The organism is Nocardia sp. NPDC055165, assembly GCF_053606985.1.
In genome coordinates this window covers 170,890-365,423 of record NZ_JBSGSS010000008.1, presented here as the reverse complement: position 1 = coordinate 365,423, position 194,534 = coordinate 170,890, and the positions used below count along the sequence as shown (strand labels likewise).

At 67.2% G+C, this 194,534-nt stretch carries 183 protein-coding genes (1 of these 183 running past the window's edge); 83 read left to right on the top strand and 100 right to left on the bottom strand.

The window, feature by feature from the left end; translation table 11 throughout:
- Window positions 1–122 precede the first annotated feature (122 nt).
- The 19 genes from ACWFRF_RS19435 to ACWFRF_RS19345 all read right to left on the bottom strand — a co-directional run bounded on the left by ACWFRF_RS19435 (window position 123) and on the right by ACWFRF_RS19345 (window position 21,637).
- Window positions 123–1,370, bottom strand: a complete 1,248-nt coding sequence (locus ACWFRF_RS19435) for an acyl-CoA dehydrogenase family protein (protein WP_452451346.1) — start codon at window positions 1,368–1,370, stop codon at window positions 123–125.
- On the bottom strand, window positions 1,367–2,500 hold the full coding sequence (locus tag ACWFRF_RS19430) for an acyl-CoA dehydrogenase family protein (RefSeq protein ID WP_452451344.1): 1,134 nt from the start codon (window positions 2,498–2,500) through the stop codon (window positions 1,367–1,369). The genes ACWFRF_RS19435 and ACWFRF_RS19430 overlap by 4 nt, the downstream gene beginning before the upstream one ends.
- Entirely contained in the window at window positions 2,500–2,802 is a 303-nt protein-coding gene (locus ACWFRF_RS19425; RefSeq protein WP_378990195.1) for a hypothetical protein, read from the bottom strand. Before ACWFRF_RS19425 ends, ACWFRF_RS19430 begins: the two co-directional genes overlap by 1 nt.
- Before the next feature lie 27 nt (window positions 2,803–2,829).
- Window positions 2,830–4,086: an amidohydrolase family protein gene (locus tag ACWFRF_RS19420; RefSeq protein ID WP_449961907.1), complete on the bottom strand. Its 1,257-nt coding sequence runs from the start codon at window positions 4,084–4,086 to the stop codon at window positions 2,830–2,832.
- A gap of 30 nt (window positions 4,087–4,116) precedes the next feature.
- Window positions 4,117–5,544: a FadD3 family acyl-CoA ligase gene (locus tag ACWFRF_RS19415; RefSeq protein ID WP_452451342.1), complete on the bottom strand. Its 1,428-nt coding sequence runs from the start codon at window positions 5,542–5,544 to the stop codon at window positions 4,117–4,119.
- Window positions 5,541–6,734: an amidohydrolase family protein gene (locus ACWFRF_RS19410; RefSeq protein WP_449961913.1), complete on the bottom strand. Its 1,194-nt coding sequence runs from the start codon at window positions 6,732–6,734 to the stop codon at window positions 5,541–5,543. The genes ACWFRF_RS19415 and ACWFRF_RS19410 overlap by 4 nt, the downstream gene beginning before the upstream one ends.
- A gap of 65 nt (window positions 6,735–6,799) precedes the next feature.
- Window positions 6,800–8,257, bottom strand: a complete 1,458-nt coding sequence (locus ACWFRF_RS19405; RefSeq protein WP_452451340.1) for an aldehyde dehydrogenase family protein — start codon at window positions 8,255–8,257, stop codon at window positions 6,800–6,802.
- A 136-nt stretch (window positions 8,258–8,393) separates the two neighbouring features.
- A complete protein-coding gene (locus tag ACWFRF_RS19400) occupies window positions 8,394–9,395 on the bottom strand; it encodes a LacI family DNA-binding transcriptional regulator (RefSeq protein WP_452451338.1) in 1,002 nt (333 codons plus the stop codon).
- A gap of 18 nt (window positions 9,396–9,413) precedes the next feature.
- Complete coding sequence (locus ACWFRF_RS19395; protein ID WP_452451336.1) at window positions 9,414–10,685, bottom strand: MlaD family protein; 1,272 nt, start codon at window positions 10,683–10,685, stop codon at window positions 9,414–9,416.
- Window positions 10,682–11,782 carry an MlaD family protein gene (locus ACWFRF_RS19390; protein WP_452451334.1) on the bottom strand — a complete coding sequence of 367 codons (1,101 nt, stop codon included), beginning with the start codon at window positions 11,780–11,782 and terminating at the stop codon, window positions 10,682–10,684. The genes ACWFRF_RS19395 and ACWFRF_RS19390 overlap by 4 nt, the downstream gene beginning before the upstream one ends.
- The gene (locus ACWFRF_RS19385) at window positions 11,779–12,882 is read right to left on the bottom strand and encodes an MCE family protein (protein ID WP_452451332.1); all 1,104 of its coding nucleotides are present in this window, start codon (window positions 12,880–12,882) and stop codon (window positions 11,779–11,781) included. The genes ACWFRF_RS19390 and ACWFRF_RS19385 overlap by 4 nt, the downstream gene beginning before the upstream one ends.
- Window positions 12,879–13,934 (bottom strand): MCE family protein, encoded by a 1,056-nt coding sequence (locus ACWFRF_RS19380; protein ID WP_452451331.1) that lies wholly within the window; start codon window positions 13,932–13,934, stop codon window positions 12,879–12,881. Before ACWFRF_RS19380 ends, ACWFRF_RS19385 begins: the two co-directional genes overlap by 4 nt.
- 5 nt (window positions 13,935–13,939) lie before the next feature.
- Window positions 13,940–14,971: an MCE family protein gene (locus ACWFRF_RS19375; protein ID WP_452451329.1), complete on the bottom strand. Its 1,032-nt coding sequence runs from the start codon at window positions 14,969–14,971 to the stop codon at window positions 13,940–13,942.
- 2 nt (window positions 14,972–14,973) lie between these two features.
- Window positions 14,974–16,218, bottom strand: a complete 1,245-nt coding sequence (locus ACWFRF_RS19370; protein ID WP_452451327.1) for an MCE family protein — start codon at window positions 16,216–16,218, stop codon at window positions 14,974–14,976.
- Window positions 16,219–16,222: 4 nt separating this feature from the next.
- Complete coding sequence (locus tag ACWFRF_RS19365) at window positions 16,223–17,077, bottom strand: ABC transporter permease (protein ID WP_452451325.1); 855 nt, start codon at window positions 17,075–17,077, stop codon at window positions 16,223–16,225.
- Complete coding sequence (locus ACWFRF_RS19360; RefSeq protein WP_379314699.1) at window positions 17,077–17,916, bottom strand: MlaE family ABC transporter permease; 840 nt, start codon at window positions 17,914–17,916, stop codon at window positions 17,077–17,079. The genes ACWFRF_RS19365 and ACWFRF_RS19360 overlap by 1 nt, the downstream gene beginning before the upstream one ends.
- A gap of 31 nt (window positions 17,917–17,947) precedes the next feature.
- The gene (locus ACWFRF_RS19355; RefSeq protein ID WP_452451324.1) at window positions 17,948–19,642 is read right to left on the bottom strand and encodes a VWA domain-containing protein; all 1,695 of its coding nucleotides are present in this window, start codon (window positions 19,640–19,642) and stop codon (window positions 17,948–17,950) included.
- Window positions 19,639–20,454: an AAA family ATPase gene (locus tag ACWFRF_RS19350; RefSeq protein ID WP_452451322.1), complete on the bottom strand. Its 816-nt coding sequence runs from the start codon at window positions 20,452–20,454 to the stop codon at window positions 19,639–19,641. The genes ACWFRF_RS19355 and ACWFRF_RS19350 overlap by 4 nt, the downstream gene beginning before the upstream one ends.
- Window position 20,455: 1 nt before the next feature.
- Window positions 20,456–21,637 carry a spirocyclase AveC family protein gene (locus ACWFRF_RS19345; RefSeq protein ID WP_452451320.1) on the bottom strand — a complete coding sequence of 394 codons (1,182 nt, stop codon included), beginning with the start codon at window positions 21,635–21,637 and terminating at the stop codon, window positions 20,456–20,458.
- Between the two features lie 196 nt (window positions 21,638–21,833).
- Between ACWFRF_RS19345 and ACWFRF_RS19340 the strand changes: the two genes are divergently transcribed.
- Window positions 21,834–22,436 carry a TetR/AcrR family transcriptional regulator gene (locus ACWFRF_RS19340; RefSeq protein WP_379297529.1) on the top strand — a complete coding sequence of 201 codons (603 nt, stop codon included), beginning with the start codon at window positions 21,834–21,836 and terminating at the stop codon, window positions 22,434–22,436.
- 23 nt (window positions 22,437–22,459) lie between these two features.
- Here the strand turns inward: ACWFRF_RS19340 and ACWFRF_RS19335 are convergent, their stop codons facing one another.
- Genes ACWFRF_RS19335 through ACWFRF_RS19295 form a run of 9 tightly spaced genes read right to left on the bottom strand, consistent with a single transcriptional unit; the run spans window position 22,460 to window position 30,781 of the window.
- Entirely contained in the window at window positions 22,460–23,983 is a 1,524-nt protein-coding gene (locus tag ACWFRF_RS19335) for an aldehyde dehydrogenase (RefSeq protein WP_452451319.1), read from the bottom strand.
- Between the two features lie 55 nt (window positions 23,984–24,038).
- Window positions 24,039–25,280 (bottom strand): amidohydrolase family protein, encoded by a 1,242-nt coding sequence (locus ACWFRF_RS19330; protein ID WP_452451318.1) that lies wholly within the window; start codon window positions 25,278–25,280, stop codon window positions 24,039–24,041.
- On the bottom strand, window positions 25,277–25,612 hold the full coding sequence (locus ACWFRF_RS19325) for a hypothetical protein (RefSeq protein ID WP_452451317.1): 336 nt from the start codon (window positions 25,610–25,612) through the stop codon (window positions 25,277–25,279). Before ACWFRF_RS19325 ends, ACWFRF_RS19330 begins: the two co-directional genes overlap by 4 nt.
- Complete coding sequence (locus tag ACWFRF_RS19320; RefSeq protein WP_452451315.1) at window positions 25,609–26,880, bottom strand: aromatic ring-hydroxylating oxygenase subunit alpha; 1,272 nt, start codon at window positions 26,878–26,880, stop codon at window positions 25,609–25,611. The genes ACWFRF_RS19325 and ACWFRF_RS19320 overlap by 4 nt, the downstream gene beginning before the upstream one ends.
- A gap of 30 nt (window positions 26,881–26,910) precedes the next feature.
- A complete protein-coding gene (locus ACWFRF_RS19315; RefSeq protein ID WP_452451313.1) occupies window positions 26,911–27,750 on the bottom strand; it encodes a TauD/TfdA dioxygenase family protein in 840 nt (279 codons plus the stop codon).
- 19 nt (window positions 27,751–27,769) lie between these two features.
- A complete protein-coding gene (locus tag ACWFRF_RS19310; RefSeq protein ID WP_379318196.1) occupies window positions 27,770–28,105 on the bottom strand; it encodes a hypothetical protein in 336 nt (111 codons plus the stop codon).
- On the bottom strand, window positions 28,102–29,409 hold the full coding sequence (locus ACWFRF_RS19305) for an aromatic ring-hydroxylating oxygenase subunit alpha (RefSeq protein WP_452451311.1): 1,308 nt from the start codon (window positions 29,407–29,409) through the stop codon (window positions 28,102–28,104). Before ACWFRF_RS19305 ends, ACWFRF_RS19310 begins: the two co-directional genes overlap by 4 nt.
- Window positions 29,406–29,993 (bottom strand): carboxymuconolactone decarboxylase family protein, encoded by a 588-nt coding sequence (locus tag ACWFRF_RS19300; protein ID WP_452451309.1) that lies wholly within the window; start codon window positions 29,991–29,993, stop codon window positions 29,406–29,408. Before ACWFRF_RS19300 ends, ACWFRF_RS19305 begins: the two co-directional genes overlap by 4 nt.
- Complete coding sequence (locus ACWFRF_RS19295) at window positions 29,990–30,781, bottom strand: SDR family NAD(P)-dependent oxidoreductase (RefSeq protein ID WP_378990166.1); 792 nt, start codon at window positions 30,779–30,781, stop codon at window positions 29,990–29,992. Before ACWFRF_RS19295 ends, ACWFRF_RS19300 begins: the two co-directional genes overlap by 4 nt.
- Window positions 30,782–31,158: 377 nt before the next feature.
- Between ACWFRF_RS19295 and ACWFRF_RS19290 the strand changes: the two genes are divergently transcribed.
- From ACWFRF_RS19290 to ACWFRF_RS19275, 4 genes are all read left to right on the top strand, one after another.
- Entirely contained in the window at window positions 31,159–31,758 is a 600-nt protein-coding gene (locus ACWFRF_RS19290; RefSeq protein ID WP_378990165.1) for a TetR/AcrR family transcriptional regulator, read from the top strand.
- 180 nt (window positions 31,759–31,938) lie between these two features.
- On the top strand, window positions 31,939–33,390 hold the full coding sequence (locus ACWFRF_RS19285) for an LVIVD repeat-containing protein (RefSeq protein ID WP_452451363.1): 1,452 nt from the start codon (window positions 31,939–31,941) through the stop codon (window positions 33,388–33,390).
- Window positions 33,387–34,010, top strand: a complete 624-nt coding sequence (locus tag ACWFRF_RS19280; RefSeq protein ID WP_387444755.1) for a DUF305 domain-containing protein — start codon at window positions 33,387–33,389, stop codon at window positions 34,008–34,010. Before ACWFRF_RS19285 ends, ACWFRF_RS19280 begins: the two co-directional genes overlap by 4 nt.
- 36 nt (window positions 34,011–34,046) lie before the next feature.
- Window positions 34,047–35,639, top strand: coding sequence for a GMC oxidoreductase (locus tag ACWFRF_RS19275; RefSeq protein WP_452451307.1), 1,593 nt, complete (start codon window positions 34,047–34,049; stop codon window positions 35,637–35,639).
- Between the two features lie 66 nt (window positions 35,640–35,705).
- Here ACWFRF_RS19275 and ACWFRF_RS19270 read toward each other — a convergent pair whose 3' ends face one another.
- Window positions 35,706–37,004 (bottom strand): PucR family transcriptional regulator, encoded by a 1,299-nt coding sequence (locus ACWFRF_RS19270; RefSeq protein WP_452451305.1) that lies wholly within the window; start codon window positions 37,002–37,004, stop codon window positions 35,706–35,708.
- Window positions 37,005–37,452: 448 nt separating this feature from the next.
- On the opposite strand from ACWFRF_RS19270, the gene ACWFRF_RS19265 reads away from it, so the two are divergent.
- A complete protein-coding gene (locus tag ACWFRF_RS19265) occupies window positions 37,453–38,010 on the top strand; it encodes a TetR/AcrR family transcriptional regulator (RefSeq protein WP_452451303.1) in 558 nt (185 codons plus the stop codon).
- A gap of 166 nt (window positions 38,011–38,176) precedes the next feature.
- Window positions 38,177–39,493: a lipase family protein gene (locus ACWFRF_RS19260; protein WP_452451301.1), complete on the top strand. Its 1,317-nt coding sequence runs from the start codon at window positions 38,177–38,179 to the stop codon at window positions 39,491–39,493.
- Between the two features lie 88 nt (window positions 39,494–39,581).
- On the opposite strand, the gene ACWFRF_RS19255 is transcribed toward ACWFRF_RS19260, so the two are convergent.
- Complete coding sequence (locus ACWFRF_RS19255; protein ID WP_387444764.1) at window positions 39,582–40,190, bottom strand: TetR/AcrR family transcriptional regulator; 609 nt, start codon at window positions 40,188–40,190, stop codon at window positions 39,582–39,584.
- 106 nt (window positions 40,191–40,296) lie between these two features.
- Between ACWFRF_RS19255 and ACWFRF_RS19250 the strand changes: the two genes are divergently transcribed.
- Together ACWFRF_RS19250 and ACWFRF_RS19245 are read left to right on the top strand one after the other, a co-directional pair.
- Complete coding sequence (locus ACWFRF_RS19250; protein ID WP_452451300.1) at window positions 40,297–41,838, top strand: MFS transporter; 1,542 nt, start codon at window positions 40,297–40,299, stop codon at window positions 41,836–41,838.
- A gap of 82 nt (window positions 41,839–41,920) precedes the next feature.
- Complete coding sequence (locus ACWFRF_RS19245; RefSeq protein ID WP_378990155.1) at window positions 41,921–42,202, top strand: hypothetical protein; 282 nt, start codon at window positions 41,921–41,923, stop codon at window positions 42,200–42,202.
- A gap of 89 nt (window positions 42,203–42,291) precedes the next feature.
- Here ACWFRF_RS19245 and ACWFRF_RS19240 read toward each other — a convergent pair whose 3' ends face one another.
- The 7 genes from ACWFRF_RS19240 to ACWFRF_RS19210 all read right to left on the bottom strand — a co-directional run bounded on the left by ACWFRF_RS19240 (window position 42,292) and on the right by ACWFRF_RS19210 (window position 49,080).
- On the bottom strand, window positions 42,292–42,744 hold the full coding sequence (locus tag ACWFRF_RS19240) for a MarR family winged helix-turn-helix transcriptional regulator (protein ID WP_379318283.1): 453 nt from the start codon (window positions 42,742–42,744) through the stop codon (window positions 42,292–42,294).
- An 86-nt stretch (window positions 42,745–42,830) separates the two neighbouring features.
- Window positions 42,831–43,655: an enoyl-CoA hydratase-related protein gene (locus ACWFRF_RS19235; RefSeq protein WP_378990152.1), complete on the bottom strand. Its 825-nt coding sequence runs from the start codon at window positions 43,653–43,655 to the stop codon at window positions 42,831–42,833.
- Between the two features lie 14 nt (window positions 43,656–43,669).
- Window positions 43,670–44,290, bottom strand: a complete 621-nt coding sequence (locus tag ACWFRF_RS19230; RefSeq protein ID WP_378990151.1) for a QsdR family transcriptional regulator — start codon at window positions 44,288–44,290, stop codon at window positions 43,670–43,672.
- Window positions 44,291–44,292: 2 nt separating this feature from the next.
- Window positions 44,293–45,441 carry an acyl-CoA dehydrogenase family protein gene (locus ACWFRF_RS19225; protein WP_387444771.1) on the bottom strand — a complete coding sequence of 383 codons (1,149 nt, stop codon included), beginning with the start codon at window positions 45,439–45,441 and terminating at the stop codon, window positions 44,293–44,295.
- Window positions 45,441–46,670, bottom strand: coding sequence for an acyl-CoA dehydrogenase family protein (locus ACWFRF_RS19220; protein WP_378990149.1), 1,230 nt, complete (start codon window positions 46,668–46,670; stop codon window positions 45,441–45,443). Before ACWFRF_RS19220 ends, ACWFRF_RS19225 begins: the two co-directional genes overlap by 1 nt.
- A 124-nt stretch (window positions 46,671–46,794) precedes the next feature.
- The gene (hpnE, locus tag ACWFRF_RS19215; RefSeq protein WP_378990148.1) at window positions 46,795–48,204 is read right to left on the bottom strand and encodes a hydroxysqualene dehydroxylase HpnE; all 1,410 of its coding nucleotides are present in this window, start codon (window positions 48,202–48,204) and stop codon (window positions 46,795–46,797) included.
- Between the two features lie 219 nt (window positions 48,205–48,423).
- Window positions 48,424–49,080, bottom strand: a complete 657-nt coding sequence (locus ACWFRF_RS19210) for a TetR/AcrR family transcriptional regulator (RefSeq protein ID WP_452451365.1) — start codon at window positions 49,078–49,080, stop codon at window positions 48,424–48,426.
- A gap of 78 nt (window positions 49,081–49,158) precedes the next feature.
- Between ACWFRF_RS19210 and ACWFRF_RS19205 the strand changes: the two genes are divergently transcribed.
- Entirely contained in the window at window positions 49,159–50,373 is a 1,215-nt protein-coding gene (locus ACWFRF_RS19205) for an acetyl-CoA C-acetyltransferase (protein ID WP_378629992.1), read from the top strand.
- Between the two features lie 37 nt (window positions 50,374–50,410).
- Window positions 50,411–52,576, top strand: a complete 2,166-nt coding sequence (locus ACWFRF_RS19200; RefSeq protein ID WP_452451296.1) for a 3-hydroxyacyl-CoA dehydrogenase NAD-binding domain-containing protein — start codon at window positions 50,411–50,413, stop codon at window positions 52,574–52,576.
- 71 nt (window positions 52,577–52,647) lie between these two features.
- On the opposite strand, the gene ACWFRF_RS19195 is transcribed toward ACWFRF_RS19200, so the two are convergent.
- Both ACWFRF_RS19195 and ACWFRF_RS19190 read right to left on the bottom strand, forming a co-directional pair.
- Window positions 52,648–53,796, bottom strand: a complete 1,149-nt coding sequence (locus tag ACWFRF_RS19195) for an acyl-CoA dehydrogenase family protein (protein WP_379317732.1) — start codon at window positions 53,794–53,796, stop codon at window positions 52,648–52,650.
- A gap of 103 nt (window positions 53,797–53,899) precedes the next feature.
- Entirely contained in the window at window positions 53,900–54,934 is a 1,035-nt protein-coding gene (locus tag ACWFRF_RS19190; RefSeq protein ID WP_452451294.1) for an AraC family transcriptional regulator, read from the bottom strand.
- Window positions 54,935–55,069: 135 nt separating this feature from the next.
- On the opposite strand from ACWFRF_RS19190, the gene ACWFRF_RS19185 reads away from it, so the two are divergent.
- The 5 genes from ACWFRF_RS19185 (at window position 55,070) to ACWFRF_RS19165 (ending at window position 61,716) form a co-directional block, all read left to right on the top strand.
- Window positions 55,070–56,554, top strand: a complete 1,485-nt coding sequence (locus tag ACWFRF_RS19185; RefSeq protein ID WP_379316676.1) for a flavin-containing monooxygenase — start codon at window positions 55,070–55,072, stop codon at window positions 56,552–56,554.
- 34 nt (window positions 56,555–56,588) lie between these two features.
- The gene (locus ACWFRF_RS19180; protein ID WP_452451292.1) at window positions 56,589–58,241 is read left to right on the top strand and encodes an acyl-CoA synthetase; all 1,653 of its coding nucleotides are present in this window, start codon (window positions 56,589–56,591) and stop codon (window positions 58,239–58,241) included.
- Between the two features lie 5 nt (window positions 58,242–58,246).
- A complete protein-coding gene (locus tag ACWFRF_RS19175; RefSeq protein WP_452451291.1) occupies window positions 58,247–59,923 on the top strand; it encodes a GMC oxidoreductase in 1,677 nt (558 codons plus the stop codon).
- Window positions 59,924–60,103: 180 nt separating this feature from the next.
- Entirely contained in the window at window positions 60,104–60,970 is an 867-nt protein-coding gene (locus ACWFRF_RS19170; RefSeq protein ID WP_452451289.1) for an oxygenase MpaB family protein, read from the top strand.
- A 71-nt stretch (window positions 60,971–61,041) separates the two neighbouring features.
- On the top strand, window positions 61,042–61,716 hold the full coding sequence (locus ACWFRF_RS19165) for a TetR/AcrR family transcriptional regulator (RefSeq protein ID WP_387444792.1): 675 nt from the start codon (window positions 61,042–61,044) through the stop codon (window positions 61,714–61,716).
- 84 nt (window positions 61,717–61,800) lie between these two features.
- Here the strand turns inward: ACWFRF_RS19165 and ACWFRF_RS19160 are convergent, their stop codons facing one another.
- The 4 genes from ACWFRF_RS19160 to ACWFRF_RS19145 all read right to left on the bottom strand — a co-directional run bounded on the left by ACWFRF_RS19160 (window position 61,801) and on the right by ACWFRF_RS19145 (window position 67,960).
- On the bottom strand, window positions 61,801–63,330 hold the full coding sequence (locus ACWFRF_RS19160) for an aldehyde dehydrogenase family protein (RefSeq protein WP_378990133.1): 1,530 nt from the start codon (window positions 63,328–63,330) through the stop codon (window positions 61,801–61,803).
- A 262-nt stretch (window positions 63,331–63,592) separates the two neighbouring features.
- Window positions 63,593–64,393, bottom strand: a complete 801-nt coding sequence (locus tag ACWFRF_RS19155) for an oxygenase MpaB family protein (RefSeq protein WP_452451287.1) — start codon at window positions 64,391–64,393, stop codon at window positions 63,593–63,595.
- Between the two features lie 362 nt (window positions 64,394–64,755).
- Entirely contained in the window at window positions 64,756–66,546 is a 1,791-nt protein-coding gene (locus tag ACWFRF_RS19150; protein WP_452451286.1) for a hydroxysqualene dehydroxylase, read from the bottom strand.
- Entirely contained in the window at window positions 66,539–67,960 is a 1,422-nt protein-coding gene (locus ACWFRF_RS19145; RefSeq protein WP_452451284.1) for an NAD(P)/FAD-dependent oxidoreductase, read from the bottom strand. Before ACWFRF_RS19145 ends, ACWFRF_RS19150 begins: the two co-directional genes overlap by 8 nt.
- A gap of 204 nt (window positions 67,961–68,164) precedes the next feature.
- On the opposite strand from ACWFRF_RS19145, the gene ACWFRF_RS19140 reads away from it, so the two are divergent.
- A complete protein-coding gene (locus tag ACWFRF_RS19140; protein ID WP_387444801.1) occupies window positions 68,165–68,803 on the top strand; it encodes a TetR/AcrR family transcriptional regulator in 639 nt (212 codons plus the stop codon).
- Here ACWFRF_RS19140 and ACWFRF_RS19135 read toward each other — a convergent pair.
- Window positions 68,800–69,981, bottom strand: a complete 1,182-nt coding sequence (locus tag ACWFRF_RS19135) for an AI-2E family transporter (protein ID WP_452451282.1) — start codon at window positions 69,979–69,981, stop codon at window positions 68,800–68,802. The genes ACWFRF_RS19140 and ACWFRF_RS19135 overlap by 4 nt on opposite strands.
- Before the next feature lie 133 nt (window positions 69,982–70,114).
- Here ACWFRF_RS19135 and ACWFRF_RS19130 point away from each other — a divergent pair, with 133 nt between their 5' ends.
- The 3 genes from ACWFRF_RS19130 (at window position 70,115) to ACWFRF_RS19120 (ending at window position 72,805) form a co-directional block, all read left to right on the top strand.
- Window positions 70,115–70,753, top strand: a complete 639-nt coding sequence (locus tag ACWFRF_RS19130) for a TetR/AcrR family transcriptional regulator (protein WP_379313566.1) — start codon at window positions 70,115–70,117, stop codon at window positions 70,751–70,753.
- On the top strand, window positions 70,750–72,342 hold the full coding sequence (locus ACWFRF_RS19125) for an MDR family MFS transporter (protein ID WP_378990125.1): 1,593 nt from the start codon (window positions 70,750–70,752) through the stop codon (window positions 72,340–72,342). Before ACWFRF_RS19130 ends, ACWFRF_RS19125 begins: the two co-directional genes overlap by 4 nt.
- A gap of 130 nt (window positions 72,343–72,472) precedes the next feature.
- On the top strand, window positions 72,473–72,805 hold the full coding sequence (locus ACWFRF_RS19120; protein ID WP_452451280.1) for a hypothetical protein: 333 nt from the start codon (window positions 72,473–72,475) through the stop codon (window positions 72,803–72,805).
- 58 nt (window positions 72,806–72,863) lie between these two features.
- Here the strand turns inward: ACWFRF_RS19120 and ACWFRF_RS19115 are convergent, their stop codons facing one another.
- Window positions 72,864–73,622 carry a helix-turn-helix domain-containing protein gene (locus ACWFRF_RS19115; protein ID WP_452451278.1) on the bottom strand — a complete coding sequence of 253 codons (759 nt, stop codon included), beginning with the start codon at window positions 73,620–73,622 and terminating at the stop codon, window positions 72,864–72,866.
- A gap of 84 nt (window positions 73,623–73,706) precedes the next feature.
- Between ACWFRF_RS19115 and ACWFRF_RS19110 the strand changes: the two genes are divergently transcribed.
- Together ACWFRF_RS19110 and ACWFRF_RS19105 are read left to right on the top strand one after the other, a co-directional pair.
- Window positions 73,707–75,137, top strand: a complete 1,431-nt coding sequence (locus ACWFRF_RS19110; protein WP_452451276.1) for an MFS transporter — start codon at window positions 73,707–73,709, stop codon at window positions 75,135–75,137.
- Between the two features lie 54 nt (window positions 75,138–75,191).
- The gene (locus tag ACWFRF_RS19105; protein ID WP_378990118.1) at window positions 75,192–76,079 is read left to right on the top strand and encodes a helix-turn-helix domain-containing protein; all 888 of its coding nucleotides are present in this window, start codon (window positions 75,192–75,194) and stop codon (window positions 76,077–76,079) included.
- A gap of 108 nt (window positions 76,080–76,187) precedes the next feature.
- Here ACWFRF_RS19105 and ACWFRF_RS19100 read toward each other — a convergent pair whose 3' ends face one another.
- Both ACWFRF_RS19100 and ACWFRF_RS19095 read right to left on the bottom strand, forming a co-directional pair.
- A complete protein-coding gene (locus ACWFRF_RS19100) occupies window positions 76,188–76,595 on the bottom strand; it encodes an SRPBCC family protein (RefSeq protein ID WP_452451275.1) in 408 nt (135 codons plus the stop codon).
- Window positions 76,596–76,636: 41 nt separating this feature from the next.
- Window positions 76,637–77,779: an epoxide hydrolase family protein gene (locus tag ACWFRF_RS19095; RefSeq protein ID WP_452451273.1), complete on the bottom strand. Its 1,143-nt coding sequence runs from the start codon at window positions 77,777–77,779 to the stop codon at window positions 76,637–76,639.
- A gap of 63 nt (window positions 77,780–77,842) precedes the next feature.
- Between ACWFRF_RS19095 and ACWFRF_RS19090 the strand changes: the two genes are divergently transcribed.
- Together ACWFRF_RS19090 and ACWFRF_RS19085 are read left to right on the top strand one after the other, a co-directional pair.
- Window positions 77,843–78,835 (top strand): helix-turn-helix transcriptional regulator, encoded by a 993-nt coding sequence (locus tag ACWFRF_RS19090; protein ID WP_452451272.1) that lies wholly within the window; start codon window positions 77,843–77,845, stop codon window positions 78,833–78,835.
- A gap of 60 nt (window positions 78,836–78,895) precedes the next feature.
- Complete coding sequence (locus ACWFRF_RS19085) at window positions 78,896–80,155, top strand: MFS transporter (RefSeq protein WP_452451270.1); 1,260 nt, start codon at window positions 78,896–78,898, stop codon at window positions 80,153–80,155.
- Between the two features lie 17 nt (window positions 80,156–80,172).
- On the opposite strand, the gene ACWFRF_RS19080 is transcribed toward ACWFRF_RS19085, so the two are convergent.
- Window positions 80,173–81,393 (bottom strand): AI-2E family transporter, encoded by a 1,221-nt coding sequence (locus ACWFRF_RS19080; RefSeq protein WP_449962048.1) that lies wholly within the window; start codon window positions 81,391–81,393, stop codon window positions 80,173–80,175.
- A 68-nt stretch (window positions 81,394–81,461) separates the two neighbouring features.
- Here ACWFRF_RS19080 and ACWFRF_RS19075 point away from each other — a divergent pair, with 68 nt between their 5' ends.
- A complete protein-coding gene (locus ACWFRF_RS19075; protein ID WP_378990107.1) occupies window positions 81,462–81,830 on the top strand; it encodes a VOC family protein in 369 nt (122 codons plus the stop codon).
- Window positions 81,831–81,907: 77 nt separating this feature from the next.
- Here ACWFRF_RS19075 and ACWFRF_RS19070 read toward each other — a convergent pair whose 3' ends face one another.
- Window positions 81,908–83,743 carry a glycoside hydrolase family 15 protein gene (locus tag ACWFRF_RS19070; protein ID WP_452451267.1) on the bottom strand — a complete coding sequence of 612 codons (1,836 nt, stop codon included), beginning with the start codon at window positions 83,741–83,743 and terminating at the stop codon, window positions 81,908–81,910.
- A 218-nt stretch (window positions 83,744–83,961) separates the two neighbouring features.
- Between ACWFRF_RS19070 and ACWFRF_RS19065 the strand changes: the two genes are divergently transcribed.
- On the top strand, window positions 83,962–84,147 hold the full coding sequence (locus ACWFRF_RS19065; protein WP_378652994.1) for a hypothetical protein: 186 nt from the start codon (window positions 83,962–83,964) through the stop codon (window positions 84,145–84,147).
- Here ACWFRF_RS19065 and ACWFRF_RS19060 read toward each other — a convergent pair.
- Window positions 84,137–85,138, bottom strand: a complete 1,002-nt coding sequence (locus ACWFRF_RS19060) for an AraC family transcriptional regulator (protein WP_379313797.1) — start codon at window positions 85,136–85,138, stop codon at window positions 84,137–84,139. The genes ACWFRF_RS19065 and ACWFRF_RS19060 overlap by 11 nt on opposite strands.
- Window positions 85,139–85,396: 258 nt before the next feature.
- Here ACWFRF_RS19060 and ACWFRF_RS19055 point away from each other — a divergent pair, with 258 nt between their 5' ends.
- A complete protein-coding gene (locus ACWFRF_RS19055) occupies window positions 85,397–86,131 on the top strand; it encodes an ATP-binding cassette domain-containing protein (RefSeq protein WP_379313796.1) in 735 nt (244 codons plus the stop codon).
- A 21-nt stretch (window positions 86,132–86,152) separates the two neighbouring features.
- Here the strand turns inward: ACWFRF_RS19055 and ACWFRF_RS19050 are convergent, their stop codons facing one another.
- On the bottom strand, window positions 86,153–86,584 hold the full coding sequence (locus ACWFRF_RS19050; RefSeq protein ID WP_378990102.1) for a MarR family winged helix-turn-helix transcriptional regulator: 432 nt from the start codon (window positions 86,582–86,584) through the stop codon (window positions 86,153–86,155).
- Between the two features lie 114 nt (window positions 86,585–86,698).
- Between ACWFRF_RS19050 and ACWFRF_RS19045 the strand changes: the two genes are divergently transcribed.
- The gene (locus ACWFRF_RS19045) at window positions 86,699–87,826 is read left to right on the top strand and encodes an NADH:flavin oxidoreductase (protein ID WP_452451264.1); all 1,128 of its coding nucleotides are present in this window, start codon (window positions 86,699–86,701) and stop codon (window positions 87,824–87,826) included.
- Window positions 87,827–87,850: 24 nt separating this feature from the next.
- On the opposite strand, the gene ilvD is transcribed toward ACWFRF_RS19045, so the two are convergent.
- A complete protein-coding gene (ilvD, locus tag ACWFRF_RS19040; RefSeq protein ID WP_378990100.1) occupies window positions 87,851–89,542 on the bottom strand; it encodes a dihydroxy-acid dehydratase in 1,692 nt (563 codons plus the stop codon).
- A 63-nt stretch (window positions 89,543–89,605) separates the two neighbouring features.
- Window positions 89,606–90,454 carry an acyl-CoA thioesterase domain-containing protein gene (locus ACWFRF_RS19035; protein ID WP_452451262.1) on the bottom strand — a complete coding sequence of 283 codons (849 nt, stop codon included), beginning with the start codon at window positions 90,452–90,454 and terminating at the stop codon, window positions 89,606–89,608.
- Between the two features lie 164 nt (window positions 90,455–90,618).
- Between ACWFRF_RS19035 and ACWFRF_RS19030 the strand changes: the two genes are divergently transcribed.
- A complete protein-coding gene (locus ACWFRF_RS19030) occupies window positions 90,619–91,881 on the top strand; it encodes a hypothetical protein (RefSeq protein ID WP_452451260.1) in 1,263 nt (420 codons plus the stop codon).
- Here ACWFRF_RS19030 and ACWFRF_RS19025 read toward each other — a convergent pair.
- The 3 genes from ACWFRF_RS19025 to ACWFRF_RS19015 all read right to left on the bottom strand — a co-directional run bounded on the left by ACWFRF_RS19025 (window position 91,859) and on the right by ACWFRF_RS19015 (window position 94,033).
- Entirely contained in the window at window positions 91,859–92,629 is a 771-nt protein-coding gene (locus ACWFRF_RS19025; RefSeq protein WP_452451259.1) for a hypothetical protein, read from the bottom strand. The two genes, ACWFRF_RS19030 and ACWFRF_RS19025, sit on opposite strands and share 23 nt — an antisense overlap.
- 42 nt (window positions 92,630–92,671) lie before the next feature.
- Window positions 92,672–93,604 (bottom strand): fatty acid desaturase family protein, encoded by a 933-nt coding sequence (locus ACWFRF_RS19020; RefSeq protein WP_452451257.1) that lies wholly within the window; start codon window positions 93,602–93,604, stop codon window positions 92,672–92,674.
- A 147-nt stretch (window positions 93,605–93,751) separates the two neighbouring features.
- Window positions 93,752–94,033 carry a hypothetical protein gene (locus ACWFRF_RS19015; protein ID WP_452451255.1) on the bottom strand — a complete coding sequence of 94 codons (282 nt, stop codon included), beginning with the start codon at window positions 94,031–94,033 and terminating at the stop codon, window positions 93,752–93,754.
- Window positions 94,034–94,431: 398 nt separating this feature from the next.
- Here ACWFRF_RS19015 and rph point away from each other — a divergent pair, with 398 nt between their 5' ends.
- Window positions 94,432–97,038: a rifamycin-inactivating phosphotransferase gene (rph, locus tag ACWFRF_RS19010; protein ID WP_452451253.1), complete on the top strand. Its 2,607-nt coding sequence runs from the start codon at window positions 94,432–94,434 to the stop codon at window positions 97,036–97,038.
- Between the two features lie 55 nt (window positions 97,039–97,093).
- Here rph and ACWFRF_RS19005 read toward each other — a convergent pair whose 3' ends face one another.
- Complete coding sequence (locus tag ACWFRF_RS19005; RefSeq protein WP_452451252.1) at window positions 97,094–98,038, bottom strand: LysR family transcriptional regulator; 945 nt, start codon at window positions 98,036–98,038, stop codon at window positions 97,094–97,096.
- Window positions 98,039–98,146: 108 nt separating this feature from the next.
- Here ACWFRF_RS19005 and fdxA point away from each other — a divergent pair, with 108 nt between their 5' ends.
- From fdxA to ACWFRF_RS18990, 3 genes are all read left to right on the top strand, one after another.
- The gene (fdxA, locus tag ACWFRF_RS19000; protein ID WP_378990091.1) at window positions 98,147–98,482 is read left to right on the top strand and encodes a ferredoxin; all 336 of its coding nucleotides are present in this window, start codon (window positions 98,147–98,149) and stop codon (window positions 98,480–98,482) included.
- A 93-nt stretch (window positions 98,483–98,575) separates the two neighbouring features.
- Window positions 98,576–99,496 (top strand): D-alanyl-D-alanine carboxypeptidase family protein, encoded by a 921-nt coding sequence (locus ACWFRF_RS18995; RefSeq protein WP_378652961.1) that lies wholly within the window; start codon window positions 98,576–98,578, stop codon window positions 99,494–99,496.
- Between the two features lie 40 nt (window positions 99,497–99,536).
- Window positions 99,537–100,190 carry a hypothetical protein gene (locus ACWFRF_RS18990; RefSeq protein ID WP_452451249.1) on the top strand — a complete coding sequence of 218 codons (654 nt, stop codon included), beginning with the start codon at window positions 99,537–99,539 and terminating at the stop codon, window positions 100,188–100,190.
- Window positions 100,191–100,310: 120 nt separating this feature from the next.
- Here the strand turns inward: ACWFRF_RS18990 and ACWFRF_RS18985 are convergent, their stop codons facing one another.
- Window positions 100,311–101,582, bottom strand: a complete 1,272-nt coding sequence (locus ACWFRF_RS18985; RefSeq protein ID WP_452451248.1) for a hypothetical protein — start codon at window positions 101,580–101,582, stop codon at window positions 100,311–100,313.
- Window positions 101,583–101,681: 99 nt separating this feature from the next.
- Complete coding sequence (locus ACWFRF_RS18980) at window positions 101,682–102,692, bottom strand: glutathione S-transferase family protein (RefSeq protein ID WP_452451246.1); 1,011 nt, start codon at window positions 102,690–102,692, stop codon at window positions 101,682–101,684.
- A gap of 141 nt (window positions 102,693–102,833) precedes the next feature.
- On the opposite strand from ACWFRF_RS18980, the gene ACWFRF_RS18975 reads away from it, so the two are divergent.
- On the top strand, window positions 102,834–103,730 hold the full coding sequence (locus ACWFRF_RS18975) for a LysR family transcriptional regulator (RefSeq protein ID WP_449962090.1): 897 nt from the start codon (window positions 102,834–102,836) through the stop codon (window positions 103,728–103,730).
- 6 nt (window positions 103,731–103,736) lie between these two features.
- On the opposite strand, the gene ACWFRF_RS18970 is transcribed toward ACWFRF_RS18975, so the two are convergent.
- Window positions 103,737–104,516, bottom strand: a complete 780-nt coding sequence (locus ACWFRF_RS18970) for an oxidoreductase (protein ID WP_379314266.1) — start codon at window positions 104,514–104,516, stop codon at window positions 103,737–103,739.
- A gap of 344 nt (window positions 104,517–104,860) precedes the next feature.
- On the opposite strand from ACWFRF_RS18970, the gene ACWFRF_RS18965 reads away from it, so the two are divergent.
- Window positions 104,861–106,336: an MFS transporter gene (locus ACWFRF_RS18965; RefSeq protein ID WP_378990084.1), complete on the top strand. Its 1,476-nt coding sequence runs from the start codon at window positions 104,861–104,863 to the stop codon at window positions 106,334–106,336.
- A 62-nt stretch (window positions 106,337–106,398) separates the two neighbouring features.
- Here ACWFRF_RS18965 and ACWFRF_RS18960 read toward each other — a convergent pair whose 3' ends face one another.
- On the bottom strand, window positions 106,399–106,749 hold the full coding sequence (locus ACWFRF_RS18960) for a BP74-related protein (RefSeq protein WP_378990083.1): 351 nt from the start codon (window positions 106,747–106,749) through the stop codon (window positions 106,399–106,401).
- A 174-nt stretch (window positions 106,750–106,923) separates the two neighbouring features.
- On the bottom strand, window positions 106,924–107,955 hold the full coding sequence (locus tag ACWFRF_RS18955) for a peroxiredoxin family protein (RefSeq protein WP_452451244.1): 1,032 nt from the start codon (window positions 107,953–107,955) through the stop codon (window positions 106,924–106,926).
- A 285-nt stretch (window positions 107,956–108,240) separates the two neighbouring features.
- On the opposite strand from ACWFRF_RS18955, the gene ACWFRF_RS18950 reads away from it, so the two are divergent.
- From ACWFRF_RS18950 to ACWFRF_RS18935, 4 genes are all read left to right on the top strand, one after another.
- Window positions 108,241–109,542, top strand: a complete 1,302-nt coding sequence (locus ACWFRF_RS18950; RefSeq protein ID WP_449963414.1) for a lipase family protein — start codon at window positions 108,241–108,243, stop codon at window positions 109,540–109,542.
- 14 nt (window positions 109,543–109,556) lie between these two features.
- Window positions 109,557–111,152, top strand: coding sequence for a GMC oxidoreductase (locus ACWFRF_RS18945; protein WP_452451242.1), 1,596 nt, complete (start codon window positions 109,557–109,559; stop codon window positions 111,150–111,152).
- 49 nt (window positions 111,153–111,201) lie between these two features.
- A complete protein-coding gene (locus tag ACWFRF_RS18940) occupies window positions 111,202–111,870 on the top strand; it encodes a TetR family transcriptional regulator (protein ID WP_379312141.1) in 669 nt (222 codons plus the stop codon).
- 114 nt (window positions 111,871–111,984) lie between these two features.
- Window positions 111,985–113,190, top strand: a complete 1,206-nt coding sequence (locus ACWFRF_RS18935; protein WP_452451240.1) for a glycoside hydrolase family 76 protein — start codon at window positions 111,985–111,987, stop codon at window positions 113,188–113,190.
- Window positions 113,191–113,383: 193 nt separating this feature from the next.
- Here ACWFRF_RS18935 and ACWFRF_RS18930 read toward each other — a convergent pair whose 3' ends face one another.
- Window positions 113,384–113,857, bottom strand: a complete 474-nt coding sequence (locus tag ACWFRF_RS18930) for a hypothetical protein (protein ID WP_452451238.1) — start codon at window positions 113,855–113,857, stop codon at window positions 113,384–113,386.
- A gap of 328 nt (window positions 113,858–114,185) precedes the next feature.
- Between ACWFRF_RS18930 and legP the strand changes: the two genes are divergently transcribed.
- The 3 genes from legP (at window position 114,186) to ACWFRF_RS18915 (ending at window position 117,794) form a co-directional block, all read left to right on the top strand.
- The gene (gene legP, locus ACWFRF_RS18925) at window positions 114,186–114,971 is read left to right on the top strand and encodes a Dot/Icm T4SS effector Zinc-dependent metalloprotease LegP (protein WP_378990073.1); all 786 of its coding nucleotides are present in this window, start codon (window positions 114,186–114,188) and stop codon (window positions 114,969–114,971) included.
- A gap of 111 nt (window positions 114,972–115,082) precedes the next feature.
- Complete coding sequence (locus ACWFRF_RS18920) at window positions 115,083–117,059, top strand: trypsin-like serine peptidase (protein ID WP_452451236.1); 1,977 nt, start codon at window positions 115,083–115,085, stop codon at window positions 117,057–117,059.
- Between the two features lie 336 nt (window positions 117,060–117,395).
- Complete coding sequence (locus tag ACWFRF_RS18915) at window positions 117,396–117,794, top strand: hypothetical protein (protein ID WP_379312136.1); 399 nt, start codon at window positions 117,396–117,398, stop codon at window positions 117,792–117,794.
- A gap of 153 nt (window positions 117,795–117,947) precedes the next feature.
- Here the strand turns inward: ACWFRF_RS18915 and ACWFRF_RS18910 are convergent, their stop codons facing one another.
- The gene (locus ACWFRF_RS18910; protein ID WP_452451234.1) at window positions 117,948–118,700 is read right to left on the bottom strand and encodes a hypothetical protein; all 753 of its coding nucleotides are present in this window, start codon (window positions 118,698–118,700) and stop codon (window positions 117,948–117,950) included.
- A 294-nt stretch (window positions 118,701–118,994) separates the two neighbouring features.
- Here ACWFRF_RS18910 and ACWFRF_RS18905 point away from each other — a divergent pair, with 294 nt between their 5' ends.
- The 3 genes from ACWFRF_RS18905 (at window position 118,995) to ACWFRF_RS18895 (ending at window position 124,575) form a co-directional block, all read left to right on the top strand.
- The gene (locus ACWFRF_RS18905) at window positions 118,995–120,782 is read left to right on the top strand and encodes a peroxidase family protein (protein ID WP_452451232.1); all 1,788 of its coding nucleotides are present in this window, start codon (window positions 118,995–118,997) and stop codon (window positions 120,780–120,782) included.
- Complete coding sequence (locus ACWFRF_RS18900; RefSeq protein WP_452451230.1) at window positions 120,779–121,873, top strand: catalase family protein; 1,095 nt, start codon at window positions 120,779–120,781, stop codon at window positions 121,871–121,873. The genes ACWFRF_RS18905 and ACWFRF_RS18900 overlap by 4 nt, the downstream gene beginning before the upstream one ends.
- 119 nt (window positions 121,874–121,992) lie before the next feature.
- A complete protein-coding gene (locus tag ACWFRF_RS18895) occupies window positions 121,993–124,575 on the top strand; it encodes a LuxR C-terminal-related transcriptional regulator (protein ID WP_379312132.1) in 2,583 nt (860 codons plus the stop codon).
- A 35-nt stretch (window positions 124,576–124,610) separates the two neighbouring features.
- Here ACWFRF_RS18895 and ACWFRF_RS18890 read toward each other — a convergent pair whose 3' ends face one another.
- The 6 genes from ACWFRF_RS18890 to ACWFRF_RS18865 form a co-directional block, all read right to left on the bottom strand.
- Window positions 124,611–124,850 carry a hypothetical protein gene (locus ACWFRF_RS18890; protein ID WP_378990065.1) on the bottom strand — a complete coding sequence of 80 codons (240 nt, stop codon included), beginning with the start codon at window positions 124,848–124,850 and terminating at the stop codon, window positions 124,611–124,613.
- A gap of 236 nt (window positions 124,851–125,086) precedes the next feature.
- Window positions 125,087–125,881 (bottom strand): SigB/SigF/SigG family RNA polymerase sigma factor, encoded by a 795-nt coding sequence (locus tag ACWFRF_RS18885; RefSeq protein WP_452451227.1) that lies wholly within the window; start codon window positions 125,879–125,881, stop codon window positions 125,087–125,089.
- 50 nt (window positions 125,882–125,931) lie between these two features.
- On the bottom strand, window positions 125,932–126,132 hold the full coding sequence (locus ACWFRF_RS18880) for a hypothetical protein (protein ID WP_378628880.1): 201 nt from the start codon (window positions 126,130–126,132) through the stop codon (window positions 125,932–125,934).
- A 110-nt stretch (window positions 126,133–126,242) separates the two neighbouring features.
- Window positions 126,243–128,711 carry an aminopeptidase N gene (pepN, locus tag ACWFRF_RS18875; RefSeq protein ID WP_379314693.1) on the bottom strand — a complete coding sequence of 823 codons (2,469 nt, stop codon included), beginning with the start codon at window positions 128,709–128,711 and terminating at the stop codon, window positions 126,243–126,245.
- 52 nt (window positions 128,712–128,763) lie between these two features.
- Window positions 128,764–130,596 carry a glutamine--fructose-6-phosphate transaminase (isomerizing) gene (glmS, locus tag ACWFRF_RS18870; RefSeq protein ID WP_379314694.1) on the bottom strand — a complete coding sequence of 611 codons (1,833 nt, stop codon included), beginning with the start codon at window positions 130,594–130,596 and terminating at the stop codon, window positions 128,764–128,766.
- A gap of 15 nt (window positions 130,597–130,611) precedes the next feature.
- Window positions 130,612–130,881 (bottom strand): hypothetical protein, encoded by a 270-nt coding sequence (locus tag ACWFRF_RS18865; RefSeq protein WP_378990060.1) that lies wholly within the window; start codon window positions 130,879–130,881, stop codon window positions 130,612–130,614.
- A gap of 242 nt (window positions 130,882–131,123) precedes the next feature.
- On the opposite strand from ACWFRF_RS18865, the gene ACWFRF_RS18860 reads away from it, so the two are divergent.
- Window positions 131,124–132,629 (top strand): hypothetical protein, encoded by a 1,506-nt coding sequence (locus ACWFRF_RS18860; RefSeq protein WP_449962127.1) that lies wholly within the window; start codon window positions 131,124–131,126, stop codon window positions 132,627–132,629.
- 21 nt (window positions 132,630–132,650) lie between these two features.
- On the opposite strand, the gene ACWFRF_RS18855 is transcribed toward ACWFRF_RS18860, so the two are convergent.
- A complete protein-coding gene (locus ACWFRF_RS18855) occupies window positions 132,651–133,256 on the bottom strand; it encodes a TerD family protein (RefSeq protein WP_452451224.1) in 606 nt (201 codons plus the stop codon).
- A 97-nt stretch (window positions 133,257–133,353) separates the two neighbouring features.
- On the opposite strand from ACWFRF_RS18855, the gene ACWFRF_RS18850 reads away from it, so the two are divergent.
- From ACWFRF_RS18850 to ACWFRF_RS18815, 8 genes are all read left to right on the top strand, one after another.
- Window positions 133,354–134,112 carry a spermidine synthase gene (locus tag ACWFRF_RS18850; RefSeq protein ID WP_452451222.1) on the top strand — a complete coding sequence of 253 codons (759 nt, stop codon included), beginning with the start codon at window positions 133,354–133,356 and terminating at the stop codon, window positions 134,110–134,112.
- Window positions 134,113–134,264: 152 nt separating this feature from the next.
- Window positions 134,265–134,810, top strand: coding sequence for a hypothetical protein (locus tag ACWFRF_RS18845; RefSeq protein WP_387444901.1), 546 nt, complete (start codon window positions 134,265–134,267; stop codon window positions 134,808–134,810).
- A 109-nt stretch (window positions 134,811–134,919) separates the two neighbouring features.
- Window positions 134,920–135,852: a TauD/TfdA dioxygenase family protein gene (locus ACWFRF_RS18840; RefSeq protein WP_379318476.1), complete on the top strand. Its 933-nt coding sequence runs from the start codon at window positions 134,920–134,922 to the stop codon at window positions 135,850–135,852.
- A gap of 133 nt (window positions 135,853–135,985) precedes the next feature.
- On the top strand, window positions 135,986–136,627 hold the full coding sequence (locus ACWFRF_RS18835) for an ABC transporter permease (protein ID WP_378628901.1): 642 nt from the start codon (window positions 135,986–135,988) through the stop codon (window positions 136,625–136,627).
- The gene (locus ACWFRF_RS18830; protein WP_378990053.1) at window positions 136,627–137,907 is read left to right on the top strand and encodes an ATP-binding cassette domain-containing protein; all 1,281 of its coding nucleotides are present in this window, start codon (window positions 136,627–136,629) and stop codon (window positions 137,905–137,907) included. Before ACWFRF_RS18835 ends, ACWFRF_RS18830 begins: the two co-directional genes overlap by 1 nt.
- The gene (locus ACWFRF_RS18825; protein ID WP_378990051.1) at window positions 137,904–138,641 is read left to right on the top strand and encodes an ABC transporter permease; all 738 of its coding nucleotides are present in this window, start codon (window positions 137,904–137,906) and stop codon (window positions 138,639–138,641) included. The genes ACWFRF_RS18830 and ACWFRF_RS18825 overlap by 4 nt, the downstream gene beginning before the upstream one ends.
- The gene (locus tag ACWFRF_RS18820) at window positions 138,638–139,609 is read left to right on the top strand and encodes a glycine betaine ABC transporter substrate-binding protein (RefSeq protein ID WP_379315318.1); all 972 of its coding nucleotides are present in this window, start codon (window positions 138,638–138,640) and stop codon (window positions 139,607–139,609) included. The genes ACWFRF_RS18825 and ACWFRF_RS18820 overlap by 4 nt, the downstream gene beginning before the upstream one ends.
- Window positions 139,610–139,678: 69 nt before the next feature.
- Complete coding sequence (locus ACWFRF_RS18815; protein WP_379315319.1) at window positions 139,679–140,404, top strand: GNAT family N-acetyltransferase; 726 nt, start codon at window positions 139,679–139,681, stop codon at window positions 140,402–140,404.
- Window positions 140,405–140,526: 122 nt separating this feature from the next.
- Here ACWFRF_RS18815 and cydB read toward each other — a convergent pair whose 3' ends face one another.
- The 4 genes from cydB to ACWFRF_RS18795 all read right to left on the bottom strand — a co-directional run bounded on the left by cydB (window position 140,527) and on the right by ACWFRF_RS18795 (window position 144,258).
- Complete coding sequence (cydB, locus tag ACWFRF_RS18810; RefSeq protein WP_452451221.1) at window positions 140,527–141,549, bottom strand: cytochrome d ubiquinol oxidase subunit II; 1,023 nt, start codon at window positions 141,547–141,549, stop codon at window positions 140,527–140,529.
- Between the two features lie 9 nt (window positions 141,550–141,558).
- Window positions 141,559–143,052, bottom strand: coding sequence for a cytochrome ubiquinol oxidase subunit I (locus ACWFRF_RS18805; protein WP_379313788.1), 1,494 nt, complete (start codon window positions 143,050–143,052; stop codon window positions 141,559–141,561).
- Window positions 143,053–143,131: 79 nt separating this feature from the next.
- Window positions 143,132–143,479, bottom strand: coding sequence for a DUF488 domain-containing protein (locus ACWFRF_RS18800; RefSeq protein WP_379313786.1), 348 nt, complete (start codon window positions 143,477–143,479; stop codon window positions 143,132–143,134).
- A 35-nt stretch (window positions 143,480–143,514) separates the two neighbouring features.
- Window positions 143,515–144,258 carry a uracil-DNA glycosylase gene (locus ACWFRF_RS18795; protein ID WP_379313785.1) on the bottom strand — a complete coding sequence of 248 codons (744 nt, stop codon included), beginning with the start codon at window positions 144,256–144,258 and terminating at the stop codon, window positions 143,515–143,517.
- A 95-nt stretch (window positions 144,259–144,353) separates the two neighbouring features.
- Here ACWFRF_RS18795 and ACWFRF_RS18790 point away from each other — a divergent pair, with 95 nt between their 5' ends.
- Together ACWFRF_RS18790 and car are read left to right on the top strand one after the other, a co-directional pair.
- Complete coding sequence (locus tag ACWFRF_RS18790; RefSeq protein WP_379313784.1) at window positions 144,354–145,853, top strand: carboxylesterase/lipase family protein; 1,500 nt, start codon at window positions 144,354–144,356, stop codon at window positions 145,851–145,853.
- Window positions 145,850–149,305, top strand: coding sequence for a carboxylic acid reductase (car, locus tag ACWFRF_RS18785; RefSeq protein ID WP_452451219.1), 3,456 nt, complete (start codon window positions 145,850–145,852; stop codon window positions 149,303–149,305). The genes ACWFRF_RS18790 and car overlap by 4 nt, the downstream gene beginning before the upstream one ends.
- On the opposite strand, the gene ACWFRF_RS18780 is transcribed toward car, so the two are convergent.
- Together ACWFRF_RS18780 and ACWFRF_RS18775 are read right to left on the bottom strand one after the other, a co-directional pair.
- Entirely contained in the window at window positions 149,243–149,917 is a 675-nt protein-coding gene (locus ACWFRF_RS18780; protein WP_379313782.1) for a GDSL-type esterase/lipase family protein, read from the bottom strand. The genes car and ACWFRF_RS18780 overlap by 63 nt on opposite strands.
- Window positions 149,918–150,225: 308 nt before the next feature.
- Window positions 150,226–150,783 carry a TetR family transcriptional regulator gene (locus ACWFRF_RS18775; protein WP_452451217.1) on the bottom strand — a complete coding sequence of 186 codons (558 nt, stop codon included), beginning with the start codon at window positions 150,781–150,783 and terminating at the stop codon, window positions 150,226–150,228.
- A 92-nt stretch (window positions 150,784–150,875) separates the two neighbouring features.
- Here ACWFRF_RS18775 and ACWFRF_RS18770 point away from each other — a divergent pair, with 92 nt between their 5' ends.
- From ACWFRF_RS18770 to ACWFRF_RS18760, 3 genes are read left to right on the top strand one after another with little or no spacing between them, the layout of a single operon-like run.
- The gene (locus ACWFRF_RS18770) at window positions 150,876–151,346 is read left to right on the top strand and encodes a DUF4334 domain-containing protein (RefSeq protein ID WP_378990041.1); all 471 of its coding nucleotides are present in this window, start codon (window positions 150,876–150,878) and stop codon (window positions 151,344–151,346) included.
- Complete coding sequence (locus ACWFRF_RS18765; RefSeq protein WP_452451216.1) at window positions 151,346–152,434, top strand: NAD(P)-dependent alcohol dehydrogenase; 1,089 nt, start codon at window positions 151,346–151,348, stop codon at window positions 152,432–152,434. Before ACWFRF_RS18770 ends, ACWFRF_RS18765 begins: the two co-directional genes overlap by 1 nt.
- 25 nt (window positions 152,435–152,459) lie before the next feature.
- Window positions 152,460–153,086: a TetR/AcrR family transcriptional regulator gene (locus ACWFRF_RS18760; RefSeq protein WP_378990039.1), complete on the top strand. Its 627-nt coding sequence runs from the start codon at window positions 152,460–152,462 to the stop codon at window positions 153,084–153,086.
- A 40-nt stretch (window positions 153,087–153,126) separates the two neighbouring features.
- Here ACWFRF_RS18760 and ACWFRF_RS18755 read toward each other — a convergent pair whose 3' ends face one another.
- Complete coding sequence (locus ACWFRF_RS18755; RefSeq protein ID WP_378990037.1) at window positions 153,127–153,786, bottom strand: TetR/AcrR family transcriptional regulator; 660 nt, start codon at window positions 153,784–153,786, stop codon at window positions 153,127–153,129.
- Window positions 153,787–153,924: 138 nt separating this feature from the next.
- Between ACWFRF_RS18755 and ACWFRF_RS18750 the strand changes: the two genes are divergently transcribed.
- From ACWFRF_RS18750 to ACWFRF_RS18715, 8 genes are all read left to right on the top strand, one after another.
- Window positions 153,925–154,719, top strand: a complete 795-nt coding sequence (locus ACWFRF_RS18750; RefSeq protein WP_452451215.1) for an alpha/beta fold hydrolase — start codon at window positions 153,925–153,927, stop codon at window positions 154,717–154,719.
- On the top strand, window positions 154,716–156,164 hold the full coding sequence (locus ACWFRF_RS18745; RefSeq protein WP_452451213.1) for a flavin-containing monooxygenase: 1,449 nt from the start codon (window positions 154,716–154,718) through the stop codon (window positions 156,162–156,164). Before ACWFRF_RS18750 ends, ACWFRF_RS18745 begins: the two co-directional genes overlap by 4 nt.
- Window positions 156,161–157,825, top strand: coding sequence for a GMC oxidoreductase (locus ACWFRF_RS18740; protein WP_452451211.1), 1,665 nt, complete (start codon window positions 156,161–156,163; stop codon window positions 157,823–157,825). Before ACWFRF_RS18745 ends, ACWFRF_RS18740 begins: the two co-directional genes overlap by 4 nt.
- Window positions 157,826–157,840: 15 nt before the next feature.
- The gene (locus tag ACWFRF_RS18735) at window positions 157,841–158,401 is read left to right on the top strand and encodes a DUF4334 domain-containing protein (protein WP_378990033.1); all 561 of its coding nucleotides are present in this window, start codon (window positions 157,841–157,843) and stop codon (window positions 158,399–158,401) included.
- 52 nt (window positions 158,402–158,453) lie between these two features.
- Window positions 158,454–158,756 (top strand): hypothetical protein, encoded by a 303-nt coding sequence (locus ACWFRF_RS18730; RefSeq protein ID WP_378628955.1) that lies wholly within the window; start codon window positions 158,454–158,456, stop codon window positions 158,754–158,756.
- 24 nt (window positions 158,757–158,780) lie between these two features.
- Window positions 158,781–159,068: a hypothetical protein gene (locus tag ACWFRF_RS18725; protein ID WP_378990031.1), complete on the top strand. Its 288-nt coding sequence runs from the start codon at window positions 158,781–158,783 to the stop codon at window positions 159,066–159,068.
- Between the two features lie 94 nt (window positions 159,069–159,162).
- Window positions 159,163–160,401, top strand: a complete 1,239-nt coding sequence (locus tag ACWFRF_RS18720) for an MFS transporter (protein ID WP_452451209.1) — start codon at window positions 159,163–159,165, stop codon at window positions 160,399–160,401.
- A 56-nt stretch (window positions 160,402–160,457) separates the two neighbouring features.
- A complete protein-coding gene (locus ACWFRF_RS18715; protein WP_452451207.1) occupies window positions 160,458–160,679 on the top strand; it encodes a hypothetical protein in 222 nt (73 codons plus the stop codon).
- Here the strand turns inward: ACWFRF_RS18715 and ACWFRF_RS18710 are convergent.
- The 4 genes from ACWFRF_RS18710 to ACWFRF_RS18695 all read right to left on the bottom strand — a co-directional run bounded on the left by ACWFRF_RS18710 (window position 160,659) and on the right by ACWFRF_RS18695 (window position 162,799).
- Window positions 160,659–161,018 (bottom strand): hypothetical protein, encoded by a 360-nt coding sequence (locus ACWFRF_RS18710; protein WP_378628964.1) that lies wholly within the window; start codon window positions 161,016–161,018, stop codon window positions 160,659–160,661. The two genes, ACWFRF_RS18715 and ACWFRF_RS18710, sit on opposite strands and share 21 nt — an antisense overlap.
- 189 nt (window positions 161,019–161,207) lie before the next feature.
- A complete protein-coding gene (gene proC / locus ACWFRF_RS18705) occupies window positions 161,208–162,014 on the bottom strand; it encodes a pyrroline-5-carboxylate reductase (protein WP_452451205.1) in 807 nt (268 codons plus the stop codon).
- 154 nt (window positions 162,015–162,168) lie between these two features.
- Window positions 162,169–162,408: a hypothetical protein gene (locus ACWFRF_RS18700; protein WP_452451203.1), complete on the bottom strand. Its 240-nt coding sequence runs from the start codon at window positions 162,406–162,408 to the stop codon at window positions 162,169–162,171.
- A 184-nt stretch (window positions 162,409–162,592) separates the two neighbouring features.
- Complete coding sequence (locus tag ACWFRF_RS18695; protein WP_452451201.1) at window positions 162,593–162,799, bottom strand: hypothetical protein; 207 nt, start codon at window positions 162,797–162,799, stop codon at window positions 162,593–162,595.
- 186 nt (window positions 162,800–162,985) lie between these two features.
- On the opposite strand from ACWFRF_RS18695, the gene ACWFRF_RS18690 reads away from it, so the two are divergent.
- Genes ACWFRF_RS18690 through ACWFRF_RS18680 form a run of 3 tightly spaced genes read left to right on the top strand, consistent with a single transcriptional unit; the run spans window position 162,986 to window position 164,659 of the window.
- Window positions 162,986–163,315 carry a hypothetical protein gene (locus tag ACWFRF_RS18690; RefSeq protein ID WP_452451199.1) on the top strand — a complete coding sequence of 110 codons (330 nt, stop codon included), beginning with the start codon at window positions 162,986–162,988 and terminating at the stop codon, window positions 163,313–163,315.
- Entirely contained in the window at window positions 163,296–163,826 is a 531-nt protein-coding gene (locus ACWFRF_RS18685) for a DUF6879 family protein (RefSeq protein ID WP_452451198.1), read from the top strand. Before ACWFRF_RS18690 ends, ACWFRF_RS18685 begins: the two co-directional genes overlap by 20 nt.
- Window positions 163,823–164,659 carry a DUF5753 domain-containing protein gene (locus tag ACWFRF_RS18680; RefSeq protein WP_452451196.1) on the top strand — a complete coding sequence of 279 codons (837 nt, stop codon included), beginning with the start codon at window positions 163,823–163,825 and terminating at the stop codon, window positions 164,657–164,659. Before ACWFRF_RS18685 ends, ACWFRF_RS18680 begins: the two co-directional genes overlap by 4 nt.
- Here ACWFRF_RS18680 and ACWFRF_RS18675 read toward each other — a convergent pair.
- Together ACWFRF_RS18675 and ACWFRF_RS18670 are read right to left on the bottom strand one after the other, a co-directional pair.
- Window positions 164,656–165,456: a class I SAM-dependent methyltransferase gene (locus tag ACWFRF_RS18675; RefSeq protein ID WP_452451195.1), complete on the bottom strand. Its 801-nt coding sequence runs from the start codon at window positions 165,454–165,456 to the stop codon at window positions 164,656–164,658. The two genes, ACWFRF_RS18680 and ACWFRF_RS18675, sit on opposite strands and share 4 nt — an antisense overlap.
- A 111-nt stretch (window positions 165,457–165,567) precedes the next feature.
- Window positions 165,568–166,065 (bottom strand): MarR family winged helix-turn-helix transcriptional regulator, encoded by a 498-nt coding sequence (locus ACWFRF_RS18670; RefSeq protein ID WP_452451193.1) that lies wholly within the window; start codon window positions 166,063–166,065, stop codon window positions 165,568–165,570.
- Between the two features lie 69 nt (window positions 166,066–166,134).
- Here ACWFRF_RS18670 and ACWFRF_RS18665 point away from each other — a divergent pair, with 69 nt between their 5' ends.
- Window positions 166,135–167,076, top strand: a complete 942-nt coding sequence (locus tag ACWFRF_RS18665; RefSeq protein WP_452451191.1) for an NAD(P)/FAD-dependent oxidoreductase — start codon at window positions 166,135–166,137, stop codon at window positions 167,074–167,076.
- Between the two features lie 127 nt (window positions 167,077–167,203).
- A complete protein-coding gene (locus tag ACWFRF_RS18660) occupies window positions 167,204–167,902 on the top strand; it encodes a GNAT family N-acetyltransferase (RefSeq protein ID WP_452451189.1) in 699 nt (232 codons plus the stop codon).
- Window position 167,903: 1 nt separating this feature from the next.
- On the opposite strand, the gene ACWFRF_RS18655 is transcribed toward ACWFRF_RS18660, so the two are convergent.
- The 3 genes from ACWFRF_RS18655 to ACWFRF_RS18645 form a co-directional block, all read right to left on the bottom strand.
- Entirely contained in the window at window positions 167,904–169,007 is a 1,104-nt protein-coding gene (locus ACWFRF_RS18655) for a glycosyltransferase (RefSeq protein ID WP_452451188.1), read from the bottom strand.
- Between the two features lie 103 nt (window positions 169,008–169,110).
- Window positions 169,111–169,758, bottom strand: a complete 648-nt coding sequence (locus tag ACWFRF_RS18650; protein WP_452451186.1) for a CPBP family intramembrane glutamic endopeptidase — start codon at window positions 169,756–169,758, stop codon at window positions 169,111–169,113.
- Between the two features lie 9 nt (window positions 169,759–169,767).
- On the bottom strand, window positions 169,768–169,968 hold the full coding sequence (locus tag ACWFRF_RS18645; protein WP_452451184.1) for a Sir2 family NAD-dependent protein deacetylase: 201 nt from the start codon (window positions 169,966–169,968) through the stop codon (window positions 169,768–169,770).
- Window positions 169,969–170,101: 133 nt separating this feature from the next.
- Here ACWFRF_RS18645 and ACWFRF_RS18640 point away from each other — a divergent pair, with 133 nt between their 5' ends.
- The gene (locus ACWFRF_RS18640) at window positions 170,102–170,839 is read left to right on the top strand and encodes an SCO6745 family protein (RefSeq protein WP_452451182.1); all 738 of its coding nucleotides are present in this window, start codon (window positions 170,102–170,104) and stop codon (window positions 170,837–170,839) included.
- Window positions 170,840–170,844: 5 nt separating this feature from the next.
- Here ACWFRF_RS18640 and ppk2 read toward each other — a convergent pair whose 3' ends face one another.
- A complete protein-coding gene (gene ppk2 / locus ACWFRF_RS18635; RefSeq protein ID WP_378629995.1) occupies window positions 170,845–171,780 on the bottom strand; it encodes a polyphosphate kinase 2 in 936 nt (311 codons plus the stop codon).
- 206 nt (window positions 171,781–171,986) lie between these two features.
- Between ppk2 and ACWFRF_RS18630 the strand changes: the two genes are divergently transcribed.
- The 5 genes from ACWFRF_RS18630 (at window position 171,987) to ACWFRF_RS18610 (ending at window position 178,627) form a co-directional block, all read left to right on the top strand.
- Window positions 171,987–173,465, top strand: a complete 1,479-nt coding sequence (locus ACWFRF_RS18630) for a sugar porter family MFS transporter (RefSeq protein WP_452451180.1) — start codon at window positions 171,987–171,989, stop codon at window positions 173,463–173,465.
- Between the two features lie 85 nt (window positions 173,466–173,550).
- A complete protein-coding gene (locus tag ACWFRF_RS18625; protein WP_452451360.1) occupies window positions 173,551–175,953 on the top strand; it encodes a glycoside hydrolase family 65 protein in 2,403 nt (800 codons plus the stop codon).
- Window positions 175,950–176,708: an HAD family hydrolase gene (locus ACWFRF_RS18620; protein ID WP_379314514.1), complete on the top strand. Its 759-nt coding sequence runs from the start codon at window positions 175,950–175,952 to the stop codon at window positions 176,706–176,708. Before ACWFRF_RS18625 ends, ACWFRF_RS18620 begins: the two co-directional genes overlap by 4 nt.
- A gap of 178 nt (window positions 176,709–176,886) precedes the next feature.
- Window positions 176,887–177,963 (top strand): metallophosphoesterase, encoded by a 1,077-nt coding sequence (locus tag ACWFRF_RS18615; protein ID WP_378991866.1) that lies wholly within the window; start codon window positions 176,887–176,889, stop codon window positions 177,961–177,963.
- Between the two features lie 46 nt (window positions 177,964–178,009).
- Window positions 178,010–178,627 (top strand): class I SAM-dependent methyltransferase, encoded by a 618-nt coding sequence (locus ACWFRF_RS18610; protein WP_378991865.1) that lies wholly within the window; start codon window positions 178,010–178,012, stop codon window positions 178,625–178,627.
- A gap of 10 nt (window positions 178,628–178,637) precedes the next feature.
- Here ACWFRF_RS18610 and ACWFRF_RS18605 read toward each other — a convergent pair whose 3' ends face one another.
- The 3 genes from ACWFRF_RS18605 to ACWFRF_RS18595 form a co-directional block, all read right to left on the bottom strand.
- Window positions 178,638–179,576, bottom strand: coding sequence for a sigma-70 family RNA polymerase sigma factor (locus tag ACWFRF_RS18605; protein WP_452451178.1), 939 nt, complete (start codon window positions 179,574–179,576; stop codon window positions 178,638–178,640).
- A gap of 10 nt (window positions 179,577–179,586) precedes the next feature.
- Entirely contained in the window at window positions 179,587–180,771 is a 1,185-nt protein-coding gene (locus ACWFRF_RS18600) for an NAD(P)/FAD-dependent oxidoreductase (protein ID WP_452451176.1), read from the bottom strand.
- Window positions 180,772–180,850: 79 nt separating this feature from the next.
- The gene (locus tag ACWFRF_RS18595; protein WP_452451174.1) at window positions 180,851–181,699 is read right to left on the bottom strand and encodes an alpha/beta fold hydrolase; all 849 of its coding nucleotides are present in this window, start codon (window positions 181,697–181,699) and stop codon (window positions 180,851–180,853) included.
- A gap of 65 nt (window positions 181,700–181,764) precedes the next feature.
- Between ACWFRF_RS18595 and ACWFRF_RS18590 the strand changes: the two genes are divergently transcribed.
- Window positions 181,765–182,376 carry a TetR/AcrR family transcriptional regulator gene (locus tag ACWFRF_RS18590; protein ID WP_452451172.1) on the top strand — a complete coding sequence of 204 codons (612 nt, stop codon included), beginning with the start codon at window positions 181,765–181,767 and terminating at the stop codon, window positions 182,374–182,376.
- Window positions 182,377–182,448: 72 nt separating this feature from the next.
- Here ACWFRF_RS18590 and ACWFRF_RS18585 read toward each other — a convergent pair whose 3' ends face one another.
- Window positions 182,449–182,856, bottom strand: coding sequence for a hypothetical protein (locus ACWFRF_RS18585; protein WP_378991858.1), 408 nt, complete (start codon window positions 182,854–182,856; stop codon window positions 182,449–182,451).
- Between the two features lie 50 nt (window positions 182,857–182,906).
- Complete coding sequence (locus ACWFRF_RS18580) at window positions 182,907–183,719, bottom strand: alpha/beta fold hydrolase (protein ID WP_452451170.1); 813 nt, start codon at window positions 183,717–183,719, stop codon at window positions 182,907–182,909.
- Between the two features lie 254 nt (window positions 183,720–183,973).
- On the opposite strand from ACWFRF_RS18580, the gene ACWFRF_RS18575 reads away from it, so the two are divergent.
- Complete coding sequence (locus ACWFRF_RS18575; protein ID WP_387444941.1) at window positions 183,974–184,714, top strand: GbsR/MarR family transcriptional regulator; 741 nt, start codon at window positions 183,974–183,976, stop codon at window positions 184,712–184,714.
- Here ACWFRF_RS18575 and ACWFRF_RS18570 read toward each other — a convergent pair.
- Window positions 184,711–185,667 (bottom strand): endonuclease/exonuclease/phosphatase family protein, encoded by a 957-nt coding sequence (locus ACWFRF_RS18570; protein WP_452451168.1) that lies wholly within the window; start codon window positions 185,665–185,667, stop codon window positions 184,711–184,713. The genes ACWFRF_RS18575 and ACWFRF_RS18570 overlap by 4 nt on opposite strands.
- A 141-nt stretch (window positions 185,668–185,808) precedes the next feature.
- Between ACWFRF_RS18570 and ACWFRF_RS18565 the strand changes: the two genes are divergently transcribed.
- Both ACWFRF_RS18565 and ACWFRF_RS18560 read left to right on the top strand, forming a co-directional pair.
- On the top strand, window positions 185,809–187,170 hold the full coding sequence (locus tag ACWFRF_RS18565) for a M20/M25/M40 family metallo-hydrolase (RefSeq protein ID WP_452451166.1): 1,362 nt from the start codon (window positions 185,809–185,811) through the stop codon (window positions 187,168–187,170).
- A gap of 21 nt (window positions 187,171–187,191) precedes the next feature.
- Window positions 187,192–187,719 (top strand): YbhB/YbcL family Raf kinase inhibitor-like protein, encoded by a 528-nt coding sequence (locus ACWFRF_RS18560; protein WP_387444944.1) that lies wholly within the window; start codon window positions 187,192–187,194, stop codon window positions 187,717–187,719.
- A 54-nt stretch (window positions 187,720–187,773) separates the two neighbouring features.
- Here the strand turns inward: ACWFRF_RS18560 and ACWFRF_RS18555 are convergent, their stop codons facing one another.
- The 3 genes from ACWFRF_RS18555 to ACWFRF_RS18545 form a co-directional block, all read right to left on the bottom strand.
- The gene (locus tag ACWFRF_RS18555; protein WP_452451164.1) at window positions 187,774–189,597 is read right to left on the bottom strand and encodes an AMP-dependent synthetase/ligase; all 1,824 of its coding nucleotides are present in this window, start codon (window positions 189,595–189,597) and stop codon (window positions 187,774–187,776) included.
- Window positions 189,598–189,728: 131 nt separating this feature from the next.
- A complete protein-coding gene (ribA, locus tag ACWFRF_RS18550) occupies window positions 189,729–190,415 on the bottom strand; it encodes a GTP cyclohydrolase II RibA (RefSeq protein ID WP_378991850.1) in 687 nt (228 codons plus the stop codon).
- An 80-nt stretch (window positions 190,416–190,495) separates the two neighbouring features.
- Window positions 190,496–192,124, bottom strand: coding sequence for a PfkB family carbohydrate kinase (locus ACWFRF_RS18545; RefSeq protein ID WP_452451162.1), 1,629 nt, complete (start codon window positions 192,122–192,124; stop codon window positions 190,496–190,498).
- Between the two features lie 77 nt (window positions 192,125–192,201).
- Between ACWFRF_RS18545 and ACWFRF_RS18540 the strand changes: the two genes are divergently transcribed.
- On the top strand, window positions 192,202–192,597 hold the full coding sequence (locus tag ACWFRF_RS18540; protein WP_378991848.1) for a hypothetical protein: 396 nt from the start codon (window positions 192,202–192,204) through the stop codon (window positions 192,595–192,597).
- 4 nt (window positions 192,598–192,601) lie between these two features.
- On the opposite strand, the gene ACWFRF_RS18535 is transcribed toward ACWFRF_RS18540, so the two are convergent.
- The 3 genes in view from ACWFRF_RS18535 to ACWFRF_RS18525 are tightly spaced (at most 7 nt apart) and all read right to left on the bottom strand, a layout consistent with a single transcriptional unit that may run on beyond the window.
- Window positions 192,602–193,681, bottom strand: coding sequence for a quinone-dependent dihydroorotate dehydrogenase (locus tag ACWFRF_RS18535; protein WP_452451160.1), 1,080 nt, complete (start codon window positions 193,679–193,681; stop codon window positions 192,602–192,604).
- A 7-nt stretch (window positions 193,682–193,688) separates the two neighbouring features.
- On the bottom strand, window positions 193,689–193,940 hold the full coding sequence (locus tag ACWFRF_RS18530; RefSeq protein WP_378652767.1) for a DUF5703 family protein: 252 nt from the start codon (window positions 193,938–193,940) through the stop codon (window positions 193,689–193,691).
- On the bottom strand, window positions 193,940–194,534 hold the 3' portion of the coding sequence (locus ACWFRF_RS18525; RefSeq protein ID WP_452451158.1) for a YncE family protein. It continues 413 nt past the right edge of the window; the window shows 595 of its 1,008 coding nt (coding positions 414–1,008); its start codon lies beyond the right edge, outside the window; its stop codon occupies window positions 193,940–193,942. The genes ACWFRF_RS18530 and ACWFRF_RS18525 overlap by 1 nt, the downstream gene beginning before the upstream one ends.

The window sequence follows — 194,534 nt, the reverse complement described above, 5'->3', positions numbered from 1 at the left end:
GACAGGCCCGGCAGTGTCGCGGACGCCATCCGCTCCGAGCCATCGCGACAGCGAGCGGCCCGCCTCGGGTAGGTGCCACCGAGGCGGGCCGCTCGTCTTCCGTTGAGTGCGCGCCGATTCGATCAGCGGCCGTGGTCGACCTGATCGAACGGCAATCCTCGATCGGCGGCGGCTTCGCGGGGCATCCCGAGGACCCGCTCGCTGATCTGGTTGCGGGCCATCTCGGTGCTGCCGCCCGCCAGGCTCCACGCCTGGCGCATCAGGTAATCCTGTCCGGCTTGGCCGCTCGCGGCATCGTCGGCGTCGAAGCCGGTAGCGGCGGCGGCGCCGGCGATCCGAACCGCCATGTCCGCTTGCAGCCACGAATTCCGGGCGCTGAACAGCCGGACCATCGATCCGGCCGCGGGCACGAACTCACCCGCCGCGATACCGCGGGTGATGTGGCCGATCAGCTGATCGTGCACCATGTTCAGCGCCCGCGCCTCACCGAGATCCTCCCTGACCCGCGGGTCATCCAATTGCCCGGTCCGCCTGGCTGATTCGATGAGGCCGGAGATGTCGCGCCCACTGTGGGTCTGGATGCCGCTGGAGTAGGGCGACGCGCCCCCGACGGCGCTGCGCTCATGGAACAACTGCCGGTTCGTGGTTTCCCAGCCGCCGTCGACCTCGCCGAGCACCGCCTCCGCGGGCAGCACGACATCGTCGAAGAACTCCTGGCAGAACTCCCGAGACCCGTCGACCTGGGTGATGCGCTGGATGGTGACACCGGGCGCGCGCACCGGAACCAGGAACATGGTGAGCCCGGCATGTTTGGGCACCGACCAATCGGTGCGGGCCAGGCACAGCCCGTAGTCGGCGGCGTACGCGCCCGAGCTCCAGATCTTGGCGCCGTTGAGCACCCAGGAATCGCCGCGGCGCTCGGCGCGGGTGGTGAGCCCGGCCAGGTCCGAACCACCGCGCGGTTCGGACAGGAACTGCACGAGCAATTCCTCACCGCGCAGCACCGCCGAGAGGTGGGTGCGCTTCTGTTCCTCGGTGCCCTTGTCCAGAATTGTCGGCGCGCAGACGGTCAGGGTCGGGATGTTGAGCGCCAGCGGCATCTCGTAGGCGCGCGACTCCTCGCTGAACACGCGCTGGTGCTCGGGTGTCAGGCCCAGCCCGCCGTACTCCTTCGGAAAGCAGATGCCGGCGAAGCCGCCGTCGTAGAGGATGCGTTGCAGCTGTTTGGCGCGCTGCCAGGATTCCTCGGACTTGCTGGTTTCCCCGTGCTGATTGGGCGGTGCGGGCTCGAGGTTGTCCGACAGCCAACGTCGGGCGCGGAGGCGGAATTCGTCGACGGGCTCCAGCTCGGCGGTGCTCGGTTCGGTCATGCGACCTTCCTGTCCAGGAGATCGGTGAGGCGACGGCGATGTTCCTCCGGCGTCCCGTACAGCGCGCGCCCGAGGGTGACCCGCCGCAGATACAGATGCATATCGTGTTCCCACGTCACCCCGATGCCGCCGTGGATCTGCACGCAGTCCTGGAGCAGGCCGGGGACGACGGCCCCGATATAGGACTTCGCGACGCTGACCGCCTCGGCGGTTCTGGTCGGGTCGCCGTGGAACGCGTTGGCCGCGGCCCAGGCGGTGGCACGGCAGGCCTCGAGCGAGGTCTTGTGTTCGGCCGCACGATGTTTGAGCGCCTGATAGGACGCCAGCTGCCGGCCGAAGGTGTAGCGGTCGAACATCCACCGCACGGTGAGTTCGAAGGCGTGCTCGGCCGCGCCGGTCGACTCCGCGGCGGTGAGCGCCGCGGCGACCTGCACCTGGGTCTCCAGCGCGGCGGCGGTCTCGCCGGGATAGCGCTGAACGACGGCGTCCTCGCCGACCACGACATCGACCAAGGAGACTTTCGCGGTGCGGCGAACGAGGTCGAGAGTCCAGGTCGGGGTGACGGTGACGCCCGGTGCGTCCGCGGCGATCAGCACCTGGACCGGCCCCTGGGGACCGCGCGCGGAAACCAGCAGCACGTCCGCTTGATCGCCGCACTCCACCCGATCCTTGACGCCGGAGATCCGGAAACCGGTGCCCTCTGGCACCGCGACGGTATCCACCGCCGCAGGCCCCAACCCGTGTCCGGGCTCGTAATGGGCCCAGGCGGCGATGGTTTCGCCACTGAGCACCGCGGCGAGCAGGTCCGCGAAGCGGTTCTGCTCCCTGACCAGCGAGGTCAGCACGGCACTGGTGGTGATGAGCGGGCCGGGCGCGCAGGCCCGCCCGAACTCCGTCGCGACCAGGGCGAGATCGGCCATCGGCACCGCCGAGACCGATCCGCCGCCGAGCCGCTCCGGGACCAGCGGTGCGGTCCAGCCGAGTTCGGCGCCCTGGCGCCACCATGCGCGGTCGAACCCGACGCCGGAGGCGGCGAGGCCGCGCACGACGTCGAGCGGAACGGACTTGGCGAGGAATTCGCGCGTGGTCGAGCGGAACAGCCGCTGGTCGTCGGAGAGCTCGAAGTCCATCAGAGTGATTCCCAGACAGTCACTTTCATGGCTGCCGGGTCGATGGCCGGGCTGAGCGTGAAACGCCCGTCGGCGGAGCGAACCTTGATCTCCTTCAGTACCGCACCGGCATCGCCGTCGATGAGGTAGTCGGCCTGATAGGTGAATTCCGGGGCCTGCCCGCCGACCGGTTGGGCACGGAATCGGGTGCACGACTCGACGCCGGGGATCGACAGCATGTCGGGAATGTGCACCTCGGTGTACCAGGTGTTGTATTCCTCGTCCATGCCCGCGCGGGGACTGGAGAAAACGATCAAATGCATGGCAATGCCCTTCGGTTGTTCGAGTGCTCAGCTGATGTGCTGGGCGGCATAGCGTTCGGCCCATTCCGCACGCGGCCGAATGGTCAGGTCGACATCGAGGGCGTTGTTCCGCAACGCCGCGACCGTCGCCTGTTCGCGGGGGATGTGGGTGAAGGGATCCCAGTTGAGGAATCGGCAGGCGTTGCGCCAGGTGATCTGATGGATGTCGCTGTCGTCGGCGCCGGCGCTGTTGAGTTCTTCCAGCACGAATTCCGGCGCATCGGGGAACAGCGAGTCCGAGTGCGGGTAGTCGCATTCCCACGCGATGATGTCGATCCCGATCTCGTGTCGCATCTTGAGCGAGTTGCGGTCGGTGACATAGCAGGCCATCACGTGCTCGCGGAACACGTCGCTCGGCATCCGGCCGCCGAAGTCGCGGCGCAGCCACTTCTGATTGGTGTAGTGGCGGTCGGAGCGGTCGAGGTAGAACGGAATCCACCCGATCCCACCCTCGGACAGGGCGACCTTGAGGCCGGGATAGGTGCGCAGCGCCGGTCCCCACAGCAGGTCCTGGATGGCGATCTGCGACACCGTCGGCGCCAGGCACATGAGATTGTCGATCGGCGCGTTCGGCGCCAGGCGAAGCGCCCCGAAACCCTGCCCGATGTGCAGGTTCATCACGAGTCCGGTATCGGCGAGCGCCGCCCACACCGGACCCCAGTACTCGCCGTCGTGGTAGGAGGGCAGCCCGTCGATGTGCGGCAGTTCCGGCATCGTCACGCCACGGAACCCCTTGGCCGCGACCCGGTTGATCTCGGCGACGGCCAACGCGGGATCCCACAGCGGCAGAATCGCGTTCGGGATGAACCGGCCGGGGTAGGCGGCGCACCACTCGTCGATGTGCCAGTTGTTGTAGGCCGAGATCACCGCGATGGTGATCTCGTCCTTGAACTGGCTCAGATGCCCGGCGCTGAATCCGGCGAAGGTCGGAAAGCACATCGAGGACAGGATGCCGTTGGCATTCATGTCCGCCACCCGGCTGTGGATGTCGTAGACCCCCGGTCGCATCTCGGCGTAGCGGGCCGGATTCTTGTCCCACTCTTCCTTCGGCCACCCCACTACCGCGTTCAAACCGGTGACGCCCACCGGTTTACCCCGATAGACCCACTGATCGACGCCCTGGTCGTTGGTGATCAGTTTCGGGATGTACTCGGCGTGCTTGCTGGGCGTGTGCCGGGCGAACATATCGGCCGGCTCGACCACATGGTCGTCGATGCTGACCAGGATCATGTCAGAGAAGTTCATGGAGGATTCCTCGAAGTCAGGCGAATTCGGTTAACGCAGTTGGTCTTTCATGACCTTGCCGGTGGCGTTGAGCGGTAGCTCGTCGAGGAACCGCACGGATCGGGGAGCCTTGTAGCCGGCCATTCGGTCGCGGGCCCACGACACCAGTTCCGCCTCCGATACCGGGCCCTTCGCAACCACGAAGGCGCGGCCGACCTGCCCGAGTCGTTCATCGGGCACACCGACGACAGCGACCTGGGCCACGGCGGGGTGCTCGAGCAGAAACGCCTCGACCTCGGCCGGATAGGCATTGAAGCCGCCGACGATGTACATGTCCTTCTTGCGACCGTTGATCCGCAGGCGACCGTCCAGGTCGAGGCTGCCGAGATCGCCAGTGTGCAGCCATCCGTCGGCGTCGATGACCGCCGTCGTCGCGTCCGGATCGTCGAAGTAGCCCTGCATGACGGAGTAACCGCGCACCAGCACCTCGTCGTCCTCGGCGATGCGCACTTCCACACCCTCACACGGGGTTCCGACGGTGGTCGCGACCTGCTCGAAGGTATCGCCGGGCCGCGACGCTGTCGCGGTTCCGGCTTCGGTGAGCCCGTAGCCGGTCATGATCGACTGGAACGGCAGTTCGGTCTTGACCCGCCGGATCAGTTCGACCGGGATGTCGGCGGCCCCGGTGACCGCGGCCCGCAGCGACGACAGATCCCGGGTCGCGGGCGCGTCGAGCAGGGCGTGATACAGGGTGGGTGGGCCGGGCAGCATCGTCACCCGTTCCCGTTCGACGAGCTCGAGCACCTGTTCGACGTCGAACACCGGTACCGGCAGCATCGTGGCGCCGCGGATGAGCGAGCTGATCAACCCCGCCTTGTAGCCGAAGGTGTGGAAGAACGGGTTGACCATCAGGTAGCGGTCGCCCTCGCGCAGATCGGCCAGATCGCACCATTCCGCGTACAGCCGCAGGGTCTGTCGGTGATTCATCATCACGCCCTTGGGGCGACCGGTGGTGCCCGAGGTATAGATGATGTCGGCGATGTCGGTGCCGTTGACCGCCCGTTCGAAAGGCTCGCCGTCGGCGAGGAAATCCGATTTCAGGTCGATCACCGGCACGCCCTGCGGGCCGGTGTAGTCCGTCCCGAGGAAGCCCTGTTGCACCAACAGCAGCTTGGCGCCGCTGCGCCGCACGACGTCGGCGGCTTCCTCGGCCTTGAACCGGGTGTTGATCGGGACCAGCACGCCGCCCGCGGTGACCAGACCGAACGCGGCGATGATCCACTCGGCCGAGTTGGGCGCCCAGATCGCCGCCCGATCGCCGCGCTCGATGCCCGCCGCCGCGAAAGCGCCCGCGGCCTTGCGCACCCGGTGGGCGAGATCGATGAAGCTCAACCGCTGTGGCCCGTCGACGATCGCTTCGGCAGTGCCGAAGCGATCGGCGGCGCTCAGGACCATCTGCGGGATGGTCTGCCAGGTCATACCTTCAGCAGCCTCGCGAGATTGCCGCCCATGATCTTGGCCTGATGCTCCAGGCTCAGATCCTTGATCTCGTGGATGTAGCGTGCCGGTTCGGCCAGGCCCTCCGGGTGCGGGTAGTCCGAACCGAACAGGACGTTGTCCACCCCGAGCAGGTCGGCGATCCCGCCGAGGTCCTCCTCCCAGAACGGGCTGACGAAGATGCTGCGCTTGACCGCCTCGACCGGATCCTGATGGCCGAAGCCCTCCGGCGCCTTCTTGGCGACGTCGGCGAGGTTCTCCAGCAGCGGCGCCAGCCACGACGCGCCGTTCTCGATGACCGCGACCTTGAGTTCGGGGAAGCGGAACAGCGCGCCGTGGCACACCCACGAGGCCACCGCGTCCTGGATCGGACGCCATTCGGTGGTCATCCGGAAGGTGTTGGTCTGGAACGGCAGCATCTCCAGGCTGGAGCCCTCCCACTCGGCGTTGTGCCGCGAGTAGCCGCTGTCGGAGGAGTGCATGGTGACGAGGATGTCGTGCTCGACCACCCGCTTCCAGAACGGGTCGAACTCCGGCAGCGCGAACGAGCGAAGCCCGCGCAGACCGGGGACCGGGGCCGGGCGCACCAGAATCGCCTTGGCGCCGTGCTCGACGCACCAGTCGAGCTCCTCGATCGCCTTCTCGACGATCGGCAAGCTCACCACGGGAACGGTGAAGATGCGGTCCTTGTAGACGAAATTGCCGTCTTCGCCCCAGGTTTCGAGCAGCCACCGGTTCAGCGAATGGATCACCGCGTGGATCAGGTCGGGATGGTGGCGCATCCGTTCCTCGACGAGGCTGGCCAGCGTGGGGAACATCAGCGAGCGGTTGAGCTGCAGCTCGTTCATGAGCTCCAGGCGCGCGCCCGGCTCGCGGAACGCCGGGATCGACTTCATCGACTTGCCGAAGATCTCCCGGCGGCTCTTACCCTCCGGGTTGCCGTTCTTGAAGTAGTCCTCCATGGCGCCGGGACGGGCGACGACCTCGAAGGTGGGGTTGGGAATGTATTCGCTGATCTGGCCGAGGACCGCGATCTTGGTGCGCCCGTTGACCTCGACGTACTTGATGGTCCCCTCGTACTCGGCAGGGAGGAACTTGGTCAGCGCCTCCTTGGTTTCGTAGAGGTGATTGTCCGCGTCGAACAACTGATACGGCAGATCCAGCTGCGTCATGAGAGCCTCCTTGTTGGTTAGTGAGAATCATATTCTCACAAGATGCGCATGGCAATATTCAGTCGCTACATTTGCGTCCAGACGGCCTTGGTCTGCAGGTAGGCCTCCAGGCCCGCCTTGCCGGACTCGTAGCCCCAGCCCGACTGCTTGTATCCACCGAAGGGCATGGAGTGGTCGAAGACCATCTGGCAGTTCAGCGAGATGGTTCCGGCCTGCAGTTGTTTGGCCAGTCGGTGGCCACGGCCGATGTCCTTGGTCCAGACGGTGGCGGCCAGACCGTAGGAGCTGTCATTGGCCATCGCGACGACCTCCTCTTCGGTGTCGAAGGGCAGGACCGTGACGATCGGGCCGAAGATCTCCTCGCGGTAGAGGCGGCTGGTGGCGGGGTCGACATTGGTGGCCACGGTGGGGTGCACGAAGTACCCGGTTCGATCGAGACGCTGACCGCCGGCCACGAACTCGATGCCCTCGGATTTGCCCTGATCGACATACCCCAGCACCCGGGTGAGCTGCTTGGCGCTGATCAGCGGGCCGGCCATGGTGCCCTCTTCCCTGGGCCCACCCATCTTCATGTTGTCGGCCAGGTTCGCGATGCCCGCCACGACCTTGTCGTAGGAGCCGCGTTGCACGAAGACGCGCGAACCGCACACACACGCCTGACCCGAATGCACGAAGGCGCCGAAGCCGGCCATCATGATCGCCATATCGAGATCGGCGTCGTCGAAGATCAGCACCGGCGATTTGCCGCCGAGTTCGAGGGTGATCTTGTTGAGGTTGCTCGCCGCCGAGGCCGCCACGATCGCCCTGCCGACCTCGGTGGAGCCGGTGAAGGCGACCTTGTCCACGTCAGGGTGTGCGGTGATCGCCGCGCCGGTGGTGTGTCCGTAGCCGTTGACCAGATTGACCACGCCCTCCGGTACGCCGGCCTGGGCCAGGAGCCGGTCGAGTACCAGCGCCGAAAGCGGAGTCTCCTCGGCGGGTTTCACCACGCTGCTGCATCCGGCCGCGAGGGAGGGGGCGACCTTGGCGCAGTAGTTGAAGACCGGCCCGTTCCACGGGAAGATCAGCCCCACGACATCGTAGGGCTCCTTGAGGGTGTAGCCGTGCTGCCGCGATTCCACGCCGGTGAGCCCGCCGGCGTTCACGTCGTGGGCGATGCCGTCGATCTTCGTGCACCAACCGGCGTAGTAGCGGAACCATTCCGAGCCGATGCCGACGGTGAGCGCGGCCTGGTTCTGTGGGATTCCGGCGTTGGCCGATTCGAGGTCGGCCAGCAGTTCGGTGTTCTCGTCGATCAGATCCGCGACGCGCCAGAGGATCTTGGCTTTCTCGCTGCCCGCCAGGTTCTTCCAGATGCCGGATTTCGACGCCGCTTTCGCCCGTGCGACGGCCTCGTCGACAGCTTCGGAGCCGCCGTCGGTGAATTCGGTGAGCTGTTCCTCGGTGACGGGATCGACGACGGGGATCGCGTCTCCGGTGCCCGGTCGGTTGCGGATCTCGTCCAGCACAGTCTGCACGGTCATGGCGTAACTCCTCGCATGTCAGCGGTGACTCGAGCGCAACGGATTCGGTACGCGGAATGCACCGTCGTCGCAAGGTTAGGCGCATAACCATCGAGGTGTCCAGACCCCAAATCGGCTCCGGTGAGGAACGGGGAAGCTAGGTGGAAGCCCGCACGATGAGGCGGGCGACATCGGTCGGCTGTGGCGCGGGCGGTGCCGGATATCCCAGTTCGGTGAGGACAGCGGCGATCGCGGCATCGGCCACCGCGGCGGGGATGTACTCCACCGTCGTCAGCGGCGGATCACACAGCGCCCCCATGGGATTGGCGTCGATGCCGATCACGGCGAGGTCGTGCGGGCAGCGCAGACCCGCCTCCCGCAGACCGTGCAACACCAGACCCGCGATCTCGTCGCTCTGCGCGCAGACCGCGGTCACCCCGTCGCGCACCCACCTGGTGACCAGCTCGGCCGCACCGCTCGCGGTCACCTCGTCCACGGTGATCGGCGGCAGATCGTGCGCACGCGCGGCGTCGACGATTCCCTGGAGCCAATAGTCGCCGAGGGCACGCCATTTGGCGATATCGGTGCGTCCGAACGCGATCCTGCGATGTCCACGCGAGACCAGGTGGCCGACGCGCATCGCCCCGACGGTGAGCAGGGGATCGCCGAGCGCGGGCAGCAGCCCGATCTCGATCAGGGGAACCTTCGCGGCGCGCACCTTGCCTCGCGCGTCGCTGCTCAACGGGAACAGGCTCACCACCGCGATCGGATCGAGATTGTCGATCGCGTCGATGATGCGTTCGTAGTCCTCGGTCTCGAAGATCTGCACCTGGAGCAAACCGTACTGCGCGAGCGCGGCGGCCATCAGGCTGCCTGCCTGAATCGGCATGTCGCCCACCGCGACTCGCGGCAGGATCGACAGCACCACCCCGCTCTCGCCGCGCGCGAGATTTCGGGCGGCGACATTGGGGCGATAGCCGAGTTGTCCGGCGGCGCGGTAGACCGCCTCCCTGGTACGTGCGGAGATTCGTTTGCCCGCGGAGTTGTTCAGGACGTAGCTGACGGTCGCGGTCGACACGTTCGCCAGCCGGGCGACGTCGGCGTGGGTGGGCCGCGCACTTTTGCCGACACTCGTCGCGTCAGGATCGGGAGCGGCCATGCACTCATGATGGCACCGTCACCGGGGACCCGGTGTGTAGGGGCCGCCGTACGGCGTGGGAACGGTCAGCGGCCCCACCGGGGCCTGCTCGGCGGTCTGCAAGGGGTCGACGGGGGGTGGCGGGGGAACGGGGTCATCGGCCGGACGCGGAGCATTGCGAGCGCCGCGCGGCATGAGGGTGGGATCCGGATCGGTGCAGTCCGCGTGCAGGTAGGGCTGCGCGTAGTCGGGGACCGAGCCGGCCCGCCGCGGCAGGTTGTAGTCGCAGGCGTAGCGGGGGTAGATGCTGGCCAGTGCCCAGACACCGCCGTCGTGGAACGCCGAGGACACCGCGTCGAGGGCGGATCCGGCGCGCTGGCGGGGAAAGAAGAACTCCTCGAGGGCGGGAATCCGGGAGTAGGCGACCCGCGAGACGGTGACGAGATTGCCCAGCAACTGCACCATCGTCGGTGAGTTCTGCGCGAGGATGGTGTCGAGTTCGGTCAGCAGCGGTGGTGTCTGCGCCAGCAGTTGTTCGTAGCCGCCGGTCATCGACGCCATGCCGCCCGTCACCGCGGCGAGGTTCGCCGAGGTGTCCCGCAGGACGGTGCGCCCGTCGTGCAGGGTCGCCAGCACGACTCGGCTGTTGCGCAACAGGTTCACGGTGTTGGGCAGCACCGTGTCGAGCGTGGAGATGAGGAACGTGCCACCGTCGATGATGTCGGCCAGTTTGTCGGGCCCGGCCGGACCGACACCCAGTTCCCGCGAGATGGTCGCAAGCCGGTCGGGATCGATCTGGGCGAGGGTGCCGCTGAGGCTTTGCAGCATGTCCGCCATCGGCACGGGGGTGGCGGTGCGATCGGCGGTGACCAGCGCTCCGTCGGTCAGATACGGGCCGTCGTTGCTCGCGGGCAGGAAGTCGAGATACTGCTCGCCCGCCGCGGACAGGGCCGCCGCCCGCACCTGCCCCGACACCGAGATCCGCACATCCTCGTCGATGGCGGCGACCGCGATCACCTTCTGGTCGACCACCCGCACCGAGTCCACGCGCCCGACCCGCACGCCACGCAGGGTCACTTCCTGCCCCGGCAGCAGCCCGCCGGACTGGGTGAGTTCGACGCGTACCCGATACGGGTGATCGAGCGGATCGACGCCGAAGGTGGACAGGACCAGGTGCGAACAGGCACCGGTGAGGATGGCGAGCAGTCCGACCAGCGAGACCACGGACCGATGCCGGTGCGCGGCCCGGACGACCCCGACTAGCGCGCGGGCCGGTGTTTCCATCCGGCTCGGCCGGGGTGTCGTGGTCATCGTGGTGCTCCTGCCAGCCGGACGCCCAGCCGATCGATCATGTGCTGGAGCGAGCCGACGAAGGCGGTCCAGTCGGTGATGTCAGGGGCCCGGCCGCCGACACCGCCCGGATTCGCCGGGTCGGGAATCGCGAGCTGGGCGACATCGACCGCGACGTGCCCGTTGGGACCACTGATCATCTTGAGCACGATCTTGATCATCTCGTTCACCGAGTCGAGGTCGGCCTCCGGATTGAGGGCCGCGGCGTTGAGCCCGGCGGCCAACCGGTTGATGTTGGCGGCCATGCTCGTGGTGTTGGTGCCCGCGACACTGGGGAACCGCGCGAGCTGGGTGGCGATCGTATGGACGCGATCGACCAGGGTGACCAGGGAATCGGTGTTCTCGGCGAGGACCTCGACGGCCGGTCCGGCCGCGGCCACGGTGTCGGCGAGGGTGGACTGCTGGGCTGCCACCGTCGCGCTGAGATCGGCCGCGCCGTGCAGGACACCGTTGATCTGGTCGGTGCGATCGGAGAGGCCGTGCAACAGTGTTCGGGTCTCGTCGAGCAGTGCGGCGAGCCGGTCACCGCGGCCACCGACGTGCTCGCTGAGCGCGGCGACGACGGTGGTGAGGTACTGGATGGTGCCACCGTTGACCAGAAGCGATGCGCGAGTGAGCATTTCCTCGATCGTCGAGGCCGCCGAAGTCGACTCGAGCGTGATCGCGGCACCGTCGTCGAGTACCGCGCCGCCGGGCTCGACGACCGGCGGCGGCTTCATCGCCACGAAGACGTCGCCCATCGGGGTGGCCGACCGCAGCTGCGCCGAGGTGCCGACGGGCAACCGGACCGACGAGGTGATGCGCAGGGTCACCAGGGCGGTGTAGTCGCGGGCCGACATGGACTCGACCTGACCGATATCGGCGCCGTTGAGCGTCACTTTCGCCTTCATGGGCAGATTGAGCGCGTTGGAGAAGGTCGCGGTGAGGGTGTAGGTGTCGCCGCCGAGCCCCGGTGCGGGCAGCGGCAACTGGTCCAGTCCCACGGCACATCCGCTGGTGGACAGGGCGAGTGCGACGGCGACCGCGAGTCGCGGCGCGATCCGGGTGCGAGGTGTCATCGGCCGCTCTTTCCCGCGATGCCCGCCAGGATGGCGGTGATACCGAAATCCGGTCCCATATCGCGCATGGTTCCGGTCGCGCAGCCCTGGTTCTGCAGTTGGAGCAGGTTGCAGATCTCCTTGACCATCTGACCGTCGAGCAGCAGTCGGTTGATGTCCACCACGGCGCGCAGCGCGCGGACATTCGGGTCGACGGAGTTGTAGGCGTTGTCGACGACCATCGGGAACACATCGAGGAACTGGGCGAGGTTGTAGTCGTAGGCGGCCAGGGAACCGGTCACCGTGTTCGCGTTGGTGGCGAGACCGGCAATGGTGCCCTGGTGGCGTCGCAGCAGTTCGGTGACCTGGCCGATGATCCGGTTCAGCGCGGCGCCGGTCTCGCCGGAACCCAGCTGTTGTTCGGCCAGGAAATCGGTGAGTTGTGCGACGGCGCCGCCGAATTCGCGCAGCGTCCCGTCATTGCGCGCGGCTGCCGCGGTGAGCTCGTCGAGGTTGGTGACGACGGTGGTGATCGCGTCGCGGGTGGCGGCACCGTTGTCCTGGCCCTGTCGCAACGCCCGGGAGAGCTCGCCCAGGGCCGCCCGCATCTCGTCGCCGTTGCCCGTGGTCGCGGCGGACCCCAGATCGATCAGGTCGGCGACCGGTCCCGCGCCCTTGCCGTCACCGCCCAGCGAGGTTGACAACTTCTGTGCCATCGACAGCAAGGCATCGAACTCGACCGGCGACTTCGTGCGGGCGGTACCGAGCACCGCTCCCGAGGGCAGGGTGGGCCCGCCACGATAGACCGGGGTGAGTTCCACGTGACGGTCGGTGAGCAGCGAATCCGAGATCGTGACTGCCTGCACGTCCGCGGGTAGCTGAATCGCGCTGTCGATTCGCATCTCGACGACGACCTCGGTGCCGCGGGCCTCGATCCGGACGATCCGCCCGACCTTCATGCCGAGCACCGAGACCGGGTTGCCCTCGTAGAGGCCGTTGGCATTGGCGAATTCGGCGGTGATGACAGTGGTATCGGCCTGGGAACCGACCGAGCAACTGGTCAGGCAGGCGGCGGTCGCCGTGATCGCGGCGAGTTTCAGGGTGGAGATCAGGGCTTTCATCGACAGTCCTGGTGATAGGGGGCGCGGCCGTTCTCGACGGCGACGGCACTCAACGCGCACATCCACGAGTTGACGAAGGCGCCGTCGGGGGCGCTGGCATTGAGTTCGGCACCGGTACCGGTGGCGTTGGCGAACATGCGCCAGGGGACCGGGAGGATCTGCAGGATGTTGCGCAGCAGGTCGTCGTGGCCCGCCATCATCGCGGTCATGTCACGCAGGTCGGTCAGCAATTGTTCGACCTCGGCGTGGTCATCGACCACGATCGGCTCCAGCCGCGCGACCAGCGTGGTGATCGCGTCCAGTAGTCGACGTAGCGCGTCCTGACGGGCGATGATCTGGCGCAGCACCGTGCCGCCCTGACCGACCACCGAGGCGAGTTCGGCCTGCTGGGAACGGATCACGGTGCTGACCTGGTCGGTACTGGTGAGCAGCGTGCCGATTTGGTCGCGTCGGGTCGCGATGGTGGTCGACAGGGACCGGATATCGCGCAGGATGCCCGGCACCAGCGACGGCATGCCGTCGAGTCCGCGCGACAGCGAGGTCATCGACTCGGCGATCTTGTCGGCGTCGAGTTGGTCGAAGGTCGTGGTCGCGTCCTGCAGCGCGGTCTCGAGGTCGTAGGGAACGGTGGTCTGCGACAAAGGAATTCGATTGTCGCGCAATTGCCCGCTGCCCGACGAGCGCAGTTCGACATAGCGCGAACCGAGCAGCGTGGTGAGCTTGATCGCGGCCGCGGCATCGGCGCCGAGGGCGACCTCGTCGTCGACCGACAAGCTCACCTCGACGTGGTCGCCGGCGAGCCGGGTGCCGGTCACCGTGCCGACGGGAATGCCCGCCCAGGTCACCGGGTCACCGGCGGCGATTCCCGCGGCTTGCGCGAAATCGGCCCGCACCGTGCGGGTGCCGAGGTTCAGCGAATTGACCACGACCAGCACGAGCAGCGCCAGCACCACCGAGAGCACGGCGATGAGGCCGGTTCGCAGCGACTTGTCGGTGGCGATCGCGCCGGAACCTCGGCGCGTCGAGACGCGGGCGAGCAGTGGTGTCTTCATGGGTCCTACCTACAGATCGCGGAGTGCTGGGGCCGACCGGTCGGGGAGGCGCCGCCCAGAATCTGCGCGATCACCGGATCGATGCCGGGGATGATGCTGAAACTGATATCGCACACATAGGCGTTGACGAAAGCGCCCGCGTCGGTGGCCCGGATCATGGCCTGGAACAGCAACGGAATATTGAAGCCGAGGAAGGCGAAACGTTGGTTGCCGTCGACGAAGTGCCGCGCGAAGCCGGGTTCGCGGTTCATGAACTCCGCCAGCGACGGACTCGCGCCGTCGACCACCCCGGCGGCGTCGGCCACGACGGTGGAGATCCGCGCGGTCTGGTCCAGCAGCGTGTCGCGGCGGGATTCGAGCGCGTCGAAGATCTTGCGGGTCTGGGTGAACGTCGTCTGTAGTCCGGCGCTCTGCCCAGCCAGCGTGGTCATCACCGCCGACAGGTTGTCGATCAGGGTGCCCAGGATCTGGTCGGGCCCGGCGAAGGACTGGACCAGGGTCGCGGTCTCGGTGATCAGGGCGGCGACCGCGCCGTCGTCGCCCTGCAGGGCGCGGATCAGCGCGGAGGTCAGATTGTCGACGTCCGCCGGGTCGAGGGCGCTGAACAACGGCTGGAATCCGTTGAGCAGCCCCGACAGATCGAAACTCGGTTCGGTGCGCTCGAGGGGGATCCGCGCGCCGGGCGCCAGCGCCGTTGGGTCGCCGGATTCGGCCCTGCTCAACCCGAGATAGCGCTGTCCGATCAGATTCTGATAGGTGACCGAGGCGATGGTGTTGGCGTAGACGGGCTGATCTCGCTGAATCCGGAAGCCGACCTCGGCGTCGGGACCATGGATGCGGATGGAGTCCACCCGGCCGACCTGTACTCCGGCGACCCGGACGTCGTCGCCGACGCGCAGTCCCGAGACATCGCTGAACACCGCGGAATAGGCGTGCGTGTCACCGGTGACATCACGTTGCAGGGTCACGCGGACCATCCAGATCAGCAGGGCGGCGACGAGCAGGAAAGCGGTCAGTCCGGCGAGGTCGCGTGTCATTTTCACCGTGGTTCTCCGGTGGGTGGTTGGGCGGGCACTGTCAGGCCGAGCAATTCGGCCAGGCTCGCGGCTTCCCTTGGTAGACCGAGGCTTTCGGCCACAATGTCGCGCTGGGTGAGCGTGTTCACCGGCTGGTCGGCGGCGCCGATGACCGCCGGGCCCGCGGCGGGCCCGTTCGCGCAGCTCGCACCGGCCAGTTCGCCGTACCGTGGGCAGTCGGTCCGGGTGTACTGCTTGTGCGGGGTGAGCTCGACGATCACCTTGGCGGTGCCGCTCTGGGTCGCGGGTTGCCAGAAGTCGCGCGCGAACACCTGCGCGATCCGGGTCTGTGAGGTCGTCATCTGCACGAAATTGGCGCTGCCCGCGGCGAGTAGCTGCAGCACCGGGCCCAGTCTGGAGTTGAGGTCGATGACAGTGTCGGTCCGGTTGTTCAGCGCGGTGCCGACTGTCGTGGTGGTCGCGATACCGCCGGTGAGCAACTCGGACAGGCGGATTCGCTGCTCGGCGACGCTGAGCAGCGGAGTGACCGCGCTGTGGAGCGCGGCGAGCAGATCGGGAGCCGATTCCTGGAGTCCGAGTACCGCGTCGGAGAGCCCGGTGAGCAACGCGGTGTCGTCGGAGCCCGAGAGTTCGGCGTCGTAGGCCCGCACGATGCGCGCGAGCTGGGTGCCCGCTGCCAGCGCGTCCGCGCCGCGGCCGCGGGTCGCGCGTTCGACGGTTTCCAGGATCCCGACGGTGGGATCGGCGTCGGGGCGTCCCACCGCGTCGACGATTCGGCTCAACGCGGTGAGCGAGGTCTGCAACTGCACACTGGCGCGGCTGTGGTCCTCCGGTATCGACGCTCCGGCGCGCAGGGCGGGGCCCGGCCCGTTGTCGATGAGCTGGACCGAGGGCACCGCGAACACGTTGCTCGGGACGACCCGTGCTGTCACCGTCGCCGGGATGGTGGCCGCGTGCTCGGGCGTCAGCTCGATGCGCACCCGGTTGGGGTGGGCGCGGTCCGCGGCGACCACCTCCTGCACGCTGCCGACCAGGATGCCGCGATATTTGACGTCGGATCGTTTCGGCAACCCGTCGCCCACGTCGACCAGCATCGCGGTGACCTCGATCGTCTGCGCGAACGCGCCTTCGGATCGGGCGACCATCGCCGCGACGGTAGCGGCGACCACGGTCAGCGCGGCGATCCCGCGCACGAACAACTTGGTGTTACTCAGGTGCCGGTCATCGGACTCGAACACTATCGACATCGCGTTACCCACTGATCCTGGAGCCGGCGTCGAAACCCCACAGCGCCAACGTCATCAAAAGATTCACCGAGATCATCACCGTGATGCTGGCGCGCATCGCCCGCCCGGCCGCGACGCCGACTCCCTGCGGTCCGCCGCGCGCGTAGTAGCCGAAGTAGCACTGGATCGTGGTGGTGATGGTGACGAACACGATCGCCTTCAGCAGCGAGAACACGACGTCGGTGCCGCTGAGCACCAGGTCGAAGTAGTGGGCGTAGGTGCCGAAGGACTGTCCGCCGACGAGCCCGACGAACAGTTCGACGGCGAGGTAGTCCGCGGCCAGCGCGGCCAGGAACAGGGGGATCACCGCCACGATCGAGGCGATCAGCCGCGTCGAGACCAGGAAGGGCACCGGCCGGATCGCGATCGCGTCGAGGGCATCGATCTCCTCGGCGATCCGCATCGCGCCCAGCTGCGCGGTGAACCGGCACCCCGCCTGCGCGGCGAAGGCGATCGAGGCCATGATCGGGGCGAGTTCGCGCGTGGCCGCGGTCGCGGCGATCATGCCGGTCGCGGGCTCCATGCCGAGCAGTTTCAAGGCATTGAAGCCCTCGATGCCCACGATGCCGCCGGCGGCGGCGCCCAGGATGATCATCACCCCCGCCGTTCCGCCACCGACGATGAGCGAGCCGTTGCCCCAGGTCACATCGGACAGGATGCGCAGCGATTCGCGGCTGTAATGGCGCAGCGCCACCGGTATCGAGATCACCGCGCGCACGAAGAACGTGAACATGTGCCCGAACCGGATGACGCCGCGCCACGGCCCCGCCACCACGGCGAGCACGGCCCGCGCGCCGGGCGGGCGATACACGCTGGCCATCAGAGTGTCGTCCTCGGGAACAACATCGTGTAGATCTGGGTGAATCCGAGGTTGACCACCATCAGCACGACGATGGAGGCCACCACGGCGGCATTGACCGAATTCGCCACCCCACCCGGACCACCCCGGGTGTTGAGGCCCTTCTCGCACGCGATGACGACGACGATCACGCCGAACACCGCGGCCTTGACCATCGCCAGGTACAGATCACCCGAGGTCGCGAAGGAGGAGAAGGTCGCCATGTAGCTGCCCGGAGTCCCGTCCTGGACATAGACATTGAACAGGTAGCCGGCGAGAAACCCGACGAAACAGCTCACCGCGGTGAGCGCCATCGCGATCAGGATCCCGGCGGCCAGCCGCGGCACCACGAGCCTGCGCAGCACCGAGACCCCCATCACCTCCATGGCGTCGATCTCCTCGCGGATCTTGCGTGACCCGAGATCGGCGCACAGCGCCGAACCCACCGCCGCCGCCAGCAGAATCGCGGTGACCAGCGGCGCCGACTGGCGGATCACGGCCAGGCCACTCGCGGCGCCCGCCAGTGCGGTCGCCCCGACCTGTCCTGCCAGCAAACCGAATTGGATGGACAGGGTCGCGCTGATCGGCACGGCCACCGCCACCGTCGGCAGCAGCGAGGTCTTCACCATGAACATCGCCTGCCCGACGAATTCGTCGAAGGGAAAGCGCCGCCCCGCGATGTCGGTGACCAGGTACCGAAAGGCGTCCCGGCCGAGTTCGACCTGCCGTCCGACGGTCTGTAGCGAGGCGACCGGGTGTCGCCGGCTGTATTGCTTCGACCAATCTTTGATCTCGGTGACCGCTGATGCGCTGGGTTCCACTGCGAGCTCTCTTTCCGATATCGACGTCGCGTCAGCCCGGTGTGGGCGCGGCGAGTTCGCGAAGGGAGGCCAGGAACAGTTCGTCCATGCGCGGGCTCAGTTCGCTCAGGGTGGCCGCGCCGGCATGACCGACGGAGCCGAAGACGCGTTCGAGGGCGTCGGCGGGCGTGGTGGCGCCGATGGACAGGCACAGGCACGCCACGCCTTCGGCGCGCAGTTCCTCGAGCGCCTTCGCGGCGTCGGCCTCGGCGTAGCGGCCCTCGTAGCCGTCGTCGTAGGGGCAGCCGTCCGACAGCACCACCAACAGCCGATTCTGTGTTCCCGCTTCGTTTTTCAGAATCTCGCCCGCGCCCCGGATCCCTGCCCCGAGCCGGGTGTAGTTCGAGGGCGCGAGCTGATTGAGTCTGGCTCGACCGACAGCGCCGAAGCGCTGGTCGAAGGTCTTGATCGCCGGCAGGTACACCGCGTGGCGGCCCTCGGAGCGGAAGGCGTACACCGCGACGCGGTCACCGAGTTCTTCGAGCGTCACGGCCAGGGTGGCGGCCGCGCGCCGCTGGTGCTCGTGCACGGACAGGCCCTCCAGGTCGGCGTCGGTGGACGAGCCGGAGGCGTCGAGCAGGATCATGACGCCGAGATTGCGTTCGAGCCTGCGGTGTTCGAGGTACACGTTCTCCGGCCGCGAGTAGCCCGAACGCAGATCGACGAACAGGTCGATGAGCGCCTCGATATCGAGCTCGTCACCATCGGGTCGCCCGCGCAGCACCTTCGGGCCGAGCCCGACCCGAGCCAGCCGCCGCCGCAGCACATCGTCTTCCGGTACGCGCGCTGCCGCGATATCGGTGGGAGCGGTCAGCGGGAAATCGACGACTCGGCACCAATCCGGTTTGTACCGGTTGTTGAACACGTCCCACTCGGGATGGAGAGCGCCGCCGATTCCGGCGGCGGCGCCCGGCTTGTCGGTGTCGGTGAACACGATCCGGGTGGGCAGCGGCCGGGCGTTGGGGCCGACCATCCGCGCCCGCCGTACCGCGCTGACCGGTGCCTCGGTGCCGCCGGGCGAGTCACCGTCGGACCGCGAACTGCCCATGGCCTTGCGCAGGAATTCCATCGCCGACTTGCCGCTGAAGAGGGGATTCTCGAAGAGTTTGAGAATCTTGCTCTCCTCGGACTTCTCGACGCTGTCCTCGATCTCGTCATCGGCCTCGGGGATGTCGCTGAGGTCGAATTCCAGGCGCAGTTCGCGCTCGCTCGCTCGTCCGCCCGGGCCGGGATCCGAGGCCACCAACTGGGAGGGTTTGATGGCGCCGAACCAGGCGGGTGGCTCCTCGACCGGCGTTTTCCCCTTGGCTGCCGCGAGCGAATCTGCGGCAGTCGTGGTCGCGGGGGTACCGCAGAGCCCGACCTCGGTGGCGAGCGGAAGTCGTTGGGCGAGTTCGGTGAGGACGCGACGGCCCTCGAGAGCCAGATAGCGGCGAGCCGCCGTCGGACGCCCGCGCAAGGACCGCACCAACGCCGGATCCAGGCTCCCGGCGCCGAGCAGCGCGCTCTGTACGAGCACTTGGCGCCGCTGCTCGGCATCGGTCGCACCGCCCGACACGAACACGATCCGGCCGTTCGTATACGGGGTCCCGCCCGCCGGCAGCTCTGCGATACCCACAGACCTGCCGGCGAGATAGGTGGCCAGGAGCCTGAACCGCTCCGGCCCGTTCGGATCGTTGTCGATCATGGCCGTGGGAGGACGGCGTCGACGAGTTCGCCGAGGGCGGCGACGATATCCGCGTCATCCGAGAGCGCCTGCACCACAGCCGATTGCACGGCGGTACGCAGAGCCAACCCGCCCGCGACGAGGCCGCCGGCCAGGATGAGCATCCGGGTGGAGGACACCTCCCGCAGCGGTGAGTTGTCCAGGTTGCGGATGGCGCTGCCGACCGCGACCAGTGCCCGCGCGGTCTCGGCGTCGACCCCGGCTTCGTGGGCGATCACCTCGCGCTCGATCTCGGGCGGCGGGAAGCCGAGTTCGATCGCGACGAAGCGCTGCCGAGTCGACTCCTTGAGGTTCTTCAGCACGCTCTGATAGCCGGGGTTGTAGGAGATCACCAGCTGAAACCCAGGTGCCGCGGGCAAGGTCACGCCGAGTCGGTCGACCGGAAGTTCGCGGCGGTGATCGGCGAGCGGGTGGATCACCACGGTGGTGTCCTGGCGCGCCTCCACGACCTCGTCCAGATAGAAGATGGCGCCCGCACGCACCGCCCGCGTCAACGGCCCGTCCACCCAGACCGTTTCGCCGCCCTTGAGCAGGAAACGTCCGACCAGATCCGCCGAGGTCATGTCCTCGTGTCCGGCGACGGTGATCAGTTCGCGGCCGAGTTCGGCGGCCATGGTTTCCACGAAGCGCGTTTTTCCGCAGCCCGTGGGGCCCTTGAGGAGAAGTGGGAGGCCGCCTACGGCCGCCGCCCGGAAGACCTCGACCTCGTCGCCGACCGCCCGATAGAACGGTGCACGCGGAACATCGAGTACAGCGCTGGATCGATTGGTCATGTCAGTTTCCTTTGTCGGTGTCGGCGAAGGGAATGATCTTCGGCAATTCCGCACCGTCCGGCAGGATGAGTTTCCCGGTCGAATCTATGTAGCCGCTGTTGCGGAAGGGGACCGGCAGATCGGGATGCGGGCAGAGCCGGTCGGTGCCTTCACCACAGATGCCCATGTTGAAGTACGAGCGCTTCTGGATGTCCTCGGGCCAGGGATCGGTGTGCAGGGCGAAGAACTGCGCGGGCAGGTTGTAGCCCACGAAGAAGAAGGTGCTGACCGCCGCGAAGATCGCCAGAAAACGCGTGAACTGTTGTTTGACGAATCCGCCCTGGATCTGGTCCAGGCCACGCTCGACGATGGTCCGTCCGCGGTCGTCGGTGAAATAGCGCAGCGAGCAGAGGCCTGCCTGAACGCCGCCCCACATGAGCCCCTCGTACAGCGGCCACTGGTAATAGGTGCCGGCATTGATCGACCATGCCTGGAGTGCGCCGGGGTAGGTGAAAAGGCCCATCGGCATCAGGAACAGACCTTCGATGACGAGATCGAAGAAGAATGTCCAGACGAGCAGCACACCGATCAGCGCACCGGTGCTGATATTCGGGAAGCGCTGCTTGGCCTTTCGCATCACCCAGCAGCCGAGAATCGTGCAGAGCAGCACGCCGTAGGAATAGCCCGGTGCGTTCATCAGGATCGGCTCGGCCATCATGGCGCCCGGTTCGCCATAGGATTGCCAGCCCGGTACGTCCTGTACCCACGAGCCCCTGTTGAACATCCAGGTGTTGTAGGTACTCCACGTATTGAAGTAGTTGAGCAGGGGGTCCTGGAAGAACATCAGGCCGCAGGCCACGAACAGCATGCCGTCGAGCGTTATTCGCCGCTCACGCAGCCATGGCCGGATGATGAAGAAATACGCGCCGACCGGCAGGCCGAGCAGGATCACCGCGGTCCAGACGGTGAGAATCACCTTCATGAAAGTCGGCGGATCGCTCGGTCCGGTGGGGACGCGTTCGAAATTGGGTCCGGTGATCCAGCGCAGCCACACGTATATCTGGAGGGCGAGGATCAACCCGCCGAGGGTTGCCCAGATTTTCACCGCTTTGCTGGTGCCCTGAACTTTTGCGCCGAGGGCGGCCACGTTGCTGAGTGGCTCGGTGACGGTGGTTCCCTTTTTCGGCTCCGACGGTCCGCTCACAGCGCACCTCCTCGATGAATTGTGGTGGTCCGATGTGCGTCGATACGCTCGAAATTCGGAATGGAATCGGCGATGGCCGTGGAAGTCGATGGGGGAGTCATCGATCACGCTCCTGAAGTATCTGTACAACCTGAAATATACCACTGAGAATCTCAGATACTGAGGAGTTTCTTGGATTCGTGCCATAATCGTTGACATGGCTGAGCGGTGGACCAGGGATCGGAGACTCGAGCGCACCAGGGGGCTGCTCCTGGAGGCCGCCGAAGAAGTATTTGCCGAAAAGGGTTTCGCGGCGGCGACACTCGACGACATCGCCCATGCCGCCGGCTACACCAAGGGCGCGATCTACAAGCACTTCGCCACCAAGGAAGAACTTTTCCTGGGGGTGAACGATCGGTACATGCAGCGTTACTTCGATACCTTCACCGAGGTATTGGCGGCGGCGTCGAAGGTGGGAGCCGAAGAGCTGGACCGAGTCGGCGAGCTGTGGCGTCGGCTCGGCGCCGATCGCGGCACCGAGCACGCCGCGCTGGGGATGGAATTCACCCTGTATCTGCTGCGTAACCCCGAGGTCAGGGAACGGGTCGCCGCCCGGCGGGAAGAGACGGTGGAAGCCTTGGGGCAGTTCATCATCGAGAATCTGGACCGGCTGGGAGCGACGTCGCTGATTCCGCCGATGACGATGGCGAGGGTGCTCATCCACACGACGCCCTCCGTTGTGCTGGGCACCGAACTCGACAGCGTCGACCTCTACGGACCGATCCTCGAGATGTACATGTCCGCGATCAAGCTGCCCTGATCGCGAATCCCGGCCCCGGTCGCTCATGAGCTGCGGATCCCGCTCGGCGGGGCCATGGCTCGAGGGGAGAGGGTATTCGCCTGCGGCAGTGCGGAATTCGCCGGGGGGCGCATCGAGAGTGACACGGTGTCGAGGTAGCCCTCGAGGCCCTCGGCGCCGAACTCGCGGCCGATGCCGCTGTTCTTGACGCCGCCGAAAGGCGCCACGGGATCCATGCTGTAGGGCTCGTTGATGCCGACGGTGCCCGCGCGCACCCGGCGCGCGATCGCCGTGGCGCGTTCGATATCGGGTGACCACACCGAGCCCGAGAGCCCGTACTCGCTGTCGTTGGCGAGATGCAACGCGTGTTCGTCGTCGGCGTAGGCGATCACGCTCAGGACGGGACCGAAGATCTCCTCCTGTGCGATCCGCATGGAATTGTCCACGTCGGCGAACAAGGTGGGCCGGACGTACCAACCACGCTCGATGCCCTCGGGCAGGTCGCTGCCGCCGACGAGTAGGCGGGCTCCTTCGCGCTGCCCCAGGTCGATGTAGTCCCGAACGCGCTGCTGTTGACGGTGCGAGACCATCGGGCCGACTCGGGTCGCTGGATCGAACGGGTCACCGACGGTGAGGTTTTCGATCACACTCACCAACGCGTCGACGAATTCGTCGCGGCGATGCTGCGGGACGAGGACTCGGGTCTGGGCGACGCAGGCCTGGCCGCTGTTCATCAGCCCGGCCACCATCATGCCGGTGGCCACGGCAGAGGGATCGGCGTCATCGAGCACCACTGCGGCTGATTTGCCGCCGAGTTCGAGGCTGACCTTGCGCAGTGCCGCGCCGCAGACCTCGGCGACTTGTCTACCCGCCCCGGTGGATCCGGTGAACGAGACCTTGTCTACGCCCGGGTGCGCGACCAGGTGCCGGCCGACTTCCCGCCCGGCGGGCAGGATGCTGACCACCCCTGGTGGCAACCCGACCTGATCGAGCAGTTCGGCCATGTGATGCGCGTCCAACGCCGTCTCCGGCGACGGTTTGAGCACCACCGTGCACCCGGCGAGCAGTGCGGGGATCAGCTTGCCCACCATCAAGAACATCGGCATGTTCCAGGGAATGATCGCGGCCACGACCCCGACGGGTTCGTGGCCCACGACCACGTCCCGGCCGAGGAACCCGGCTCTGGTGTCGCGCCATCGGTAGGCGGCCGCGATGTCGGCGAAAGCGCTCATCATGATCCCGGGCAGCTTGGCGTGCGCCGAGCGCGAGAAGGTGATCGGCGCACCCATTTCGGTGGTGATCAGCTGCGCGAGTTCGTCTTCGCGGGCGCGGTAGCACCGCACCAGCTCGCGGATGATCGCCACGCGCTCGTGCGGATCCGTGCGGGGCCACGGTCCGGTGTCGAACGCCGCGCGCGCGGCCGCGACCGCGCGATCGACATCGGCGGTCGTCGGGTCGGCGACCCGGGCGATGACCTGCTCGGTGTGCGGCGAGATCACCTCGACCGTCTGGTCGGTGGCTGGGTCGACCCAGCGACCGCCGATGTAGAGCTGCTGACGTGGCGACATTGCTACCTCGGATCTGATGCGCGTATTCGGACTGCGGTCGAACGGTTTTCGCTGATCAGGGCTTCTTGTGGACCCGGCCGTCCTTCATCACGAACCGAACGTCCTCGATGGTCGTGATGTCGGCGGTGGGGTCCCCGGGTACGGCGATGATGTCGGCCAGCAGCCCGGGTGCCAGCCGCCCTCGGTCGTCGACACCGATGAGTTCGGCGCTGGTGATCGTCGCCGCGCGCAGTGCCTGCGCCGGTGTCATGCCGCGGTCGACCAGCGCCCACAGTTCTTTGGCGTTGTGGCCGTGCGGAACCGCGGGCGCGTCGGTGCCGCAGGCGATCTTGACGCCGGCGCGGATGGCCTTGCGCAGGGTCTCGCGCGCCCGTGGGAAGACCTCGGCGGCCTTCTTCTGGAGCGCGGGTGCGGCTTTGGAGACATCGAGCCCTTCAGAGAGGTAGCTCGTCGGCACCAGGAAGGCGCCCTGCTCGACCATCAGCGCGATGGTGTCGTCCTCGGCGAGGGAGCCGTGCTCGATGCAGTCGACCCCGGCGCGCAGGCAGGCGCGGATGCCCGCGTCGCCGTGGGCGTGCGCGGCCACGTGCACCCCGGCCCGATGCGCCTCGTCGACGATCGCGGCCAGTTCCTCGTCGGAGTACTGCTGCGCTCCGGCGACGGTGCCGTGCGACATCACCCCGCCCGATGCCGAGATCTTGATGACCTCGGCGCCGTATTTGATCTGGTAGCGCACGGATTCGCGGACCTGCGGCACGCCGTTGGCGCGGCCCTCCTCCACGGTGATCGGCATGATGTGCGGGGCCAGACGCTGAAACATCGTCGGATCGAGGTGACCGCCGGTCGGGGTGATGGCGTGCCCGGCCGACACGATGCGCGGGCCCTCCAGCCAGCCCTGTTCGATCGCGCGGTGCAGATCCACATCCAGTAGATAGCCGCCGGTCTTCACCATCAGGCCGAGGTTGCGGACGGTGGTGAATCCGGCGTGCAGGGTGACGCGGGCGTTCACCGAGGCCCGCAGTGTCCGATAGACCGGATCGTCCTGCACACCGTGCATCGGGTTGGGCAATCCCGAGGGATTGTCGGGCCCGCCGATGAGCAGGTTGACCTCCATGTCCATCAATCCGGGCAGCAGCGTGAGCGCACCGAGATCGATGACCTGCGCGTGGGCGGGCACCTCGACCGGGTTGATCGCGGTGATCCGGTTGTCGTCCACGACGATCACCGCCGGCGTGTGCCGCTGCCCGGTCTCGACGTCGACCCAGGCCGCGGCCCGCAACACGATGGAGCTGCTCATAGCGCGGGCTCGATCACGCAGGTCAACGACGCTGTCCCGGTGTCCGGGATGCGCGGCTGTCGCCACACCTCGATGGGAAACGACACCTGGATCATCGAATACAGCAGGTACATCAGGTTTTTGGCGTCCTCGGGCATGTCGTCGATCGAGAACTTGTCGCAGTAGGTGAGCGCGTCCTCGGCCCGTGCGGCGATCGCGTCGTAGAACCGCTGCATATCGGGCATCGTGGAGCCCAAGCGCTGATCGTAGCGTTGGGTTTCGTCAGCCAGACACCATTTCTCGGCGAACTGCTCGAGATCGCCGAATTCGATCGGCAGTAGCTGCGCGCTCATCGCTTGGCCTCCGTACGTTCGCGCTGATAGTCGCCGACCCAGTCCGCGGCGACCTTGTGCAGGTGCCGGAGCAGGATCTCCTGGTCGTTGAGCTGGAATGTCGTCACCGCGCGCGACTCGAGCATGAGCTGGGTCGCTTCCAGCGTCGAAGAGTCCTGCAGCCCATATTCTTTGAAGGTGACCGCCGCCATTTCGCGGGCGACGCGATCGCGGGGGGTACGGGCGGGGGTGAAGTACAGGTTGCCCTCGAAAATGTGAGTGTTGTGCGAGGTCGGCCAGTACTGGTAGGTGAGATACCAGCCGCCGGACCAGATGAGAATCGTGAAATTCGGCCACAGCTGGAACGAATCCAGCCCCCATGGGTCACAGCCCGCGGGGTTGAGCCCGGCCGGCATCGCACCGAGATCGGGCACGTCCCAGGGGCCGAACAGGCCACTGCGGGTGATGTCCTCCATCGGTTTACGCATCGACGCGTCGAGTTCCCAGGTCACCACCCCGGAGGTGCTGACCAGCCGGTGCGGCCCGTCGAGCTGGTAGTGCGGTGCTTCGAATCCCGCCTGCTGGGCGGCCACGGAGAAATTGTCGGGCGTCTGCTTTCCGTGCAGAATCGGCGCGTGGTAGAACTCCTGGAACGCGTCCAGGTAGAGCTTCCAATTGGCGCCGACCTCGGCCTTGTAGGAATAGCGTTCGGTCAGCTGGTCGAACGGGTATCCCTCGAGACCGGTCACCATCGGGCCCAGGAACTCCCGCAGTGTCTGACGTGGTTGCGCGGCAAGATTGACGAAGATGAACCCCGACCAGACCTCGCAGTGCACGCGCGCGAGTCCGAGGCTGTCCTTGTCCAGGTCGAAGAACTCGCTCTCCTGCTGCACGAAGGTCAGCGCGCCGTCGAGGCCGTAGCGCCAGCCGTGGTATTTGCAGGTGAACTGGCGGCAGGTGCCGGAGGTCTCCTCGCGGGGAAACTCGTTCCACACCAGCTTGTTTCCGCGATGCCGGCAGATATTGTGAAAGGCGTTGACACTGCCGTCGCGATCGCGGACCAGGATGATCGAGGAGTGCGCGGCGTGGATTTCCTTGGTGAAATAGCTGCCGGTGCGTGGCAGCTGTTCGATGCGACCGACATTGAGCCAGGCGCGTTTGAAGATCGCGTCGCGCTCGAGTTCGAAGAACTCCGGCGAGATCGAGTCCTCGTAGGACATCGGCGCGGTGCCGAGTTCGGGGTAGTGCTGGGTCCAGCTACCCTCTGCGGGCTTGGGCCAACGAGCCATGATGTACTCCTGAAAAGCGGAATCGGTGGACTATTCGATCGGTTCTTCACCGAGCACCGTGGTGCGCAACATCTCTCGCGCGGAACCCGACGGGTAGGGCGCGGCGCGGTGGATGACACCGCGGTTGTCCCAGATCACCGTGTCCCCGACCGCCCAGGTGTGGCGGTAGACGCGGTCGGGTGCGGTGCAGCGGCTCAGCAGTCCGTCGAGCAGGGCCCTGCTCTCGTCGGCGGGCATCCCGACGACGTGATCGGTCGACGCGCCGAGAACCAGCGAGCGCCGTCCCGATTTGTGCGTCCAGATCAGCGGGTGTTCCTTGATCGGACGTCGGCGCCATGCCACCAGTTGTTCGGGCGTCGGGTCCGCGTTCACCCCGCGCTGCGACGCCTCGAGCGAATGCACCACGCGCAAGGACCGCAGCGACGTCTGTTCCTCGGTGGTCAAGTCGTCGAAAGCCTTGTAGGTACTGGCGAATTCGGTCTCACCGCCGGTGGCGGCGACGGCCTTGGCGGTGAGCACGGTCGCCATCTGCGGGTACGCGTCGTCTTCGGGCGTGCAGCCGTCGATATGCCAGTCGAAGGTCGCGCGCAGGTAGCTCGCCGACGAGTTCTTGGTGGTGTCGAGGCTGACCCGATAGATGCCCTCCACCGGGTGGTGCCCGGGTGAGGTGTCCACCTGTCCGAGCGTGCGGCAGAACGCCACCTGGGTTTCGGGGTCCAGATGCAGGTCCCGGAAGACCAGCACTCCGTTCTCCTCGAGGGCCGACATCACGGTCGCGGCGACGCTGCTGTCGCTGAGCAATTGCTCGCGCCGAATGCCGATGACCTCGGCTCCGACGGCCTGGCCGAGTTTCTCGATGGTAATCGTCATGGTGGAGTTCCTTCGTGTCCTACGGCCAGGGAGCGCTGACGCGCGCGAGTTCGGCGTCGGCGCTGTCGACGGGCTTGGGTTGTTGGAAGATCTCGACGGCCATCGCGACCATGACCAGCGAATACACCAGGTGCAGCAGGTGTATCGCGTCCTCGGGCAATTCCTCGAGCGAGAACTTGTCGCAGTAGGAGAGGGCGTCCTCGACGCGCGGGAAGCACGCGTCGTAGAAGTCGATCAATTCCTGCATGGGACTGGCCAGGCGGCGGGCGTAGCGCTCGGCTTCGGTCTTCAGGCACCAGTCGACGGCGAACCGTTCGAGGTCGGCGAAGGCGGGCGGCAGCATGGTCGATGTCATCGCGCATCGGCCCCGGCGAGATCGTGCCGGTAGACGTCGACCCAGTCGGCGACGGTCTTGTGGAAGTGGCGCACCAGGATTTCCTGATCATTGACCGGGAAGTGGGTCAGGCCGGCGGTGCGGTACGCCGATTCCAGCGCGGTCTGGGTGCCGGTGAGCATGCCCGCGTCCTGGAGCGCGAACTCCTTGAAGACGACCGAGGCGACCTCGTGCTCGACCCGTTCGCGGACCGTGCGCGCGGGCTGGAAGCACAGCATTCCCTCGAACCGGTGGGAGTGGTAGGAGGTCGGCCAATAGCGGTAGAGCAGATACCAGCCGCGATAGATGAGGATCTCGATATTGGGGAAGATCTGGAAGTTGTCGATACCCCACGGCTCGATCCGGCCGGGATTCAAGCCCTTGGGCAGCTCGCCCAGCTCCGGCGACTCCCACGGGCCGACCAGGCCGCTACGGGTCACCCGTTCGATCGGATACATGAACTCCGGCGGCATCGTCCAGCGTCGCGCGCCGCCGGTGGAGACCATCCGATGTGGGCCGTCGACCTGGAAATGCGCGCACTCGAAACCCTTGCCCGGGGTGCGCACCGCGCTGGGAACCTGCTGCGAGTGCAGTCCGGGCACGTGGTAGTACTCCTGGAACGCGTCGGCGAACAACTTCCAGTTACTCTGGTTGTCGGCGCTGAATTCGTACCATTCGGTCATCTTGTCGAACGGGTAGCCATCCAGATCGGTGATCATCGGGCCGAGGAATTCCCGCAGTGTCTGCCGCGGTGTGGCGTCGAGGTTGACGAAGATGAAGCCGGCCCACACGTCGCAGTGCACCGGACTCAGGCCGAGCTGCGTTGTGTCGAGGTCGAAGAACTCGTTCTCCTGCTGGACGAAGTTCAGTGACCCGTCGAGGCCGTAGCGCCAACCGTGATACTTGCAGGTGAACTGGCGGCATATTCCCGAGGTCTCTTCTTTGGGAAACTCGTTCCAGACGAGCTTGTTGCCGCGGTGGCGGCACACATTGTGGAAGGCCTTGACCGAACCGTCGTGATCGCGCACCACGATGATCGACGCGCGCGCCACATCAAGCTCTTTGGTGAAGTAACTTCCGGTTTTCGGTACCTGTTCTACGCGACCCACATTGAGCCAGGCGCGCTTGAAAATGGCCTCGCGCTCGAGTTCGAAGAATTCCGGCGACACCGAATCCTCGAACGACATCATCGACGTTCCGAGCTCGGGATAGTGCTGAGTCCAGGTGCCTTCGGGCGGTCTCGGCCATCGATGGCGCGCGGCCGGTTCGTGGACGACTTTGCTCATGATCGTTCCTCCTGTTCGGGGTCCGGTTGCAGGGCAACGCTGTTGAACACCATCGCCAAACACAGATAGGAGCCGGCGACGAACAGCAGCTCGATCAGCTGCCGACTGTCGAAATGGAGTTCGAGCTGGGCCCAGACGGCGTCGTCGACGCGATGTCGATCCAGCAGTTGGTCGGTCATCGCCAGCAGTGCGCGCTGCACCGGCGACCACACCGGTGCCTGCGGTCCGTAGCGCACCGCCTCGATCTGCTCCGCGTCGACGCCGAGCGACGTGGCGATCCGAACATGCTGTGCCCATTCGTAATCCGACTCGCTGCGCCAGGCGACCCGCAGGATCACCAGTTCGCGGTCACGTGGGTCCACGGTGGGACGCTCGATCAGCAGACCGTTGTAGGCCAACCACGCACCGGCCAGTTCGGGGTGATGGGCCAGCACGCCGAGGACGCCCGGCATCGCCGGGGCATCGGGTGCTCCGGAGAGGTACCGATCGGCCGATTTCACGTGTCCGCGCAACATCGCGCGCGTCTTCTCGTCCCACTCCCGGACCGGCAGGGGCACCAGTCGAGCAGCGGCGGACAGGCTCATATCACCGACCCGCCGTTCACGCCGAGGACCTGCCCGGTGATGTAGCCGGCTTGCTCCGAGCACAGGAAGACACACGCGGCGGCGATGTCCTCGCCGGTTCCCAAGTGCCCGACCGGGATCGCCGCGGCCATCACGGCGCTCGCGGGCAGATGGCCCGCCGCCTGCGACTGGCGCGACATGGGCGTATCGATGCCCGAGGGCGGAATCGTATTGACCGTGATACCGGCGGCGGCGTACTCGCGCGCCAAGGCCTTGGTCATCGCGAGGACAGCGCCTTTGGACGCGGTGTAGTGCACCATGCCCGGCGACCCGCGCTGCGCACTCGACGACGAGATCGTCACGATACGACCCCATCCGGCCGCGACCATGTCCGGCACAACGGCTTGCGCGCAGTGGAACACCCCGTTCAGGTTCACGTCGACAACGCGGTTCCACGCCTGTGGCGTGATGTCGGTGAACGGCGCGAAATCGACGGAACCCGCACTGGTGACGAGGATTTCGATCGCGCCGAACTCGACCCGGACCTTGCCGATCGCCTCCCGGACCGCGTCGCGATCGGTGACATCGACCGCGCAGGCCATCGCCGTCGCGCCGGTCGCGCGCAACTGTTCGGCGACTCGCTGCGCGGCCGCGCCGTCCACGTCGAGGACCGCGACCCGATGTCCGGCAGCGGCGAACGCCACGCAGATCGACAGGCCCATACCGGAGGCGCCGCCGGTGACCACCGCAACCCGAGCTGGTGACCGGCCGCCTACCGCCGCCGAGGCCGTTGTGGCTGTGTTGCTCATATCCGTGTTCCTCTGCTCGTCGGCAAGGTGGGCCGTCGCCGGATCCCAGTGCGGGATGGCGCCGTGGTCGGCGCGGGGGAGGCACATCCTCCAGGGATGGGGTGGGTCGCGATGGACCAGCCGTCGGTGGGCTGCAGGAATGGCCGAGAAGGCTCGTTCCTTTATTAATCGAGTGCTCAATTTGAGCGAGTGATTAAGATATACGTGACGGCGCTCACCACTGTCAAGAGTCCGATTCGTGAACCGGCCTTGTCAGCGATCGCGGCCCCGCACGGCCGTAAACTGGTGAACCCCAACACCGCTGGGCGCTGTCTGACCATGAACCGCGATCCACGCGACAGACCACAGCGCCTGTCGCACGACAGACAGGTCTCCATGTGAAGCCCGAGCACAGCTCTGACGCCGAGAACTCCACATCCCGCTCCGCGCTGCTGGACGCGGCCGAGCGCATCATGCTGGAGGAGGGCTACGCCGCCGTCAGTTCCCGGCGTCTCGGTACCAGGGCCGGGGTGAATCCCGCGCTCGTCTACTACTACTTCGGCAACATGGACAACTTGTTCGTCGAACTGTTCCGGCGAGGAGCCGACCGTAGCTACGAACGTCAGCTACGGGCGCTGGAATCGGCCCAGCCGCTCTGGGCGCTGTGGGACTCCATTCATGACCAGTCGCACACCGCACTGACCATGGAATTCGTCGCGCTGGCAAACCACCGGAAGGCGATCCGGGCCGAGATCGCCGATTCCTCGCGCCGATTCCGCTCGCTTCAACTCGACGCCGTGGCCGAGATCCTCGCCGGCTACGGCGCGAGCGCGGCCGGCTACACGCCCGGCGCCCTGGTGTTGCTGATGTCGAGTATCTCCCGCTTCCTGCGGATGGAGGAAGCCTTCGACGTCGACACCGGCCACGCGGACGTCGTCGATCTCATCGAGTCGTTCCTGCGTGAAGTCGAGGGGGAGCGGCGCGACCGGGTGCGCTGAACCGATTCGCCGGATTCCGTTTCCCGGCGCTTCTCGAGTGGTACCGTCTGCGACCAGTAACACGGTTACTACTCGAGAAAGGCGCCTCTGCTCGGGGCGACGACAGCACTCATGATCACTTTTTCTGCCCGTGCGCATCGGCGCGCCGGACTGATACTGGCCGCCGCGCTCCTGGTGTCGATGGGCGGGGTGACCGCGCATTCTGCGCCGCCCGCGACCCGCGCCGACTGCCTGCCCGGCTCGGCCCCCGAATCCGGGCTACAGGGTGACGTTCCCGCCGCCGACCGTGACAGCGGTCGTTCTCGGGACGGATTCCGGTGCAACATCCGGCTACTCGGTGCCGCGGGCGGCCGGGGCGGTGGCATCACCTCGGTGACCTTCGACCACTGCGCCTACGTCGGCACATTCTTTCCCGGTGACCTACTCGGACCCGACGCCGGCGTGCAGGTCATCGATGTACGCGACCCGGCCGCACCCGTGCACACCGCCACACTGACCGAGCCCGCGATGCTGGCGGGAACCTGGGAGAGTTTGAAGGTCAACAAGGCTCGCAAACTGCTGGTCGGCGCGGGCGTGCCCTTCCTGACCGGCGCGGGTCTGCTGTCGGTGTACGACATCAGCGACTGCGCGCATCCGCGCCTGCTCAACCCGGGCACCGGGACCGATCTGTCCTTGCCGCTGCCGATCACCGCTCATGAGGGCGGTTTCTCTCCGGACGGTCGTACCTATTGGAGCTCGGGTACAGCGCCCGGCCTGCTCAGCGCGGTCGACCTGACCGACCCGGCGAATCCGCGAGTGGTGTGGCAGGGCCTGCCCGGGCTGTCCATGCACGGGGTCGGCGTCTCCCCGGATGGCAACCGCCTCTACCTGGCGAACAACCTCGGCGGGATGAAGATCCTCGACATCAGCGCGGTCCAGCGGCGTGACCTCGCACCGCAGGTGCCCGAGCTCGCCGATCTGACCTGGTCGGACGGCTGGGCGACACAGCACACCGTTCCGGTGACATACGGGGGAGTGCCCCATGTGTTCGCCGTCGACGAAGCCGGGTCCGGTGGGGTGAAACTCATCGATGTCTCCGACGAGCGGCATCCGCGGATCTCCGGCTCGATCAAGCTCGAGATCAACCAGACCGAACACCAGGACTCGCTGCTCGCTTCAGCCGGCGGTGGGTCGCTGTTCTCCTACGACGCGCACTACTGCGCGGCCGACCGGCCCGTCGATCCCACGGCATTGGCCTGCGGCTGGACCTCGTCGGGAATCCGCGTCTTCGACGTGCGTGATCCCGGAAAGGTCAGCGAGATCGGTTATTTCAACCCGCCCGCCCGCACCGGAGAACATTTCGCGCTGTCGAACTCATCGCACGCGCTGGCCTCGATCATCGGTCTGCCGCTACTGTCGGCGCCCTCTGTCGCGCAGGCGATCCTGCGGGGCGAATTCGATCCGGAGCAGGCGCTGAGCGCACGGACCGGCGCGGCCGTCGGGGACCTGTCGACCGACTGGTGCTTCTCGCCGCCGGAATGGCGCGGAAATCAGCTCTGGACCACCTGCGCCGACAATGGATTTCTGGCGCTCGAACTCTCGCCGCAGGTCTACACCCCGCCGTCCGACCAGAACTCGACCACCGGATCATGATCAGGCGCAGCGGATTCCGCTTCGCCGCGTTCGGTGCGCTCGCCCTGCTGCTGCTCGCGATGGGCGCGGCGCTGCGGCCCGTGCTGCCCGCCGGCGCCACCGCACCGGCGGTTCTGAGCGAAACCGAGGTCGGTTTCGTTCAGGACATGGTGGCCCATCACGGCCAGGCACTGGTGCTCACCCAGCGGCTCGACGCCGACGCTGATCCGTTCGTCGTCGGTCTGGCCCGGCAGATCGCCGACAGTCAGCGCACCGAACTGGGCATGCTGCTCGGTTGGCTCCGCTTGGCCGGCGCACCGGTTGTCAATCCGCGCCGGATGGCGTGGATGCCGGATGCCGAACAGTCACACCGGCATTCGGGCACCGAGACGGACCGGACGATGCCGGGGACTGCCTCGGCCGCCGAACTGGACGAGCTTTCCGTCGCGCGCGGAACACAGGCCGAGATCATTTTCCTGCGGCTGATGCGGCGCCATCATGCCGGTGGGGTCGAGATGGCCGCCGCTGCCGATGCGCTGCTCACCGGAGGCGAGGTCGACCGCTCGGCCCGCGAGATGGTGCGCACCCAGGGGCAGGAAATCGGGCTGATGTCCCTCCTGCTGAACCGGCGCGGGGTCTGACCCGTGCCTGGACAACGACACGATGAAGGTACCGCTATGTCTACGATGACCCGCCGTTCCCTGTTCAGTGGTGCCGCCGCCGCGGGCTTGCTGCTCGCATCGTCGCGTGCCGCCGCGGAGAACGGGACAGCCGCCCGCACCGGTGGTGTCCCGCTGACCAGGGAGGAACGCAGGGTGGTGGTGATCGGCTCCGGCTTCGGCGGCGGCGTCACCGCGCTACGACTGGCCCAGGCCGGGGTGCCGGTGCTGATGCTCGAGCGCGGGAAGCGCTGGGTCACCGGGCCGAACGCGGAGACCTTCCCGCATGCCACCCAGCCCGACAAGCGGTTGCTCTGGCATCGCTCCAGTCCGACGCTATTCGGTACGCCACTGCTGTTCGAGCCCTACACCGGACTGGTCGAAGCTGTCTCGGGCAGCGGGATGACGGCGCTGTGCGCGGCCGGTCTCGGTGGCGGATCACTGGTGTATCAGGGCATGTCGCTCCAGCCGACCCGCGAGGTGTTCGAAACGCACTTCCCGGCCGGGCTGAATTGGCAGCAGATGGACCAGGTGTACTACCCCCGCGTCGCGCGCATGCTCGGCCTCGCCACCGCGCCGGACGAGCTGGTCGACAGCGCGCCCTACGCGGCCGCACGGGTCTTCGCCGATCGGGTGCGCGGGGCCGGGATGCCGCTGTCGAAGATCCCGATGCCGATCGACTGGAGCTACGCGCTGGCCGAATTGCGTGGGGAGATGAAACCGTCCTACACCAACGGCGACGGTGCGATGGGCGTGAACAACGGCGGCAAGAACACCGTCGACGTCACCTATGTCGCGGCCGCCGAGGCAACCGGGAAGGTGGACGTGCAGACCCTGCACGAGGTCACCGACATCGAGCGGGCGCCCGACGGTCGCTGGGTGGTGCGGGTCGACCGTCTCGACACCGCGGGCGTTGTTCAGGAGAACAAGATCATCACCACGGGCACCCTGGTGCTCGCAGCGGGCAGCCTCAACACCACCCGCCTGCTGGTGCGGGCCGGCGCCACGGGCGCGATCCCGGATCTGCCGGACGAACTGGGCAAGGGCTGGGGCACCAATGCCGACCGCATCTATGTCTGGCGCGATCCGGCGGCGGGTTTCGGTACCGCGCAGGGCGGTCCGGTCGTCTACGGCAGCAAGAACTGGGACGATCCGCACTCGGCGTTCACGGTGATCCAGGCGTCGCTGCCGCCGCTGTCGATGGACGCGGGCAGCACCATGCTGGTCGGCTACGGCGTGAGCGAGAGCCGCGGCGAATTCGTCTACGACGCGGGCTCGGATGCCGCGACACTGCGCTGGCCGTCCGACGGCGATCAGGCTATCCAGGTGGGCCACATCGACCCCGCCGTGCGCCGGATCGCGGGACCGAGCGCGCAGTTGCTCGACACCAACGCGGTCTTCCCGTCCACCTGGCACCCGCTCGGCGGCGCGAACATGGACAGCGTGTGCGATCTGGACGGTCGGGTGCGCGGTCAGCGCGGCCTCTACGTGCTCGACGGCGCCCTCATGCCCGGCAACACCGCGGCCTGCAACCCGTCCATGACCATCGCCGCGATCGCCGAACGCGCGGTGGATGTCCTGGTGCGCACCGATGTGGGTGTCGTGATCTGAGCAAGGGACGCGAACGAGAACGGGCGGGCGCTGTCGTATCGACCCGCCCGCCCGTCGTTCGCGAGGCTACGGTGCTGGAAGTAGTTGCTCGCCATAGACTTCGAGGCAGCGCAGCGCCAGCTCGAGGTGGACCCGTCGGCTCTCGATCGGATGACCCAACCGGCGCTCCGCCTGCTTGAGCCGGTACCGGACGGTATTGCCGTGCACGCCGAGCCGGCTCGCGGCCGCATCGATATTGCCTCCGGCACAGAGGAATTCGAACACGGTGTCGCGGAGACGGGCGCCTTGCTCGCTCCGATCGGCGAGTTGCCCGAGTTCGCGTTCGATGAGCGCGCGCACGGACTCGATGTCTCCGTCGCCGGTGAGCAGGCAGACCAGGTCGATGTCCTGGTAGGCGGTGACCGCGCCGGAATTCTGTGCGCTGGTCGCGATCCGCTGAGCGGCACAGGCTTCCAGATGGCTTCGCCGAAAGCCCGCCACGCCGGGGCGGGGGGTGCCGAGCGCGAGATGAAGGTGTGCGCTCGGCGGCGGCGCCACCGCGGCGATGTCCGGGAGATGCGACGTCGCGATCCAGGCCCACAAACCGTGGACGCCACTGCTGATCAGGAGCGGAGGGGGCGCCCCGAGTGCGCGCGCGATCTGGGCCGCGTAGTCACGCAGCAGACCGGTGGCGTATCGCGCCGGCACCTCGGGGTCGGTCCAGAGAACAAGCGCGACATGGACGTTGTCCATCGAGTGTGCGAGTTTGTCGGGCGAATCGGCCGGTGGTGCCGGTTCCCCGCGCAAGATGGCCTGCACGATCTCTGTGCGCTGGGCATCGGAATTGCGGGTGTGGTGCTCACGCTCGCCCATGTAGGCGGCGACGATGCCGTCGAGGCAGGTATCGAGCCACAGGGTGCTGTGCTCCCAGAAGATGACCAGGACAGCCCCGCGCAGTTCGGGATCGGGGATCTGCTGGTGCAGCACCTGGGTGATGTATCGCCACAACCCCCGCTGCGCGGCGCGGTAGGTCTTGAGCAGCATGTCCACGCCGTAGCCGCGGCGGGCCACGGTCCGTGCGCCGTTCACTGCCTCGGCGGGTGGCCGCGCCTCGAACTGCGTGCGCCCGATCACCGCGAGGAAGCCCAACCAGTGGGCTCTGGTGGCCGCCCGGACTTCTCGATGGACTTCGACGTCGGCGAGGTAGTGCGGGAAGGTCTCCTGGATCGCGGAGTCGACGGCGGACAGGATCGGCTCGGACTCGGCCTCGGATCGCATCCGCAGTGCGAAAGCCGTGAGCCATTCGAAGGCCTGCGCCGTGTCCTCCGCGGACGCGGGCATCGGCTCGCGGACGTGGCGTTGCGTGCGCGGGATCGCCGTCTTCACCGCACGGTCAGGTGGTGGTCGCGCCGGGTCGGCCGCGCGCGGCGCCCGGATGTGCTGTCGGAGGGAGCGGAAGCCGGCATAGGTGCACCTTAGCGCAACCGGACTGTTGTGTCCGGATGTTTCCCGGTCCGCGATGGAAGGCGGGTAGAGATTGTGGGGGCGTACCAATCGCGCATTCGCGGTTGGAATGGCGGACAAATGTCTGACATTCGTTTGGTAAGGCAGGGTTTCGCTGCTAGATTCGAATAGGTCAACGCCGGGCCGCGTATGAATTCCGTACAGTGTGGTGCCGGAAGCTGTCTGGCGTCGGCTCAATTCTTCGAATTGTTGATTCAACAATTCTTCAGGTGATGGGCGCGCGTCGACGGAGCTCGGGCGCGCGCATCGACAGCGGCGTCCGGCGCCGTTCGGTGCCGGATGGGATCGGCCGATGGGTAACGTTGGCCGGATGAGCTCGCCGCGCCGTACCAACAGGGGACCTGCTGCCGCCGCGGAGAATCGTCTCGCCCTGCTCGTCGCGGCGAAGGCCGCATTCGCCGAACACGGCCTGGACGTTCCGCTGAACCTGATCGCGCGTACGGCGGGCGTCGGTCAAGGCAGCCTGTACCGGCACTTTCCGAACCGAGAGGCGATCATCCTCGCGGTCTTCGAGGAGAATCTCGGCCAGCTGGAGTCGATGGTCGCCAATGTCGACTCGACGCTGGACGAGCTGCTGGCGGAGATCTTCGACCAAATCGTCGAGGTTGCTGTGCTGTTCGATCTGTTCCGTGTCGCGGACAGCAGCGACCCGCGCCTGGTGGGCATCATCGCCCGCCTGTACGCCTTGCTCGACGAGAAACTCGCCGACGGCAGCCGTCGTGGCAGTGTGCGCCGGGGCGTCACCGCCGAGGAGATCTTCCTCGCCGTGGGAATGCTGGGTGCGCTGCTGAACAAGACGCCGGAATGTGAACGGGCATCGGTGGCGGGCAAATGCCGGGGCCTGTTGCTGCACGCCCTGTGTGACTAGAACTCGAGTACTTGACGGAGCGGGGCCATTTCGTCAACAATACGTTCCAGCAACCGGATATTCGTGTCCGGTTGTGGTCGGGAATTCGTGTCGATCCCGTACTCGGCCTCGTTCGAATGGCTGCTGGATTCCATCCGGTGGCGGTATCAGATTTCAGGGGAAATTCTTGAAGAATGCACGCTCGGTCGCCCCGATGATGTCGGCGATCGCCGCGCTGTCGGTCGCGTTCGCCTCGACCACAGTGTTCGCGCCACTGGTCTCTGCGGCATCGGACCCGTTCTACAGCTACCGCGACGACACGCCGCTGGCCGACCTCGCGCCCGGAGCTGTCCTCGACAGCCGGACCACGACCTATCACCTCGTCGGCATCCCCACGCCGATCACCGCGGTGCAATTGCTGTACCGGACCACCGATGCCCGGTATCGGCCGAGTGCCAACGTCACCTCGATCCTGATCCCGCCCGGTGGAGTGGATCCGACTCGGGCGGTCGCTTACCAGTCCTTCTATGACTCGCTCGACCCGGAGCACGGACCCTCACGCTCGATCGCCGGTGACGTCAGCTTCGGCGGTATGGTCCTGACCTCGGAGGCCACGGTGATCGCGGACCTCCTCGCGCGCGGCTACACGGTGATCATCGCCGATACCGAAGGGCAGCAAGCGAATTTCGCGGCGGGGCCCGAGTACGGCATGAACACACTCGACTCGATCCGCGCGGCGGTCCGTTCGGAGGCCACCGGGCTCACGGCGCAGACACGGATCGGTCTGGTCGGCTATTCCGGCGGCGCGATCGCGACCGACTGGGCCGCGGCGCTGGCGCCGGACTACGCCCCCGATGTGAACGCCGAACTCGTCGGCGCCACCCAGGGCGGCTTGCTGGTCAATCCCGCGCACAACCTGCGCTATGTCAGCGGCAGCGTCGGCTGGTCCGGTGTCGCCGCGATGGCGGTCATCGGTGTCGCGCGCTCCTATGACCTCGATTTCTCGCCCTACCTGAGTGCGTACGGCGCGCAGGTCGTCGCCGCACTGCGGTCCGCGTCGATCGCCAATGTGCTGTTCCAGTATCCCGGCCTGTCGTGGCAGCAGATGGTCAAGCCCGAGTACGCCGACCCCAATAGTGTTGCGCCCCTTGTTGAAGCGGTCGAGAAGGTCAACCTCGCGAACGCGCCGACCCCGACCATCCCGCTCTACATCGCCCAGGGTGCCAACGGGGTCATGGAAGGTACGGACGGGAGCAAGCCGACGGTCGGCACCGGTGACGGCGTCATGGTCGCCGGAGATGTCCGTCGCCTCGCCCGCCGGTACTGCGCGGACGGCAACCCCTTCGTCGAATACCGGCAATACGACGAGCTCAGTCACATCCCGACGTTGGCTGCCTGGACTGTCGGCGCTGTCTCGTGGATCGATGCGCGCTTCGCCGGCGAGGCCGCTGGATCGAGTTGCGGCACGATTCCCGAGGGCAACTCGCTGACATCGGATCTGTGATGTCGTGCTGCCGGTCCCGGCGATCGGCAGCACGGCCGGGTGGACTGCGTCGACGGTGGTGCGAATGATGGTGGCGCGCAGGCGGGATTCAGGACGCCGGAGGAGTCTCGGCGCGCGCCGCGAGGAAGTCGTCGACGATCCGAGCGCAATCCTGCGGGGTCGATGCGCGTAGACCGATGAGCTTCGCGAAAACGAGTGGCCCGACCAATTGCGACAGTACGAAGTACGTGTCGAATTCGCCCAGTTGCCGGTGGGCCTCGGGGGTATCGAGCACCTGGTCGAACGGCACCCGATAGTGGTCGATGATGCGCTGGCGCAGCGAGCTTACGGCCGCGTTGTCGGCGTTGTGGTCCGAGCCGGTCGCCAGCCACGCCAAGGTCGACACCTGCAGTGGCGTGTCTCGAATCGCCTCGGCCTGGCGTTCCAATAGGGCTATGAGGCGCTCGCGCAGCGGGCCTTCGGGCGGGGTCTCCAGGGCCGACGGCAGCAGCCGTTCGATGGTGGCGGCGCGTAGCTGAATCGCGTTGTCGAAATGCCGGTACAGGGTGGTTCTGGCGACCTTGGACAACCTGGTCACGCCCTCGACGGTGACCGCTTCCACGCCGCCGTCCTGGAGGAGCGCGGAGGCCGCATCGAGTAGCCGGGCGCGTGAGCGCACCCGGCGTGGGTCGACCTCGGCGGCGTCAGTTCCGCTCATATCGTCCAGTATTCCTCTGCCGGTGGACCTTTCCCACGGTCTACCTCCCGTCAGATACTTATGCTACACATAGTAGCGAAGCGATACTGACAGTAGCGGAGGCCCGATGGTTCCCCCCGGACGCGACCGATTGTCCGCGGCCCAGCGTTGGCTGCTCACCTTGTCTTGTCTCGCGGTAGTTCTCGTCACCTCGTCGATGGCCGCGCTGTATACGGCGTTGCCGGAGATCGCGGCCGACACCGGGGCGAGCCAGGCCGAACTCACCTGGATTGTCGACGGCTACACGCTGGCGCTGGCCTGCCTCGTCCTGCCAGGGGGTGCGATCGGTGACAGGTACGGCAGGCGCGTCGTTCTCGTCACGGGGCTCGTCATCTTCTCGTTCGCTTCAGCGGCTCCCTTGTTGCTCGACAGCCCGACGTGGCTGATCGTCGCGCGGGTCGTGACAGGAGTCGGCGCGGCGCTGGTGATGCCGTCCACGCTGTCGTTGCTGACCGCCGGATTTCCGGAGGAACGGCGGAGCAGCGCGGTCGGATTGTGGGCCGGTGTCGCGGGCGTCGGCGCGATCCTCGGCATCCTCGGTTCGGGCGTTCTGATCGAAAACTGGTCTTGGGCTTCGATCTTCGCCGGGATGGCGGTCGCGGGCGCGATGCTCGCGGTGGCAGCCTTCACACTGCCCGAGTCGGTGGACACCTCGAGGTCCGCGATGGACCCGCTCGGTGCGGTCACCAGCGCCGTGGCGATCGGTGCGATCGTGGTCGCGGCGATCGAGGTGCCCGTACGCGGCTGGCTCGATCCGATAGTGATCGGCGCGACCGCTGTAGGGCTGACCGTGGCAACAGCTTTCGTCGCTATCGAACGACGGGTCGCGCACCCGTTGATCGATACCCGGCTCTTCGCGCACCGGGGCTTCGGCAGCGGCACCGCGATAGTGACGGTGCAGTTCCTGGTCACCTTCGGCCTGTTCATGCTGGTCGTGCAGTACTTTCAGCTGATTCTGGGCTACCGTCCGCTGATGTCGGCACTCGCGCTCGCTCCCATGGGCATCCCGATGGTGGTGATCTCCGTGATCGCGCCCAGGGTGGCGGAACGGGTTGGCCTGCGAATCCCCGCCTCTGCCGGTTTGCTGGCGATCGGGGTCGCGATGCTCATGATCGCGCAAGTAGATTCGCACACTTCCTATGGGGACCTCCTCGGCCCGTTGCTGCTGATGAGCGCGGGGATCGGTTTGTCCACCGCGCCGGCGACAGCGGCGATCGTCGACGGCACCCCCGTGCAGAAGCACGGTGTAGCCGCGGCGGTCAACGATGCCGCCCGTGAAATCGGTGCCGCCATCGGCATCGCGATCGCGGGCAGCGTGCTCGCGGCGGGTTACGGCGAGCGCATCGCCCCCGCCCTGCCCAGCCTCCCCGAGGCCGCGCGTGAACCGGTCGGTGACTCGCTCGCGGCCGCGCTCGAGGTGGTGGAGCGCGTGGGCCCGCCCGCGCAGCAGCTCGGCGATTTCGCGAAGTCCGCGTTCATCCACGGCATGCAGGAGTCCGCGACCGTGCTGGGATTCCTGACCATCGGGGCGGCCGTACTCATCGCCGTGTGGGCGCCGGGCAGACGCCGCACCGACAAGACCGCCGAAACCGTGGCCTCGCGCGGATAGGTCACGGCGAGAACGATCTCCGCGTTCGGTCGTGGTGGTACGAAAGGTGCCGGGCGCCCGGTGGGTGTAGGACGATGAGGGCGTGAATGCTCCTGCGCCCGGGCCTGTTTTCGATGTCATCGCCGTGTTGAACGGTGCGGTGGACCTGCGGTCCTATCCGCGTCGCAACCTGGTGCTGAGCTCACCGCAGACCGGCGGCTTTGTGTTCGGTTCGGCCGCGTATCAGCGCGCGATCTTCGAACCTGTCGTGCACCTGCTCAACGGTGTCGAGATGCTCGAATCGCAGGGGTGGCAACTGGTCAGCGTGGTCGAGCGCAACATCGACAACGTCTACTACACGCTCGCCTTCATGCGCCGGATCTGAGGCGGATCCAGCCACGACGGTCGCCTGACATCGCTGTGGCCGGTGAGCTCGAGGCGAGCCGACCGGTCCATCACGCCCTGGCGAGACGATCATTCAGGGAGGGGTTCCGCCTCGCCGATGTGGCTCATGATCACCACGGCCTGCCTCAGCAGGGTGGCCTGCTCGTCGGAGAGCTTGCTCAACTGCCCGGCGAGCCAGGCATCACGAGCCGAGACTTTGTCGGTCAGCAGTGACCGGCCCGATCGCGAGGCCGCGACGACGACCTGCCTGCCGTCGGACGGGTGGGGTCTGCGCTCGATCAGTCCCAGCGCGGCCAACGCGTTGATCGTGCGCGTCATCGATGGCGGCCGCACTCCTTCTTTGACGGCGAGCGCGCCCGAGGACATGGCGCCGTCGCGGACGAGGGTGGTGAGCGCTGAGCGTTGGACCAACGAGATCGGCTGGTCGGTGTGATGCAGGCGCAGGAGGCGATCGAGTCTCACAGTCAGTAAGGACAGCGCCCCGGCCACAGCCGCGGTATTCGAGTTCGGTGACACAATCATGAACTTTACGAACAAAAATGCCCGCTGTCCCGGCCGGGGACAGTCCTCAGCCGGGCGGGACAGCCTGCCGAAGCAGCTGCGCCAGTTCAGGACAGCCAATCGTCGAGGTGGGGGAGCTCGGTGGCCACAGTGCCGGTGAAGCGAGGTGGGCGCTTCTGGAGGAAGGACATGATGCCTTCGCGGAGGTCGGCACTGGAGAAAGCGTAGGAGATGAGGCGGGCGTCGAGTGCGAAGACGTCGTCGGGGGTCTTGTCGCCGGACATGGCGACCAGCCCCCGGCGGATGGCTGCTACGGAGACAGGGGCGACCTGGGTTGTCAGTTCGGCGGCAAGGGCCCGAGCGGCGGGCAGGAGGTCTTCGGGGGCGTGCAGGCTGGTGACCAGGCCTGCGGCGAGGGCCTCGTCGGCGCCGAAAACGCGGCCGGTGATCATCCACTCCTTGGCTTTGGCCAGGCTGACGATGCGCGGCAGGAACCAGAGCGAACCACCCTCGGGGAACAGGCCCCGGCGGGCGAAGACGAAACCGAAGCGAGAATCGGTTGCGGCAAGGCGGAAGTCGGCGGCGAGGGTCATGGAGAGGCCGACGCCGATGGCAGCGCCCTGCATGGCGACGATGACGGGTTTGTTCAGGTCGGTCATCGGGCGCACGACCCGGGTGGACCATTCGACCCAGTCGGGATCGGTGACGTCCTCCTCGGATCCGTCCGCTGTGAGATCCATGCCGACGCAGAAGTCACGCCCCTCGGCGGCGAAGATCACCGCGCGAACGGCGTCGTCGCGGTCGGCTTCGGTGAAGGCAGCGCCGAGTTCGTCGGCCATCGCGGTGGTGAAGCCGTTGCGCGCCTCGGGACGGTTCAGCGTGATGGTGGCGACAGCCGCATCAACGCTGTAAATGATGGTTTTGTAGGACAATTCGACTCCTCGGTTCAACGTTTGCCGGATGCGGCGGACACGAGCAGCTCGACCATGGCGGTGGCCTTGCCGGACTGTGGCGGGTCGCCGGTGATGATGTCGCTCCAGACGAAAGCTTCGCCGACGCGCACGATCGCGTAGGCGAGATCGCGGACTTCGATACGCGGATCCAGATCGGGCAGGTCGGTCAGTCGTGATGCGACCCAGTCGATCATTCGGCCCTGGACGACGGAGTATCCGGAAGTCAGTACGCGCAAGCCGTATTCCGGGTCGTCGGCGACGAATCGGGTCAGCGGTTCGAAGGTGCGGACCGTATCCGCGAGGGTGCCGAAGTGGCGGACGAAGCGTCCGGCGGGATCCTCGGACACACTCGCGCCACGTGCCTCGACGCGACCGATCGCCTCCGCGATGATCCGCCACACCACTTCACCGATGACGACTTCCCGGCTTCCCCACCAGCGATACAGCGTGGCGCGGCCGATCCCGGATGTCCGGGCCAGCTGTTGCATATCGATTCGGCGGCCCTCGAGGAACCACCGGCGCGCGAGGTCGACAACATCCTCGCGCGCCGGTTTCGCAGGCGTGCTCGAGGCCGGGTCCTCCGGTTGCGGCGACGAACTTTCGCCGCTGGTCACGACTACGGCCTCGTCAGCTCGGCGTAGCGAGCGAGGTGGTGGTCAGTGGATCCGAATTCGTGCTCGATCGCGGTCAGCCGCTTGAAGTAGTGGCCGACGGCGAGTTCTTCGGTCATGCCCATCGCACCGTGTAGCTGAACGGAGTTCTGGCCGATGAATCGAGCGGCACGGCTGACGGTGACCTTGGCCGCGGATGCCGCCCGCGCCCGAACCGCCGGTGCCGCGTTCAGTGCGTGGATCGCCAGATACGCTGCGGCGATCGCCTGCTCGAGCTCCATGTACATATCGACCATGCGGTGCTGCAGAACCTGGAAGCTGCCGATCGGCTGACCGAATTGCCGGCGTTGCTTGGCGTATTCGACGGTATCCGCCACCACCTTGCGCATGCATCCGACCGCTTCCGAGGCGATCGCCGCGATCGCCTCGTCGGCTGTGGCCTCGATCGACGACCATGCCTGGCCTTCCGCTCCGAGCAGTGCGGCGGCGGGCAATCGGAATTCGGTGAAGGTGATATCGGAACCGGCCCGGTCGTCGATCGTCCGGTAGGAGTGGATTTCGACCCCGGCCGGCGGATTCGCCGCATCGAACTCGCTGAGGAACAACGAGATGCCGGATTCGTCGCGCCGGGCACCCGAGGTGCGCGCGCTGATGATCAGATGGGTCGCCAACGGCGCACTGGTCACGACGGTCTTGCTGCCGTCGATCACCCACGAATCGCCGTCGCGGCGCGCGGTCGTCGAAAGATCGTGCATCGCATGACCCGACGTCGGCTCGAGTGCGGCGAACGCGGTGCGCGCCGTACCGGCCACGATCTGCCGCACCAGTGCATCGGCAGCCGTCCCGCCGCAGCGTTGCAGCAGACCCGCCCCGATGATCACCGTGTCGACATAAGGTTCGACGACGAGCGCACGCCCGAGTTCCTCGGCGATGACCATCATTTCGACCGGCCCACCGCCCATACCGTCGACATTCTCGGGCAGGGTCGCACCGAGGATGCCCAACTCTTCGGCGAAACCGCGCCACACCGCGGGCTGCCACCCCGCGCCGGACTTGACCGCGCTCCGACTCTGCTCCAGGTCGTACCGGGCACCGAGGAATCCGGCCACCGAATCACGCAGGAGTTCTTGCTCTTTGGTGAAGGTGAAGTCCATCAGAGCCCCAATGCTGCCTTGGCGAGAATATTTCGCTGAATTTCGTTGCTGCCCGCGTAGATCGAGCCTGCCCGGTCGTTGAAGTAGCGCAGCGGTGCGACGGCCTGCCACTCGTCGCCGCTGCGGTAGCCGTCGGCCGGTGGCTGGAATCCGGCGATCGGGCCGCCGGGTTTCGTCGCATGCGGTTGGTACACCCGCCCGCGCGGTCCCGCTGCCTCGAGTGCCAATTCGGTGATCTTCTGGCTCAGTTCGGTGGCCAGGATCTTGAGCATCGACGAGGCGGGGCCGGGGTTCTTGCCCTGCGCCAGTACCGACAGCGTTCGGTACTCGAGGATCTCGAGTACCTCGGTGCGAATCCGTGCCTCGGCCAGCTTCGCCGCGAAGGTGGCGTCATCGATCAGCGGATTGCCGTCCGGGCCGGTCTGCCCGGCTGCCGCGGTCGCGACTTCCTGGGCCATCACCTGCAACATCGGCGACAGTGCCCCACCACGTTCGTGTACGAGCAGATACTTCGCCACGGTCCAGCCGTCGTCGATCTGGCCGAGCACATTGCTTTTCGGCACTCGGACGCCGTCGAAGAAGACCTGGTTCTGCACCTGCTCACCGGAGGTCATCACCAGCGGGCGGATCTCGATACCCGGCGAGGTCATATCGATGAGCACGAAGGTGATGCCCTCCTGCTTCTTCCCCTCGCGCGATGTGCGCACGAGGCAGAAGATCCAATTCGCCTCGGTCGCGTGGGTGGTCCAGATCTTGCTTCCGGTGCACACGAAGTCCTCGCCGTCGTCGACGGCGGCCATCGTCAGCGATGCCAGATCGGAACCGGATTCCGGCTCCGAATACCCCTGACAGAAGAACACCTCACCGGTGAGAATCCGTGGCAGGTAGTACGCCTTCTGCTCGGTCGTGCCGAAGGCGACGATCGCGGGCGCGACCATTCTGATGCCCATCGGCGACAGCGCGGGCGCACCGGCCTGCATCAGTTCCCGGCCGAAGATGTAGTGCTGGGTGAGGCTCCAGTCGCAGCCGCCGTATTCGACCGGCCATGCCGGTGCCGCCCAGCCGCGATCGTGAAGAATGTGCTGCCACTTCATGCTGGCTTCGTGATCCGGATAGACGCTGGTCGCCAAGTGTCCGGCACGGCGTAGATCGGGTGTCAGCTTCTCGTCGAGAAAGGTGCGAACCTCGTCTTGAAAGGAGAGATCAGCTGCTGACCAGTCGTAATCCATCAACCCTCCCGGAGGGATGTGCTCCATTGCGCCCATGCAGACCTGCGGTCGCGTGAGACACAATGTACTTCTGTCTCAGTCCGGAATCAAGGGATGTTGAGGCGTCAGCACCTAGAATGGAGAGTCACTTAATTCTGCTGTCGCCGGTATGGGGGACGAGATATTCGTGGACTGCGCCGACGGCGCGGACCGCGCTCTCGGCAGCGGCCTCCATCGTCGAGGGCATGCCGGTCTCGGTCCAGTCGCCCGCGAGGAACAGGCCCTCGATCGGCGTGCGCTGTGGCAGGCGCAGCGCGTCGAAACCGGGCTGCGCCGAGAAGGTCGCCTGCGGCTGATGGATGACGTGGGTGCGCAGCACCTGCGCCTCGGCGAACTCGGGGTAGTGCTCGGCCAGCGATCGCAGTGCCGCCGCGGTGAATTCGGCATTGGGTAGATGGACGACATCCCACGAGGCGCTCACGGCCAGTGAGTAACAGTGCCCTGCCTCGGTCTCGACGCCGTGCATCCCCGTGGTGTCGAAAACCCACTCGATGGTGGTGTCGCGCAGATTCTCCGCGAGCCTGCGCATCCTGAGCGGACGATCCAGCCACACATACACGCTCGAGATCGGGGCGGGCTCGATCTTGCGCACGGGAGTGAAGTGGTCGTACTGCCCGAGCCGGCCGCGATCGAGCAGTGTTGTCAGCGACCACGGCGGCAAGGTGAGAACCGCCGCGTCCACCTCGATGACCCGCCCGTCGGAGAGCTGCACACCGGCGAGCCCGTCGTCGACGATCTCGAGATCGGTGACTCCGGCACCGACGACGATCTCCGCGCCGTGTGCCCTCAGATAGCGCTCGGCGGGTGCGACGAACAACTCGTGCAGACTCACCCGCGGCCAGACCGCGTCACCGGCCCTGCTGTTCCCTGACAGCGCGCGCTTGCCGATCCAGTGCAGGGTCTGGACGAACAGGGAGGCCGACACCCGCTCGGTCTTCTCGTTGAGCAGACCGATGACGAACTGATCGAGCACCAACGCGCGCAACGATTGCGGCGCACCGATCTGTCTGAACCAGCGATCGACGGTCAGGTCGTCGAGCTCCGGTGCCGGGCGCAGCGCGGCGCGGGCGATCCGCGCCCAGGTGCGCAGGGCGGCGGGCCGTTCGCGCAGCGGGATCGGTGGCCACACCATCCAGGACAGCCCGACGGCGCGGCGCAGCGTGCCCGGCAGCCAGGCGGGCGCGCGCAGGGTCAGCAGCCGGTCGGGCCCGGTCCTGATCGCGAACGGCGGGGCGTCCCAGAAGAGTTGCTCGCGCGTGCCGATGGTATCGACGTAGCGCAGCAGTGCGTCATAGCAACCGGCGAACAGGTGCTGACCGTTGTCGACCCTGCCTTCGATACCGGGCACCTCGAACGAGATCGTGCGACCGCCGAGGCGTCCTCGCTTCTCGACGAGGGTGACGCGGTGGCCTGTCTCCGCGAGCCAGACCGCCGTGGCCAATCCGGCCAGGCCCGCCCCCGCGACCAGGACGTGCGGGGATTCTTGCTGCCCCATCGGTACCTCCGGGCAATCGATGAATGTGAGAATGAATGAGAGAATTTGTCAGTCATACTCGCACAACCTCGATGTGTTCGTACAGAATGGAAACCGCTCGTGCGGAACGGAACTCGCTGCCCGGCCGATCGCGGCTGAGGCGCGAAGCGCTCGCGTCCGAAAGGGGTCAGCACGTGCGCGGCGGTAGGAGTGCGCCGCGCGGTTGATCGGGGCGTCGGGCTAGCTCCGGCGCCTCAGGAGGCTGTCGGGTCCCAGGATCTGCTCGACGACGGCGAGGAAGATCTCGGTCGATTCGTCGACGAGCTCGTCTCTGGTCAGATCGAGTGCTCCGTTGAGCCAGCCGTACACGGTCTCGTACAGCCCGCCGACGAGGTGCATAGCGGCGAGCTCGCCGTATGCGCCCGCGGCGCCGGTGCTTTCGGGGCTGAGTTGCTTGTTCACCGTCGCCAGCACCAGCGCGGCGAAGCCGCGAATCGTCGCCGTGCGGCGTGCGTTGAGGGCGGGGTTGAGCTGGGCTTCGGTGAAGGCGATGCGGATCAGTCGCGGGTCGTCGGCGACCGCCTGCAGGCCCGCGGCGATGGCCGCGTGCACCTTGTCGCGCAGGGGGTCGGGGGCGGCGCGCACACGGACGGCGATGAGCTCGGTCAGCTCACCGATGACCTGGTCGTAGACCTCGGTGACGACGGCGTCCAGGTTGGTGAAGCTCTCGTAGAAGTATCGCTCGGTCAGTCCGGCCTGGCGGCAGAGGCCGCCGACGGTGAGCCGGGCCGAGCCCTGGGTGCCGACGATCTCCCTGGCGGCCTCCAGGAACGTGACCCGGCGCTGCGCGCGCCGCTGTTCGGCAGGCACACCCGCGTACGCACGATCCTTGACCATGCGCCGAGTCTGCCACAAAGCCTTGTCAGATTTCCAAATCTGCTGCATCCTGTTGTCAGATTCGAGCGAGGAGAGAGAATCATGACCGAGGCATTCATCTACGAGGCGATCCGCACGCCGCGTGGGCGTGGCAAGAAGACCGGCGCCCTGCACGGCGTCAAGCCGCTCGACCTGGTGGTCGGGCTCATCGACGAACTGAAGACCCGCCATCCCGGACTCGATCCGGCGGCGATCGACGACATCGTGCTCGGCGTCGTGTCGCCGGTCGGCGATCAGGGTGCCGATATCGCCAAGACCGCCGCCTTGGCGGCCGGGCTGCCCGACACCGTCGCCGGCGTGCAGCTCAACCGGTTCTGCGGCTCGGGTCTCGAGGCCGTCAACACCGCCGCCCAGAAGGTGCGGTCGGGCTGGGAGCAGCTCGTCATCGCCGGTGGCGTGGAGTCGATGTCGCGGGTTCCGCTGGGCTCCGACGGCGGCGCGTGGGCGATGGATCCGGTCACCAACTACGACACCTACTTCGTGCCGCAGGGTGTCGGCGCGGACCTGATCGCCACGATCGAGGGTTTCACCCGTGAGGACGTCGACGCCTTCGCGGTGCGCTCGCAGCGCAAGGCCGCCGCCGCCTGGTCGGGTGGCTACTTCGCCAAATCCATTGTCCCGGTGCGTGATATCAACGGCGCGGTGCTGCTCGACCACGACGAGTTCATGCGCCCCGACACCACAGTGGAAAGCCTGGCCGGGCTCACCCCGTCGTTCGCGGCGATGGGGGAGATGGGCGGCTTCGACGCCGTCGCGATGCAGCGCTACCACCACGTCGAGAAGATCACCCACGTCCACCACGCCGGCAACTCCTCCGGCATCGTCGACGGTTCGGCGCTGGTACTCATCGGCAGTGAATCCGCCGGTGTCGCCGCGGGTCTCACGCCGCGTGCCCGAGTCGTCGCCTCCGCGGTGAGCGGCGCCGATTCCACGATCATGCTGACCGGCCCGGTCCCGGCGACCGAGAAGGTGCTGGCGCTGGCCGGGCTCACGGTCGACGACATCGACCTGTTCGAACTCAACGAGGCCTTCGCCTCGGTGGTGCTCAACTTCCAGAAGAAGCTGAACATCCCCGACGAGAAGCTCAACGTCAACGGCGGCGCCATCGCCATGGGCCACCCGCTCGGCGCGACCGGGGCCATGATCACCGGAACCATGGTCGACGAGCTCGAGCGACGAGGAGCGCGCCGCGCGCTGATCACGCTGTGCATCGGCGGTGGCATGGGCATCGCCACCATCATCGAGCGCGTCTGAGCGTCGGACTCCGATACCGAAGGAACAACGAAAAGCAATGACTGACAACATGATTGCCTGGGAACTCGGCGCCGATCGGGTGCTCGTGCTCACGATGGACGACCCGAACCAGTCGACCAATACGATGACCGAGGCGTTCGCGCGCGACCTCACCGCGACCGTCGACCGGCTCGAGGCCGAGCGCGACAGCTTCGACGGGGTCATCCTCACTTCTGGCAAGGACACGTTCTTCGCCGGCGGTGACCTGAACCTGCTGATGAACGCGACACCGGAGACCGCACCGCAGATCGCACTCGGCCTCGACACCTACAAGGCGGCGTTCCGTCGGCTCGAGACGCTGGGTAAGCCGGTGGTCGCCGCGATCAACGGCACCGCGCTCGGCGGCGGTTTCGAGGTCGCGCTGGCCACCCATCACCGGATCGCGCTCGACGCCAAGGGCAGCCTGCTCGGCCTGCCCGAGGTCACCTTCGGTCTGCTGCCCGGTGCCGGTGGTGTCACCCGGACAGTTCGGCTGCTCGGCATCACCAGCGCGGTGCTCAACGTCGTGGGCCAGGGCCAGCGGATGAAGCCCGCGAAGGCGTTGCAGGTCGGCATCGTTCACGAAGTCGCCGCCACCCGCGAGGAGATGTTCGACAAGGCTCGCGCCTGGATCGCGGCCAACCCCGAGGCCGCGCAGCCGTGGGACGTGAAGGGCTACAAAGTCCCCGGCGGCACCCCGTCGAGCCCGGCGGTGGCGGCCAACCTGCCCGCGTTCCCGGCGAATGTGCGCAAGCAGCTCAAGGGTTCGCCGATGCCCGCACCGATCGCGGTGCTCGCGACCGCGGTGGAGGGCGCGCAGGTCGATATCGACACCGCGTTCGCGATCGAGACCCGCTACTGCACCCGCCTGATCTGTGGCCAGGTCTCGACGAACATGATCAAGTCACTGTTCTTCGATCTGGGCACGATCAACAAGGGCGGCAGCCGCCCCGAAGGCTTCCCCGTGCGCACGCCGGAGAAGGTCCTCGTGCTCGGCGCGGGCATGATGGGCGCGGGCATCGCCTATGTGCAGGCCCGCGCCGGCATGCAGGTCGTGCTCAAGGACGTCACGATCGAGGCGGCCGAGCGCGGAAAGGCCTACTCGGCCAAGCTGCTCGACAAGGCCTTGCGCAAGGGCGCGATCACCCAGGACAAGTACGACGAGATCCTCGGTCGCATCCACCCGTCCGCGGACTCCGCCGATGCTGCCGGTTGCGACTTCGTCGTCGAGGCGGTGTTCGAGGATCCGGGTCTGAAGAAGAAGGTGTTCGGCGAGATCGAACACCTGGTGAACGCGGACGCGCTGCTCGGATCCAACACCTCGACCCTACCGATCACCGATCTGTCCACGGGCGTGCAGCGGCCGAAGGACTTCATCGGACTGCACTTCTTCTCCCCGGTGGACAAGATGCCGCTGGTCGAGATCGTCGTCGGCGAGCAGACCAGCGACGAGGCGATCGCCCGTGCCGTCGATTACACCCTCGCCATCAAGAAGACCCCGATCGTGGTCAACGACAGTCGCGGCTTCTTCACCAGCCGGGTGATCGGCCAGTTCATGGACGAGGCGATCTCGCTGGTCGCCGAGGGCGTGCATCCGGCCTCGGTCGAACAAGCCGCCACCCAGGCCGGGTACCCGGTCGGTGCGCTGGCGCTGGCCGATGAGATCAATATGAAGCTGGCGCAGAAGATCCGGCGCAGCCTGAAGGAGAATCTGCTCGCCGAGGGCAAGAACTGGGTCGACTCGAAGGCGTACCCGCTCGTCGACGCGATGGTCGACGACTTCGAGCGCCCGGGCCGGCTCGAGGGTCGCGGCTTCTACGAATACGACGCCGACGGCAAGAAGCTGGGCCTGTGGCCGGGACTGGTCGAGAAGTACACCCGCGACGATCACGGCATCGCGTTCATCGACATGCAGGAACGGATGCTGTTCGCCGAATCCCTCGATACCGTGCGGTGTTTCGACGAGGGTGTGCTGCGCACCGTGCCGGACGCGAACATCGGTTCCATCTTCGGCATCGGGTTCCCGGCCTGGACCGGCGGCGTCATCCAGTACATCAACCAGTACGCGGGCGGTCTGGCCGGCTTCGTCGCGCGTGCCGATGAGCTGCGGGCCGCCTACGGCGACCGGTTCGAGGTCCCGGAGTCGTTGCGAGTCAAGGCCGCCGCCGGGGAAACTCTCGGCTGACGGTCACGACGACGAACAGAACCCCCGCCGCCCGGGAATACCGGGCGGCGGGGGTTCTGTGCTGGAACGGGCTACAGCGAACGGGCGATCAGTTCCTTCATGATCTCGTTCGTTCCCGCGAGAATACGAAGCACCCGCGCACTGGTGAAGATCTCCGAGATCGGGTACTCGGTCATGAACCCGTATCCGCCGAACAACTGCAGGCAGCGGTCGGCGACCACGCTCAACTGATCGGTGAGCCAGTACTTGGCCATCGACGCCGTTGCCACGTCGAGCTCGCCTGCCAGGTGGTCGGTGAGGCAGTCATCGAGGAAGACGCGACCGATTCTGGCGATGGTGGCGCACTCGGCGAGCTCGAACTTGGTGTTCTGGAAGCCGAGCAGCGATTTTCCGAACGCTTGCCGATCCTTGGTGTAGGCGATGGTCATCGCGACCGCGGCCTCCATCGACGCCACGGCCATCACCGCGCAGACGAGTCGCTCCTGCTGGAGCAGCTTCATCATCTGATAGAAGCCCTGGCCCTCGGCCTCGCCGAGCAGGTTGCCGACCGGCACCCGCAGGCCGTCGAAGAACAGCTCGGCGGTGTCCTGGCCGGTGCCGCCGATCTTGGACAGGGTCCGCCCGCGGGTGAAGCCGGGGGTGTCGTCACCGACCTCCGCGACGATGAGCGACACCCCGGCGGCGCCCTTGTCGGGGTCGGTCTTGGCGGCGATGATGACCGCGTCGCAGAGCGCGCCGTTGCTGATGAACATCTTCGAACCGGTGATGACGTACTCGTCGCCGTCGCGCACCGCCCTGGTCTGAATGTTCTGCAGGTCCGATCCCGTTCCCGGTTCGGTCATCGCGATCGAGAGCAGGCACTCGCCGCTGACCACCTTGGGCAGCAGGCGCGCCTTGAGCTCTTCGGAGGCGAACTCGACGAGGTAGGGCGCGATGATCCCGGAGTGGATCGCGAGGCCCATGGAGGTGTCGCCTGCCTTCGACTGGGCCTCGATGATCGCCGCCTCGTGGGCGAAGGTGCCGCCTCCGCCGCCGTACTCTTCGGGAACAGACGGGGCCAGCAACCCGAGCTTGCCTGCTTTGAGGTAGAGGTCACGGTCGGGGTGACCCTGCTGTTTGTACCGCTCGGCGCCAGGAAGCACCTCTTTCTCGAAGAACTTCGTCGCGAGTTCGCGAACGGCTTCGATCTCATCGTCTACCCAGCCCGCTTGTGCGGTCATCCGTGCCTCCCAGGACGCAATCTGCCTCAATCTGCGGAAACAGATTGTCAGATATATTGGCACGGCGTCAATAGGGAATGCTCGGCGGTCGGGGTCGCCGTGATCAGCGGCGACCCCGGGTGCGCCGGTAGGCGGCCGGAGTGGTGGCCGTCCAGCGCTTGAAGGCGCGGATGAAGGGGGCCGCCTCGGTGTAGCCGAGCCGCACGGCGATCTCCTCGACCGAGAGCGCGGTGGCGGTCAGCATGTCCTCGGCCAGACCGCGCCGCGCCTCGTCGAGCAGGACGCGGTAGCTGGTGCCGTCGGTGGCGAGATGCCGTCGTAGCGTGCGGCCGGTGGTGCCGAGGTCGTGGGCGACCGCGTCCAGCGACGGCGGAATCGCGATTCCCGCGGTACCGGTGCCTGCCAGCAGATGGTCGCGAACCTCGGCCGCTATCCCGGTGCGGGTGGTCCGGCGGTCGATCAGTTCACGGCATTGCGCCAGGCACAGCGCCAGCGTGGCCTGATTCGCCTGCGGCAGTGGCTGATTCAGGGTTTCGGCGGTGATCGTGATACTGGTTTCGGCCTGCCCGTATCGGGGGTCGACGCCCAGGATCGCGGCGATGTCGTCGCCATAGCCGGGTTCCGGGAACGCGAACCGCGCCTGGTGGATATCCACCGGTCGGCCGAGCAGGTCGTCGAGCACCCGATGCATCGCGAAGGTGTCGCGTTCGACGAGGAACTGCTGGACGTCATCCGGGATCCGATCGTGTCGGATCCGGGCAACCATCTGCTGGTCGTGGAACTCCACGACCGGTGTGCAGAACGCGAAGCTCAACTGGAAGTAGCTCAGCGCCAAGGAGATCGCCTCGCCGAGGGTGGGACTGGTGATCCAGGCGTAGCCGTAGATACCGAAGGCGCTGATGCGGTAACTGCGCCCCAGCTCGATGCCGAGCGCTGGCCGGGTTCCGAGTTCGCGCAGCAGATTGCGAACCACCAGCAGTTCCGTGCGGGCATCGATCTGGCGGTCGGCGGAGTCGAGGTCGGCGACGGACAGACCCGTACCGGCGAGGATCGACGTGGCGTCGGCTCCGTGTTCGACGGCGAACCGGTGCATCACGGCGACGCTGGCAACACCCCGGGGGAAGTCCCACGTGTCCACTGCTGGCTCCTGTCGCGCGCGCATGCCTTCCATTATGGCCTGAAATGTCAATTTTCTGTCCGCGGGCATCCTCGTTCTCGCGTCGACGGCGACCTACCGTTGACCGCAGAGATCACTGACATGAGGAGCTGGGCTATGCGCACTCGGACAATGCCGTCCGCTGTCATCATCGGCACCGGGTTCGGCGGCCTCGGCATGGCGATGGAACTGCTGCGCCACGGCTTCGACGACCTCGTCATCCTGGAGCGGGCGTCGGATGTGGGTGGGGTGTGGCGGGAGAACACCTACCCGGGCGCCGGGTGCGATATTCCCTCCCCGCTCTACTCGTACTCGTATGCGCCGAAATCCGATTGGCCCAAGCGGTTCTCGGGACAGCCCGATATCCACGCGTATCTGCGGGATGTGGCGCGCGACAACGGCCTGCGCGAGCGGATCCGGTTCGGGTCCGAGGTGACCGAAGCCGAATTCGACGATGCGAGCGGGAAATGGACGGTGCGCACCGCCGACGGCTACGAGGCAACCACCGACGTGCTGATTTCCGCGGTCGGTCAGCTCTCGCGGCCCGCGCTGCCCACCATCGCCGGGATCAGCTCATTCGCCGGACCGGCCTTCCACTCCGCGGAGTGGGACCACAGTGTCGACCTGACGGGTAAGCGGGTCGCCGTTGTCGGTACCGGTGCCAGTGCGATCCAGTTCGTGCCCGCGATCCAGCCGCAGGTGGGGGCCCTGACACTGTTCCAGCGCTCGGCGGCGTGGGTGCTGCCCAAGCCCGATGTCGAGTACAAGGCGTGGCATCACCGGATGTTCGCGACGGTGCCGCCGGTTCGCCTCGCCGAGCGATTCGCGGTCTGGGCCCTGTGCGAGTTTCTGTCGCTGGGCATCGCTGATGTCACCGCGATCAGGGGCCTGGTCACCAGGATCGCCGTGAACCATCTGCGCACGCAGGTCAGCGACCCGCAACTGCGCGCGAAACTGACGCCCGACTACCCGGCCGGCTGCAAACGTGGGCTGTTCTCCAACAACTACTATCCGGCACTCACCCAGCCGAACGTGCGGGTGGAGACGACCGAGATCGCCGAAGTGGTGCCGACCGGGGTGAAAACCGCCGACGGCGTGCTGCACGAAGTCGACGTGATCATCTACGGAACCGGGTTCAAGGGCACCGAATTCCTGTGGCCGATGGCGATTCGCGGCGCGAACGGGCGCAAGCTCGAGGACGAGTGGCAGGGCGGTGCCCGCGCCTACCACGGCATCACGGTGCCCGGCTTCCCGAACATGTTCATGGTGTACGGGCCCAATACGAATCTGGGCGTCGGCTCGATCGTCTACATGATCGAATCGCAGGCTCGCTACATCCGCCAGGCGCTCGAGGAACTGTCCCGCCACCCGGCGCACACCCTCGATGTCCGGCGTGCGGTGGCCGAGGAATACGACGTGAAGCTGCAAGCCCGGCTCGCCCGTACGCCGTGGGGTCTGTGCTCGAGCTGGTATCGCAACGCCGCGGGCCGGATCACCAACAACTGGCCGGGCGCGGTCCTGAGTTATCGACTACAGACCCGAGCCCTGCGCCCCGAGCACTATCACCTGACCACCAACACGACAACGCCTGCGGGCCAGTGATATTCGCGGACGGGAATTCGAAAGAGGCTCATCGATGAAGCTGACCAACGGCACCGCGGCCGAGGTACGCGAGAAGGTGCGGGCGGTGCGCCGGTTGCACCAGACCGGCCTGATCGACCTGTGGCGACCGCGCCGGATCAAGCGCATGATCGCGCTCAACAACTCCTACGGCCCACAAGCGGCGATGATCAGCGCCGGGGCGGCCGATCGGCCCGACGAACCCGCGCTGGCCGACGAGCACGGCGTGCTGACCTACCGCGAGCTCGACGAACAGTCAAACGCCTTGGCCCACGGTCTGCTCGGGCAGGGCCTGCGCGGCGGCGAGGTGGTCGGCGTGCTGGCTCGTGACCATCGTGGCCTGGTGCTGGCGATGGTGGCGGCAGGCAAGGCAGGGTTGCGGCTGGCCATGCTGAACACCAGTTTCGCCAAGCCGCAACTCACCGAAGTCGCTGTGCGGGAGAAGGTTCGCGCGATTCTGTTCGACAGTGAATTCGCCGGGCTCATCGATGCCCTGCCCGAGACGATGCCCCGGATCCTCACCTGGGTCGACGCGGAACACACGCCGCTGCCGAGCACGGTGACCATCGACATGCTGGTGGCGGCGAACAGTAATGCCCCGCTGCCCCCGCCGGACCGGCCCGCGGGCTTCATCATCCTCACCAGCGGCACCACCGGTCTGCCCAAGGGTGCGCCGCGCACCAAGGTCTCTCCGTTCGCCACCGCCCTGGTCGTCGACCGGGTGCCGTTCCCTCGCGGTGGGGTCGTCATGATCGCGACTCCGGTTTTCCACACCACCGGGATGGGGACCTGGACGATAGCCAGCGCGCTCGGCGCCGAGATCGTGCTGCGGCGCCGCTTCGACGCGCAGGCCACCTTGGCGGCGATCGAGCGGCATTCGGTCGAGATGCTGGTCGCGGTGCCGACCCAGTTGAACCGCATTCTCGCGCTCGGTCCCGACGTCATCGCCGAGTACGACACCTCGACGCTGCGCACGGTTTTCGTCGGCGGCGCACCGCTGCCCCCCGACCTGGCGATCCGATGGCAGGATGCGTTCGGTGACGTGCTCTACAACGGGTACGGCTCCACCGAGGTCGCGATCACCGCTGTCGCCCAGCCGCACGAATTGCGTCGTGTGCCGGGCACCGTCGGGCGGGCACCGGTCACCGCGCGCATCGCGCTCTACGACAGCGACGATCGCCGAATCACCGCGGCGAACGTCTCGGGGCGAATCTTCGCCCGCACCGTCGCCCCGTTCGAGGGGTACACCGACGGAAAGACCAAACAGATCATCGACGGGTACATGTCGACCGGGGACATGGGCCACTTCGACGCTGATGGGCTGCTGTTCATCGACGGCCGCGACGACGACATGGTCGTCTGCGGTGGCGAGAACGTCTATCCGCTGGAGGTGGAGAATCTGCTGGCGGGTCGCGCCGATATCGCCGATGTCGCGGTGATCGGTGTCGACGACGCGGACTTCGGACAGCGGCTGCGTGCCTTCATCGTCGCCGCCACGGACGACAAGCCGGACGTGCAGGAGATCAAGAACTACGTCAAGGACAACCTCGCCAGGTACAAGGTGCCCCGTGACGTGGTGTTCCTCGACGAGATGCCCCGCAATCCCACCGGCAAGATCGTGCGCAAGGCGCTGACCGAGTATGTCGTCGACGGACACGGGGGGCGGTGAGCGTCATGACCGAATACGACTACGACGTGATTGTGATCGGTTCCGGCTTCGGCGGCAGCGTCACCGCGCTGCGGCTGACCGAGAAGGGCTACCGCGTCGGCGTTCTCGAATCCGGGCGGCGATGGAATCCCGAGGATTTCCCGAAGTCCAACTGGAATATCCGCAAGTCGCTGTGGATGCCCCGACTCGGCTTGACCGGGCCGCAGCGGATCAGCGTTCTCGGCAAGTGCGCGGTGTTCAGCGGGTCGGGTGTCGGTGGTGGGTCGGTGATCTACGGTAACACCCTGTACGAGCCGCTGCCCGCGTTCTACGAAGACCGTGCGTGGTCGCACATCACGGACTGGAAATCGGAGCTGGCGCCGTATTACGACCAGGCCAAGCGGATGCTCGGCGTGCAAACCAATCCGCGCGTCGGGCCCAAAGATGAAGTGCTGCTGAAGATTTCCGAGGGCCGCGGGGTTGCCGACACGTTCCATCGCACGAATGTCGGGGTCTTCTTCAACGAGGGTGCGGAGGGCACGGAGGTGCCCGATCCGTACTTCGGTGGTGCCGGGCCGACGCGCGCGGGCTGCATCCATTGCTCCGAATGCCTGACCGGCTGCACGCACAATGCCAAGAACACCACCACGGTGAACTATCTGTATCTGGCCGAACGCAACGGGGCCGAAGTGCACCCGCTCACCACGGTCACCTCGGTGCGGCCGGACGGCAACGGCGGCTACCTCGTGGAGACCATGCGGTCGGGCGGTATCGTCCGCCGGAACCGGAACCGGCGCCGGTTCACGGCGCGCCAGGTCGTCTTCGCCGCGGCTGCGTTGGGTACCCAGAAGTTGCTGCACCGCATGCGAAACGATGGTGTGCTGCCCGGGTTGTCGCCTCGGCTCGGGGAGCTGACCAGAAGCAATTCCGAGGCGGTGGTCGCGGTATGCAGTCGTAGCCGGTACGACCTGTCCCAGGGTGTGGCGATCACCTCCTCGATTCATCCCGAGCCGCACACCCATATCGAGGTGTGCTCGTACGGCAAAGGACAGAACGCGCTGTTCACCCAGGGCCTGCCGATGGTCGACGGCGGCGCGTTCCGGATGCTGCGGCTACTGCTCATGGTGGCGGCGCATCCGCTCGAGTTCATCCGGTTGAAGAATGTCCACCGTGCTGCCGAGCGCTCGGTCGTGCTGCTCGTGATGCAATCGCTCGACAACTCGCTGACCTCCTTCTTGAAAGGCCGGCGTCTGGTCACCAGACAGGGGTCGGGGGAGCCGAATCCCGAGTGGATCCCGATCGCGCACGAGATCGCTCGGGAGTACGCCGCCGAAATCGATGGTGACGCGGGAAATCTGGTCACCGACCTGCTGGGTATTCCGGCCACCGCGCACTACATCGGCGGCGCCACCATCGGTGACTCCGCCGACACCGGCGTGGTCGACCCCTGGCAGCGGGTCTACGGGTATCCAGGCCTGCACATCGCCGACGGCAGTGCGGTCACGGCCAATCTCGGGGTGAACCCGTCGTTGACCATCACCGCGCAAGCAGAGCGCGCGATGGCGTTCTGGCCCAACAAGGGTGATGCCGACCCTCGTCCCGCGCTGGGTTCTGCTTACGTCCGTCTCGCACCGATCCTGCCCAAGCGGCCCGCTGTTCCCGCCACCGCGCCCGCGGCACTGCGCTACTCGGTTCAGGATTGACCGCACCATCGTCGAACCACCACGACGCCCCGCAGCGCTTCGGCGCTGCGGGGCGTCGGTGCGTAGCGGCACTGACCGAAAGCCCCCGCTGAGTCGATTAGTCGAATATCATCTCACTGTATCATTGCCTTAGTGGCTCTCAGAAGAAGGAGGCGCAGGACTATGCGTCAAGTGTCAACGGTGACCGATCCTGTGACGGCGAGCGATGTCGACGGAGTCCTGCGGTGTCGATACGGCACCGTCGAGGACTTCGACATCGAGCGATTCCTCGACGGGATCGGCGCCTTCGCCGGGGCGGGCGCGAATGTGATCGTGCAGCTCGCGAACCGGCCGGTGGGCTACGGCGTCGTCGAGAGCACCGTCGAGTCCGGCCGCGCCGACGTCCATCCGTGGAAGCGGTTGCGCACCACGCTGACCTACATCGCGGTGGCGATGCTCGGTACCGAGCAGGACCGGGACGAGTATCGACAGGCCGTGGGTAGCGTCCATCGACGCGTTCGTTCCGCGCCCGGCGCCGAGGTGAAGTACAACGCGTTCGACCCCGAACTGCAGAAGTGGGTCGCGGTCTGCCTGTGCTGGGGAGTCATGGATACCCACGAACGCCTCTACGGGCCACTGGACAGGGCCACCAAAGAGGTCTTCGTGCAGTACGGGGCCAGATTCGGCACCGGGTTGCAGATGAAGCCCGACATGTGGTTTGCCGACCTGGCGGCCTTCGACAGCTACTTCGAATCGGGGCTGGCGAACATGCAGATCGACGACCTGGTCGCCGAATATCTGCGCAAACTGGTCGGATTGCGCAATGTTCCGAGGCCGCGTCGGCTTGCCGACTTTCATCGTTTCGCCGTCACCGGACTGCTGCCCGAAACCATGCGCGCACAGCTCTACCTTCCGTGGACCGACGAACAGGAGCGGCGGCATCGGCTGATGTTCCGTGCCATCGGGGCCGTCTACGGACGGCTACCCGTCCGTGCGCGGATCGTGCCGTACTCGACGATGCTGCGGGACATGCGGCGGCGTCAGCGGCTCGGCCGCCCCCTGGTCTGACAGAGTCGAGGTTGCGGGCTACCGGCAGATCACATTATGTTCGGGCTCTTGTCAGCTGAGGGGAATGGGATATGGCCGAGTCGATCAGGTTGCTGGCACGTATTCGCGGACACGGCGGTGTCGAGCGCGATAACGCCGACGTCCTGAACGGCGCCTTGGCCGCGTTTCTGGACTTCGGGATCAAGCGCACCAGCATGGCGGAAGTAGCCCGCCGTGGCGGTCTGTCCCTGGCGACGCTGTATCGCCGGTTCGGTGGGAAGACCGACGTGGTCCAGGCGGTGGGGCTCTGGCAGGTGCGACACCTGCTGGAGCAGGCCGACGCCTCGATGCGCCGGCAGGCCGACGAGGGCGCCAGCGCCGAAGACCAGATCGTCGAACTGTTCGTCGCCTTCGCCCTCGGCTTGCGGAACAACCCGTTGCTCGACCGCCTGCTCGCCACCGACGCCGCCACCGTCCTGCCCTACCTCACCACCGGTGGAGCACCGGTGATCGAGCTCGGTCGCGACTTCCTGGCCGAGTTCATCACCCGCTTGCAGGAGGCGGGCAAGCTCCCCGCCTACGACCCGCTCCCCGTTGCCGAGTTGGTGGCGCGTACCGCGCTCTCGCTGGTGCTGACCAGGCCGACGGTCATCCCGCTCGACGACGAGGCGGCGGCGCGCCGATTCGCCCGCGATCACATCGCACCCGGGTTCCGTCCGCTGGACGTGCGCACGGCGACCCAGGAGACCGGCGCCGCGCCTCGCTGATTCCCTGGCGTGGGGCAGCGACCACCGCGTGCCGCGGACAGATGAGTCACCGGCTCGGTGAGACATCCGTCCGCGGCCGGACCTCTACCTGCCGAAGCGGCGCCTGCCGCGAGCGCCGGTCGCGCGCATCGCGTTCCGCATGAAGCCGAAGTTCTTGAGGCTGTACGGGTACCAGACGAGTTCGGACTTCTGGGTCGGCAACGCCGGAGCCGTGATCGCCTGCTTGCGGCAGTACTTGCGCACGCCGTCGGCACCGCCGAATCGGTACCCGGTGCCGGACTGGCCCCAACCACCGTGGGGGAGCGCGAAATTGAACAGATTGATGGTGGCGTCGTTGATATTCACCGCGCCGACGGCCAGTCGCCGCGCGATTGCCTGCCCGCGGGACTTGTTGCCCGTCCACACCGAGGCCGACAGTCCGTACTCGGAGTCGTTGGCGAGCCGGATCGCCTCGTTCGCATCGGCGACCTTGATGACCGGGATCGTCGGGCCGAACGTTTCCTCGGTGATGCACGACATCGAGTGATCGACGTCGACCAGGACCGTCGGTTCGAAGAAGTTGCCCTCGCCTGTCGCCTTGCCGCCGGTGAGCGCTCGCGCGCCTTGGGCCAGCGCGTCATCGACGTGGCGGGTGACGATGTCGAGCTGGGCCTGGTTGGCGAGTGGGCCGACGTCGATGTTTCCGCTGCGGTCGTCGCGGCCGAGCCGCAGCGTCTTGACGTGGGCCACCAGCTTGTTCACGAACTCGTCGTACACCGCGGCCTCGACGTACACCCGCTCCACCGACACGCACAGCTGTCCGGCGTTGGTCAGTGCGCCGAAGGCGATGCCGTTGGCCGCGCGGTCGAGGTCGGCGTCGGCCAGCACGATCGCCGGGTCCTTGCCGCCCATCTCGAGGCTGTAGGGCAGCGTGCGTTCCGCGCAGGCGACCGCGATGCGGCGACCGGTGTTGCCGGAGCCGGTGAACTGGATGAAATCAGCGTTGCCGACCACCGCGGCACCGGTGGCGCCGGATCCGGAGACCACCGTGAACACCGGCGGCGCACCGATCTCGGCCCAGCCGCGCGCGAGGGCGAGCGGCGTCAGTGGGGTCACCTCCGAGGGCTTGAGCAGCACCGCGGCGCCCGCGGCGAGCGCCGGGACGAGGTCGGAGGCAGGCATGGCGAGAGGGAAGTTCCACGGCGTGATGATGCCGACCACCGGATACGGCGTGTACGTGGTGGTCAGCTTCTTGACCCGCATCAACGGGGTGTGGGGGCTCACGGCGGTATCGGCGAGAAACTTCGCGGCGTTTCGCGCGTAGTAGCCCAGCAGGTCGACGGTGAACGCGACCTCGACCTCGGCCTCCACCCGAGGTTTTCCTGACTCGTCTTGAATCGAGTCCGCCAGCTCGTCGCTGTGGTCGAGCACCCAATCCTGCAGCTTGAGCAGCCACTGCTTGCGCCCGGCCGCGCTGATCGAAGCCCACCGCGGCTGTGCTGTGCGCAGCGCGGCCGCGGCTGCGGCGACCTCCTCCGGGGTCGACACGGCGACGGTGCCGACCAGTTCTCCGGACGCTGGGTTGCGAACAGCCAGTTCAGCGGCGTCGACGGTGGGTGTGGCGGAATCAGACACATTTTCTCCTGGATAGCCGTATCGGACTACCAACCACCTTAGACAGAGTGAGATGTTTTGTATATCACTCTGTCATTTCGATGACCGGCTCAGATCTTCGGGTCGAAACGGATCCGCCATGTTCATCCGCTATTTGCCCCTGCTTGCAAATATCAGAACAGGTGGAAGCCGTGTTTGACCGCTATATGTTACCGAGGATTCTCTCACTGGTGAAGAGGAAAGGGAATCAAAATGGTGATCAGGAAAGCTGGATCGGATCCGACTACAGCTCCCGGCCCGCACGATGGACGAGACCTGCGCACCTGTCGGCGCGCGCGGAAGGAACGTAGCGAATCCTGCGCGGTGCTACCGTCGCCGCCATCCGCAGGCCGGTGGCGTAGGAGCGGAACGCGGCCCGATCTCCCGGTCTGGACCGGACGTCGAGCAGTTCCTTGGTGCGAGGGTGGAGCAACTCGCGGACGGCGACGGATGGCAGGAGTCGCGGGACCCAGCTGGTCGGACGCACGATCTCGGGTGCGAGCGTGCGACCGGCTGGGGTGAGGCGTAACTGCTGTGCGCACACCCGTTCGAAATAATCGCCGAAACCCGCCCAGTCCTGCGGCATGGCCCGCGCCGACACGCCGAATCGCAGATACCACTCGCAGCACTCCTCGTACAGCCGTTCATGGTCGCGATCCGACATCGGCGCGATGAAGGTGTTGATCGCGACCACCAGCGTCTCCACATAGGTCGCGTGCTGAAAGTGGAACAGGTCCGGATTCAGTGCGTGGAAGCGCGCGCCACGGTCGTCGGTTCCGCCGATGTGCCCATGAATGTTGACCATGCGGTGCTGCTGGTCCCGATCGTGATAGGCCATGTGAACCGTCTGCGACACGGTTCGCGCTTTGTGGTACCACAGCCGCATCGCGATGTGTTCGTCGAGAGCTGTCGCGATGGCTGGGTGCAGAATCTGTAGCCCCACCGCGCGCGGCAGGGCGAGCAGAAATCGTCGATCGCCGACGTACCGGCGAAGCAGCGAGGTCCCTTTGTGTGGTGCGGTGGGCACGGGAGACGGTGTGGTCATGGTCGGCTCCGTTCGAAGACTGGCAGCTGTCAGGGGCTGTCGAGGGGTGGAGATCGCCATGAATGCGCAGCCGAGCAGCTGGACTGGCGTATGGCTCGCCTGCCTCGCGTGGGCGTGATGATGGTGCTGCCAGGGGGTGGCGTAGAGCATCGCGAACGGGGAGCGAAACTCGCGGTGTCGGTCTCCGTGGCCGGGCCGACGGCGCAGCCGCTGGAATCCCGGGACGAGGTAGCTCGCCGGCAGACAGCAGGGCATCGTTACCTCATCCGATTCTGGGCGGGCCGCCTCGAATAATTCTGGTGCACGCTGACACCACAATGATGTGGTGTCAGCGTGCACCAGAAACTGCGGATGGTCAAGGGTCAGCCGTCGAGCAGGTGAGGTAAACCGGCGCGAAAGCGGTCCGCGTCGATGGCTTTGGCGGCAGCGAAAGCGGGGAGGGAGACCAGCGGGAAGATCTGGGCGCGGGGACTCGGATCGTCGGCGGCGTCGAGGATGGCGTTGGCCGCCGCGCGACCGGATTCGTTGGCGCCCTCCATGGTGGCCAGGTCGATGTGGTGGCGGACGTGATCACCGCCGAAATAGAGGTTGGGAATCGCGCAGTGCGCGTCGGGACGATTGTCGTAGGAGCCGACTGTGTTGACCAGCAGCGGGGTTTCGTTGTGGATGGTGGTTCCCGACCAGGTGATGCCGGGGTCCAGATGCCAGGAGTGGATGTCTTCGTCGCGTAGCCAGTCGGTGCCGGTGTTGAGCCAGGCTTTGAGCTGCGCCCAGGTCTCGATGGCGATTTCGGCGGCGGTGCATTCCTTGGCGGTGCGGCCGAAGTGGATTCCGGGTGTGTCCCAGTCGGAGATGTCGACCGACAGGCATTCCAGCACCGAGCCGTCGCCGTAGGTGGCAGGGAAGTCGCCCACCCACATGGGGGCTTGGCGCAGCGCGGTGAGGGCCCAGGGGGAGCCCAGCGCCGCGATGTGTCCCTCGGGGATGTCGGTGGGGCGGCGCAGGTAGTACTGGATGCCGACCATCCAGTCGGTGACGAGGTTTCGCATCCCGCCCAGGCGCGGATCGGCCTCGATGATCGTGTCGTCGAGGAGGTCGACCGCGCGGTCGACCGGCATGGCGCACAGATAGTGGTCGGCTGTCACTGTCGCGGTCCCATCTGTTCCGCTGATCGTCGCGGCGGCGATGCGACCGCCGGCCATCCGCAATGCGGCCAGGCCCTGCCCCATGACGAAGCGGACGCCGAGCGTGCGCAGGTAGTCGACCCACGGATCGATCCAGGCGACGTTGGTCGGGCGGTTGAGGATTCGGTCGACGCCACCGGAGAACTGCGCAACCGTGCCGGACGCGGCCAGGACCAGCGCCTCGCCGATCGTGCCGATGGTTCGTGCGGAGCTGGTCTGCGGCTTCGCGGCGACGGTGATCCGGGTGAGCGCGTTCACCAGGTACTTCCGGTACGCGGGCGACTTTCCCTCGGCCTGCATGATCTGTTCCCAGGTCACGTATTCCCACTGGCCGAAGCGTCGTTCGGTGCTGGAGGTGAACCACACGAGCATCTGCTTGGCGAAGAACGCCAGCTCGTGTGGTGGTAGGTCGGGGATGAAGCCGAGCGCGCCGATGATGCTGTTCTGCACCAGTTCCGGCGTCAACTGACTCAGTCCACCGAGCTCGACCGGGGCGAAGATCGGCGGCAGGTCCTGGAATCCGGCGACCGTGCCCTCGACCCGCACCAGGTTGTCGAGCACACCGTTCTGGTTGCCGGGGAACGGGATTCGGCTCATCGTGTCGGGGACATGCTGATAGCAGCCGGGGAAGAAGCGGAACCCGTGTTCACCCGGCAGATGCTGACGACCGGGCGACGCGGTTCCCGGCACGCCCATGCTGCGGGCCTTTCCGCCGAGGAACGCGGGCTCGTAGACGGTGATGTCGTAGCCTCGCTCGGCCAGCTCGTGCGCGGCACTGAGCCCGGCCATGCCGCCACCGAATATCGCCACCGACTTGCCGCCGGAGCGCAGTAGTGGCGAACGCCGGGCAGTCGTCGCTGCGGCGAAGGCCGGGGGAGTCACGGCTAGTGCGGCTCCGGCGACGAGCCCGGCGCGCAGCGCGGTGCGGCGGGTGATCGGTGCTGACAACGGTGTCGGCTGATCAGGCATGGTGTTCTCCTGGACCTGCGGTGGTGAGGGTGAAAGGCGGGTTCGGTGGTGGGCAGTCATCGGTTGCGCTGCCGCGCAGTGTTGTCCGCGTGGTTCGCCATTCGCTGGTCGAGTCGCGGATCTCGCGTGCCACGTCGGAGAGGACGGCGGGCAGATGTGCCCACTGGTGGACCGAGGCGCGGACCGCGAGGCCCAGTGCGCGGGACGGGGTATACAGCTCGGCGGGCCGGTGGGTGCGGGAGAAGATGCCCGCGGTGATCTCCGCCAGTTCCGGGTCGTCGGCGGCGGTGCGGTAAAGCTCGATCTCCAAGGGCCGCAACGTTTCACCACGTGCCAGCCGATTCGTCCAGTGGAAGATCTCGCGGCACTCGACGACGCGGCGGCGCTCCCACTCCGACAGGGCAGTGTCGAGAGCCCGCGGGTCGTGGAGAACCTCGTCGACCGACTCGGCGAGCGTGCGTCCATAGTGCAAGGCGTCGCGGATGCCCTGCGCGGTGACGGGATCTTTGAAGTGTCCGGAGTCGCCGGGCAATGCCCAGCCCGGGCCCGCGGAACGCCGGAAGTACGAGGAAATGCCGGTGGCGGAACGGATCCGGCCCACGCGCTCACACCCGCGCAGCCGACTGGTCAAATCCGGAATCCGGGCCAGGGCCTCGGCGTAGCGGCGTTCCGCCACACCGGGACCGCGTCCGAGGTCGCTGACCGTGGGCGGCTGTACCAGGCTGAGCACCAGGCCGTCGTCGCACGGGAAGGCGGTGCCGAGGTCGGCACCGACACGCCACTGGGCGGCGATGTGGCGGGGAGCGTCGGCGGCATCGCGCCAGTAGGCGAAATAGCAGTCGCGCCCGCTCGGCACGCTCAGAAACGGTCGTTCGGCGCCCACCGCGCGGGCGATGGTGCTGCGCCGCCCGTCCGCGCCGACAACGAGCGCGGCGCGGATCTCCCTGGTCTGGCCCGCGGCGTCGAGGTATCGCACACCGGCGCACCGGTTCCCGTCCCAGACCACCGAGGTGACCCGGCAGCGCAGCCGCACCTGCGCGCCCGCGTTCACCGCGGTGCGCACCAGCACGGCGTCGAGTCCGGTGCGGCGCACACACATCGCGTAGTCGATGCCGTCGACCGAGGGAAAGCCGGAACCGACACCGTGGCCCGCGGCCTGTGCGTAGGCCCTGGTCAACCGTGGCGCACCGAGTGCTTCGACGGCGGCCAATGCATCGAGGCGCTGGAGCTCGGCCAGCCCGGCCGGCCAGAGCAGGTGGGTGGACAGTGTGTCCGACGGCAAGATGGCGGCGTCGAGCACGACCACAGCGCGACCCGCCCTCGCGAGTGTCGCCGCGGTAGCCGACCCCGCGCAGCGCGCGCCGACCACGACGACGTCGGTCCTTTCGACTGCGGTGACGGGGGAATCGACCATGAAGACCACCTCGGTCACTGAGTCTCGGACAGTGTGTCCGATTGATGATGAGGCGGGCCGTATTCAGGTGTCAATAGCCAACCGGGACAGGGGGATTGCCGCGGCCCCTACCCCCGCCACCACGGCGGCCCGCGGGTCTACGGGCACAATGGGACGCATGGGCAATGCCAGCGCACCCGGTGCGGCATCGGCGACGGATAGCCGATGCCCTCACTGACCCGTGTCCCGCGATCGGCGCGCAAACCCGCTGACGACCGGCGGGCGGAATTCGAACGACGGGTCCTCACCGCGGTCGAAGACCTGCTGGCCGACGGCACGCCGTTCACCGAGATCGCCGTGCAGAAGATCGCCGCCGCGTCCGGGTCGGCGAGATCTACCTTCTATCGCTACTTTCCGGACAAGAGCAGACTGCTGATCCGGATGGCCGAGTTGGCCACCGCCGATCTGTTCGCCGCGGCCGAGATGTGGTGGAGTGCCGAGCACACCGATCAGCAGGCCGGAGTCGTGCTGGCCATGCGCGCGATGATCGGCGGGTTCCGCGACCATCGCTATCTGCTGCTCGCCCTGACCGAAGTGGGCTCCTACGACCGGGAGGTCGGTGCCTACTGGCGTTCCCGAGTGGCGACCTTCGCCGAACTGGTGCGTGCCCGGCTGGCGGCCGAACAGGCGTCGGGCCGCGTCGGGCCGCAGCTCGATCCCCGAGCCACCGCCCTGATTCTCACCTCGATGGTCGAACGCACGATCTCGGTCGCCTTCGCCGCCGAAACCGGTGTCGGCGAGGAGGAATTGGCCGAATCACTCGGTCGCGCGATCTGGCTCGTCATCTACGGGGACGCGCCCTAGTCGCTGTCCTTCTGCGAGACAGCGTCCTCGGCTGCGGCTGTGGTTGTGTGGGCGGAACGTTTGCGGCGTGGTGTCGTCTGATCGATGCGAGGATCCTCGGTCACCGCATAGTGTTTGACGTATTCGGACAGGAACGCCTGCACTGTCGCGGTGGCCGGAATGGCCAACAGTGCGCCGACCGCGCCGAGCAGCGCGCCACCGGCGAGTACCGACAGCAGGGCGATCGCGGCGTTGACGTCGACGGTGCGCGCGGTGATCCGAGGCTGTAGCAGATAGTCCTGGAACCACTGGTAGACAATCGCGAACACGATGATCCATACCGCGTCCATCGGGTCGACGGTCAGCGCCACGAAGACCGGAACGATCGCGGCGATGTAGGTGCCGATGGTCGGGATGAACGCGGAGATCACGCCGAACCAGACCCCGAGCGCGATGGGGTTGGGCAGGTGCAGGATCGACAGGAATACGCCGTGCACGATCGCGGAGACGATCGCCAGCAGCAACCGCGAGAACAGGTAGCCGCCGGTCTTGTCGATGGCGAGGTCCCAGGCGTGCAGGAAGGTCTGCTGGCGTGCCGGCGGCAGGAGCGAGCACACCGTGCGCCGCACCTTCGGGCCGCCCGCGGTGAGGTAGACGCTGAACAGCGCGATGGTCAGGACCTGGGCCAAGCCGCCCAGGACCGTGGTCGACACGCCCCAGGCATTGTCGGCGGCGGTGTGCGCGTAGCTCTCGAGCAGGTCGGATTCGCGCAGCAGCCGTTGACTCAGGTCGTGCGTTGTGAAGTGCTGTCCGAAGGTGTGATTGACCCAGTCCACGCCCTCGTCGAGCAGTCGTGGCGTCTCATGGACCAGGTTGGTCGCCGTCTCCACGAGCAGGGTCACCAGTGCGGCGAGAAAGGCCAGTACGCAGAGGAAGGTGGCGATGAATACCAGGCCGGTGGCGAGACCACGCGGTACCCCCCGCCGCACCAGCAGTGCGACGGGCGGCTCCATCGCCAGCGAGATGAAGAACGCGACGAACAAGATGATCAGGATGCCGGTCAGCCGGTGGAACGCCCAGTCCGCGAGCAGGAACAATCCGAAGAACGCCACTGCCAGCACCATTGCCCGAGGTAGCCACGTCGGCATTCTGGTTCGCGCGGGCGCCTGCGCAGCGCTGTCCCCGGGGTCGATGTCCACGACTTCCAGTGTCGCCCCGGGTCGGTCCTTTTCCCGGCATCAACGCGGCGTCGACCTGCCCGAAGAGTCGGCCCACTTCTCGGGCAAATAGTTGCAGTTCCTGAAATATTGCAGTTTGTGCTAATTTATGGGCGTGACTCAGGAGCCGGTCAAACAGGCCGCGGTCGGTCTGCGTGAACAGAAGAAGCAACGGACCCTGCTCGATCTCTGCCTCGCCGCGCGGCGATTGGCGGTCGAGCACGGGCTGGACGCGACGAACGTCGACGACATCGCCAAGGCCGTGGGCGTCTCGCCGCGCACGTTCTTCAACTACTACGAGACCAAGCTGGACGCGGTGGTCGGCCCGATCGGTGAGATCGGTACGCCCGAAGCCAGAAGCGAATTCGTCGCAGGCGGTCCGACCGGTGTACTCATCGAAGACCTCACCTGGCTGCACGCCGCGGGCTTCCAGCCGGAAAGCGAAGTGCGCGAGGGCATCTCGCTGGTCACGAAACTGGTGATGGCCGAGCCGAGAGTGCTCGCCGCCTTCATCGCCTCCGGCGCCCGGATGGAGGCCGCCATCGCCGAACTCCTCGCGGCCAGGTGCGGGGCCGACGTCGACCCCGAATTCGCCTCGCTCACCGCGGGAATCATGACAACCATCACCACGCGGGCAGCGATGTCGCTGGCCGCCGACCCGAACGGGTCGCTGGCGGCAGCGCTGCACGAGCACTGCGCCATGGCCTCCCGGCTGTTCCGGCCGGACGACAGCACAAGGGAGACGCTCCGATGACCACGACGGCCGACTCGCCGCCCACCCCGATCGTCCTGACGCAGAAGCGGATCTGGCTGATCTTCTCCGCTCTGATCGCGGGCATGTTCCTGGCCAGCCTCGATCAGATGATCGTCGGCACCGCGATGCCGACCATCGTCGGCGAACTGGGCGGTGTCTCGCACATGGCCTGGACCGCCACCTCCTACCTGCTCGCCACCACCATTGTGATGCCGATCTACGGAAAACTCGGCGATATGTTCGGCAGGCGATGGCTGTTCCTGTTCGCGATCACCGTCTTCACCGCCGCGTCGATCGGCGCCGCCGCGTCGACCAGCTTCTGGGAGTTCATCGCGTTCCGCGGTCTGCAAGGCGTGGGTGGCGGCGGTCTGATGATCCTGGCGCAGGCCATCATCGCCGATGTGGTGCCCGCCAAGGACCGCGGCAAGTACATGGCCCCGATGGGTGCTGTCTTCGGCATCACCTCGGTCGCCGGACCGCTGCTCGGCGGACTGTTCGCCGACCATCTCGACTGGCGGTGGTGCTTCTGGATCAATGTGCCGATCGGCATCGCCGCGCTGTTCATCGCCTTCCGCTACCTGAACATCCCCAGCCATCGGCCCAAGTTCCGGCCCGACTACCTCGGCATCGTGCTCATGTCGACCGCGACCACCTTGCTGATCCTGATCACCGACTGGGGCGGCAAGCAGTACGCCTGGGGCTCGACGGTGATGGTGTCGATGATCGCCGCTCTCGTCATCGTGGTCGCGGCCTTCGTGTTCGTCGAGTCGAGGGCCGAGGAGCCGATGCTGCCGCTGTGGCTGTTCCGCAATCGCACCTTCGTGCTCACCTCGCTGATCGGATTCCTCGTCGGCCTGGTGATGTTCGCGGCCATCGGCTTCATCCCGACCTACCTGCAGATGGCCAGCGGTACCTCCGCGTCGGTGTCGGGTCTGCTGCTGATCCCGATGATGATCGGCATGATGCTCACGCTGATCACCTCGATGAACGCGATCACCAAAACCGGTCGCTACCGGGTGTACCCGCCGATCGGCGCCGCCCTGATCGGGATCGACATGCTGTGGCTGACCCGCCTGGACGCCAACACCTCGATGTGGCTGGTCTCGGCCATGCTGTTCGTGATGGGCGCCGGCCTCGGCCTGATCATGCAGATCATCGTGCTCGTGGTGCAGAACGCGGTGGCCCCCGACCAGATCGGCACGGCGACCAGCGCCAACAACTACTTCCGTGAAATGGGTGGCGCGCTGGGCATCGCGATCTTCGGTTCCATCTTCACCGGCAGGCTGACCGAGAACCTCACCGGCGCGTTCCAGGCGAACTGGCAGGAAGCGGCGGCGGCGAAAATCGATCCGAGCGCACTGATTCCCTCGGTGGTCAAGAACCTGCCGGACAACCTGCACGACGCGATTGTCAGCGCCTACGTCGACGCGCTGGTCCCCGGGTTCTGGTACCTGATCCCGGGTGCGGTGCTCGCGTTCGCGCTCGCGTTGTTCATCCCGCATCTGACACTGTCCGACGAAGCGGGAATGGTCGCGCGTGGTGAAGCGGTGATGGCCGAGACCGAGCCGGACCTGGTCAAGGAGAGCTGAGCGGGCCGCCTGCCGATCCGGCCGAATCTGCGGCGAATGTATAAGGCCCGCTATCGATTTCGGTAGTGCGGCCTTATCATTCAGGTCGGACACCGTGCGACGTCGCAGCGCCGATCAGAGGAGCGAGTCAGTGACTACCTATACCGAGCAGTGGTCGGAACTGTTCGGAATGACGCTCGACGACTGGCTGTGCACCGGGACCGTGAACGAGGTGCATCCGGACCTGAGCTGGGATCGGGTGCGCCGGCACGCGGTGGCGGAGATGAACAAACGGCTGGCGGACAGCTGGAGAGCCGGCGTCGACGAGGCGGGGACGATCAGTAGCGCCTCGCTCGCGCTCTTCGACGAGGGGCACATGAAAGCGATCGCGACCGAGGTGCGGGTCGCGACGATCGACAGCGTCGCCTGGATGTCGCAGCTCAGCGTCAGACGTCCGGCGGACGGGTCCACCGGAGGCCGCTGACGGAGTGCGGCAGGGCTGCCGATCACCTGATGGTCGTGGGGCTTCGGGGCTGTTCGGCTCAGCCGTCGAGGTATCGCCGCGGCGATGTGCCGACCGTTCGGCGAAAGGCCGCGAGAAACGCACTGGCAGTGGCGTATCCGACGGTGTGTGCGACGAGGAAGACGGGCCGGCCGTCGGCCAGCAGTGGCAGCGCGGCCTGGATTCTCGCGTGGGTGCGCCAGCGGTCGAAACTCATCCCGGTGTCCTGCACGAACAATCGGGTGAGCGTGCGACGGCTCACGCCGACGGCCCGGGCGTGGGCTTCCAGGCTGCGCGGGTCGGCCGGGTTGTCCAGTAGCGCGTCGGCGACTGTGCGTACTCGTTCGTCGACGGGGTGGGGCACGTCGATCGGCGTCGCGGGCAGCGGCTGCAACAGGTCGAGGACGACCGCCTCGGCGCGGAGCCGCTGATCATCGGCCAGTGTGCTCTGGGCGAGGTGCACGATCAAGTGGGCCAGCAGGCCGTCGACGCGGACCGCGGTGGGTTCGGACCAGTCCAGCGCGCAGCGGTCCGGTTCGAAATAGAGGCTGCACAGCACGGCGTCGCGGCTCGCGCCGGTCTTGTGCGCGACACCTGCGGGCAGCCATAACGCGCGGGTCGGCGGCACGATCCAATGCGCTTGTCCCACAGCGACTCCGAGCACGCCGCTGCGTGTCCAGGCCAGCTGGTGCTGGGGGTGGTAGTGCTCGTGGGTCCACTGTCCGGCCGCGAGTGGGAAGCTGCCGACCACGATCGCGCCCACGCCGGGGGGAGCGGGTTCGAAGGCGGGTTCGGGCATACCCCCAGACTATGTCCTCAATGCGCTATTAGTTGGCCTGGTGACGTCTAGCGGCCATCTGTCTTCGCTGCCTACCGTCGATGCATGACTTCGATCTCTACAGCGGAATCCGGCTCGGGCGCAGACGAGGCTCGGCGCCGCGCGGTGCTGATCGTGCTCTGTCTGGTCCAGTTCATGCTGAATCTGGACGACAACGTGGTCAGTGTCGCGCTGCCCACCGTGCGCGACGACCTCGGATTCACCACCGCGGGTCTCGCGTGGGTGGTGAACGGCTACATCCTCGCCTTCGGCGGGTTCCTGTTGCTGTTCGGCCGAGTGGCCGATCTCCTGGGTCGGCGCCGGGTGTTCCTCAGCGGCGTAGCCCTTTTCGGCGTGGCGAGCATGTTGTGCGCGCTCGCGCAGGAACCGTGGCAGTTGGTGGCGGGGCGATTCATCCAGGGCACAGGTGCGGCGATGGCGAGCCCGGCCGCGCTCGCGCTGCTCACTCTGCTCTATCCGGGTGCGGGCGAACGCGCCAAGGCGATCGGCATCTGGGGCGCGACGGCCGCGGTGGGCGCCACATCCGGGCTGGTGATCTCCGGGGCTCTGACGGGGTTCGCTTCGTGGCGGTGGGTTTTCCTGATCAACGTCCCGGTCGTTGTCGTGGCTTCGGTGCTGCTGCCACGGTGGGTCGCGGAGAGCTGGAGTGGACCACGTACGCGGGTCGATGTCGTGGGAGCGGCCCTCATCACCGGCGCACCGGTGCTACTGGTCTACGGCTTGCTGCGCGCGTCCGAAACCGGTTGGGGCGAACTCGGTTCCACGATGGCGATGATCGCTGCGGTCTTGCTGGCGGTGGTGTTCGTGATCGTGGAGCGGCGCACCGAAGAACCGCTGGTTCCGTTGTCGTTCCTGGCTTTTCGGCCACGAGCGGTGGCCAATGGGGCGACCCTGCTGTTCTCCGCCGCCTTCTACGCGATGGCCTTCCTGTTGATGCTGCACCTCCAGACCGTTCTCGGCTACGGACCTTTCATCGCGGGTCTGGCGTATCTGCCTTTCGGGGCGGGGATTCTGGCCGGGATGTGGGTGTCGTCGCGGGCGGTGAACCGGCTCGGTGAGCGTGCTGGGCTGGTGACCGGACTCCTTGTCAGCGCGGTGGGCCTGGTGCTGATGTCGGGCATCGACGGCCACGACAGCTACGCCTCGGGGGTGCTGCCCGCCCTGCTCGTCACCAGCATCGGCTGCGGGATGAGCCTGCCCGCGTTGGCGGTCACCGCACTCACCGGCACCACCGAGGACAACGCCGGAATCGGCTCCGCCGTCCTCAGCTCGGTCCAGCAACTCGGCGGCGCACTGGGTTTGGCGATCCTGGTGACGCTCGCCGCCTGTCGCGGTGACTCCTCGGCCGGCTCGATCGACGCTCGGCAGGCCGCGACCCAAGCGTTCTCCTATGCCCTGACGATCGCCGCCGCGCTGGTCGGGCTCGCTGCGGTGCTGATCGCGACGATGCTGCGCAATCACACTCGAGAATCCTGATAGTTGTATCGTGTTGTGCGAATAGGTACTCCAGGGCGGAGGGGAGGAGGCGCGGTGGGCGACAATGTGGAGCCTGTCGATGCATCACCGCCCACCCAGCGCGTCGTGTCCGTGCTGGAACTTCTCGCCGACGCGGCTGAACCGCAGACCTCGGCGCAGATCGCCGATTGTCTCGCGCTGAGCCGGTCGACGGTCGGCAACGTGCTCTCCGCGCTGCGGGCGCGCGGGTGGGTCACTCGCCGCGGTGATCTCACCTACGAGTTGGGTCCCGCGTTCCTGCGGACCGCCGAGCGAGAACGAAGCAAGCTCGCCGAGGACTCGTCGTTGCACGCCGCCCTGCAGGGCCTGGCGCAGGACGTGGATTGTGGTGTCGCACTGGTTGTTGTCGACGGCGCCGAGATCCTGTTCAGCGCCGTCGTCGAGAACCGTGGACGAATTCCCGCCGGAATCTCGGTCGGCACCAGATTGCCGCTCATCCCGCCCGCCGCGGCGACGATCGTGGCTCATTCCGCCGACCTGATCCGGCAACCGTGGCTGGCGGCGGCCGAGCCGCAAGATCGCGTGAAATTCGAGCGGCTTCTGGGCGACATCCGCGTCGTCGGCGCCGCGGTCTGGGGGGTCGACTCCCGCAGCGTCGCCACCCTCGATGTCCTCGCCGACGTCGTCGACCATCTCGCCCACGATCCGGTCAGTCGAACGCTGCGCGAACGGGTGCTCGCGCTGCTCGGGGAGATCAGCGGAACGGCTTATCGTCCTGCCGAACTCGACACCGATGTGGCACTGCCGATCAGTTACGTGTCGGCGCCCGTCTTCGGCTCCGGCGGGGATGTGCTGGCGGAGCTGATCGTCGGCCCGATGCGGGCCGCGGTGACCAGGGCCGAACGCGACCGTTACCTGGCCGCGGTGATCGCGGCAGCGAAAGTGATTCCCGGCCTGCGTTGACCGCCACCGAGAGCTTGTGATCGTCGACGCCACCGCACGGGTAGCGCGTTCGGTCCACGCAGCGCCACCCCGACCCGACTGGAGCCTCTCGGTGCATGGCGCGGGCTGCTAGCGGCTGGTCTCCATCGTCTGCTTGAAGATGGTCAGGCCGTGTTCCATTGCCGCGCCCATCGGGACGGCGAGGTCGTCGGGTTGGACGTCGTGGATCCAGACGAATCGGCTGTGGCCGTCACCGTGGGGGAAGACCTGCATCGACGCGTTGTCGTGGGTGGGCCGCATGGTGTCGCCGATGACGGAGTAGGCGATTCGGCGTGATTGCTCGTCGAGGGCGATGAGGCGCTCGCGAACGACTGTTCCGTCGGCGAAAGTGGCGGTCCTGACCCCGGGCTCGACGAGTCGGCTGTCGGTGACGAATCCCGGGGCCATCCGGACGGGGCCGTCGGTGAAGTCGCTGATGACCGCCCACACCTGTGCGGGGTCGGCGTCGATGAGGATCTCTTTGTGCACGGAGGCCATGCTCTGTGTCGCTTTCTGTCGTGGGTGTCTGTGAGGAGGCGTTATCGCCGGAAGTCGCGGAAGGAGGCGCGCAGGTCGTCGATGATCAGGTCGGGTTCCTCCATGGCCGCGAAGTGGCCGCCGCGATCGAATTCGGTCCAGCGCACGATGGTGTGGTTGCGTTCGGCGATGCGACGGACCGGGACACCGAGGTCGTTCGGCAACACGGCCACCGCGACCGGCACCTCGGTCGCGGGCTCGGGCCGGCCCCACGTCGCGGCGCCCTCGTAGTAATAGCGCGCCGAGGAACCAGCGGTGCCGTTGAGCCAATAGATCATGACGTTGGTGAGCATCGTGTCACGGTCGACGGCGTCCTCGGGGACATCGGTCGAATCGGTCCAGTCCTTGAAGCGCTCGACGATCCAAGCCAATTGCCCCACGGGGGAATCGGTGAGCGCGTAGGACAGTGTCTGCGGGCGGGTGGCCTGCAGCATCGCGTACGCGCCGAGTTCGTACTGGGCGCGCTGAGCCAGCTGGAGGGCCCGCTTCTCGGCCGGGTTGTCGAGATCGGCCGTCTCGGAAGTGACGGTGGCCGAGGCGATCATGGTCACGTGCAACGCCACGAGGTGGTCGGGATCGAGCACCGCCAGTTCGCGCGAGATGGCAGCACCGGTGTCCTCGCCGTGGGCGGCGTAGCGCTCGTAGCCGAGTCGGCGCATCAGCTCGGCCCAGGCTCGCGCGGCCCGGCTGGTCGACCAGCCGATCGCGGGACCGGACAACCCGAAGCCGGGAATCGTCGGCACCACCACGTCGAACGCGTCCTCGGCCCGGCCGCCGTGCGCGACCGGATCGGTCAGCGGCCCGATCACGTCGAGGAACTCCACGATCGATCCGGGCCATCCATGGGTGAGGATCAACGGCATCGCACCGGGTTCGGCCGACCGGACATGGAGGAAATGCACAGCGTGACCGTCGATCTCGGTGCGGAACTGCGGGAACGCGTTGAGGCGCGCCTCCTGCGCCCGCCAGTCGTAGGTGGTGCGCCAGTACCGCACCAGTTCCTGCGTGTAGTCGAGCGGAATACCCTGCGCCCAGCCGACCCCGGTCACACCGTCGGGCCAGCGGGTGTCGCCCAGACGTCGATGGAGATCGTCGAGCTGGGACTGCGGGACGTCGATGCGGAAGGGAGTGATTGCTTCGCTCATGAAAACCACGCTACGAGACAGTTAGGACAGTTTCTGCCCTAGCAGTGGGGAAGAATGCGAACTGTGTTGGAAACTTCGGCTCGCCTCCTCGAACTCCTGTCGTTGCTACAAACGCCCCGGGTGTGGACCGGCGCCGACCTGGCCGAACGCCTCGAGGTCGACGCTCGCACGGTCCGTCGCGACATCGACAAGCTGCGCACCCTCGGCTACCCGGTGCACGCGGTGGCCGGCACCGCCGGATACCGGTTGGGCGCGGGCACCAAGCTGCCACCGCTGCTGCTGAACGACGACGAGGCGGTCGCCGTTGTCCTCGGACTGCGCACGGCCGCGGGCGGATCGGTCACCGGCATCGAGGAGAGTTCGCTACGAGCGCTGGCGAAACTGGAGCAGATCCTGCCGTCACGGCTGCGACACCGGGTCTCGGCGTTGCACGCCGCGACCGTCACCGTGCCCGCCGGAACCGCAACGGTCGACCCCGAGGTACTGACCGCGATCGCCGCCGCGATCCGAGACCACGAACGGCTCCGGTTCGACTACTGCACCCACGACGGCGCCGAGGTCCGGCGAACAGCCGAGCCCCATCGACTCGTGCACACCGGGCGGCGCTGGTACCTGGTCGGCTGGGACGTCGAGAAGCAGGACTGGCGCACCTACCGCGTCGACCGACTCCGCCCGCGAATCCCCACCGGGCCACGCTTCACCCCACGCGAGGCGCCCGAAGTCGACCTGGGCGGGTGGGTATCGCGCGGTGTCAGCACCTCCGCCTACCGCTATCAGGCCCGCATCACGCTGGAGGTGTCGGCGGCCGTGGCGGCGGATCGCATCCCGCCGACTGTCGGAGTCATCGAAGCGATCGACGAAGGGCACTGCCTGCTGCGCACCGGCTCGAACTCGCTCGACGAAATAGCGGTCTACACCGGGCTTTTCGGCTTCGGATTCCACGTACACGAACCGCCCGAACTGATCCAGCACCTGCGCGCGCTGGCTGACCGAGTCACCGCGGCCATCACACCACGCGACGACCTGCGAGGTTCCGGGCACAGCGCATCGGGCTGACCGACGGTGCCGTCCGTTTTCCGCCGGATCCGAAGCGGCGCGATTCCTATCGTCGGTGCCATGGACAGCGAACGGATTCCGGAGATTTCGACCAATGCGTTGCGCGCGCCGATGGTGTGGTTCATGGCGCTGGCCGCCGCGCTGGCGACCGCGAGTGTGTACCTGCTGCAACCGGCCGTCGCCGAGGTCGCCGGATCGCTGGACACCTCCGCGGCGGCGATCGGCACCGCGTTGGCCTGCGGCCCGATCGGCTATCTGGCGGGGTTGGTGCTGCTGGTGCCGCTGGTGGACCGGTTCGCACCCCGCACCGTGGTGGCGGCGCAATTCGCGGCGCTGGCGCTGGCCTCGGTCGCCGGGGCGGCGGCCCGTTCGCCGTTGACCTTGGGGATCGTCATCGGGGTGGTCGGCGCGGGATCGGCGGTCGGAGCTCAGTTGAGTTCGGTGGCAGGGCGGTTCGCGGCCCCCCAACGGCAGGCCACGGTTCTGGGGATCGTCACCGCGGGCATTTCGGCCGGAATCCTCGCCGGGCGCATCGTCGGTGGCTGGCTCACCGAGATGATCGGTTGGCGCGCAATGCTGCTGGTGTTCGTGGTGCCCTGTGTCGTGGTGGCGGCAGTGTCGTATGTGGTGCTGCCCGCGGTGCGTGGGCGGGCAGCTGCCGGATATCTGGATACGGTGCGGGGGATGCCCGGCCTGTTCGCCCGCTTCGCCGCGTTGCGCTGGGCGGCAACGCGAGGCGCGCTGTGGTTCTTCGCGTTCTGTGCGGTGTGGGCTGGGCTCGCGGTGGCGCTGTCGCAGCCGCCGTACTCGTATACCCCCGAACGGATCGGCCTGTATGCCTGCGCCGGGCTGGCCGGCGTCTTCGCCACCAGGATCGCCGGCAGCTGGACCGATCGTGTCGGCCACCGGAAGGTGATCCTGGTCGGGCTCGCGCTCGCCCTGAGCTCGGTCGTGGTCTTGTCCGTCGCGCTGTCGAACACCGTGGTGACGCTGATCTGCCTCGGCCTTTTCGACGCCGGACTGTTCGCCGCGCAAGTCGCCAATCAGAGTGCGGTGCTCGCCATCGATTCCTCCGCGCCGGCTCGGTTCAACAGCGCCTACATGTCCGTCTACTTCGTGGAAGGAAGCCTGGGCACGGCGTTCGGCGCGGCAGCGATCGGCTGGTTCGGCTGGGTTGGTTCGGTCGCTGCCGCCGCGACCGCCACGGCAGCAGCGGGCGTGGTCGCCCTGGCCGATCGGTCGCGCATCAGCGCGGATTCGTTCGGTGTCGGAGCAGGCGAGGACGGCCGCGATCGTGCGGAGATTTCGGGCGGACGCTGAGCCGGATGCGCGCGGGGCTAGGTGCTGGGGTCGGGCGCTGCTCCGGAGCCTGATGCCGGCGAGGCCACCGCGGCCTCGCCGGTCTCGGCTTCGTCGGCATCTGGCGCGTCGACTGCTGGTTGTGCTCCGGTGGCTATGTCGATCTGCTCGCCGATGTAGCGAATGATCACCGCGATCATCGCCACGACGGGCACGGCGAGGAAGGCCCCGGTGATGCCGTAGAGCGAGCCGCCCGCGGTGACCGCGAGCAACACGATGACGGCGTGGAGTTCCATGCTGCGGCTTTGCAGGACCGGTTGCAGCACATTGCCTTCCAGCTGCTGCACCGCGATGACGATGCCGAGCACGATCAATGCCGTGGTGAGCCCGTTGCCGACCAGCGCGACGAGGACGGCGAGCGCACCGGCGACGAACGCGCCGACCATCGGGATGAATCCGCCGATGAAGGTGATCACCGACAGCACCAACGCCAGTGGCACATCGAGGATGAACAGCGACGCGCCGATGAGGACGGCGTCGACCATGCTGACGATCGCCTGGGTCCGGATGAAGCCACCCAGAGTCGCCCACACCCGCTCCAAAACGGCTTCGACGTGGCGGCCGCTGCGGTTGCCGAACACCTGATGCATCCAGGGCAGAAAACGCGGCCCGTCCTTCAGGAAGAAGAACACCAGCACCAGGACCAGGAACAGGGTGATCAGTAGCGATGTCGCGGTGGACACGCCGGTGAACACACCGTTGGCGATCTGTGCGCCGCTGGACTGGAGTCGTCCGATGATCGCCTCGACCGCGGAATCGAGTTGCTCGTCGCGGATGCGCAGCGGTGGTCCCTGGATCCAGCCGCGTACCTGGTTGACCCCGTCGGTGGCCTTGTCGGCGAGCTGCGGTGCTTGATCGGCCACCGAGGGCACGATCGAGGCGACGACCCCGGCCAGCAGTGCGACGAACCCGAGTAGCGTGATCGACGCGGCTAGCGCGGGTGGCAGTTTGCGCCGGATCAGCCAGCGGGTCAGTGGCCACAGGATCGTGGTCACCACGACCGCCAGCGCCACGGGCAGGATCACCACCCAGAGCCGGGCGGTGATCGTGCCGAGTACCCATGCGCCCGCCGCGATCGCCACGATGCACAGCGCCCATTTGGCCAGCCACAGGATCCCGCCACCGATCACGTCCCCGCGTTCACGCGAAGGCTTGTCGTTCGGTTGCGCCCCACTGGTTTTCTTCACCGGCCCGCTCACGTCGCCCAGTCTGGCACGCGCGCCGCGTCCATCGGAACTTGTCGGTGCCACGGCCTAGCGTTTCGTCCATGTCGGAAACCATCACTGTCGGCGGCATCACCATCGACAGCAACGATCCCGCCGAACTGGCCGAGTTCTGGAGCTCCGCCCTCGGTTACACGGTCCTCGTCGACTCCGGGGACTACATCATGATCACCCCGCCCGGCGTCGGTTTCGGGGAGGGGCGTTATCTCGCGTTCCAGCTGGTTCCTGAAACCAAGGTGACCAAGAACCGGGTGCACATCGATTTCCAGACCACGGCTCGCGCGGCCGAGGTCGCCCGGCTGACGGCGCTGGGAGCCACGGTCCACGGCGAACACTCGCTGCCCGGCTTCGCCTGGACCGTGCTGCAGGACCCGCACGGCAACGAGTTCTGCGTCGTCGCCGCCGAGAGCTGAGCGAAGTGGCAGGCTGTGCACAATGGCATCACGTGCATCCTGCGCTGTCTGGTGTGTTCGCATCGTGGGTGAGCCGATCAGTCCGGCGCGGGCTCGGCCTCGGCGCGATCGAGTTCTTCGTCCAGCGCGATGGCAGCGGCGATCAGGGCCAGGTGGGTGAAGGCCTGCGGGAAGTTGCCCAGCTGCTCACCCGAGGGACCGATCTCCTCGGCGAACAGCCCGACGTGGTTGGCGTAGGTGAGCATCTTCTCGAACGCGTAACGGGCCTGTTGCAGGCGGCCGGTCCGGGCGAGGGCCTCGACATAGAGAAAGCTGCACAGGTTGAAGGTGCCTTCGGTGCCGCGCAGGCCATCCGGTGACGCCTCGGGGTCGTATCGGTAGACCAGGCTGTCGCTGACGAGTTCCTTGTCCATGGCGTCGAGGGTGCTCAGCCACATCGGGTCGGTGGGGGACAGGAATCTCATCCGGGGCATGAGCAGCAGCGAGGCGTCCAGGACGTCGGTGGCGAAGTGCTGCACGAACGCTCGGCGTTTCTCGCTCCAGCCGCGGTCGATGATCTGCCGGAAGACCGCGTCGCGTTCGGCGGTCCAGCGGACCACGTCGGCGGGCCTGGCTTGCGCGTTCGCCATGCGGATGCTGCGGTCGAAGGCCACCCAGGTCATCAGGCGGCTGTAGGTGAATTCCTGGCGGCCGCCGCGGGTTTCCCAGATGCCCTCGTCGGGGCGATCCCAGTTGTTCGCGAGCCAGTCGACAAGGCCGCTGAATGTCCGCCAGCCGGCGATGGCGGCCATATCGGTCCCCTGCGCCAGCGCGTCGGCTGCCTCGCCGTAGATGTCGAGCTGGATCTGGTCAGCTGCGCCGTTGCCGACCCGGACCGGCGCCGAACCCTGGTATCCCTCCAGGTGGGGCAGCGTTATTTCGTCCAGGTGTGGGTCGCCGTCGACGCGGTACATGATCTGCAAGGGTTCGCCGGAGGCGGTGCCGCCCGCGTCGACCCGGTCGCGCAGCCAGCGACGGAACGCATAGGGCTCCTCGGTGAAGCCGAGGTCGCTCAGCGCCCGCACCGACAGCGAGGCGTCGCGGATCCAGGTGTAGCGGTAGTCCCAATTGCGTTCGCCGCCGATTTGTTCGGGCAATCCCATGGTGGCCGCGGCGATCGGCGCGCCGGTCGGGGCGTAGGTGAGCAGTTTGAGGGTGATCGCGGAGCGATTGACCATGTCCCGCCAGCGCCCGCGGTAGGTGGACGAGCGCAACCAGGTCTGCCAGAAGCGACGGCACTGGTCGAACTCGTGGGCGATCGTTGCCCACATCGGTGCCGACGAGAAGTCCGCCCCCGCGGGGGCGGTGGTCAGCACGACCGCGGCTCGCTCACCGGCGGACAAGGTGAATCGCGCGGTGATGTCGGCGCCGTCGGGGTGCAGCGCGATCGGGTCGGTGGATTGCAGGTGCAGATCGGCGATGCCGGAACGGAAGACGGCGGTGCGTTCATCGACTCGGTCGAGGGTGTGGGTGGCGCGGGCATAGTCGAACCGGGGGCGGCAGGCGAGAGTGAACGTGAAGCTTCCCCGCACCACCCGCGCGAATCGCACCAATCTGTGCCGGTCGGCGGGTTCGGTGCCGCGAATCGGCTCCATGAAGTCGGCGACCTCGCCCACGCCGTCGGGTCCGGAGAACCGCGTCAACAGAATGGCGGTGTCGGGCAGGTACAGCTGCCGGACGGTCACCGGGTTGGTGGTGTCGACGGCGAGCGAGCAATGTCCGCCCTTCTCGCTGTCGAGCAGCGACGCGAACACACTCGGTGAATCGAACCGTGGCGCGCACCACCAGTCGATCGTTCCGGCAGCCGATACCAGCGCCGCTGTCTGCAGATCACCGACGATGCCGTGCTCGTCGATCGGCGGGTACGAGTTCACGAACACTCCTCGCCTCGGACCGCCGTTCGCGCGGTCGGCGAGCTTCAGCCAACCAGCGAACGGCGGCGTCGGCCTCATCCGGAACGGGTGAATCCCGCGCCTCGGAGCTGAGGTTGGCGTGTTCGGCACGAGATTGGCGCGTTCTGTTCTTGTCGTGGCCGCGAGGTAATTCGACACTTACGTTCGGATGGTCGGTGAGTGAACGATGGGAGTGTGCGGTGACAAGGGAGAGTGCCACTGTCTACGTGATTTCCGCGCTGGAGTCGAAAGGAACCGCGACCCGCGACGACTTCGACGTAGCCGGTATCGTCGCCACGTTCCGCGACCTCATCGACGGGTGGGACTTCCGCTTGCTGGAGCGGGAAACGTTCTGGCAGATCGCCTCGACCTACCTCAGGACGTGACGTTGCGAACCGGAGGCGAACCCGTTTCCCAGCGCCGGGCAGCCCGGCGCAGCGAGCCCGCGTCGGAGTAGCCGAGCAGTTCCGCCTGCTTGGTGCCGCTGAGCGAGCCTCCGGACGCCGCTCGCGACAACCTCGCGCTGCGGGCCCGGTCCAGTTCGGCCCGCCAGGTGGTGCCGGATTCGGCCAGCCGCCGCTGCAACGTGCGAGGGCTGATGTTGAGGATCTGGGCGACACTGTCGAGCGAGACCGCCCCGCCGTCGATGGCCTCGTCCACCGCGTCGGCCACTCGTGCGGGCCAGGCCGAGGCAAGGGTCGGCGGTGGCGCCAGGGCGGCGGCCAGCGGTTCCAGAACCGCTGCCAGGACGGGATCAGCGGTGGTCAGGGGAAGATTCAGGTCCGCGGAGCGGAAAGTCATCGAGTCGGCCGGTGCGTCGAATTCCAGTGTGGCGGAGCCGAAGACGGCACGAAAGCGGTCCACGTGCGCGGGAGCGGCCTGACGCAGTGAGACACGCACCGGGTTCAGCGGATCGTCGACGACCCGGCGCGCGCGGCTCAGGACGGCCGACAGACCCCACAGCTGGGTGTGGTCCCTGCCACGGCCTTCGCCGTCGAGCATCTCGAGGTACAGGGTGGACTCGTCCTCGGTCTCGGTGACCAGGTCGAATCGGTGATTGGTGGTGACCGCGGTGATGTAGGGACCGCAGGTGGCCAGCCCGGCTCCCAGCGTCGGCGCGGACGCGAACAGATAGTCGTACAGCCCGAGGCTGGACAGCTCGTAGCGCTGGGCCACCTGCAGCGCGACGTCCGGGCCGAGACGATGTTCGCCGACCTCCCACAGCCGGGAGAACGTCGCACTGGGTAGATGCACGTCGTGGCCGGTCATCGTCCAATCCGGGACCCCGGTGTCCCGGATCAGCTGCGCACGATCGAGCCCGGCTGCGCCGAGCTGGGAAATGACGAAACGGTGCAGCAAGCTCTGGTCGGTAGCCATGACGTCTCCTCGTGGCAGCGTGCCGATCTGCGAACGTTTACGTCAGCCGCAGGCGTCGACCGATAGGGAGAGTCTGTCGGCGAACGTCTCGGCGCTTCGCGATCGGCACCTCGTGTTTGATCCGGTTCTACCAGTTCCGCGCAGGTCGCGAAAGCAATCGCGATTCTGGTCGGCAATCATGGCAGCGGTCGTGCGATGGGCTCCGATGGCATCCTGCGAACGGTGGATGCTCGGTACTCGAGCGTGCCATGGTGAGTTGTGACCGTGGAACTGTGCTGCCTGACCGTCCGTGTCGACACCGCGCGGTGGAGCGAAACCGTGCTCACGGAGGTCGATCTGGTGGTGCCTGCCGGTCAGATCACCGCTGTGCTCGGTGGGCCCGGCGCCGGAAAGTCCATGGCCGCTTCGGCTCTCGCGGGACGATTGCCCGCCGCCGCGCAGTATCGGGGCCAGGTCTTGGTCGACGGTGTGGCTGTCGACGGTCAGCGATGGGCGGCCCTACGTGAGGGCGTCGTCGGCTATGTGCCGCAAGAAGGTGTGACGGCATTCGACTCGGGCAAAACGGTAGGCGCCCAATTGCGGGCGTTGGAGCGGCGCCATCGAGCGTGGAGTGTCGAGCGAGCGTGCGCCGCCGCACAGTATCCGGCCGAGGCCTCGGACCTTCTGCCACATCAGCATTCGGGAGGTCAGATCCAGCGCGCCGCGCTCGCCGCCGCGCTGCTGCCGGCTCCGCGCGTCCTCATCGCAGACGGACCGACCAATTCTCTCGACAGGGCGACGGCGTACGGGGTGTGGCGATCATTGCGTGATTACGCCGACTCCGGTGCGGCGGTACTCGTGGTCAGCAACGAGGTGCAGATGCTGACTCACGGCGGCGTCGCCGACCGAATGGTGATCCTGCACGCGGGCCGGGTCCTCGCCGCGGGAACGACCGCAGAGCTCGGAAAGTCGACCGACACCTTCGTGCGGACCCTGCTCGGGTCGTCCTTCTGACGCGGCGCCGCGATCGGCAGCTCAGTCGGCGCCGGTCACGAAAACACGCTCCAGTAGGGCGAACAGGCAATCTCGATCTCGGTCACTGAGCTTCTTCAGGCCGTCTTGCGTCGACTGCATCTTCGCACGGATCGTATCGGTGACGCGCTCGCCCTCGGGCGTGATGACGAGATGAGTGACGCGCCGGTCGGACGCACTGGCCTCGCGGCGCACGAGGTCGCGCTTCTCCAGCCGGTTGATGATCCCGGTGACATTGGACGCGTCGCAGGACAGGGTCTCGGCCAGGGCGCGCATCGCAACAGGCCCTCGGCGCAGCACCGTCAGCGTTTTGCCCTGACTGGCCGTGAGGTTCTCGCTCGCCGCCGCCGCGGTGAAGTCCCCGTAATAGACGCCGAGCGCCACCGAGAGCAGCTCCATGAGCTGGGCCGTATCGACGCGCGCAGCTTCTTCCATGAGAGTCAGCTTATCCGCAGAAACTTGACTATCTCAAATATCTGCCTCTAGCGTGGGGGCATTGCTTGAAGTTCTCAACCTTCGACTTTGTCAAGTACCTCTGAGGAGTATCCAGTGATCGTCACCCAGTCCGAGGCCTCCCGCACGGCGGAGATCCTGTCGCGGCCCGTCACACTGAACGGCCTGACTGTCCCGAACCGCATCGTGATGGCGCCGATGACGCGGATGTTCTCGCCCGGCGGCGTTCCCGGTGACGATGTTCGGTCCTATTACGCCCGCCGCGCCGCCGCGGGTGTCGGTCTGATCGTCACCGAGGGAACCTACGTCGGCCATCAGTCGGCCGGGCAGAGCGATAGTGTGCCGCGGTTCCACGGTGAGGAGCAGTTGGCGGGGTGGGCGAAGGTCGCCGAGGACGTCCACGCGGCGGGCGGCACGATCGTTCCGCAGCTGTGGCATATCGGCATGGTGCGCAATCAGGGCGAGCAGCCCTATGTCGACGCGCCCGCCGTCGGTCCCTCCGGCATTCGCGTCGACGGCACCGAGGGCACCGGCAAGGCGATGACCCAGCGTGACCTGGACGACGTCATCGGCGCCTTCGCCGAGGCCGCCGCGGCGGCCGAGCGCATCGGTTTCGACGGCGTCGAACTGCACGGTGCGCACGGCTATCTGCTAGATCAGTTCCTCTGGGAGCGCACGAACCGCCGCGACGATGTGTACGGCGGTGACGCGGTGGCCCGCACGAGGTTCGCGGCCGAGCTGGTGGCCGCCGTCCGCGCGGTCGTCTCGCCCGAGTTCCCGGTGATCTTCCGCTACTCGCAGTGGAAGCAGGAGGCCTACGACGCCCGCCTGGCCGAGACGCCGCAGCAGCTGGAGGCGATCCTGGCTCCGCTCGCTGCGGCCGGTGTGGACGCTTTCCACGCCTCCACCCGCCGCTACTGGCTCCCGGAGTTCGACGACTCGGAGCTGAACCTGGCGGGTTGGACCAAGAAGCTCACCGGCAAGCCCACCATCACCGTCGGATCGGTCGGCCTCGACGGTGATTTTCTCCGTGCGTTCTCGGGCCAGGGTGCCGAGCTCGGCAGTCTCGACAACCTCCTCGATCGCATGGAGCGCGACGAATTCGACATGGTCGCCGTCGGTCGAGCCCTTCTCCAGGACCCGGAATGGGCAGCCAAGGTCCTGGCGGGGCGGATCGACGAGGTGAAGCCCTACGACGGGACGGCGCTGAAGACGCTGAGCTGAGCGATTCTCGCCGAGGCGGCGCCGTCAGCCGGTGACGGCGCCGTGTGCGGCCGAGCTGACGAGCTTGCGGTACTTCGACAGCACCCCCGAGGTGTATCTGGGCGGCAGCGGTTCCCAGCCGACCTTACGGGCGGCGAGTTCGTTCTCGTCGATCTCGACGTCGAGGATGCGGTTGGCGACATCGAGCACGATCGGGTCGCCGTCGCGGACGAAGGCGATCGGGCCGCCGTCCACCGCTTCGGGGGCGACATGCCCCACGCACAATCCGGTGGTGCCGCCGGAGAACCGGCCGTCGGTGAGCAGCAGAACGTCCTTGCCGAGGCCGGCGCCCTTGATCGCGCCGGTGATGGCGAGCATCTCGCGCATGCCGGGTCCACCCTTGGGCCCTTCGTTGCGGATGACGACGACATCACCGGCCACGATCGTGCCGTCCTCGAGTGCGTTCATCGCGCCGCGTTCTCCGTCGAACACCCGGGCCGTGCCGCGGAAGACATCGGAGTCGAAACCGGCGCTCTTCACGACGGCGCCCTCGGGTGCGAGCGAGCCGTGCAGGATGGTGAGCCCGCCGGTGCGGTGGATCGGCCGGTCGAGGCGGCGGATCACGTCGCCGTCGAGGCCGAGCTCGATGTGGGCGAGATTCTCGGCCATGGTCGCGCCCGTGACGGTCATGACGTCGCCGTGCATGAGACCGGCATCCAACAGGGCCTTCATCACGACGGGGATGCCGCCGACCCTGTCGACGTCGTTCATGACATAACGGCCGAACGGCTTGAGATCGCCCAGGTGGGGCACCTTGTCACCGACCCGGTTGAAGTCGGCGAGGGTGAGGCCGACACCGGCCTCGCGGGCGATGGCCAGCAGGTGCAGCACGGCGTTGGTCGACCCGCCGAGCGCCATGACGACGGTGATGGCGTTCTCGAACGCCTCCATCGTCATGATGTCGCGGGCCGTGATCCCCTTGCGCAGCAATCCGACGACGGCCTCGCCGGACTTCTCGGCGAAGTCGTCACGGCGACGGTCCGGGGCAGGCGGTGCGGCCGATCCGGGCAGGCTCATTCCGAGTGCCTCGGCCGCCGAGGCCATGGTGTTGGCCGTGTACATGCCGCCACACGCGCCTTCGCCAGGACAGATCGCCCGCTCGATGCGGTCGACCTCGGCGGGGGTGATCAGACCTTTGATGCAGGCGCCGACAGCTTCGAACGCGTCGATGATCGTGACGTCCTTGCCGTCGATATTGCCGGGCAGGGTCGAACCCGCGTAGAGGAATACGCTCGCCAGGTCCAGTCGCGCGGCGGCCATCAGCATGCCCGGCAAGCTCTTGTCGCAGCCGGCGAGCAGCACCGAACCGTCGAGGCGCTCGGCCATCATCACGGTTTCGACGGAATCGGCGATGATCTCGCGGCTGACGAGTGAGAAATGCATCCCCTCGTGGCCCATCGAGATGCCGTCGGAGACCGATATCGTGCCGAACTCGAGCGGGAAACCGCCCCCGGCGTGAACACCGCGTTTGACCGCCTTGGCCAGCCGGTCGAGCGACAGATTGCACGGTGTGATCTCGTTCCAGCTCGAGGCCACACCGATCTGCGGTTTGACCCAGTCCTCGTCACCCATGCCGACCGCGCGGAGCATGCCACGAGCGGCGGTCTTCTCGAGTCCATCGGTGACATCGCGGGAGCGTGGCTTGATGTCGACGGGCTGATCGGTGTCGTGTGCCATAGCGCAAGCCTACGAGGCCGGGCAATGAAATCGCCACGACGGCGCAGCTATGGGCGGTGCGAACTAGTCCGCGGCCATGGCCGATGACGAAGCCCCGATAGCGCTCAGGTCCGCTGGGCCCCGGGTGTTGGCGAGGGAACTGACTGTCGCGGTACCGAATACGCCTTTGCGGTCATAGATCGCCGCGGTGCCCAGCGCGATGCCGTCCTGTGCCAGCCGGTCCAAGCCGACCAGCCCGGCTTTGTCCCCTTCCGGAAGCCTGGTCAACGTGAGCGTGGCATCGGCGTTGATGTATTCCAGGCCGTGGCTGCCGAGGTTGGTGACCACATTCGTCACATCGGCGAGTCCCGCGACGAACTGGAACGGCGTCGGTTGCTCACCGACCACGACCGCGATCGGGCGGTGCCAGATCCCCGTGCGGGCCGCGTTGTGGTGGGTGCGGACATCGGGACTCCATCCTTGTTCCTCGCTGAAGTACACGCGATCCTGATCGGGGGAGGGTTCGCGGTCGGCAGGCGGCGGATCCGCGGCCGTCTCCGGCGACCAGCAGATGCCGTGCGGTGTCGGGCCGGGGAGCAGATACAGCGCGCCGGCCCGAGCCACGGCTCGGCCGTCTTGGATCAGCGTCGCATCGAACAGCGACAATCGGCGGCCGTCGCGGATCACGTCGACACGAGTTGTGCAGGGCCGCATGAACACCGGGCGGAACAGGTCGAGCGTCCACCGCACCGGCCGCAAGTCGCTCCGTTCGCGAACGATGAGCTCGCGCTCCACCGCGCGCGCCAGGACCGCGCCGACAGCCATGCCGCGTAGCTGTCCACCGATCCATCCGCTGCTCGCCTCGGGTTCGGGATGGAGTACCTCGGCGCCACCGATCGGATCGGATTGTGCGCGAAAGAATGCATGGCTCACCGGCGGACTCCTCAGGCATGGGCAGTCTCGCCGAACGCGCGGCACCGGTGGCGCGCGACAGACAGATGCCCGGATCTGAGAGTCGGCGATTTGTCCATGATGCGGCCATCGGGAGGGGGCGGCTACTCAGGCGTGAAAGATCACAGCGTGCGTTAGGCTCGGATATGGCTCACCGATCGGTTGTTCTCGGTGCGATGCTGACCGCGGTGTCGTTGCTCTGCGCGTGCACTGTGTTCGGCCGCGGCGAGAGTGATCCGCCTGCTGTGCGTGACGCGGATGTGTTGGTGTCGATTGCCGAGTCAGCGGGGTTCCTGGAGACCGGCCGTGTCGGGAGCCGACGTGTTCCCTTCTTCGAATTGCGGCGCGACGGTACGGTTTTCACCTACGTGGACGACGGTGCCGAGGAGAGTGTGTTCGGCGTGTACTGGGCCCGGCTCACCGAGGACGGCATCGAGCAGGTTCGCGCGTGGTTCGACGAACTCTCCTTCAACGATGCCCACTACCGCGAGTTCTCGCCGCCGACGGACCAGCCGACGACGGTGGTGTACGCGAACTTCGATGGGCCGGTGGGTGTCTCGGTCTACGGCCTGGACACCGACTCCCGCACGCATTCCGGCAATCGCGAGATGCGCAGGTTGGGGAATGTGATCGATCGTTTGCGAGCACTGCCCGATGACGAGCAGCTCACGGTGCAGCGTCGTGCGCCGTACACGCCGACGGCCCTCGACATCGCGTTCCAGCCCGCGGTCTCACCGGACGACGAGCCGTTGCCCGAGCCGACCAGATGGCCGTTCGCCCTTCCGCTCACGCAGCGCCCCTTGGGCGTCGGCGGCTACGGCAGAGCGCTGTGCGCCACTGTCGACGGTGCCGAGGCTGCCACGATCGTCGAGCTCATGGCCGGACAGGACGAGGACACCCCACCGCATTGGACCACCGGGGCGGCACCGGGGTCCGGGCAACCCACCTCGGTCCTGGTGACGGCGAACGCGCTCCTGCGCGGTCGATCCGGGTGCAGCGCAGTGGCGTCGGACCCGGCGTCGTCGAATCGTGTTGTCGTCGAGCCGCTCCAGGACGTGGTACTCGCCGATCCGTCGGGCTGGCAGGGCCGCTATCCGGCCGACCGGTTCACCACCGCGACCAGCTTGGAACTCTATGCGGCGGTGCCGATTCTGGTCCGCGATCTCGAGGCCAGAGAAGCGGTCGAGGACGCGGACGGCACCAGCGACAGCACCGAACTCCACGTGCCGACCGGCTCGGACCTCACCTGGTACGACTACGAATTCGTGGCAGCCGAGGCGGGCGGCTCCCGCTACCTGGACCTGTCGGCCCGCTACCAGGGTGTGGCTCCCGATCCGTGGGAGCCACCGACCTGGCACGCCCGCATCGCACTCGGCCCCGAGACCGTCACCAACCTCGACCTGCATTGACCCGCTGCGAACCCGTCGCTGCTGTCGGATGCCGGATCCACACATTGGGCTCCACATAGACCGCGACACCGTGCTCGACCGAACAGGACACCGGGGCCAGTGCTGTGGGCACGAGCACCTGCCCGCTGGTGTCGAACGGCAGGCCGGTCCACGCACGCCATTCCGCCAGCGTCCCAGGAATAACCATGGATCGCGGTGCGATCTTGTCGATCGTGCCGCCGGCCCGGACGTGTACACGCAGCCATGGGTCGACCGGCAGCCCATCCGCCCTCGTCAGCCCGGCGTAGACACTCATCGGCTGTTCGATGTCGGCTTTTCCGGTGGGGCGCACCGGCGCCACGAGCTCGGCGAATCCGAGCCGAGCGGCGTTGTCCCGCAGAGCGGCAAGGATTTCCGCGCTCAGCCCGGTGCCCAGTCTGCTCGGTTCGACGACGATCTCGATCGCGGACACCGTGTCAGGCTGTGCGCCCGTCGCCGAGGTATGGATGCCGCGGCGAATCGCACCGTCCCAGCCGTCGTCGGGGAGGTCGGCCGCACCGAGCCGGAACGGGACGGAATAGGCTCGACCCACCACCTCGCCCGCCTCGTCCTGGCAGACCAGGATGTAGTCGGCGAACCGATCCAGCATCGAGTAGTACAGGCTGCCGACGGGGTCGTGGCGCATGAATTCGGGCCAGGAGTCGGCCATTGCGGTGAAGGCGTCGTACAGGTCGGGGCGGTCCGCGAGAACCGAAATCGTCAGCGGCATGGATCTACGATGCCTCACCCGGCGCCGCGAAATCGAGCGAAATCAGGTCAGTTCGATCGGACCGCGGAGTTGACGGGCAACCGCGCGGAACCAGCCGAGGTGGTAGTGAGCGCCTTCGGAGTCGAATCGGGAACGTAGCTCGTACCAGCGCAGGCCGGGGTGGCGGTGGTGTACGTCGTGCAGATTGAAGCTGAGGGCGAAGCGCTCGAGGGTGCGGGGCAGGCGCAGATTCATTGCCGCTCTGGGTAATTCGAGGTCTGTGCCGTAGTGGTAGGCGTTGTCGGAGAGGGAGATGATGAGGGCGCGGCCGCCGAGCGCGGCGAGCAGCATCCAGCCGTGCGCGCCGTAGCAGAGGAACGCGACGGTGTGGATGACGACGATCGCGGCGGCGTCGGTGCGGAACTTTCCCAGAACCACGGGCTGGGCGACTCGTTCGAGTACGAGACCACCGACCGAATCGGGTGCGTCCACTCGACGTCCCAGTGCGCGAATGGTTCGCTCGGGCATCGGCGCGAGCAGGAGCGCGAGCACTTCGAGCAGGTACAAACCGCCGAACAGTTTCAGATAGAACGGGGGAGCGGCGGACCGCCGAGTGGTCGTCGCCGGGTCGTAGATCTCGCTGCGCTCACGAACCCGGCTGTATCGATGGTGGAGCAGGTGGCCCACTTTCAGCATCGCGAAGGGCGATCCGTACACCACCGCCAGCATGCGTCCCATCCGGTCGTTGCGGGTCCGATTCCGTAGCAGCGACCCGTGTACGGCCTCGTGGATCAGTGACCAGAACGGCGTGATGGTCAGCGTCAGCGGCACCAGGGCCCAACCCCACGCGGCATCCACGGGGAGCAGCACCAGCGGGATCACGAACAGCTGGGTGCCGCCGATTGTCAACGCGAGCACGATGAGTCGCACATTCACCAGGTCGCCGCCGGCAGTGCGCGGCACATCGGAGGGGCGCGGGGTGCGAGTTCGAGTCATGGTGCAGCGGTGCTCCGGATAGATCAGGCAAACTCCGCCCCTATCCTGCCACCCGCACACCCAGGCGTGGCAGGCCCGACGGTACCGCGAACCGGGTGTTCGCCGACAATTCAGCAGGGATGCACCCGCACGGCCGAGGCGGAACGGCTAGGTGTTCTGCTGCTCCGGTTCGATATCGAGCTGGAGGGGGAACTGGCTCACGGTCCATGCGGCCACCGCGGTCGACGCCAGGACGTGGAGCAGGTAGATCGTGCAGACCAGGCCGATGCCGTAGTCGCGCATCCACGCACCGAGGGGAATCAGGGCCACCAGGTCGAGGCCGAGCATCAGTAGCGACAGGAGCAGAGCAGGCGCGGCCCAGGACGGCGCGGCCGGTTCGGTGGCCGCATCGGTTGTGGGCGGGGAGTCGACAGGGTTTTCGGTGGCCATGGTGTCCTCACAGGCAAAGCCGGGGGCTGGACGCTGCGTGCTGGCTGATCTGTCACATATTCGGGGTCGCAGGCTGCCCGGATCGGCGCGCGAGGTGAAAATCTCGGCATCCGCAATCGATGGGCAACATGGCGCAAGCGCCTGTCACGCGGCAGCGGTCGACTCTCGGAGGCCGGTTGCCCCGCGATGTGGCAACCCGAATCGCATCACTGCAGATCGGGACTGTCGTGGACTGGAATCCGGTGTGGTCACGGATTTGCCGCCGGTGTCGGGCGCACGAGCGCTTCCCGGTGCTTCCCCCTTCTACTGTATACACGATTCCGGGCCCTCATGAGGCGCTGAATCCTGGTCCATAATCGCTCGCGTCAGACCGAAAACACCAGGTGAGGAGTAGCGGAATGGCCTATGTGCTCGGGTTCGACGAGATCGATCGAACAATGGTCGCGATCGTCGGCGGTAAGGGTGCCAACCTCGGCGAATTGTCGCGGATCGACGGTGTCGAGGTGCCGGACGGGTTCTGCGTGACGACCGATGCCTTCGCTCGGACGGTGGCGGGGGAGCCGACGCTCGATGCTCGGCTCGACGAGGTGTCGCGCCTCGAGCCAGGTGATCGGGCCGCGATCTCCCGGCTGAGCGCGCAGTTGCGGCGCATGATCGAGGAGCTGGTCGTGCCGGACGCGGTCGTGGAGGCGATCCTCGCAGCGCATGCTCGGCTCGGAGCAGAGGACGCCTGTGCCGTGCGATCCAGTGCGACGGCCGAGGATCTGCCGGGCGCCTCGTTCGCCGGCCAGCAGGACACCTTCCTGAACATCGTGGGAGCGGCGGCGATCGTCGAGCATGTCCGCCGGTGCTGGGGTTCGCTGTTCACCGAGCGAGCGGTCACCTATCGACTGCGAAACGGCTTCGACCAGAAGAAGATCCGGATGGGCGTGGTCGTGCAGCGGATGGTGTTCGCGCGCGCCGCCGGCATTCTGATGACGGCCGACCCCCTCACCTCCGACCGGACCGTCGTGTCCATCGACGCCGGTTTCGGTCTCGGCGAAGCGCTCGTGTCGGGTCTGGTCGATGCCGACGTCTACCGGGTTCGCGACGACCACATCACCGAGAAGGCGATCGCCACCAAGAAGATTCGCGTGGAGCCGGTCCCGACCGGCGGCACCCAGGTGCGCGAGATCGTGGGCGAACACCGAAACGAGCAGGTCCTCTCCGATGCGCAGGTGCTGGGGCTCGCGCGGCTCGGCCGCCGCATCGAGGCGCATTTCGGCAGTCCTCAGGACATCGAATGGTGTGCGGACGGAGATGATTTCCGCATCGTGCAGAGCAGGCCGATCACCAGCCTGTTCCCGATCCCCGACGCCGACGACGGGGAGAACCACGTCTATGTGTCGGTGGGCCATCAGCAGATGATGACCGACGCGATGAAGCCGTTGGGGCTCTCGGTGTGGCAGCTCACGAGCAACGCGCCGATGCGCGACGCGGGCGGCCGGTTGTTCGTCGACGTCACCGCGATGGTGTCCGTGCCCGCGAAAGGCGCCGCCTTGGCGGCGGGACTCGGCAAGTCCGACCCGCTGATGGGGGACGCGCTGCGCACGGTGCTCGAGCGCGGTGACTTCGTTCGTGAAGTGCCAGAAGAGGATTCCGGCGCACCAGCGACGCCGTTCGGTACCGCCCCCGCGCCGATCGACACCGTTCCCGACATCGTCACCGAGCTCATCGCGCGGAGCGAGGCATCGCTGGCGGCCATGAAGTGCGACATCGAGGACCTGTCCGGACCGCCGCTGCTCGAGTTCATCCGGACCGATATCCAGCAGGAGCTGCGGCGGGTCCTGTTCGCTCCCCAGGGTTTGCAGGTGATCATGGCCGCGATGGAGGCCACGGAGTGGCTCAACGATCGGTTGCGGGAATGGCTGGGCGACAAGAACGCCGCCGACGCACTCACCCAGTCGGTCCCCGGCAACGTGACATCGGAGATGGGTCTGGCGTTGCTGGACGTCGCCGATGCGATCCGCCCGCATCCGGCGGTGGTGGCGTACCTGGAGCGGATCGAGGGCGACGATTTCCTGGACGGTCTGGCCGATCACCTGGGCGGTGATGACGCACGAGCCGCGATCGAGGGGTTCCTCGGCAAGTACGGCATGCGCTGCACCGGCGAAATCGACATCACCCGGCCACGCTGGAGCGAGAGTCCCGCCACGCTGGTGCCGACGATCCTCGGCAATATCAAGAACTTCGGGCCGGGTGAGGGCAGACGTCGCTTCGAGGACGGCCTGCGCGAGGCCGAACAATCGGAACGACAGATTCTGCGACGCCTGCGCGCTCTCCCCGAAGGGGAGCACAAGGCCGCCGAGACCGCGCGAATGATCGAGCGTGTGCGCACCTTCTCCGGATATCGGGAGTACCCGAAATACGGCATGGTGAGCCGCTACTTCGTCTACAAGCAGGCGCTGCTGCGCGAAGCCGAACGGCTGGTGCAGGCCGGTGTACTGGACGAGTCCGGCGACATCTTCTTCCTGAGATTCGACGAGCTGCAGGAGGTCGTTCGCACTCATCGGGCCGAGCGGGCCCTCGTCGGTGAACGACAGGGCGCGTTCCGTTCGTATCGGTCGCTCACCGCGCCGCGAGTGCTCACCTCCGACGGTGAGGCGCTCGCCGGGGCGTATCGGCGCGAGGACCTGCCCGCCGGGGCACTGCCCGGCTTGGCGGTCTCGGGCGGGACGATCGAAGGTCGCGCCCGCGTCATCGCCGACATCTCGCAGGCCGACCTGGAATCCGGTGACATCCTGGTCACCGCCTACACCGATCCGAGCTGGACCCCGTTGTTCGTCGGGATCGCGGGACTGGTGACCGAAGTGGGCGGCCTGATGACCCACGGCGCGGTGATCGCCCGCGAATACGGCCTCCCCGCCGTCGTCGGCGTGGAACACGCCACCGAGCTGATCCGTGACGGGCAGCGCGTCCGCGTGAACGGCACCGACGGATATCTCGAGATCCTCTCGGAGCCGTAACCAGGACGGCAACGATGCCCGCGCCGTCGCGGCGTCGCTGGTCGGTGTCGACGGATCAGTCTCGCGGCGGTCGTCGTACTGTCGGTCGGGCCGCTTCGATGCGGGCGGCGAGGTCGACCAGGTCGCCCGCGGGGCCGGATGGTGGGGTGCTGCGGTGCCAGATGGCGCGAAACTTTCGGGTCAGCACCAGCGAATCGGCCAGGTCGACCTCGTGCAAGGTGCCTGCACGGAGTTCGTGGGCGACGATCAGGCGGCTGACCACCGCGGGGGCGAGTCCGCTCCGGGTGGTCGCGAGAATGGCTGCGGCGGAACCGAGTTCGGCCGCGGGCCGCGCGGGGGTGCCGTGGATCTGTAGCGCGGCCCAGACGGTGTCCCGTGTCCCGGATCCCTTCTCGCGCCACACCAGCGGCGTATCGGCGAGTTCGCGCGGGCGCACCGGGCGTGCGCGGGTGGCCCACGGATGGGTCGGTGCCACGACCACGACCAGCTCGTCGGCCACGAGCACCCGGCTTCCCAGCCCCGCGGGTGCCTGCGGCCCCTCGACGAATCCGAGCACCACCTCGCGATCGCGCACCGCCGTGGTCACCTGCTGTGAGTTCGCCACGTCGAGTTCGACGGCGAGCTCGGGCCGGAGCTTGCGCAACGCCGCCAGCCACTGCGGAATGCGGTGGTCGGCAATGGTTTTCGAGGCGATGACATGCAGTTGTGGTGACAGTTCGCGGTGCAGGTTCGCGACACCGTCCATCAGGGCCAGCCCCGCGGCCAGTACCGGCCGACCCAGCTCGACCACGGCCGCACCGGCATCGGTCAAGGCCGAACCGGTGGGTCCGCGATCGATCAGCCGCAGCCGCAGCCGCCGTTCCAACGCGCTGATGCGCATGCCGACCGCGGGCTGGCTGATGCCGTGTCTGCGCGCCGCGGCACCGAGGCTGCCCAGCTCAGCCACCGACACCAGGAGATCGAGCACCTCCAGATCAGGCGTTCCGGGCGGCAAGCTCATAAGGAAACCTTACGAGGTGGTGGATATCGGGGGCTACCCGCCCGCAGGTGCGCGCACCAGGATCAGCACTACCGCAATGTGCGGGCCAGTACAGCTGAGGAGTACAACATGACGTTCGTGGTCGGCGCCGCCTGCGTGGACATCCTGGATCGGGCCTGCATCGAGGAGTGCCCGATCGACTGCATCTTCATCGGCGATCGGATGGCCTACATCCAGCCCGACGAGTGCATCGACTGCGGCGCGTGCGAACCGGCCTGCCCGGTCGAGGCGATCTATTACGAAGACGATCTGCCACCCGGTCAAGAACAGTTCGTCACCGAGAACGTCCGCTTCTTCCACGAACCGCTACCCGGACGGGCGGAGCCACTCGGTCAGCCGGGCGGCGCGACCTCGGTCGGTGTACTCGGCGTCGACACGGTCTATGTGCGGGAGTTCCCGGCATAGTTCCGGCGGATCGTCGACCGGAACGGCAACGAGTTCGGTGAATCGAGGGGGTAAATCCCGCAGGTCGGCGTAGTTGTACGCCAGAATGTCGCCATGCGGACATTCGCCAAGGTGTTGCACGCCGTCACTGTCGGGGTTCTGATCGTCGCCGCTGGTCACGGCGTTGCGGCTGCCGCACCCTCCGGGAGTGCTGACGGTCTGCTGCCGTGGCCGGCTGCCGGGCCCGACGGTGTCCAGGCCTCGGGCGCGGCGTTGGCGGAGGGGCTCACCGGGACGGTGGTGTGGTCGCGGGAGGCGAACACCCCGGTCCCGATCGCCAGTATCGCGAAGGTGATGACGGCGGTGGTCGTGATCGTCAGCGGTGACCTCGAACGGCCGGTGACGGTGCCGCAGGAAGCGGGCGCCTACTGTGCCAGGGAAAACGGCAGCACCGCGGGACTGGTTCCCGGCGAGGTGCTCACCGCGCGCCAGCTGCTCTACGCGCTACTGCTGCCGTCGGGCTGCGACGCCGCCTACACCGTCGCCGAGTCGTTCGGTCCCGGTCAGGGCGGTTTCCTGGCCAGGATGAACGACACCGCGCGGGTGATGGGTTTGGCCGGAACACATTTCAGTGACCCGGCCGGTATGCCGTATCCCACCGATCACTCCACCTATTCCACGCCGGCGGACCTCGTGGCACTGGGTGTGCGGGCGATGAACCTGCCGCTGTTCCGCGAGATCGTCGGTGCGCGGGACTTCCACGTTCCCGCGGGACCCGCCAACCGCGAGCACCACTGGGAAACGACGAACCGCATGCTCGACGAATATCCCGGCACCATCGGCATCAAGACCGGCAACACCGACGCCGCCGGACACTGCCTGATGTTCGAGACGGTGCGCGCTGGCATCCCGCTGATCGGTGTCGTCCTGCACAGCTCCGACCACAGCAGCGCCGCCGCGCGGCAGGACGCCGAGCGCATGCTGAACTGGGCCTACGACCCGATTCTGCGCGTGCTGCAACCAGTCGGGGGCTGACGACCGGCGCGATCCCGGCACAACGCTTAGCATTCGGGATGTGCGCGGTGGCAGATGGTTTCGGGTCCTCGTTTGCCTGGTCGTCCTGGGCACCAGCGGGTGCGTGGGCGCGGTGGACCGGGCGGATTTCGAGGATCAGCTGCGAGCGCGCGGCGGCGGATTGGTGAGTTCGTTGCCGCAGGAGGCCATCACGGCGCTGAGCCGGCGAACCGGTGCCACCGACCTCGAAGCGAACGTCATCATCCTCACCCCACCGAACTCGACCCGGTTCCGCCTCACCTTGAACGACCAACCCGCCCAGATAACCCGGTATCTGGCCGGCGACGAGGTACTGGCCGCTCGGGAACCCACCGTGCGCCTGCGTGTTCGGCCACCTGATCGATCCCGGCAGCTCGACGACTACTCCTTCGCTCTCGGCGCCCTCAGCGCGCCACGTCCGGTTCGGGTCTCCGCCGCCGACGACCTCGACGGCGAGAATTTTGCCGTCAGCGAGGTACCCGGTCTGTCGCGTATCGAAGACATCGTCGACACCGCCCTCGCCCGAAGCGCGCTGCCCGACGGACAGGTGACCGTCATCGTGGTGAGCCGTTTCGGACGCGAGATCCGCATCGTCGCCAATGTCTTGTCGCCGCGCTCGGAGATGGTCGTCGAATTCGACCGGACCGGCACCTTCCTTCGAGTGCGGCAGGTATAGCGAATGCGACGAGTCCTGATTTCCGCGGTGTCGCTTGCCTGCGCCGCCGCCTTTCTCACCATTCTCCTCGCTGTTGCCATCTGGCCGGGCGAAGCGAAACTCACCGCACCCCTGTTCTGCTCACCGCCGGCCACCGAGCCGGTCGTCGTCTCGGACACCTTCCACGACTCCGAAGGAACGTCGACCAATTTCACCCTGTATTGCGTCAGCGACCGCGGGATTCTCACCGACGAGGGCTTCGCGCTCCCCGTGCTGGCGCTCTTCGTCGCCCATCTGCTGATCATGATCGCCCTGTTCGTCCTCGCCGCCCTGATCGGCCGTATCGGACAGCGGGCCGAGCGATCCGATGGGCAGGTCGAACGGTGGCAAGACAGCTGACGCCGGAAGGCTGCCGTTACCTTCCAAGTCGACCTGGAGATCCACCGAGAAGTGGTCGATCGGAAGTGGATTCCCCGACTCGGTCATCGTCAGATTCTCCGAACCGAGCCCGACTCGGTGCAGGAAGACCACGGTGACGGTGGCGGCGGCTCGTGCCTGGTCGGTCGGCCACATCCGGGTGGCGCTGCCGTCACCGCAGTCGACGAAGCCGAGCCGGTCCAGGTGTGGGCGGGTGGCCTCGGTGGTGAAGGCGCGCAGGCGGATCTCGGTCGGCGACAGTTCGAGTTGGGCGTAGCGATCCGGTGTCTTGTCGCGGTCGAAGAAGTGCAGGACGAGCGGCTCGGGGCCGGGGCCGAGCGCTCGCATGGCGAGGTGCACGCTGCCCAGCAGGTCGGTCAGCAGGCCACGCAGGTGACCGAGGGTGTAGACGCTCCAGATCTCGTTGCCGCGCCCGGCCGAACCGGCCGACCAGGTGAAGCTGACCTCGTAATCGTCGGCGCTCGTGTCCGAGACATCGTGCTCATCGTTGGGGACCCGGTCGGCTTCGTCGATGAGATGCGGGTAGTGGTACTGGGTTTTCCAATTCCGCCACCTGCGCTGGGCATCCGCATCGAGGGCTTCGATTCGCAAGGACAACGTGCCGTGGTCGGAGAGCTCGAGGGTGCGCAGTGTGTCGCCGTCGACCCAGCCGACGCCGAGAGCCGACAGGCCGCAAAACCAGGTCGGTGCACCCCACGTCGTCACCGTCAGGGCCAGGTAGTGACGGAACTGTTCGGGCTCGATGGTCGTGACGGTGAGGGACAGGTGTGCGCGCTGCTCGCCGTCGGCACAGCGCTCGTCGACGATGCGGCCACCGGACGGTGTTCCCGGGATGACCACCACGCCGTCACCCTGGAGCAGCCACCCCGCGGTACCGCACACCTGCTCGACGTCGAGCCGGCTGAAGGTGCGGAAGTCGCTCGCGCGCAGCTGTGTCAGCAAGTCGGCGAACCAGGCATCGGGCACGGTGTCCATACCCGAGCACGCTAGCGCTGAGCACCGACACGAAGCCGTTTCGGCGAATCACCGAAACCGTTGCCCCGCTTGGCTATCGGGACCTACGGTCAGCCGGCCTCAGCCGACCGCGGGGACCTGCTCGGCGGGGATCGGCGCAGGCGGCGGAGTGCCGTCGCCGAAGGGGCGGCCACCCAGTTCCGCACGGTGGTGCGGGGTCAGCCAGTTCGACAGGTCCGGCCCCGCGGGGACGATCCCGGTGGGATTGATATCGCGGTGCACGACGTAGTAGTGCTCCTTGATCTGCCCGAAGTCGATGGTGTCGCCGAAGCCGGGAGTCTGGAACAGGTCGCGGGCGTAGGCCCAGAGCACCGGCATCTCACTGAGTTTGGTGCGGTTGCACTTGAAATGGCCGTGATAGACGGGGTCGAAACGGGCAAGCGTGGTGAACAGCCGCACGTCGGCCTCGGTGATGGTGTCACCGACCAGGTAGCGCTGAGTGCTCAGCCGCTCGGTGATCCGGTCGAGGGCGGCGAAGAGCCGGACGTAGGCGGCGTCGTAGGCGTCCTGATCGCCGGCGAACCCGCAACGGTAGACGCCGTTGTTGATGTCGCGGAACACGTCTCGGTTGACCTCGTCGATCTGCTCGCGCAGCGGTTCGGGGTACAGCTGCGGTGCGCCGGGCCGGTGGTAGGCGGCCCATTCGGTCGAGAAGTCGAGGGTCATCTGCGCGTAGTCGTTGGTGACGACCTGCCCCGTGACGATGTCGACCATCGCGGGCACGGTGATGCCGCGCGGATAGTCCGGAAACCGGGCCAGATAGGCATCGCGCAGACGGTGGATGCCGAGCACCGGATCGACCTCGCCCGGATCCAGATCGAAAGTCCAGCTGAGCTTGTCGTGGGTGGGCCCGCACAGCCCGAGCGACAGCACCGGCTCGAGCCCGAGCAGCCTGCGCACGATCAGCGTGCGATTGGCCCACGGACACGCCCTGGCCGCGACGAGCCGGTACCGCCCCGGTTCGACGGGATAGCCCTCACGTCCGTCGGCGGTGATCCGCGTGGTGATGTAGTTGGTATCGCGGCGGAACTCGCCCGCCTCGACGTAGGTGCCCGCATCGGCATCGCTCACCGCCCCAGTCTCGCACACCCCGCGCGCCGGACAGCTCGACGCCGTGCACCGCTGGTCGCCGACGCACCGATCGTGGCCGGCCCGGAGCTACCGGCCTAGCATCGCGGGGGCAGCTCGACACCCTCAGGGAGGAACCCGCCGATGAGCCTTCGTCAGTTCGAGTACGCCTTGGCGGTGGCCGAAGAGGGATCGGTGACGGCGGCGGCAGAGGTGTTGCACGTTGCTCAACCGTCGGTGTCGCAGCAGATTCGCGGCCTCGAGCGGGAACTCGGCGTGAAGCTGTTCGCTCGTACGCCGACGGGCCTGGTACCCACCGTGGTCGGTCGCGCCTTCCTGCGCGAAGCGGAGGTCGCGGTGAGCGCGGCGCGGCGGGCACGGGCAACGGCGCGGGCGGGCGCCGACGAGCTGGTGGGTGAGCTGGTAGTCGCGGCGCAGATGGGCTTCGGCACTCGTCAACTGCCGCGTGCGCTGGGTGCGCTGCGCCGCCGGTTCCCCCGGGTGGAGGTCACCGTCTTCGAGGAGCCGAGTTCGGCCGAACTGGAACGCCTGGGGCGCCAGGGCGTCCTCGACCTGGCCCTGATGGCGGCGTGCGAGCAGTCTCCCGACGACGCGCACCACCTCGGCGACGAGGAGTTCGTCGTCGTGCTCGGCGCCGGGCACCCCCAACTCGCCACGGAGCGGGTCGAACTGCGTGCGCTGGCGGGGGAGCCGTGGGTCCGGTTCGACCGGGACAGCGCGCTCGACGCGGTGCTCCTGGACGTGCTGGGCAGCAACGAGCTGACCCCGACCACGGCCGCCCGCGTGTCCCAGACGTCGACGGCGGTGCGGTGGGCGGCCCAAGGGCTGGGGGTGACTCTCGTCCCGGCCTCGGCCGTGCCGCACGGTCACGAGCACCTTGTTCGTCCGGTGAATCCGGTCGTTTCCCAGCCCGTCATCGCTGTCGTCCGGACCGATCCGGGCCCGGCGGAGTCAGCGCTGCTCGAACTCCTTCGCCGCCAGACCTGGACCGAGGCCGCGTCATTCCCGCCGGTGCGCTGACCGGCTTCAGCCCCGGGGGAATTCGCCTCCGTCGACGAACAGATTGGTTCCGGTGAGCCAGCTCGCCCGGTCGGAGACGAGGAACAGCACCGCGTCGGCGATGTCGCCGGGGCGACCGTCGCGCCCCAGCGGCGTCGTGCTGGTCGCGGTGACCGTGTCGCCCAGTGTCGCGTCCATCCGTGCCCACAACTCCCGGGTCTCCTCACCGCCGGGGGTGGCGGTTTTGCCCGGCGACACGGTGTTGACCCGAATTCCGGCGGAGGCCAGGTCCAAGGCGAGTCCCCGGCTGTAGGTCTGCAGTGCGGCCTTCGCGGCCACGTAGTGCAGGAACTGCGGTGCCGCGGTGGGAACCGCGGCCGAGGAGACGTGCACGATCGCGCCAGACCGCCGTTCCCGCATCCCTGGCACCAGCAGCGAGTCCAGCCGCACCGAGGCGAGCAAGTTCAAGTCGAGCGCGTCCTGCCATTCCGCGTCGGGGATCGCCGAAGCGCTCGCGTGCGGGCGCGCGCCACCGGCGTTGTGTACGAGGATGTCCACCCCGCCGAGCACGTCGTGCGCGGCGGCGGCGAGCGCCTGTGCCCCAGCCTGCGTGCGCACGTCGGCGGTCACGAAGGTGGACCCGTCCGGGATGGTGTTCGCCGCCGATCTGGCGGTGGTGAGCACCTCGGCGCCCGCGTCCAGCAGCTGGCGCACGACGGCCGCCCCGATTCCGCGGGAACCGCCCGTGACCAGAGCTCGTTTTCCGGCGAGTTCTCGCGTGTGCGAAACATTCTCGATCGTGGTCATGCCAGCGGTCCTTTCGATTGCGTATTCGCCCGACGGGCAGGGAATCGACATGTGCGGCGCGCGAAACCTCGATGAAATCGCGGTGCGTTCCTCGTCGAGCTGTTTCACGGTATGCCCGGAAAACAGTGCGCGGCAAAGACGAAATGTCAGCAGGTGGCATAGGGAATTCCTATGCCGGCCCGGCTCTTCCGCCGGTGCGCGTCCCGCTGATGTCGTCGGCCGGTGGCCGTCTGGCGTCTGGCTGAACCCGCCAGTACCCTGTGCCCGTGAGACCGATGGGCAATGCGCCGGGCGGGACGGCGCGACCGCGTGTCGCTCTGACCGCAGTCGCTGTAGTGGTATTTGTGACCTTTCTCGACACCACCGTCGTCAGCGTGGCGCTGGGGGATATTCGCCATGATCTGAGCGCGGACGTGACCGCGCTGCAGTGGGTGGTCAACGCCTACACCGTCGTGTTCGCCGGGCTGATGCTCGCCGGTGGGTCGCTCGGGGACCGCTGGGGTCGCAAGCGGGTGATGATCGTCGGCCTGGTGATCTTCTGTGCCGGGTCGGTGGTATCGGCACTGGCGAGCAGTGTCGCGGTGCTCGTCGCCGGTCGCGCGATCATGGGACTCGGTGCGGCGGCGTCGGAGCCGGGCACACTGTCGGTGCTTCGGCATGTCTTCCCGGACGACCGCACGCGCGCGAAGGCGATCGGGGTGTGGGCGGCGGTGTCGGGGCTGGCGTTGGCCGCGGGACCGGTGTTGGGCGGCGTGCTGGTCCATGCGTACGGGTGGCGCTCGATCTTCTGGTTCAACCTGGTGATCGCGGCGGTGGCGCTCGTCGTCGCACTGTGGTCGGTCCCGGAGAGCGCAGACCCGAGCCCCGAGCCGATCGACTGGGCAGGCGCTCTGCTCGGCGCGACGGCTTTCGGATCGGTGATCTATGCCGCGATCTCCGGTCAGGATCGCGGCTACACCTCGCCGTCGGTGCTCGCGTTCTTCGTGCTCGGCGGGCTCGCGTTCGCCGGGTTCATCGCCGTCGAAACACGGGCGCGCGCACCTATGCTCAACTTGCACTACCTGCGCTTTCCGGCAGTGCGTAGTGCACTGATCGTCGCTTTCGCCGTCTACTTCGGCATCTTCTCGATCTTCTTCTTCACCGCGCTGTATCTGCAAGTGATGCAGTCGTACTCGGGTGCGCGTACGGCCACGGTGTTCGCGCCGATGGCCGCCATGATCGTGATCGGCTCGCTGGTCGCGGGGTTCTGGGTGGCGCGGCGAGGTGCGCGCACACCGATGATCCTCGGCTGTGTGGTCGGCGCGGGCGGGATCTTGCTGACCCGCCATATGCTGTCCGGTGAGATCCACGATCCTTCGCTGTCGGCCGCGATGGCGGTGGCGGGCTTCGGCTTCGGGATCGCGGTGGTGCCGTTGACGTCCGCGGTGATGTCGGGAGTTCCGGCGGAACACTCGGGAATGGCTGCCGCGGTGACCAATACGATGCGCCAGGTCGGTTCGGCGTTCGGTGTGGCCGTGCTCGGTGCGCTGGTGAGCGGGTTCCTGTCCTCGGACCTGAAGGCGCGCATGAACGAGCTGGGTCTGCCGACCTCGCTCCAGCCCGACGCCATTCAAGCCGTGGAACTCGGGAAGATCCCCGAGGGCGTCGATATCGGCCCGTATCTGAAATACCTGTCGAAGGTTTCCGAGGTGCTCAATGCCGGCAAGGCGGCATTCCATCACGGACTCGACGTGGCTCTGCTCGTTTCGGCGGTGATGATCCTCGCCGCGGCGGCATTCACCGCGGTCGACGCGGCTCGGCACCGTGCGGATGTCACCTAGCGAATTGCGGTTCGGGTTCGCAGGATTCCGGCCGACGCGCACCGCGTCGGCCGGAATCGGTGTCAGGCGCTGACCGAAGCGGTCACTTCACGAGTCAGTCGCGACGACCACGGACACCAGAAGCAGCCAGGCAGGAATGCTCCACACGCTTCGTCGAGGTGATCCTCGGTGTAGACAATGCTGGAGTCGCACACCTCGATGGCCATGGTGAAGAACGTGATGGTGTCGGGATCGAGGTGGAAACTCCACCCGGGGTTGTAGCTCTGCGCGGTCTTGCGGATCCGGCCCATGACATGGATGGACATCGTCTCGTCGCCGGACAGGATCCGGCGCGCCTCCGCGATCCGTTGTTCGTTGTTCAGCTGGAAAATGAATTCTTTTCCGCTGTAGTCGGTGAATGCAAAGAGCGCCATGACATTTCCCCTTGGTCGATGTGTTCGGCTAGCGGGAGTCGAGCGTGTTGCGAGGTCGAGTGTATCGGCGGAGTCGCGGCAACATGAGCGCATTGCGAATGAAAACTGTTGGGAAACAACAGGTTTAGGGAATCGGTCGGTTTCTGTGTGTGAAACGGGGCAATAGGGGAGCGCCTATCGGCGCGTCCCTGAGGCGAGCTCGTCTCGACGGGGTGATCGCCGCCCCGCCTCCGTCTTCGCCGTGGTGATCAACTCGCGCACCGCGATGGCACCCCGGGCGACCGCACCCGCGACCCGCCCGTCCGCGCCGATCAGTACCGCCGACGGCGTTCCCCGGACCCGATAGCGGAGAGCGGTCTCATTGCCCTGTTGCACCAGGACCGGGATGTCACCCACCTCCTGCGCGCGCCCCCAGGCGGCATGTTCGGCAAGATCGCCGTTGCCGACCAGTACGACTGTCAACGTATCCCGCACGCGCGACTGCCAACGCGGCAACTCTCGGGCCAGCGCCGCGCACATTTCGCACCCCGGATGGACGAACACGAGCAGGACCGCCTTTCCCTGCGCGAGCAACGACGCCAGATCGATCCGCCCGCCCTCGGCGGCCAGTAGCTCGAACTCCGGTGCTACCGCGCCGACCGGCAGGCCCTCGGCACCGAGGGTCGACAGGGCCTGTTCGTCGACCCGGCGACGAAGGGCGCGCAACTCCCCGAGCGTCCAGGTCAGCACGACCGCCAGCGCTACGATCAGCGCGAGCCCCACGCAGGCCTCGACGGGCAATACGGCAGGGACCTGCGGATACCGGATCGCACCGACCGTGACCAGTGCGGCCAGCGCCAGCAGCAGCCCGTTACGCACCAGCGTCGCGGGCCCGATGGGCGCCGAACTCGCCGCGCCGAAACAGGAGCAGCTCGGGTGCTCGCCGCGCAGCAGCAATCGCACGATCGCCGCGGTGAACCCGGCGAGCAGCAGTGCGGACACCGCGGCCGCGATCCCCGCCGTCCATGGCAGCAGCAATCCCGCGGCCACCGAGCCCTCGGCTACCGGTAACCCGATCGCCACCGCGGGAGCCCACCTGATGTCTGTCCCGAAATCGACCACCGCCTTCCGTGTCGCGGGCCCGTCCGCCAACTTCCCCCATGTCGACAGCCCGAAAGCCCCGGCCAGTACCAATCGCGAACCCCACACTCCGTATTCGATCAGCATTCCGGCACCATCCCACAGCCGAAGCGGTCTGAAAGATGATTCGCGGGAACAGCTTTCACCACGCGAGTGCTTCGGTTACCACGGCGATTCGCGTGGTTGTCGCCGCGACGGGGTGCCGGGTCGGGGCGGGTGTTCGTACCGACCAGTAACCGTGTTACTCTCTGTCGGCGCTGGTGTGACAGGCATCATGATCTGCTGTTCCGGCGACTTGGATCACTGCGGCGACGACGCCGGCCGGTGATGACGACTGAGAGGTTCTCGATGAAGCGACAGGATCTTCGACGGATGTGGCCGCATGCCGGGCGCGTCGTCGCGGTCATGGTCTTGGCCGGCGCGATGGCGGCGACGGGTGTGGTGACCCAGGCGGGGCGGGTCTCGGCCGAGCCCGTCAGCGCGTTCTACACACCGCCGGACCGGATTCCGCAGGAACCGGGCGCGATCATCAAGACTGCGCCGATGACCTTGTTCGTGACCCCGCCCACCGAGCAGGGATGGCCGGGCAAGGCGCAGCACGTGATGTACACGTCGCGATTGCAGGACGGGTCCCCGGTAGCAGTGAGCGGGACCTACCTCGAGCCGACCGGTCCGTGGCAGGGTCCGGGACCGCGTCCGACGGTGGTCATCGGCCCCGGCACGTCGGGTCAGGCGGACCGGTGCGCGATGTCGGTGGCGTTCTCGACCGGGATGGCGGTGTCCACCCAGCCGTTGGGGATCTCGGCGAACCAGGAGCTACCGTCGTCGGTGGTGTGGAGCGGCCTGGGTGCGCGGGTGCTGGTGACCGACTACGTCGGCCTCGGCACACCCGGCATCCACACCTACGCCAACCGGTTCGAGAGCGGGCACGCGATTCTCGACGGTGTGCGCGCGGCCAACAATCTGGGCGGTGTCGGACCGGAGACGCCGGTCGTGCTCTGGGGCTATTCCCAGGGCGGTGGCGCCACCGCGGCCGCCGCGGAGATGCAGCCGAGCTACGCACCGGAACTGAATCTCAAAGGCACCTGGGCAGGGGGACCGGTCGCCGACCTCACCGCGATCCTGGAGAAGATCGACGGTGCGCTGATCGGCGGAGCGATCGGGTTCGCCGTCAACGGCATGCTCGCGCGCTATCCCGAGCTGCAGCGTGCGGTGGACCGGGTCACCAGCCCGGCCGGGCGCGCGATGCTCGAGACGCTGAGCGACTCCTGCATCGCCGACGTGATCACGTACCACCCCTTCCTCAAAACCGAGTCGCTGACCAACGACGGCCGGCCGCTGTCCGCCCATCTCGCCGAATTGCCCGAAGCCACGCCGGTATTGGCGGAGCTGCGCATCGGTAACTCCACTCCGGCCACACCGGTCCTGATCACCAGTGGCCGCAACGACGACACCGTCCCGTACGGACAGGCCCGACGGCTCGCCGAAGACTGGTGCGGCAAGGGCGCCACGGTCACCTTCCGCACGAACGAGCTCCCGCCGATCCTGCCCGGAACCACCATCCCGAATCACTTCGGGCCGGAGATCATCGACGGCTTCGGGCCCGACAACGCGTTCACCTATCTACTCGATCGTCTTGCGGACAAGCCGGTCTCCGGCTGCAGCATCGACTGAACAAGGATCTGTGTGTGAAAGCCATTTCGCGCCGCTCGATGCTGGTTGCCGCGGCAACGGCGAGTGGGCTACTTCTCGGTGCCCGCCCCACGGGCACGCCGACTCCGATCGCGTTGCGGTCCAACAATGTTCCGCTGACCTACGAGGACCATCGGGTGGTGGTGATCGGGTCGGGGTTCGGTGGCGGCGTCAGCGCGCTGCGGTTGGCGCAAGCAGGTGTCACGGTGACGGTTCTGGAGCGAGGTCAGCGGTGGCCCAGCGGTCCGAACGCCGAAACCTTCCCGCGCGCGTCCGCCCCGGACAAGCGATTGCTGTGGTACCGATCGAGCCCGAACCTGTTCGGGCGACCGCTCGTGTTCGACCCGTACGCCGGGTTGGTGGAGGCGGTGCCCGGGGTGAACATGACCGCGCTGTGCGCCGCCGGTGTCGGTGGCGGATCGCTGGTCTACCAGGGCATGTCACTGCAGCCCGCCGAGGCGGTGTTCAACGCGCACTTTCCCGAAGAGCTGGACTGGGCGACGATGGATCGGGTGCACTATCCGCGAGTGGCACGGATGCTCGGGCTGGCCGAAGCTCCCGACGAGCTGATCGCCGCCGACAACTACCGGGCCGCAAGGGTCTTCGCGGATCGAGTACGCGGGGCCGGGATGCCGCTGTCGAAGATCCCGATGCCCATCGACTGGAACTTCGCGCTGGCCGAGCTGCGCGGGGAGATGAAACCCTCCTACACCAACGGTGACGGTGCGATGGGGGTCAACAACGGCGGCAAGCACTCTGTCGACGTCACCTACATCGCCGCCGCCGAAGCGACCGGCCGGTGCCAGGTGCAGACCCTGCACGAGGTGACCGATCTCGAACGCGCCCGCGACGGTCGCTGGACCGTGCACGTGCAGCGTCTCGACACCGCGGGTGTCGTGGTCGAGAACAAGGTACTCACCGCGGGATCGGTGATCCTGGCGGCGGGCAGTCTCAACACCACCCGGTTGCTCGTGCGAGCCGGTGCCAAGGGCCTGATTCCCGACCTGCCCGACGGGCTCGGCCAGAACTGGGGCACCAACGCCGATCGCATCTATGTCTGGTCGGAACCCGCCGCGAACTTCGGTGCGGCACAAGGTGGTCCGGTGGTCTACGGCAGTAAGAACTGGGATGATCCGCAGGCTGCGCACACCGTGATCCAGGCCTCCATCCCGCCGATGTCGGTGGATCCGGGCAGCACGATGCTCGTCGGCTACGGCGTCAGTGACAGTCGCGGGTCGTTCACCTACGACGCCGCCCGCGACGACGCGATTCTGCACTGGCCCCACGACGGCGACCGGACCATCCAGAACAACCACATCGACCCCGCCGTGCGCCGCATCGCGGGTTCGACCGGGATGTTGCTGGACACCAACTCGCTGTTTCCCTCGACCTGGCATCCGCTGGGTGGGGCGAGCATGGGCTCGGTGTGCGACCTGGACGGCCGCGTCTATGACCAGCCGGGGCTCTACGTGCTCGACGGTGCGCTGTTGCCGGGTAACGCCGCCGCGTGCAATCCGTCGATGACGATCGCGGCGGTCGCGGAGCGGGCCTTGGACAACCTCGTCGCCGCGGATGTGGGGACGCGCATCTGAGATCGAATCGCCTCGGTGGCGCGACGAGACGATGGACTACTGTGACGTGGTGGCTAGAAAGGGCGAAGGTGATCCCGCGCGCAAGATCACCGAAACCACCCTGTCGTTGCTCGAATCGGAGGGGTATGACGCGGTTCAGCTGCGCCGGGTGGCCCGCGTCGCCCAGGTGTCGCTGACCACGGTCTACAAGCTGTACCCCACCCGCGACGAACTCGTGCTCGCCGCGGTCGCGCAGTGGATGGCCACGAACACCTACACCGAACTCGACCCGCCGCGAGCCGACGAATCGCTCGCCGATGTGTTGAAGCGGGTGACCCGCTACGTGTTCGAGCCGTGGGAGCGTCACCCACGGATGCTCGCCGCCTACTACCACGCACGCTCCGGTCCGGGTGGGCAGCGACTCGACGCGCAGGGTTTCGCCGCGGTGTTGCCCGCGGTGAGCACGATGTTCGCCAGCCTCGACGAGGACTACGCGGCCGATCTCGCCCTCGTGCTGACCAACATGGTCTATGCGCTGCTGGGACGTTTCGCGCACGGTGATCTGGCGATCACCGAGATCCTGCCCGCACTCGAACGCGCCATCGGCCGGCTGACTCAGAACAACGCTCCGTTCGCCGCGGCCGCCGAGCGGACCGCCGGTGCGGGGGCGACTCCGTTCGAGTGGGTGCCCGGTTTCAGCTCGCCCTACTCCCCGGGCACCGAGGCCGACGAGCCGTAACCGGTGTGAAACGTTTTCACGCCGCACCGGAGCAGTTCAAGCTTTGGCAATCGCGACACGGGACTCTGAGGGTTCGGCACCGACGCCGATGCCCAGTAGGAGGAGTCCGAGCGAATGGATCGCCTGAACCACGAGTTCAGTCGGCGCAGCGTGCTGTGCGCTGCGGGGGCGGCGATCGCGCTGACCGCGGTGGCACAGCCGACACAGGCGGGCACGATCACGCGGAAGTGCTCGGTCGACAGCGGTCCGGGAGAGCGCGCCGACCTGGCCGAACAGGCGATCGTGCAGCGGCATGTGCACTCGCTGCTCGGTTTGCCCGACTATCGGCTGGGAGTGCTCGCGTGGCCTGCGGACCTGACCGAAAGGTCCTTGCTCGGGCGATGGTGTTACTGGTGGCAAGCACACCTGCTCGACTGCGCGATCGACGCCGCGCACCGAACCAGCACTCCCGACCGCGTTGATCGGGTCGTCGCCCTCGCACGCGGTATCCGCGCCCGCAACATCACCGGTTGGACCAACCGCTACTACGACGACATGGGGTGGTTGGCAATCGCCCTCGAGCGTGCCGAGCGACTGCTCGACGTCCGTTTCGGCGACGCGATCGGGAATCTGCGGGGCGCCCTGCTCGAAGGATGGAACCCGGCTGTGGGTGCGGTGCCATGGCGCAACGGCGACGACTTCTACAACACGCCCGCGATCGGCCCGACCGGCATCGCGCTGGCGCGCCTCGGTGAACTCGACCGCGCCGGCCAACTGGCCGATTTCCTGCACACGCGATTGCGTGACACCGCCAGCGGCCTGATCCACGATGGGGTCCACGAGCCCGGCGGGCAGGTGGACCGCACCGTGCACACCTACTGCCAGGGTGTGACCATCGGGCTGGAGGCCGAATTGGCGCTGCGCACAGGCGAATCGGTTCATCGTCAACGTGCTGCCGCCGTGATCGCCGCGGTCGAGCAGCGACTCACCGCCAGGGGGGTGATCGTCGCCGCCGCCGGAAACGATTCCGGGCTCTTCATGGGAATCCTCGCGCGTTTTCTCGCCGAAGCCGCACTGTCGCTGAACAACACGACCGCGGCGAATATCGTGCACGCCTCCGCCCGGGCGGCTTGGGAAAACCGTGCCGAGGTGAACGGGTTGCCGCTGTTCGGCGCGGACTGGACCCGCCCGGTCGCGGTGCCCGAGCATCCGGGGACCTTTCTCCAGCTCGCGGACGCGTCCGCCGCATCGTCGGCGAACCTGAGCCGGGACCTCTCGGTGCAGCTGAGCGCGTGGATGCTGCTCGAAGCGGACTACCGGCTCACCGCGGCGGGCCACTGACCGGCCTCATTCACCCGGCGAGAAGGGGCAACTGCTGGAACGGTATTCGCGCACCGCCGTCGCCGAGCCGGCCGTCCGGCTCAATGTCACGGACGCTCTGCTCGAAGCGGGTCTGCCGCCCCTGCCCGCCGATCGTGTGGCAGCCGCCCTGTGCGCCGAGATCCGGCGGCTGCTCGACGAGGCGTGAAGCGGCTCAGGGCATTTCGACGGTTTCGGCCCTGGCGATCTCGTTGATCGCGCGCTGAACAGCGTGATCCGGCGGTGTCCGGGCGAAATCGGCGAGGTACTCGATCAGGAGTACCGCCGCGGGTTGGGGGTTCGTCCACTCCCGGTCGGTTTCGGCCGACTCGTCGATCCCGAGCGCCCCGGCGAGCGCGCTGAAGACCGCGGCGGCGTCGAGTAGGGGCAGCCACGTCGCCGATCGGCGTACCACCGATTCCAGCACGGCGCGCACATCGTCGCCGGTGAGACCGTCCGGATGCGCGATCTCGAGCAGGTCGCGAACGATCCCCGCCAGCACCGAGGTGACCTGGTCGGCGGGGAGTTCGGACAGATCCGCGGTGGTCGCGCTGAATCGGGGTTCGTCGGCTGCCCTCGCCGCGCTGACGGCGGCCTCTACGGCGGTCGCGATCGCGCGGGCTGACGAAGGCCAGTCGGACGGCCACATGGGTAGTTCTCCTCGAGGGTCGGTACACGTGCCTCGCCTACCTGCGTATGCGGGCTGTTGTCAGCGTAGTCAGTGCGGGGCCGCGGGCCGCACGCGTGTCAGCAGGTCCGACCACTCCACCGGCCGGGTCCGACCCCGTGACCGTGTGGGACCCGAGGCCGATGAGCTCGTTGCCTGGCTGATCGGTTGCGGGGAGGTGACCCGATCGCGCCCGCGCGTGATCGGGTAGCGCGCTACTCACGCGCGCCGGCAGGCCGGCGGGCCACGCTTTCCAGCAGAGGCGACGGATCCCGCCGTTGTCGACGCCGACACAGGAAGCACGACCGCCATGATCATCGACGACACCCTTCGATCGGCCGTCGACACCGACGACACCGGCGAATTCCATTCCGGCCCGGAGGCGGGCTCCGCGCTGATCGGCAGTGTCGCGCACGGGGTACGCGAACTGCGCTACGCCGCGGTCGACGACCTCGCGATCTTCGAGGGCGACATCGTGCTCGGCACCGTCGAGGAGATCGATGCCCGCCGTAGACAGGAAGGCGTGGTGGTCTCCGGTGCGGTGTTCCGCTGGCCGAATGCCGTGGTCCCCTTCGAGGTCGACCCGGCCCTGCCTGCACCGCAGCGGGTCTTCGACGCGGTCGCACACTGGAACGCACGCACCAGGATCCGGTTCGTCCCGCGCACCGGCGCCCACGGCGACTTCGTACGGTTCGTGCCCAGCACGTCGAGCCGGTCGCCGGTCGGGCGGCGGGGCGGACGGCAGACGATCGAACTCGCCGCTTCCGCGCCCGTGGGCACCGTGGTCCACGAGATGGGGCACGCGCTCGGACTCTGGCACGAGCAGAGCAGAGAGGACCGGGGCAACTTCATCGCGGTGCGGCTCGACCGGGTCGACCCGGCGCACCGGCACAACTTCGATCAGCACATCACCGACGGTGACGACGTCGGCGGCTACGACTTCGGCTCGATCATGCACTACCCCGCGACGGCGTTCAGCACCACTGGGCAGGCGACGATCCTCGCGCGTGTGCCCGTGCCGCCCGGCGTGACGATGGGCCAGCGCTCCGCGTTGTCGGCCGGCGATGTGAACGCCGCCCACACGATCTATCCGTGACATCGCGCAGGTGCCCGCGCGGTGAAGTCGAGTGGTCCACTACTCGTGATCGGCACCGCGCACGCGCCCACGCTGAATACCCCAGCACACATTCTCCGGGCGAGGTGACCCATGGATACCGAGAGCGAAGCTCGTACCACCGCGTGGCACGAACAGATGGATGCCGCATCGCAGCGATTCGACGACACCGAGGCGCAACGCGATGAGGTGACGCGCCTGCGGGCGGTGACCGAGTCCGATGTCGTCGACACCAAGGAACAGATTCTCGCCCGCGCCGACCGGCTGCTCGTCACCGGCGAAGTCCCCGCGCAGGCGGTGATCGAACTCGGCAGGCAGGATCCGGTCGACAGCATCCGCTCGCTCGAGCGGGTCATCGGCTTCGCCAACGAGTTGCAGGCCGCGAACTTCCTGACCCGCGGTGCTCGCGCCGCCGCGGCGGTGGCGCGCATCTCGTTGGCCGACAACGGTCGTGAGGTGCCGATGGGTACCGGTTCGATGGTGTCGCCGCAACTGCTGCTCACCAACAATCATGTGCTGCCGACGCGGGGGGCGGCCGAGTCGGTGGTGATCGAGTTCCGGGCCGAGGTCGACATCGACAACGTCCCGAACCCCACCGTGCGCTATCGCCTGGCGCCCGACGACTTCTTCGTGACCGACAAACACCTCGACTACACCGTGGTGCGTGTGGCGGCGGGGCCCGACGGCGTGGCGCCCGGCGCCACATTCGGCTGGAATCCGCTGATCGCCAAGCCCGGCAAGATCGTGATCGGTGAGGCGATGAACGTCGTCGGGCACCCCTCGGGCCGGCTCAAGGAGATCTCGATCCGGCACAACCGCCTCGACCTGCAACTCGACGACTTCCTGCACTACGCCTCCGACACCGAACCGGGGAATTCGGGCTCGCCGGTCTTCAACGATCAGTGGGAGATCGTGGCGCTGCATCACGCCGGAGTCCCGAAGAAGGACGACCAAGGCCGGGTGCTGCGCAAGGACGGCAAACTGTGGCAGTCCGGGGACGGCGACGACGCGATCGACTGGATCGCCAACGAGGGCGTTCGGGTGAGCGTGCTGTTGCACGATCTCGGATCGCGGCAGTTCGATCCGGCCCAGCGCGCCCTGCTCGACGAACTCGGGCTCGCGGCGGTCGCACCGAGCGAGGCCGCTAGCGCACTGCCGGTGCCGCCACGGGGGTCGGCCGCCGAAAGCCTGGTGCGTGGCCTGCGTGGTCGGTCGAGCGCGTTCGGTGGTCGACGCAGCGTGCTGTTCCTGCACGGACGCGGACAACAGGGCCGCGACCCCGTCGAATTGCGCCGCAACTGGACAGCGGGTTTGAACAAGGGACTCACCCTCGCCGGCCTGAGCCCCATCGACCCCGCCGATGTGTACTTCCCCTTCTACGGTGACCAGCTCGTGGAGAGCATGGACACCCGCGAGGCCGTCGACTCCGGTCCGGCACTCTACGAGAGCCTGGTCGCCGAGGCCGCGCGCCGGGCCGGGATGCCGGACGCCGGTGACCTGCCCACCGACCCGCAAGCGCGCGAACTCTTCGGCGGGTTCGGTGCGGTGGTGCTGGGGCGGTTGCACGACCAGCTCAGCTGGATCGCCGCCCGCAGCGGCCTCGATTCCGCGCTCATCGGCGCCATCTTCAAAGACGTCGCCGCCTATCTCGACGACGAGCGGGTCCGCAAGAGTGTGCTGGACACGGTGCTCATCGATGCGCCCACCGAGGGCGAACTGATCCTGGTCAGCCACAGTCTCGGCACGGTGGTCGCGATGGATCTGCTCACCCAGCTGCCCCGCGAACTGAACGTGCGCCTGCTGGTGACGGCGGGCAGCCCGCTCGGGATGGACGGGGTGTACCGCAAGCTGCTGACGGGCGGGCCGAGCAGGCCCGAGCGGGTCGGTGAATGGCTCAACACCTGGTACGCCGGCGATCCGATCGCCATCGGCTGCCCGCTGCGTCAGGCCTGGGGGTCGGATCTGCGCGACCTCCCGGTCGAGAACCCCAAGGAGCGGGCGCACGACATCGCCGAATACCTCGCCCATGCCGCGGTGGCGGCCACGATCGGACACACGCTGTCCGCCTGAGCCACACCACGATTCGCACGACAATCACTCGACACAGGTAGGTGGGCCCGCACCCTCGGCGCTACGGCGTGAACGGGCGCTGATCGAGAAAATCGGCGCCCGCGTTGATCGTGAACAGATAAGGAATATCCGCTCACTGCCGTTCCTCCGAGAAATCGGTCCTTCTCGATCCTCCTTCGGCCGTGTCGAACTCGATTGCGTGGCGGACTACTCGAATGTGCGACACAACCGTCGCCGCATCCGCGCGTATTCGGGTAGTGGATTACGCATTCGCGCCCGCGCGCCCGCGCGCGACGATAGCTCCAGACAGTTTTTCCGCCGAGAAAGGGCGCCGAAATGTTGGAGACGGATACGGAAGACGCGGTCGTGGCAGCGAGCGCGGATACCGAAGAGGAGGTGTTCGAGTCGGCGAAAACCGGCTACGGCGCCGAAGAAGCCGACGTTCGGGCGATCGACCAGACCTATATCACATCAATTTTCTGGGCACAGAAGATCCTGCGCACCCATGGAACAGGTGCCTGGGTATTCGGATTCCCGAACGCCGACGTGCGGGCAGATAGTCAGGTCTCGGTGAGTCTGACCGAGATCGACACGAACAACATCCCGTTCCTCGGACCTGCCACCACCCAGGTCCTGAATGTGGTTCCGCACGCCGACGGCACCATGACAGTGCGATATCACGTGGGGTGGAACAGCAATATCAGGGTGCTGTTCAACTTCATCATCGCCAATTGAGCCGCCGCGATGGCAGTGTCACGGGTCCGCCGGACGCCGGGCTCCGATCGACAGCGTGGTCGATCCAGGCCATCCGGCACCGTGGCAGTCGCAGGGCAGGTCCGCGTCGCCGACGACGTCGATCAGGACCGGTCATCGACCCCCTGCCGAGCGTTACCCGAGCCGGTGCGCCGCCGCCAGTGCGGTGAGCACCTGCTCGGTTTTGGTATCACCCGACGCGATCGTCAGGCCGAGCGTACGCAGGGCGGCTTCGAGTTCGCGCCGGGCGTCGAGCGCGCGCAGGTGCAGATCGACGGGCGAATCGCCCTGTTGCGGTGTGACTTTCAGCGACAGCTCGACCAGATCGAGTCCGGTGGTGCTCCACCGTTCGACATCGGCGCGCAGTGTCCCCACCGGCACCCCCGTCCACCGTGCCGAAGCGACCGGTCCCATCGCGCGCAGGTGGTCGACCGCGACGCCGGGGGGCGTGCAGCTGACCAGGAACTGGCGCTGAGCCGAGTGGAGCGCGCCGGTGACATCGACACCCCGGGCCACGGCCGCGCGCAGCGAACCGGCAGGCCGGGAGCTGATCGCCGAGGCCGACAGCATCCGCCGATCGGCCGACCAGTCGCTTTCGATGCGGTACCGCACACCCGGCTCGGTGAAGGGCGCCCCCCAGCGGCCCGCCAGCTGGGAGGGCACGCACGGTCGCAGTTTGACGGTGAGATCGTCTTCCTCCGCGCCGCTGCGCAACCGGATGACGATGCGGCTCGACAGCAGCGTGGGCGCCCCCGCGGTACCCGGGTGCAGCGGCTCGGCGAACCAGATGTCGCGGTAGACCGCGGCGGTATCGGGACATCGGAGCCGGCGCAGTGCGCCCGCGACATCCCCGTCGAGGTTCACTTTGATCTCGATCGGCGTGATCACCCGGGCCCCCTTTCTGTCGCTGTGACGGGTATTGCCCGCGGTGCGCGGGCTCCCTGGAAGCCAGATTCGCCCATCGACGGGCCGCGGCGCGCGCGTAGTGCGCTACCCGATCAGGTCGCGCGTCCGGGTCGAGCGAGGACCATCGACCACAGCAGCGCCGGATCGGCGCCACGGTGCCCGCGTGCGCGTGCCCGCGCGTAGTGGACTACTCGTGACAGGCCTGACCAGGCGCCGGAGACTGGATTCGATCGGTCCGGTAGGCGGCGAGCACGCGCCATTCCGTGGAGGTTCTCGATGGTCGACGCACAGCAGCAAACACTGGTCACTCGCGCATTGGTCACCGCCGCGGAGGCGCTCGACCGGCGGGTCGGCTGGTTCCGGCTACCGACCCCGTTGGGGTTGGCCGTGCTGGTCGGCCTGCGCAGCAGACTGCGGGCGCGCAACCTCTTCGACACCGGCCCGCACCCGGCCGGACCGCTGCCCCCGGACGACGCCGGCGAACACCGTAACGCGCGCACCGTCGAGGGCACCTACAACAGCCCCGACGACCCGCGCGCGGGTTCGATCGGCTGCCGATTCGGCCGCAATATCCCACTCGATCGCACCTACCCCGAGGATCCCGCGCGGATCATGGAACCCAACCCGCGCACGATCAGCAGGCAGCTGCTCACGCGCGACCGATTCCAGCCGGCTACCACCCTGAATCTGCTGGCTGCGGCCTGGATCCAGTTCGAGGTGCACGACTGGTTCGTGCACGACCCCGCCGAACAGGACCCCTTCGTCGTCACCCTGGACGACGATGATCCGTGGCCGCACCCCCCGATGGCGATCCCGCGCACGGTGACGGTGCCCGCCCCTGACCCGGGCGCCGCGCCGACCTACGTCACCGGCGAGACCCACTGGTGGGATGCCTCTCAGATCTATGGCAAGACAGCGGAATTCGCCGCTTCCCTGCGCTCGGGAAAGCACGGCCAGCTCGTGATCGACGAACTCGGACTCCCGCCGCTGGACGCCGAGCGGCTGGTGGCACTCGATCCCTCGGCGGCCAACGCCTGGGTGGGCCTGGCCCTGCTGCACTCTCTGTTCCTGCGCGAACACAACGCGATCTGTGCTCGCCTCACCCGGCGCTACCCCGACATGAACGACCAGCAGCTCTACGACACCGCCCGGCTGGTCAACTCCGCGTTGATCGCGAAGATCCACACTGTCGACTGGACACCGGCCGTGATCGCCCATCCCACCACCGTGGCGGCCATGCGCGCGAACTGGTTCGGCGTGCTGGGAGAGCGGGTTTCGCGGCGCTTCGGCCACTTCATCGGCAACGAAGTGCTGTGCGGCATACCGGGTTCCGCGCGCGACGACAGCGGAGTGCCGTACTCGCTCACCGAGGAGTTCGTCTCGGTCTACCGCATGCATCCGCTGATCCCCGACGCGCTCGTCGTCCGCAGCCTGACCGACGACACCGTGCTGGCCGAGCACCCGCTGCCCGACCTCGGCGTCGCCCACATCCGCGAACGGCTCGCCGAGACGGCGATGGACACGCTGCTCTACTCCTTCGGCCGAGCCAACCCCGGCGCGTTGACGCTGCACAACTACCCCGTTCACCTCCAACAGCTGGAGCGTCCGGGCCAACCGCTGCTCGATCTCGCGACCGTCGACATCCTGCGGGTCCGCGAGCGAGGTGTGCCGCGCTACAACGAGTTCCGGCGGCACCTGCGCCTACCGCCGGTCACCTCGTTCGACGAACTCACCGATGACCCGCGGTGGGCACGCGAACTCGAACAGGTCTACGGCGACGTGGACGATGTCGACCTGATGATCGGCCTCTACGCCGAACCCAAGCCGCCCGGTTTCGGCTTCAGCGACACCGCCTTTCGCGTGTTCGTGCTGATGGCGTCGCGGCGGCTGTCGGCGGACCGGTTCTTCACCACCGACTTCCGGCCCGAGGTCTACACCGAGGCGGGCTTGGCCTGGGTGCGTGACAACACGATGCGCAGCGTGCTGCTGCGCCATTTCCCGACCCTCGCGCCCGCGCTGGAGGGCGTCGCGAATCCGTTCGCCCCGTGGAGGAGCCCACGATGAGCTATGTGAGCTACCGCGAGGACCTGGAACAACCGCGGCCCGACGAAGAACAGATCATCGACAAGATCATCGCGGTCCTGCGCGACAACAATGAACGCGCCTACCGTAAGTACAAGCGAGGTTTGCGCGACGCCCATGCCAAGAGTCACGGCATCCTGCGCGGCGAACTGACGGTGCCCGCTGGCCTGCCACCCGAACTGGCCCAGGGCATGTTCGCCACCCCGGGCACCTATCCGGTGATCGCGCGGTTGTCGAGCACCTCCGGGGTGATCCGCAGCGATCAGCTACGCGGCGTCCGCGGACTCGGGATCAAGGTGCTCGGGGTACACGGACCGCGCGCGCTGCCCGACGACGAGGCGAGCACGCAGGACTTCATCATGGTCACCCACCGCGAGTTCCTCTTCGCCGACGCGCACGCCTACCTCACCAAGGGCATGCCGACCGCGTGGGTGCTGGCCCGGCTGCCCGACGCCGCCCTGCGCGCGGGCAGCGACCTCGTTGCCGCGCTGAACACGCACGTGCTGCGCCGGATCGGGCGCAGTGTGCCACCGAATCTCGGTGTCTTCGTCGCACCCAACACCCACATCCTCGGCGAGACCTTCTACTCCTCGGCGCCGCTGCGCTACGGCGACTATGTGGCCAAGCTGCTCTACGTGCCGGTGTCACCGGAAGTCGTGGCACTGCAAGGGCAACCGGTCGACCCCGACGCGGGAGTCAATGCCCATCAGGACCTGATCGTCGACTTCTTCGCCGCGCACAGCGCCACCTACGAACTGCGCGCGCAACTGTGCACCGATACCGCCACCATGCCGATCGAGGACGCGACTGTGCCATGGCCCGAAGACGACTCACCGCACCGCACCGTGGCGACCATCCGCTTCGACGTGCAGGATCCGTACACCCCCCAGCGGCGTGCCTACGGTGACGACGTGCTCTCGTTCAACTCCTGGCGTGGCCTGGACGCGCACCGGCCGCTCGGCTCGATCAACCGGCTCAAGAAGCGTGTGTACGAGGCCTCGAGCAACTACCGCCACGACGTCAACAACGCGCCGCGGCTCGAGCCCCGTGACGCCACCGAGCTCCCGCCGTGACCATCGCGGCACCCGCCCATGCGCCGCGCGCGCCCGCCGCGCCGGTCCAGCCGCGCGTCGGCCGTGTCGCCGGGCCGAGTCGTTGTGACAGGGCCGGACGGGAACTACACTTTTCATGTATGGGCGGACTCTGGCAGCTGCTCGATCGTCCCGCCGAATATGACGCCGTCCGTAAGGCTTTGACGAACCGCGACACCGGTGGCGTGATCCTCGTCGGTGCCGCGGGCGTCGGCAAGACCACCCTGGCCCGGTTGGTCACCGCTGTGCTGTCCGAGCCGGTGCGCTGGGTGGCCTGTACCGCGTCGTCACAAGCCATTCCACTCGGTGCGTTCGCGCCCTGGATCGCCGCGTCGGTGTCGCGCGATCCGCTCGCGCTGCTGCATTCGGCCCGGGAGAACGTGCTCGCCCAGCCCGATACGGTGATCGGCGTCGACGACGCGCACCTGCTCGACATCCTCTCGGCCACGCTGGTGCACCAGATCGCCGTCGACCGTGGGGCCCGCATCATCGCCACCGTGCGCACCGGGGAACCGCTGCCCGACGCGGTCACCTCACTGTGGAAGGACGGGTACCTCGAGCGAATCGAGTTGGCGCCGTTCACCAAAACCCAGTGCACCGAACTCGTCGAGACCGTGCTCGGCGGAACGCTGGAGGGGCTGAGCGCCGATGTGATGTGGGAGTCCTCCGGTGGCAACCCACTGTTCCTGCGCAACATGGTCGAGGGTGGCGTCGAGGCGAGCACTCTGACCGACGTCAACGGCGTCTGGCAGTTGCGCGGGCCCACCGCGGTGCCCTCGGGTCTGGTCGAGTTGCTCGGCGAGCGGTTGAGCAGGGCGGGGGCGCCTGTGCTCGACGTGCTGGAGACGCTGGCTGTGCACGAGCCGCTCGACGTCGACATCCTCAGCGAGCTCGTCGGCGCCGACGCCGTGGACGCTGCCGAGGTCACCGGCCTGATCCGGGTCACGAGCCACAACGGGGTCGTCGATGTCCGGTTCAGTCATCCGCTGCTCGGTGAGGTGGTGCGCTGCCGTCTCGGCACAGCCGCCGCGCGCACCCGGCGCGGACGTCTCGTCGAGACGCTGCAGGACCGTGACCTGAGCACACCGGCCCACCGGATCCGGCTGGCGCGACTGTGCGTGGAAAGCGATCGGCCGATCGACATCGTCTTGCTGATCGACGCGGCCAAGGACGCGGTGTCGCTGGCCAATCTGCCGCTGGGCGAACGGCTCGCGCGCGCCGCGTGCGAGCGTGGCGGTGGGCTGCGCGCGGCCGAACTGCTCTCCCGCGCACTGCTCTGGCAGGGCAGGCCCCAGCATGCCGACGAGATCCTGGCCCGGTTCGATCCCGACCGCCTCGATCCGCTGCAACTGGTGCAGTGGGGTGTGGTGCGCGCCAGCTTGCAGTTCTGGTCGCTCGGCGATGTCCACCACGCCCGCGACCTGGTCGAGATGCTGCGCACCCGCGTCGAGTATCCCGCTCTTCGCCTGACGGTCGATGCCGCCGCGGCGGCGATGGCGGTCCACGAAAACCACCTCGACGAGGGAATCGAGGCTGCTGAGCGGGTGATCGCCGATCCGAACTCACCCCGCCAGGCCGTCGATTTCGCCGCGTTCGCCCTGGGCCTGGCAATGCCGGTGGCCGGTCGCGGCGCCGACTTCGCGCCGATCGCGGCCTGCGGCCGGGCGCAGCAGAAGTCCACCGACGGGATCATCCGGGTGATGGTCCGCTACGGCGACGTTCTCGCCTTGACCACCATCGGCGACCTCGACCTCGCCGAGCAGCGCGCGACCGAATACCGCGAGTTCTCCTCGGCAGGGCAGTTCGTCGGCTGGGCGATCGCGCGCATCGCCGACGGGGTCGTCGCCACCTATCGGGGGCGGTTCCGCGAAGCGATCACCGCCTTCGAACAGGCGCTGGCGGCGCTCAACGCCGAGAATTCGCTGCCGTGGAAGCTGCCGGCGCGGCTGCTGCTCGCCCGGGCCTACGCGGCGCTGGGCGAGGTGGAACAGGCCGCGCGGGTGCTCGGTGACGCCGACGAGCACAGCGGGCCACACATGGCCCTGCACGAACCGCAGCGCATCATCGCGCGCGCCTGGCTGGCCGCTGCCGAACACAGCGCGCACTCGGCGGTGGACCTGGCACGCAAGGCCGCCGACCTGGCGCACAGCGCCGGTCAGTACGCCATGGAAGCCGAAGCTCTGCACCATGCCACCCGGTTCGGCGATCGCACCCTCGCCACCCGGCTCACGACCGTCGCCGGTCGTGTCCAGGGCCCGGTGGCGGCGATCTACGCCCGCCACGCCGCTGCCCTCGGCGCTGCCGACCCCCGCGCGCTCGCCGCGGTCAGCCGCGAGTTCGAGTCCGCGGGGCTCCTGCTGTCGGCAGCCGACGCCGCGGCGCAGACGGTGCCGATCTACGACCACGCCGGACAGCGCAGGCCCAGCGCCCAGGCGGCCGCCCGCGCGATGGCCCTGGCCGCCCGCTGCGACGGCGCGGGCACTCCCGCGGTCACTGCAGCGGCGCGCCCCCTGCCGATCACCGAACGCGAACGCGAGATCGCCGCCCTGATCGGCCGTGGCCTGTCCAACCGCGCGATCGCCGAACGACTCTGTGTCTCGGTCCGCACCGTCGAAGGCCACATCTACCGGGCCTGCATCAAGCTCGACGCCACCGACCGCGACCAGCTCGCCGAACTCATCTGAGGTACGCGGCTACCGGTATCCGATCGCGCGTGCGCTCATCGGCTCGGCTCCGGCAACTGGCATTCGGAGACCTTCGGGTTCATACCGAGGTAGTTGAGCGGGCCCGCGAGCACCGTGAGTCCGATCGTGCCCAGATCGCCGCAATTGGCCGGGGTATTGGTGAAGTAGTCCCGCTGCATCGCCGCCGCCAGCCCGGCCCCGAACCAGACCAGCATCAGCACCGACAGCAAGAATTTCGCGGTTTGGTGGGCCGGACTGGCCCGGATCTCCCGCACTTCGCGAATCTCTCGGTCCCGTCGATTCCGTCGACCGCGCATCGTCATCGCACCCTTCCCGCCGGCGAGCACCACACTGACACACCATGTGAACAGCGCCGACCCGGTGGACGCCGCCACGACACGCGCGAGATTCTGCTTTATCAACTGTGCAGCCCGGTAGCCGCAGAGTCAATGGACGGTATCGGTCGAAGCCCGCACCGCATCGTCTCGACACGGTGCGGGCGGGTCGAAGATCAGGCCACGGGTACCGTCTGGTCGTCGGCGGCCTTGGCACGCAGATCACCCAGCAGCCTGGTGAGCTTGCGGGAGACACTCATCTGGGACACGCCGAGGCGTTCGGCGATTTCGCCTTGGGAGAGCGTGTCGTAGAACCGCCAGATCAGCAATTGCCGGTCCTGTGGCGACAGCTGCGCCAGCAGCGGTGCGACGGTGATCGTGTCTTCGGTGAGACGGTAGCTCGGATCCAGGTCGCCGAACGTTTCGGCGACGGTCATGCCGGGATCGCCGTCGTTGTCGCGGGCGGGAGTGTCGAGGCTGCGGGTCTGGAAAGCATTGGCCGCCACGAGGGTTCGGGCGATGTCGGTGACCGGCACGTCGAGTTCGGCGGCGAGTTCGTGGGCGGTGGGGGAGCGCTGGAGCCGACGGCTCATCTCTTCGGTCGCTTCCCTGACCTTGCCCTGGAGTTCTTTTTCGCGACGGGGAACGTGCAGTGGCCAGATGTGATCGCGGAAATGCCTGCGCACCTCACCCATGATGGTCGGCACCGCGAAGCCGAGGAACGGTGAACCGGTGGTCACGTCGTAGCGGTCGACCGCCATGACCATGCCGAGCCGCGCGGTCTGGAGTAGGTCGTCGAAGATCTCGCCACGGCCTGCGTACTTGCGAGCGATGTGCTCGGCGAGCGGTAGACAGACCTCGATGATCCGGTCCCGCAGAGCGTCGTGTTCGGGGCTGCGGGGATCGGTCAGCGCCCAGTGTGCGAACAGGGGTTCGGCGTTTTCGTAGGTGCGGTCGGTGGTCTCGGACATGCGGATCAGCTCCTGGCCTTCGAATGCTCTCCGGATCTGCGGAGGTGAACCTAAAGTGCGTGCAGGTCCAGCATTCTGAACGTCATCATCATTCCCGCGCCGAGGCCGACGGCGCCGAAGATCGCGGCGGGCAGCGATCCGGTGAGCGCAGCCAGGCCGAAGAGGAAGAACACGCAGGTGGCCAACATGATGGTGGTGCTGGTCAGATCCATGCTCGGCGTACTCGTTGTCCGATTACGTGAGTTGGTCATAGATCAAGGGTTCACCAACGCGTCGGTTATTAAACCGTTATTGGTTGACTGGGGTTGACAGAGGTACCTTTTCGGATTTAGATGTTTAACCCGACGTGCAATGGGAAAGATCAGTTTGCATCGCGCACGCGCAGATCGCGGGCGAGGTGGTCACGCTGTTCGACGACCAAGCGACGCAACGAACTCGGTGCGTCGGCATTCGCGGCGAGCCATCGGTCGACCCCGTCGAGCGAATCGGCGGCGGGAAAGAGCCCGACCACGATGCGTCGAGCGATCTCGATGCTCCGCTGATCCCATACCGTGCGCAGTGCCGCGAAATAGTCGTCGTCGTAGCGCGCGATCAGGTCGCGGTGGCGGCCGGCGCGGAACCCGTCGATGGTGGCATCGAGGTGGTCGTTGGTCAGGGTGGGGTCGCCCAGCGCAGAATCCCATGCCGCGGCTTTGACATCTGCTCGCGGGCGGGCCGCGAGTGCGCGCAGGTGAGCGGTTCGCCCCGATGCGGTGCCGTCTCGTTCCCCCTCGGCGTCCAGGTCGGCGAGCTTCGCCTCACCGGTGGCGGCCAGCGCCGTCCACAGCGCCCAGCGCAGATCGGGATCCAGGGCCAGACCCTCCGGCGCCCGGTCGAGCAGGATCGCCCGGATGTCGGTGGCACGGTGGCCGTCGACGGTGGCGGCGGACGCCACCGCACGCGCCCACGCCAGCTGCGCGCCGGAACCCGGTGCCGACGAATGCAGTGTGGCCCAGCAGGATTCGAGCCATTCACCGCGCCACCGATCTCGCGCCGGATCGGGCAGATAATGCCCGATGGTGAAAGACGCGTTCGCCAGGACCGCGGTGAGCAGCGCCATGTTCGTTTCTACGGGCGCGAAATCACGAGCCATCGACAGGTAGCGTTCGGCGTGGAGTTCGCCGTCACGGGTGGCGTTCCACAGTGCCGACCAGATCAGTCCGCGCGCCAGGGGGTCGGTGACCCGATTCAGTGAACTCTCCACGGTGGCGAGCGAATCCACGTCGAGACGGACCTTCGCGTAGGTGAGATCACCGTCGTTGAGCAGCCGCAGCGCAGCGGGTGCGAGAGTCACCGGTGTGTGAGCGTCGACGATGTCGAGTTCCACGCGCTCGCGAATCACCAAGTCACCCTCGGCATCGAAGTCGTAGAGCCCGACAGCGAGCCGGTGCGGACGCGGATCGGTTTGCACGATCGCACCGCTGTCGAGGGTCAGCGTGGACACCCCGGTCGTTTGCAACCAGGCCCGCGCCCAGCCCGCCAGATCACGGCCGGAATCCGCCGACAATTCGGCCAGCAGGTCGTCGAGAGTCGTGTTGCCGAATGCGTGCGTGCGGAAATACCGGCGTACACCCGAGAAGAACTCCTCCCGGCCGACATAGGCGACCAACTGTTTGAGTACGCTCGCGCCCTTGGCATAGGTGATGCCGTCGAAATTGAGTTTGGCGGCCTCGAGGTCGGTGATATCGGCGACGATCGGGTGCGTGGTCGGCAGCTGATCCTGCAGATACGCCCAGGCCTTGCGGCGGTTCGCGAATGCTACCCAGGCGTCGGTCCACTCGGTGGCCTCCGAGCTCGCGAGTGCGCCCATGTAGTCGGCGAAGGATTCCTTGAGCCACAGGTCGTCCCACCACACCATCGTGACCAGATCGCCGAACCACATGTGGGCCATCTCGTGCAGGATCGTGTTGGCCCTGCCCTCGTACTGGGCGGCGGTGGCCGCCCCACGGAACACGTAGGCCTCGGTGAACGTGACCAGTCCGGGGTTCTCCATCGCACCCAGGTTGTATTCGGGAACGAACACCTGGTCGTACTTGCCCCACGGGTACGGGTAGTCGAAGTTCTCGGCGAAGAAGCCCAGACCCTGCTTCGTCACCTCGAAGATCGTGTCGGCGTCCAGGTAGCGGGCCAGCGAAGCGCGGCAATAGATCCCGAGCGGGATCGTGAGTTCCCCTCGCGTCCACGACGATTCGACGCGATGGTACGGGCCGGCCGCGACCGCGGTGATGTACGTCGAGATCGGCAAGGTGGGGGAGAACTCGACGTTCTGGAGCACGCCGTTGTCCTGGATTGCCGCGAACGGCCGATTCGAGATCACCTGCCACCCGGCCGGTGCGGTTACCGCGAACGTGAACGGCGCCTTCATATCCGGCTGTTCGAAGCAGGCGAAGACCCTCCGCGCATCCGCCGGCTCGTACTGGGTATAGAGGTAGGTCTGGTTGTCGACCGGATCGACGAACCGATGCAGCCCCTCACCGGAGCGGCTGTAGGCACCGGTGCCCCGCACGACAACGACGTTCGTCTCCGACAAGCCGACGAGCGCGAGCCGGGCTCCGTCGTACTCGACGGCGACATCCGTGCCGTTGACGGTCACCGATTCCACCGACGGACCGATGAAGTCGAGCCACGTCTGTTCGACGGAGGCACCGAACTCGACGGTGGTCGTTGTCGCGAAACCATCCTGGGACTGATCCGGGGCCGTCGACAGATCGAGTTCGACGCGGTAGGCGCGGACGGTGATCGCGGCCGATCGCGCGGCGGTCTCGGAGCGGCTCAGGTTCGCGGTGTTCACGCCTCGATCCTGCCAGCCGCCCCGGCGCCGTGCGTCGCACTCCACGCGACAACTACTCCACGGTGACGCTCTTCGCGAGGTTGCGCGGCTTGTCGACATCGCGGCCGAGCGCGATGGCCGTGTGATAGGCGAGCAGCTGCAGCGGAATCGTGAGCAGCATCGGGTCCAATTCCGGTGCGACGCGCGGGACCCGGATCACTTCGTCGGCCGCGTCCGGCGGCAGGTCCGCGTTCGTGACGGCGATCACGGGTCCGCCGCGTGCCTTGATCTGTTCGATGGTGCTGAGGTTCTTGGCCAGCAGTTCGTCGTCGGGGACGATCACCACGCTCGGCATCTCCTGGTCGATCAGCGCGAGCGGGCCGTGTTTGAGCTCGGAGGCCTGGTAGGCCTCGGCGTGCACGTAGGAGACCTCCTTGAGCTTCTGCGCGCCTTCGCGGGCGACCGGCCACCCCCGCACCCGGCCGATGAAGAACATGCTGCGGGCCTTGGCGTAGCGGTGCGCGATCTCGGCGATCGCGTCTTCGTCGGTGAGGACCTGGTCGATGGCGGCCGGCAGGGCGCGCAGGCCGTCGACGATGCGATGGCCGTCGGCAGCCGACAGGTCGCGAACCCGGCCCAGCAGCAGGGCCAGCATCGTGAACGACACGGTCATATTGGTCAATGCCTTGGTCGAGGCAACCGAGATCTCCGGGCCCGCGTGCAGGAACACCCCTGCCCCGCACTGGCGAGCGATAGCGCTGCCCACCGCGTTGACGGCGCCGATGACCCGGCCGCCCTTGCGCTGTAGCTCCTGCACCGCGGCGAGGGTGTCGAGGGTTTCGCCGGACTGACTGATCGCGACGTAGAGCGCATCGGGATCGACGACCGGATTGCGGTAGCGGAACTCCGAGGCCGGTTCCGCGGTGGCCGGAATACGGGCGAGTTCCTCGATCAGCTGGGCACCGAGCTGGCCCGCGTAGTAGGCCGAACCGCAACCGAGGAAGACGACCTTGCTGATACTGCGCAGTTCGCGGGCGTCCATGTTCAACCCGCCGAGGTGGGCGGTGGCGAAGCGGTCGTCGAGGCGCCCACGCAGCGCTCGGCGCACCGCCTCGCTCTGTTCGGCGATCTCCTTGCGCATGAAGTCGGGGAATCCGCCGAGCGCGTAGTCCTCGGCCACCATGTCGATGGTGGTCGGGGTCTTGTCGGTCTGTTCGGACTCGAATCCCAGTGTGCTGGTGCGGAATTCGCTGTCGCGAATGGTCGCGAGCTCCCCGTCGTCGAGGAACACCACCCGCTGGGTGTGGTGGACGAGGGCGGCGACATCGGAGGCCACGAACATCTCGCCGTCGCCGACGCCGAGCACGATGGGGCTGCCGTTGCGGGCGACCACCAGCTCGGCCGGACGGCGCGCGTCGAGGACCAGCAGACCGTAGGTGCCGCGAACCCGGTGCAGCGCGGCGCGAACGGCGTCTTCGAGAGATTCGGATTCCTCGAGCTCGCGCGCGACCAGGTGGGCGATCACCTCGGTGTCGGTGTCGGAGACGAGATCGATGCCGAGCGCGGTCAGCTCGGCCCGCAGCTGTTCGGCGTTCTCGACGATGCCGTTGTGCACCACGGCGATACGGCCGCTGACATCGGTGTGCGGGTGGGCGTTGGCGTCACTGGGCTCGCCGTGGGTGGCCCAGCGGGTGTGCGCGATGCCGACGGTGCCGCGCAGAGCGGTGGTGTCGGCCTTGTCGCGCAGGTCCTGCACCCTGCCCCGGGTTTTGCACACGCGCGCCTTGCCGCGATGCGGCAGTGCCAATCCGGCCGAATCGTAGCCGCGATATTCGAGCCGATGCAGACCCTCCAGCAGCACGGGAACAGCTTGCCGGTGACCGATGTATCCGACGATTCCACACATGGCGTGATGAACCCCTTACCCGTAGACGATGCGACGAAGTTGCCGTTCGGTGAATGACGGTGCCGCGACCGGGCGCTCGCCGAGTTCGATCTCGAGGCGTCGCCAGATCTCGGCATTGCGCATCTCCCGAGCTTGCAGCTCGGCGTGCCTGCGCCGGACGAACTGCTCGGCCGTCTCGTCGAAGTAGCCGACGATGTCGGCGACGACCCGGGCCGCCACGCGTTCGGGTAGGCCGGTGGACGCCACGACATAGCGGACCAACTCGGTGGGTACCCCGTCATTCACTCGCACGATCATGCCTGCCCCGACCGGGTTCGCCAACATCCCTGCCCGAATTCGGGCAGATTGTGTCGCGACAGCGCCTCGATGGGACGCGTCATGCATGCAGTCGGTCCGGCCGGTGCGCGCGGAGTTCATGCCGTTATCGCCTTGTGAGGTGTGAGCCGCGACTTGCGAACAATTTGCTGGAAGGGTGTCGAGTACACGGAATACTGCGCATCCGAGTGGAGGTTGTGGTGAGGCGACGAATGGGCGACGCATTCAGTGACCGGCTCTATTTCGCGGGCCCCGCGTCGGCATCGGATGAAGCAGGCGGCAGGCCAGAATACGTCGTCGACGCGGCAATCGTGACGATCGCGGAAGAGATCGTGCGCACGGGTTTCGATACCGAGGATATCGTGCACCAGCGGCTGCGCAGGTTCTGTGCGCACGCGAAAGCCGAAGGCGCGATGGTGAATTGCCTTCTCGGTGCGGCAACTGCGGTGGAAGACGGAGGGGTGGTGCCCTTTGTCGGCAGAGTCGTCGGCAGGCTCGGGCACGCGGAGTTGTTGTTCGATCTCGCTCTGGACGAATCGGGTTTCGATCCGTTCGACGGTAACCCGGTGGTGAATTCGGTCGGGCCGGGGGCGATGACGGAACTGGATTTCGAATTCGTCATCGCTCAGGTGAGTGAGCTGGTCGATAGCTTGCTGCTACCCAATTACCTGGCACTGCTCGAATGGCGTGACCTCACCGGGGAGGCGCCGCGATCACGTCAGCCGGAGCAGTCGGCCGCGTTGCTGTACGAGCTGAACGAACGGCTCGCGCCGGTTCTCGGCGACATGCCGCTGGCCTGGTTGTTGCTGCACTACGCGGAGTTCGGCGTCGCGCCGCTGGCGGACTCGATCCATCGCGCGCTGCTGCGCACCAACGCCGCCGACGCCGTGGCCGCCGCGCGTACCGCCGCGGCGGCACTCACCGCGATGTCGTTCGTGTCCTCCTCGGCCAGGCTGGGTGATCTTCCGGTGGTGTCACGCCGTCCACGGCATCAGCCGACGCTGGTCACCGCCAACCACGTCATGGCCGATCTGGTCTGCGCGCTGTCGCGCTGCGATACCGCGAACGGCTGGCAGGCCGACGCGAAACTGCTGCGGACCGCCGACGCGCAGACGGTCGGCTGGCTGCTGGTCGAGGACCGCCGCCATCGACGTGAAACCCGCAGCAGCCGAGGCGATCTCATGGCATCGGCGATCGGGCTCGAGATCATGCTCGGCGTCGATCACACGTCCGGTTCGGCCCCGGCGACGGCGCAGGCGCCGGCGGCGACCGCGATCACCGCCGACCTGCTTCGCGTCCTGCGCCTGCCCTGGGACCAGATCCCGGAGTCGGCCCGCTACAGTCCGCGTCATCTGGACGGTGCCCTGCGTTTGGCCTGTTGCGCGATGGAGGCCATGGCCCCGGGCGTCGAGTCCATCTCCGATATCCTGCGCCGCGCGGCCGATCGGGCGATCCCCGCGCTGAGCGCCCGCCCGGAACCACCGATCTATCTCCAGGGCGCACTGGCCCTGCTCGAGTCCTGGCATCATGGCGGTGCGCCACGCACCCGCCCCCTGCTCGAGGCGACCGAACCCATCGCCCCCGTGGTCTTCTCCACGCTGTTGCTGATCGGTGCGGCGCTACTCGAAATGCTCGCCGAGGAGTTCGACGCGGACGTGACGCACGTACTCGACGCACTCGAGACGCGTCTGCGAGCCCGCGACCGTCTAGCGGAGTGACGACGGGATGGGTCGTCGCTCTCAGTGAAGATAGGCGGTGAGCTGAGGGACGGCGTTGACCACGTGCTGGGCGATGATCGGTTGGCCGATCAGGGTGAAGGCCCAATCCTGGTGGGGGCGGTGCAGTTTGCCGACGACGATGCCGGTGTGGGCGCCGACGCTGTCGAGATCGATGCGGATCAATTCGATACCGGTGACATTGTCGACGACGCGGCAGAAGCCGTTGGCGATCTGGTCGAACCGCTGGCCGGTGTAGCAGGTCACCAGGAACACGATCGTGGTGACGGCGGGATCGAGGAGGGCCAGGTCGACCACGATCACTTCGTTGTCGCCGTCCCCGTCGCCGGTGACGCTGTCCCCGAGATGGCGCAGCGCGCCGTCGCGCGAGGTGAGCTGCTCGTGGAAGGCGACATCGACGAAGTTCTCGCCGGCGAACGACAGCGCCGCCGCGTTGAGATCGATGTCCTTGCGGCGGGGATGCATTCCGTTGGCATGGGCCGGGTCCCAGCCCAGGCCCATGCTGAGGTGGGTGATTGTGTGCGTCATGCGGTACTCCTGGCCGATAGGAACCCGCCCGACCGAGCACGAGCAGGGTTGCCGACCAGACTTCCCGGCTCGTCGACCCATAAACATGGGGTAAAGATCACGCCCAGCACAAATCTGGCGGCGTGCTGTGCGCTCCGTCCGGCCGGCTTGTGGTCGCCACGGGACTACTGTGACGGCGATGAGCGCACGCTTCGAAGAACTCGGCTGGCGGCAGACCCCGATCGGCGAGATCAGTCTGCGTCGACGCTTCGATCCGACGGTGCGGGCCGATGTCTACGAGGTGAAGCTCGGTGACGAGTACCTGATGTCGAGCTTGTTCACCGTCGCCGAACGTGCGCTGTCGCGGCTGGGATTGGGGCGCACGCCCGGCGACCGGCTGGATGTGCTCGTCGGTGGGCTCGGCTTGGGATACACCGCGCGAGAAGCATTGCTGGACCCACGAATTCACGCGCTCACGGTGATCGAGTACTCCGACGCCGTCATCGAGTGGCATCGCCGTGAGCTGCTGCCCGACACCGCCGGGTTGGCTGCCGACTCCCGGGTCGAGCTTGTCTGCGCGGACTTCTTCGCCGCGGCGGCGGGGCCGGTGGGATTCGATCCGGCACAACCGGGACGCGTGTACGACGCGCTGCTGCTCGACATCGACCATTCACCACGCCATGTCCTGCACGGTTCGAATGCCGAGTTCTACACCCGCGAGGGCCTGCGCGCGGTCGCGCAACACCTGGTCGACGGCGGCACCTTTGCGATGTGGTCCGACGACGCACCAGATGACGAGTTCCGCGAAATTCTGGAATCCGCCTTCATCGATGTGGAGGCGCGGCCGATCCTGTTCGACAACCCGCTGACCCGCGGGCGATCCGGCGCGACGATCTACCTCGCGACCAGGTCCCACCGCGCTCGGAGCACAGACCGCGACCAGGCATTATGTGACTAGGAACAACAATGCGGCGAAGTGATTGCCGTCGGCGTCGCTGAGGTTGATCGTAAGTGTCTGGGAGTAGTTGTCCCACACACCGAACCTCCGGCGATCGCGTCATGACGGGCCGGTTCGGGATCGAGCTTTTCGGATTCGACATCGGAGTCAGGATGAACAGCTTGCTCGAAAACCATCGCGGATGGGTAGCCGACATCTTCACGGATGGGTTGTACGGACGCAGTGACGCCCCGAGCCCCCGCGCGACGGTCGCCAACGATGCCCGGCCGCTGGCCCCCACCGACAGCCACCCGCGCCGACCGGAGGAGGTGATCGGGTGGCGCGCACTGTGCTCCTGCGACGGCTGGCACGGACGAACCTGGCTACGCACCGATCTGTCCGCCGACCACGCCCCCTCCGCGCGGGTGCTGCATTGCTCCACCGGACGCCTCGACGCCGACCTCGCCCGCCTGGTCCTGGCCGAATGGGACTATCACCAGCTCGAGATGCAGGCGCTGATTCCGGTGCGCCTGGCGTTCGAGGACACGGCGTCGGCACAGCGGCGCCTCGTCGAAGCCGTCCGCTTCGTGCGCGCGTCGGGCGCGTCGTGGGAAGCGGTCGCCCGGGTGATCAGCGCGCCGTCGGCGGAAGCGGCCGAATCGCGATTCAGTACTTGGACATCCCAGGGGCACAGCGCGGCGGAATTGCGCATACCGTAATACCCGCCGATTCGGCCATTCCGCTCAGCCTGAATTCAATGATGGTCGCGGCGCGTTCCTGCTGGTTTCGTGTGACGAGATCGTCCAGGTTCGAGCGAGAGGCCTCCGTATGTCCGTCCACGACGCAGCTGTACCCGGGAGCGCGGTGCGGGTGGTCAAGCTCGGCGCCCACATCGGCGCTCAGGTCGACGGGGTTCGGCTCGGTGGTGACCTGGACGCGCGAACGGTGGCCACCATCCGCGCCGCGCTCAGCGAGCACAAGGTGATCTTCTTCCGGGGCCAGCACCACCTGACCGAGGACGGGCAGTACGAGTTCGCGCAGCTGCTCGGCAACCCGACCACCCCGCACCCGACGGTAACCTCCGCCGGTGCGAAGAGCCTGGCCATCGACTCGCACCAGACGCGGTCCAACGTCTGGCACACCGATGTCACCTTCGTCGATCGTGTTCCGCAGGCCTCCATCCTGCGTGCGGTCGCCCTGCCCAGCTACGGCGGTTCGACCACCTGGGCTTCGACCGTGGCCGCCTACAACTCGCTGCCGGAGCCACTCCAGCGACTCGCCGAGAGCCTGCGCGCGCGGCATTCGAACCGCTATGACTACGCCGCCGAGATCCAGGACCGACCCGCCGATACCGACCGCGACTACCGTCGCGAGTTCGAGTCCACCTATTTCGAGACCGAGCACCCCGTGGTGGAGGTGCACCCCGAGACCGGTGAGCGCGCCCTGCTGCTCGGCTGCTTCGTCAAGGAGATCGTCGGGCTGTCGAGCAACGAGTCGCGGGCACTGTTCCGGCTGTTCCAGGACCGGATCACCCGCCTCGAGCACACCGCCCGCTGGAACTGGTCGCTGGGCGACGTCGCGATCTGGGACAACCGGGCCACCCAGCACTACGCCATCGACGACTACGACGGCAGCGAGCACCGCAGGCTCACCCGGATCACGCTGGGCGGGCCGGTCCCCGTAGGGATCGACGGCACCGCGAGCACGGTGATCGCCGGCGACGCCGAGCCGTACACCGCACCGCTCGAGCGTGCAGCATAACCATCATCGACCGCCACCAGCTCGCGCGCGTCCCCGGGCCAACACCCGGTATCGACTATCCTTCGACGGCACATTCGACCGTTGATCACGCGCGAACAGGTACCCACTGGCTCAGTCCGACGATGGGAATGCCGTGAATTTGTGGAGCTATGTCCAGGACCGAGGCGAGGTGTTGACCTTCCTCACCTATCAGCATGCGTCGCTGGCCTTTCAGACCGTGCTGGTCGGCACCGTCGTCGCGATCCTCATCGCGGTGGCGGTGTATCGGTTGCCGCTGGCATCGGCGTTGACCCTCACCTCGAGCCGGGTCGCGTTGACGATCCCCTCGCTGGCACTGCTGGCATTGCTGCTGGTCCCGTTCGGCCTCGGTGTGGTGCCGTCGTTCATCATGCTGGCGTTCTTCGCGGCCCTGCCGGTGATCGGTAACGCGATCGTCGGGCTGCGATCGGTGCCTGCCACGGTCGTCGAATCCGCGCGCGGCATCGGACTTTCGCGCTGGCGGATCCTGCTCACCGTCGAGCTGCCGATCGCCTGGCCGGTGATCCTCACCGGGATCAGGGTCTCGACCCAGATGATCGTCGGTGTCGCCGCGATCGTGGCCTACGTCCTCGGGCCCGGCCTCGGCTCGCTGATCTTCAACGGCCTGTCGCGTCTCGGCGGGGCCAACGCGCTCGAAATGGCGCTCACCGGAACCATTCTCATCGTTGCCATCGCGTTGGTCTTCGACGCGCTCCTCGTCCTGCTCGGACGCCTCACGATTGCCAAGGGACTGTGATGACCGATGTGACCAGCCAGCCCGCGCCGACCGCGCCCCAGCGCAACGTGACCGGCGATTCCATCACCTTGGACGGGGTCGTCAAGCGGTACAAGGGCCAGGACACCCCCGCCGTCGAACGCCTGGACCTCGAGATCGAGGCCGGCAATATCGTCGCGTTCGTCGGACCTTCGGGCTGCGGTAAGACGACCACGCTCAAGATGATCAACCGGCTGATCGAGCCGACCGAGGGCCGGATATTCATCGGCGGACGTGACGTGACCCGCGAAGATCCCGACAAGCTGCGGCAGTCGATCGGCTATGTCATCCAGTCCGGTGGGCTGTTCCCGCACTGGTCGGTCGCCAAGAACATCGGCGCGATCCCGCGGGTGCTCGGCTGGGACAAGAAGCGAATCGCCGAACGCACCGAATATCTTTTGGATCTGGTCGGTCTCGACCCCGCGACCTTCGCCGACCGTCTGCCCAAGGACATGTCCGGCGGCCAGCAGCAGCGTGTCGGCGTCGCCCGCGCGCTCGCGGCCGACCCGCCGGTGCTGCTGATGGACGAACCGTTCGGCGCGGTGGACCCGATCACCCGGGTTCGCCTGCAGGACAGTCTGATCGCGATCCAGCACGAACTCGGCAAGACCATCGTGATCGTCACCCACGACTTCGAGGAAGCCACCAAACTCGGTGACAAGGTGCTCATCCTGTCCGAGGGCGGACACGTCGAGCAGTACGCGACACCGGAGGAGATCCTCACCGACCCGGCGACGCCGTTCGTCGAGGAGTTCGTCGGATCGGGCGCGAAACTGGCCTATCTCACGGTGTCTCGGGTCCGTGATGTGGAGGTCGACCCGGTCACCACCGCCAAGATCGGCGAATCCTCGCAGGTCGTGATCGGGCGGGCGAAAGCCGCGGGACACACCTGGGTGGTGGTCGTGGACGACGCGGGGCGGCCACGGTCGTGGCCCTCGCTGCCGGAAGTGGCGAGCAAGCCGGAGGTTTCGGACTACCTCGATCGCCGGCTGCCCGTCGTCGCGCAGTCCTCGACCCTCAACGACGCGCTCGACGCCATGCTCGCCGCCAGCCAGGGCGCGACCCTGGTCACCGACGGTCGCGGCGCCGTAGTCGGCTCGCTCAACATCGGCTCGGTGACCGACGTGATCCAGACCAAGCTCGCCGAAGGGCACGCCGCCGCCGAGGACCTGTCCTACGAAACCTACGTCGACGGTTCCGATCCCACACCCACCCCGGTCGTCGCCGCCGACGACGAACACGGATCGGCCGGACCGGCATGAACCGTCTGCGCCGGGTCCCGATCGATGTGTGGTTCGAACCGCTCATCATCGTCGTGATCGGCATCGGATACGTGCTCTGGTATCAGTCGTCGACGTTCACCGCGACCGAACAGGCCTCGCTCGGCTGGGCCAATCTGCAGACCACGATCCTCGAGCACATCCGGCTCACGGTGGTCGCCACGCTGATCGTGGTGGTGGTCGCGATTCCGCTCGGTATCGCCTTGACCAGGCCCGCGTTGCAGCGGTTCGAGCCGATCGCCGTCAACATCGCCAATATCGGTCAGGCCGCGCCCGCCGTCGGACTGCTCGTGCTGTTCACCTTCTGGCTCGGCACCGGATTCCGCACGGCGGTCGTCGGTCTCGTCGTCTACGCGATCCTGCCGATCCTGCAGAACACGATCGTCGGGCTGCGGCAGGTCGATCACCGCACCATCGAGGCCGCTCGCGGCATCGGCTTCTCGGCCGGGCGGACGCTGGTTCAGGTCGAATTGCCGCTGGCCGTGCCGGTGATCCTCAACGGCGTGCGCACTGCGCTGGTCATTTTGGTCGGCACCGCGACGCTGAGTACCTTCATCGGTGCGACCAGCCTGGGCACGCTGATCACGACCGGTGTCACCCTGTTCCTGCCCAAGCTGCTCATCTCCGGCGCCGTGCTCGTGGGGTTGCTGGCGTTGATCATCGATTGGCTCGGCCGACTCGTCGAACTGGCCGCGACCCCACGAGGTGTCTCATGAGGCGAGTCCCGTTGATTACCGCGCTGGTCGCGACGCTGTCGTTGCTCGCCGGGTGTGGCCTGGTGAGCTCGTCGGGCACCTTCCACGACGCGAGCCTGCCCGGCGGCGAACGTCCCCTCGACGGCGCGAAATTGGTCGTCACCTCGAAGAGCTTCACCGAGGGGGTGTTGCTCGGCAAGATCACCGCGACCTACCTGGCCGCGGCGGGGGCCTCGGTCACCGATCTGACCGGCGCGCCGGGATCGGCCTCGTCACGGCAGGCCCAGCTCAACGGCGACGCCGACGTGCTGTGGGAATACACCGGCACCGGCTGGGTCAACTACCACAACGAGACCGAGACGATCGTGGACCCGCAGGAACTGTGGCAGCGCGTCCACGATGTCGAGAAGCGTGACTACGACCTGGAATGGCTGCCCCCGGCCAACTTCAACGACACCTACGCGTTCGGTGCGTCGACACCGACCGCGCAGCGACTCGGCGTGAAGTCACTCTCGGACGTGGCCGCGCTGCCGGTTGCCGAACGAACGTTCTGTGTCGACGACGAATTCTTCAGTCGCTCGGATGGTTTCATTCCGATGCTGCAGAAATACGGCATCCCCTACAACGATCCCAACGGTGTGCCCGCGGGCAACGTCACCCGCATGGACGCCGGCGTCGTCTACACCGCGACCGCCAAAGACTCTCCCTGCCACTTCGGCATGGTCTACACCACCGACGGCCGCGTCAAGAACCTGAACCTGGTGGTCCTGGACGACGACAAGAAGTTCTTCCTGCCCTACAGCGGGACCGCGGTCGTGCGGGGCCCCGTCCTCGACGCCAACCCCGAACTGCGCGAACTTCTCGGCACGATCTCCGAACTGCTCACCGACGACCTGATGCGAGAACTCAACGGCCGCGTAGACATCGACGGAGAAGACCCCGCCGACGTCGCCTACGACTGGCTGAAAAGCGTGAAACTGATCGCCTAGCGCAGCGGCACGCTGCCGCGGGCGATCCAGCGCCGGGGAACGTGATCGACGCCGGTCTATGATCGCGCTGTGCCTCAGGATGGTCTTGCCGACGTGCAGCGTTTCGATCCGGTGCCGGACCCGCGGCCGACCGATGAGGTGTGGCCGGAGCTGAAGTGGCCGGTTGCCCCGGATGCCGAACTCGTCGGTGAGACAGTGCGGTTGAGCCCGGTCGATCCGGCAGCGGACGCGGCCGAGTTGTTCGCGGTGCTCGAGCACGATGTCGTGTGGGCCCACATTCCGTTTCGTCCGCGCGATCGACAGGAACTCGAGGTGTTCCTGCGGTCGTGGCACGCGACGCCGGAGAACCATCTGTGGATTGTCCGAACGCGCCGGGCCATCGCCGGCCACCCGGTCGGTGCGATCGTCGGGATGACCTCCTATCTCGAAACCCGAGCGAGGGACGCCCGGTTGGAGATCGGCGCCACCCTCTTCGCCCCGGGCGTGTGGGCGAGTGGGGTGAACCCGGAGGCCAAGTGGCTGCTCCTGGCCTATGCGTTCGACACGCTGGGTGCCGGTCGCGTCGAGCTCAAAACCGATGTTCGCAATCACCGTTCGCAACAGGCCATCGCGCGCCTCGGCGCCCGGTACGAAGGCACACTGCGCCGCTATTCCCGGCGCGCCGACGGCACCGTTCGCGACTCCGTGCTGTTCTCGATCACGGTGGAAGACTGGCCGGACGTCAGAGCGCGTCTTGCCGGCCGGCTTCGCGATCTCGGGCGTTCCGTGAACTCGTCCGCGGCACCCCTACGCTGAACGCGGCCGGCTACCGATGCGCTGATACGGGTAGGCGTCATGAGGGTTTCGCGTTTGCGTAGCCTGTCCTGCCGGCGATCCGCCTACTCGGCAGGCCCTCACACTGCGCAGTTGCCGAAAGCCTATTTCGAGAGCGGCAGCCCGGTCGGTTCGGGAATCTGTTCGACGGTGAGTCGTTTGCGGAAGACCCAGTAGGTCCAGCCCTGGTAGATCAGGACCACCGGGGTGCACAGGACCGCTGCCCAGCTCATCACCTGGAGGGTGTAGTGGCTGGAGGAAGCGTTGTGGATGTTCAAATCGAACGCGGGGTCGATCGTCGAGGGCATCACGTTCGGGTAGAGCGAGCCGACCAGCAGGATAGTGGCCGCGGCGATCGTGACGGTGGTGCCGATGAACGCCCAGCCGTCACGGGCCGCGGCGGTGGCCCCACCGGCGACGACCAGGCCGAGCACGGCCGCGCCGAGCGCGGCCCAGGTCCAGCCGGAGCCGTAGGCGAGCTGAGTCCACAGCCCGAACCCGCCGACAATCGCCACCGTGGGCACGAACAGGATCCGCACGCATATGCGGGCATCGTCGCGGACTTCACCACCGGTTTTGAGCGCGAGGAAGATCGCGCCGTGCAGGGCGAACAGGATGGCCGTGGTCGCCGCGCCGAGCAGCGCGTAGGGGCTGAGCAGATCCCACACCGAGCCGACGACCTGTCGCTTCTCGTTCAGCGGTACCCCGCGCACGAGGTTGGCGAACACCCAGCCCCACGCCAGTGCCGGAATCCACGAGCCGATGCCGATGCCGATGTCGCACCAGGCCCGCCACTTCGGCGAGTTGATCTTCGATCGCCACTCGATCGCGCAGATTCGCAGGATCAACGCGACCAGCAACAACAGCAGGGCCAGATAGAACCCGGAGAACAAGCTCGCGTACCACTCGGGAAACGCCGCGAACATCGCACCGCCCGCGGTGATCAGCCAGACTTCGTTGCCGTCCCACACCGGGCCGATGGTGTTGAGCACGACGCGCCTGCGCACATCGGAACCCTTACCGAGGATCGGCATCAGCATGCCGACGCCGAAGTCGAAGCCCTCGAGGATGAAGTAGCCGGTGAACAGCACGGCGACCAACACGAACCAGAATTGCTGCAGACTCATCGTCGTCTCCTAGTACGCGAAGGACAGCGGCTCGACGGGTTCGGCGCGGTGCCTGCCGCCACCGCCGTCGTCATCGGGACCGAACTCGTCATCGGAAGCCGTCGGCCCTGGTTCGGGCCCGACCACGGTGTAGCGATGCATCAGGTAGTACCAGACCACCGCCAGCGCGCCGTAGAGCAGCGTGAAGACAGCGAGGGAGAAGATGACCGTTCCCGGTGCGTGATCGGAGACGCCTTGCGCCACCGTCATTCGAATGGTCTTGTCGCCGGTCAGGTTCGGCACCACCACCCACGGCTGACGTCCCATCTCGGTGAAGACCCAGCCCGCGCTGTTGGCCAGGAACGGGGTCGGGATGGCGATCAGGCACAGCCAGGAGAACCAGCGTGTGTCGGGAACTCGGCCACCGCGGGTCATCCAGAGTCCGGCCAGCAGCAAGAGCGCCGGTCCGGCCAGCAGACCGATCATGCCGCGGAAGCCCCAGTAGGTGACGAAGAGGTTGGGCCGGTAGTTGCCGGGTCCGTAGTCCTGGACGTAGGACTTCTGCAGATCCTCCACACCCTGCAACGTGACGCCGGTGAACTTGCCCTCGGCCAGGAACGGCAGGACATAGGGAACCTCCAGCAGATGCGTGACGCTGTCGCAGTTGTTGTGCGTGCCGACGGTGAGGATCGAGAACTTCGGATCGGTCTCGGTGTGGCACAGCGATTCCGCCGACGCCATCTTCATCGGCTGCTGTTCGAACATGATCTTGCCCTGGATATCGCCGGTCAGAGCCACTACGACGATCGATGCGGCGATCACCCACATGCCCGCCCGCGCCGCCGGACGCCACATGGTCTCGGCTTCGTCGAGTTTCGTGGCATTACCACTGCGTACGTTGCGCACCATGAACCAGCCCGCGATGCCGACGACGAAGGTCGCCGCGGTCAAGAACGCGCCGGCGACCACATGGGGAAACGCCGCGAGGGTGGTGTTGTTGGTGAGCAGCGCCCAGATGCTGTCCAGCTCGGCGCGTCCGGTCTCGGGATTGTATTTCGCACCGACCGGGTGCTGCATGAACGAGTTGGCGGCGACGATGAAGTAGGCCGACGCGTTGACACCGATCGCGACGATCCAGATCGTGGCGAGGTGAACGAGTTTGGGCAGGCGAGTCCAGCCGAAGATCCACAATCCGAGGAATGTCGACTCCAGGAAGAAGGCGACCAGCGCTTCGAAAGCCAGTGGCGCTCCGAAGACGTCGCCGACGAACCGGGAGTACTCACTCCAGTTCATCCCGAACTGGAACTCCTGCACGATGCCGGTGGCGACACCGATGGCGAAGTTGATCAGAAAAAGTTTTCCGAAGAACTTGGTGAGTCGGTACCAGTGTTCTTTTCCGGTGATCACCCACGCTGTCTGCATTCCCGCGACGAGCGGTGCCAGTCCGATGGTGAGCGGGACGAAGATGAAATGGTAGACCGTGGTGATACCGAACTGCCATCTGGAGACATCCAGTGTGCTCATTGCCAGCGAACTCATCGTCGGATCTCCTGCCATCGCAGTGAACTGGTGCCGAACGGTGTCGAGGGGAAATGGATGAATATCAATCTTCGTGCGGTGGGGGATAGGTGATCGACGTTCCGTCGATGCCCGCACTGAATTCCGGTGTTTGCATGTAATTCGCATACGAGCGGAACGAGGCATTGCGCCATCCCTCGTTGCGGTCGATGCTCGGACCGTGCCGCAGTCCACCCGGTGCGGCGAGGTAGACGTAGCGAATGTCTTTCGCCCGCAGGATTTCCGGGAGTGTCTCGCGGCCGAACTGAGGATTGTGCCGAGACCGGGGGACGGTCCTGATATCGACGAGCTGGGTGACGCCGTAATCATCGAGCAGGCCGACGAATTCGTCCGCGGTCCGCGTGGAATGGCCGATCGTGTACACAGTCAGCACTGTTCGATCCTAGGTGACCAGGTCGCGAATTCCGGTCAGGACTCGGCGATCGTCTTCGCGTGCAGCAGGACGTCCTCGATCATCGCGGGAGTCACCCGACCGGTAGCGGTATTGCGCTGACTCACGTGGTAACTGCCGAGCACGGTGACCGATCGGCCGTCGGGATGGGTGATGACGACTTGTGCGCCGTGGGTGAAACGGGGACGTGGGCGTGGCACGTTCCAGCCCCCTGCCAGCAGGACGGTAAAGAGGGCCTGCCAGCCGAAGGCGCCGAGAACGACGATCACCCGCAGCGTCGGGCGCAGCAGCTCCAATTCCCGGCTGAGGAAAGGCGCGCAGCGCTGCCGCTCTGCGGGTGTCGGTTTGTTCTCCGGCGGGGCGCAGTGCACCGGTGCGGTGAGCCGGGTATCGAGCAGTTCGATCCCGTCGTCGCGGCTGACCGGGTGCGCGCCGGTGGCCAGACCGACCGCGTGCAGTGCGCCGAACAGGACGTTGCCGCTGGGATCGCCGGTGAACATGCGCCCGGTCCGATTGCCGCCGTGGGCGGCGGGAGCGAGGCCGACTACGAGAATTCGCGCGTCGGCGGGCCCGAAGCCCGGTACCGGTCGACCCCAATACTGTTCGTGGCGGAAGGCCGCGCGTTTGACGACGGCGACCTCCTCGCGCCAGGCGACGAGCCTGGGACAGGCGCGACAGGTGGAAACCAGGCGGTCGAGCGCGGCGATATCGGGGGTGTGGGCCGCCGCTGCCGGGGCTGCTTCCGGATCCACGCCGGTCATCGGCCCAGTCTAGTCGGCGGCCCCGATGCGGTTTCGAGACAGTTCGCCGACGGAACCATCTGCGCGGTACCGTCGGTACCAGGTACATTCGGGGGATGTTGTCCACCGAGATCGTGAGCGCCGACGGAGTCGTGCGCGGTCGTGCGGGTCGTCGAATCGCCCGCTGGCGTGCCCTGCCCTACGCGGCCCCACCCATCGGAGCGTTGCGGTTGCGTGCTCCCCAGCCCGTTCGACCGTGGACGGGGGTGCGATCGGCGACCGAGTTCGGCTTCGCCGCGGTGCAGAACCCCAACGGTGCTCGCGTGGGGCCGCGAACCTGGCAACCCACCGGGGAGGATTGCCTGACGCTCAATGTGACCGCTCCGGTGACGCCCTCGTCGACACCGCGCCCGGTCATGGTGTTCTTCCACGGTGGCGGCTATCTGATCGGCACATCGAGCATGTACTCCGGCGCACGGTTGGCCGCGCGAGGAGACGTGATCGTGGTGTCGGTGAACTACCGACTCGGTGCGCTCGGGTATGTCGATTTCAGCGAATTCTCCACATCGGAGAGACCTTTCGAGTCGAACCTCGGATTGCGCGATCAGGTCGCGGCACTCGAATGGGTGCGCCGCAATATCGCCGCGTTCGGCGGTGACCCGGACAACGTCACCATCTTCGGTGAATCGGCGGGTGCACACGCGGTGGTCAGCCTGCTGGCGACCCCCGCCGCCCGCGGCCTGTTCCATCGGGCGATCGCGCAGAGCGCCCCGGCGGACTGGACCTCGACTCCGGACGCGGCGCGCCACTTCGCCCGCCGTTGCCTGGACCGGCTCGGCGCCGCCCCGGCCGACGCCGCGACCGTCCTGAACACCGTGTCAGCGAAGGAACTGGGCCGGGCGGGTGACCGCGCGCTGGGCCGGGCGCTGCGCGAGAATCCGGGCAGTTTTCCCTACGCCCCGGTCGCGGACGGCGACTTCCTGCCGGAAATGCCCGTGGACGCGATCGCGGCGGGCCGGGCGCATCCGGTGCCGTTGATCATCGGCACCAACCGCGACGAGGCGACGCTGTTCCAGCGCTTCGCCAAGGCGGTGCCGCACACCCCCGAGCAGCTGACGACCATCTTCGGACGCTACGAACCGGGCGCCGAACAAGCGGTGACCAGCCGATACCCCGGCTACCCGGCCGCGCGAACCGCGGTGCGCGTCGGCGGGGACCACCTGTTCCTGCGTCCGACGCTGGCCGTCCTCGAAGGCCACAGCCGCTATGCCCCCACCTACGCCTACCGGTACGACTACGCCCCGCGCGCACTGCATCTGGCGGGTTTCGGCGCCACCCACGCGCTCGAACTCGTCCCTGTCTTCGGCTGGGTCGACGGACCGGTCGGCCGCGCGATGACAGCGGCAGGCGGCAGGCGGGCGTTCCTGGCGGTCCAGGACCATATCCAGGACAACTGGCTCAGCTTCGCCCGCACCGGCCGGCCGCTGCCGCCCTGGAGCCCCTACACCGCCGAACGCCGGACGACCTCCATCATCGACCATCCACCGCGCGTGCTGGTCGACCCCGAGTCCGCGCGACGCGAAGCGTGGCAAGGCATCCGGAAGTGCGAAGCATGACCGTCGAGCTCGCCGCGGGGCAGCCGGCCGATCGCATCAAGGCGCTCTACGCCGAAGACGGGCAGATCCGTGCGGCGCGTCCCGCCGAGGACGTACACGCCATCGTGACGACCCCCGGGCTCGCGACGGCGCGCATCGTCGAGACCGTCATGACCGCCTACGCCGAGCGCCCGGCGCTCGGCACGCGCCGGACCGAATTGGTCGAGTCGGGCGGACGACTGACTCGAAAGCTGTTGCCGGAGTTCGATGTACTGACCTACGGGCAGGTGTGGGAGCGCACCCGCGCGCTCGCCGCCGCCTGGCACAGTGACGGCATCGTCGCGGGGGATTTCATCGCGGTGCTCGGGTTCACCAGCGCTGACTACACCGTGCTCGATCTGGCCACGATCCATGTCGGCGGGGTCGCGGTGCCGTTGCAGGCGGGCGCGGGCCTCGAACAGTTGTATTCGATCCTCGACGAGACCGAGCCGACGGTGTTCGCGGTCGACACCGCCCACCTGGCCATCGCCGTCGACGCGATACTCGCCGGCGCAACACCACGTTCGCTGATCGTGTTCGACCATCACGCCGACGACGACGATCACCGCGATGCGCTCGACGCGGCCCGTGCCCGTCTGCGTGCGGGGGGTTCGTCCCTGGTGCCGAGCACGCTCGCCGACATCGTCGCACAGGGTCGGCTCGCCGATGCGGCTGCGCTGAGCGTGCCCGCCGACGGCGAAGACCCCCTCGCCCTGCTGATCTACACCTCGGGCAGCACCGGTACGCCCAAGGGCGCGATGTACACCCAGCGCTTGGTCGCGGTCGGCTGGCAGCCCGCGCGGCCGTTGGCCGCGATCAATGTCAACTTCCTGCCGATGAGTCATATCGCGGCCCGCCTCACCCTCAACAGCGTGCTCGCCCGTGGCGGCACCGCGTTCTTCGCGGCGGCGCCGGACCTGTCCACGTTGTTCACCGACATCACGCTCGTGCGGCCCACCGAGATCTTCCTGGTGCCGCGGGTGTGCGACATGATCATGCAGCGCTTCCGTCATGAGGTCGCCGAACGCGGCGAGGCGGCGACCGAGACGGTGAAAACCGAACTGCGTGAACAGTTCCTGGGCGGCAGGTTGATGTCGGCGCTGTGCGGCAGCGCGCCGATCGCCCCCGAGCTGCGTACCTTCGTCGAATCGGTGCTGCAATTGCGCCTGCACGACGGGTACGGCTCCACCGAGACCGGCGGCGGGGTGATCTTCGATACGAAGGTGATGCGCCCGCCGGTGCTGGACTACAAACTCGTCGACGTGCCCGAACTCGGCTATTTCGGTACCGACAAGCCGTATCCGCGTGGGGAATTGCTGCTCAAGACCACCACGATGATCGCCGGGTACTACCGCCGCCCGGAGGTGACCGCCGAGGTCTTCGACGCCGACGGCTTCTGCCGCACCGGCGACGTGGTCGCGGAGCTGGCGCCGGACCGGCTGGCCTACGTCGACCGCCGCAACAATGTCCTCAAGCTGTCCCAGGGCGAGTTCGTGACGGTATCGCGGCTGGAAGCGGTGTTCGCGGGCGCCGATCTGGTGCGCCAGATCTATGTGTACGGCAGCAGCGAACGGTCCTATCTGCTGGCGGTCGTGGTGCCCACCGACGCTGCGCTCGCGGTACCTGCCGACGGGTTGCGCGCCGCGGTGAGTTCGTCGCTGCACCGCGCCGCCGTGTCGGCTGGGCTCGAGCCGTACGAGATTCCGCGCGACTTCATCATCGAGACCGAGCCGTTCTCGACCACCGACGGGACCTTGTCCGGAGTCGGGAAACTGTTGCGCCCGAAGCTGAAACAGCGGTACGGCGAGCGTCTCGAGAAGCTCTACGCGGACCTGGCACGGGGTCAGGAAGACGAACTGCAGCGGTTGCGTCGCGATGCGCCCGGCCTACCGGTGTACGAGACCGTCGTTCGCGCCGCCGGCGCGGTGCTCGGCGGCGATTCGGCAGATCTGCGACCCGATGCGCGATTCGGTGATCTCGGCGGCGATTCGCTGGCAGCACTGTCGTATTCGTCTCTGCTGCGGGAATTGCTCGCGGTGGATGTGCCGGTGAATGTGCTGCTCGGGCCGGACAGCGACCTGGCGCGCATCGCCGACTACGTGCGCCGTGAACGCGAACCAGGCACGCACAGAACCGATTCCGACGCGGTACACGGTATCGATGCGGCCGAGATTCGCGCTGCGGATCTGACACTCGAGAAGTTCTTGGATGTCACCGCGACGGCACAGGTGCCTGCCGCGGCACCCGCGCGGACGGTGCTGATCACCGGCGCCAACGGCTATCTCGGCCGGTTCCTCCTCCTGACCTGGCTGGAACGACTCGCCCCTCGGGGCGGCAAGGTGATCTGCGTGGTCCGCGGCGGCGATGCGATCGCCGCTCGCGAGCGCCTCGACGCGGCGTTCACCAGTGACAGCGAGCTCGACACTCATTTCCAGCTCCTCGCGAAGGACACGCTGGAAGTGCTGCCCGGCGACATCGGTGAACCGAATCTCGGTCTGCCACAGCCGACATGGGACCGGTTGGCCGCCGAGGTCCATCTGATCGTGCACTCCGCGGCACTGGTGAACCATGTGCTCCCGTATGCGCAGCTGTTCGGCCCGAACGTGGTGGGCACCGCCGAGATCATCCGGCTGGCGCTGACAACGAGGCGCAAGCCGGTGAGTTACCTGTCGACGGTGGCCGTCGCGGCGCAGGGGGAGTCCTTCGCCGAGGACGGTGACGTGCGAACCATGAGCCCGGTCCGCCGGCTGGACGATTCCTATGCCAACGGCTACGGCAACAGCAAGTGGGCGGGTGAGGTGCTGCTGCGGGAGGCGGCTGAGCGGTTCGGACTGCCCGTCGCGGTGTTCCGCTCGGACATGATCCTGGCGCACAGTCACTTCCGTGGCCAGCTCAATGTGCCCGACGTCTTCACCCGGCTCTTGCTGAGCGTGCTCGTGACCGGTCTCGCGCCGCTGTCGTTCTACCGCACCGATTCTGCCGGGCAACGACAGCGCGCCCATTACGACGGACTACCAGCCGACTTCGTTGCCACGGCCGTCACCGCACTCGGCGCCGCCGCTACGAGCGGTTACCGCACCTACGACGTCCTGAACCCGCACGACGACGGCATCTCCCTCGACGTCTTCGTCGACTGGCTGATCGACGCGGACTGCCACATCGATCGCATCGACAGCTACGGCGAGTGGTTCGCCCGGTTCGAAACAGCCTTGCGGGCCCTCCCCGAACCTCAGCGCAAACACACCCTGCTCCCGCTGCTCGACGCCTATCGCCGGCCCGGTCGTCCACTGCCCGGCTCGGCTCTTCCCGCCGAGGGATTCCGTGCCGCCGTCCGCGCCGCGCAGATCGGTTCCGACAACGACATTCCGCACCTACCGGCGGATCTCATCGCCAAATATGTCCGCGACCTGACCGGTCTCGGCCTGCTGGAGTAGGCCGTACGGGGTGGGCCGGGCGATCCAGGACTGCCAGCGGCTGCCGAGGACGAGCTCGGCCAGGCGCTGGTAGCCGCCGCTGCCGGGGTGGGCACCGTCGCCCGCCCTGGCTTCGCGAGTCCAGACGGGGTCGTCGGCCAAGTGCCGTGTGGTGGCGACGAACGGCACCTTGCGTGATTCGCACAGCTCCGCCATGTCGTCGGCGAGCTCTGCGGTGCGCCGCAGGTGCTCCGCGCCGCCGTCGATGACAGGTGGTGGGCCGATTACCAGCGGATGGATCGCACGCTCCCTGCTTTCGGTCAGCAGGGTCGCGAGGTTGTCGAGGCATTGTGCCCTGCCCACCCGGACGTTGCCGTCCTCCACGACCGCGTCGTTGCTGCCGAACGAGATCACCAGACGATTGTCGGCCCCGGGCAGGACGCGCGGCTCGACCTCTCCCCAGCAGCGGCGCAGGACATCAGCGGAGGTATTGCGCCGGATGCCGAGGTTGAACGCGGTGATACCGGGCCCGCTCGCGGCGAGTACGCGGCCGACCCAGCCGCGGCACTCCGGGTCGCCGATTCCCTGGACGAAGGAGTCGCCGATGAAGCAGATGCGCAGATCCTCATTCATTCGGGCAACTGTACGAGGTGGGGGAGTGGGCTTCGAGGATCGGCCTGATCGGCAGCGGGGGAGCGCACAAGTCAAGGGGCAGAGGGTATTTGAAACCGGGTGACGATCGCGGCCGCCGTAGGTGGAGATACCGGCAACCGTCGGCGAGGGGTCTCCCGGCTAGATAATTAATCGCGATATTGCGATATGCGCATCTAACCATGTTGTTTCGTCACCCACCATCGTCGACTCCACGCACCTGAATACCCTTCAAAAACACAAGGAGAGGAGGGGGTCAGGGCTGCCGTAGTGGGGGAGCGTGCCGGTTGCTACGGCGGGGTGACCATTCGCGCCACGGCCGCCACCACCGCCGCGCGCTGCGCCGCCAGGCGACCGTCGTCGGTGGATCCCGTTCTCGCATGGGTGGCTGAGGTGCGGGTCAGATCGGTGAGCATGCGAAGCATGATCGGGGCGGGGATATCGGTGGTGACGAGGCCTTCGTGCTGACCGCGGCGGAGCTCGGTGATCTTCGCGTCGATGGTGCGACGCAGAGCTTGCGGCATGTCGCCGGATGGTTCGAGTTCGGCCCAGGCTTGTAGGCGGGCGTTGTCGGGGTGGGCGACGAAGTGGTCGAACAGTCGGCCGGCGTAGGCCGGTAGGTCGTCGGCGGACATGGCCGCTTCGCTACTGGTCTCGGTGGTCCAGCGTTCGGTGACGGCCGCGTAGAGCTCGTTTTTGCCGGGAAAGTAGGCGTAGAGCCGGTCTTTGCTGGCATGTGCGACGTCCGCGATGCGGTTGATCCGAGCGCCGGCGATGCCGAATTCGGCGAACTCCGCTTTCGCCGCGGTGAGTATTCGCTCCCTGGTTGCCTGACCTGCCGCACGCATGCGCCGAATCCTACCTCTTGCCGAACCATCTGGTTCGGAACTATGGTCCACTGTGAACCGAATGGTTCTGAACTCTGTGAGACGAGGGCTTGATGAGCGCGGACAAACCACGGTGGCAGCAGCTCAAGGAGCAGTCGGACGGTGTGACGACCGCCGAGCTGGATCAGCTGTGGACCCGGCTACGCCCGGCGCGCGCCGAGGACATCCTCGGCGAGTGGCGCGGTGACGCCTTTCAGACCGGTCACCCCCTGTGCCGCGCACTGCCCGCGAGCCGCTGGTACGGGAAGAACTTCCACGCTCTCGACGACGCGAAGCCGCTGATCTGCCGGGCCGAGGACGGCACCCTGTTCTCCAATGTCGAACTGGGACAGGGCGAAGCGACGCTGTGGAACATCGAGTTCCGCGGTGAGGTCACCGCGACCATGGTCTACGACGGTCGCGCGGTGTTCGACCACTTCAAGTGGCTCGACGACACCACCCTGATGGGCATCATGAACGGGCGCCCCGAACTGGTTCTCGCGCACGGCGAATACTTCTACTTCCTGCTGGAACGGGTCTCTTGATGCGCACGACGGCGGTGCTGTCGCGCGATCCGGGCGCGGAGTTCTCGATCGAACCGATCGAGGTCGACGAGCCGCGCGCGGGCGAGATCCTGGTGCGGATCGTCGCTGCCGGTATCTGCCACACCGACCTGGTGAGCCGTCGCGCGGGCGCCGCGGATCGGCCGATCCTGCTGGGCCACGAGGGCGCGGGTGTCGTCGCGGCGGTCGGCTCCGATGTGCGCACAGTGCGGCCCGGCGATCATGTCGTGCTGACCTTTCGGCACTGCGGTGCCTGTCGCAACTGTGTGGCCGGCCGGCCTGCGTACTGCCACCGGGCGACCGCGCTCAACCAGTTCGGCCGACGCGCGCACGCCACGCCTCGGGCACTGGTCGACGGGTCCCCGATTCTCGACGGGTTCTTCGGTCAGTCGAGTTTCGCCGGTTACGCGCTGAGCACCGAGGACAACACGGTCGTGGTCGACCCCGCGGTCGACCTCGCGGTGGCGGCGCCGTTCGGCTGCGGTTTCCAGACCGGTGCGGGTGCGGTGCTCAACGCTCTGCGGCCGGAGCCGGGTGCGTGGGTTGCCGTGTACGGGGCGGGCGCGGTCGGGATGGCGGGTCTACTCGCAGCCCGGACAGTTCCGGACGTGCGCGTGGTCGTCGTCGAAACATCGGCTGCGCGGCGGGAACTGGCCGTCGAACTGGGAGCTGACGCAGCACTGGATCCTGCCGACGGGCCGACGGCAGCGCGCATCCGGGAACTCACCGATGGTGGTGCGACGCATGCGCTCGACACGACCGGCATCACCACCGTGCTCGCCGATGCCGTCGCCGCGCTCGCGGTGGGGGCAACGGTGGTGGCCGTGGGTCTTGGTCGCGGTACGCCGCCGATCGATGTCGGTGATCTCGTGCTGCACGGCAAGGTGATTCGCGGCTGCCTCGAAGGCGACAGCGTGCCCGCCACCTTCATTCCCCATCTGCTCGATCTGTACGCGGCCGGTCGTTTCCCGGCCGATCGACTCATCGCCCGGTATCCGCATGCCGAGGTCGGCGCCGCGCTGGCCGATCAGCGTGCTGGCACTGTGGTCAAGCCGGTGCTCACATGGTGAACACCCTCGAATCCCCGGACGCGCCATGACACTTCTCTTCCATGACATCCAGACCGACGAGAGCGCCGAAACGGCCCGCACCCAGCGTCGGCTCACGGTGCTCAACGCCGCGCGTGCGGTCTTCGTGGCCCACGGGTATCACGGTGCGAGCATGGACGACATCGGCGTTCGGGCCGGGATGAGCAAGCCGGTGCTGTACACGCACTACGCGAGCAAGCTCGATCTGTATCTGTCGGTGTTGCAGGGGTATCTGGACCGGATGGTCGACGGCATTCGCGATGCGCTGGCCGATGCGAACGGTCAGGAGGACAAGGTGCGTCGCGCGGTGCTGGCCTATTTCGACTTCGTCGACGAGGACGCAGGCGGGCACACGTTGGTCTTCGAGTCGCCGGTGCCGAGTGAGCCGTGTGTGCGGTGGCGGGTGCGCAATGCCATGGGCGAGTGCGCGGTGCTGGTGAGCGCTGAGCTGCGCGCGGCGGGGATGGACGATGTCCGTGCCTACGCGTGTGCGTTCGGCGTGGTCGGTGCCAGCCATCTCGCGGCGCGGCAGTGGCTGGACACGGGTCGTCCGATTCCGAAGGGCGATGCGGTCGATACCGTTGTCTCGCTGTGCTGGAACGGGTTGTCCGGGGTCGAGACGACGGGGGACTAGGGCCTGTCGCGCCCTGGATGGGGAGCGACGTCGAGCGCGGTCAGTGCAACGCGGCCGGCAGTGGACTTCCGTCGAGCAGTTCCTCGCTGGGTAGCTGTCCGATGAGTACGGCGAGCGCGCGCTTCCATCGGCGCAGTACCGCCTCGCGTTCGCCGAGTGTGCCGGTGAGCATGGCGGTCATCGAGAGCCCGGTGAGCAGGTCGATGGTGAATTCGACGAGGACTTCGGCTCGCGGATCCGAGGCGTACGGTTCGCCGAGCACTTCCAGATAGAGCCTGCGCATTTCGGTGAATACGCGACGTTCTTCGATGACGAGCTGGTCGCGAAGTTCGGTGTCGGTGCGTGCGGCGACCCACAGGTCGAGTGCGGTGAAGAAGGCGGGGCTGTTGAGGTCGCGCCAGGCGAGGTCGACGACCGATTGCAGGCGGTCGCGGCCGGGCGCGAGGAGTTCGGCTTCGCGCCGGAATTTCTCGAGCCGGGTGTCGACGACCTGGGTGGTGGCGGCGATGAGCAGTTCGGCTCTGGTGGGGAAGTGGTGCTGGACGGTGCCGCGGGCGAGTCCGGCGCGTTCCTGGACCGCGCTCACGGTGGTTGCGGCGTAGCCGCGTTCGAGCAGGCATTCGGCGGTGCAGGCCAGGATTCTGGCGCGGGTGGATGTCCGACGTTCGGCCTGGGTGCGGCGTGGAGGTTGCACGGTCACCTGAGAAATCGTACGTGCTGCCGACAAGATTCGGTAGATTCAGTGAAAAGTGTCGGCCGTCACCTCTTGACGACGGCCGATGGAGCTGGTGCAATCAAGAAACCGTACGCAGTAACTGTTTATTGACGAAGGGCTGCGATGACGCAGATCTCTCACCTCCGCCGGGGCAGTGGTACGCCGATCGTGCTGGTGCACGGTCTCGGCAGCCGCTGGCAGGTTTTCGCACCGATCATCGATCTGCTCGCCGAGCAGCACGAGGTCATCGCGATCGATCTACCGGGCTTCGGTGACTCACCCGCGCTGGACACTGTGCGACCGGGTCCGCGTGGCTACGCCACCTGGCTCACGCAGTGGTTGGCGGACAACGACATTCGGCGCCCCCATGTGGTCGGGAGTTCGATGGGCGGTGGTATCGCCCTCGAACTGGGCCGGGCCGGGGTCGCGTCCGGGGTCACCGCGTTCTCCCCGGTCGGCTTCTACGGGCCGGTGGGACGGCGGTGGACGCAGGGCCTGCTCACCAGCATGCGTGGCGCCGCTCGGGTCGCCGGACCGGCACTGGACCGGCTGGTCGAGCATCCCGCCGGCCGCGTAGTCCTGCTCTCGTCCATGTTCGGCTGCCCGGTTCGCGTCGATCCCGATGCCGCTCGCACCGATTTGGCCGGGCTGGCGGGGGCCACGTCCTTCGCCGCCGCTCGCGACGACTTCGGCAACTATGTGCTCGACCCCGGCGACGACCGTGGCTCGCTGGGCGAGATCCCGGTGACGATCGCGTGGGGCACCCGCGACATCGTGCTCGTACACCGCACCCAGAGCGCCCGTGCGCGGGTGGTGTTGCCGTTCGCGCAGCACGTCGACCTTCCAGGCTGCGGGCACCTCCCGTTCAGCGACGACCCCGAAACCTGTGCTCGCCTCGTTCTCGAAGGGACCTCATGACCCCGTCCATCGCAGTGATCGGTAGCGGGTTCGGTGGCCTGGCAGCTGTCATCGCACTGAAGAAGCGCGGCTTCGACGACATCGTCGTGTTCGAGAAGGCCGACGATGTCGGCGGCGTCTGGCGGGAGAACACCTACCCCGGTGCGGCCTGCGATGTGCCGTCCCCGTTCTACTCGTACTCCTTCGAGCCGAATCCACGTTGGCCGCACCGGTTCTCGCGGCAACCGGCGATCCTCGACTACATCCGGCACGTCGCCGAGAAATACGATGTCCGCCGCCATATCCGGTTCGGCACCGAAGTGCTCGGTGCGGCGTTCGACGACGCGACCGGGAAGTGGACGGTCCGGCTCGGCGGCGGAGAGACCGTGGTAGTCGATGTGCTGGTGTCGGCCGTGGGCCAGCTCTCCCGGCCTTCGGTACCTGCCATCGAGGGCCGTGACAGCTTCGGTGGCACCAGTTTCCATTCCGCCGAGTGGGATCACGACGTGGATCTGACGGGTAAGCGCGTCGCCGTGATCGGTACCGGGGCGAGTGCGATCCAGTTCGTTCCCGAGGTCCAGCGGCAGGTCGACAAGCTGACGCTGTTCCAGCGAACCGCGCCCTACATCATCCCGCGCCCCGATCGCGAGTTCTCGACGCGCCACCATCGGGTGTTCGAGAAGTTGCCGGTGACCGAGCTCGCCGAACGTGGCACCTGGTACGGCGTCGTCGAAGGGCTCAGCGTCGCCTGGGTGTACTCCAAAGCGCTGTCCGCCGCGATCAAGGCGGTGTCGAAGTGGCACATGCGCAGGCAGACCAAGGCCGAGCCGGGCCTGTTCGAGAAGGTGTGGCCGGACTATCCGGTCGGATGTAAGCGAATTCTGTTCTCCGACAACTATCTTCCGGCGCTCACCGAACCGAATGTGGAGGTGACCACCGAGCGGATCGCCGAGATCACATCCTCGGGTGTGCGCACCGCGGACGGGCGGGATCACGAGGTGGATGTGATCATCTGGGGGACCGGCTTCACCAGCACCGAGTTCCTGGCGCCGATGACGATCACGGGCGCGCAGGGCCGGGAGCTGACGCAGGAGTGGGACAGCGGCGCGCACGCCTACTACGGCATGACCGTGCCGCGGTTTCCGAACCTGTTCATCATGTACGGGCCCAACACCAATACCGGTGGCGGCTCGATCATCTACTTCCTCGAGGCGCAGGCGAAGTACCTCGGCGACTATGTCGCCCATCTCGCGACGTCCGGTCGCGCGCTGACGGTGCGTCCGGAGGTGGAGCAGGCTTATGACGAGCGGATCCAGGCGCAGCTCGGCGGCAGCGTGTGGAGTCGCTGCTCGTCGTGGTACCGCCAGGCCGACGGCCGGATCACGACCAACTGGCCACTACTGGGAATCCAATACAAGAAGCAGGCGCGGTTCGATCCCGCCGACTATGAGGTGGTGTCGCGATGAGTGACTACGACTACGACGTGATCGTCGTCGGTTCCGGCTTCGGTGGCAGCGTCACAGCGCTGCGGCTGACCGAAAAGGGTTACCGGGTGGGAGTTCTGGAATCCGGCAGGCGCTGGGATGCCGAGGACTTTCCGAAGACGAACTGGAACATTCCCAAGGCCATCTGGGCGCCGCGCCTCGGCCTGACGGGGCCGCAGCGGATCAGCGCGCTGGGCAAATGCTTGGTCTTCAGCGGTTCGGGCGTGGGCGGCGGGTCGCTGATCTACGGAAATACGCTCTACGAACCGCTGCCGGAGTTCTATCGCGATCGTGCGTGGGCGCACATCACCGACTGGAAGTCCGAGCTCGCGCCGTACTACGACCAGGCCTCACGGATGCTGGGCGTGGTCGAGAATCCGCGGGTCGGGCCGAAGGACGACGTGCTGTTGCAGGTCGCGCGGGATCTGAAGGTCGCCGATACCTTCCATCGCACCCATGTGGGTGTGTTCTTCAACGAGGGTTCTGAAGGTGTCGAGGTCGATGACCCGTACTTCGGTGGTGCGGGTCCGCGCCGGGCGGGCTGTATCCACTGCTCGGAGTGCTTCACCGGTTGCAAGCACAATGCCAAGAACACCACCACGCTCAATTACCTGCACCTGGCCGAGAGCAACGGCGCGCAGGTGCATCCGTTGACGACGGTGACGTCGGTGGCACCCGACGGTGCGGGCGGTTATCGCGTCGAGACGGTGCAGTCCAACGGTTGGGTGCGCAAGCAGCGTCGCACGTTCACCGCCCAGCAGGTGGTGTTCGCGGCGGCGGCGCTGGGCACCCAGAAGTTGCTGCACAAGTTGCGCAGCGACGGCACGTTGCCGGAGTTGTCCTCGCGGGTCGGCGAGCTGACCCGCAGTAATTCCGAGGCGATCATCGGGGTCACCAGTAAGTCCCGGCGTGATTTCGCCCAGGGCGTGGCGATCACGTCCTCCATTCACCCGGAACCGCAGACGCATGTGGAGGTGTGCACCTACGGCAAGGGACAGAACGCGCTGTTCTTGCAGACCGTGCCGATGATCGACGGTGGTGCGTTCCGGTTCCTGCGGTTGTTGCTGTCGATGGTGTTGCATCCGGTGCAGTTCCTGCGTTCGCAGAATGCGCACGGTGCTTCGGAGCGGTCGGTGATCCTGCTGGTGATGCAGTCGCTGGACAATTCGTTGACCTCCTACCTGAAGGGCAAGCGGTTGGTGACCAAGCAGGGCAGCGGAGAGCCGAACCCGGAGTGGATTCCGATGGCGCACGACATCGCCCGCCGATACGCCGCCGAGTCCGACGGCATCACCGGCAATATCGCCACCGATATCTTCAATATCCCCGCGACCGCGCACTATATCGGTGGCTGCACCATCGGTGACTCCCGTGAGACCGGCGTGATCGACCCGTATCAGCGGGTCTATGGCTATCCCGGGCTGCACATCGCCGACGGCAGCGCGATCACCGCCAATCTCGGTGTCAACCCGTCGCTGACCATCACCGCCCAGGCCGAGCGTGCGATGGCGTTCTGGCCGAACAAGGGTGAGCCGGATCCGCGTCCGGATCTCGGGGCCGCCTACCAGCGGATCAGTCCGGTGGCACCCGAACAGCCCGCTGTGCCCGCTTCCGCGCCCGGTGCGCTGCGACTGCCCGCCTGAGGCGAGAGGATCTTCATGACGATCGACCGACTTACCGCGCTCGAACCCGCCTGTTCCCGACAGGACGCGCTGGACCTGTTCGACAGTCTCGCGCCGGTGCCGGCGACCCAGCTCAGCGGCCGATGGAGCGGTCGCGAGCTGGGCACCGGGCACCCGATGGACGGCTTGCTCGTCGCGTCGGGGTGGTATGGCAAGCAGTTCGACGGTCTCGAGAGTGTGCATCCGCTGCTGTTTCGCGGTCCGGCGGGCGATATTTTCGCCGTCGATCCGCAACGGGTGCCGTTGGGCCTGGTCGGGAAGGTGCCGAGCAAGGTCGTGGACCGGGGTCGGGGGCTGCTCGGGGTGCTGAAACCGGCGTTGCGCGCCCGTGGTTATCGGGCTCGGTTGCGGGCGGTAGAGCACCGCGGGGTGGTCACCACGGCGATGGTCTATGACCATCTGCCGATCATCGATGTGTTCCGCCGGATCGACGACGACACCGTGCTGGGCCTGATGGACTACCGCAATTTCCCCGAGCCTTATTTCTTCGTGCTCGTCCGGGAAAACTCGAGTGATTCTGCCCGTTTGCCCGATTGAATCGGGGGTACGCGCCGAAAACGGAGAGCTCTCGTCGGAAGGAGGCCGTGCCATGACTGACTACATCGATCCCCATCAACACAAGTTTCCCGACACCGAGCGCACGACGCGCTCACACGCGGGTGAGTCGATTCAGGACTCGCTCAATTGGCCGGGGCTGTTCCTCGTCGGAGTCGGCATCGTGATGCTCGCGGCCACCTTGACGGCCGCCGGTTCCGGGTTCGTCGGATGGGCGGTGATCGCCGGAATCCTCAGCGGTGTGTGCCTGCTGTTCGGGGTCGGGATCGTGCTCGCCGAGCATCGCCGGATCAAGGTCGGCGAGGGGCTGCACCTCACCGATCCGTGTGGTCACTGAGGTCCGAACTCGGAAAGGACGTCGATGAACGAACGCGCTGAGCCGGGACGGATCATCGTCGACTATTCGCATCTGTTCCCCGGTGTGGTGGTGCGCGCCGATCGTATGGCCGACGAGTTCGATGTGGTGTTCTCCGATGGGGTGCGCACCGAGGCAGGCATTCTGCAGGACGATGACGGGGTCGCGGCACTCGACGTGGTCGGCTATGCCACGGCCGCGGGCACGGTGCAGCCCGGGCGGGTGTGGCCGATCACCTCGATCGAGGATGCCGGGTCCGAGGTGAATATCAAGCTGGGCCCGTACTTGCGCTAGCTTCACGCTGCTCGACGAGGCCGGTTCGTCGTCACTGGACCTTTCTGCGCCTAACGACTGGACCAGCGTCCATCTCTGCCGCGATGATGACGCCATGAGCGAGCATCCCGCGCAACGGCGCACGCTGGCCGTGTTGGTCGCGGCGCAGATTTTCAGTGGCGCGGGGCTTGCCGCCGGCATCACCGTCGGCGCGTTGCTGGCGCAGGACATGCTCGGATCGACCGGGCTGGCGGGGTTGCCCGCGGCGATGTTCACGGTCGGGTCGGCCGCGGCGGCGGTAGGAGTGGGTCGGATTTCGCAGCGGGCGGGTCGACGGGCAGGCCTCACCCTGGGCTATCTGACCGGTGCGCTGGGGAGTTTCGGGGTGGTGGCGGCCGCGGTGACCGGGAGCTTGGCGCTGCTGTTCGTGTCGCTGATCGTGTACGGGGCGGGGACCGCGACGAGTCTGCAAGCGCGATACGCCGGCGCCGATCTGGCGCAGCCCGCGCATCGGGCGCGCGCGATCAGTACGGTGCTGGTGGCGACGACGGTCGGTGCGGTGGTCGGGCCGAATCTGACGACGCCGATGTCGAATATGGCTGTGAACTGGGGCATTCCGGCGTTGTCCGGCCCGTTCGTGCTGTCCGGGGTGGCGTATGTGCTGGCGGCTGTTGTGCTGTGGGTGATGTTGCGGCCGGACCCGCTTGTGCTTGCCCGCGCGATTGCCGAACCGCCCGGCGAGGTGGTCGTGACGCAAGCTCCGACACGGTGGTCGGCGCCGATCGTGGCCGGGACGACGGTGATGGTGGTGACGCAGTTGGTGATGGCCGCGGTCATGACGATGACGCCGATCCATATGCAGCATCACGGGCACGGGGTGGGCGCGGCCGGATTCGTGATCGCGGTGCACGTCGCGGGGATGTATCTGCCGTCGTTGCTGTCGGGGATGCTCGTGGATCGGTTCGGGCCGGGGCTGGTCGCCGTGGCGGCCGCGGCCACCTTGGTCGCGGCTGCCACGGCGGCTGCGCTCGCACCGCCGAGTTCGGTTGCGGCGCTGGCGGTGGCGCTCGGACTGCTCGGGGTGGGCTGGAATCTGGGACTGGTCGCGGGGACGACGATGATCGCGGATGCGACGCCGGTCGCCACCCGGGCTCGGACGCAGGGCACGGTCGATGTGGGCATCGCGGTCGCGGGCGCTGGGGGCGGGCTGGGATCCGGGGTCGTCGTGGCATTCGCCGACTATCCGGGTCTGGCGTTCCTCGGTGCGGGGATCGCGTTGCTGATCGTGCCCGCATTGGCGTGGGCCACTCGTCGGCCTGCGGTTCGCGACGAGGTCGTGCGGGTCGAGACCTGAGCGATGTGGTGACAGCTCGTCCTGGCAGGAGGCTGGGGCCGTGCGATGATCTGGCGATGAAAGGTCAGACGAGTACCGCCCGGCTGTTGACACTGTTCGGTGGTGTCGCGCTCGTGATGCTGATGGTCAACTGGAGCCTGATGCGCGCGGTCGCGTTCGCGGTGATCTGGGCGGTCGCGGCGGGCGTGCTGGTGTTGCGTGACCGGCGTCGTGGTGTCGAGGCCACCGCGCCCGCCGTGGTTTCCGACGCAGGCGTCTCAGACTCCGGCGAGCGCTGAGGCCAGATCCGGCACATCCAGGGCCTGCATGGCCTGCTGGCGCACATCAGCGCAGTGCTGCTGGGTGACGGCATCGATCACCTCGCGGTTGCGAGCCACCGCCACATTGATGCCGCCGCTGCGCACCGCCCAGTTCTGCACTGTGGCGTTGAACGACACGCGCGCCACAGTGACTCCCTGCGCACGCCAATTATCGAGATCCGGGGCCATCATCTCGCACAGGTGCGCGGCCGCCTCATCGGAGATTTCCGGCGCGCCCTCGGCCGACGGCGGCAGACCGGGATCAGGTGCCTCGGTGCTGGTAGCGCAGCCGGCGACAACCAGCAGCCCGATCAACACGGCCCCTCGTAGATGTGTGAACACGACGCTGTCCCTCCGGTAGAGGTTTGTCCTTGCTCAGTGCGAATGCCCGCCTTTCGACGGCTCAAACAGCGGTCGACGGCCGGAAATCGCTGGGGGAGGAAGGGATTCGGACAGCCGGCCTGGAACCGATCAGGCCGGCCCATCAACAACATGAATAGAGCGAGGCTAGTTCGACAGCGCACCCAGTTCGGCCGAACGGCGTTCTGCCGCGATCAATGCCTCGCCGAAAGCCGAACGCACACCACCCCGCTCGAGTTCTCGCATCGCCCCTGCGGTCGTTCCCTCGGGTGAGGTGACGGCAGCGCGCAACTCCACGCAAGGCCGGCCCGACTCGGTCAACAACGCGGCCGAACCGAGCATGGTCTGCTGCACCAACTGGGTGGCTACCTCCCGGGGCAGACCCAGCTGCACCGAGGCGTCGATCATGGCCTCGATCACCAGAAAGAAATACGCGGGCCCCGAACCCGACACTGCGGTCACCGCGTCCATCTGCGACTCGGCGACGGTCACCACCTTGCCGACCGCCTCCATCACCTCAGCGACCAGCCGCAACTGCTCCTCGCTACAGTGACGGCCCGCCGCGATGGCGCTCATGCCCTGGCCGACCAGCATCGGGGTGTTCGACATGACCCGCACCACCGGGAAACCGGCGGGCAGCTCAGCTTCCATCCGTGCCGTCGACACACCCGCAGCCAGCGACACCAGCACCTGATCGTGCGCCCTGCCAACCATCGACTCGGCCAGTTCGGCGAGCACGCCGTCCACATCGCGCGGTTTCACCGCGATCACCATCAGATCCGCATTCTCGGTCGCATCCGCGAGACTGGTCATCGCCCGGATGCCGAACCGCTCGATCCGCGCCAACACCCGCCCCACAACCACCAGATCCTCGCTCGCCCACCCGGATTCGAGAAGCCCAGCGATCAACGCCTCCCCGATCCGGCCACCACCGATCACCGCAATCCTCGACACAAAACGCAAGGTTAGCGGACAAGTTCCCGGACACGATCCGCCCACCGAACACCCGCCGCACCTCCCTATCGGGCCGACGCGACTGATCGCTGATGGTTTTCGGGTTCTCCCGAGCTGAAACCGAGAGATTGATCGTCGTGCGGTCACCGATGATCTACTCGACGCTGCCGATCGCTAGACCGTCAGAGGATGGCCGCCAAGCCGGTTCACCCGAAACCTCATGCACACGAACCAATCCCATCGCGACCAACTGTTCGAGATACATCTCGGTACGGCGAACCGAGTGGCTCAACTTCGAGGCGAGGTCAGGAGTGGTGATCGGCGCTGTCGGGGAGAACTGGCACAAGCTGGTCAAAATCCAGTCCTGGCAGCGAGTCAGGTGATCCTCGCTCATCACGAGCCCCTGACCTGTTGTGCGCGTTCGTCGAGAACCATCCGCTTCTGCTCCACCAGGGTGGTTCGGGCACGTCGCCGACACCGGCACGTGTCGACCGCGCATTCCAGATGGACTTGCATCACCCGATGGGCCTGCGCAGCCGTCAGCGGGCCGGGGTCACGACCACACAACAGGAGCGCGTTCACCGGGTCGCCGGAATCTGGTCGGCGGGCGTGATCTGCCATTCGGCGCGCCGGTTCTTGAATGCGAAATCCTTGCACTGCAATCGGATTGCGGCACGTCGCGCTTGCCGCTCGGTGATCCTCACATCGAGGGCGATCTTGTCAATCGTGAGAATGCTGCCTGATTCGAGCGCAGTCAGGATCTCGGTTTCGAGCGTGATTTTCAAGGGTCACCTCGGGTGCGTCGGAGCGTAATGGCACCAAGCTACGAAGCAGCGGGATGCTGACACCACATACTTGCGTGAACTTGCGTCAGATGTCCAAATGTCCAACATCTAATGACCAGTTCAGGGATGCTTGTGCAGTGGTACGCAAGTTTGCGCACACAACTCGACTCGACAGGACGGTACGTCATGCAGTTGAAGTTCCTCGGCAATGGCGGAAGCGGCGGTGGCGGGTGCCCTGCGTTGCTCGCGACCGACACGGGCACCTACATCGTGCAAGGGTGGGAGACCAGTGACTCAGCCATCATCGAGATCCCGCACCTGCTCCTCGGATTCGCCGAACCCGACACCTTCGTCGGCGCGGCGATGACCGACACCGGGCGGGGAACCTTCACCCTGACCGGCCGACCCGTGACCGACCGTGCCACGCTGGGCCAATTGGACCTCGCGCCCGGAGAGACCGCGATCGAGGTCCCGAAGTGTGAGAGGAAGTTCTACGGTGCTCCTACTGGAAGGTGAAGCGTTCGACAATCTCCTGCGGTCCGCCCGCCAGGAGGCATTTCATCTGGAGGTGCAAGACACCTACAGCACCCCCGACGAGACGCAACCGTTCCGCGACTTCCTCAACGGCGGTCCCGCTGACGACTATTCGTGGCTGCGGGGATGGTTGGACCTGGTGGAGGAGACCGCGGCGCGTGGGGTGGCCGTTCGGCGGGCGCGCGTTGTCACGGTTCCGCACACCGACTACACCCGGTGGCTTCTCGAGGTCTCTTACCAGAACGCCGCCGCGGGTGAACAGATTCGGTACCTGTCTCGCCACGACGTAGACGCCGCGCAACTGACCGTCGACGACTGGTGGCTGTTCGACCGGAATTCGGTGGCGTTCACCGTGTTCGAACCCGACGGGCGATGGCGTGGCGGTGCGGTGACCACCGACCCGCGAATCGTGGCGTACTGCGTGCGGGTGCGCGACCTCGTGTGGGAAGCGGCGGTTCCGCACTCCGAATACGTCACCCTCGGTGCGCGGTGACCAACTCGGTCGATGAAGCGCGCGAAGCTCTCGGACTTCGACTCCGGGAGCTTCGTCGCGACGCAGGCATCACAGCTCGCCGACTCGCACAGCTCGCCGGCTGGCACGAATCCAAAGTTTCGCGCACCGAGTACGGCAAACAGACGCCGTCTGAGGCTGACCTGCAAGCCTGGTGCGAACACACCGGTCGTCCCGACCAACTCCCTGACCTCATCGCGACCGTGCGCAACATCGAAGCGGCCTACATGGAGTGGAAACGCCTGCTCGGTGCCGGTACGCGGCGCCGCCAGAAGATGTCGGTGAAACTCGAAGGCGACACCCGGTCGATGCGCTGGTACGAGCCCACGATCGTGCCCGGCCTGTTGCAGACCGCCGAGTACGCCGAAGGGATCCTGTCGAAGATCATCAGCTTCTACGGCATCCCCGATGATCTCGCCGAGGGTGTCGCAGCACGGGTCGAACGTCAGCGAGTGCTGTACCGCGGTGACCACCGGTTCTCGTTCATCATCGCCGAGCAGGTGCTTCACACGACAATCGTTGACGATCAGGTGATGCTGGGGCAGTTGGATCGGTTGCTGACATTGATGTCCCTGCCACGTCTCGTGCTGGGTGTGGTGCCGATGAACTCACCGTACGAGGGTCCAGCGACGAATGGGTTCGCGATCTTCGATCAGCGGCTCGTTCAGGTCGAGACGGTCACCGCCGAGTTGTCGGTGACGCAGCCGCGTGAGATCGCCCTGTACGAGCGGATGTTCGCGGTGTTGAACGACCAGGCTGTGTTCGGTGACGGTGCCCGTGAGTTGATCGGTGAGGCTGTCCGGGCGCGACGTTAGCGAGCTCGGCCCCATGCGCGGACCGTGGGCGGCGCATAGAACCATCGCTGCTCGTCGGCCAGCTCGGCCTGCGCAGCGACAATGACCTCGGGTGAGACATCGAGTGCTACCAAGGTTTCGTGGGCCTGTGTCCAAGTGAGGTTCCACATGCGCGCCATCGGCGAGCCGCCGCGAAACATCGGAATCTCTGCCTCTGCTCGAACGTCGATGAGCCCCACGGCGCCCAATTGTGCGGGCAGGTCCCTGGCCCAGGCTTGGTTCGCGCCCGCGGTCTCGGTCGACCGCGCGAAGGCTCGCCAGACCTCCCCGAATGCGCCGGGCATTTCATCGAGGACGCCGAGACCGTCGCCTTCCTCGAGCAGAAGAACGCCGCCTGGCGCCAGCGCCCGGGCTAGTCGCTGCAGAACAGTGTCTCGTTGGGCAATGTGGAGCAGCACGAATCGCGTGTGGACGAAATCGAATGCGCGCTGGGGGAGTTCGTCGGTGACGAGGTTCATCCGGGCGACTTCGCCGCCACGGTGGGGCAGGTCCGTCAGGTGGCGCGGGTCAGCGTCTACGGCGAAGACTCGACCACCCGGCAATGCGACATCGCATAGCCATCGCGCGAACGACCCGCCGCCGGCCCCGGCTTCCAGACACCGCCATCCCGGACCCACCCCCAGTCGCCGCGCGAGCGCGATGCTCTCAAGGTCATAGGCAGCGCCGAGCAGCGCGAGGCGTTCGTTCGCGAAGTCCCATTCATTGGGGAGGGTGTAGTGCGGCTTCCGCGGCGATGAGGTCGGCGATGGCCCGGTCATGATCAGACGTTAATTCGGGCGATCTGGTCGGAGGCAGGTTCTGAGCCGTTTCCCGAGGCCGAGTGATCGAATACACAACGGCGTCAGCCCGAGTCGTGTTCGGGCTCGCTCTCAGCGGTTGCTTCGGGCCTCGAGACCTCGGGCGAGGCGGTCCAAGTTTTGCAGGACTGCGACACGATCTCGATCCAGGTCGGTGAGTAGCTGTGCGTGGGCTTCGAGTTCGCGGGGGAAGACCTCGTCGATCAAGCCAATTCCTGCCGGGGTGAGGCGGATCAGGGTCGATCGTCGATCGGTCGGGTTCTGGGTGCGGGTGATCAGTCCTCGCCGTTCGAGTTTGGTGAGTGTTTTTCCGACGCCTGCCCTGGACATGCCGAGATGTTCGGCCAGTCGGATCGCGGTGAGGGGTGGGTCGGCGTACCGGAGGGGTACAAGTAGGCCCACCTCTGCCGGAGTGATGTGGGCCTGGGCGTAGATGTCCTCCACGGCGCGGTCGAGCAGGGCGGAAACGCGTTTGATCTGGCCGACCACCACCATGGCGGAGGTGTCGATGTCGGGGTTTCGGACACGCCAGAGATCGGATGTCCGTTCTCGGAGCGACTTTTCGGCCATCACCTCTCCTTTTGTTAACTAGTGAACAATTCGGTACGTTTCGGAGCGTACCCGGACGGTGACAGGGTCGTGCGGAGTGGTCGAGGGGGAATTGTGGTTCACGATGTCGTGGTGGTCGGTGGGGGCGCGGCCGGTCTGAGTGCCGCGCTGGTTCTGGCTCGATCGTGTCGTCAGGTAGTGCTCATCGACTCCGGTGAACCTCGAAACATGGCTGCCCAGACGACGCATGGGTTCTTGACCCGGGACGGAGTCGCGCCGGGGCAGTTGCTGGCGACAGGCAGCGCGGAGGTGCGCGGCTACGGTGCGCAGGTGCTGACCGGCCGAGTCGTGGACATCGCAGCGGTCGACGGACATTTCTCGGTGGAGACCGAAGCCGGGGCCGTCGTTGTGGCGCGGGCAGTGGTTGTAGCGACAGGTCTGCGCGATGAACTGCCGGCGATCCCTGGAGTTCGAGAGCAATGGGGACAAGGGGTTCTTCACTGTCCGTACTGTCACGGATACGAGGTGCGAGACGCGCCGCTCGCGGTTCTGGGTGGCGCGAACAGGGCATTTTCCGTGCACCAAGCGTCGCTGGTGCGTCAGTGGTCCGACGACGTCCTCTTCTTCCCGCGAGAGATCGCGTTGTCGGACGACGAGCGCCGCCGCTTGTCGGCGCGCGGCGTTCACGTCGTCGAAGGAGAGGTGAACCGAGTGGTTGTGCAGGACGGTCGCCTCCACGGCGTGGAACTCGCATCGGGACAGCTCATTTCGCGGACGGCGGTCTTTGTCGGGCCGTGTTTCACTCCCCGTGATGAGCTGCTCACTCGGCTGCGATGCGCGGTCGGCGACGATGGCTGGGTCGCGGTCGATGCCACGGGGCGCACCAGCGTCGCTGGTATCTGGGCCGCGGGCAATGTCGCCGATTCGCCTGCGCAACTCGTCCACGCCGCGGCCGCGGGATCCAGGGCCGCTGTGGCGGTGAATCATTATCTGCTGGAACTGGATATCCAGCTTTCGCTCGCCGAGTATTGACTCGGTCCGCTCGTTGCGGGATGTGCTCGACCCCCGAGGGGGTCGGAATCGTGGTGAGTGCAAACGGTGACCGGCGGTTGTGTGCTCGGCTAACGTTTCGGCGGTCGGGTTGCCTGGTGAGGAGAGTGTGTTGACCGTCGACGTCGATATCGCGGTGCATCCGCTCGATGATCCGGTGCGGGCTTCGTTGCGGGGCGAGCACAGTCGTTTCGCGCGGTGGACGGGGCGGATCGGGCGCTATGAGCCGGAAGTCGCGCGATTCGTCGGGCATCCGGCGGTGCTGGACGAGCAGGATTGGGCTGATCTGGGCGCTGTGCTCGGGTCGGGCGGCAGTGCTGGAATCCGCGGGATCGGGCATATGGTGCCGGCGGAGTGGGCGGTGCTCGCCGAGTTCGACACCGTGCAGATGGACGGCGCGGGATTGCGGGTTGCCCTCGATCCTGAGCTCGAAAGACTCACTGCCGCTGATGTTCCCGAGATCTTGGAGCTGATCGCCCGAACCGAACCCGGCCCGTACGCGCCGCGGACCATCGAAATGGGCACCTATCTCGGACTGCGGGTCGAGGGTCGGTTGGTGGCGATGGCGGGGGAGCGGCTGCATCCTCCGGGGTGGACCGAGATCAGCGCGGTGTGCACCGATGTCGAATTTCGGGGCCGGGGGATCGCCTCGCGGCTGATTCGGGCGGTCGGGGCCGGAATCCGCGCGCGGGGTGAGACACCGTTTCTGCACGCGGTCGCACACAACACGACGGCGATCAGTTTGTACGAGACGCTGGGCTTCACCGTGCGCAAGAAGTCGACGCTGACACTGGTGCAAGCGCCCTAGGTCATCGGGTGGCGGCCGATCGGGTCACCTCGTCGGCGATGTCGCTGACACCGGGCATCGCGGCGATCTCGGCGGCGACGGCACGTGCGTTCGTCCTCAGGTCGGGATCAGAGATCAGGGCGTTGAGGTGGGCGGCGGTGATCGAACGGGCAGGCACCGACAGTCCGGCGCCGCGTCGCTGCACCGAGATCGCGTTCCAGGCTCGGTCGCCCGGTGCGGGGGTGGCGATCTGAGGGACGCCGGCGTGGAGGGCGGCATAGACCGAACCGGCTCCCGCGTGGTTGACCATGGCAGTGCAGTGGGGCAGAGCTTCGTGTAGGGCGATCCACCCGGTCGTGCGGATGTTCGCGGGAAGTGCGGTGTTGCGCAGTGTCTTTCGATCGGGTCGCACGATGACGATGTCGGCATCGACATACGGTGCGGCGCGCACGATCGCCCGCAGCATCGTGTCCGGACCGTCGCCGAGCATGGTCGAGCGGGTGACGAGAATGCGTGGGCGTGTGGACGGTTCGCGCAGGAACGCGGGTGTGTCCGCGCCCGGGGCGGAGTACGGGGTGTAGCGCAACGGCCGCCCCTCGACCCGGACGATGCTGGGCGGGGCGATGGACAGGGTGCTCGCCGGAGCGGGCAGGGCGGCGTCGGTGAGCAGACGCAGCAGTTCACGGCGGATGACGGTGCCGTTGTCGAGGGCGATGTTGTGCAGGATCGTGGGTACGCCGAGCCGGTCGGCCACCATCGCCGCGGCCGCCGCGAACGGCTCGTGCACGATCACCTCCGGTGCGAACTCGGTAGCGGCACGCAGTAGCGGCTCGATCATCGGCCGATTGGTGACCGCGAAGACGTGGGCGCCGCCGCGTGCGTCCGCCATCCCCTTCCCCGACCGCGCCGCCAGCACCGGATGCCTGCCCAGCCCGCGCACCGCGGCACGCAGATAGTTGATCGGCGGGGCGACATCGGCCACCGGCAATCGCGCGCGCACCACCGCGGCCGCGTCCCCGCCGGTAGCCACCATGACGTCGTGCCCGCGCTCGCGCAGAGTGTCGACCAGCGGCATCATCGGGAACAGATGCCCGATCAGCGGCATCGCCACGAACAGCACTCGCATCAGGTCCCCGCCATCGCCCCGGGCGGCCGCAGTCTCGACCGCCACCATCCAGCACTACGACTCAACGTCGACGATAGTTCACCTCGGCCCCGCATCGAGAGAGTTACGCGGCTGCTGCCCCGTGATAGAACAAGTCGCCGAGGCCGACGGTGAAGACGAGGATGCCATAGAGGGCGTGCTCCACCGAAGTGGTGAGCAGCGAGCGGGTCCGCCGATACCGGGCTGCGAAGAGAACACCGGCCGCCGCGCTCAGCAGCACCGAGATCGGGTTGCCGACGATGAAGTGGGCGAAACCGAACGCGACGGCGCTGGCGGCGATCATGCGCGGACCGTCGCCGAAGATCGGCGCGTAGCGGTGAAACAGGAAGGCGCGGAACAGCAGTTCCTGCGGATAGACGCTGACCAGCGGATAGAACACGAGGACCAGGACCCAGATCAGGGGACGTTCGCGCGGTAGATCGAACAGCGAATCGGGCCGGAACACCGCCACCGCGGCGGCGAGGGTCAGGGCCGAGACCGCCCAGAGCGCGAGGATGCCGGGCAGGGCGGGGCGCAGTGCGTCGGCCCGCCAGAAGCTGACACGGTCGAAACCGGTGCGGCGCAGGTAGATCACGATGCCGACGGTGATCGCCACAAGGAAAGGCAGCGGGCTCACACCGCGCACCAACACCGCGAACAATCCGGTCAGGCCGAAGAAGAGGGCGACGAATTCGACTGTGAGCCAAGTCTTCCGGCTGGTGTCGACGGTCATCTGCCGAGATTAGCCGCTGTGTTCGGCCTTCGTCGCGGCCAACGTCGCCAGCAAGGCGGGCAGGGCGATGCAGTAGTCGTAGGTGACCAGCTTCTGGGCGTCGGAATCGCGCTGCCACAGACCCGCCGGGCCGCGATAGTCCGGGATTCCGCTGTCGGTGGAGACGCCGGCGCCGGCGCCGGACAGGATCGCCACGAGCTGGGTGGTCATGGGATCCGCCCTGGGTCCGGTAGAGCAGTGCGGTCGACGGATTTCGGTCGTTGTCCTCGCGAAGGGCTATCGCATCTGACTATGCAACGCTAAAGTCTGCCTGGAGTGGACAACAGTGGAAGGTGGCAGACGAATGACGTCGGCAACGGTCAAACGGCAGGTACTCGAACTCGGTGGGGCGTTCATGATCTCGCGCGAGGCCAGGGCGTTCGGGGAGACGACCGGGGTGGCCGGGTTCCACGGCGCCTACACGCGAGGCCGTGGCGGGGTGCTCGGTGACGTCGACGCCGACGTGGTGACCGCCGCCTTCGGCTTCTTCGAACCCGGATGCGTGCGCGCCGCATGGGAATCGGTGCCGATGCCCGCCGCAGGCGCCGCGGTGGAATACATGCTCGCGTGTCGCGATTTCGGGCAACGCAAACTGGCCGCGTTCGAGCAGGCCGACCGGCTCGCGTACCTGCTGCGTCGCGTGGTCGATGCCGCACCCTCGACGGGCTTGCCCCTGTTCGCCGGTTGGCGGGCCATGCCGGTGCCCGAGGACGGGCGGGCCGCGGTGCTGCAACTGACCCATGTGCTGCGCGAGCTCCGCGGCGGACTGCACCTGGTCGCGGTGCTGGCCAACGGACTCACCCCGCTGCAGGCGATCCTGGTCGCGGGCTCCCCGATCCTCGACGGACCCGGTCACGCGAAATTTCTCGGCTGGACCGAACCGTTCGAGACGGTCACCGACGATGTGCGGGTGCGCTGGGACGCGGCGGAGAAGCTGACCGACGAACTGATCGCACCCTGCTTCGATGTCCTCGACGACACCGAGCGCGACGAGCTCGCCACCCTGATGCTCGACGCGCACCGAGTCGCCTTGACGCGCTAGAACGTTCAGGACCCGATCACGTCGCGCCCGCGGCCCACGATCAGTGGGTCGGCGGTGCCGACGATCTCGACATCCTTGTTGCCGTAATCGAACCCGCTCAACACGTGCCGCATCGCGTTGAGCCTGGCGCGCTTCTTGTCGTTGCTCTTGACCACGATCCACGGTGCGTGATCGGTGTCGGTGTGCTCGAAGTTCTCTTCCTTGGCCGCGGTGTAGTCGTCCCATTTGTCGAGCGAGGCCAGGTCCATCGGCGAGAGCTTCCAGTGCCGCACCGGGTCGACCTGGCGAATGGCGAAACGGGTGCGCTGCTCCAGTGGCGAGACCGAGAACCAGAACTTGACCAGGTCGATGCCGTCGTCGACGAGCATCCGTTCGAACAGCGGCACCTGCGACAGGAACCGTCGATGCTGTTCGGGCGTGCAGAAACCCATCACCCGTTCGACACCGGCGCGGTTGTACCAGGAGCGGTCGAACAGCACGATCTCGCCCGCGGCGGGCAGGTGCTCGACGTAGCGCTGGAAATACCACTGGGTGGATTCGCGCGCGGAGGGCTTCTCCAGTGCCACGACCCGGGCCCCGCGCGGATTCAGGTGCTCCATGAAGCGTTTGATGGTGCCGCCCTTGCCCGCGGCGTCGCGACCCTCGAACACGATGACGACGCGGCGCCCGGTCGCCTTGACCCAGTTCTGCAGTTTCAGTAGCTCGATCTGCAGTAACCGCTTGTCGAGGTCGTATTGCAGGCGCGAGAGGCGCTCGTCGTAGGGGTAGCCCTCGCGCCAGGTATCGACGACCAGGCCGCCGGGTTCGGTGAGCAGGATCGGATCGTCGTCGTCGCTGTCGTCGACGGTGAATCCGGTGGTGTCGGCCAGGTTCACGACGGTCGCGAGATCGGCGATCTCGCTGACATCACGGGGGATCGGACGAATCTCGACATCGGTCATCCCGTGACGCTAAATGGTGTGCGTGTCGCGAAGATGAACGCGTGGTGCCCAGCGCAGCGAGGCTGCCGCGCCAACCCCGGCAACACGGCGATGTGGGCTCGCTATCGTGAATTCGTGCAGATGGCACCCCGTTCGGGGCAGACTGTGATCTGATTCACGCCGCTACTCGCGAGGCACTGCTGCCCGCCGTGGAGAGGACGACGCCGATGCATGATGGAGGCTCCTTCACCGACCAGTCCGCTCTCCCCGACGGCGAGCCGGCCTCGGGCAGCCGCGTGATCCGGATCGCGTCCGTGGCGGCGCTGGGCGGATTGTTGTTCGGCTTCGACAGTGCCGTGATCAACGGGGCCGTCTCGGCGATCCAATCCGAATTCGATGTCGCCGACGCCGTTCTCGGCTTCGCTGTGGCCTCGGCGCTGCTCGGCGCCGCCGCGGGCGCCATGACCGCGGGCCGGATCGCCGACCGCATCGGCAGGCTCAAGGTGATGAAGATCGCCGCGGTCCTGTTCTTCATCAGCGCGGTGGTCACCGCTTTCGCGCCCGATGTGTGGATCCTGGTCGTCGGCCGGGTGATCGGTGGTCTCGGTGTCGGTGTGGCCTCGGTCATCGCCCCCGCCTACATCGCCGAGACCTCGCCCGCGCGGATCCGCGGCAGGCTCGGATCACTGCAACAGCTGGCCATCGTGCTCGGCATCTTCCTGGCACTGCTGGTGGACTACGTGCTCGCCCACCTCGCCGGTGGCGCGAGCGAGATCCTGTGGTTCGGGCTCGAAGCCTGGCGCTGGATGTTCTTGTCCATGGTGGTACCCGCCGTGGTCTACGGCGTCTTGGCCTCCACGATCCCGGAGTCGCCGCGCTACCTGGTCGCCACGCACAAGATCCCCGAGGCCCGGCGCGTGCTGTCGATGCTGTTCGGTGAGAAGAACCTCGAGCTCACCATCGGCCGGATCGAGGAGAGCCTGCGCAGCGATACCAAGCCGTCCTGGAAGGACCTGCGCCGACCGGCGGGCGGGCTCTATCCCGTCGTGTGGGTGGGGCTGATGCTGTCGGTGTTCCAGCAGGCCGTGGGCATCAACGTGATCTTCTACTACTCGAATGTGCTGTGGGAGGCCGTCGGCTTCGAGGAATCCCAGTCGTTCCAGATCAGCGTGTTCACCTCGGTGGTCAACATCGCCACCACGATCGTCGCGATCATGCTCATCGACAAGGTGGGTCGCAAACCGTTGCTGCTGACCGGCTCGATCGGAATGACCGTCACTCTGGCCACGATGGCGATCTGCTTCGGCGGCGCCGACCAGGTGCCCGACGCCGAAGGCGTCATGGAGCCACACCTGACCGGTGCGCTCGGTCCGATCGCGCTGGTCGCGGCCAACCTGTTCGTCGTGTTCTTCGGCATGAGCTGGGGCCCGGTGGTGTGGGTGCTGCTCGGGGAGATGTTCCCCAACCGGATCCGTGGCGCCGCGCTGTCGCTCGCGGCGGCCGGCCAGTGGGCGGCGAACTGGGCGATCACCGTCTCGTTCCCCAGCCTGAAGACCTTCTCGCTCGGCTTCGCCTACGGGATGTACGCGGTGTTCGCGCTGCTGTCGCTGGGCTTCGTCGCCAAGTTCGTGCCCGAGACCAAGGGGATGTCGCTCGAGGACATGGACGAGGCCGCCGGCTACGAACGGCCCATCGCCAGCGCCTGACCCCGCCCGAAGCGCCACCGGCTCGACCACGTCGTCACCATCGCAGTGCGGTCATCGATCACCCTTCGACGAGGAAGGCTGCGTGATGCATTCGGCTTACGGCTACCCAGCGCAGACGAACCGGGCATCGCGCGCGGTCTGCGGCGGTGAGACGGGCAACGCCCGGACCCACACGAGCGAGACCACCTCGTGGACGGTGGTCGAGGACGCCTGGAACCCGCAGCGCGCCAACTACTTCGAGACGATGTTCACCATCGGCAACGGGCGCCTGGGTACCCGTGGCTCGCTCGAGGAACGGCACACAGGGGCGTTGCCGGGCACGTTCATCGCCGGTGTCTACGACGCCTACGACTCCCCGGTCATCGATCTGGTGAACGCGCCGGACTGGCTCGACAGCGAGGTCTTCGTCGACGGTCTGCGCCTGGACACCGAGTCCGCGCAGGTGGTCGAGCATCGTCGTGCACTGGATCTGCGCAGCGGAGTCCTGCACCGCGACACCGTGTTCCGGCTGCCCAGCGGCGCGCGGGCCAGGCTGCGGACCGAGCGGTTCGCCAGTACCGCCGACCGAGATCTGTGCTGTCTGCGGATCGAAGTGACGTGCCTGGATTACGCGGGGGCGGTCACGGTGCGGACCGGTATCGACGCGAACCGGCGCAATCTCGAACGGTTGCCGACCTACCACGAACAGACGGCATTCGGCTACGAACGCAAGTGGGACAAGTGGGCCAAGTCCACGCACCTGGTGTCGGTCGGTGCGGGATTCGACGGTGAGGTCGGCGTCATCGAAAGCCGCACCATCGACAGCGGGGTCGACCTGGCCTATGCCTTCACCTGCTCGGCCGACAGCGGGCAGCGTCACCAGCGGGTCCGCCACGACGGCATCGAGGTGCAGTGGCATTTCGACGTGGGCGCAGACGAAACCGTGCGGGTGGACAAGCTCGTCGGTATCGCCACCAGTCGCGACTATCGAGCGGTGCGCCCACCTCGGGCGCGCGCACTCGACACCGTCGCGCGCGCAGACTCGTTCGATACCGCCGCCGCGGCCAACCGGGCGGCGTGGGATGGGATGTGGGCCGCCGCCGATTGCGAAGTGGTCGGCGACGATCGGGTGACCCAGGCGCTGCGGTTCGCGATCTATCACCTGCTCATCGCCGCGGACCCCGACGATCCGACCGTGAGCATCGGCGCGAAAGCGCTGTCCGGCGAGGGCTATCGTGGGCATGTCTTCTGGGATACGGAGGTGATGCTGCTGCCGTTCTTCCTGTTCACCCGGCCGCGCGCCGCCCGCGCGCTGCTGGGCTACCGTCACCACACCCTGCCCGGCGCGCGGGAAGTCGCCGCCGCCAACGGAACCGGCGGCGCGCGCTATCCGTGGGAATCGGCCGATACCGGCCGCGAGGAGTGTCCGCAATACACCCCGGACGGGAAGGACCGTTTCTACACCCGCGAAGAAGAACTGCACATCACCGCCGATATCGCCTACGCGATCATGCGCTACGCCGCCGTCACCGGCGATGACGACTACCTGTTCGGGGAAGGCTCGGAGATCCTGTTCGACACCGCTCGATTCTGGGTGCAGCGGTGCGTCGAGGACGGTGATCGGCTCGCCATCCGGACGGTGATGGGACCGGACGAGTTCCACTCCCACGTCGACAACAACGCGTTCACGAACAGGCTGGTGCACTGGCATCTTCAGCAGGCGGCGGCGGTGTACGAACGGATGTCGCGGGAACGGCCCGAGCGGGTGCACGAGCTCATGGCCTCGATCGGGCTGGAGGCGGGTGAACCAGCCCGGTGGCTCGCCACCGCGGACCGGCTGCGGGCGCCGACCGATCCCGACTGCGGTGTCATCGAGCAATTCGACGGTTATTTCGATCGCACGGTGGTGCCCATCGTCGACTGGGACGACAACGGCATGCCGCGACTTCCGGTCGGCTACAGCCCTTTCGACTGCGAGACCACCTCGCTGCTCAAACAGCCCGATGTGGTGATGCTGCTGCACATGCTGCCCGACGAATACTCCCCGGCCACCCGGCGGTTGAACTACGAGTTCTATGAGCAGCGCACGATGCACAAGTCGTCGCTCAGCCCGTCGATCCATGCGATCGTGGGGTTGCAGGTGGGCGATTGCCGCACGGCGGAACGGTATTTCGAGCGGTCGGCGTTCGTCGATCTCGACGACAACCAGGGCAATACCGAAGAGGGAATCCACATCGCGTCGGCGGCGGGCACCTGGCAGGTCGCGACGCACGGCTTCGGTGGATTGCGCGCCGACGCCGACGGATTGCGTTTCGCACCCGCGCTTCCGGCGTCCTGGCAACGGTTACGGTACGCGGTGCACTGGCGGGGTCGGTCGGTGCGGGCCGATCTCGGGCACCGGGACGCGCGCTTCGAGCTGGTCGGTGCGGGGCCATCGGTGGAGATCACGGTGTGGGGTCGGCCGGTGACACTCGAACCCGGTGTCGTGGTCGAGGTCGGGGCGCCATGACCGGCGTCTTCGACGCGCAGGCAGTGCTGTTCGATCTCGACGGCGTCCTCACCGACACCGCGGCGGTGCATCGGCGGGCGTGGTCGGCGCTGTTCACCGAGTTCTTGCCCGCCGTCGCGCCGGAAGCCGCCCCTTACACCGATGCCGACTACTTCGCGCTGGTGGACGGCAAAGCGCGTGCGGCGGGCGTGCGGTCGGTGCTCGCCTCGCGCGGCGTGAGCGTGCCCGACGGTGAGCTGGACGATCCACCCGGCGCGCAGACGGTGCACGGGTTGGGCAACCGCAAGAACGTCCGTTTCACCGAGATCATCCGTGGTGACGGTGTCGAGGTGTTCGACGGGTCGTTGCGCCTGGTCGACGCGCTCGCCGCCGCCGGTGTCCCGATGGCGGTGGTGTCGAGCTCGCGCAATGCGGTGCTCGTGCTGGACACCGCCGGCCTGCTGGGCAGGTTCACGATGGTGATCGACGGTGTGGTCGCCCACGACGAGCGCCTCGCGAGCAAACCGGCGCCCGACATGTTCCTCACGGCCGCGCGGGGTCTGGGCGTGGATCCGGTGCGCACGGTGGTGATCGAGGACGCGGTGTCGGGGGTCGAAGCGGGGCGCCGGGGCGGATTCCGGGTGATCGGGGTCGACCGGGGAACCGGCGCCTCGGCCTTGTGGGCCGCCGGTGCCGACGTCGTCGTCAGCGATTTGGCGGATCTGCTCGAAGACCAAAGGGATCGGCGCAGGTCTGCCGTGTCGGGGGAGATCTGAGTTACTCGACTTGAACTGAACGAGCTTCCGGGTCGGGCAAGTATTCACGCTCGCCGACATGCGCGTGACCGACGGACGATCCGTGGCCGCGCCCATTAGGCTGCGGCGGCGTCACGATCATGTCAGTGTGCTTCGATCAGGTCAGTTGTCCAATAGAGCCAATACCCAGAAGGTGACCATGCACGATCAGTTCTCGTCCGGAATCGGCCGTCGTGAAGTTCTGGCAGGCGCCGCCGGTGTCGTCGCGGGCCTGTCGCTGGTGGGGCTCACGCCCGCCGCGGCGGTGCCTGCCGAAGTGCCCAAGTTCACCCCGCAGGCCGGGCGTAACGTGCGGGTGCTGGTCACCGGCGACGCGGGCACCGGCACCCGCACCCAGTGGGCGGTAGCCGACGCGGCACGCGCATTCCACGCACGCCGGCCGTTCTCGCTCGCGGTGGGTCTGGGCGACAACATCTACGACACCGGACCCAACGGGCCCGACGACGAACAGTTCGCCACCAAATTCGAGAATCCCAATGCGGGACTGGACATTCCGTGGGCGATGGTGCTCGGCAACCACGACACCAGCTCGGTGTTCCCCGGCGACGGCGGCTGGCTGGCACGCGGCAACTTCGAGGTGGCCTACCACGCGAAGTCACAGCGCTGGTGGATGCCGAGCCGCTACTACTCGGTGCGCGTGCCCGAACAGAACCCGGTCGTGGAGTTCTTCGTGCTCGACATCAACCCCCTCGCGGCCTACATCCCGCCGTTCCTCGACCCCTACTGGGCCGTCGACGGGCCGTACATGAACGAACAGCGCGCCTGGCTCGACAGCGCGCTCGCCGAGTCCACCGCGCCGTGGAAGATCGCCTGCACCCATCAGGCCTACATCAGCAACGGCCCACACGGCGACGCGGGCAACTACGAGGGCCTGCCGGTCGAACCGATCAACGGCGTGCACGCCAAGCGCTTCTTCGAAGACCACGTGCTGGGCAAGGTGTCGTTTCTGCTGTCGGGCCACGACCACACCCTGCAGGTGCTCGAACCCACACCGGCGACCAAGGGCACCCGCCAGATCGTGTCGGGCGCGGCGGGCAAGACCGCGGGCGGTCAGCCGCGGCTGACGAGCGGTGCGCACAGCGCTCTGTTCGAAACCCAGCACGAACTGGGTTTCATGGTCTTGGACCTCACCGCCGACTCGGTGAACCTGACGGTGCTCACCGTCGACCCGGCCTCGGGCGCGAGCACCGAGGTCTTCGACCGGCGACTGGGCTGAGCGCGACCGGGTGCAGAAAACGCGGTGGCGGGAGGATGATCGGTGGATGGGCTTCTACACCGACCGGATCCTCCCGCACCTCACCGACAAAGTCTGCGGCGTCGCCCAGAACGGGCCGCTGCGCGAGCGAACCTGCGCCGGGTTACACGGCGAGGTGCTCGAAATCGGGTTCGGGTCGGGCAACAACATCGGGTTCTATCCGGCCGCGGTCGAGCGGGTCAGCGGGGTCGAACCCGCCGATACCGCGTGGAAGATCGCCGCGAAACGTGTCGCGGGCAGCTCGACCCCGATCGAACGCGCGGGCCTGGACGGCCAGTCGCTGCCGTTTCCCGACGCCACCTTCGACACCGCCCTGTCGACCTTCACTTTGTGCACCATCCCCGACATCGCGGCGGCACTCGCCGAGATCGGCCGGGTCCTGCGCCCCGGCGGCACCTTGCACTTCGTCGAACACGGACTCGCGCCGGAGGAATCGGTGCAGCTCTGGCAGCATCGCCTCGACCCGATCCAGCAGAAGATCGCCGGCGGGTGTCACCTCTCGCGCGACATCGCGGGACTGATCACCGAAGCGGGTTTCGAGATCACCGAACTCGACCGGTTCTATCAGCCGGGCGCCCCGAAAGCGTGGGCGGCGTTGTCCCTCGGCGTCGCGCGTTCTTCCTGAGAACAGCTGATCACCACGATCGGACCAGCGGGGCGTCATGCTCGCGCCGCTGCCATTCGGCGGTGAGACGTCCCAGCCTCTGCGGTGCGGCGATGCTGCGCATGCCGGCGATCTTGTCCGCACGCATCTCCAGGATCGCGACGCCGAGGACTCGATCGCCGAGCGTGACGAGCACGGCCGGGCAGCCGTTGGCCACAACCGCGTGGATCGACGGCGAGCCACCGGCGAGGCGTCGCTTGGCCGGGCTCGGTGTGAAACCGGCCCGCACCGCGGTGGCCAGGCGTTGCGGGCTCGCGTAGCGGATGAGCTTCGCGGCCGAGCCGCCGACGCCGTCGGAGATTCCGGTCGCGTCGTCGGTCAGCAGCGCGACCAGCCGATCGGTGCGACCCGAGGTGGCGGCCTCGATGAACGCCTGGACGACCCGGCGGGCGGCGCCGTGGTCGATGTCGATGGTGGTGCGCGCGGCGGTGATCCGCCCTCGCGCACGGTGCAGGTGTTGCTGACTCGCCGACACGGTGAGGTCGAGGATGCCGGCGATCTCGGCATGCCGGTATGCGAAGGCCTCGTGCAGTACGTACACGGCGCGTTCGGTCGGCGACAACCGTTCCATGAGCGTCAGCACCGCCAGGGTCACCGATTCGCGCTGCTCGACGGTGTCGGCGGGCCCGAGCATCGGGTCGCCGTCGAGCAGCGGTTCGGGCATCCAGGCGCCGACCGCACGCTCGTGGCGCGCCTTCGCCGAGCGGAGCCGGTCCAGCGCCAGATTCGTGACGATCTTGGTCAGCCACGCCTCCGGCACCTCGACATAGTCGCGGTCGGCGGCCTGCCACCGCAGGAACGCGTCCTGGACCGTGTCCTCGGCGTCGGCGGCCGAGCCGAGCAGACGGTAGGCGATCGAGGCCAGCCGGTGGCGGCTGGCCTCGAAACGCGCCACGGTGGCAGTGTCCATGAGCACGACTCTAGGTCGCGACCACGGCGTGGGGTCGATCGGTGACCGCGCGGTACCGGCGGCTGGGCATGCCGAAGGTGGGGTGGCTCAGGCTCCAGGGGTTGACCCCGAGGATCACCGCTTTGACGCGGGCGGCCGTTCGCCCGCGCAGGGCCCACGACTTCGATCGCGCGTCACCGTCGACCACCTGGAAGATCCCGTCCTTGCGGCCGAGGCTGATGTGGTTGCCCACATACGACAGTGAGGTCGTCGAGATCTTGCGCCCGGTCCGGTCTCCGACGATCGTGGCCGTGGCCTGCATGCTGGTGAATCCCGCGGACGCGCACGACATCGGCAACGGTAAACCGTTGTCGCCGATGACGAACGCGCTGTCACCGGCGACGTAGACGTCGGGGTGCGAGACCGACCGCATCTGCCGGTCGACGGTGATCTGCCCGTTGGGTTCCACCGCGAGACCGCTGGTCGCGGCGATCGGATGCACCGCGAACCCGGCTGCCCACACCGTCGCCTGCGCGGGGAAAGCGGTGCCGTCGGCGGCAACCGCGCCCGCCGCGTCGACCCGGGTGATGGTGGTGTTCTCGTGGACCGTGATCCCGAGCCGGTCGACGGCGTCGAACAGGTGGCGGCGGGCCTTGCCGCCCAGCCACCCGCCGAGTTCGCCGCGCGTGGCCAGGCCGACCTGGAGCCCTGGATGGGATTCGGCGATCTCGGTGGCGGCCTCGATCGCGGTCAGGTTGCCGCCGACCACCAGGACCTTTCCGTTCGTGCCCAGGTCGGCCAACCGGGCGCGCAGGCGCAGCGCGGCCGGGCGGGATGCCACGTGGTAGGCGTGCTCGGCGGCCCCGGCGATGCCGTGGACGGCGGCGGTACTGCCCAGCGAGTAGAGCAGGGTGTCGTATTCGAGCCTGTCGATGTCGTCGCCGTCGGCAATGGTGACCGTCCGGTGGTCGACATCGACGCCGCTCACCCGCGCTACCCGCAGCCGGATGCCGGTGCCCGCGAACACCTGCGTCAGCGGCAGGTGGCGCAGATTCTGCCCGGCGGCGAGTTGATGATTGCGCAGCCGCTCGGCGAAATCGGGTTCAGCGTTGACGACGGTGATCTCGAAGTCGTCGGAATGGAGTCGGCGGGCCAGTACCCCGGCGGAGAAGGCCCCGGCGTATCCGGCCCCGAGGACGACGATGCGGTGCTTCATGATTGGCTCCTGTCTGGTTCGCGTGCCTTCTGAACGAGACGGCCGCCGAAACCCTGACAGGATCGATCAGTGATGTAGGTCACGCCCGGGTGGCACGGGAGGTGGCGAGGAATTCGGTGATCGCGGTGGCGACGGCGGCGGGTTGGTCGAGCATCGACAAAACGTAGGCGTCGTCGATTTCGACCAGGCGGGAACGGGGAATCAGTGCCGCCAGGCGGTGGCCGTGGGAGCGGGGCATGACTTTGCCCGCGGACGACCACAGGACAAGGGTTTCGCCGGAGAAGCGGTGCAGGGCTTCGGTGTTGGTGACGAGTTCGCGCTTGTCGAAGCCGGAGCGGGTGTAGGCGAGCAGGTCGGCGCGGATGCGGGGGTCACGCAGGCCCGGTTCGGTCCAGGCGTGGACCAGGGCGTCAGGGAGGGGAGTTTTCGCCATCCAGCCGAACATCACGGGGCTGCGGCGCAGCCAGCCGATGCGCATCTGGCGCAAGGCCAGGGTGATGCCGCCGGGTAGGGCCGAGGCGAGCGTGGCGGTTTTGCCCGGGAGGCCGGGCGGGAAGTTGTCGAAGGCTTCGCTGGGGAAAATGATCAAGCGCCCGACTCGTTCGTCGAGGCCGTAGGCGGTGAGGAACAGAGCCCCGCCCCAGTCGGAGTGCACGAGGGTGACGTCGTGCAGGTCCAGTGCGGCGAGGAAGTCGGCGACGAGCTGATTGAGGCCGCGCAAGCTCAGGTCGGTGCCCGGGCGCAGGGGTTCGGGGTGGGCGCCCAGCGGTAGGTCGGGCAGGACGTAGCGGAAGCCGGTGGGCAGATGGTCGAGAACCGAATCCCAGACCGTGTGGTTCATCAACAGTCCGTGCAGCAGGACCACCGGGGGCCCTTCGCCGTGTTCGCGGTAGTGGAGCCGACCCGCATCGAGTTCGACGATCGCCATGACATCCTCCCTTGCCCTCCACGGCTAGAGCGTTTGCTCTAGCGTGTTTGCTCTAGTCTGGTGGAGTGAGCGAGCAGATGTCAACGAGTACCCGCGAGCGACTGGTGACCGCGGTCGCGGAATTGATGCGCGTCCACGGCTATAGCGCGATCACCGTCAAACAGATCACCGCCGCCGCCGAGGCGCCGATGGGGTCGCTCTACCACCACTTTCCGCAGGGCAAAGTGCAGATCGCGGCCGAGGCGCTGCGCAGCACCGGCGCGGCCTACATCCAGCTGCTACCGCTGCTGATGGACCCGCACGAGGATCTGCGGGTGGCCGTGCCCGCCGCGTTCGACGACGCCGCGCGCACACTCGAGGAGTCGGGGTGGATGAACATGTGCCCCGTCGGCACCGTCGCGGGCGAGATCGCCGACAGCGAACCGGTTTTGCGGGAGGTGGCCGCGGAGGTCGTGCGGGACTGGATCGACCAGGGCACACGGTATTTCGTCGAACGCGGCGTCGGGCAAGCCGCGGCACGCGAGCTGATCTTGGCGATGTTGGCCGCGCTGGAAGGGGCATTCATTCTGGGCCGCACACTACATTCGGCCGAACCGTTGCGCGCGGCCGGTCAGGCGATGGAGGCGCGGGTGGATATGGTGCTCGCCGCGCGCGAGGGCGCTGTCGTCGATCGGTGATCACCCGGCACACCACGGTGGCCGTGTCACGGGCCCTGTGACACGGCTGTGGTTGCGCGAGTGGGTATCTCATCACGCGGCGGCGAGTGCTCCGGTGATCTTGCGGGTCATGTCGACCATCGTCGGGTTGGGCCGAGTCTGGTAGAGCTGGGCGGTGTCGAGGGCGACGGCGATGGTGTTGCGGAAGTTCTCGGCCTCCACCGGGTCGTACCGGCCGAGCAGACTCACCGCCGCGGTGAGGGCGGGCAATACCTGATCGGCGAGTTCGGCGACCGAGGAGCCGCTCAGTGCGATGTGCCCGGACTTCTCGGCCAGCACGTGCCCGACCACACCGGTCGCCGACGACAGCGCGATGGTGCCGGTGGTGGCGATCTTGTGCGGCTTGCCGGTAGCCCCGCCCGCGGCGGCGAGCAGGGAAACCGCACCGTACGCGGCGGTGCGCACAGTGATCTTTTCCTGGGCGGTGAGGGTGACAGACATGGCGTTTCTCCTTGGGGTTCTGTTTGTGGGGGAAGGGAATCGGTACCGAGTCAGCGCGAGGCGGTGGTCTCGATCTCACGGACGGCGTCGGCGATGGCGCGGAAGTCCTTGCGCAGGATCGCGCCGTGGTTGCTGGCGACTTTGGCGCTGACGCGAATGTTGGGGTTGCTGTCGAGCACCGCGTCCAGTCCGGCGCGGATCTTCTCCTGCTCGTCGCCACGGCTGCCGAACGAGGTTCCCGAAGCGACCACATACCGCACCGGGACGGTGATGGTATTCAGCACCGGACCCAGTGCGCTGACGCTGGAGAGCTTGCCGAGTTCGATATTGCTGTCGGCCTGCTGCTGTGCGGTCAAACGGGGCGCGAGCCCGGTCGGGCGAGCCAGCGGCAGCACCCAGCTGAGCCGCTTGAACAGCTTGCGGATGCGCTGCTCCATCGCCTCGTCGAGCCAGTCGTAGGGGAACGCGCCGTCGACGAGGACCGCGCCGAGCGCGCCGGCCGGGTTGCGGCTGGTCCAGTGCGCCCCGAGGTAGGCACCGTAGGACCAGCCGACCAGGATCGGCTTCTCGGTGACACCTCTGGCCGCGAGGATCGCGTCGATATCGCGCACGCAGGTGTCGAAGGAGTAGTCGGCCGACTTCTTGGACTTGCCGCGAGCCCGCTCGTCGAAGGTGATGTGACGGTAGCCGGGGCCGAGGTCGGCGATGACCCGGCGCCAGTAGCCCTGGGTGGCGAACTGGCCGTTGAGGTAGACCACCGGGGTTCCGGTGCCGCCGGTGTCGGTGACGGCCAGTTCGGTGTCGTCGATTGTCACCATGCCGGTCCAGGGGGCGATGGTGCTGGTGGGGTTCGAGGAAGTCATTGTCGTGTCCTTGCGTTGCGGTGTTCGGCATTTACTGATGACTAAAAGGTAGATTGCGTTCACTCATCTGTCAACAGTCAACTTGAGTGCAAATGCGTGGTAGAGAACGATAAAGCGCTGATAGTGCAATGACAATGAGCGTGAATGCAACGGGCTCGTGCGTTGCGCTTTGCAATGAAATGAAGGTGAATGCATACTGGGCGTGGTGCGGGCCACCCGCTTCGTACCGGTCGACAGAGAGGTGACCAGCAGCGATGCCCGGAGGCAGACTCACCGACGCGGACCGTCAGCACATCGCCGCGGGGCTCGCGGACGGACTCGGCTACGCCGAGATCGGGCGCGCGCTCGGCCGGCCGGCCTCGACGATCATGCGCGAAGTCACTCGCAACGGCGGACCCGACGACTACCGGGCCGAACGCGCGCAGGCAGCCACCCAGCAGCGCGCACGCCGCCACAAGCAGGCCCAACCGCTCGCGCCACCGATCCCCGACGGTGGTTACGGGCGCGACCCCCGCGCGGTCGCCGACTTCACCGAATCGTTCACCGCGCTGCTCATCGAACAGGGTCTGCCCCGGATGGAAGCCAGAGTGCTTGCCTGCCTGCAGATCACCGACTCCGGAGCGCTCACCGCCGCCGAGCTGGTCGCGCGACTACGCGTGAGCCCGGCCTCGATCTCCAACGCGGTCGCTTTTCTCGAGCAGCAGGGCATGCTGCGCCGCGAACTGGTTCCCGGTGAACGGCGCGAGCGCTACCTCGTCGACGACGACATCTGGCTGCGCAACCTCGTCGCCTCGGTGCAGATGCAGAACTCGTTGTCGGCCATGACCCGGCGCGGCGTCGAGATCCTGGGCCCCGATACCCCGGCCGGTGCCCGCTTCGAACAATCCGCCGAGTTCGTCGCCATCGTCGGCGCGGCACTGCGCCAGGCCATGGAGCAGTGGCGAGTGCGCCTGGCCGAACGCAGCGCCGAACGCGAGCTGAATACCGGGGCCTAACCCTGGGCTGTGAGAACTATCCGGGCCACCAGCGCTCGGTGATCGGCGCCGGGTACGGCGACAGTTTCGACGCTGGTGGCGCGGGCATTCGCGAGCAGGAAATGGTCGATGCCCACCAGCGGCGGGATGGCCTTGTCGGTCGGGTAGGTGACCAGGTGACCCGCGCCGGCTTGGAACGCCGCGTCGGCGAAACGCCCCGACGCCAGGGCGCGGAAGCGGGCATGGTCGTAGGTGGCGTTGAAATCGCCGCCGGCGATCACGGGGCGATCGGTGGGGGACAGGCGCAGGATCTCGTGCAAGCGGGCGAGCTCGTCGGCCCAGACACCGGTGTCGTAGACGGGCGGGACGGGATGGAAGGCGTAGATCGCGACCGGGCCGAGCTCGGGGACGGTGGCGGTGGCCGAGATCTGATTGAGGACGTAGCCGTCGTATTCGACGGTGTCCGACAACGGGAATCGGCTCCAGATACCGGTACCGCTGGCAGTCTGGCCCGGTGCGAGGTAGCGGTGGGGCAGCAACTCGTCGAGGCCGGCCCGCGACAAGCTCGCCACGGCCGCGCGGGTGAGCTCGTTGACGGTCAGAATGGCGATGTCGCGCGCACGCACCTGGTCGACGAGCGCCCGCGGATCGGCGCCGTCGAAGAGCAGATTGGCCTGCATCGCCACGATCGGCTGTCCCCGACCACCGTTCTGTGCGACATACAGCGGCGCCTGTGTCGCGATCCCCGCGCCCGCCACCACCACGGCCACACCGGTCGCGATCCACTGCCTGGTCGCCGCGAAACCGGCGACGCCGAGCACCGCACCGCCCATCAGATAGGGCGCGCCCGAAGCCGCGAGGACGAGCGGCTCCAGCGGCCAGCGGGTGAAATGCAAGGCGACCCCGGCAGCGCCAATCGCCGTCGCGGCACCGGCCAGCACGCGGACACCGACTCGGACAACCTGCGCTCTCATCACATCAGCCAAGCACGCCACCTGGACGCAGGCGAATTCCTAGTTCTGCTCACGCCGAGTTCGGCGCGCGAGCAGCGGCGCAAGGGTCCTGAGGGCGGCAGTTGGCGCGACGGGTGCGCGAATGGTGGTAGGAAAGGGGACGTGTCGGCATCTGGCGAGAATTCTGGTTCGAACGGGCGGTCCCGCGCGGAAGACGAGGTGGTGGAGCTGGTCAGCAAGCTGATCCGGTTCGACACCTCCAACACCGGCGAGCTGTCCACCACCAAAGGTGAGCGTGAGTGCGCCGAGTGGGTGGCACAGCAGTTGCACGAGGTCGGTTACGAGACCGAATACGTCGAATCCGGTGCGCCCGGGCGCGGGAACGTGTTCGCGCGGTTGAAGGGCGCCGATTCCAGCCGCGGGGCGCTGATGATCCACGGGCACCTCGATGTGGTGCCCGCCGAGGCCGCCGACTGGAGCGTGCACCCGTTCTCGGGCGCGGTGCGCGAGGGCTACGTGTGGGGGCGCGGCGCGATCGACATGAAGGACATGGTCGGGATGACGCTGGCGCTGGCCCGCCAGTTCAAGGCCGAGGGCACGGTTCCGCCGCGCGATCTGGTGTTCGCGTTCCTGGCCGACGAGGAGAACGGCGGCAAATGGGGCTCGCAGTGGCTGGTCGAGCACCGGCCCGACCTGTTCGACGGTGTCACTGAAGCAGTCGGTGAGGTCGGCGGGTTCTCGCTGACCGTGCCCCGCCCCGACGGCACCGAACGCAGGCTCTACCTGGTGGAGACCGCGGAGAAGGGCCTGGGCTGGATGCGGTTGCGTGCCAAGGCCCGCGCCGGACACGGGTCGTTCCTGCACGAGGACAACGCCGTCACTATCCTCGCCGAAGCTGTCGCGCGCCTGGGCCGCCACACCTTCCCCGTGGTGCTGTCGGACTCGGTGGCCGAGTTCCTCGCCGCGGTCAGCGAGGAGAGCGGGCTGGCGTTCGACCCGCACGGACCCGATATCGAAGGTCAGCTGGCCAAGCTGGGCACCATCTCGCGCATCATCGGCGCCACCCTGCGCGATACCGCGAATCCGACGATGCTGCAGGCCGGGTACAAAGCCAACGTCATCCCCCAGACCGCGGAGGCCGTGGTCGACTGCCGGGTGGTGCCGGGACGGCAGGCGGCGTTCGAACGTGAGGTCGACGAGCTGATCGGACCCGACGTGGAGCGGGAATGGATCACCAAACTCGACTCCTACGAGACCACCTTCGACGGCCACCTCGTCGACGCCATGAACGACGCGGTCCTGGCCCACGACGCCGACGGCCGCACCGTGCCCTACATGCTGTCGGGTGGCACCGATGCGAAAGCATTCGCCCGCTTGGGGATTCGCTGCTTCGGTTTCGCGCCGTTGCAGCTGCCTCCCGAGCTGGACTTCACCGCCCTGTTCCACGGGGTGGACGAGCGGGTGCCGGTGGCATCACTGGAATTCGGCACCCGGGTGCTGGAACACTTCCTTCTGCACAGCTGACCTCGACCCGAAAGGTCCTCGATGACTTACAACCCGTATGACGCGTTGCCGCAGGTGCCCTCGTTCACCGTTACCTCCGCCGACATCACCGATGGTCAGCCCTTGGCCAACGATCAGGTGTCGGGAGTGTTCGGTGCCGGCGGCAAGGACATCTCGCCGCAGCTGAGCTGGTCCGGATTCCCCGAGGGCACGCAGAGTTTCGCGGTGACGGTGTACGACCCGGACGCACCGACCGCGTCGGGGTTCTGGCACTGGGCCGTGGCCAATATTCCGGCATCGGTCACCACCCTCGATACCGGTGCGGGCAGCGAAGGCGGGAGCTTGCCCGCCGGTGCGGTGAGCTTGCGCAACGACGGTGGTTTTCCCGGCTTCGTCGGTGCGGGACCGCCGAAAGGCCATGGTCCACACCGGTATTTCGTGGTCGTGCACGCCGTCGACGTGCCCGAACTCGAGGTCGGGCCCGACGCCACGCCCGCCTACCTGGGGTTCAACCTGTTCTTCCACACCCTGGCCAGGGCCACCCTGATCGGGACCTACGAACAGAACTGAGAACGTGCAACGGCGGTGGCCCTGAGACTTCCAGGGCCACCGCCGTTTTCGCAACTACTTCACGTTGACGACATGCTCGGGCGGGGTCGCGGCGTAGAGCTCGGTGATGGTCTCGGCGTACTTGTTCGAGATCGGGGTCCGCTTGAGCGACATCTTCGGGGTCAGCTCGTCACCGCCGGGCTCCCACAGGTTCTCGACGATCACGAAACGCTTGATCTGCTCCACCCGCGAGAGCTTGCGGTTGCCCGCGAGCACCGCTTCCCTGACCTCGTCGACGATCTCCTTGCGCCGGGCCAGTTCCGCGTGGGTGGCGTCGGTGGCGCCGAAGTCCTTGGCGCGCAAGGCCGCGACGTCGGGGTCGAGCATGATCAGGGCGGTGATGTAGGCGCGGGCCTCGCCGATCGCGACGGCCTGGCCGATCATCGACGAGGCCGCCTTCATGGCGTTCTCGATATTGGAGGGGGCGATGTTCTTGCCCGCTTCGCTGATGATCAGTTCCTTCTTGCGATCCACGATGCGCAGGTAGCCGTCGGCGTCGAGGGTGCCGATGTCGCCGGTGTGCAGCCAGCCGTCGTCGTCGATCGCCTCGGCGGTCTTGTCGGGCATGTTGCGGTAGCCGGGGGTGATGATCGGGCCGCGCAGCAGCACTTCACCATCGGCGTCGAGACGCAGTTCGCACCCGTCCATCACCCGGCCGACCGAGCCGGGGCGCGGTTTGTCGAGTTCGGTGTAGGTGCCGACGCCCGCGGTTTCCGACATCCCCCACACCTCGGTGACGGCGAAGCCGAGGCCGAGGAAGTACTCGAGGGTCTCCGGCGGTACCGGTGCGGCACCGGAGGCCGCACACTTCAGCTCCGCGAACCCGAGCGCTTCACGCAGTTTCGCCAGCACGAGCGTGTCGGCGATCTTGTGCTGCACGCCGAGTACCAGCGAACTCTCACCGGCCAGCTTCGCCTTGGCCTGCGCGACGCCGACACCGATCGCCCAGTTGGCCAGTGCCTTCTTGACCGGGCTCGGCTCGACCGCGAGCTTGTTCTCGATCCCCGCCTTGATCTTCTGCCACACCCGCGGCACACCGAAGAACACCGTCGGACGGGCGTCCGGCAGAGCGGCGGCGATCTCCCGCGGATCGGTGACGGTGGTGATCTGGATGCCGGTGAGCAGGCTCATCGCATGCGCGGAGATGCGGTCGGCGACGTGCGCGGCGGGCAGATACGACACCGCGCGGTCGTCGAAACCGACCGGCAACGGACCCGAGACGAGGCCGACGACCTGGGCGATCACATTGCTCTGGGTGAGCTCGACGCCCTTGGACGGGCCGGTGGTGCCGGAGGTGTAGATCAGGGTGGCCAGGTCGCCGGGCTGGACCGCCTGCCAGGCCGCGTCGAAATCGAAGTCCGGTGCGGGATCGGATTCGAGCTCGGCCAACGTGACGGTGCCCTCGGCGGTGCCGTCGACGATGACGGTGTGCTCGATCTCGGCGCCCGAGGCGCGGATGGTGTCGAGGAACGCCTGCTCGGTGATGACCACCGTGTTGCCCGCGTTGGCGAACACGTGCGCGATCTGTTCGGTGGAGCTGGTGTTGTACACCGAGAACGGGATGGCGCCCAGGTGCAGGGCGGCAGTGTCGATCAGGTTGAACTCGGGTCGGTTGGTGAGCATGATGCCGACCGCGTCACCGTGACGCACACCGAGTTTCGCCAACCCGGCGGCCAGTGCGCGCACCCTCGTCGCATATTCGGCCCAGGTGATCTCCTGGGTGCCACCGACCGTGCGCAAGGCGATCTGGTCGGGCCGCAACGCGGCGGTCTGCTGGAAGGCGGCGGGCACGGTGTGCACCGTGACCCCGGATGCGTGCGCGAAACCGATGTCTGTCATATCCCTGTTCCCATAGGCCGAGCTGGACGCCGAGCCAATGCGAGCGAAACTGCCTCGTTGTCTCGAGACAGGGGCGGCAACAGTGGCGTGGCTCACTTATCGTAACCGGACATACGGGATTACGAGGGGGGTTACCGGCGACCTCGTGGTCGCCACCACGACCGCGCCCGCTCCGATCGCTGCTCGTCGGCGAGCGGATCGGCGGGGATGGTGTGCTGGCGGTGGCGCCGTTTGGCCTGCAGATATTGCCTGCCGCGCGGGGAGTGCAAGGCGATGGTGAGGGCGACGGGCTCGACGGTGATCCCGGCCTCGGTCAGCGCCCGGCACTTGTCGGGGTTGTTGGTGAGCAGCCGGACCCGGGTGAGTTCGAGGTCGCGCAGAGCGTGCGCGGCGGGCTCGTAGCGGCGGGTGTCGGCGTCGAGGCCGAGGCGCCGATAGCTGTCGAAGGTGTCGGTGCCGGACTGTTCGCTCTCCCGGTAGCCGCGGGCCTTCCAGATCAGGCCCGCCCCGCGACCTTCCTGTTCGAGGTAGACGAGCACACCGGCGCCCTCGGCCTGGATGCGGTCCATCGACTCGGTGAGCTCCCCGCCGCAGTCGCAGTCGTCGGAGCCGAGACCCTCGCCGTAGAGGCATCGCGAGTGCACCCGCACGAGGCAGCCGTCGCGGGGCTCGCCGAAGAGGAAAAGGTGCCCGCCGTCGTCGCGGTCCGGGATCTCGATCACCCGAATCGGTAGCTGCTTGCCCTGGCGACCCAGTCGGTGTGCGGTATCGGCACCGGTTTCCCCGGTCCTGGCACCGCCGAACGACAGAATGGTCAACGATCCTCCGTGCGTGGACAGGGCGACAAGGCGCCGATGCCGGACAGGCGTGAGCTGAATGTCGCGACCTTACCCCCGGATCAGGCCGGGGGCGCGTACAGGCGCACGATGCGGTCGATCTCCTCGGCACTCGGCATCGACACCGCCACCGCGCCCAGATTCTGGGTCGGAATCATCGCCGCGGTCGCCCACACGAAATCAGTTGCGGTGAGCGGGGTTCCGGAATTGACGAGACGATAGGCCAGCGCGCCGGTGAAGGCGGCGGCGGCACCGACCGAGGCCTTGAGTACCTGCGGGAAATGGTCGATGACTGTCTCGATCGTGTCGGAGGCGACCACACACCGGAAGTTCTCGACTGTGCACACGGTCCCGACTCCGAGGCCGCGCAACAGCCGGGCGATATCGGCGGCGGATTCGGCGGATACATCGGGCAGCAGCGCGTCGAGGTCCGCGGCCGCGCCGACGAGGTAGTCGACCGCGCCCAGATGTCGATACAGGCTCTGCGGCACCGGCATGGCCGGTGTCGGACACACGATAACGGGTGGTTTGGGTCGCATCTGCGACACCATCGACAGCACCTGCTCGATCACCGAAGGTGGCGGTTCGAAACTCAGGATCACCGCATCCGAGGCTTCCAGGGCGGCGCGGAGTTCGGGACGGTGGAGGTCTTCGTCTTGGAGCTGGACGCGATTGTCACGGCAGCCGATGATGCGGCTCTCGCCGTTGGGGGTGATCACCACGGCGGTGACCAGCGACGTCGCGAACGGAACGACCTTGACCAGGTCGAGGTGGACGCGTTCGGATTCGATGAATTCGAGGATGCGACGGCCGTATTCGTCGCCGCCGACGGCGCAGACCAGATGCACGCCGATGCCGAGACGGGCTGCCGCGACCGCCCGGTTCAGCCCTTTGCCGCCGGGGTGCCCGGTAAAGCTGCCGCTGGCCGCGTTGTCGGCGGCCGGGAAGGAGTCGACCCGGTAGAGGTGATCGATGACGGCGTCACCGAAGACCGTGACGACACCGCGTTGCGTGGGCACGGCAGTGGTTTGGGCGACGGAGGGTCCGGCCATCGGATAGCCGGAATCGGTGGCGAGCAGCCCGGCGAGCGCGGTGAAGGCGTTGTGTTCGGAGACCGTACGCAACCGTTTGACAGTGGGAGCCTCCGGAACGGGGTCGACATCGAGCAAGGTGTGCAGCGCGATCCACTGCTCGGTCAAGGCCTCTCGACGTTCCCCGAGGTTGTCTGCGTAGAGGCGTTCGACATCGACACCCACGCCGGGGCGGTCGCGAAACAGCCCGAGCGAGAGTGCCGCGTCCACGATCAGCCGGTCCGTCGGCGCCAGCCACTGCGTGACCTCGCGCACCACGGGCAGGATCGAGGCCTCGACACTGGCGCCGGTACGCCGTGCGTGCCGGCGCACCGACAGCAGCTCTAGCAGCGGCGCAGCGTCGATCTCGGTGTGGCGCAGGCGTTCTGCGTTCAAGCCCGCGTACTTGCCCAGCCTGGCCAGGATGGAGCGGATCGCGGCGACGCGGGCGTCCTGGGGAACCATCGGCATGCTGCCTCCCGTCCACTTGTCGAGGCCGGCGCGCACCCGATCGGGGCGGACGCCGCACTGCGATCGCCACAATGCCGGGTTTGCCATGCCCGAAATCCGGCAATTACCTACTAACAATGGCAATTGACCAAGACAATTGGCAAATGCCACACTGGATTACGGGGAGTGGATGCCCCGCCAGACGCTCGGGGAGGGCGCAGCGCCCCGCCGGGGAAGGCAGGTCCGCGATGGTTATTCATGGCACCGACGACACGTTACGCAGCGACCGCACGCCGGAATTCGCCCAGCGAACCGACACCGGCGGCTGGCGATTGAGCTGGTTGCCCGAGTACACCCTGACCCGTGAGCAGGCCTGGGCGGGCATGGAGCTCGACGAACTCGTCAGCGATCTCGCCGCTGTGCACGACCGGCTCGCGCACGCCGAGATCAGTGCCCGCGCCGATCTGCTCGGCATCATCTGGCAGCAGGCTCTGATCAAGCTCGCCAAGCGCATCGACGCTCGCCGGGACGGCGACGACGCGCCAGCAGGGGAGTCGTTGCACGATCCACCGGCGCAACTGTCCCGGCTACGCCCGGCCCGATCGATGCACGACGACCGGGCGCCCCAGGCGAACTACGGCTGAGAACTCAGGCCGAGTGGGCGCGGTGCTCGGCGCCGACGGCGTCGGACAGGCGGGCGTAGCCACCCGCGCGCAGGTTGGCGGCGATGCCGCGGTGGACACGGGTGGTCCAGAAGGGGCCACCGTAGATGAACCCGGTGTAGCCCTGCAGCAGAGTGGCCCCGGCAAGGATGCGGGCCCAGGCCTGCTCGGGGGTTTCGATGCCGCCCACCGAGATCAGGACCACCCGATCGCCGACGCGGGTGTAGAGGCGGCGCAGGACCTCCAGCGCACGTTCCGCCACGGGGGCGCCCGACAGCCCGCCCGCGCCCATGGCTTCGACCTCGGCGGCCGAGGTGGCCAGGCCGTCACGGCGGATGGTGGTGTTGGTGGCGACGATGCCCGCCAGACCCAGCTCGACCGCGAGGTCGGCGACGGCGTCGATGTCGTCGTCGGACAGGTCGGGGGCGATCTTCACCAGGACCGGCACCGACACGCTGTCGAGCACAGCCTGCAGGATCGGGCGCAGCGACTCCACGGCCTGCAGGTCACGCAGGCCGGGGGTGTTGGGGGAGGACACGTTGACGACGACGAAGTCCGCGAGCGGACCGAGTAATCGGGCGCTGGTCGCGTAATCGCCCGCGGCGGCGTCGGGTTCGGTGACCTTGGTCTTGCCGATGTTCGCGCCGATCGGGACGGTGGGGCGCGCGCCGTGCAGGCGAGCGGCCGCGGCGGCGGCACCGTGGTTGTTGAAACCCATCCGGTTGATCAGGGCGTGGTCGGCGGGCAGCCGGAACAGTCGCGGCGCGGGGTTGCCGGGCTGGGCATGCGCGGTGACCGTGCCGATCTCGGCGAATCCGAAACCCAGTGTGCCCCAGGCATTCGCGCCGTCGGCGTTCTTGTCGAAACCGGCGGCCAGACCCAGCGGCGCGGGGAAGTCGACACCGAACGCGGTGGTGGCCAGGATCGGGTCCCCCACCACGGTGAGCTTGCGGGCCAGCCAGCGCGTCGGCGGGAACCAGGTGGCGAAACGTAGCGCGGCGAACACCAGGTGATGCACCCGCTCCGGCGGGATCAGGAACATCAGGCGTAACAGGAGGGCGTACATGGTCGGCTCACAATCCGGGTTCGGGCACAGGCAGGACGGCATTCTTGCGGCGGCGCAACAGCACCCGGCGACTGCCGTCGGTGTAGGCGCGCACCCGGGACAACTCCCAGCCACCGAATTCGGCCTGGATGGCCAGTCGCATCGAGGCGGTGACACGGTTGACCTCGGGTGGCAGCCGCAGGGGCACGTATTCGTAGTCGTCGTTGCTGGTTTCCCAGCTCGGCGGTAACGCCGAGCGCGCATTGCGAGGTGTGGCCATCACTGCCCTCTCTTTTGCTCTTGCACGCCGATCCGCTGCAGGCCATCGCCCGCGGCCGAGGCGACGAACAGGTCGCCGGTGCGTTCGTCGACGGTGATCGCGTCGGGTTGGCGCAGTGTCGCCAGCCTGGCCACCTCGACACCGATGCCGGTCGACAGGTCGTAGCCGACGACCTCGTTGCTCAGCGTGGCGCTCACCCACACCAGCTCCGACCGCGAGTCGTAAGCGAGCGCGTAAGGCGATGATGATACCGGGAAACGCTGGCGCAGCACGAGCGGACCGGCCGAGTAGACCAGCAGTTCACCGCCCGCGGTGTCGGCCACGATGATGCGGCCGTGCGGGTCGGTGATGGCGTTGGTGGCGCCGTCGCCGGCGCGCAGCATCAGGCCGAGCGCGTCCTCGCCCACCGCGACGACGGCGGTTTGCTTGCGGTCGAGCACAGTGATGTTCTCGCCGGTCACCGCGATCGCGTCGGCCGAGACGAGACCGGTGATCGTGCGGGTGACGGTGCCGTCGGCGTTCAGTTCGCGCACGGTGCCGTCGGCGGTGCCGACGACGAGTGTGCCGTCGGTGCGAGTGTGCACGCTGTGCACG

Bases quoted from the DNA above. Each gene is read 5' to 3' on its own strand.
- ACWFRF_RS19435 (WP_452451346.1), bottom strand. From the start codon at position 1,370: ATGACCGAACCGAGCACCGCCGAGCTGGAGCCCGTCGACGAATTCCGC.
- ACWFRF_RS19430 (WP_452451344.1), bottom strand. From the start codon at position 2,500: ATGGACTTCGAGCTCTCCGACGACCAGCGGCTGTTCCGCTCGACCACG.
- ACWFRF_RS19425 (WP_378990195.1), bottom strand. From the start codon at position 2,802: ATGCATTTGATCGTTTTCTCCAGTCCCCGCGCGGGCATGGACGAGGAA.
- ACWFRF_RS19420 (WP_449961907.1), bottom strand. From the start codon at position 4,086: ATGAACTTCTCTGACATGATCCTGGTCAGCATCGACGACCATGTGGTC.
- ACWFRF_RS19415 (WP_452451342.1), bottom strand. From the start codon at position 5,544: ATGACCTGGCAGACCATCCCGCAGATGGTCCTGAGCGCCGCCGATCGC.
- ACWFRF_RS19410 (WP_449961913.1), bottom strand. From the start codon at position 6,734: ATGACGCAGCTGGATCTGCCGTATCAGTTGTTCGACGCGGACAATCAC.
- ACWFRF_RS19405 (WP_452451340.1), bottom strand. From the start codon at position 8,257: ATGACCGTGCAGACTGTGCTGGACGAGATCCGCAACCGACCGGGCACC.
- ACWFRF_RS19400 (WP_452451338.1), bottom strand. From the start codon at position 9,395: ATGGCCGCTCCCGATCCTGACGCGACGAGTGTCGGCAAAAGTGCGCGG.
- ACWFRF_RS19395 (WP_452451336.1), bottom strand. From the start codon at position 10,685: ATGACCACGACACCCCGGCCGAGCCGGATGGAAACACCGGCCCGCGCG.
- ACWFRF_RS19390 (WP_452451334.1), bottom strand. From the start codon at position 11,782: ATGACACCTCGCACCCGGATCGCGCCGCGACTCGCGGTCGCCGTCGCA.
- ACWFRF_RS19385 (WP_452451332.1), bottom strand. From the start codon at position 12,882: ATGAAAGCCCTGATCTCCACCCTGAAACTCGCCGCGATCACGGCGACC.
- ACWFRF_RS19380 (WP_452451331.1), bottom strand. From the start codon at position 13,934: ATGAAGACACCACTGCTCGCCCGCGTCTCGACGCGCCGAGGTTCCGGC.
- ACWFRF_RS19375 (WP_452451329.1), bottom strand. From the start codon at position 14,971: ATGACACGCGACCTCGCCGGACTGACCGCTTTCCTGCTCGTCGCCGCC.
- ACWFRF_RS19370 (WP_452451327.1), bottom strand. From the start codon at position 16,218: ATGTCGATAGTGTTCGAGTCCGATGACCGGCACCTGAGTAACACCAAG.
- ACWFRF_RS19365 (WP_452451325.1), bottom strand. From the start codon at position 17,077: ATGGCCAGCGTGTATCGCCCGCCCGGCGCGCGGGCCGTGCTCGCCGTG.
- ACWFRF_RS19355 (WP_452451324.1), bottom strand. From the start codon at position 19,642: ATGATCGACAACGATCCGAACGGGCCGGAGCGGTTCAGGCTCCTGGCC.
- ACWFRF_RS19350 (WP_452451322.1), bottom strand. From the start codon at position 20,454: ATGACCAATCGATCCAGCGCTGTACTCGATGTTCCGCGTGCACCGTTC.
- ACWFRF_RS19340 (WP_379297529.1), top strand. From the start codon at position 21,834: ATGGCTGAGCGGTGGACCAGGGATCGGAGACTCGAGCGCACCAGGGGG.
- ACWFRF_RS19335 (WP_452451319.1), bottom strand. From the start codon at position 23,983: ATGTCGCCACGTCAGCAGCTCTACATCGGCGGTCGCTGGGTCGACCCA.
- ACWFRF_RS19330 (WP_452451318.1), bottom strand. From the start codon at position 25,280: ATGAGCAGCTCCATCGTGTTGCGGGCCGCGGCCTGGGTCGACGTCGAG.
- ACWFRF_RS19325 (WP_452451317.1), bottom strand. From the start codon at position 25,612: ATGAGCGCGCAGCTACTGCCGATCGAATTCGGCGATCTCGAGCAGTTC.
- ACWFRF_RS19320 (WP_452451315.1), bottom strand. From the start codon at position 26,880: ATGGCTCGTTGGCCCAAGCCCGCAGAGGGTAGCTGGACCCAGCACTAC.
- ACWFRF_RS19315 (WP_452451313.1), bottom strand. From the start codon at position 27,750: ATGACGATTACCATCGAGAAACTCGGCCAGGCCGTCGGAGCCGAGGTC.
- ACWFRF_RS19310 (WP_379318196.1), bottom strand. From the start codon at position 28,105: ATGACATCGACCATGCTGCCGCCCGCCTTCGCCGACCTCGAACGGTTC.
- ACWFRF_RS19305 (WP_452451311.1), bottom strand. From the start codon at position 29,409: ATGAGCAAAGTCGTCCACGAACCGGCCGCGCGCCATCGATGGCCGAGA.
- ACWFRF_RS19300 (WP_452451309.1), bottom strand. From the start codon at position 29,993: ATGAGCCTGTCCGCCGCTGCTCGACTGGTGCCCCTGCCGGTCCGGGAG.
- ACWFRF_RS19295 (WP_378990166.1), bottom strand. From the start codon at position 30,781: ATGAGCAACACAGCCACAACGGCCTCGGCGGCGGTAGGCGGCCGGTCA.
- ACWFRF_RS19285 (WP_452451363.1), top strand. From the start codon at position 31,939: ATGGGCGGGGTGACCGCGCATTCTGCGCCGCCCGCGACCCGCGCCGAC.
- ACWFRF_RS19280 (WP_387444755.1), top strand. From the start codon at position 33,387: ATGATCAGGCGCAGCGGATTCCGCTTCGCCGCGTTCGGTGCGCTCGCC.
- ACWFRF_RS19275 (WP_452451307.1), top strand. From the start codon at position 34,047: ATGTCTACGATGACCCGCCGTTCCCTGTTCAGTGGTGCCGCCGCCGCG.
- ACWFRF_RS19265 (WP_452451303.1), top strand. From the start codon at position 37,453: ATGAGCTCGCCGCGCCGTACCAACAGGGGACCTGCTGCCGCCGCGGAG.
- ACWFRF_RS19255 (WP_387444764.1), bottom strand. From the start codon at position 40,190: ATGAGCGGAACTGACGCCGCCGAGGTCGACCCACGCCGGGTGCGCTCA.
- ACWFRF_RS19250 (WP_452451300.1), top strand. From the start codon at position 40,297: ATGGTTCCCCCCGGACGCGACCGATTGTCCGCGGCCCAGCGTTGGCTG.
- ACWFRF_RS19240 (WP_379318283.1), bottom strand. From the start codon at position 42,744: ATGATTGTGTCACCGAACTCGAATACCGCGGCTGTGGCCGGGGCGCTG.
- ACWFRF_RS19225 (WP_387444771.1), bottom strand. From the start codon at position 45,441: ATGGACTTCACCTTCACCAAAGAGCAAGAACTCCTGCGTGATTCGGTG.
- ACWFRF_RS19220 (WP_378990149.1), bottom strand. From the start codon at position 46,670: ATGGATTACGACTGGTCAGCAGCTGATCTCTCCTTTCAAGACGAGGTT.
- hpnE (WP_378990148.1), bottom strand. From the start codon at position 48,204: ATGGGGCAGCAAGAATCCCCGCACGTCCTGGTCGCGGGGGCGGGCCTG.
- ACWFRF_RS19210 (WP_452451365.1), bottom strand. From the start codon at position 49,080: ATGGTCAAGGATCGTGCGTACGCGGGTGTGCCTGCCGAACAGCGGCGC.
- ACWFRF_RS19200 (WP_452451296.1), top strand. From the start codon at position 50,411: ATGACTGACAACATGATTGCCTGGGAACTCGGCGCCGATCGGGTGCTC.
- ACWFRF_RS19195 (WP_379317732.1), bottom strand. From the start codon at position 53,796: ATGACCGCACAAGCGGGCTGGGTAGACGATGAGATCGAAGCCGTTCGC.
- ACWFRF_RS19185 (WP_379316676.1), top strand. From the start codon at position 55,070: ATGCGCACTCGGACAATGCCGTCCGCTGTCATCATCGGCACCGGGTTC.
- ACWFRF_RS19180 (WP_452451292.1), top strand. From the start codon at position 56,589: ATGAAGCTGACCAACGGCACCGCGGCCGAGGTACGCGAGAAGGTGCGG.
- ACWFRF_RS19175 (WP_452451291.1), top strand. From the start codon at position 58,247: ATGACCGAATACGACTACGACGTGATTGTGATCGGTTCCGGCTTCGGC.
- ACWFRF_RS19165 (WP_387444792.1), top strand. From the start codon at position 61,042: ATGGCCGAGTCGATCAGGTTGCTGGCACGTATTCGCGGACACGGCGGT.
- ACWFRF_RS19155 (WP_452451287.1), bottom strand. From the start codon at position 64,393: ATGACCACACCGTCTCCCGTGCCCACCGCACCACACAAAGGGACCTCG.
- ACWFRF_RS19150 (WP_452451286.1), bottom strand. From the start codon at position 66,546: ATGCCTGATCAGCCGACACCGTTGTCAGCACCGATCACCCGCCGCACC.
- ACWFRF_RS19145 (WP_452451284.1), bottom strand. From the start codon at position 67,960: ATGGTCGATTCCCCCGTCACCGCAGTCGAAAGGACCGACGTCGTCGTG.
- ACWFRF_RS19140 (WP_387444801.1), top strand. From the start codon at position 68,165: ATGCCCTCACTGACCCGTGTCCCGCGATCGGCGCGCAAACCCGCTGAC.
- ACWFRF_RS19125 (WP_378990125.1), top strand. From the start codon at position 70,750: ATGACCACGACGGCCGACTCGCCGCCCACCCCGATCGTCCTGACGCAG.
- ACWFRF_RS19115 (WP_452451278.1), bottom strand. From the start codon at position 73,622: ATGCCCGAACCCGCCTTCGAACCCGCTCCCCCCGGCGTGGGCGCGATC.
- ACWFRF_RS19110 (WP_452451276.1), top strand. From the start codon at position 73,707: ATGACTTCGATCTCTACAGCGGAATCCGGCTCGGGCGCAGACGAGGCT.
- ACWFRF_RS19100 (WP_452451275.1), bottom strand. From the start codon at position 76,595: ATGGCCTCCGTGCACAAAGAGATCCTCATCGACGCCGACCCCGCACAG.
- ACWFRF_RS19095 (WP_452451273.1), bottom strand. From the start codon at position 77,779: ATGAGCGAAGCAATCACTCCCTTCCGCATCGACGTCCCGCAGTCCCAG.
- ACWFRF_RS19085 (WP_452451270.1), top strand. From the start codon at position 78,896: ATGGACAGCGAACGGATTCCGGAGATTTCGACCAATGCGTTGCGCGCG.
- ACWFRF_RS19075 (WP_378990107.1), top strand. From the start codon at position 81,462: ATGTCGGAAACCATCACTGTCGGCGGCATCACCATCGACAGCAACGAT.
- ACWFRF_RS19060 (WP_379313797.1), bottom strand. From the start codon at position 85,138: ATGGCTACCGACCAGAGCTTGCTGCACCGTTTCGTCATTTCCCAGCTC.
- ACWFRF_RS19050 (WP_378990102.1), bottom strand. From the start codon at position 86,584: ATGGAAGAAGCTGCGCGCGTCGATACGGCCCAGCTCATGGAGCTGCTC.
- ilvD (WP_378990100.1), bottom strand. From the start codon at position 89,542: ATGGCACACGACACCGATCAGCCCGTCGACATCAAGCCACGCTCCCGC.
- ACWFRF_RS19030 (WP_452451260.1), top strand. From the start codon at position 90,619: ATGGCTCACCGATCGGTTGTTCTCGGTGCGATGCTGACCGCGGTGTCG.
- ACWFRF_RS19025 (WP_452451259.1), bottom strand. From the start codon at position 92,629: ATGCCGCTGACGATTTCGGTTCTCGCGGACCGCCCCGACCTGTACGAC.
- ACWFRF_RS19020 (WP_452451257.1), bottom strand. From the start codon at position 93,604: ATGACTCGAACTCGCACCCCGCGCCCCTCCGATGTGCCGCGCACTGCC.
- ACWFRF_RS19015 (WP_452451255.1), bottom strand. From the start codon at position 94,033: ATGGCCACCGAAAACCCTGTCGACTCCCCGCCCACAACCGATGCGGCC.
- rph (WP_452451253.1), top strand. From the start codon at position 94,432: ATGGCCTATGTGCTCGGGTTCGACGAGATCGATCGAACAATGGTCGCG.
- ACWFRF_RS19005 (WP_452451252.1), bottom strand. From the start codon at position 98,038: ATGAGCTTGCCGCCCGGAACGCCTGATCTGGAGGTGCTCGATCTCCTG.
- fdxA (WP_378990091.1), top strand. From the start codon at position 98,147: ATGACGTTCGTGGTCGGCGCCGCCTGCGTGGACATCCTGGATCGGGCC.
- ACWFRF_RS18995 (WP_378652961.1), top strand. From the start codon at position 98,576: ATGCGGACATTCGCCAAGGTGTTGCACGCCGTCACTGTCGGGGTTCTG.
- ACWFRF_RS18985 (WP_452451248.1), bottom strand. From the start codon at position 101,582: ATGGACACCGTGCCCGATGCCTGGTTCGCCGACTTGCTGACACAGCTG.
- ACWFRF_RS18975 (WP_449962090.1), top strand. From the start codon at position 102,834: ATGAGCCTTCGTCAGTTCGAGTACGCCTTGGCGGTGGCCGAAGAGGGA.
- ACWFRF_RS18970 (WP_379314266.1), bottom strand. From the start codon at position 104,516: ATGACCACGATCGAGAATGTTTCGCACACGCGAGAACTCGCCGGAAAA.
- ACWFRF_RS18960 (WP_378990083.1), bottom strand. From the start codon at position 106,749: ATGGCGCTCTTTGCATTCACCGACTACAGCGGAAAAGAATTCATTTTC.
- ACWFRF_RS18955 (WP_452451244.1), bottom strand. From the start codon at position 107,955: ATGCTGATCGAATACGGAGTGTGGGGTTCGCGATTGGTACTGGCCGGG.
- ACWFRF_RS18950 (WP_449963414.1), top strand. From the start codon at position 108,241: ATGTGGCCGCATGCCGGGCGCGTCGTCGCGGTCATGGTCTTGGCCGGC.
- ACWFRF_RS18935 (WP_452451240.1), top strand. From the start codon at position 111,985: ATGGATCGCCTGAACCACGAGTTCAGTCGGCGCAGCGTGCTGTGCGCT.
- ACWFRF_RS18930 (WP_452451238.1), bottom strand. From the start codon at position 113,857: ATGTGGCCGTCCGACTGGCCTTCGTCAGCCCGCGCGATCGCGACCGCC.
- legP (WP_378990073.1), top strand. From the start codon at position 114,186: ATGATCATCGACGACACCCTTCGATCGGCCGTCGACACCGACGACACC.
- ACWFRF_RS18920 (WP_452451236.1), top strand. From the start codon at position 115,083: ATGGATACCGAGAGCGAAGCTCGTACCACCGCGTGGCACGAACAGATG.
- ACWFRF_RS18915 (WP_379312136.1), top strand. From the start codon at position 117,396: ATGTTGGAGACGGATACGGAAGACGCGGTCGTGGCAGCGAGCGCGGAT.
- ACWFRF_RS18905 (WP_452451232.1), top strand. From the start codon at position 118,995: ATGGTCGACGCACAGCAGCAAACACTGGTCACTCGCGCATTGGTCACC.
- ACWFRF_RS18900 (WP_452451230.1), top strand. From the start codon at position 120,779: ATGAGCTATGTGAGCTACCGCGAGGACCTGGAACAACCGCGGCCCGAC.
- ACWFRF_RS18895 (WP_379312132.1), top strand. From the start codon at position 121,993: ATGGGCGGACTCTGGCAGCTGCTCGATCGTCCCGCCGAATATGACGCC.
- ACWFRF_RS18885 (WP_452451227.1), bottom strand. From the start codon at position 125,881: ATGTCCGAGACCACCGACCGCACCTACGAAAACGCCGAACCCCTGTTC.
- ACWFRF_RS18880 (WP_378628880.1), bottom strand. From the start codon at position 126,132: ATGACCAACTCACGTAATCGGACAACGAGTACGCCGAGCATGGATCTG.
- glmS (WP_379314694.1), bottom strand. From the start codon at position 130,596: ATGTGTGGAATCGTCGGATACATCGGTCACCGGCAAGCTGTTCCCGTG.
- ACWFRF_RS18860 (WP_449962127.1), top strand. From the start codon at position 131,124: ATGGGCGACGCATTCAGTGACCGGCTCTATTTCGCGGGCCCCGCGTCG.
- ACWFRF_RS18855 (WP_452451224.1), bottom strand. From the start codon at position 133,256: ATGGGTCGACGAGCCGGGAAGTCTGGTCGGCAACCCTGCTCGTGCTCG.
- ACWFRF_RS18850 (WP_452451222.1), top strand. From the start codon at position 133,354: ATGAGCGCACGCTTCGAAGAACTCGGCTGGCGGCAGACCCCGATCGGC.
- ACWFRF_RS18845 (WP_387444901.1), top strand. From the start codon at position 134,265: ATGAACAGCTTGCTCGAAAACCATCGCGGATGGGTAGCCGACATCTTC.
- ACWFRF_RS18840 (WP_379318476.1), top strand. From the start codon at position 134,920: ATGTCCGTCCACGACGCAGCTGTACCCGGGAGCGCGGTGCGGGTGGTC.
- ACWFRF_RS18830 (WP_378990053.1), top strand. From the start codon at position 136,627: ATGACCGATGTGACCAGCCAGCCCGCGCCGACCGCGCCCCAGCGCAAC.
- ACWFRF_RS18825 (WP_378990051.1), top strand. From the start codon at position 137,904: ATGAACCGTCTGCGCCGGGTCCCGATCGATGTGTGGTTCGAACCGCTC.
- ACWFRF_RS18820 (WP_379315318.1), top strand. From the start codon at position 138,638: ATGAGGCGAGTCCCGTTGATTACCGCGCTGGTCGCGACGCTGTCGTTG.
- cydB (WP_452451221.1), bottom strand. From the start codon at position 141,549: ATGAGTCTGCAGCAATTCTGGTTCGTGTTGGTCGCCGTGCTGTTCACC.
- ACWFRF_RS18805 (WP_379313788.1), bottom strand. From the start codon at position 143,052: ATGAGCACACTGGATGTCTCCAGATGGCAGTTCGGTATCACCACGGTC.
- ACWFRF_RS18795 (WP_379313785.1), bottom strand. From the start codon at position 144,258: ATGACCGGCGTGGATCCGGAAGCAGCCCCGGCAGCGGCGGCCCACACC.
- ACWFRF_RS18790 (WP_379313784.1), top strand. From the start codon at position 144,354: ATGTTGTCCACCGAGATCGTGAGCGCCGACGGAGTCGTGCGCGGTCGT.
- car (WP_452451219.1), top strand. From the start codon at position 145,850: ATGACCGTCGAGCTCGCCGCGGGGCAGCCGGCCGATCGCATCAAGGCG.
- ACWFRF_RS18780 (WP_379313782.1), bottom strand. From the start codon at position 149,917: ATGAATGAGGATCTGCGCATCTGCTTCATCGGCGACTCCTTCGTCCAG.
- ACWFRF_RS18775 (WP_452451217.1), bottom strand. From the start codon at position 150,783: ATGCGTGCGGCAGGTCAGGCAACCAGGGAGCGAATACTCACCGCGGCG.
- ACWFRF_RS18770 (WP_378990041.1), top strand. From the start codon at position 150,876: ATGAGCGCGGACAAACCACGGTGGCAGCAGCTCAAGGAGCAGTCGGAC.
- ACWFRF_RS18765 (WP_452451216.1), top strand. From the start codon at position 151,346: ATGCGCACGACGGCGGTGCTGTCGCGCGATCCGGGCGCGGAGTTCTCG.
- ACWFRF_RS18760 (WP_378990039.1), top strand. From the start codon at position 152,460: ATGACACTTCTCTTCCATGACATCCAGACCGACGAGAGCGCCGAAACG.
- ACWFRF_RS18750 (WP_452451215.1), top strand. From the start codon at position 153,925: ATGACGCAGATCTCTCACCTCCGCCGGGGCAGTGGTACGCCGATCGTG.
- ACWFRF_RS18745 (WP_452451213.1), top strand. From the start codon at position 154,716: ATGACCCCGTCCATCGCAGTGATCGGTAGCGGGTTCGGTGGCCTGGCA.
- ACWFRF_RS18740 (WP_452451211.1), top strand. From the start codon at position 156,161: ATGAGTGACTACGACTACGACGTGATCGTCGTCGGTTCCGGCTTCGGT.
- ACWFRF_RS18735 (WP_378990033.1), top strand. From the start codon at position 157,841: ATGACGATCGACCGACTTACCGCGCTCGAACCCGCCTGTTCCCGACAG.
- ACWFRF_RS18730 (WP_378628955.1), top strand. From the start codon at position 158,454: ATGACTGACTACATCGATCCCCATCAACACAAGTTTCCCGACACCGAG.
- ACWFRF_RS18725 (WP_378990031.1), top strand. From the start codon at position 158,781: ATGAACGAACGCGCTGAGCCGGGACGGATCATCGTCGACTATTCGCAT.
- ACWFRF_RS18720 (WP_452451209.1), top strand. From the start codon at position 159,163: ATGAGCGAGCATCCCGCGCAACGGCGCACGCTGGCCGTGTTGGTCGCG.
- ACWFRF_RS18715 (WP_452451207.1), top strand. From the start codon at position 160,458: ATGAAAGGTCAGACGAGTACCGCCCGGCTGTTGACACTGTTCGGTGGT.
- ACWFRF_RS18700 (WP_452451203.1), bottom strand. From the start codon at position 162,408: ATGAGCGAGGATCACCTGACTCGCTGCCAGGACTGGATTTTGACCAGC.
- ACWFRF_RS18690 (WP_452451199.1), top strand. From the start codon at position 162,986: ATGCAGTTGAAGTTCCTCGGCAATGGCGGAAGCGGCGGTGGCGGGTGC.
- ACWFRF_RS18675 (WP_452451195.1), bottom strand. From the start codon at position 165,456: ATGACCGGGCCATCGCCGACCTCATCGCCGCGGAAGCCGCACTACACC.
- ACWFRF_RS18670 (WP_452451193.1), bottom strand. From the start codon at position 166,065: ATGGCCGAAAAGTCGCTCCGAGAACGGACATCCGATCTCTGGCGTGTC.
- ACWFRF_RS18655 (WP_452451188.1), bottom strand. From the start codon at position 169,007: ATGCGAGTGCTGTTCGTGGCGATGCCGCTGATCGGGCATCTGTTCCCG.
- ACWFRF_RS18650 (WP_452451186.1), bottom strand. From the start codon at position 169,758: ATGACCGTCGACACCAGCCGGAAGACTTGGCTCACAGTCGAATTCGTC.
- ACWFRF_RS18645 (WP_452451184.1), bottom strand. From the start codon at position 169,968: ATGACCACCCAGCTCGTGGCGATCCTGTCCGGCGCCGGCGCCGGCGTC.
- ACWFRF_RS18640 (WP_452451182.1), top strand. From the start codon at position 170,102: ATGACGTCGGCAACGGTCAAACGGCAGGTACTCGAACTCGGTGGGGCG.
- ppk2 (WP_378629995.1), bottom strand. From the start codon at position 171,780: ATGACCGATGTCGAGATTCGTCCGATCCCCCGTGATGTCAGCGAGATC.
- ACWFRF_RS18630 (WP_452451180.1), top strand. From the start codon at position 171,987: ATGCATGATGGAGGCTCCTTCACCGACCAGTCCGCTCTCCCCGACGGC.
- ACWFRF_RS18625 (WP_452451360.1), top strand. From the start codon at position 173,551: ATGCATTCGGCTTACGGCTACCCAGCGCAGACGAACCGGGCATCGCGC.
- ACWFRF_RS18620 (WP_379314514.1), top strand. From the start codon at position 175,950: ATGACCGGCGTCTTCGACGCGCAGGCAGTGCTGTTCGATCTCGACGGC.
- ACWFRF_RS18615 (WP_378991866.1), top strand. From the start codon at position 176,887: ATGCACGATCAGTTCTCGTCCGGAATCGGCCGTCGTGAAGTTCTGGCA.
- ACWFRF_RS18610 (WP_378991865.1), top strand. From the start codon at position 178,010: ATGGGCTTCTACACCGACCGGATCCTCCCGCACCTCACCGACAAAGTC.
- ACWFRF_RS18605 (WP_452451178.1), bottom strand. From the start codon at position 179,576: ATGGACACTGCCACCGTGGCGCGTTTCGAGGCCAGCCGCCACCGGCTG.
- ACWFRF_RS18600 (WP_452451176.1), bottom strand. From the start codon at position 180,771: ATGAAGCACCGCATCGTCGTCCTCGGGGCCGGATACGCCGGGGCCTTC.
- ACWFRF_RS18595 (WP_452451174.1), bottom strand. From the start codon at position 181,699: ATGGCGATCGTCGAACTCGATGCGGGTCGGCTCCACTACCGCGAACAC.
- ACWFRF_RS18585 (WP_378991858.1), bottom strand. From the start codon at position 182,856: ATGTCTGTCACCCTCACCGCCCAGGAAAAGATCACTGTGCGCACCGCC.
- ACWFRF_RS18580 (WP_452451170.1), bottom strand. From the start codon at position 183,719: ATGACTTCCTCGAACCCCACCAGCACCATCGCCCCCTGGACCGGCATG.
- ACWFRF_RS18575 (WP_387444941.1), top strand. From the start codon at position 183,974: ATGCCCGGAGGCAGACTCACCGACGCGGACCGTCAGCACATCGCCGCG.
- ACWFRF_RS18570 (WP_452451168.1), bottom strand. From the start codon at position 185,667: ATGAGAGCGCAGGTTGTCCGAGTCGGTGTCCGCGTGCTGGCCGGTGCC.
- ACWFRF_RS18560 (WP_387444944.1), top strand. From the start codon at position 187,192: ATGACTTACAACCCGTATGACGCGTTGCCGCAGGTGCCCTCGTTCACC.
- ACWFRF_RS18555 (WP_452451164.1), bottom strand. From the start codon at position 189,597: ATGACAGACATCGGTTTCGCGCACGCATCCGGGGTCACGGTGCACACC.
- ACWFRF_RS18540 (WP_378991848.1), top strand. From the start codon at position 192,202: ATGGTTATTCATGGCACCGACGACACGTTACGCAGCGACCGCACGCCG.
- ACWFRF_RS18535 (WP_452451160.1), bottom strand. From the start codon at position 193,681: ATGTACGCCCTCCTGTTACGCCTGATGTTCCTGATCCCGCCGGAGCGG.
- ACWFRF_RS18530 (WP_378652767.1), bottom strand. From the start codon at position 193,940: ATGGCCACACCTCGCAATGCGCGCTCGGCGTTACCGCCGAGCTGGGAA.